The sequence below is a fragment of the Microbacterium sp. MMO-20 genome (genome assembly GCF_037147735.1).
GTDB lineage: Bacteria > Actinomycetota > Actinomycetes > Actinomycetales > Microbacteriaceae > Microbacterium.
Window position 1 is genome coordinate 1 of sequence record NZ_JBBCUU010000008.1, and the last position, 167,023, is coordinate 167,023.

Annotated in this window: 155 protein-coding genes, 2 tRNA genes and 3 pseudogenes; 51 read left to right on the plus strand and 109 right to left on the minus strand. The window is 69.1% G+C overall.

Annotated elements, in window-relative coordinates:
- Positions 1-98: 98 nt before the first annotated feature.
- Genes WFI52_RS10805 through WFI52_RS10825 form a run of 5 tightly spaced genes read left to right on the plus strand, consistent with a single transcriptional unit; the run spans position 99 to position 5,006 of the window.
- The gene (locus WFI52_RS10805; RefSeq protein WP_336627037.1) at positions 99-1,187 is read left to right on the plus strand and encodes an FAD-binding oxidoreductase; all 1,089 of its coding nucleotides are present in this window, start codon (positions 99-101) and stop codon (positions 1,185-1,187) included.
- Complete coding sequence (locus WFI52_RS10810) at positions 1,184-1,960, plus strand: creatininase family protein (protein WP_336626900.1); 777 nt, start codon at positions 1,184-1,186, stop codon at positions 1,958-1,960. The genes WFI52_RS10805 and WFI52_RS10810 overlap by 4 nt, the downstream gene beginning before the upstream one ends.
- Positions 1,961-1,964: 4 nt before the next feature.
- The gene (locus tag WFI52_RS10815) at positions 1,965-2,585 is read left to right on the plus strand and encodes a pyridoxamine 5'-phosphate oxidase family protein (RefSeq protein WP_336627038.1); all 621 of its coding nucleotides are present in this window, start codon (positions 1,965-1,967) and stop codon (positions 2,583-2,585) included.
- Positions 2,575-3,660: a methylenetetrahydrofolate reductase C-terminal domain-containing protein gene (locus WFI52_RS10820; protein ID WP_336626901.1), complete on the plus strand. Its 1,086-nt coding sequence runs from the start codon at positions 2,575-2,577 to the stop codon at positions 3,658-3,660. Before WFI52_RS10815 ends, WFI52_RS10820 begins: the two co-directional genes overlap by 11 nt.
- Positions 3,657-5,006 carry an amidohydrolase family protein gene (locus WFI52_RS10825; protein ID WP_336626902.1) on the plus strand — a complete coding sequence of 450 codons (1,350 nt, stop codon included), beginning with the start codon at positions 3,657-3,659 and terminating at the stop codon, positions 5,004-5,006. Before WFI52_RS10820 ends, WFI52_RS10825 begins: the two co-directional genes overlap by 4 nt.
- Here the strand turns inward: WFI52_RS10825 and WFI52_RS10830 are convergent.
- Together WFI52_RS10830 and WFI52_RS10835 are read right to left on the minus strand one after the other, a co-directional pair.
- Positions 5,004-5,078 (minus strand) — tRNA-Ile (locus WFI52_RS10830). The two genes, WFI52_RS10825 and WFI52_RS10830, sit on opposite strands and share 3 nt — an antisense overlap.
- A gap of 26 nt (positions 5,079-5,104) precedes the next feature.
- Positions 5,105-6,181: a DMT family transporter gene (locus WFI52_RS10835; protein ID WP_336626903.1), complete on the minus strand. Its 1,077-nt coding sequence runs from the start codon at positions 6,179-6,181 to the stop codon at positions 5,105-5,107.
- 43 nt (positions 6,182-6,224) lie between these two features.
- Here WFI52_RS10835 and def point away from each other — a divergent pair, with 43 nt between their 5' ends.
- Positions 6,225-6,791, plus strand: coding sequence for a peptide deformylase (gene def, locus WFI52_RS10840; protein ID WP_336626904.1), 567 nt, complete (start codon positions 6,225-6,227; stop codon positions 6,789-6,791).
- A 48-nt stretch (positions 6,792-6,839) separates the two neighbouring features.
- Here def and WFI52_RS10845 read toward each other — a convergent pair.
- From WFI52_RS10845 to dusB, 5 genes are all read right to left on the minus strand, one after another.
- Positions 6,840-6,912 (minus strand) — tRNA-Asn (locus WFI52_RS10845).
- A 68-nt stretch (positions 6,913-6,980) separates the two neighbouring features.
- Positions 6,981-7,745, minus strand: coding sequence for an ATP-binding cassette domain-containing protein (locus WFI52_RS10850; RefSeq protein WP_336626905.1), 765 nt, complete (start codon positions 7,743-7,745; stop codon positions 6,981-6,983).
- 45 nt (positions 7,746-7,790) lie between these two features.
- Positions 7,791-9,680: a DNA primase gene (gene dnaG / locus WFI52_RS10855; protein WP_336626906.1), complete on the minus strand. Its 1,890-nt coding sequence runs from the start codon at positions 9,678-9,680 to the stop codon at positions 7,791-7,793.
- Complete coding sequence (locus WFI52_RS10860) at positions 9,680-11,068, minus strand: deoxyguanosinetriphosphate triphosphohydrolase (protein ID WP_336626907.1); 1,389 nt, start codon at positions 11,066-11,068, stop codon at positions 9,680-9,682. Before WFI52_RS10860 ends, dnaG begins: the two co-directional genes overlap by 1 nt.
- Entirely contained in the window at positions 11,058-12,233 is a 1,176-nt protein-coding gene (gene dusB, locus WFI52_RS10865; protein WP_336626908.1) for a tRNA dihydrouridine synthase DusB, read from the minus strand. Before dusB ends, WFI52_RS10860 begins: the two co-directional genes overlap by 11 nt.
- 62 nt (positions 12,234-12,295) lie before the next feature.
- Between dusB and WFI52_RS10870 the strand changes: the two genes are divergently transcribed.
- Positions 12,296-12,799: a glutathione peroxidase gene (locus WFI52_RS10870; RefSeq protein WP_336626909.1), complete on the plus strand. Its 504-nt coding sequence runs from the start codon at positions 12,296-12,298 to the stop codon at positions 12,797-12,799.
- A 6-nt stretch (positions 12,800-12,805) separates the two neighbouring features.
- On the opposite strand, the gene WFI52_RS10875 is transcribed toward WFI52_RS10870, so the two are convergent.
- The 3 genes from WFI52_RS10875 to recO are packed head-to-tail and all read right to left on the minus strand — an operon-like array spanning position 12,806 to position 15,064.
- Entirely contained in the window at positions 12,806-13,477 is a 672-nt protein-coding gene (locus tag WFI52_RS10875) for a DsbA family oxidoreductase (protein ID WP_336627039.1), read from the minus strand.
- 58 nt (positions 13,478-13,535) lie between these two features.
- The gene (locus WFI52_RS10880) at positions 13,536-14,339 is read right to left on the minus strand and encodes an isoprenyl transferase (RefSeq protein WP_336626910.1); all 804 of its coding nucleotides are present in this window, start codon (positions 14,337-14,339) and stop codon (positions 13,536-13,538) included.
- On the minus strand, positions 14,336-15,064 hold the full coding sequence (gene recO, locus WFI52_RS10885) for a DNA repair protein RecO (RefSeq protein WP_336626911.1): 729 nt from the start codon (positions 15,062-15,064) through the stop codon (positions 14,336-14,338). The genes WFI52_RS10880 and recO overlap by 4 nt, the downstream gene beginning before the upstream one ends.
- A 59-nt stretch (positions 15,065-15,123) precedes the next feature.
- Between recO and WFI52_RS10890 the strand changes: the two genes are divergently transcribed.
- The gene (locus WFI52_RS10890; RefSeq protein ID WP_336626912.1) at positions 15,124-15,819 is read left to right on the plus strand and encodes a trimeric intracellular cation channel family protein; all 696 of its coding nucleotides are present in this window, start codon (positions 15,124-15,126) and stop codon (positions 15,817-15,819) included.
- Positions 15,820-15,884: 65 nt separating this feature from the next.
- Here the strand turns inward: WFI52_RS10890 and leuA are convergent, their stop codons facing one another.
- From leuA to hrcA, 14 genes are all read right to left on the minus strand, one after another.
- Complete coding sequence (gene leuA / locus WFI52_RS10895; RefSeq protein WP_336626913.1) at positions 15,885-17,639, minus strand: 2-isopropylmalate synthase; 1,755 nt, start codon at positions 17,637-17,639, stop codon at positions 15,885-15,887.
- 167 nt (positions 17,640-17,806) lie between these two features.
- Complete coding sequence (locus WFI52_RS10900; protein WP_336626914.1) at positions 17,807-18,742, minus strand: quinone oxidoreductase family protein; 936 nt, start codon at positions 18,740-18,742, stop codon at positions 17,807-17,809.
- Positions 18,743-18,756: 14 nt separating this feature from the next.
- Positions 18,757-19,506: a hypothetical protein gene (locus tag WFI52_RS10905; RefSeq protein WP_336626915.1), complete on the minus strand. Its 750-nt coding sequence runs from the start codon at positions 19,504-19,506 to the stop codon at positions 18,757-18,759.
- Complete coding sequence (locus WFI52_RS10910) at positions 19,503-20,711, minus strand: hypothetical protein (protein WP_336626916.1); 1,209 nt, start codon at positions 20,709-20,711, stop codon at positions 19,503-19,505. Before WFI52_RS10910 ends, WFI52_RS10905 begins: the two co-directional genes overlap by 4 nt.
- On the minus strand, positions 20,708-21,010 hold the full coding sequence (locus WFI52_RS10915; protein WP_336626917.1) for a hypothetical protein: 303 nt from the start codon (positions 21,008-21,010) through the stop codon (positions 20,708-20,710). Before WFI52_RS10915 ends, WFI52_RS10910 begins: the two co-directional genes overlap by 4 nt.
- Entirely contained in the window at positions 21,007-21,318 is a 312-nt protein-coding gene (locus WFI52_RS10920; protein ID WP_336626918.1) for an SAV_915 family protein, read from the minus strand. The genes WFI52_RS10915 and WFI52_RS10920 overlap by 4 nt, the downstream gene beginning before the upstream one ends.
- 33 nt (positions 21,319-21,351) lie before the next feature.
- Positions 21,352-22,245, minus strand: coding sequence for a GTPase Era (gene era, locus WFI52_RS10925; protein WP_336626919.1), 894 nt, complete (start codon positions 22,243-22,245; stop codon positions 21,352-21,354).
- On the minus strand, positions 22,242-23,603 hold the full coding sequence (locus tag WFI52_RS10930) for a hemolysin family protein (protein WP_336626920.1): 1,362 nt from the start codon (positions 23,601-23,603) through the stop codon (positions 22,242-22,244). The genes era and WFI52_RS10930 overlap by 4 nt, the downstream gene beginning before the upstream one ends.
- Entirely contained in the window at positions 23,600-24,067 is a 468-nt protein-coding gene (ybeY, locus tag WFI52_RS10935) for an rRNA maturation RNase YbeY (RefSeq protein WP_336626921.1), read from the minus strand. Before ybeY ends, WFI52_RS10930 begins: the two co-directional genes overlap by 4 nt.
- Positions 24,064-25,113: a PhoH family protein gene (locus WFI52_RS10940; protein ID WP_336627040.1), complete on the minus strand. Its 1,050-nt coding sequence runs from the start codon at positions 25,111-25,113 to the stop codon at positions 24,064-24,066. Before WFI52_RS10940 ends, ybeY begins: the two co-directional genes overlap by 4 nt.
- A 43-nt stretch (positions 25,114-25,156) precedes the next feature.
- The gene (locus WFI52_RS10945) at positions 25,157-25,504 is read right to left on the minus strand and encodes an HIT domain-containing protein (protein ID WP_336626922.1); all 348 of its coding nucleotides are present in this window, start codon (positions 25,502-25,504) and stop codon (positions 25,157-25,159) included.
- A 103-nt stretch (positions 25,505-25,607) separates the two neighbouring features.
- Positions 25,608-26,333, minus strand: coding sequence for a 16S rRNA (uracil(1498)-N(3))-methyltransferase (locus WFI52_RS10950; protein WP_336626923.1), 726 nt, complete (start codon positions 26,331-26,333; stop codon positions 25,608-25,610).
- A gap of 13 nt (positions 26,334-26,346) precedes the next feature.
- A complete protein-coding gene (dnaJ, locus tag WFI52_RS10955) occupies positions 26,347-27,459 on the minus strand; it encodes a molecular chaperone DnaJ (protein WP_336626924.1) in 1,113 nt (370 codons plus the stop codon).
- Positions 27,460-27,525: 66 nt separating this feature from the next.
- Positions 27,526-28,566, minus strand: coding sequence for a heat-inducible transcriptional repressor HrcA (gene hrcA, locus WFI52_RS10960; RefSeq protein ID WP_336626925.1), 1,041 nt, complete (start codon positions 28,564-28,566; stop codon positions 27,526-27,528).
- Positions 28,567-28,638: 72 nt separating this feature from the next.
- On the opposite strand from hrcA, the gene WFI52_RS10965 reads away from it, so the two are divergent.
- A complete protein-coding gene (locus tag WFI52_RS10965) occupies positions 28,639-30,081 on the plus strand; it encodes a carboxylesterase/lipase family protein (protein ID WP_336626926.1) in 1,443 nt (480 codons plus the stop codon).
- Positions 30,082-30,090: 9 nt separating this feature from the next.
- Here WFI52_RS10965 and hemW read toward each other — a convergent pair whose 3' ends face one another.
- Both hemW and WFI52_RS10975 read right to left on the minus strand, forming a co-directional pair.
- The gene (gene hemW, locus WFI52_RS10970; protein WP_336626927.1) at positions 30,091-31,308 is read right to left on the minus strand and encodes a radical SAM family heme chaperone HemW; all 1,218 of its coding nucleotides are present in this window, start codon (positions 31,306-31,308) and stop codon (positions 30,091-30,093) included.
- Entirely contained in the window at positions 31,308-31,958 is a 651-nt protein-coding gene (locus tag WFI52_RS10975) for a DUF1990 family protein (RefSeq protein ID WP_336626928.1), read from the minus strand. The genes hemW and WFI52_RS10975 overlap by 1 nt, the downstream gene beginning before the upstream one ends.
- On the opposite strand from WFI52_RS10975, the gene WFI52_RS10980 reads away from it, so the two are divergent.
- On the plus strand, positions 31,957-32,136 hold the full coding sequence (locus tag WFI52_RS10980) for a hypothetical protein (RefSeq protein ID WP_336626929.1): 180 nt from the start codon (positions 31,957-31,959) through the stop codon (positions 32,134-32,136). The genes WFI52_RS10975 and WFI52_RS10980 overlap by 2 nt on opposite strands.
- Before the next feature lie 659 nt (positions 32,137-32,795).
- On the opposite strand, the gene WFI52_RS10985 is transcribed toward WFI52_RS10980, so the two are convergent.
- Positions 32,796-33,260 (minus strand): hypothetical protein, encoded by a 465-nt coding sequence (locus WFI52_RS10985; RefSeq protein WP_336626930.1) that lies wholly within the window; start codon positions 33,258-33,260, stop codon positions 32,796-32,798.
- 122 nt (positions 33,261-33,382) lie between these two features.
- Positions 33,383-35,227 carry a translation elongation factor 4 gene (lepA, locus tag WFI52_RS10990; protein WP_336626931.1) on the minus strand — a complete coding sequence of 615 codons (1,845 nt, stop codon included), beginning with the start codon at positions 35,225-35,227 and terminating at the stop codon, positions 33,383-33,385.
- Positions 35,228-35,461: 234 nt separating this feature from the next.
- On the opposite strand from lepA, the gene WFI52_RS10995 reads away from it, so the two are divergent.
- Both WFI52_RS10995 and WFI52_RS11000 read left to right on the plus strand, forming a co-directional pair.
- Positions 35,462-40,243, plus strand: a complete 4,782-nt coding sequence (locus WFI52_RS10995; RefSeq protein ID WP_336626932.1) for an ExeM/NucH family extracellular endonuclease — start codon at positions 35,462-35,464, stop codon at positions 40,241-40,243.
- Between the two features lie 37 nt (positions 40,244-40,280).
- Positions 40,281-41,021 carry an alpha/beta fold hydrolase gene (locus WFI52_RS11000; protein WP_336626933.1) on the plus strand — a complete coding sequence of 247 codons (741 nt, stop codon included), beginning with the start codon at positions 40,281-40,283 and terminating at the stop codon, positions 41,019-41,021.
- On the opposite strand, the gene WFI52_RS11005 is transcribed toward WFI52_RS11000, so the two are convergent.
- The gene (locus WFI52_RS11005; RefSeq protein ID WP_336626934.1) at positions 41,010-42,281 is read right to left on the minus strand and encodes an MFS transporter; all 1,272 of its coding nucleotides are present in this window, start codon (positions 42,279-42,281) and stop codon (positions 41,010-41,012) included. The two genes, WFI52_RS11000 and WFI52_RS11005, sit on opposite strands and share 12 nt — an antisense overlap.
- Positions 42,282-42,487: 206 nt before the next feature.
- Between WFI52_RS11005 and rpsT the strand changes: the two genes are divergently transcribed.
- Positions 42,488-42,748 carry a 30S ribosomal protein S20 gene (gene rpsT, locus WFI52_RS11010; RefSeq protein ID WP_036285140.1) on the plus strand — a complete coding sequence of 87 codons (261 nt, stop codon included), beginning with the start codon at positions 42,488-42,490 and terminating at the stop codon, positions 42,746-42,748.
- A gap of 82 nt (positions 42,749-42,830) precedes the next feature.
- On the opposite strand, the gene WFI52_RS11015 is transcribed toward rpsT, so the two are convergent.
- The gene (locus WFI52_RS11015) at positions 42,831-43,754 is read right to left on the minus strand and encodes a heme o synthase (RefSeq protein WP_336626935.1); all 924 of its coding nucleotides are present in this window, start codon (positions 43,752-43,754) and stop codon (positions 42,831-42,833) included.
- Positions 43,755-44,021: 267 nt separating this feature from the next.
- On the opposite strand from WFI52_RS11015, the gene tkt reads away from it, so the two are divergent.
- Genes tkt through pgl form a run of 6 tightly spaced genes read left to right on the plus strand, consistent with a single transcriptional unit; the run spans position 44,022 to position 52,158 of the window.
- Positions 44,022-46,103: a transketolase gene (gene tkt / locus WFI52_RS11020; RefSeq protein ID WP_336626936.1), complete on the plus strand. Its 2,082-nt coding sequence runs from the start codon at positions 44,022-44,024 to the stop codon at positions 46,101-46,103.
- Positions 46,100-47,224, plus strand: a complete 1,125-nt coding sequence (gene tal, locus WFI52_RS11025; RefSeq protein ID WP_336626937.1) for a transaldolase — start codon at positions 46,100-46,102, stop codon at positions 47,222-47,224. Before tkt ends, tal begins: the two co-directional genes overlap by 4 nt.
- Positions 47,221-48,849, plus strand: coding sequence for a glucose-6-phosphate isomerase (locus WFI52_RS11030; RefSeq protein ID WP_336626938.1), 1,629 nt, complete (start codon positions 47,221-47,223; stop codon positions 48,847-48,849). The genes tal and WFI52_RS11030 overlap by 4 nt, the downstream gene beginning before the upstream one ends.
- Positions 48,850-48,863: 14 nt before the next feature.
- Positions 48,864-50,414 (plus strand): glucose-6-phosphate dehydrogenase, encoded by a 1,551-nt coding sequence (gene zwf / locus WFI52_RS11035; protein ID WP_336626939.1) that lies wholly within the window; start codon positions 48,864-48,866, stop codon positions 50,412-50,414.
- Entirely contained in the window at positions 50,411-51,370 is a 960-nt protein-coding gene (locus tag WFI52_RS11040) for a glucose-6-phosphate dehydrogenase assembly protein OpcA (RefSeq protein WP_336626940.1), read from the plus strand. The genes zwf and WFI52_RS11040 overlap by 4 nt, the downstream gene beginning before the upstream one ends.
- Positions 51,371-51,378: 8 nt before the next feature.
- Positions 51,379-52,158: a 6-phosphogluconolactonase gene (pgl, locus tag WFI52_RS11045; RefSeq protein WP_336626941.1), complete on the plus strand. Its 780-nt coding sequence runs from the start codon at positions 51,379-51,381 to the stop codon at positions 52,156-52,158.
- Positions 52,159-52,162: 4 nt separating this feature from the next.
- On the opposite strand, the gene WFI52_RS11050 is transcribed toward pgl, so the two are convergent.
- From WFI52_RS11050 to uvrA, 10 genes are all read right to left on the minus strand, one after another.
- On the minus strand, positions 52,163-52,519 hold the full coding sequence (locus WFI52_RS11050) for an RNA polymerase-binding protein RbpA (protein ID WP_336626942.1): 357 nt from the start codon (positions 52,517-52,519) through the stop codon (positions 52,163-52,165).
- Positions 52,519-52,767, minus strand: a complete 249-nt coding sequence (gene secG, locus WFI52_RS11055; protein WP_336626943.1) for a preprotein translocase subunit SecG — start codon at positions 52,765-52,767, stop codon at positions 52,519-52,521. The genes WFI52_RS11050 and secG overlap by 1 nt, the downstream gene beginning before the upstream one ends.
- Positions 52,768-52,866: 99 nt before the next feature.
- On the minus strand, positions 52,867-53,649 hold the full coding sequence (gene tpiA / locus WFI52_RS11060) for a triose-phosphate isomerase (RefSeq protein ID WP_336626944.1): 783 nt from the start codon (positions 53,647-53,649) through the stop codon (positions 52,867-52,869).
- Positions 53,649-54,866, minus strand: coding sequence for a phosphoglycerate kinase (locus WFI52_RS11065; protein WP_336626945.1), 1,218 nt, complete (start codon positions 54,864-54,866; stop codon positions 53,649-53,651). Before WFI52_RS11065 ends, tpiA begins: the two co-directional genes overlap by 1 nt.
- A gap of 11 nt (positions 54,867-54,877) precedes the next feature.
- Complete coding sequence (gene gap, locus WFI52_RS11070; protein ID WP_336626946.1) at positions 54,878-55,888, minus strand: type I glyceraldehyde-3-phosphate dehydrogenase; 1,011 nt, start codon at positions 55,886-55,888, stop codon at positions 54,878-54,880.
- A 135-nt stretch (positions 55,889-56,023) separates the two neighbouring features.
- Positions 56,024-56,653, minus strand: a complete 630-nt coding sequence (locus WFI52_RS11075; RefSeq protein ID WP_336626947.1) for a superoxide dismutase — start codon at positions 56,651-56,653, stop codon at positions 56,024-56,026.
- A gap of 157 nt (positions 56,654-56,810) precedes the next feature.
- Positions 56,811-57,788, minus strand: coding sequence for a DNA-binding protein WhiA (whiA, locus tag WFI52_RS11080; protein WP_336626948.1), 978 nt, complete (start codon positions 57,786-57,788; stop codon positions 56,811-56,813).
- Between the two features lie 40 nt (positions 57,789-57,828).
- Positions 57,829-58,704, minus strand: a complete 876-nt coding sequence (gene rapZ / locus WFI52_RS11085; RefSeq protein ID WP_336626949.1) for an RNase adapter RapZ — start codon at positions 58,702-58,704, stop codon at positions 57,829-57,831.
- 26 nt (positions 58,705-58,730) lie between these two features.
- Positions 58,731-60,692 (minus strand): excinuclease ABC subunit UvrC, encoded by a 1,962-nt coding sequence (gene uvrC, locus WFI52_RS11090; RefSeq protein WP_336626950.1) that lies wholly within the window; start codon positions 60,690-60,692, stop codon positions 58,731-58,733.
- 1 nt (position 60,693) lies between these two features.
- Positions 60,694-63,609, minus strand: a complete 2,916-nt coding sequence (gene uvrA / locus WFI52_RS11095; RefSeq protein WP_336626951.1) for an excinuclease ABC subunit UvrA — start codon at positions 63,607-63,609, stop codon at positions 60,694-60,696.
- Between the two features lie 119 nt (positions 63,610-63,728).
- On the opposite strand from uvrA, the pseudogene WFI52_RS11100 reads away from it, so the two are divergent.
- Together WFI52_RS11100 and WFI52_RS11105 are read left to right on the plus strand one after the other, a co-directional pair.
- Positions 63,729-63,819: pseudogene (locus WFI52_RS11100) on the plus strand (VOC family protein); the annotation flags it as partial.
- Between the two features lie 15 nt (positions 63,820-63,834).
- A pseudogene (locus WFI52_RS11105) lies at positions 63,835-64,017 on the plus strand (VOC family protein); the annotation flags it as partial.
- 6 nt (positions 64,018-64,023) lie between these two features.
- Here the strand turns inward: WFI52_RS11105 and WFI52_RS11110 are convergent.
- Positions 64,024-64,467, minus strand: coding sequence for a MarR family winged helix-turn-helix transcriptional regulator (locus tag WFI52_RS11110; protein ID WP_336626953.1), 444 nt, complete (start codon positions 64,465-64,467; stop codon positions 64,024-64,026).
- A gap of 36 nt (positions 64,468-64,503) precedes the next feature.
- Between WFI52_RS11110 and WFI52_RS11115 the strand changes: the two genes are divergently transcribed.
- Positions 64,504-64,743 (plus strand): hypothetical protein, encoded by a 240-nt coding sequence (locus WFI52_RS11115; RefSeq protein ID WP_336626954.1) that lies wholly within the window; start codon positions 64,504-64,506, stop codon positions 64,741-64,743.
- A 21-nt stretch (positions 64,744-64,764) separates the two neighbouring features.
- Here the strand turns inward: WFI52_RS11115 and WFI52_RS11120 are convergent, their stop codons facing one another.
- The 3 genes from WFI52_RS11120 to uvrB all read right to left on the minus strand — a co-directional run bounded on the left by WFI52_RS11120 (position 64,765) and on the right by uvrB (position 68,716).
- Positions 64,765-66,288 (minus strand): UDP-N-acetylmuramoyl-L-alanyl-D-glutamate--2,6-diaminopimelate ligase, encoded by a 1,524-nt coding sequence (locus WFI52_RS11120; protein ID WP_336626955.1) that lies wholly within the window; start codon positions 66,286-66,288, stop codon positions 64,765-64,767.
- Positions 66,289-66,364: 76 nt separating this feature from the next.
- On the minus strand, positions 66,365-66,577 hold the full coding sequence (locus tag WFI52_RS11125; protein WP_336626956.1) for a VOC family protein: 213 nt from the start codon (positions 66,575-66,577) through the stop codon (positions 66,365-66,367).
- Between the two features lie 57 nt (positions 66,578-66,634).
- Positions 66,635-68,716 carry an excinuclease ABC subunit UvrB gene (gene uvrB, locus WFI52_RS11130; RefSeq protein ID WP_336626957.1) on the minus strand — a complete coding sequence of 694 codons (2,082 nt, stop codon included), beginning with the start codon at positions 68,714-68,716 and terminating at the stop codon, positions 66,635-66,637.
- A gap of 87 nt (positions 68,717-68,803) precedes the next feature.
- On the opposite strand from uvrB, the gene WFI52_RS11135 reads away from it, so the two are divergent.
- The gene (locus WFI52_RS11135) at positions 68,804-69,418 is read left to right on the plus strand and encodes a DUF4126 domain-containing protein (RefSeq protein WP_336626958.1); all 615 of its coding nucleotides are present in this window, start codon (positions 68,804-68,806) and stop codon (positions 69,416-69,418) included.
- On the opposite strand, the gene coaE is transcribed toward WFI52_RS11135, so the two are convergent.
- The 6 genes from coaE to WFI52_RS11165 all read right to left on the minus strand — a co-directional run bounded on the left by coaE (position 69,350) and on the right by WFI52_RS11165 (position 76,046).
- The gene (gene coaE, locus WFI52_RS11140; RefSeq protein ID WP_336626959.1) at positions 69,350-69,958 is read right to left on the minus strand and encodes a dephospho-CoA kinase; all 609 of its coding nucleotides are present in this window, start codon (positions 69,956-69,958) and stop codon (positions 69,350-69,352) included. The two genes, WFI52_RS11135 and coaE, sit on opposite strands and share 69 nt — an antisense overlap.
- A gap of 13 nt (positions 69,959-69,971) precedes the next feature.
- Entirely contained in the window at positions 69,972-71,147 is a 1,176-nt protein-coding gene (locus tag WFI52_RS11145) for a diguanylate cyclase (RefSeq protein WP_336626960.1), read from the minus strand.
- The gene (locus WFI52_RS11150; RefSeq protein WP_336626961.1) at positions 71,144-72,796 is read right to left on the minus strand and encodes a sensor histidine kinase; all 1,653 of its coding nucleotides are present in this window, start codon (positions 72,794-72,796) and stop codon (positions 71,144-71,146) included. The genes WFI52_RS11145 and WFI52_RS11150 overlap by 4 nt, the downstream gene beginning before the upstream one ends.
- A gap of 146 nt (positions 72,797-72,942) precedes the next feature.
- Complete coding sequence (gene rpsA / locus WFI52_RS11155; RefSeq protein ID WP_336626962.1) at positions 72,943-74,391, minus strand: 30S ribosomal protein S1; 1,449 nt, start codon at positions 74,389-74,391, stop codon at positions 72,943-72,945.
- Positions 74,392-74,550: 159 nt separating this feature from the next.
- Complete coding sequence (locus WFI52_RS11160) at positions 74,551-75,540, minus strand: cation diffusion facilitator family transporter (protein ID WP_336626963.1); 990 nt, start codon at positions 75,538-75,540, stop codon at positions 74,551-74,553.
- Positions 75,541-75,593: 53 nt separating this feature from the next.
- Positions 75,594-76,046: a YchJ family protein gene (locus WFI52_RS11165; RefSeq protein ID WP_336626964.1), complete on the minus strand. Its 453-nt coding sequence runs from the start codon at positions 76,044-76,046 to the stop codon at positions 75,594-75,596.
- A 66-nt stretch (positions 76,047-76,112) separates the two neighbouring features.
- Between WFI52_RS11165 and WFI52_RS11170 the strand changes: the two genes are divergently transcribed.
- The 3 genes from WFI52_RS11170 to WFI52_RS11180 all read left to right on the plus strand — a co-directional run bounded on the left by WFI52_RS11170 (position 76,113) and on the right by WFI52_RS11180 (position 78,374).
- On the plus strand, positions 76,113-76,646 hold the full coding sequence (locus WFI52_RS11170; RefSeq protein WP_336626965.1) for a hypothetical protein: 534 nt from the start codon (positions 76,113-76,115) through the stop codon (positions 76,644-76,646).
- Positions 76,647-76,876: 230 nt separating this feature from the next.
- Positions 76,877-77,428 carry a hypothetical protein gene (locus tag WFI52_RS11175; protein ID WP_336637413.1) on the plus strand — a complete coding sequence of 184 codons (552 nt, stop codon included), beginning with the start codon at positions 76,877-76,879 and terminating at the stop codon, positions 77,426-77,428.
- Positions 77,429-77,456: 28 nt separating this feature from the next.
- Positions 77,457-78,374 (plus strand): 5'-3' exonuclease, encoded by a 918-nt coding sequence (locus tag WFI52_RS11180; protein WP_336626967.1) that lies wholly within the window; start codon positions 77,457-77,459, stop codon positions 78,372-78,374.
- 56 nt (positions 78,375-78,430) lie between these two features.
- Here WFI52_RS11180 and WFI52_RS11185 read toward each other — a convergent pair whose 3' ends face one another.
- The 3 genes from WFI52_RS11185 to trpD form a co-directional block, all read right to left on the minus strand.
- Positions 78,431-79,423 (minus strand): PHP domain-containing protein, encoded by a 993-nt coding sequence (locus WFI52_RS11185; RefSeq protein WP_336626968.1) that lies wholly within the window; start codon positions 79,421-79,423, stop codon positions 78,431-78,433.
- A 58-nt stretch (positions 79,424-79,481) separates the two neighbouring features.
- Entirely contained in the window at positions 79,482-79,973 is a 492-nt protein-coding gene (locus tag WFI52_RS11190) for an aromatic ring-opening dioxygenase LigA (protein ID WP_336626969.1), read from the minus strand.
- Between the two features lie 108 nt (positions 79,974-80,081).
- A complete protein-coding gene (gene trpD / locus WFI52_RS11195; RefSeq protein ID WP_336626970.1) occupies positions 80,082-81,143 on the minus strand; it encodes an anthranilate phosphoribosyltransferase in 1,062 nt (353 codons plus the stop codon).
- A gap of 132 nt (positions 81,144-81,275) precedes the next feature.
- Here trpD and ctaE point away from each other — a divergent pair, with 132 nt between their 5' ends.
- The 5 genes from ctaE to WFI52_RS11220 all read left to right on the plus strand — a co-directional run bounded on the left by ctaE (position 81,276) and on the right by WFI52_RS11220 (position 86,058).
- Complete coding sequence (gene ctaE, locus WFI52_RS11200) at positions 81,276-81,920, plus strand: aa3-type cytochrome oxidase subunit III (RefSeq protein ID WP_292861081.1); 645 nt, start codon at positions 81,276-81,278, stop codon at positions 81,918-81,920.
- A 20-nt stretch (positions 81,921-81,940) separates the two neighbouring features.
- Positions 81,941-82,741 (plus strand): cytochrome bc1 complex diheme cytochrome c subunit, encoded by an 801-nt coding sequence (gene qcrC, locus WFI52_RS11205; protein WP_336626971.1) that lies wholly within the window; start codon positions 81,941-81,943, stop codon positions 82,739-82,741.
- Positions 82,742-82,790: 49 nt separating this feature from the next.
- Complete coding sequence (gene qcrA, locus WFI52_RS11210) at positions 82,791-83,870, plus strand: cytochrome bc1 complex Rieske iron-sulfur subunit (RefSeq protein ID WP_336626972.1); 1,080 nt, start codon at positions 82,791-82,793, stop codon at positions 83,868-83,870.
- Complete coding sequence (gene qcrB, locus WFI52_RS11215) at positions 83,867-85,564, plus strand: cytochrome bc1 complex cytochrome b subunit (RefSeq protein WP_336626973.1); 1,698 nt, start codon at positions 83,867-83,869, stop codon at positions 85,562-85,564. The genes qcrA and qcrB overlap by 4 nt, the downstream gene beginning before the upstream one ends.
- Positions 85,565-85,644: 80 nt before the next feature.
- The gene (locus WFI52_RS11220; protein ID WP_336626974.1) at positions 85,645-86,058 is read left to right on the plus strand and encodes a rhodanese-like domain-containing protein; all 414 of its coding nucleotides are present in this window, start codon (positions 85,645-85,647) and stop codon (positions 86,056-86,058) included.
- 19 nt (positions 86,059-86,077) lie between these two features.
- Here WFI52_RS11220 and WFI52_RS11225 read toward each other — a convergent pair whose 3' ends face one another.
- The 6 genes from WFI52_RS11225 to WFI52_RS11250 form a co-directional block, all read right to left on the minus strand.
- Entirely contained in the window at positions 86,078-86,869 is a 792-nt protein-coding gene (locus tag WFI52_RS11225; protein WP_336626975.1) for a PP2C family protein-serine/threonine phosphatase, read from the minus strand.
- Positions 86,870-86,895: 26 nt separating this feature from the next.
- On the minus strand, positions 86,896-87,330 hold the full coding sequence (locus WFI52_RS11230) for a cytochrome c oxidase subunit 4 (protein ID WP_336626976.1): 435 nt from the start codon (positions 87,328-87,330) through the stop codon (positions 86,896-86,898).
- The gene (gene ctaD, locus WFI52_RS11235) at positions 87,331-89,094 is read right to left on the minus strand and encodes an aa3-type cytochrome oxidase subunit I (protein WP_336626977.1); all 1,764 of its coding nucleotides are present in this window, start codon (positions 89,092-89,094) and stop codon (positions 87,331-87,333) included.
- Positions 89,094-89,993, minus strand: a complete 900-nt coding sequence (gene ctaC / locus WFI52_RS11240) for an aa3-type cytochrome oxidase subunit II (protein ID WP_336626978.1) — start codon at positions 89,991-89,993, stop codon at positions 89,094-89,096. The genes ctaD and ctaC overlap by 1 nt, the downstream gene beginning before the upstream one ends.
- A gap of 138 nt (positions 89,994-90,131) precedes the next feature.
- A complete protein-coding gene (gene erpA, locus WFI52_RS11245) occupies positions 90,132-90,500 on the minus strand; it encodes an iron-sulfur cluster insertion protein ErpA (RefSeq protein ID WP_215486322.1) in 369 nt (122 codons plus the stop codon).
- A gap of 107 nt (positions 90,501-90,607) precedes the next feature.
- Entirely contained in the window at positions 90,608-92,014 is a 1,407-nt protein-coding gene (locus tag WFI52_RS11250) for a dipeptidase (protein WP_336626979.1), read from the minus strand.
- Positions 92,015-92,076: 62 nt separating this feature from the next.
- On the opposite strand from WFI52_RS11250, the gene WFI52_RS11255 reads away from it, so the two are divergent.
- Positions 92,077-92,637: a DUF3043 domain-containing protein gene (locus WFI52_RS11255; RefSeq protein ID WP_336626980.1), complete on the plus strand. Its 561-nt coding sequence runs from the start codon at positions 92,077-92,079 to the stop codon at positions 92,635-92,637.
- Positions 92,638-92,646: 9 nt separating this feature from the next.
- Here the strand turns inward: WFI52_RS11255 and WFI52_RS11260 are convergent, their stop codons facing one another.
- The 24 genes from WFI52_RS11260 to WFI52_RS11375 form a co-directional block, all read right to left on the minus strand.
- Entirely contained in the window at positions 92,647-93,672 is a 1,026-nt protein-coding gene (locus WFI52_RS11260; RefSeq protein ID WP_336626981.1) for a quinone-dependent dihydroorotate dehydrogenase, read from the minus strand.
- Positions 93,673-93,728: 56 nt separating this feature from the next.
- Positions 93,729-94,190 carry a transcriptional regulator NrdR gene (gene nrdR / locus WFI52_RS11265; protein WP_336626982.1) on the minus strand — a complete coding sequence of 154 codons (462 nt, stop codon included), beginning with the start codon at positions 94,188-94,190 and terminating at the stop codon, positions 93,729-93,731.
- On the minus strand, positions 94,190-95,500 hold the full coding sequence (hisD, locus tag WFI52_RS11270) for a histidinol dehydrogenase (RefSeq protein WP_336626983.1): 1,311 nt from the start codon (positions 95,498-95,500) through the stop codon (positions 94,190-94,192). Before hisD ends, nrdR begins: the two co-directional genes overlap by 1 nt.
- A gap of 29 nt (positions 95,501-95,529) precedes the next feature.
- On the minus strand, positions 95,530-96,642 hold the full coding sequence (locus tag WFI52_RS11275) for a hypothetical protein (RefSeq protein WP_336626984.1): 1,113 nt from the start codon (positions 96,640-96,642) through the stop codon (positions 95,530-95,532).
- A 57-nt stretch (positions 96,643-96,699) separates the two neighbouring features.
- The gene (gene dnaE / locus WFI52_RS11280) at positions 96,700-100,170 is read right to left on the minus strand and encodes a DNA polymerase III subunit alpha (RefSeq protein WP_442927757.1); all 3,471 of its coding nucleotides are present in this window, start codon (positions 100,168-100,170) and stop codon (positions 96,700-96,702) included.
- A gap of 112 nt (positions 100,171-100,282) precedes the next feature.
- Positions 100,283-101,200, minus strand: coding sequence for an RluA family pseudouridine synthase (locus WFI52_RS11285; RefSeq protein WP_336626986.1), 918 nt, complete (start codon positions 101,198-101,200; stop codon positions 100,283-100,285).
- A gap of 1 nt (position 101,201) precedes the next feature.
- Positions 101,202-101,753: a signal peptidase II gene (lspA, locus tag WFI52_RS11290; protein ID WP_336626987.1), complete on the minus strand. Its 552-nt coding sequence runs from the start codon at positions 101,751-101,753 to the stop codon at positions 101,202-101,204.
- An 8-nt stretch (positions 101,754-101,761) separates the two neighbouring features.
- Positions 101,762-102,370 (minus strand): DivIVA domain-containing protein, encoded by a 609-nt coding sequence (locus WFI52_RS11295; RefSeq protein ID WP_336626988.1) that lies wholly within the window; start codon positions 102,368-102,370, stop codon positions 101,762-101,764.
- A gap of 114 nt (positions 102,371-102,484) precedes the next feature.
- Positions 102,485-102,787, minus strand: coding sequence for a YggT family protein (locus WFI52_RS11300; RefSeq protein WP_336626989.1), 303 nt, complete (start codon positions 102,785-102,787; stop codon positions 102,485-102,487).
- 2 nt (positions 102,788-102,789) lie between these two features.
- Positions 102,790-103,260 carry a cell division protein SepF gene (locus WFI52_RS11305; RefSeq protein ID WP_336626990.1) on the minus strand — a complete coding sequence of 157 codons (471 nt, stop codon included), beginning with the start codon at positions 103,258-103,260 and terminating at the stop codon, positions 102,790-102,792.
- Positions 103,261-103,292: 32 nt separating this feature from the next.
- Positions 103,293-104,027: a YggS family pyridoxal phosphate-dependent enzyme gene (locus WFI52_RS11310; RefSeq protein ID WP_336626991.1), complete on the minus strand. Its 735-nt coding sequence runs from the start codon at positions 104,025-104,027 to the stop codon at positions 103,293-103,295.
- Entirely contained in the window at positions 104,024-105,172 is a 1,149-nt protein-coding gene (gene ftsZ, locus WFI52_RS11315; protein WP_336626992.1) for a cell division protein FtsZ, read from the minus strand. The genes WFI52_RS11310 and ftsZ overlap by 4 nt, the downstream gene beginning before the upstream one ends.
- A gap of 174 nt (positions 105,173-105,346) precedes the next feature.
- Positions 105,347-106,336 (minus strand): FtsQ-type POTRA domain-containing protein, encoded by a 990-nt coding sequence (locus WFI52_RS11320; protein WP_336626993.1) that lies wholly within the window; start codon positions 106,334-106,336, stop codon positions 105,347-105,349.
- 3 nt (positions 106,337-106,339) lie between these two features.
- Positions 106,340-107,782: a UDP-N-acetylmuramate--L-alanine ligase gene (murC, locus tag WFI52_RS11325; protein WP_336626994.1), complete on the minus strand. Its 1,443-nt coding sequence runs from the start codon at positions 107,780-107,782 to the stop codon at positions 106,340-106,342.
- Positions 107,783-107,971: 189 nt separating this feature from the next.
- Positions 107,972-109,069 carry a UDP-N-acetylglucosamine--N-acetylmuramyl-(pentapeptide) pyrophosphoryl-undecaprenol N-acetylglucosamine transferase gene (locus WFI52_RS11330; protein WP_336626995.1) on the minus strand — a complete coding sequence of 366 codons (1,098 nt, stop codon included), beginning with the start codon at positions 109,067-109,069 and terminating at the stop codon, positions 107,972-107,974.
- 46 nt (positions 109,070-109,115) lie between these two features.
- Complete coding sequence (ftsW, locus tag WFI52_RS11335) at positions 109,116-110,366, minus strand: putative lipid II flippase FtsW (RefSeq protein WP_336626996.1); 1,251 nt, start codon at positions 110,364-110,366, stop codon at positions 109,116-109,118.
- Positions 110,367-110,380: 14 nt separating this feature from the next.
- Positions 110,381-111,922: a UDP-N-acetylmuramoyl-L-alanine--D-glutamate ligase gene (gene murD / locus WFI52_RS11340; protein WP_442927751.1), complete on the minus strand. Its 1,542-nt coding sequence runs from the start codon at positions 111,920-111,922 to the stop codon at positions 110,381-110,383.
- Positions 111,904-113,013 (minus strand): phospho-N-acetylmuramoyl-pentapeptide-transferase, encoded by a 1,110-nt coding sequence (gene mraY / locus WFI52_RS11345; RefSeq protein WP_336626997.1) that lies wholly within the window; start codon positions 113,011-113,013, stop codon positions 111,904-111,906. The genes murD and mraY overlap by 19 nt, the downstream gene beginning before the upstream one ends.
- A complete protein-coding gene (locus WFI52_RS11350) occupies positions 113,010-114,434 on the minus strand; it encodes a UDP-N-acetylmuramoyl-tripeptide--D-alanyl-D-alanine ligase (protein ID WP_336626998.1) in 1,425 nt (474 codons plus the stop codon). The genes mraY and WFI52_RS11350 overlap by 4 nt, the downstream gene beginning before the upstream one ends.
- A gap of 30 nt (positions 114,435-114,464) precedes the next feature.
- A complete protein-coding gene (locus WFI52_RS11355) occupies positions 114,465-116,279 on the minus strand; it encodes a peptidoglycan D,D-transpeptidase FtsI family protein (RefSeq protein ID WP_336626999.1) in 1,815 nt (604 codons plus the stop codon).
- Between the two features lie 4 nt (positions 116,280-116,283).
- Entirely contained in the window at positions 116,284-116,886 is a 603-nt protein-coding gene (locus WFI52_RS11360) for a hypothetical protein (protein WP_336627000.1), read from the minus strand.
- Positions 116,883-117,842, minus strand: coding sequence for a 16S rRNA (cytosine(1402)-N(4))-methyltransferase RsmH (gene rsmH, locus WFI52_RS11365; protein ID WP_336627001.1), 960 nt, complete (start codon positions 117,840-117,842; stop codon positions 116,883-116,885). The genes WFI52_RS11360 and rsmH overlap by 4 nt, the downstream gene beginning before the upstream one ends.
- 97 nt (positions 117,843-117,939) lie before the next feature.
- Complete coding sequence (gene mraZ, locus WFI52_RS11370; protein WP_076691039.1) at positions 117,940-118,371, minus strand: division/cell wall cluster transcriptional repressor MraZ; 432 nt, start codon at positions 118,369-118,371, stop codon at positions 117,940-117,942.
- Positions 118,372-118,541: 170 nt separating this feature from the next.
- Positions 118,542-118,928, minus strand: a complete 387-nt coding sequence (locus WFI52_RS11375) for a DUF3040 domain-containing protein (protein ID WP_336627002.1) — start codon at positions 118,926-118,928, stop codon at positions 118,542-118,544.
- An 81-nt stretch (positions 118,929-119,009) separates the two neighbouring features.
- On the opposite strand from WFI52_RS11375, the gene WFI52_RS11380 reads away from it, so the two are divergent.
- Positions 119,010-120,098: a polyprenyl synthetase family protein gene (locus tag WFI52_RS11380; RefSeq protein ID WP_336627003.1), complete on the plus strand. Its 1,089-nt coding sequence runs from the start codon at positions 119,010-119,012 to the stop codon at positions 120,096-120,098.
- A 60-nt stretch (positions 120,099-120,158) separates the two neighbouring features.
- Here WFI52_RS11380 and WFI52_RS11385 read toward each other — a convergent pair whose 3' ends face one another.
- On the minus strand, positions 120,159-120,509 hold the full coding sequence (locus tag WFI52_RS11385; protein ID WP_336627004.1) for an Rv2175c family DNA-binding protein: 351 nt from the start codon (positions 120,507-120,509) through the stop codon (positions 120,159-120,161).
- Between the two features lie 220 nt (positions 120,510-120,729).
- Here WFI52_RS11385 and WFI52_RS11390 point away from each other — a divergent pair, with 220 nt between their 5' ends.
- Together WFI52_RS11390 and pknB are read left to right on the plus strand one after the other, a co-directional pair.
- Complete coding sequence (locus WFI52_RS11390) at positions 120,730-121,728, plus strand: LysM peptidoglycan-binding domain-containing protein (RefSeq protein WP_442927758.1); 999 nt, start codon at positions 120,730-120,732, stop codon at positions 121,726-121,728.
- A 79-nt stretch (positions 121,729-121,807) separates the two neighbouring features.
- On the plus strand, positions 121,808-123,742 hold the full coding sequence (pknB, locus tag WFI52_RS11395; protein ID WP_336627006.1) for a Stk1 family PASTA domain-containing Ser/Thr kinase: 1,935 nt from the start codon (positions 121,808-121,810) through the stop codon (positions 123,740-123,742).
- A gap of 13 nt (positions 123,743-123,755) precedes the next feature.
- Here pknB and WFI52_RS11400 read toward each other — a convergent pair whose 3' ends face one another.
- The 3 genes from WFI52_RS11400 to WFI52_RS11410 form a co-directional block, all read right to left on the minus strand.
- A complete protein-coding gene (locus WFI52_RS11400; protein ID WP_336627007.1) occupies positions 123,756-125,093 on the minus strand; it encodes a class II 3-deoxy-7-phosphoheptulonate synthase in 1,338 nt (445 codons plus the stop codon).
- A 61-nt stretch (positions 125,094-125,154) separates the two neighbouring features.
- The gene (locus WFI52_RS11405) at positions 125,155-125,865 is read right to left on the minus strand and encodes a lysophospholipid acyltransferase family protein (protein WP_336627008.1); all 711 of its coding nucleotides are present in this window, start codon (positions 125,863-125,865) and stop codon (positions 125,155-125,157) included.
- Positions 125,866-125,875: 10 nt separating this feature from the next.
- Positions 125,876-126,826, minus strand: coding sequence for an ROK family glucokinase (locus WFI52_RS11410; RefSeq protein ID WP_242087424.1), 951 nt, complete (start codon positions 126,824-126,826; stop codon positions 125,876-125,878).
- 204 nt (positions 126,827-127,030) lie between these two features.
- Between WFI52_RS11410 and WFI52_RS11415 the strand changes: the two genes are divergently transcribed.
- Positions 127,031-128,878, plus strand: a complete 1,848-nt coding sequence (locus WFI52_RS11415) for an AMP-dependent synthetase/ligase (RefSeq protein WP_336627009.1) — start codon at positions 127,031-127,033, stop codon at positions 128,876-128,878.
- 18 nt (positions 128,879-128,896) lie between these two features.
- Here WFI52_RS11415 and WFI52_RS11420 read toward each other — a convergent pair whose 3' ends face one another.
- From WFI52_RS11420 to WFI52_RS11430, 3 genes are read right to left on the minus strand one after another with little or no spacing between them, the layout of a single operon-like run.
- The gene (locus WFI52_RS11420; RefSeq protein WP_336627010.1) at positions 128,897-129,388 is read right to left on the minus strand and encodes a peptide deformylase; all 492 of its coding nucleotides are present in this window, start codon (positions 129,386-129,388) and stop codon (positions 128,897-128,899) included.
- Positions 129,388-130,719: a MinD/ParA family ATP-binding protein gene (locus tag WFI52_RS11425; RefSeq protein ID WP_336627011.1), complete on the minus strand. Its 1,332-nt coding sequence runs from the start codon at positions 130,717-130,719 to the stop codon at positions 129,388-129,390. Before WFI52_RS11425 ends, WFI52_RS11420 begins: the two co-directional genes overlap by 1 nt.
- Positions 130,720-130,767: 48 nt before the next feature.
- Positions 130,768-134,175 carry a pyruvate carboxylase gene (locus tag WFI52_RS11430; protein ID WP_336627042.1) on the minus strand — a complete coding sequence of 1,136 codons (3,408 nt, stop codon included), beginning with the start codon at positions 134,173-134,175 and terminating at the stop codon, positions 130,768-130,770.
- 93 nt (positions 134,176-134,268) lie between these two features.
- Here WFI52_RS11430 and WFI52_RS11435 point away from each other — a divergent pair, with 93 nt between their 5' ends.
- Positions 134,269-135,075 (plus strand): ParA family protein, encoded by an 807-nt coding sequence (locus WFI52_RS11435; RefSeq protein ID WP_242086549.1) that lies wholly within the window; start codon positions 134,269-134,271, stop codon positions 135,073-135,075.
- 56 nt (positions 135,076-135,131) lie between these two features.
- On the opposite strand, the gene WFI52_RS11440 is transcribed toward WFI52_RS11435, so the two are convergent.
- From WFI52_RS11440 to WFI52_RS11450, 3 genes are all read right to left on the minus strand, one after another.
- Positions 135,132-135,689 carry a MerR family transcriptional regulator gene (locus tag WFI52_RS11440; protein ID WP_242086547.1) on the minus strand — a complete coding sequence of 186 codons (558 nt, stop codon included), beginning with the start codon at positions 135,687-135,689 and terminating at the stop codon, positions 135,132-135,134.
- A 99-nt stretch (positions 135,690-135,788) separates the two neighbouring features.
- Complete coding sequence (ftsR, locus tag WFI52_RS11445) at positions 135,789-136,469, minus strand: transcriptional regulator FtsR (protein ID WP_242086545.1); 681 nt, start codon at positions 136,467-136,469, stop codon at positions 135,789-135,791.
- Positions 136,466-136,978, minus strand: a complete 513-nt coding sequence (locus WFI52_RS11450) for an FHA domain-containing protein (protein WP_242086543.1) — start codon at positions 136,976-136,978, stop codon at positions 136,466-136,468. The genes ftsR and WFI52_RS11450 overlap by 4 nt, the downstream gene beginning before the upstream one ends.
- A 112-nt stretch (positions 136,979-137,090) precedes the next feature.
- Here WFI52_RS11450 and WFI52_RS11455 point away from each other — a divergent pair, with 112 nt between their 5' ends.
- Complete coding sequence (locus WFI52_RS11455; RefSeq protein ID WP_336627012.1) at positions 137,091-137,438, plus strand: hypothetical protein; 348 nt, start codon at positions 137,091-137,093, stop codon at positions 137,436-137,438.
- A gap of 10 nt (positions 137,439-137,448) precedes the next feature.
- On the opposite strand, the gene WFI52_RS11460 is transcribed toward WFI52_RS11455, so the two are convergent.
- Entirely contained in the window at positions 137,449-137,859 is a 411-nt protein-coding gene (locus WFI52_RS11460) for a hypothetical protein (protein ID WP_336627013.1), read from the minus strand.
- 128 nt (positions 137,860-137,987) lie between these two features.
- Here WFI52_RS11460 and WFI52_RS11465 point away from each other — a divergent pair, with 128 nt between their 5' ends.
- Entirely contained in the window at positions 137,988-138,569 is a 582-nt protein-coding gene (locus WFI52_RS11465) for a copper resistance CopC family protein (protein WP_336627014.1), read from the plus strand.
- A gap of 9 nt (positions 138,570-138,578) precedes the next feature.
- Positions 138,579-139,979: a dihydrolipoyl dehydrogenase gene (gene lpdA, locus WFI52_RS11470; RefSeq protein WP_242086534.1), complete on the plus strand. Its 1,401-nt coding sequence runs from the start codon at positions 138,579-138,581 to the stop codon at positions 139,977-139,979.
- 81 nt (positions 139,980-140,060) lie between these two features.
- Here the strand turns inward: lpdA and WFI52_RS11475 are convergent, their stop codons facing one another.
- From WFI52_RS11475 to WFI52_RS11490, 4 genes are read right to left on the minus strand one after another with little or no spacing between them, the layout of a single operon-like run.
- The gene (locus tag WFI52_RS11475; protein ID WP_336627015.1) at positions 140,061-140,714 is read right to left on the minus strand and encodes a CYTH domain-containing protein; all 654 of its coding nucleotides are present in this window, start codon (positions 140,712-140,714) and stop codon (positions 140,061-140,063) included.
- Positions 140,711-140,938 carry a response regulator gene (locus WFI52_RS11480; RefSeq protein WP_242086530.1) on the minus strand — a complete coding sequence of 76 codons (228 nt, stop codon included), beginning with the start codon at positions 140,936-140,938 and terminating at the stop codon, positions 140,711-140,713. Before WFI52_RS11480 ends, WFI52_RS11475 begins: the two co-directional genes overlap by 4 nt.
- A gap of 18 nt (positions 140,939-140,956) precedes the next feature.
- Positions 140,957-142,471 (minus strand): CoA-acylating methylmalonate-semialdehyde dehydrogenase, encoded by a 1,515-nt coding sequence (locus WFI52_RS11485; RefSeq protein ID WP_336627016.1) that lies wholly within the window; start codon positions 142,469-142,471, stop codon positions 140,957-140,959.
- Entirely contained in the window at positions 142,468-143,412 is a 945-nt protein-coding gene (locus WFI52_RS11490; protein ID WP_336627017.1) for an NAD(P)-dependent oxidoreductase, read from the minus strand. The genes WFI52_RS11485 and WFI52_RS11490 overlap by 4 nt, the downstream gene beginning before the upstream one ends.
- 166 nt (positions 143,413-143,578) lie before the next feature.
- Here WFI52_RS11490 and WFI52_RS11495 point away from each other — a divergent pair, with 166 nt between their 5' ends.
- On the plus strand, positions 143,579-144,439 hold the full coding sequence (locus tag WFI52_RS11495; RefSeq protein WP_336627043.1) for a LysR family transcriptional regulator: 861 nt from the start codon (positions 143,579-143,581) through the stop codon (positions 144,437-144,439).
- On the plus strand, positions 144,436-145,167 hold the full coding sequence (locus WFI52_RS11500; RefSeq protein ID WP_336627018.1) for a glutamine amidotransferase: 732 nt from the start codon (positions 144,436-144,438) through the stop codon (positions 145,165-145,167). The genes WFI52_RS11495 and WFI52_RS11500 overlap by 4 nt, the downstream gene beginning before the upstream one ends.
- On the opposite strand, the gene WFI52_RS11505 is transcribed toward WFI52_RS11500, so the two are convergent.
- The 5 genes from WFI52_RS11505 to adhE form a co-directional block, all read right to left on the minus strand.
- Entirely contained in the window at positions 145,164-147,659 is a 2,496-nt protein-coding gene (locus tag WFI52_RS11505) for a glycogen/starch/alpha-glucan phosphorylase (RefSeq protein WP_442927759.1), read from the minus strand. The genes WFI52_RS11500 and WFI52_RS11505 overlap by 4 nt on opposite strands.
- A 90-nt stretch (positions 147,660-147,749) precedes the next feature.
- A complete protein-coding gene (locus tag WFI52_RS11510) occupies positions 147,750-148,769 on the minus strand; it encodes a YihY/virulence factor BrkB family protein (protein ID WP_336627020.1) in 1,020 nt (339 codons plus the stop codon).
- 70 nt (positions 148,770-148,839) lie between these two features.
- Positions 148,840-149,586 (minus strand): A24 family peptidase, encoded by a 747-nt coding sequence (locus WFI52_RS11515; protein WP_336627044.1) that lies wholly within the window; start codon positions 149,584-149,586, stop codon positions 148,840-148,842.
- Between the two features lie 116 nt (positions 149,587-149,702).
- On the minus strand, positions 149,703-150,608 hold the full coding sequence (locus tag WFI52_RS11520) for a hypothetical protein (protein WP_336627021.1): 906 nt from the start codon (positions 150,606-150,608) through the stop codon (positions 149,703-149,705).
- Between the two features lie 139 nt (positions 150,609-150,747).
- Complete coding sequence (gene adhE, locus WFI52_RS11525; protein ID WP_336627022.1) at positions 150,748-153,465, minus strand: bifunctional acetaldehyde-CoA/alcohol dehydrogenase; 2,718 nt, start codon at positions 153,463-153,465, stop codon at positions 150,748-150,750.
- A 159-nt stretch (positions 153,466-153,624) separates the two neighbouring features.
- Between adhE and WFI52_RS11530 the strand changes: the two genes are divergently transcribed.
- On the plus strand, positions 153,625-154,869 hold the full coding sequence (locus WFI52_RS11530) for an alpha/beta fold hydrolase (RefSeq protein ID WP_336627023.1): 1,245 nt from the start codon (positions 153,625-153,627) through the stop codon (positions 154,867-154,869).
- Between the two features lie 44 nt (positions 154,870-154,913).
- Positions 154,914-156,254 (plus strand): flavin monoamine oxidase family protein, encoded by a 1,341-nt coding sequence (locus tag WFI52_RS11535; RefSeq protein ID WP_336627024.1) that lies wholly within the window; start codon positions 154,914-154,916, stop codon positions 156,252-156,254.
- A 10-nt stretch (positions 156,255-156,264) separates the two neighbouring features.
- On the opposite strand, the gene WFI52_RS11540 is transcribed toward WFI52_RS11535, so the two are convergent.
- Positions 156,265-156,891 (minus strand): TetR/AcrR family transcriptional regulator, encoded by a 627-nt coding sequence (locus tag WFI52_RS11540; protein ID WP_336627025.1) that lies wholly within the window; start codon positions 156,889-156,891, stop codon positions 156,265-156,267.
- A gap of 88 nt (positions 156,892-156,979) precedes the next feature.
- On the opposite strand from WFI52_RS11540, the gene WFI52_RS11545 reads away from it, so the two are divergent.
- From WFI52_RS11545 to nrdI, 4 genes are all read left to right on the plus strand, one after another.
- Entirely contained in the window at positions 156,980-158,026 is a 1,047-nt protein-coding gene (locus tag WFI52_RS11545; protein ID WP_336627026.1) for an agmatine deiminase family protein, read from the plus strand.
- The gene (locus tag WFI52_RS11550) at positions 158,023-159,753 is read left to right on the plus strand and encodes an amidase (RefSeq protein ID WP_336627027.1); all 1,731 of its coding nucleotides are present in this window, start codon (positions 158,023-158,025) and stop codon (positions 159,751-159,753) included. The genes WFI52_RS11545 and WFI52_RS11550 overlap by 4 nt, the downstream gene beginning before the upstream one ends.
- Entirely contained in the window at positions 159,750-161,132 is a 1,383-nt protein-coding gene (locus WFI52_RS11555) for a pyridoxal phosphate-dependent decarboxylase family protein (RefSeq protein WP_336627028.1), read from the plus strand. Before WFI52_RS11550 ends, WFI52_RS11555 begins: the two co-directional genes overlap by 4 nt.
- Positions 161,133-161,362: 230 nt before the next feature.
- Positions 161,363-161,794 (plus strand): class Ib ribonucleoside-diphosphate reductase assembly flavoprotein NrdI, encoded by a 432-nt coding sequence (nrdI, locus tag WFI52_RS11560; protein WP_336627029.1) that lies wholly within the window; start codon positions 161,363-161,365, stop codon positions 161,792-161,794.
- An 11-nt stretch (positions 161,795-161,805) separates the two neighbouring features.
- On the opposite strand, the gene WFI52_RS11565 is transcribed toward nrdI, so the two are convergent.
- Positions 161,806-162,783, minus strand: a complete 978-nt coding sequence (locus WFI52_RS11565; protein ID WP_336627030.1) for a zinc-binding dehydrogenase — start codon at positions 162,781-162,783, stop codon at positions 161,806-161,808.
- 47 nt (positions 162,784-162,830) lie between these two features.
- Positions 162,831-163,217 carry a DUF1304 domain-containing protein gene (locus WFI52_RS11570; RefSeq protein ID WP_336627031.1) on the minus strand — a complete coding sequence of 129 codons (387 nt, stop codon included), beginning with the start codon at positions 163,215-163,217 and terminating at the stop codon, positions 162,831-162,833.
- Positions 163,218-163,302: 85 nt separating this feature from the next.
- Here WFI52_RS11570 and WFI52_RS11575 point away from each other — a divergent pair, with 85 nt between their 5' ends.
- Positions 163,303-163,932 carry a TetR/AcrR family transcriptional regulator gene (locus WFI52_RS11575; RefSeq protein WP_336627032.1) on the plus strand — a complete coding sequence of 210 codons (630 nt, stop codon included), beginning with the start codon at positions 163,303-163,305 and terminating at the stop codon, positions 163,930-163,932.
- Here WFI52_RS11575 and WFI52_RS11580 read toward each other — a convergent pair.
- Together WFI52_RS11580 and WFI52_RS14210 are read right to left on the minus strand one after the other, a co-directional pair.
- Positions 163,907-164,092, minus strand: a complete 186-nt coding sequence (locus WFI52_RS11580) for a hypothetical protein (protein WP_336627033.1) — start codon at positions 164,090-164,092, stop codon at positions 163,907-163,909. The genes WFI52_RS11575 and WFI52_RS11580 overlap by 26 nt on opposite strands.
- A 107-nt stretch (positions 164,093-164,199) precedes the next feature.
- Positions 164,200-164,523 (minus strand): annotated as a pseudogene (locus tag WFI52_RS14210) (cupin domain-containing protein); the annotation flags it as partial.
- A 173-nt stretch (positions 164,524-164,696) separates the two neighbouring features.
- Between WFI52_RS14210 and WFI52_RS11585 the strand changes: the two are divergent.
- Positions 164,697-164,972, plus strand: coding sequence for an SRPBCC domain-containing protein (locus WFI52_RS11585; protein ID WP_336627034.1), 276 nt, complete (start codon positions 164,697-164,699; stop codon positions 164,970-164,972).
- A 340-nt stretch (positions 164,973-165,312) separates the two neighbouring features.
- A complete protein-coding gene (locus WFI52_RS11590) occupies positions 165,313-166,560 on the plus strand; it encodes an IS256 family transposase (protein WP_336627035.1) in 1,248 nt (415 codons plus the stop codon).
- A gap of 56 nt (positions 166,561-166,616) precedes the next feature.
- On the opposite strand, the gene WFI52_RS11595 is transcribed toward WFI52_RS11590, so the two are convergent.
- On the minus strand, positions 166,617-167,023 hold a 407-nt coding region (locus WFI52_RS11595), incomplete at its 5' end, for a hypothetical protein (protein ID WP_336627036.1).

Consider the following 167,023-nt stretch of genomic DNA (forward strand, 5'->3'; position numbering starts at 1 on the left):
ATCACTCTTCTTGCTTCTTGGCGGAAACAACTGGTCATCCCACGATGGCCCTTCACCGTCTACGACGACGAGAACCCCGCGGGAATTGACACCACGCTATTGGACTCACCCGCAAGGGCACGGCCAACTACGGTCAGACGCTGCCGATGGCCGGCGGCCTCGTCCTCGACACGTCGAAGGCGCGCCGCGTCCTGGAGGTCGGCGACGGATGGCTGCGCGCCGAGGCCGGTGCCACGATGATCGCGATCGAGCAGGCGGCGAACCGGGCCGGCCAGCAGGTGCTGCAGTACCCGTCGACCGCGCAGTCCACCGTCGGCGGATTCGTCTCCGGCGGGTCCGGGGGGACGGGCTCGATCGCGCACGGCATGATCCACACCGGGTTCGTCACCGAGCTCGATGTCGTGCACGCCGTGCCGGACGCCCACCTCGTGCACGTGGTCGGTGCCGACACCGAGCCGTATCTGCACAAGTACGGCACCGTCGGAGTCATCGCCACCGTGACGGTGCGCCTCGAGCCGCTGCAGGAGTGGCGCGCGTTCTTCGCGAGCTTCGACGACTTCCACGATCTGCTGAGCGTCATCCGCTCCTTCCCCGCCCTGACCCCGACGCCGCGGCTCGTGTCCGGTGACCTGCCCACCCTCGCCGAGGCGCTGCCGGCCGATCCCGCCATCTTCGCCGGACGCGCGAGCCTGCGAGCGATCCTCGACGCGGACACGATCCAGGCCGCGACAGCGCTCGTGGAGTCAGCGGGCGGTCGCGTCGACGACGTACGCGAGGGCGCGCAGGCCTGTATCAAGCTGTCGATGACGAGCTACAACCACCCCATCGAATGGCTGCAGAAGGCCTACCCCGACACCTATTTCCACGTCGAGGTGTGGGGCGATGCGATCATCGACCGCATCGACGAGCTGCATGACGTGTACGAGGGCGGGATGCTGCACGTCGAGGCGCAGCAGGGGCGTCCGATCGGCATGCTGGCGGGCGTGTACCGCGGTGCCGACGCCGTCTACGCGGGACTGCCGGAGATCGAGCGTCTCGGCGTCGGATGGCACAATCCCCATCAGTGGTACGTCGACTACGAGCCGGACGAGACGATCGCCTTCGCCCGCGACACCGACCCGCAGGGTCTCATGAACCCCGGCAAGCTCGTCCCGCAGGGAACCGTCCAGACCGGGAGCCAGATGTGAGCGCCGCCTCCCGCCGCTGGGCGGATCGCACGGGACCGTCGCTCGCGACGGAGCTGACCGAGGCATCCATCCTCGTGGTGCCCGTCGGCGCCGTCGAGCACCACGGACCGCACCTGCCGCTCGGCACCGATCTGGTGATGGCGGAGGAGCTCGCGACGCGCATCGTGGATGCCGCGGCCGCAGCCGGCCACGATGCCTGGCTGCTCCCTGCGCTCGGCGTGACGAAGTCGGACGAGCACGCATGGGCGCCTGGCACGCTGTGGCTGTCCGGAGAGACCTTCGCTCACGTGCTCGCCGATCTCGGCCGGTCGATCGCCGCGACACCGGCGCGCACGATCTTGTTCTACAACGGCCACGGCGGCAACATCGCGCCGCTCACGATCGCATTGCGGGAGCTGCGTCGCCGGTTCGGACTGCGCACCTTCCTCGACGGCGTGCAGGTGCCGCCCGGCGCGACCGAGCGCGGGTTCGGGATCCACGGTGGGCACGGCGAGACGTCGCTGCTGATGCACCTGCGGCCCGAGCTGGTCGACGCCTCGGCCTTCGTGCGCGCAGTGCCCGACGCGATCGCCGATTTCACGCGCGTCGGCTTCGCCGGCCGCCCCGTGCAGTTCGGCTGGTGCTCCGACGACTTCGCCTCAGGCGGCGTCATCGGCGATCCTTCCACGGCGTCCGCCGCCGACGGCGAGCTGCTGGCCGCGCAGCTCGTGGCGGACGGCGTTGCGACGATCGGCGAGATCGCGCGCTGGCCGATCGGGCCGAGGGGTGCCTGACGTGATGCACCCGACACCGACCGCCGATGACTGGTCGGAGCTCCCTGATGACCCGATCGTGCTGCTCGAGCGCTGGCTGCCACGCAACGACGATCCCGAGCGCCCGCTCATGACGCTCGCGACGATCGACGCCGACGGACTGCCGGACGCCCGCTCGCTGCTGCTGTCGGGATGGGACGCCGCGGGGTTCTACTGGCATGCGGATGCGCGGTCGCGGAAGATCGCGCAGGTCACCCGCGTACCCGCCGTCGCACTGTGCCTGCCCCTGCTGGGGACCCCCCACCCCGAGACGAAGCACCAGCTCGTCGTGCAAGGTGTCGCGGAGCCGGCGCCCGCGTCCGAGCAGAAGCGCGCCTATGCCGCCCGTTCCGTCTATCTGCGCCAGCTCGCCTGGCAGAACACGCCGGAGTTCGCGGCACGGCCGCAGCAGGAGCGGATCGCGGCATGGGACGCGTTCGCGCGTGCGCACGCCGGGACCGAGCTCGCTCCCCCGCCGACCTGGACCGGATGTCTCGTGCGCCCCGCACGGCTCACGTTCTGGTTCGGCAGCTCCGAGACGGCCAGCCGACGTCTGGAGTACGCACGGCGCGACGACGTATGGGAGCGGCGGATCCTTGCAGGCTGACCGGACGGCGGAGGCGACCCGCAACTGCCCCAAGCACATGACGTACGGCCCGTGCGGCGGCGTGGGGTTCGACGGTACGTGCGAGATCGACCCCGCGGTGCACTGCGGGTTTGTCGACCGTGCGACCATTTCGTGGCGCGGCGTCACGACGCCCGCGGGTCGAGTGCTGCCGGCTGCGGTGGCGGCCGACCCGCTGCCGGCGCCGACGAGGTCGCCCGGTGCCGCGCGCGTGCGGGATCTGCTCGAGACACGGCGCATCATCGTGGCCGACTTTCCTGCGCGACCGCTCGATGCGGCCTCGCTCGCCGCGTGCGCGGCCGCGATGGCGGGTCCTGTCGACGCCGTGCTCTCCGGCGACGCGGGTCCCGCCCGCGTGCAGTTCGCGCCCACCTATCGCGCGCGGCTCATCGCCGACGCGGGCATGCTGCCGTTCATCGGCCTCAACTGCCGTGACCGCAACCGCGTCGCACTGGAGGGCGAGCTCGCGGGGCTCGCGCATGCCGGCGCCGGCGTCGTGCACTGCGTCACGGGAGATCACACCGACACCGGTTCTCGCCCCGATGCGATGCCGGTGTTCGACATCGACTCGACGCAGCTCGCCGCGCTGGCGCGCGCCGCGGGTCATCTCGTGTCGGTCGGCGAATCCCCCTCGACCCCACCGACCGAGCGTCGTGCCGAGCGGCTCCGCGAGAAGGAGAAGGCGGGCGCCGACCTGTGCTTCGTCAACCATTGCGGCGGCGCGCAGGCGGTGGCGCGCTTCGTCGCGCAGGCGCGCGCACTCGGCTCGACGGCCGGGTTCATCCCCTGCATCCCGGTCGTCCTGGACGAAGGGTCTGCACAGCTGCTGCGCACGTTCACGACACTCGTGCTGCCGCCGGGGTACCTGGCGGGCATCTTGAACTCCGCCGATCCGCGCGAAGCCGGCATCGTCGCCGCCGTGGAGCTCTCGCGGTCCATGCTCGCGATCGACGGCGTCGTCGGAGTCGACCTGTCCGGGGGCGCGGCGCCCGGCCGAGAACTCGAGCACGCGCGCGATCTGGCCGAGATCGCCCGTCGTCTCCAGGACGCACGGTGAACGGCTACCGGTTCACGGGCGCGGTCGCGATCGTCGTCGACGGGCGCACCGAGCGGGGCGCGGGCGCAGAGCTCGTCGTCCGCGACGGCGTCGTGCACGGGAGCGCCCGGGGCGACGAGACCGAGATCGACGCGACCGGCTGCGTCATCACCCCCGGTCTGGTCAACGCGCATCACCACCTGCTGCAGAGCGCGTTCCGCACCGACCCCGGAACGCGCAGCGTTCCGATGTCCGTCTGGCTGGAGACGATGGCGGCGGCGTATGCACGGATCGGGGTGGATGCCGAACTGGCGGGCGCCGCGGCAGCCGTCGGCATCGCCGAAGGACTGCTGGCAGGCGTCACGACCGTCGCCGATCATCACCTGACCTGGCCCACCGGCGCGGACGGCCTCGCGATCGCCACGGCGACGGCCGATGCCGCTGTCGCCCTCGGTGGTCGGCTCGTCTTCGTGCGCGGCGCCGCCCGCGACGATCCGCAGGAGGCGGCCGCACGCACGGCCGAGATCGCCGCCGCGTGGCTCGGCGACGATCCGGCCGAGGACGCGGCCGTCGCGGGCGTGACGCGTGGCGGGATGCTGCAGCTGGCCGTCGGGCCGGCGGGCGTGCACTCCGATCCTCGCGAGACCTTCGCGCTGCTGGCCGAGGTCGCGGCCCGCTACGGTCTGCGACGGCGCACTCAGGCCAATGAACAGGTCGACGTCGACATCGCGCTCGAGAAGTACGGTCGGCGTCCGCTCGATCTGCTCGACGAGTGGGGCTGGCTGGCCCCCGATGTGACCCTCGCCCACCTGTGCGATGTCACTGCCGGGGAGATCGATCGCCTCGCCGCGCGCGGGGTGACGGCGACGCACGCCCCGGGCTGCGACGTGCCGATGGGATGGGGCGTGGCGCGCGTGGCGGATCTGTCGGCCGCGGGCATCCCGGTGGGGCTGGGCACGAGCGGCGGCGGGTCCAACGACGCCGGGCACCTGTTCGCCGACGCACGGCTGGCGATGCAGATCTCGGGGCTGGTCGGCCCCGCGCTGTCCGCGCGTGCCGTCCTCGAGATGGCGACGGCGGGCTCTGCGCGAGGGCTCGGGCGACCTGAGCTCGGGCAGTTGCGTCCAGGCGCTGCCGCAGACGTGTGCGTCTGGGATGTCTCGGGCGTCGCGGACGCCGGTGTCGCGGACCCCGTCGCGGGGCTGCTGTGGGCCTCACCGGGCCGGCGCCCCCGCGACGTGTTCGTGGCCGGTCGCGCCGTCGTGCGCGACCGCACGCTGCTCAGCGCGGACGAGGACGATGTGGCGGCCCGACTGAACACCCTGCTCACGGCGCGTTCAGCACTCGCAGATGGCGAGCGGACGTAGGGCGGGTGGGACTTGAACCCACGAATCGTCGGGTTATGAGCCCGCTGCCTTAACCAGCTTGGCCACCGCCCCGCGCCGGATGATCCGGCAGACCGAGTCTAACGACGTCTCGGCTCGTCGCGGTCACGCACCGGCGGCTCCGGCCAGACCTTGGCCACGGCATCCGTCAGCTTCTCCGCGTTCGTCCGCGGCTCTCCCGGCGTGCCGCTGCCGCGCGCAATGGGCACCTCACCGCTGTTCTGGCTGACGACCTCGGGATGGAATCGCGCAAGGAGGAAGACGCCCGCGACGGCAAGGGCGCCCGCGATGACGAAGCCGATATACGCGCCGAAGGGGGCGCCGTCGGCTTCGTGCAGCACGGCGAGACCGATGATGATCGCGACAATGGGGTCGACGACCGTGAGGCCGGCGATCACGAGGTCCGGGGGCCCGGAGGCGTAGGCCGTCTGCACGAAGTAGGCCCCCGAGGCGGTGCCCGCGAGGAGCGCGACGACACAGATGATCGTGAGCCAGTCGAAGTTCTCGTTCTGCACGCGGTTGATGACGACCTTCGCGAGGGTCGCCACGAAACCATAGATCATGCCGGCGGCGACGATGTAGAAGAGGGCCGACGCCCGCTGGCGGTACCACAACCAGGAGCCGCCCACGACGACGATCACCGCCGCGAGGATGATGAGCACGGTGATGAGCTGCGCATCACTGACCGGCGTCTCCGTCGCGTAGATCGCGGCGATCGTCACGAAGGTGAAGATGCCCGCGATGCACAGCGTGATCGCAGAGATCGACTGGCGCGTGGGCTTGTGCCCGCTGATGCGGGCATTCAGCAGCGTGGTGATGACGAGCGACACGGCACCGAGAGGCTGCACCAGGATGAGGGGCGCGAACGACAGCGCCGCCAACTGGCAGACGATCGCGAGCCCGAGCATGACGGTGCCCGACACCCAGGAGGGACGGCGCAGGAGGTTCCAGATCTGACCCCCGGTGAGCCCCGTGCCACCGTCCGTGCCGGTGAGCCGTTCGACTTTCTGCACGCCACGGTGCTGATACTGCGCCCCGAACGACATGAAGACCGCACCGAGCAGCGCCAGCGGGATGCCGATCAGGATGCGGGGGTCCTTGAAGACGCCGACCAGCTGGTCAGTCACGTCCCCGAGGTCGGCCGCCAAGACATCCATGCCCTCGACAGTAACCGTCGAGCGCGGTCGATAGGCTCAAGGCGTGGCCGTTCTTCCGATTCGCATCATGGGCGATCCCGTCCTGCACGCCCCTGCGTCCCCCGTCGTCGAGATCACCGACGAGATCCGACAGCTCGTCGCCGACATGTTCGAAACGATGGATGCCGCGCCGGGCGTGGGACTCGCAGCGCCCCAGGTGGGCGTCGGCCTCCGCATCTACACGTACACCTATCAGGACGACGACGGCGCCCCGTGGCGCGGGGTGATCATCAACCCGGAGCTGTGGATGACTCCGCTCGAGCCTGGCTCTCCGGACCCGGACGACGAATCCGAGGGATGCCTCTCGTTCCCGGGCGAGCGCTTCCCATTGCGCCGCTCGGACCGAGTGAGGGTGACCGGCACCGACCTCGACGGCGCACCCGTGCGCATCGAGGTCGACGGCTGGCGCGCCCGCATCATGCAGCACGAGTTCGACCACCTCGACGGAATCCTCTACATCGACCGCCTCGACGACGGCGACTGGAAGACCGTGCAGAAGATCGCCCGCAAGCGCGGCTGGGGGCGCCCCGGCGCCTCGTGGATGCCGGGAGTCGACGACCTCGAGGCCTGAATCGCGGGCGCACGAAAACGGCCCCAGAGTGGAGTCTGGGGCCGTTCGCTCCCCGGCTTGGACTCGAACCAAGAACCTGCCGGTTAACAGCCGGCTGCTCTGCCAATTGAGCTACCGAGGATCAATCACCCGCGAGCGGGCAACCCGTCCATACTAGCAAAGCCGAGAGGGTGCTCGTGACCGCGCGGGCTACGACGCGAGCCGCGTCGCTTCATCCGGCGTCCACAGAACGTCGCTCGTGCCGTGCCCGAATCCGACGGGGTGGCCCCCGCGCAGCACCAGCACATCGGCATCCAATTCGTCGACGGCGACGGGATCGTTCGTGGCCATGAGGATCGCCATTCCCTCCTCGTCGCGCCGACGCAGGAGCGCATCTCGCGCGGCGAGACGCACTTCGGGGTCGAGGTTCGCATACGGATCATCACCGATGAACACCCGCGGCTGCAGGACGAGGGCCCGCGCGAGCGCCACGCGCTGACGCATGCCCGAACTGAGTTCATACGGGTACTTCGCCGCCGCACCCAAAGGGAGCTGCATCTCGTCGAGGAGCCCCGCGATCCGGTACGACAGCGCCCGCTGATTGACGCGCCGATCGCGCGAGGTGAGAGGTTCGCCGATCAGCTCCGCGACCGTCAGCCGCGCCGCGAGTTGGGCTCCCGCTGCCTGTTCGAGAGAGCCCGTGAGGTACGAGCGCACGCGTCGCGCACGGCCGCCTTTGCGCACCGAGATGCCCGCGACGTGTGCCGCCCCGCCCACAACGGCGAGGCTCGCGTCGTCGGCGCCCGCGAGGACGGCGGCGAGGCTCGACTTGCCCGCGCCCGTCGGCCCCATGAGGGCGAGAGAGCGCGCCGGCTCGAGACGCAGCGTGACACCCTCGACCACGCGCACGCCTCCGCGCGCGACCGACAGGTCGTCGCAGTGCACGGCGAGATCGTTCGGTGAGCGTCGCTGCATGCGATCATCCTGCCGGGTTCGCGGCGGGCGCGCCAGCGGGGAGGCTCAGACGCCTTCGGCCAGCGCGCGGCGCTGCGCATCCAGGTCGCGGAGCCGAAGCCGGACGGTTCGCCCTTCCTCCGACTCGGCGGGCACGCGCTGGATCGCACTGAGCAGCGCGGATTTCTCGCGGTCGATCGCCCGAATGCGAAGTGTGCGCGCCAGCGACCTCGTCGACGAATGCGCTTCCGATTCGGAGAGTGCAGGGAAGCTGGCCGTCAGCAGTTCCACACCCAGCGAGCGGAACGGCTCCCGCACGGCCTCGGCGGCGGTCACCGCCCATCCGATGCGGGTACGGTCCGGCTGCGCCTGCACGGCTTGGCGTACGGCATCCAGCGCGGGCACGGTCATCGGCAAGGCGAGTGCGGCGTCGATCTCGGCGGCGTCGACGACGTGCCCGTACTGCAGGATGCCCATGAGAGCGTCGCGTTCGAGCGCGGCATCGGACGTGCGCGGCAGCGTCGCGATCGTCGCACGCGGCGCGGAGGTCGGCGCGTCGCCGACGGCGTCGCCCGACACGGCCCCCGGCGGTGTCGCCCCGGTACGCGTCCCCGCGCCGGCGGCGACTCCCATGCCGCCCTCGGCACGCGTCGCCGCGCGACTGACCGCGCGATGCACATCGCGCAAGTCCTCGCCGAGTCGCCGCGCGAGGACGTGCTCGTAGCGTCCGCGGATGCCGCCGTCCTTGATCTCCGCGACGATCGGCGCCGCCGACGCGAGAGCCGAGACGCGCCCCTCGACGGACGCGAGGTCGTGACCGGCGATGCGCTGATCGATCACGAACTCGAAGAGCGGCGACTTCGTCTCGATCATGGAGCGCACCGCCCCGTCGCCGCGGTTGAGGCGCAGGTCGCAGGGATCGAGCCCCTCCGGGCCCACCGCGACATAGCTCTGCAGGGTCGAGGTGCGCGCCTCCGCGAAAGCGCGGACCGCAGCCTTCTGGCCCGCGGCATCCGGATCGAACGTGAAGACGACCTCGCCGGAAGACTCCGTGCCGACGATGCGCCCCACGATGCGCATGTGCTCGGATCCGAAGGCTGTGCCGCACGTCGCGATCGCGCTGGTGACGCCCGCGAGATGGCATGCCATGACGTCGGTATAGCCTTCGACCACGACGACGCGATGCGAGCGCGAGACCTCCTTCTTCGCGAGGTCCAGACCGTACAGCACCTGTGCCTTCTTGTAGATCGGCGTCTCGGGGGTGTTGAGGTACTTGGGCCCCTGGTCGTCGTCGTAGAGGCGCCGCGCGCCGAACCCGATCGTCTGCCCGGTGATGTCGCGAATCGGCCAGATGACCCGGCCGCGGAAGCGATCGTAGCCGCCGCGCTGACCCTGCGACAGGATGCCGGCAGCGAGGAGCTCCTCGTCGGTGAACCCCTGACTGCGCAGCGCATCTCGGGCACCGTTCCACCCCTTGGGCGCGTAGCCGACGCCGAAGTGCGCCGCCGCGCCCGCGTCGAAGCCGCGCTCACCGAGGAACCGCCGCGCGGCATCCGCCTCCGGGGTGGCGAGCTGACCGCGGAACCACTCCGCCGCCGCGGTGTTCGCCTGATAGAGGCGGGTGCGCCCGCTCGTCTCGGGCGCCGCTCCCCCGTCTTCGTAGTGGAGCGTGTAGCCGATGCGACCTGCGAGGCGTTCGACCGCCTCGGTGAAGGACAGGTGGTCCATCGCGCGGAGGAACGAGTACACGTCGCCAGACTCGCCGCATCCGAAGCAGTGGTAGTAGCCGACCTGCGGCCGCACGTGGAAGCTCGGGCTGCGCTCATCGTGGAAGGGGCACAGTCCCTTGAGCGATCCCACGCCGGCCGACTTCAGCGCGACACGTTCGCCCACGATGTCGGCGATGTTGGTGCGCGCCTTGACCTCGTCGACGTCGGCCTGCGCGATGCGCGCCATCAGACGCCCTCCAACGGCCAGAGCCCCGGGATCGGCTCCGGCAGAGCGAATCCGGCGGGGACGGTGGCGCGGCCGTCGCTCGACCACAGACCGAGTTCGCGGAGATCGACCGGACCGATCAGCCGGGCGTGCCATTCGATCGCGAACCGGTCGGTGAGACTCGCCACCTGATCGACGACGACGCGGCGGCGCGCGGCATCCGTGATCGCCGACTGGAAGTCCTCGGCGTGCAGCCGGTCCAGATGCTCGGGACGCTCCCAGAGCGCCGTCGCGAGGCGCTTCAGGACGCGACGCTGCTCCTTGTAGAGCCCCTTGCGTCCATCGATCGAGACCACGAACGCCCCGATGATCCCCTTCAGCACCGCCATCTCGGCCTCGACGACCCGCGGCACGACGACGCGGCCGCGGTAGCGCGTCAGAGACGGCGCCGTGTAGTGCTCGCGCGTGGCGGTCGTCGCGGCGCGGGCGAAGCGCCCGATGAGGTCGGAGGTCAGGTTCTTCAGCCGCGCCACGCCCGCGCGGTCGCCGGAGAACTTCGTCAGCCACTCCGGCAGCCGGGTCAGGCGGTAGAGGGCGTCCTCGAGCTCATCCCGCGCGAAGCCGTACCCGACCCACGTCTGGATCGCGGTCAGCAGCGCCTCACGCTCCCGTGGGTCGCTGAGCCGAGCGGGATCGAGGTAGCCGTTGAGGACGGCGTCCTCGAAGTCGTGTACCGAGTAGGCGATGTCATCGGAGAGGTCCATGACCTCCGCCTCGATGCAGCGAAGGCGGCCGGGAGCGCCTTCGCGCATCCAGCGGAAGACGTCCTCGTCTTCCGGATACACACCGAACTTGTCGCGTCCGCCCGGATCGGGGACCGCGTGCTCGGCCGTCCAGGGGTACTTGCACGTCGCGTCGAGGCTCGCGCGGGTGAGATTGAGGCCGATCGACCGGCCCGCGGCATCCAGCACCTTCGGCTCGAGGCGCGACAGGATGCGGAGGGTCTGAGCGTTGCCCTCGAAGCCGCCGATGTCGGCGGCCCACTCGTTGAGCGCGCGCTCGCCGTTGTGGCCGAAGGGGGGATGGCCGATGTCATGGCTGAGGCACGCGGTGTCGACGACATCGGGTGAGAGCTCGAGAGCGACCGCCAGCTCACGGCCCACCTGCGCGACTTCGAGCGAGTGCGTCAGCCGGTTGCGGGCGAAGTCCGCGGGGCTCGCGGGGCTCAGCACCTGCGTTTTGGACGCGAGTCGGCGCAGCGCTGCCGAGTGGAGCACGCGCGCGCGGTCGCGGGCGAAGCTGTCGCGCTGCGAACGGTGCGTCTCGGCGAGGAAACGTTCGGCGTCGTGGTCGTCGTAGCCCGTGGGCCGGCCCGACAGCGCACCGAGCGCGCCGCCCTCACCCGCCACTGGTGTCCAGCTCGGCGTCAGCGAGCGTCCGCGCGTCGTCGCCGGCCATGTCGCGCGTGTCGAGCCAGCGATCGGGCAGGGCGGGCCGTTTGGGCGTGCCGGCGCGGCCCCGCTGCCCCTCCGCCGCCGCCCCCGGGTAGGGGGCGTCCAGGTCCATCGTCGCGAGGAGGTCGTCGATCTCGGCGAGACTCGACGCCGTCGCGAGCGCGGCGCGCAACTCCCCGCCGACGGGGTACCCCTTGAAGTACCAGGCGACGTGCTTGCGGATGTCGCGGCATCCGCGCCCCTCATCCTCGAAGAACTCGACGAGGAGCTCGGCGTGGCGGCGGAACGCGGCGGCGACGTAGCCGAGCGTCGCATCGGGACGGATGCCGGGGGCGCCGAACGCCGCGGCGAGATCGCCGAACAGCCACGGCCGACCGAGGCAGCCGCGCCCCACGACGACGCCGTCGCAGCCGGTCTCGGCCATCATGCGAACAGCGTCCTCCGCCGACCAGATGTCGCCGTTGCCGAGAACGGGGATGCTCGTGACGGCCTGCTTGAGAGCCGCGATCGACGACCAGTCGGCGTGGCCGGAGTAGAACTCGGCGGCCGTGCGCGCGTGCAGCGCCACAGCGGCGACACCGGCATCCTCGGCGATGCGACCGGCGTCGAGGAAGGTGAGGTGATCGGCGTCGATGCCCTTGCGCATCTTCACGGTCAGCGGCACGTCCCCCGCCGCGCGCGCGGCGCGCGTCACGATCTCGCGGAACAGGCCCGTCTTCCAGGGGAGCGCCGCTCCCCCGCCCTTGCGCGTGACCTTAGGCACGGGGCAGCCGAAATTGAGATCGATGTGGTCGGCGCGGTCCTCCTCGACGAGAAGGCGGACGGCGGCTTCCGTCGTCGCCGGGTCGACGCCGTACAGCTGGATCGAGCGGGGGGTCTCGGATTCGTGGTGCGTGATGAGGCGCATCGTCGTGGCGTTGCGCTCGACGAGGGCGCGCGTCGTGATCATCTCGCTGACGTACAGGCCCGCTCCGTACTCACGGCACAGCCGCCGGAAGGCGGTATTGGTGATTCCCGCCATGGGCGCGAGCACGACCGGCGCGTCGAGGGCGATCGGCCCGATCTGCAGCGCAGGCGGCGACTCGAGGTGCGCGGGGGCGGGGACGGTGGCGGTGGACATCCTCTCCATTCTCCCAGACATGGCGCGCCATCGGCGCCCCCGACGGGCCTATCGTGGACATCATGGCTGAGGCGACAACTCTGGACATCCGCGACATCCCCTACACGGATGCCGCAGGCACCGAACGTACCCTCGCCGAGTTCGGCGAGAAGGCGTTCCTCATCGTGAACGTGGCGTCGAAGTGCGGGCTCACCCCGCAGTACGAGCAGCTCGAGCAGCTGCAGACGACCTACGGGGAGCGCGGGCTGCAGGTGATCGGGTTCCCGTGCAACCAGTTCATGGGGCAGGAACCCGGCTCGATGGACGAGATCCTCGAATACTGCTCGGTGACCTATGGCGTCACCTTCCCGGTCGCCGAGAAGATCCGCGTGAACGGATCACACGCCGCTCCCCTCTACAAGGCGCTGAAGAAGGCGAAGAACGTCGAGGGCGCCAAGGGTCCCGTGATGTGGAACTTCGAGAAGTTCCTCGTGACCGCGTCCGGCGACGTGCACCGCTTCCGCCCGCAGACGAAGCCCGACGCACCCGAAGTCATCGCCGCGATCGAGGCGTCACTCCCCGCCTGAGCAGACTCAGCCCTGCTTCTCGGCCTTTTCGGCCCAGACCTGGCGTGCGATCTGCGCGAACGCCTCCGGCGGCTGGGCACCGCTGACCCCGTACGTGCCGTCGATCACGAAGAACGGGACACCCTGGATGCCGTAGGCCTGCGCCTGCGCCTGGTCGGCGCGCACGTCCGCGAGGTGGCGGTTCGATTCGAGAGCGTCGCGCGCGGCATCCGCATCGAGCCCGACCTCGGCGGCGAGAGCGACGAGGTCGTCGACGCGGCCGACGTGGCGACCCTCGGTGAAGTAGGCCGACATGAGACGCTCAGCCATCTCGTGCTGGCGCCCCTCCGCCTTCGCGAAATGGAGCAGCTCGTGGGCCTTGACCGTGTTCGTGTGCTGCAGAAGGTCGAACCGGTATTCGAGTCCGGCATTCGCAGCGACGCCGGTGACGTTCTCGAGCATCTCCTGTACGCGCTCGCGCGGCATGCCCTTGTGGCCGGCGAGGAAGTCCAGCTCGTCGCCGTCGAAGTCGACGGGTGTGTCGGGCGACAGCTCGAACGAATGGAAGGTGATCTCCACCTCCGGCGCGTTCTCATCCTCCGCCGTCGCGGCGAGTCCGCTCTCGAGGTTGCGCTTGCCGATGTAGCACCACGGGCAGGCGATATCGCTCCACACGTCGATTCTGATCTTGTCCGTCACCTCAAGCACAACCTCGTCGAGTCCGCGATCTATTCCCACGGCGGCATCCATCGCCCCGTCAGGCGTGGGGAGCGTCGACGGCGCCGCCGAAACGGCGACTGCGACTGAGGTACAGCTCGATCGCGTGCCAGAGGTCCGTGCGCGAGGAGTCGGGCCACAGCGTGTCGAGGAAGACCATCTCGGCGTAGGCCGCTTCCCACAGCAGGAAGTTCGAGGTGCGCTGTTCGCCGCTCGAGCGGAGGAACAGGTCGACATCGGGCATGTCCGGGACATAGAGGTGACGGCGCACGGTCTTCTCCGTGATCGCGGAGGGCTTCATCCGGCCCGCGGCGATCTCCGCGCCGAGCGCACGCATCGCGTCGATGATCTCGTGGCGGCCGCCGTAGTTGATGCACATCGTGAGCGTCAGAGTGTCGTTGCCACGGGTCAGCTGCTCGGCGTATTGCAGCTCTTTGATGACGGACCCCCACAGGCGCGGCTTGCGACCGGCCCACCGGATGCGCACTCCCCACTCATTGAGCTGATCGCGGCGGCGGTGGAGCACGTCGCGGTTGTACCCCATCAGGAATCGGACCTCGTCGGGCGAGCGCGTCCAGTTCTCCGTGGAGAATGCGTACACGCTGAGGTGCTTCACACCCGCCTGGATCGCCCCCGCGACGACATCGAGAAGGACCTCCTCGCCGGCCCGGTGCCCTTCGATGCGCGTGAGTCCGCGCCGGTTCGCCCAACGGCCGTTGCCGTCCATGACGATCGCGACGTGGTTCGGCACGCTCCCCTTCGGGAATGCGGGAGGGTGGACGCCCGTCCAGTCGAGCGGGCGATACGGCACCGCGTCGCGGTGCGTGTAGGGCTTCGGACTCAACGCAGGTTCTCCACGTGCGACAGGGAGCGGATGCCGCGCTCCAGATGGTACTGGGTGTACGCGGCGACGAGGCCGGATGCCGCCGCCGAGGTCGCATCCGGCGCGGCATCCACGCTCTCCCACTCCCCCGCGATGAGCGCGCGCAGGAGAGCCCGGGTTTCGGGGCGGATGCGCGCCGAGCCGACCGGCGCGCACGCGGAGCACACCGTCCCGCCGAGCTGTGCGACGAACCCGTCGTGCGGTCCGGGTGCGCCGCAGCGGGCGCAGTCTTCGAGAGCGGGGGCCCATCCGGAGAGCGCCATCACGCGCAGGAGATACGAATCGAGCACGGAGCGGGCCGCGTGCGTCGCGAGCGACAGAGTGCGCAGCCCCCCGACGAGCAGGAGGTACTGCTGGGGCGTCGCCTCGGAGTCACCGAGCCGGTCGGCGGTCTCGACCATCGCGTGAGCGGCGGTATAGCTGTCGTAGTCGTTCACGATCGTCGCGCCGTAGGCGCCGAGCGACTCCGCCTGCTGGACGATGTCGAGCGTGCGCCCCTGGTACAGCTGGACGTCGGCGACCATGAAGGGCTCGAGCCGCGCCCCGAACTTCGACGATGTGCGGCGGACGCCCTTTGCGACAGCGCGCAGCTTGCCGTGGCGGCGGCTGAGCATCGTCACGATGCGGTCCGCCTCCCCGAGCTTGTGGGTACGCAGGACCACGACTTCGTCGCGGTAAGTGGGCACTCCTCCATTATCGCCGCGGCATGCGACGCCGGGCGGCGCCGCGCGAGGACAATGGAGGGGTGACGCAACCCCTCTTCGTGATCCCGCTGTGGGCGGACCTTGTCGCCGTCGGCCTCGGCGGGGTCCAGGGCGCACTGTTCGCCTCCGGATTCGTCGGCCGTCAGCGGCTGGACCTCCTCGGGGTGACCCTCATCGGCATCCTCATGGGCATGGGGGGCGGCCTCATCCGCGACCTGCTCCTGAACGTCACCCCGACGACGCTTCAGAGCAACTGGTACCTGCTCACCGCGGTCGGAGCTTCCCTCGTCGGCATGCTCCTCGCCGGCGTCTTCCGCAGGCTCAACGCGGTCATCGTCGCGCTGGATGCCGTGGTCATCGGCCTGTTCGGCGCCTTCGGCACCGCGAAGGCGCTGGTCCTCGGCCTCCCGCTCGTTCCCGCGGTGTTCGTCGGCGTGTGCGCGGCGATCGGCGGCGGCATCCTGCGCGACGTGATGCTCGGGCTCCCCGTAGCGATCATGCACGTCGGGTCGCTGTACGCGGTCGCGGCGGGCGTCGGGTGCGCCGTCCTGGCCGGAGCGGCGACGCTCGGCGCACCGATCGTCGCCGCCGCGGTCGCGTGCGTCGTCGTCACGACCGTGATCCGTCTGCTCGCGGTGATCTTCGACATCTCGCTTCCGGAGCAGCGGGCCCTCCATCGCCGGAAGGTCGCGATCGAGACGAGCGCGATCCCGATCATCCGTCCGCCCGAGGCGTGACGGCGAAACGGCATGCAGCGCGCGACGCGGGCCCGCGTATCCCGCGCTGCATGCCGTTTCGCGTGTCAGACGGCGGCGAGGGCGGTCGCCCGCGTGCGGATCGCGCGATTCACGCCCGAGACGATCGCCTTGAGGGATGCCGTGGAGATGTCCCCGTCGATGCCCACGCCCCACAGGCGTTCGCCGTCGACCTGCAGCTCGACATACGACGCCGCCTGTGCGTCGCCGCCGGCCGAGAGCGTGTGCTCGACGTAGTCGTAGAGGGTGATGTCGAAGCCCTGCTCGCGCACGACCTCGAGGAAAGCCGACACCGGGCCGTTGCCCACGCCGCGCGTCGCGACCTCGCTCTCGCCGTCGCGGAGGGTCACTTCGAGCGAGACCTCGCCCGACATGTCGCTCTGCGTGCGCGTGGACAGCAGCTCGAAGCGGCCCCACTTGTCGTCGGCGGCGGCAGCGGGCAGGTACTCATCGGTGAAGATCGACCAGATCTGATCGCTCGAGACCTCGCCGCCCTCGGCATCCGTCTTGGCCTGCACGACGCCGGAGAACTCGATCTGCAGCTTCCGCGGCAGATCCAGCGCGTGGTCGGTCTTCAGGAGGTAGGCGACGCCGCCCTTGCCCGATTGCGAGTTGACCCGGATGACCGCCTCGTACGAACGCCCCAGGTCCTTCGGGTCGATGGGCAGGTACGGCACGGCCCACTCAATCTCGTCGACGGTGACACCGGCGGCCGTGGCCTTGGCATCCATCGCCTCGAAGCCCTTCTTGATCGCGTCCTGATGCGAACCCGAGAACGCCGTGAACACGAGGTCGCCCGCCCACGGGCTCCGCTCGTGCACGGGCAATTGGTTGCAGTACTCGGCGGTGCGCTTGACGTGGTCGATGTCGCTGAAGTCGATCTCCGGGTCGATGCCCTGCGTGAGCAGATTGACGCCGAGAGCGACCAGGTCGACGTTGCCGGTGCGCTCGCCGTTGCCGAAGAGGCAGCCCTCGATGCGGTCGGCTCCGGCCATGTAGCCGAGCTCGGCGGCGGCGATGGCCGTGCCGCGGTCGTTGTGCGGGTGCAGCGACAGGATCACGTTCTCGCGGTGAGCGAGGTGGCGACTCATCCACTCGATCGAGTCGGCGTAGACGTTGGGCGTCGCCATCTCGACCGTGGCCGGCAGGTTGATGATGACCTTCCGGTCCGGCGTGGGCTCGAAGATCTCGATGACCTGGTTGCAGACGTCGACCGCGAACTCGAGTTCGGTGCCCGTGTACGACTCGGGCGAGTACTCGTAATAGACCCGCGTCTCGGGGATCTTCTTCTCGTACTCGCGGCACAGCCGCGCGCCCTCGAGCGCGATGTCGATGATCCCCTGCTTGTCGGTGCGGAACACGACTTCGCGCTGCAGCACGCTCGTCGAGTTGTAGAGGTGGACGATCGCCTGCTTCGCTCCCGCGATGGCCTCGTACGTGCGCGCGATCAGATGCTCGCGCGCCTGGGTCAGGACCTGGATCGTGACGTCATCGGGGATCGCACCCTCGTCGATCAGGTGACGGACGAAATCGAAGTCGGTCTGGGACGCCGAGGGGAATCCGACCTCGATCTCCTTGTATCCCATCTGCACGAGCAGATCGAACATGACGCGCTTGCGCTCGGGGCTCATCGGGTCGATCAGGGCCTGGTTGCCGTCACGCAGGTCGACCGCGCACCAGCGCGGCGCCTGGGTGATGCGGGCGTCCGGCCACGTGCGGTCCGGCAGCGAGACGCGGATCTGCTCGTGGTACGGGCGGTACTTGTGGACCGGCGCGCCGGAGGGCTTCTGGGTGTTTTCCATGATGGGTGGCTTCTCTCGTCTGATGAGGCGGGCCAGGTGTCGCACCAACGACGAGCTCCGCGACGAGGAAGGCCCTAGATCGAGGCCTCGTCGCGGCAGCTAAGAAGGAGCTGGCCGAAGCGCATGCTGACAGAGTACACCCCTCCGGTCCCGCTCCACGCACGGCCTCACGGTACGAGGGCGAGTGCTCCCCCGGGATGCCCCGCGGCAAGGAGGGCGAGAGCCTCCCGCGCGTCGGCGAGCGGATAGGTGCGTGCGATCGGGACGAGCAATGCACCGGACGCTGCGGCGGCGATGATGTCCGGCCGAACGGCATCCCGGTAGGCGGCACTCGCGGGCAGGGCACCGGCGATCCAGCGGAAGCCGTCCTCTGCGGCGCGCGCGGGATCGACGATCGTGACGATGCGCGACCGGTCCGCGACGAGTTCGAGCGAGACGTCGATCGCCTCGGCCGTACCGATCGCGTCGAGCGCCGCGGAGATTCGCGCGCCCTCAGCGACCGAGGAGATGCGCTCGCGCAACCCGGCTCCGTAGGAGACCGGCACCCCACCGAACAGGCGCACCCGGTGGAACGACGACGGAGAGGCTGTGCCGATCACTCGGATGCCGCGAGCGGCGGCCTGTTGGAGCACGCTGACGCCCACGGCCCCGGAGGCACCGTGCACGACGATCGTCTCCCCCGCGCGGGCGTCGACCACATCGAGCATCTCAGCAGCAGTCGTGCCGGTGAGCAGCAGATTCGCGGCCTCGGGGTGCGAAAGCGATGCCGGCTTGTGGAACACTTTCGACGCGTCGACGGTCAGATCCGTCGCGTAGCCGCCCTGCACCCGGAAGGCGAGGACCTCGTCGCCCACGGCGACCTCGCCCGAGCCGATACGAGCGCCGGGGCCGACGGCTGAAATCGTGCCGGCCACCTCGTAACCGATCGCGACCGGCCAGCGCTGACCGCGCTCGACGGCGACGTGCTTCGCGTCCGCGGGGTTGACGCCGGCGGCCGCGACGCGGATCGTGACTTCACCCGCCGCGGGGGCGGGGACGTCGGCGTCGACGAACTGCCACGTCTCGGGGCCGCCGGGACCGGTCGCGATCCATTGCTGTGCCATGGCTATCTCCTCGCTCAGAACTCGCCGCTGCGGAGGACCGCGAGCGTTCCTTCGCCGATGTCGGCACGCGCCGAGGCAACCCGCGCGTAGTAAGTGATCAGCTCCGCAAGAATGACCGGGTCGCTCGCGAGATCGCGCGCAGCGAAGCTCGCGGCTCCGCCGCCCTCCAGGCTCACCTGCACGCGGTTGTCCACGAGTCGGGCACCTGAAACGTCCGTCCACGGCGCGTTCACCCCGCTCCGCGGAATCTTCAGCGTGAGACCGTCCGGTCGGAGCGTCAGCACGTGGGCGCCGTCGCCGCCCAGCCACGCGCGGACGCCGCCGTAGACGAGAAGCGCGGCGACGATCGGAACGAGCAGAAGGGTCAGGATGGGCACATCGGTCGAGGTGACGCTCACGAGCGTCCATCCCCACGCGGCGAGCAGTGCGATGCCGGCGACGCCGAGCAGTCCGAGCACGCCGCGAGTCTCGGCCGCACCCGCGAATCGCGCGCTCTCACCGTCGACCGCCACCCGCACGACACGCACCCGCTCCACTCGCAGCTGGATGACGAGCAACCAGACGCCGAGGGCGAGGGCGACGAGCGCCACCGCCCCCATCGTCTTGATGGCGGGCGCCGGGTCGAGCAGCCACACGAGGATGCCGCCGGCGACGGCGACGCCCAGGATCGCCAAGAGTGTCAGGACGCCGGCGAGCGATCCCTGCTGCCCCTCCCAGCCGCGGCGGCCCGGTACCCAGACGGTCTGCGGTCGGGGACGGGTCATCCGAAGACCCCCTTCCATGCCTTGCCGATGTCATGTGCGGCATCACCGACGAAGTCGGTCGTGTTCTCCCATGCATCCTCGGCGAAGTCGGTCGTGGCATCCCACGCCTGCTCCATGCCGGCGTCGATCGCCTCGCGAACGTCCTGCGGCACCCAGCTCTCGTAGGCCCACACCGCTCCCGCACCGACAGCAACCGCCGCTCCCGTGACGACGAGCGCCGTCCCCCACACCGGCAAGGTCACGATGCCGGCGGCCGCGAGCGCGCCGACGGCAGCCGTCGCTGCGACCCCGCCGACGATGCCGCCCGCGATGTTGACGGCCGTCGACGACGGGTCGTCGCCGCTTTCCATGGCGGACCCGAGCGACCAGATGTCGATGCCCCACCCGATTACCGGGACCGCCTTGCCGAGGCGCGACAGCCGTCGCGCGAGGTCCTCGGCCTCGTCGGCCGCCCAGCGCAGTCCGCGAGGATTCGCCTCTTCCGCCGCCGCCCGGATCGCGGGGTTGCCCGAGCGGAGCTGACGAACGTACGTGGACGCATCGGCGCGGAGACCTTCGGCGTGCGTCACGAGATCGTCGGCGGTGAGGCTCCAGGCCATCGCGGTCGCGTCCAGGTATCCGCGCGGGACTTCGCCCGCGACGACACGCAAGCCCTCCAGCATCCGATCGGCGAGCGTCTCCTGCGGCATCCCTGCGAGGAACGCATCGAGGTTGTCGGCGATCCACACCTCGAGCTCGCCCCACCACTCGCCCACATCTTTGGCGATGTCGTTGTAGATGTCGACCTGATCGAGGAAACCCTGCCACTCGTCCCAGTACGGGTCGTCACGGCTGGCCGGGCACACCGGAACCAGTGAGACAGGGCGTTGGATGACCATCCCCTGCACCGCGATGCCGGCACCCGACGCCTTCTCGCGGTGCGCCGCGAACGCGTCGCGCATCCGTTCCAGCTGACCAGCGTAGGAGCGCAGCTTCTCGGCGGCGTCACGGGCCAAGGGCACGATCTCGTCGGCAGCGTCGCCGAGGTCGGACAGGCTCGAGACATAGGCGTCGGCGGACTCGCCGAACCAGTGCGAACGGACGGCGACCGGGATGAGCGCCGCACCGTTCGACACGGTGTCCGCGGCATCCTTGAGCGCTGGATCGAGCCATTCCGCCGCCGCGCGCACCTGAGCGGGATCGCCCTTGGTCGTCGTGTCGATCACGAACCGAGCTCCTCGAGCTCGCGCGCGACAGGGGCGAGCCGCTCGAGGGCATCCTCCTCGGTGCGCACCGAGTCGTCGGAGATGGCCTTCACGATCTCGCCGAGCGTTCCGTTGATGCGGTAGAGCGCGTCGACGCCGTTCCCCACCCGCTGCAGGATCGCCGCGATGCTGTCGGATGCGAGGCCGCCGTCGACCGCGGAAGGGATGCCGTCGAGCTTGCCCTTCACGATCTCGGAGACCTCCTCGTGCACCTCGACGTGGCGAGCCATCACCTCGCGATCCATCGCGATCCGGCTCATGCGATCACCCCATCGCGTCGGTAGGCGGCGGGGATCTCGAGGTCGAAGACGACGACGTCGTACGGCTGCTCGCGCATCACCTGGGAGAGGTCCTCGGTGCGCATCAGCACCCACGGCTGACGATCGCCCGCGAGCGTCAGCAGGCGGTCCAGCGCGGTGTAGGCGAGGAGCGCTTTCCGGCCGTCCCGCAGCTCGCGGATCTCCACCAGCTGCTGCCCTGGAGTCGAGCTGGCGCTCAGCGGAAGGTAGAGGACGGGCGGAACGCTCGCAGAGGCGGCGACGGGAAGGTCGTTCGTCGGATAGGACACGAATGGTCTCCTCTCATGTGGATCGCGACGGTATCAGAACCCGAGGCGACCGAGCTGCTTCGGATCGCGCTGCCACTCCTTCGCGACGCGCACGTGGAGCTTCAAGAACACCTTCGTCCCCACGAGCGGCTCGATCTGCGCGCGGGCGCGTGCGCCGACGGACGCGAGCCGCGAGCCCTTGTGGCCGATGATGATCGCCTTCTGACTGTCGCGCTCGACGACGATGTTCGCGTAGATGTCGGTCAGCGAGCCGGTGTCGCGCTCGGCGATGTCGTCGATCGTGACGGCGATCGAGTGCGGGAGCTCGTCGCGCACGCCGTCGAGGGCAGCCTCCCGGATGATCTCCGCGATGCGATCCTCCAGCGACTCGTCGGTGACGACACCGTCCTCGTACAGGGCGGGACCCTCGGGCATGAGACTCAACAGCTCGTCGGCGAGGACGTCGAGCTGTTCACCCGCGACCGCCGAGAGCGGGATCACGGCCGCCCAGTCCTCGCGCAGGCTGTCGGCCTCCATGAGCCGCTCCGTGATCTCATCGCGCGAGGCGATGTCGGTCTTGGTGACGACCGCGACCTTCTTGGCGCGGGGATAGCCGTCGAGCGACGCCGCGATGCGCCGGTCTCCCGGTCCGACTTTCTCGGTCGCGGGGACGAGGAAGCAGATCACGTCGACGTCCCCGAGCACCTGTTCGACCAGGTCGTTCAGGCGCTGCCCGAGCAAGGTGCGCGGCTTGTGGATGCCGGGGGTGTCGACGATCACGAGCTGCCCGCCCGGCCGATTGAGGATGCCGCGGATGGCGCGGCGGGTCGTCTGCGGCTTGTCGGAGGTGATGGCGACCTTCTCCCCCACGAGAGCGTTGGTGAGGGTGGACTTGCCCACGTTCGGCCGCCCCACGAAGGTCACGAAACCGGATCTGTGCACGCTCATCGTTGGTCACTCCTCTGTGACGGACTCGTCGGGACCGGGATCGCCCCCGTGCGGGGGGCGCGCCCGAGGGCGCCGCTTTCGGCGTCGTCGACCGTCTCGATGCGCTCGACGAACACCGTCGCGAGACCGCGCCCCCGCCCGCGTGAGGTCCCGCCGGTGAGGAGCAGAGCGCCGCCGGCGGCCTCGACACGAGCCGTGGCGCCCGGCAGCGGGACGCGACCCAGAAGCTTGCCCAGAAGGCCGCCGATCGAGTCGACGTCGTCATCCTCCAGGTCGATTCCGAACAGCTCGCCGACCTCATCGAGGCCGAGCCGCGCGCTCACGCGGTAGCGTCCGTCGCCGAGGTCGACGACCTCGCTCTGACGTGGGTCGTACTCGTCGGCGATCTCGCCGACGAGTTCCTCGATGAGATCTTCGAGCGTGACGAGACCGGACACACCGCCGTACTCGTCGACGACGAGGCAGACGTGCACGGCATCCCGCTTCATCTGCTGCAGCAGCGTCTCGGCCTTCATCGACTCGGGCACGAAGACCGCGGGGCGGGCGATCTGCGCGACGGGCGCGTCGCGCCAGGCCGACTCGTCGCGGAACGCGAACTGCACGAGATCCTTGAGGTACACGACGCCCGTGATGTCGTCGGCCTCGCCGTCGGCGACGGGAACGCGGGAGACGCCCTTATCGAGGAAGAGCTGCATAGCTTCCTGAGTCGTCGCGGCGGCATCCATCGTCACCATGTCGGTGCGCGGCACCATGACTTCGCGCACGAATGTATCGGTGAAGTCGAAGACCGAATGAATGAGCTCGCGGTCGTCCTCTTCGATGAGATCCTGCGAGGCGGCTTCGTCGACCATCGACAGGAGCTGCTCCTCGCTGGCGAACGACGTGCCGTGCGGGACGCCCGGCGTCACGCGATTTCCGACGACGACGAGGAGGTGCGCGAGCGGGCCGAGGATGATGCGCGCTCCGCGCACGACCGGCGCGAAGGCGCGCAGGAGTCCCCGCGCGTGCTGGCGACCGACCGCGCGCGGGCTCGCGCCGACGAGCACGAACGAAACCGCCGTCATGAGGATCGCCGCGGCGAGCATCGCCCACCAGATGCTGTCGAACAGCGACGTGAACGCGGCCGTGACGAGCACCGCGGCCGTCGTCTCGGCGAGGATGCGGATGAAGACGACCGCATTCCCGTGCGCCTCGGGGTCGGCTGCGATACGCAGGAGCGCTGCGCCGTTGCGGCCGGTCGCCGCGGAGTCGATGAGGTCGCTGCGCCCCGTCACCCCGAGGGCCGCGTCGAGGGCCGCCATCAGGCCGCCGAGGCCGACGAGCAACGCCGCGGCCACGAGGAGCAGCGTCGCGGTCATGCGCGTCGTCGACGCTCGGTCGCCTGGAACGAGGCGATCAGTTCGCGCTGCAGCCCGAACATCTCGCGCTCTTCGGCCGGTTCGGCGTGGTCGAAGCCCAGCAGGTGCAGCGTGCCGTGGGTCGTCAGGAGGATCAGCTCATCGAGCGTCGAGTGCTTCGCCGCCTGCGCCTGCGTCTCGGCGACCTGCGGACACAGCACGATGTCGCCGAGGAGGCCCGGGGGCGTCGGCTGCTCCTGCGTGCCCGGGCGCAGCTCGTCCATGGGGAAGCTCAGCACGTCCGTCGGTCCCGGCTCGTCCATCCACTGCACGTGCAGTGCCTCCATGGCACCCTCGTCGACGAGGAGGATCGCGACGTCGGCATCCGCGCTCACGTTGAGCTCGGCGAGATTGTGCTCGGTCAGGCGCAGGAGCACTGTCTCGTCGACGTCCACGCCGGACTCGTTGGTGATCTCGATCGTCATGACAGGCCTCGCTTGGGGAGATGGTCTCGGGGTCCGCCGGGCCGCGAGGTATGTCCACGACGCTCGGCACGATTCGCGGGATCCTTGGATGCCACGAACGCCGCCGCCTCGTCGCGTTCGCGCCGCGACGCGAGGCGCTGCTCGTCGTACTCGGTATAGGCGTCGACGATGCGTCCGACGAGGGTGTGCCGCACGACGTCGTCGCTCGTCAGATAGCTGAACTGGATGTCCTCGATGTCCTTCAAAACGCGCGTCACGAGGCGGAGCCCCGACGCCCCCTGCGGGAGGTCGATCTGCGTGATGTCGCCCGTGACGACCATCCGCGTGCCGAAGCCGAGCCGCGTGAGGAACATCTTCATCTGCTCGGGTGTCGTGTTCTGCGCCTCATCGAGCACGACGAACGAGTCGTTGAGCGTGCGGCCGCGCATGTACGCGAGCGGCGCGACCTCGATGGTGCCCGATGCCATGAGCTTCGGCACGATCTCGGGGTCCATCATCTCGTTGAGGGCGTCGTAGAGGGGGCGCAGGTACGGGTCGATCTTGTCGGTGAGGGTGCCGGGCAGGAATCCCAGGCGCTCCCCCGCCTCGATGGCGGGCCGACTGAGGATGATGCGGCTGACTTCTTTGCGCTGCAGGGCCTGCACGGCCTTCGCCATCGCGAGGTAGGTCTTGCCCGTCCCCGCGGGGCCGATGCCGAACGTGATCGTGTTCTCGTCGATGGCGTCGACGTACGCCTTCTGGCCGAGCGTCTTCGGCCGGATGACGCGGCCCCGGGAGGACAGGATCGCCTCGCCGAGCACCTCGGACGGACGCGGACCGCCTTCCGTCCGGAGGATCCGGTCACTCGAGACCACATCGGAAGGATCGAGCCCCTGACCGGTGCGGGAGAGAGCGATGAGCTCCTCGACGAGCGCGCGGGCCCGGGCGACGGCATCGGCTGATCCGCTGAGTGTGATCTCGTTGCCGCGCACGTGCACCTGGACGTCACGGTGCTCGCGCTCGACGACGCGAAGGAGGCGATCCTGCGGGCCGAGCAGCTGCACCATCGCGACGCCGTCGGCGTAGATGGTCTCGGTGACGTCGCGATCGTCAGCCACCGAGTCTCCCTTCCTCCAGGCCGCCGGAGAGAACGTGCGCGTGCACGTGGAACACCGTCTGCCCCGCACCGGCACCGGTGTTGAAGACGAGGCGGAAGTCGCCGTCGCCGTGCTCCGCGGCGAGCGAGTTCGCGAGGCCGATCATCTCGGTGAGAAGGGCCGAGTCGCCCGCGGCGAGCTCGACGACGTTGCGGTACTGCGCGTCCTTCGGGATCACGAGCAGGTGCACGGGTGCCTGGGGCGCGATGTCGCGGATCGCGAAGACGTTCTCTGTCTCGGCGATGATCTCCGAGGGAATCTCACCCTCGAGGATCCGAGTGAAGATCGACGGCTCGCTCATGTCGTCCAGTCTATGGCGCGCGGGTGAGACCCGGTCGGGGTGCCCGGGCCGCACACGATATCGGCGGGGCCGGGCGCCGGGAGCGCGTCTCGGCGAGGAAGCCTCACCAGCGCTCGAGGCGGGCGTTCAGCAGGGCGAGGGCTGCGGGGCCTGCGGTCGATGTGCGCAGCACCGTGTCCCCGAGTCGCACGAGCTCGGCACCCGATGCGGCGAGTGCGTCGAGCTCCTCGGGGGCGATGCCCCCCTCGGGACCGACGACGAGGACGAGTTCTCGGGGGTCGTCGGCATCCACCACGACTCGTGACAGCGGGAGGGATGCCGTCGGCTCCAGCACGAGCAGCCGGGCGCCGCCCCGGGCGGCGAGCTGCGCGGTCGTCACGGGGGCGGTCACGGGCGGCACCCAGGCCCGATGCGCCTGCTTCGCCGCCTCGCGCACGATCGTCGACCAGCGCGCGAGGCCCTTCGCGATCTTGTCGCCGGTCCATCGCGAGACGCTTCGCGCCGCCTGCCACGGTACGACCTCGTCGACGCCGAGCTCGGTCGCCGCCTGGACAGCGAGCTCATCCCGATCTCCCTTCGCGAGAGCTTGGACGAGGACGAGGCGAGGGGAGGCGGCCGCGATCTCGCGCCGCGCGATGACCCGCACCGTGACGCGTTTCGGCGCGACGTCCTCGACCTGGCCGACGAGCCAGACGCCGCGCCCGTCGCCGACGGTCACCTCCTCGCCCACGCGCACACGCCGCACGACCGCCGCGTGGTGCGCCTCCGCACCGGTCAGCGTGATCGAGTCGCCGGCCGCGACGTCGTCGACGAGGAAGTGCAGTGCCATGGAAGCCTCGCTCTCAGCCCCGGAACTTGTCGCGGAGTTTGGCGAACAGTCCCTGGTGGAACTGCGCGAGCTGAGGCGCGGGCGCCTTCGTCTTCTTCGCGAAGTCCTCGATGAGCGCGCGCTCCTTGGGTCCGAGCTTCGTCGGGGTCACGACCTGCACGCCGACCCGCAGGTCACCGCGGGTGCCACCTCTCAGCGGTGTGATGCCCCGCCCCTTGATCGTCAGGACGTCGCCCGACTGCACGCCGGCGCGCACCTCGAGGTCCACGTCCCCGTCGAGCGAGGTGATCGTCGTCCTTGCTCCGAGGATCGCGTCGGGCATCGACACCTCGAGCGTCGCGAGGATGTCGTCGCCCTCCCGGCTGAACACCTCGTCGTGTGCGACCGTGACCTCGAGGTACAGGTCGCCGTGGGGGCCGCCGGCGGGCCCCACCTCTCCCGAGCCCGGCAGCTGCAGCCGCAGCCCCGTCTCGACGCCGCCCGGGATGTCGACGGACACCGTGCGGCGGGCGCGCACCCGCCCCTGCCCCTGGCAGGTCGCGCAGGGATAAGGGATCGTGGTGCCGTAGCCCTGGCACGTCGTGCACGGCTGCGACGTGACGACGTTGCCGAGCAGGCTCCGCACCGTGCGCTGCACCTGACCGGATCCGTGGCAGATGTCGCACGTCACCGGCTGGGTGCCCGGCTGGCAGCACGAGCCCTGGCACGTCTCGCAGAGAACGGCCGTGTCGACCTCGAGGTCGCGGTGGGTACCGAACACGACATCCTTCAGGTCGAGAGTGACGCGGACGAGCGCGTCCTGGCCGCGTTCACGCCGCGAGCGTGGTCGGCCCGACCGGGCACCCCCACCGCCGCCGAAGAACGTCTCGAAGATGTCGCCGAACCCGCCGAAGCCGCCCGCTCCCCCGCCGAACGCCGACCCGTCGCCGCCCATGTCGTACCGCTGCCGCTGCTCGGGGTCGCTCAGCACGTCGTAGGCGTGCGTCACGAGCTTGAAGCGTTCGGATGCCTCTTCGCCCGGGTTCACGTCGGGGTGCAGCTCCCGCGCGAGTCGGCGGTAGGCCTTCTTGATCTCGTCGGGTGACGCGTCACGCGAAACGCCCAGAACTTCGTAGTGGTCGGCCACAATCGCCTTTCCTGAACCGCGCCCGGCGCGGCGTGTCTTCCGTCGGTGTCTGTGTCTACTCGGGACTCAACGGGACGTGTCGTCCTCATCGAGCAGACGGCTGAGGTAGTGCGCGACGGCGCGGACCGCCGCGAGGTTGGTGGGGTAATCCATCCGCATGGGGCCGAGCAGACCGACGCGCGCACGGCTGCCGGCGCCGTCGTAGTCGCTCGTGACCACCGACGCCTCGGCGAGGCCGAAGTCGGCGTTCTCGCGCCCGATGCTCGCCGCGAGCCCCTTGTCGTCGGCGACCATCTCGCCCATGAGGCGCAGCAGCGTCACCTGCTCCTCGATGGCTTCGAGGAGGGGATAGATGCTCCCGCGGAAGTCACCCTCGCGACGAGCGAGCGTCGCGCTGCCGGCCATGACGAGTTTGTCCTGCCGGAAGTCCTCGAGCTCCTCCGCCACGATCCGTGCGACGACCCGGACGGCGACATCGACGGTGCCGGATGCCGCAGAAGGCTTCGCACCGAGCTCCGCGATCGCCTGCGCCGCGTCGGCGACGGGCTTGCCGGTCACGAGGGTCGCGATGGCCTGCTTGACGGCGGCGGCATCCGTCTCGGTGAGCTCGTACGGCAGGAACGCAACCCGCTGCGAGACGCGCCCCGTGTCGGTCACGACGATGACGACGACGCGCGCACCGCCGAGGTGCACGAACTCGACGTGCGAGACGCTGGCCCGCGCGAAGGACGGGTACTGCACGATCGCGACCTGGCCCGTCAGCTGCGTGAGGGCGCGCACGGTGCGCATGAGGAGGTCGTCGAGGTCGGCAGGGTCCGCCAGGAACGTCGAGATCGCCGCACGCTGGGCGCTGGAGAGCGGTCGCAGCTCGGCCAGGTGGTCGACGAAGACGCGATAGCCCTTGTCGGTCGGGACACGCCCGGAGGAGGTGTGCGGCGCGACGATCAGCTCTTCGTCTTCGAGGAGGGCCATATCGTTGCGGATCGTCGCCGCGGAGACGCCGAACTGGTGGCGATCGACGATCGTCTTGCTGCCGACCGGCTCGTTCGTGTCGACGTAATCCTGAACGATGGCGCGGAGGACCTGCAGGCCGCGCTCCGAGACCATGACCCCTCCTCTTGACTGGCACTCCCGACTATCGAGTGCCAATCCTATCGCGGTCGTCCTACGATGAGCCGTATGCGCGCCGATGCCGACCCCCACCCCACCGTCACGACGACGACGGGCGCGGTGCGCGGAACGCGGCAGGGCGGTGTCGACCGCTACCTCGGCATCCCGTATGGACTCCCCCCGTTCGGCGAGCGCCGATTCGCGCTGCCGCAGGCGGTTCCGGAGTGGAGCGACGTGCGAGATGCCACGGAACACGGCCCGACCGCGCCGCAGGACCCGTACTTCGGCGCGCTCGGCGCGCTCCTCGGCTCGGTCGACATCCCCGGCGACGACATCCTGACGGCGAACGTGTGGGCACCGGCGGACGCAGCCGGAACGGGCGCCGCGCTGCCCGTCTTCGTCTGGTACCACGGCGGCGCGCTCGAGCGCGGCACACCGGCCCTCCCCGCCTACGACGGCACGACCTTCGCCCGCGACGGCGTCGTCTTCGTATCGATCGGTTACCGCGTCGGCGCCGAGGGGTTCTCGGTGCTGGAGGCCGCGCCGCGCAACCTCGGCCTGTCCGATGCAGCCGCGGGGCTCCGCTGGGTGCGATCCGAGATCGCACGGTTCGGCGGTGACCCCGAGCGCATCACGATCGCGGGCGAGTCGGCGGGGGGCGCCCTCGTCGCGGCGCTCCTGTCGCGGCCCGACACCGCGACGATTCCCGTCGCCGCGATCATCCAGTCGGGCCCTCTCGAGGCCGTCACACCCGAGCGTGCGGGACGCGTGACCCGCGCCCTCGCGAAGGAGCTCGGGCTCGCCGCGACACGCGAGGCGTTCGCGGGCGTGTCGCCGCGCGCGCTTCTCGACGCGCGACGGCGCCTCGCGGAGGGCTCGAATCCTCTCTCCGGCACCCCGGGCTACGCGCTCGCCATCGACCCCGAGACGATGCCCGTCTCGCCCGACGTCGCACTGCGGGCGGTCGACATCCCTCTCGTCATCGGCACCAACACCGACGAGTACCGGTTGTGGTTCACTCCCGAACAGCTCGCGGGGATCAGTGCCCTGAAGCTCACGCTCGCGCGCCTCGCGACCGGTGTGCCGCGGCGCGCCGTGCGCGCGTACCGCGCCGCGTTCCCCGGCGCGTCAGCCGGCGAGATCCTCGGCCAGATCGTGACGGACCGCCTGCTGCGCGGGCCCGCCGCGCGTGTCGCCGCGGCGCGCACCGCCCCCACCTATTTCTACGAACTCGCCTGGCCGAGCCCCGTCCGCGACCTGCGGGCCGCGCACGCGATCGACATCGGCTTCGTCTTCGACCGTCTCGAGGCATCCGACTCGCAGACCGTCGTCGGACCCGACGCTCCGCGCGAGCTCGCCGCCCGCATGCACGCCGACTGGGTACGCGTGGCGCGGACCGGCGACCCGGGGTGGCCTCGTCACGCCGCCGGACGCGAAGTCCAGCTGTACGACGTCCCACCGCGCGTCACCGCGCTGCGCCGCGCCGATGCTCTGGATTCCCTCCCGGATTGAGGTTCGCACTCAGGAGGTCAGGGCGCGCACGACGGCGTCGGCCAGCAGACGACCGCGGCGGGTGAGGACGACGCGGCCACGCACGGCCGCGGTGCCATCGATGAGACCGTCGGCGATGAGCGATGCCACGGCGTGCCGCCCCTCGCCCTGAAGATCCGACACTGCGATGCCCTCGGCGATCCGCGACCGCAGCAGCACGTCCTCGAGCCGCCGCGCGGCGGCGTCCGGGCGCTCGCGCGCCGCGGCGGGAGACTCGCCGGCGTCGAGCCGCTGCGCGTACGCCGCGGGGTGCTTGACGTTCCACCAGCGCAGCCCCGAAACGTGGCTGTGCGCACCGGGCCCGTAGCCCCACCAGTCGGTGCCGCGCCAGTAGGCGAGGTTGTGCCGCGATCGGTGCGCGGGCGAGGTCGCCCAGTTCGACACCTCGTACCACGCGAACCCGGCGCTCGCGAGCAGATCGTCGACGAGCTCGTACATGTCGGCCTGCAGGTCGTCGTCGGGGGCGGCGACGTCGCCGCGGCGGATCTGCCGGTGCAGCTGCGTGCCCTCTTCGATGATCAGGGCGTATGCGGAGATGTGGTCGGGAGCCAGTGCGATCGCCGTTTCCACGGACATCCGCCAATCGCCGAGCGATTCCCCCGGCGCCCCGTAGATGAGGTCGACGCTGATGTCGAGTCCCGCACCGCGCGCGGCGGCGACGGCGGCGCCGACGTTCGCCGGGTCGTGCGTCCTGTCGAGCGCGGCGAGCACATGCGGAACGGCCGACTGCATACCGATCGACAGACGCGTGACGCCGGCGGCGACGAGCTCGTCGGCGAGCGCGGGGGTGACGGTGTCGGGGTTCGCCTCGACGGTGACCTCGGCGTCCGACGCGAGTCCGAACGTGTCGCGGACGCTGCTGAGCATGCGAGCGAGGTCGCCGGCCGGCAGCAGCGTCGGCGTTCCGCCCCCGAAGAACACCGTGGATGCCGCGCGCAGCGGCCCGCGCGCAGCGAGCACATCCCGCGACAACGCGATCTCGCGCAGGACCTCGTCGGCGTACGCATCCTGACGCGCACCGCGCAGTTCGGTCGCCGTGTAGGTGTTGAAGTCGCAGTACCCGCAGCGCACGCGACAGAAGGGGACGTGCAGATACACGCCGAAATCGACCCCTGGATCGACCGCGATGTCGGTCGGCAGCGCGCCGTCTGCAGGCGCCGGGTCGCCGAGGGGAAGAGCCGAACCCATCAGGCGGGAGTGGAGTACAGCGGCGAGATCGCCTGGAGATACCCCTGGAAGAGCGCGGCGCGGCGACGTTTCACGAGCGGCGGCAGAAGACGGTACGCGAGGGCGACGGGCCGGTCGAACGCGCGCACGACGAAGCGCACCTCGTCACTGTCGTCCCACTCGATCGCGAATGACTCCTCGCCGCTGACGACCGAGCCGCCGACCGTGCCGAGCGAGAAGGCGACGCGACGCGGCTCCTCCGTGGCGGAGATGACACGGAGCTCTCCGTCGGCATTCATCCCTTTCACACGACCGTGCACGCGGATCGTCGTGCCCGCGGCGACGTAGGGAGTGCCGTCCCCATCGAACCGCTGCTCCGCCTCGAGGCGACTGGGCGCAATGGGCGCCCCTTCCGCGTCGAAGCCCACGCCGGAGTACATCGGGCCGGCGGCCGGGCGCACATCGCCGAGTGAGAGCCCCGCACCACGCAGCGCCGTCCAGGAGAGGAGGGCGTCGGCGGAGCTCTCGAACCGTGCCTCGCCGCTGCCGAGCCGCCACGACGCTTCCGCCGGGATGCTGCGCTCGGGCGGATAGCTCATGAGGTCGGCCGCCCCCGTCGCGCCGACGGCGGCGTAGTCGACCGTGCCCTCTTGGAAATTCCCGCGGCGCATGGCGTCCAGCCTAACCGGGCTCTACTCCCTTACTACGTCGCCCGAAGACAAGTCGGAGCGATCGTCGATCGACGCGCCCACGGCCGTGGATTGCGCAAATCTCATCCTCAACATCGTCGCCGTCCCGTTGTTGGCGATGACCCACGAGTTCCACCTGGGGTTCGATGGCGACGGATGAGGAACGTCGCCCGCAAAGACTGTCCTCAACCCAGCGCAGAATCGCCTCGCAACAGCTCCCCACGGCACGACGAGCGCTGACGCCTCGGGGTCGATGACAGCGACTCTGCGTTGAAACTGACCGCGCAGAAGCGTGGTCAGTTCGTTGACTGCAGCGAACTGAGACTGCGCGCTGCGCCCACCCCAGTGCCTACGCGCGGACCTAAGTAGGTCCCAAGAATCGCGATTGACGCCATCACCAAGCCCTGTCGGTGTTATCGGCTCGAGGGATTCGCGCTGGAGTGGAACATTGCTGACATTCATGATAGCTACGCGCCCGTCGTTGCACTCGTGGCGGTTCTTGACGAATCGGCCCAGAGATTGCGGCGGCAATCCACCCGGCATGAGGAACTCGAGCGCTCGGATGCCCGTAGGCCCTACGACCGGCAGTCCCACTTCGAGTTCGTGCTTACCGGGCGACTCGAACACCAGTATTAGTTGAGGGGCCACGTCAGATCCAAGCACCAGATCCGGCACACCCAGGGCGCGACCCTGATGGTCGACCCTTCCACTCAAGTAGTCAACGACGTGCATCGCTGCAACCTCGACAGGGAGGAATAGGCGTCAGGCGAGAGTTGCGCGGACGAGGCTGCGTCGTTGCTTTGACCGAACGCGACTGTCTCAATGGTCCAATCCAGCAGCAACCATCGGTCGCATGAGTATCGCGAAGTCATCAGCGATTATCACCTCGCGGCACACAATCGCGGTGACAGCGCAGTTGCCAGCTAGCCAGGCTGTTTGGTCGCTATTCGCTGCTTGCACAGCCAACTCCCTGGCGTATTCGAGGTTCGCACGTAGGCCCCAGCTATCCGCTGCATCGAGCGCCCGCCACCCTGCGGCTGACATCGCATAGTGCCATGAGCCCGAATCAGGCTCGCTCCACATGCACTGCCTCATGGCCGCTCGTTGGTTATCCGTGAGGCCGATGATTTCCCAAAGCACCTGCATGACCGATTGCTTGTACTTGCCTAACGGATCAGTAGAAACTTGATGAAGCCATGTATCGGCATCCACGACATGGCCGCCATCGGTCACGAAGGGACCTACGATCCAAGGGCCCGCGAATTCCTGCGACGAATCGTTCATATCGCTTTGATTATCGCAGTCTCGTGCGGACTTGCAGACGTTGAACCGGCACGACGATAAGCGCAAAGCCACAACGATTTGCAAGGCTTCCCGCGGCGCATGGCGTCCAGCCTAACCGGGCGCTACTTCTTGGTCTCGACGTCACCCGAGAGCGCCGCGATGAACGCCTCCTGGGGTACTTCGACGCGGCCCACCATCTTCATGCGCTTCTTGCCCTCCTTCTGCTTCTCGAGGAGCTTGCGCTTGCGGGTGATGTCACCGCCATAGCACTTGGCGAGCACGTCCTTGCGGATCGCGCGGATGTTCTCACGCGCGATGATGCGCGCACCGATCGCGGCCTGGATGGGCACTTCGAACTGCTGCCGCGGGATGAGCTTGCGCAGGCGTTCTGTCATCATCGTGCCGTAGGCGTAAGCCTTCTCGCGGTGGACGATCGAGGAGAAGGCATCCACTTTGTCGCCCTGCAGCAGGATGTCGACCTTGACGAGATCGGCTTCCTGCGAGCCCGCGGGCTCGTAGTCGAGGGAGGCGTAGCCCTGCGTCTTCGACTTCAGCTGGTCGAAGAAGTCGAACACGATCTCGCCGAGCGGCATGTTGTAGCGCAGCTCCACGCGGTCCTCGGAGAGGTAGTCCATGCCGAGGAGCGTTCCCCGGCGGCCCTGGCAGAGCTCCATGACGGTGCCGACGTAGTCCTTCGGCAGCAGGATGCCGACCTTGACGACGGGCTCGGAGACCGAGGCCACGCGGCCGTCCGGGTACTCGCTCGGGTTCGTCACGATGACGTGCTCGCCCGTGTCGGTCGTCACGTCGTACGTGACCGACGGCGCCGTCGTGATGAGGTCGAGGTCGAACTCGCGCGAGAGGCGCTCGGTGATGATCTCGAGGTGGAGGAGCCCGAGGAAGCCGCAGCGGAAGCCGAAGCCGAGTGCGACGGAGGTCTCCGGCTCGTACTGCAGCGAGGCATCCGACAGCTTCAGCTTGTCGAGCGCCTCCCGCAGGTCCGCATAGTCGCTGCCGTCGATCGGATAGATCCCGGAGAAGACCATCGGCTTCGGGTCGGTGTAACCGGGAAGCGCATCCGTCGCGGGCTTCCGCTCGTTCGTGATCGTGTCGCCGACCTTCGACTGGCGCACGTCTTTCACACCGGTGATGAGGTAGCCCACCTCGCCCACACCGAGCCCCTTGGAGGGGATCGGCTCGGGGCTCGAGACGCCGATCTCGAGCAGGTCGTGCTTCGCACGCGTCGACATCATCTGGATGCGCTCGCGCGGCTCGAGCTTGCCGTCGACCATGCGCACGTAGGTCACGACGCCGCGATACGAGTCGTACACGGAGTCGAAGATCATCGCGCGCGCGGGAGCGGTCGGGTCGCCGACCGGGGCCGGGATCTTCTCGACGATGAGATCGAGCAGGTCCTCGACACCCATGCCGGTCTTGCCCGAGACCCGAAGCACGTCCTCCGGCTTTCCGCCGATGAGGTTGGCGAGCTCGGCCGCGTACTTCTCCGGGTCGGCCGCCGGGAGGTCGATCTTGTTCAGCACGGGGATGATCGTGAGATCGTTCTCGAGTGCCAGGTACAGGTTCGCGAGCGTCTGCGCCTCGATGCCCTGCGCGGCATCCACCAGCAGAATCGCTCCCTCGCACGCGGCGAGCGAGCGGGAGACCTCGTACGTGAAGTCGACGTGCCCGGGAGTGTCGATCATGTTCAAGGCGAACGTGCCCTCGGCGGTCTGCCACGGCATCCGCACGGCCTGACTCTTGATCGTGATGCCGCGCTCGCGCTCGATATCCATGCGGTCGAGGTACTGGGCGCGCATGTCGCGATCGGCGACCACGCCGGTGATCTGCAGCATGCGGTCGGCCAGCGTGGACTTGCCGTGGTCGATGTGGGCGATGATGCAGAAGTTGCGGATCAGCTCAGGAGGGGTCGCGGACGGCTCGAGAGGCTTTGAGGCACGGGGTGACATGTCTCGTCGAGTCTACCGGCGCAGAGCGGATGCGAACGGCGGATGCCGCGCGCCGGAACGCGATCGGCGAACGATAACCGGGCGGCCCGTCGACACGCCAGCAAAAGCTGCGATGAGAAACAATTAATCGTTCTGTCGCTTGCCGACGGGTGCGGTTCCGAAGAATGCTCAATCTGGCGGCCGACGTCTGCGCGAAACCCCCAGTCGCGCGCGGACCGCCTCGGAGAGATCATCGTGACGCACGCGCACCCGGTTCCGGCATCGCCCATTTCTCACCCCCGCTCGCTGCGCCCTCGCGCCGCGCTGACGATCGCGACGGTCCTCGCGACGGCGACGGCGAGCGTCGCGCTCGCGCCCGCCGCGCAGGCGGCCGTCTCCGCTGACGCTCCCGTCGTGATCTCCGAGGTGTACGGCGGCGGCGGCAATGCGGGCGCCGCCCTCGCCCGCGACTTCATCGAGCTGGCGAACGTGTCGGATGCCACCGTCGACCTCTCCGCGTACAGCGTGCAGTACGCCTCGGCGACGGGCGGCAGCTGGCAGGTGACACCTCTCACCGGCATCACCGTCCCCGCCGGGGGGCAGGTCCTCATCGGCGAGGCGACCGGTGCGAACACGTCGCTGCCGGGCTTCACGGCCGATGTCGAGGGATCCATCCCGATGTCGGGCTCGCAGGGCAAAGTCGCCCTCGTCGCCGACCAGACTCCGCTCAGCGGAGCGACGGATCTCGCCGGCCTCGACCGGGTCGTCGACTTCGTCGGGTGGGGTGGCGCGACGCACTTCGCCGGCAGCGCGCCGGCACCCGGCACCGCCAACGCGACGAGCGTGTCGCGTGACGGCGCCTTCACCAACACAGGCGATAACGCCGCGGACTTCACCGCCGGCGCGCCGACGCCGACGGGACTGCCCGCGGATCCCAGCGACCCGACCGATCCGACCGACCCGACCGATCCGACGGACCCGACCGATCCCACCGATCCGACCGACCCGGTGGTCGTTGCCATCGCCGACGTCCAGGGCGCCGGCGATGCCTCGCCCTACGTCGGCCAGACGGTCACCACGGAGGGCGTCGTCACAGCGCATTACCCGACCGGCGGCTTCGACGGCTACGTGATCCAGACCTCCGGCACGGGTGGCGCGATCGATCTCGCAGCCCACGCGGCATCCGATGCCCTGTTCGTCTACGCGCCCGGCGCCGTCCGCGAGGTCACCCTCGGTGACACCGTCCGCGTGACCGGCGTCGTCTCTGAGTGGAACGGCCTCACCGAGATCACCGTGGCGGCGGGTGCCGCGCAGCGTATCGACGCTCAGCCGGCCCCGGAACCTGCCGCCGTCGCGTGGCCCGCCGACGCGGCTCAGCGCGAGAGCCTCGAGTCGATGCTCGTCGCACCGCAGGGCGAGTTCACCGTGTCGAACACCTACGCGACCAACCAGTACGGCGAGGTCGGTCTCGCAGTGGGCTCGACGCCGCTCCGACAGCCGACGGATGCTGCACGCCCGGGCTCGTCCGAAGCCGCGGCCATCGCCGCCGACAACGCCGCGCGCGGCGTCACCCTCGACGACGGGACGAGTATCAACTACCTCTCGGCGGCCAACAGCGGCCTGACCCCGGCCTACGTCTCGCTCGTCGAGCCCATCGTCGTCGGGGCCTCCGTCACCTTCACCGCCCCCGTGATCGTCGACTACCGCAACGACGCGTGGAAGCTCAACCCCACCACCCCCCTCGCCGGCGACGGATCCGGGGCCGACGGTGTCGCGTTCGACAACCCCCGCACGACCTCTCCCGACGACGTCGGCGGCGACCTGCGGGTGGCCTCCTTCAACGTGCTCAACTACTTCACGACCCTCGGCACCGACTCCGCGTCCTGCGTCGCCTACAAGGACCGCCTCGGCGACGGTGTGACCGTCCGCGAGGGATGCCCTCAGCGCGGCGCCTGGGATGCGGCCGATCTCGAGCGGCAGCAGACCAAGATCGTGGCGGCGATCAACGCGCTGGATGCCGACGTCGTCGGGCTCATGGAGATCGAGAACTCCGCGGCTCTCGGCGAGCAGCCCGATGAGGCGACGTCGACCCTGGTCGACGCGCTCAACGCCGCCGCCGGTGCAGACACGTGGTCGTTCGTCCCGTCGTCGAGCGACCTGCCCCCGGCAGCCGAGCAGGACGTCATCACCAACGCGATCATCTACCGCACCGCGGCCGTCCTGCGGGTCGGCGACTCCCGCGCCCTCGGCGACCAGAGCGACGACGGCGAGGCGTTCCAGAACGCGCGCGAGCCGATTGCGCAGACGTTCACCCCGGCAGACGGCGGCGATCCCTTCCTCTTCGTCGTCAACCACTTCAAGTCCAAGGGATCCGCCGGCCCGTGGCCGGGAGACGCCGACGCCGGCGACGGTCAGGGCTCGTCGAACGAGTCGCGTGTGCGCCAGGCGACGGCGCTGCGCGACTGGGTCGCCGCAATTCGTGGCGACGTCGACGCCGTCGCTCTCGCGGGCGACTTCAACTCCTACACGCAGGAGGACCCGCTGCAGGTGCTCTACGACGCGGGCTACGTGGATGCCGCGCAGGCGTTCGATGCCGGCTCATCGTCGTACAGCTTCTCCGGACTCTCCGGCTCGCTCGACCACATCCTCTTGAGCACCGCCGCGAAGGCGCGCGCGACGGGCGCGGACATCTGGAACATCAACTCCGGCGAGTCCGTCGCCCTCGAGTACAGCCGCTTCCGCAGCCACGGCACCGAGTTCTATGCGCCCGATGCCTACCGCTCGAGCGACCACGACCCGGTGGTCGTCGGACTGTCCGCGACCGCGGCACCCGTCGAGCTGACGCTCCTCGGCATCAATGACTTCCACGGGCGCATCGACCAGAACACCGTCGCGTTCGCGGGCACCATCGAGGAGCAGCGCGCGGCGGCATCCGGTCCGAGCCTCTTCCTCGCGGCAGGAGACAACATCGGTGCGTCGCTGTTCGCCTCCTCGGTCGCGAAGGACCAGCCCACGATCGACGTCTTGAACGCGCTGGGCCTCCAGGCGAGCGCCGTCGGCAACCACGAGTTCGACCGCGGCTTCGCGGACCTCGCCGGGCGCGTCAGCGACGCGGCGGACTACCCGCAACTCGGCGCCAACGTGTACCTGAAGGGCACGACGACCCCCGCGCTCCCCGAGTACCAGCTGCTGGATGCCGGCGGACTCACCGTCGGCGTCATCGGGGGCGTCACGGAGGAGACGCCGACGCTCGTCTCCCCCGCCGGAGTCGCCGACCTGGACTTCGGCGACCCCGTCGACGCCGTCAATCGCGTCGCGGCGCAGCTCACCGACGGCGACTCGGCCAACGGCGAGGCCGACGTGCTCGTCGCGCTCTACCACGAGGGCGCCGGCGCCGGCACACCGGACGGCGCGACGCTCGATCAGGAGCTCGCGGCGGGTGGCCCGTTTGCGCACCTGGTGAACGACACCGATGCGAAGGTGGGTGCGATCTTCACCGGTCACACGCACAAGGAGTATGCGTGGTCGGCTTCCATCCCGGGCACCGACCGCACTCGCCCCGTCGTGCAGACGGGATCGTACGGCGCGAACGTCGGCAAGATCACGCTCACACTGGACGGGTCGACCGGAGCGGTCACGGCCCACACCGAACAGCTCGTGAAGCGCACGACAACATCCGCCGCGACGCTCGTCGCGACGTACCCGAAGGTCGCCGCCGTCGACACGATCGTGAAGCGGGCGCTCGCCGCCGCCGCCGAGGTCGGCAACACCGCGCCCGGTGAGGTCTCCGGCGACATCACGACGGCCTACGCAGGCGGCTCGTTCGTGGACGGCGTCTGGACAGGCGGATCCCGCGATGACCGAGCCAGCGAGTCCGCGCTCGGCAACACCGTCGGCAACATGTTGCGCGACAGTCTGTCCTCGCTGCCGAATGGTGCCGTCATCGGCGTGACGAACCCGGGCGGCCTGCGCGCGGATCTCTGGGACACGCAAGCCGAGTTCGGCGCGACGGCCGTGCCGGGTCTGCCGGACGGGACGATCTCGTTCTCGCAGGCGAACGCCGTGCTGCCGTTCAACAACACACTCGCACTCGTCTCCCTGACGGGAGCGCAGTTCGAGACCCTCCTCGAGCAGCAGTGGCAGCGCGCGGCGGACGGCAGCGTGCCGCAGCGCCCCTACCTGCAGCTGGGCCTCTCCGACAACGTGACGTATACATTCGATACGTCGCTCCCGGAGGGCAGTCGGATCACGTCGGTGACGGTCGACGGCCAGCCCATCGATCCCGCGGCGACCTACCGCATCGGCACGTTCTCGTTCCTCGCGACGGGCGGTGACAACTTCCGGGTCTTCACCGAGGGCAGCGATTACGTCGACACCGGCCTCCTCGACTACGAGGCGTGGATGGACTACATCGCCGACAACTCTCCGCTCGCGCCGTCGTTCGCGAAGCAGGCCGTGCAGGTCGCCGGCGTCCCGGAGGCGGTGGATGCCGGGTCCGCCATGACCTTCCAGGTGTCGGGCCTCGACATGACGAGTCGCGGCGCTCCGCAAAACACGTCGCTGCAGATCGCCCTCGGCGACCGCGCTCTCGGAGAGGTGCCGGTCAGCGCCGGTGGGGCATCGGTGACGGTCACCGTCCCGGCCGACCTGCCGGCTGGCACGGCGGAGTTGACCCTGACGTCCCCGGCATCGGGCACGGTCGTCCACGTGCCGTTCGAGGTCGAGGCATCCGTGCCGCTCGTCGAGACGACGACCCGCCTCACCGCGATCCTCCCCATCCACATCAACCGCCTCGTGCCTTCGACGCTCGTGGCGACGGTGCGGCAGGGCGACGGCGCGCGCCCCGACGGCAGTGTGGTCTTCCGCGAGGGCGACACGGTCGTCGCGACCGTGAAGGTGCGCTACGGCGTCGCGACCTTCACTCTCGGCCGCCTGACGGCGGGCACGCACAGCTACACAGCGACCTTCGTACCCGCCGACTCCTCTGCAATTGCGGGCTCGACGAGTGACCCGACGCGCGTGCGGGTCTTGTTCTGATCGTCGCCGTCGTCGTCGCTCTGTCTAGGCTGGCAGGGTGACGACGACGGTGGTGATGGTGCACGGCATCCGGACGTCCGCAACGATGTGGCGGGGACAGGTCGAGCACCTCGCGGCGCGCGGAGTCATCGGGGTGGCGGTCGATCTGCCGGGTCACGGTACCCGGATGGCGGAGACTTTCACCCTCGAGGGGGCGCTCCAGACGATCGACACCGCGGTCCGCGACGCCGCATCGGGCGGCCAGGTGCTGCTCGTCGGCCATTCGATGGGCGGGCTCGTCTGCACGGCGTACGTCGGGCAAGAGCAACGCCCGCCCGTGGATGCGTTCATCGGCGCCTCCTGCACGGCGCTCCCCCGCGGCGCGGCGCTCGCGACGTACCGCACGCTCGCCCGCGGCTTCGACCGACTCCCCGGGCGCGGCTCCCGGATCGCGGAGTGGGTGCTCGATCGCACCCTCCCCTACGAGACGCGCGCCGACTTCGGGGCGGGCGGGTATGCCTATGACGCGCAGGACGACGCGCTGCGGAGCCTGTCGATCCTGGACCTGCTCGCCGCGCTCCGGCGGATCGAGATCCCCACCTGGTTCATCAACGGTCAGTTCGACCAGCTGCGCGTGAACGAGCGTCTGTTCGCGTCGCAGGTGCCGCACGCCGAACTCATCGTCGTGCCGCGCACGAGCCACCTCGTCACGGCGATGCGCCCGCGCGTGTTCAACGCCCTGCTCGACGTCGCCCTCGCGTCGATGGAGGCCGAGGCATCCACCCGTTCAGGGCGTTGAAGGCCCCCGCCGTTTGCCGATCGCGAGGGTCATGAGCCCTCCGACGATCGACAGGGCGCCTCCGACGACGAACAGGAGCCAGAAGCCGCCGACGAGCGCGACGAGCCCTGCGCCCAACACCGGCCCGAGCAGCTGACCGAGCGCCGCAGAGACGTTCACGATTCCGAGGTCGCGGGCGCTGTCATCGGGGAACGGCAGGAGGTCGGTCGCGAGCGCGAGGCCCACCGACATGTACGCGCCGTAACCGATGCCGAGGAGCGCCGCGGCGGCGAGCGTCGTCTCGAACCCCGGCAGTGCGGCGATGAGGAGCGCGGCGACACCCTGCACGATCGCGGCGGCGACGGTGAGGGCCACGTGATGGCCGGAGCGGTCGGATATCGCCCCCGCGAAGATCGACGCCGCCACCACGAACACGGTGTACACGACGATGAGCAGCAGGAGATCGTCCTCCGCCCCCGCCGCGTCGCGGTGCAGTCCGTAGAGGAGGAAGAACAGCAGCAGCCCCGTGCCGAGCGCGTTCCCGATGTTCACGACGAGTCGACCCCCGAGCAGCCACGCGAAGTCACGATCGCTGAAAGCGGCGAGACGCTCCCCGAGCGACCGGCGGGTGCGCGCGGCCGCGGACGCCCGCGGCGCCGGTGGATCGGGCAGCAGGAACGCCGCCGCCATTCCGCCGACCAAAAGGAACCCGGCCAGCGCGAGGTATCCCGTGACGACGCCGAGTGAGAGCAGGACGATCACGCCCACGCCCACGACGATCCCGACCGCCTGCGAGGACGCCACCACGGCGGAGGCCGCTCCGCGCTGATCCGACAGCTGGTCGGCGATGAGCGCAGTGAGCGCAGCGGATGCCACGGCGACCCCCACCGAGACACCGACCCAGGCGGCCCCCACTCCCCACGGCCCGCTCGCGCCCGCGATGGCGACGAGGGAAGCGGCCGCGAGCACCGTCCCGCCGAGCACCCACGGCCGGCGTCGTCCGAACGCTCCGCGGCTCCGGTCACTCATCCCGCCCGCAAGCGGACCGGCGATGACTCCGGCGAGGCCGCCGACCGCGAGGACGAGCCCCGACGAGACGACGCCCGAGATCCACCCGTCGGCATCGTCGGGCGTGTTCAGCTGCAGCGGGATGAGCAGCTGGAGCGGCGTGAGCTGCGCCGTCCAGATCGCGAGCCAGGCGAGGGTGAAGAGCACGAACCACCGTCCGCCGGCGCGACGCGAGACGGTGTCGACCTGGCGGGTGCGGGACGATGCGGACACGGGCGACTCCTTCATCGGCGACCGGCACAGCCGGTGATCCGATCATGCCGCACCCGGTGGTCGCGGGCGATTCGAAGCCGCGGCGACACACCTGGTAGACTCGGTGATTGGCTTGCGCACGGGTCCCACCTCGTGCGCCGCCGGAGGCGCCCCTCTACCGCCACCCCGGCACATCCATCGAAAACCGAACGAAAGAGCCGTCGAACGTGGCGAACATCAAGTCGCAGATCAAGCGCAACAAGACCAACGAGAAGGCGCGCGAGCGCAACAAGGCCGTCAAGAGCGAGCTGAAGACCGAGGTGCGCCGCACCCGCGAGGCGATCGCCGCCGGCGACAAGGCCGCTGCCGAGAAGGCGCTCGCCAAGGCATCCAAGAAGCTCGACAAGGCCGTGAGCAAGGGCGTCATCCACGAGAACCAGGCCGCGAACCGCAAGTCGTCGATCGCGAAGCAGGTCGCCGCTCTCTGAGTCGCTTACACACACGAAAGAGCCCGTTCCCCGAGGGGACGGGCTCTTTCGTCTGTGTGGGCGAACCCCGACTCGCGCGAATTCAGAACGGGAGCAGCGGGTCGATCGCGATCGCGACGAACAGCAGCGTCAGATACGTGATCGATGCGTGGAAGACGCGCATGGGCTTGATCTGCTCACCGCGGGCCGCGCGGTGGTAGAGCACGTGCGCCTCGAACACGAACCACCCGCCGAACACCAGTGCAGAGACGGTGTACACGAGCCCCATGCCTGCGACCGGCGTCAACAGCAGCGAGCACGCGACGGTGGCCCACGCGTACAGGATCACCTGCAGGCCGACCTGCACTCCGTCGCGCGTCGCGCCGAGCATCGGCACGTCCGCCTCCTGGTAGTCACCCTTGTACTTCATCGACAGCGGCCAATAGTGCGGCGGCGTCCAGAGGAAGACGAGGACGAAGAGGATGAACGGCGGCCAGGCGAGCGACCCCGTGACGGCGCTCCACCCGATCAGCACGGGGAAGCAGCCCGCGATCCCGCCCCACACGATGTTCTGCTCCGTGCGGCGCTTGAGGATCATGGTGTAGATCACGACATAGAAGAAGATCGCCGCGACGCTGAGGACTGCTGCGAGCCAGTTGGTCGTCACGAGCAGCCAGACCGTGGATGCCACCGCGAGGGTCCACGCGAAGACGAGGCCCGCGCGCGGCGAGATCTCACCGGTCACGAGGGGGCGGTTCTCCGTGCGATGCATGTGCGCGTCGATGTCGCGATCGAGGTACATGTTGAAGGCGGCCGCCGAGGCGGCACTCATGGCGCCGCCGATCGTGGTCGCGAGGACGAGCCAGAGGTTCGGCATCCCGCCCTGTGCGAGGATCATGACGGGAACGGTCGTCACGAGCAGAAGCTCGAGAACGCGAGGCTTCGTCAGGGTGACATACGCGCGGACGGTGCTGCCGACGGAGCGTCGACCCAGTTCCGGCTCGAGTGTCGCGCTCGCCTGCGCCATGTGTCTTTCCCTCCGCTGACTGCCGTGTCCAGTCTAGGACAGGGCGCTTTGCGCAGATGCTGTCTTGTGTTCATCGGGTTGGACGCCGTACATTATGTTGTACCGACAGCCTCAGCGGCAGTCATGACGCGCAGTTGCGTCACATGGCCGCCACGGTACGCGCAGTCGGTAAGCTGAAACCACAAGCGCCGCCGAGCGCCGGACACACAGCGGCGCCGCCGCCCGATCCCCTCGGCCGCACTCCCCTCACTCTCGAAAGGGCGGTCCGTGTCGGAACTGCGTTGGGATGAAATCGATCGGCGTGCGGTGGACACCGCCCGAGTGCTCGCGGCGGACGCCGTCGAGAAGGTGGGCAACGGCCATCCGGGAACGGCGATGAGTCTTGCTCCCGCGGCGTACCTGCTCTACCAGCGGGTCCTGCGCCACGACCCGGCGGACACGCAGTGGCTGGGACGCGACCGGTTCATCCTCTCGGCGGGTCACTCGTCGCTCACACAGTACGTGCAGTTGTATCTGGGCGGGTTCGGTCTGGAGCTGAAGGACCTCGAGGAGCTCCGCACGTGGGGGTCGCTGACTCCGGGGCACCCGGAGTACGGTCACACGAAGGGCGTGGAGATCACGACGGGTCCTCTCGGTCAGGGCCTCGCCTCCGCGGTCGGGTTCGCGTACGCGGCACGATACGAGCGAGGCCTGTTCGACCCCGCCGCTGCCGCGGGCACCTCGCCGTTCGACCACTTCGTGTACGTGATCGCCGGCGATGGCGACCTGCAGGAGGGCGTGACATCGGAGGCCTCCAGCCTCGCGGGTCACCAGGAGCTCGGCAACCTGATCGCGATCTACGATTCCAACCAGATCTCGATCGAAGACGACACGAACGTCGCTTTCACGGAAGACGTCGCGAAGCGATACGAGGCGTACGGCTGGCAGGTCCAGGTCGTGGATTGGAAGAAGACCGGCGAGTACGTCGAGGACGTCGCCGAGCTGTACGCGGCGATCGAGGCCGCGCAGGGCGAGACGTCCAAGCCGTCGCTGATCATCCTGAAGACGATCATCGGCTACCCGTCGCCGGGCAAGCAGAACTCCGGCAAGATCCACGGGTCCGCGCTAGGAGCGGACGAGCTCGCCGCGACGAAGAAGGTCCTCGGCTTCGACCCCGAGCAGCACTTCGCCGTCGACGACGCCGTCATCGCGCACACCCGCGAACTCGGTGACCGGGCCGCCGAGGCACGCAAGGCGTGGCAGGCGGACTTCGACGCGTGGGCTTCCGCGAACCCCGAACGCAAGGCGCTGCTCGACCGACTCGAGGCGGGCGAACTGCCCGACGACCTCACGGCGCCGACGTTCGAGGCGGGCAAGGACGTGTCCACTCGTGCCGCGTCGGGCACCGTCATCAACGCGCTCGCCGCGCAGCTCCCCGAGCTCTGGGGCGGTTCGGCGGACCTCGCCGAGTCGAACCTCACGACGATCAAGGATGCCAAGTCGTTCATCCCGGCGGAGTGGTCCACCCACGAGTGGTCCGGCGATCCGTACGGGCGCGTGCTGCACTTCGGCATCCGCGAGCACGCGATGGGCGCGATCGTCAACGGCATCAAGCTGCACGGGCCGACGCGCCCGTTCGGTGGCACGTTCCTGATCTTCAGCGACTACATGCGCCCCCCGGTACGCCTCGCCGCGCTCATGGACATCCCGTCCGTGTTCGTGTGGACGCACGACTCCGTCGCGCTCGGCGAGGACGGGCCCACCCACCAGCCGATCGAGCAGCTGTCCACGCTGCGCCTGATCCCGAACTTCACCGTCGTGCGCCCCGCAGATGCGAACGAGACCGCCGCGGCGTGGCTCGAGATCGTCCGCCGCACCACGGGAGGCCCCACCGGCATCGCCCTCACGCGGCAGAACATCCCCGTGTTCCCGCGCGGCGAGCAGGGCTTCGCGACCACGGACGGCGTCGCGAAGGGCGCGTACGTGCTCATCGACGCCGAGAACGGCGCCCCGGACGTGATCCTCGTCGCCACGGGCTCCGAGGTTCAGCTCGCCGTTCAGGCGCGCGAAACGCTCGCCGGGGACGGCATCCAGGCCCGCGTCGTGTCAGCACCGTCGCTCGAGTGGTTCGCCGAGCAGACGCCGGAGTACCGCGAGTCGGTCCTCCCGGCGGCCATCAAGGCCCGCGTCTCCGTCGAGGCGGGCTCCACCCCGCTGTGGCGGAGCATCGTCGGCGACACCGGCCGCACCATCGGCATCGACCACTTCGGCGCGTCCGCCGACTACAAGACCCTGTTCGAGAAGTTCGGCATCACCGCCGATGCGGTCGTGGAAGCGGCCCGCGAGACCGTCAAGGAGAACAACGCATGAGCACCCCCACGCAGGACCTCGCCGCCGCCGGCGTCAGCATCTGGCTCGACGATCTCTCCCGCAAGCGCATCGACTCCGGCAACCTCGCCGACCTCATCAAGACGCGCGACGTGTCCGGCGTGACGACGAATCCGTCGATCTTCCAGGCCGCGATCGGCAACAAGGACGACGATTCGTACGACGCCCCCCTGGCCGCGCTCGCGGCCCGGGGTGTCTCGGCCGACGAGGCGATCTTCGAGATCACCACGACCGATGTCGCGGATGCTGCGGACATCTTCCGTCCCGTGTTCGATGCGACGGGTGGCGTCGACGGCCGCGTATCGATCGAGGTCTCCCCCGACCTCGCGCATGACACGGCCGCGACGACCGCCGAGGCGCAGCAGCTGTGGGCCAAGGTCGACCGCCCGAACGCGCTCATCAAGATCCCCGCGACGAAGGCGGGCCTGCCCGCGATCACCGCGACTCTCGCCGCCGGCATCTCGGTCAACGTGACCCTGATCTTCTCGCTCGAGCGCTACGGCGAGGTCATCGACGCCTACCTCGCCGGACTCGAGCAGGCCCGCGCGAACGGTCACGACCTCCGCGGCATCCACTCCGTCGCCTCCTTCTTCGTCTCCCGCGTGGACACCGAGGTCGACAAGCGCCTCGCTCAGATCGGCACCGACGCCGCGCTCGCGCTGAAGTCGAAGGCGGGCCTCGCCAACGCGCGCCTGGCATACGAGCTGTTCGAGAAGCGCTTCGCCGAGCCGCGCGCGCAGGAGCTCGTCGCCGCCGGCGGCAACGTGCAGCGCCCCCTGTGGGCCTCCACCGGCGTCAAGGACCCGGCTCTGCCCGACACGCTCTACGTGACCGAACTCGTGGCGCCCGGCACCGTCAACACGATGCCCGAGAAGACCCTCGAGGCCACGTACGACCACGGCGTGGTGACCGGCGACACCATCACCGGCGCCTACGCCGACGCTCATCGCGTCTTCGACGAGCTCGCCGCTGCCGGCATCGACATCGCCGATGTCACGCAGCTGCTCGAGGACGAGGGTGTCGAAAAGTTCATCGCGTCCTGGCAGGACCTCAAAGCGACGGTTTCCGCGGCGCTCGCCGCCGCGCCGGAGAACGCCCGGTGAGTTTCGAGATCCACGTCTCCGGACGTGTCAAGCACGTCGTCGACGCGACGCTGCCCGCTCTCGTCGACGCGCTGGTCGCGAGCGGGATCACCGCAGGTGATCCCGACCTCTGGGGTCCGGATGCCGCAGAGGAGGCCGCGCGCCGCCTGGGGTGGGTGAACGCGGTCACCGTCTCCCGGCCGCTGGTGCCCGAGATCGAAGCGCTGCGCGCGGAACTCGTCGGCCGCGGCATCACGCGCGTCGTCCTCGCCGGGATGGGCGGTTCGTCGCTCGCCCCCGAGGTGATCGCGGCGACCGCCGGAGTCCCACTGGTCGTCCTCGACTCGACTGCTCCAGGGCAGGTCCTCGCCGCGATCGACGGTGACAGTGCGGCCGGCGGCCTCGCCGAGACCGTCCTCGTCGTCTCCTCGAAGTCCGGGTCGACGGTCGAGACGGACTCCGCACGACGCGCGTTCGAGGCTGCGTGGCACGACCTCGGTATCGACCCCGCAGAACGCATCGTGGTCGTGACGGACCCGGGTTCGCCGCTCGACACATCAGCGCGTGAGGCCGGCTACCGCGTCTTCAACGCCGACCCGACCGTCGGCGGGAGGTATTCCGCCCTGACCGCCTTCGGGCTCGTACCGTCGGGCCTCGCCGGCGTCGACATCTCCGAGCTCCTCGACGAGGCGGAGGCGACACTGCTCGAGGTCGCGATCGACGACCCGCGCAACCCCGCGCTCGTCCTCGCCGCCGCCATCGCCGGCAACGCCACGGGCATCCCCCGTCGTGACAAGCTCGGGCTCGTGCCGGACGGCACGCACATCGTGGGTCTGCCCGACTGGATCGAGCAGCTCGTCGCGGAGTCCACCGGCAAGAAGGGCACCGGCATCCTCCCGGTCGTCCTCCTGCCGGTGTCCCCGGAAGTCGAGCAGACCCCGGCGGACCTGCAGATCCTGCGCCTCGTGGACGACGCGGTGCACTTCCAGATCATCGAACAGCACCCCGACGAGATCCTCATCAGCGGTTCGCTCGGCGCGCAGTTCGTGGTGTGGGAGTACGCGACGGCCATCGCAGGTCGCCTGCTGGGCATCGACCCGTTCGATCAGCCCGACGTCGAGTCCGCGAAGGAAGCTACCCGAGGGCTCCTCGACGCGCGCCCCGAGACCGGAGCTCCGGCGTTCGTCGAGGGCGACGTCGAGGTGCGCGTGTCGGATGCCGCTCTGGCCGCCTCCGGCACCCTGGCGGGCGTTCTCGACGCGCTCTGGGCTCGCCTCGGCGCAAGCGGATACGTCGCGATCCAGGCCTACGTCGATCGCACCGCCGTGCCGCAGCTCGCGGGACTTCGGGAGCTCGTCGCCGCCGATAGCGGGCGACCCACCACCTTCGGGTGGGGTCCGCGGTTCCTGCATTCAACCGGCCAGTACCACAAGGGCGGACCGGCCGACGGCGTGTATCTGCAGATCCTCGGTTCGGGCGAAGTCGATCTCGAAATCCCGGGTCGCCCGTTCACCTTCGGTCAACTGATCGCCGCACAGGCTGCCGGCGACGCGTCCGTTCTGATCGCACACGAGCGTCCCGTCGTGACGCTGACCCTCACCGACCCGCAGACAGATGTGTTGGCGCTGTTCGAAGCAGCGCAGTAGGAGAGTTCTTTCCGATGACCGTGGAGATCTCGCGTGGGCACAACCCCCTGCGCGACCCCGATGACCGCCGCCTGAACCGCATCGCCGGTCCCAGCGCGCTCGTCATCTTCGGCGTGACAGGAGACCTGTCGCGCAAGAAGCTCATGCCCGCCGTCTACGACTTGGCCAACCGAGGCCTGCTCCCACCGGGCTTCGCGCTGGTCGGGTTCGCGCGACGCGACTGGGAGGACCAGGATTTCGCGCAGGTCGTGCACGACTCGGTGCGACAGTACGCCCGTACGCCGTTTCGTGAGGAGACGTGGAAGCAGCTGCTGCAGGGCATCCGCTTCGTCTCCGGCGAGTTCGGCGACGATGACGCGTTCCGACGCCTGCGCGAGACCGTTGAGAAGCTCGACGTCGAGCGCGGCACGATGGGCAACCATGCGTTCTACCTCTCGATTCCGCCGCGCGACTTCCCCATCGTCGCGAAGCAGCTCAAGCAGTCGGGTCTCGTCGACGACAAGTCGACGAACCCCGATGCGTGGCGTCGGGTCGTGATCGAGAAGCCCTTCGGTTCCGACCTGCAGACCGCGCGCGAGCTCAACGCTGCGCTCGAGGTCGCATTCCCCGCCGACTCGATCTTCCGGATCGACCACTACCTCGGCAAGGAGACGGTCCAGAACATCCTGGCCCTGCGCTTCGCCAACGAGCTCTACGAGCCGATCTGGAACGCCAACTACGTCGACCATGTGCAGATCACGATGGCCGAGGACATCGGTGTCGCGGGCCGCGCGGGCTATTACGACGGCATCGGTGCAGCGCGCGACGTCATCCAGAATCACCTCCTGCAGCTGCTCGCCCTCACCGCGATGGAGGAGCCGATCTCGATGTCGGCTACCGACCTGCGCTCCGAGAAGGAGAAGGTCCTCGCCGCGGTACGGCTTCCCGACGATCTCTCCGCCGCCACGGCGCGCGGCCAGTACGGCGGTGGCTGGCAGGGCGGCGAGGAGGTCACCGGGTTCCTCGCCGAGGACGGCATGAACCCCGACTCGACCACCGAGACATACGCCGCCGTGAAGCTCGAGATCGCCACGCGCCGCTGGGCCGGCGTGCCGTTCTACCTGCGCACGGGCAAACGTCTCGGCCGTCGCGTGACCGAGATCGCGGTCGTGTTCAAGCGCGCCCCGCAGCATCTGTTCCAGCGGAACCAAACCCTTGAGCTCGGTCAGAACGCGCTCGTCATCCGTGTCCAGCCGGACGAGGGCGTCACGATCCGCTTCGGCTCCAAGGTTCCGGGGGCCGCGAACGAAGTCCGCGACGTCACGATGGACTTCGGATACGGCCACGCCTTCACGGAGTCGAGCCCCGAGGCCTACGAACGCCTCATCCTCGATGTGCTGCTCGGCGACCCGCCGCTGTTCCCCCGTCACGAAGAGGTGGAGCTCTCCTGGAAGATCCTCGACCCCATCGAGGAGCACTGGAGCCAGCAGGGCGGTCCGCTCGAGCAGTACTCCCCCGGCTCCTGGGGTCCCCCGTCCGCCGATGAACTCCTGGCCCGCGACGGCCGCGTCTGGAGGCGCCCGTGATCGTCGATCTGCCCGACACCACCGTCTCGAAGATCGCCCGCTCCCTCGTGAGCGTGCGCGAAGAGGGCGGCGCCGTGGCCCTGGGCCGCGTCCTCACCCTCGTCATCGTGACGACGCACGGCTTGCAGGAGGAGGCGATCGAGGCCGCCAACGACGCGTCTCGTGAGCACCCCATGCGTGTCATCGTGCTCATCGCGAACGTCGAGGGCGACGCGAAGCTCGATGCGCAGATCCGCGTCGGCGGCGACGCCGGAGCGAGCGAGGTCATCGTGCTGCGCGCGCACGGACCGGCGGCCGCCAGCCAGGAGGGTCTCATCACGGGGCTGCTCCTTCCCGACGCCCCTGTCGTCGCATGGTGGCCCGACTTCCCGCCCGACCAGCCCGCGGCATCCGATGTCGGACGCATGGCCCAGCGGCGCATCACGGATGCCTCGACGAAGCCCTTCGCGAAGGATCGCTTGTCGCAGCTCGGCGCCTCGTACGCCCCCGGTGACACGGACCTCGCATGGACGCGTCTGACGCACTGGCGCGAGCAGCTCGCCGCGGTGCTCGACCAGCCGCCGTACGAGCCCGTCACGGGTGTCGAGGTCATCGGAGCGGGCAGTTCCCCCTCGACGGGTCTTCTCGCCGCGTGGCTGCGACTGGAGCTCGACGTGCCCGTGGCGTGGCGATACGCGCCGCAGGGCGATTGGGACCACGGCATCCGTTCGGTGCGACTGACCCGACCGTCCGGCGACATCCTGCTCGAGCGCAGCAACGACATCGACGCGACATTGACTCAGCCGGGGCAGCCCGCCCACGACATCGTGCTGCCTCGGCGGACCCTGCGCGAGTGCCTCGCCGAAGAGCTCCGTCGCCTCGATCCCGACCTCCTGTATGGTCGAGTGATCACGGAAGGCTGGGACCTGATCGGACCCCCCGAGCATCTCGAGGCGTCCCCCCAGTCCGAGTCTTAGGAGCTCCGATGGCGCAGTTGTGGACCGAGAAGCGCGTGGTCGTCAGCGCGGGCGCCGAGACCCTGGCATCCGACGTCGCGGAACGGCTCATCGTGCGCCTCATCCGTCGCTCGCTCGCAGGCAAGACCTCGCACCTCGTCCTCACAGGCGGCAACATCGGCACCGCTGTACTCCGCGCGGCGGGTGCGCATCCGAGGCGCGCGGACGTCGACTGGTCGACGGTTCATTTGTGGTGGGGCGACGAGCGCTTCCTGCCCGCCGGGGACCCCGACCGCAACGACGTCGGTGCGCATGCCGCGTTCATCGATCACATCGACATCCCACGGCAGAACGTCCACCCGCTCGCGGCCGTGGGTGAAGTCGCCGACATGGATGCTGCTGCGGAGGCGTACGCCGCAGAGCTCGCCCGCTACGGCGACGAAGAGCGAGCGTGGCCCGCCTTCTATCTCTGCTTCCTCGGCGTCGGCCCGGACGGCCACATCGCGTCGCTCTTCCCTGATCGCCCCGAGATCCAGGTCACCGACCGCACCGTCGTCGCGGTGCACGACGCTCCGAAGCCCCCGAACGACCGACTGAGCCTCACGCGCCCCGTCCTGAACTCATCACGGTGCGTCTGGCTCGTCGTCTCCGGCGTCGACAAGGCGTCCGCCCTCGGACTGGCGCTCGCGGGCGCGAGCTACGAGACGGTGCCGGCGGCGGGTGCGAAGGGGCGGCGGCGCACTCTCTTCTTCGTCGATGAGGATGCCGCGGCGAACGTTCCCGGCGAACTCATCGATCAGGAGTTCTGAGCGCTCAGGCCTGCCCGCGCCGCTCGCGCAACTGGTGCAGAGCATCCTCGAGGAGGGCGTCGGCCTCTTCCTCGGTACGACGCTCTTTCACATAGGCGAGGTGCGTCTTGTACGGCTCGGTCTTCGCGAGCGCGGGTGGGTTGTCCTTATCGCGACCGGCAGGCAGACCCGAGTGCGGCGAATCGATGACTTCGGGGATCTCCTCCTCGGGAATCCCCGCCGCGAAGTAGCGGACAGTCTCGTTGCCCAGGGCATCCCAGTACGACACCGCGACGCGGTCGGCGTGGTGGCCGTGATCCTGCTCGCCCATGGGTCCGGCACCGACACGGGTGCCGCGGATCGCGTTTCCTCCGGTGGCCATCAGATCCCCTGGAACTTTGTGATGAGTCCGAGCGCGACGATGGAGACGAACCACACGAGCGCAAGGACGACGGTGAAGCGGTTGAGGTTGCGTTCGGCGAGCCCCGACGATCCCATCGCGGAGCTCACGCCGCCGCCGAACATGTCGGACAGTCCGCCACCACGTCCCTTGTGCAGCAGGATCAGGAGGGTCAGCAGGAGGCTGGTGATCCCCAGCAGGACCTGCAGCACGAACTCGAGGATGTCCACAGTCGAAGAAGCCTTTCGCGGCGCCCACGGCAGGGCGCACAAAGGTCGAGTATACCGTTCGCGGACGCCTCCTTCGGGAGGCGTCCGCGAACGCGGGCGTCAGACGCCGACGTGCTTCTGGTACCGGATGATCGCGGCGAACTCGTCCGCGACGAGGCTCGCCCCGCCGACGAGCGCGCCGTCGACATCGGGCTCGCGCATGAAACTCGCGATGTTGCCCGACTTCACCGACCCGCCGTACAGGATGCGCGTGCGCGCCGCAGCGTCGGCTCCGAGTTTGTCGGCGATCACGGCGCGGAGAGCGGCACAGACTTCCTGCGCCTGCTCGGGCGAGGCGACCTGCCCGGTCCCGATGGCCCAGACCGGCTCGTAGGCCACGACGATGTCGGCGTCCGCCGAGACACCCTCGAGGGCGACCTCGAGCTGCCCGACGGAGACGGCGGTGGGACCGGACTCCTCGCGCTGCTCGAGGGTCTCGCCCACGCAGATGACCGGCACGAGGCCGTTTCGCAGTGCCGCCTGCACCTTCTCGCCGACGAGCTCGTCGGTCTCGTGGTGGTAGTCACGGCGCTCGGAGTGCCCGATGATGACGTACCGGCATCCGAGCTTCGACAGGAAGACGCCGGACACCTCACCGGTGTAAGCGCCGGAGTCCTTCGTCGAGAGGTCCTGAGCCCCGAAAGCGAAGGGGATCTTGTCGGCGTCGATGAGGGTCTGCACCGTGCGGATGTCGGTGAACGGCGGGAAGAGGGCGACCTCCACCGAGCCGTCCTCATGCGCGGCGTCCTTCAGCGTCCAGTGCAGCTTCTGGACGAACGCGACCGCCTGCAGATGGTCGAGGTTCATCTTCCAGTTGCCGGCGATGAGGGGGGTACGTGCCATCAGCTTTCCCATCCGAGGATCTCCAGCCCGGGGAGCTTCTTGCCCTCCAGGAATTCCAAGCTCGCGCCGCCGCCGGTCGAGATGTGACCGAACTGGTCGTCCGCGAAGCCGAGCTGACGCACGGCCGCAGCAGAGTCACCGCCACCCACGACCGAGAGTCCGTCCACCTCGGTCAGGGCCTGCGCGACCGCCTTCGTGCCCGCGGCGAATGCCGGCATCTCGAAGACGCCCATGGGCCCATTCCAGAACACGGTCTTCGACGAGCGGATGGCGTCGGCGAAGATCTTCGCGGTCTCGGGGCCGATGTCCAGCCCCATGCCGTCGGCACCGAAGGGGGTGTCCTCGAGCGCGTCCGCGGCGGCCACGACGTGGTCGGCATCGGCCGCGAACCCGGAGGCCATGACGGCATCGACCGGCAGAATGAGCTCGACGCCCTTTTCCGCCGCCGTCGCGATATAGCCCTTGACGGTATCGATCTGGTCGACCTCGAGCAGGCTCCTGCCGACCTTCAGGCCCTGCGCAGCGAGGAACGTGAAGAGCATTCCCCCACCCACGAGGATCTTGTCGGCGCGCGGCAGCAGGTGCTCGATGACGCCCAGCTTGTCGCTGACCTTCGACCCACCGAGGACCACCGCGTACGGACGCTCCGGCTTCTCGGTCAGGCGGTCGAGGACGTCGACCTCCTTCTCGATGAGGAAGCCGGCGGCCGAGGGCAGCAGTTCGGCGAGCTCGTATACCGAGGCCTGCTTGCGATGTACGACGCCGAACCCGTCCGAGACGAGAGCCTCGCCGAGCGCGGCGAGCTGCTCGGCGAACGCGCCGCGCTCGCCGGCATCCTTCGCCGTCTCCCCGGCGTTGAACCGCAGGTTCTCGATGACGGCGACGTCACCGTCCTCGAGGGCGGATGCCGCGGTCTGCGCGGACTCCCCCACGGTGTCGTTCGCGAACGCGACCGGCTTGCCGAGGAGTTCGGACAGGCGCTGTGCGACCGGCTCGAGGCTGTACTTCGGGTCGGGGGCCCCGTCGGGGCGACCGAGGTGCGAGCATGCGATGACGCGCGCGCCCTGGTTGATCAGATGATTGAGCGTGGGAAGAGCCGCCCGGATACGGCCATCGTCCGTGATGACGCCCTCTTTGAGAGGGACATTGAAGTCAACACGGACGATGACGCGCTTACCGGCCAGCGAACCCAGGGAATCGAGGGTACGCAGAGCCATGATGTTCTAGATCAGAGCTTCTCGGCGACGAGCTCGGTGAGGTCGACGAGACGGTTCGAGTAGCCCCACTCGTTGTCGTACCACGCCGACACCTTGACGAGGTTGCCCGAGACGTTCGTCTGGCCCGCGTCGAAGACCGACGAGTGCGGGTCGTGGACGATGTCGGTCGAGACGATCGCGTCGGTGTTGTACTTCAGGTAGCCCACGAGCGGACCCTCCGACGCGGCCTTCTCGTACGCCGCGTTGATCTGGTCGACGGTCAGCCCCTCGGTCGGGGTGATGATCGTGAGGTCGACGATCGAGCCGGTGGGAACCGGAACGCGGTACGACGAGCCGGACAGCTTGCCGTTGAGCTCGGGCAGGACGAGACCGATGGCCTTCGCGGCACCGGTCGCGGCCGGGACGATGTTGATCGCCGCGGCGCGAGCGCGGTGCAGGTCGCTGTGCGGGCCGTCCTGCAGGTTCTGGTCGGCCGTGTACGCGTGCGCGGTCATCATGAAGCCGCGCTCGATGCCGAAGTTGTCGTTGAACACCTGCGCGAGGGGTGCGAGGCAGTTCGTGGTGCACGACGCGTTGGAGATGATGTTCATCGTCGCCGAGTCGTAGTCACCGTCGTTGACGCCCATGACGAACGTGCCGTCGACATCGGTGCCGGGAGCCGAGATGATGACCTTCTTCGCGCCACCGTCGATGTGCTTCTTGGCGTCGACGGCCTTGGTGAAGCGGCCCGTCGATTCGATCACGATGTCGACACCCAGCTCGCCCCAGGGCAGGTTCGCGGGGTCGCGCTCTTCGAAGACCTTGATGGACTTGCCATTGACGGTGATCGAGTCCGCGTCGTACGAGATCTCGGCGTCGAGGCGGCCGCCGACGGAGTCGTACTTGAGCAGGTGGGCGAGCGTCTTGTTGTCGGTGAGGTCGTTCACCGCCACGATCTCCAGGTCCGCGCCCTGCTCGAGCGCCGCGCGGAGGAAGTTTCGTCCAATACGGCCGAAGCCGTTGATGCCGATCTTGACAGACACGTTGTCTCCCGATTCTGTCGCGTCGTGTTGGCGGTGCCGAGCACCTCGACGCGTTCGATTGGTATATGAGAAGAGGATGCCGGGTCTTCCCCGCTGCCGGGCGGGACCCGGCATCCTCACCTGGTCACGACACTACTACTTGAGCAGGCCCGCCGTCTTCTCGCGCGCCGTCGAAAAGCGCTCGGCGACGTTGCCCCAGTTGGCGATGTTCCAGACGGCCTTGACGTAGTCGGCCTTGACGTTGAGGTAGTCCAGGTAGAAGGCGTGCTCCCACATGTCGAGCTGGAAGATCGGGACGGTGCCCTGCGCCGTGTTCGACTGCTGGTCGAAGAGCTGCTGGATGATGAGTTGCTCGCCGATCGGGTCCCAGCTGAGCACCGCCCAGCCGGAACCCTGGATGCCGGTGGCCGCGGCCGTGAAGTGGGCCTGGAACTTGTCGAAGCCGCCGAAGTTGTCGTCGATCGCAGCCTTCAGCTCGCCCTCGGGCTCACCGCCGCCGCCGTCGTTGGCCGGGGCGAGGTTCGTCCAGAAGATCGAGTGGTTGACGTGACCGCCGAGGTTGAAGGCGAGGTCCTTCTCGAGCTTGTTCACGTTCGCCAGGTTGCCGGTCTCGCGCGCCTCGGCGAGCTGCTCGAGCGCGGTGTTCGCGCCCGTGACGTAGGCCTGGTGATGCTTGTCGTGGTGCAACTCCATGATCTTGCCGCTGATGTGGGGCTCGAGGGCCGCGAAATCGTACGGGAGGTCCGGGAGTGTGTACTTCGCCATGTTCTCTTCTTCCTGTTCGCGCCGCGCGCGGGGCGCGGCGGGGGGACGAGTCTCATCCTATTGACGTGCAACGCTCGCGACAGGGGGTTGTTCCCTCTCTGCCGCACCACTACGCCTCTACCGCGAACCGGCCGGCGACCGGCGGAAGTGCGGCGCGTCAGTCCTCGAAGCCCTCGGGGACGGCGGATTCGGTGCCGGGAATGCCGTCGGCGGTCGCCTTCTTGTCTGCCATCGCCAGCAGGCGGCGGATGCGGCCGGCGACGGCGTCCTTCGTGAGCGGCGGGTCGGCATGATGACCGAGTTCGTCCAGGCTCGCGTCGCGGTGCGACAGCCGCAGCTCCCCCGCCTCCTTGAGGTGATCGGGCACGTCATCTCCGAGGATCTCGAGAGCCCGTTCCACGCGCGCGCACGCCGCGACGGCGGCCTGAGCCGATCGTCGCAGGTTGGCGTCGTCGAAGTTCACGAGGCGGTTCACGCCCGCGCGCACCTCGCGACGCTGCCGCATCTCCTCCCACGCATCGGCCGTGCGGATCGCCCCCATCTCGGCGAGGGCGACCCGGATGGCATCGCCGTCGCGCACGACGACGCGCGGGATGCCGCGGACCTCGCGCGCCTTCGCGGTGATGCCCAGGCGATGCGCTGCCCCGACGAGTGCCATGGCTGCCTCGCCCGACGGGCAGGCGATCTCGAGCGCGGCGGAGCGCCCGGGATCGGACAGTGACCCGGCCGCGAGGAACGCGCCGCGCCACACCGCCGCGAGGTCCGGTCGCGCGCCCGTCGTGAGCTTGTTCGGCAAGCCCCGAACCGGACGGCGCCGCTGATCCAGCAGTCCGGTCTGGCGGGCGAGGGTTTCGCCGCCGTCGATCACCCGGACCGCGAACGTGCCGCCGGTGCGACCACCCGACGCCTGCACTCGGTGCAGTTCGGGCCGCACCCCGTAGAGCTCCATGATGTCGCGGGCGACACGTCGAGCGAGCAGATCCGACTCGAGCTCGGCCTCTACCGCGACGCGTCCGGCGATCTGGTGCAGTCCCCCTGAGAACCGGAGGATCGCGGTCAGTTCCGCCACGCGAGCCGTGGGTCGAGGGTCACGTACCCCGGCCAGCTCGGTCTTCACGTCGACGGTTGGTGACACGGCGATCCTTCGGTTTTCGGTGCGGGGACGAACGACCAGCCTACTCGCGTCCGAGGTCTCGATGCTTCACGCGGACCGCCACTCCGGGCACCTCCGAGAGCCGCGCCGCAAGCTCGACCGCGGTCACGACCGACCGGTGCTTGCCCCCCGTGCACCCGATCGCGACGACCGAATGCCGCTTGTTCTCCCGCTGGTATCCCTCCAGCACGGGGTGCAGCGCGGTCGCGTACGCATCGATGAACTCTCGCGCCCCGGTCTGGCCGAGGACGAACTCGCGCACCGGCTCCTCCTCCCCCGTCAGCCCCTTCAGTTCGGGAATCCAGAACGGATTGGGCAGGAACCGCATGTCAGCGACGAGGTCGACGTCGGTGGGGAGACCGTACTTGAATCCGAAGCTCATGACCGTGACCGTGTGCCGGGCCTCGCCCTCCTCACTGAACAGGTCGACGACGCGGGTCGCGAGCTGGTGGATGTTCAGTGCGCTCGTGTCGATGAGGACGTCCGCGCTCTCGCGGATCACCGCGAGCCGCTCGCGCTCGCGCCGGATTCCGTCGAGGATCGTTCCGTCCGCCTGCAGCGGGTGGGGGCGCCGGACGGACTCGAAACGACGCACGAGCACGTCGTCAGAGGCATCCAGGAAGAGCACCCGGACTTGTCTCGCTGCGCGCAGCGCACTCGCCACAGCGGGGAGCTCGCGAAAGAGATCGCGGCCGCGCACGTCGACGACGGCGGCGATCTTCGGCAGCGCGCCGGCGGCGAGGTCGGAGATGTCGAGCAGCGGCCGGAGCATCTGCGGAGGAAGGTTGTCGACGACGTACCAATCCAGATCTTCGAGCGCGTTCGCGGCGGTCGTGCGCCCGGCGCCGGACATCCCGGTCACGATCAGGATCTCGCCGGCGACCTCGTCCTCAGCCACGTGTCCTCCCCACGATCTCCTTCAGCCTAGCGAGTCGACGCGGTCTCTCGAGCCTCGCGGGCGGGTGCCGCCCGCTTCGCGAGGCGCTCCTCGATGGCTGCGGCGAGCTTGGGGCCTATGCCGGGAAGCTCGATGATCTCTGCGACGCTCGCTCGACTCAGCGCCGCAACGGAGCCGAAGTGCTTGAGGAGCGCTTTGATCCGCGCCTCACCGAGTCCTGGCACCTCCGCGAGCACCGTCGTGATGTCTCGTTTGCGACGCGTGCGCTGGTGTGTGATCGCGAAGCGATGCGCCTCATCGCGCAGTCGTTGAAGCAGGTACAGCGCTTCCGAGGTACGCGGAAGGATGACGGGGTAGTCGTCGCCCGGCAGCCAGATCTCCTCGAGTCGCTTCGCGATCCCGCAGAGGGCGATCTCGGTGTGGCCGGAGTCCTGGAGGGCACGGGCGGCGGCGGCGACCTGCGGGGCGCCGCCATCGACGACGAGCAACTGGGGACGGTACGCGAATCGAGGACGCTTGCGCTCCGTCACCACGGGCGCCTCGGCATCCTGTGCGGCGGCGACGGCGCGCGCGGCGGCCTCGGCGTCGGCCGCTGCGTCGTCCCGATCGACGTGCGCGAGACGACGCATCAGAACCTGATACAGGGAGTCGGTGTCGTCGGTCGTCTCCGGAACACCGAAGGAGCGGTACTGATCCTTGCGCGGCAGGCCGTCTTCGAAGACCACCATGGATGCCACGACGTTGGTCCCGGACAGGTGCGAGACGTCGTAGCATTCGATGCGCAAAGGCGCCTCGTCCATGCCGAGCGCGAGCTGCAGATCGGTGAGCGCCTTCGTGCGGGCGGTGTAATCGGACGTGCGGCGCGTCTTGTGCAGGATCAGCGCCTGCTGGGCATTGATCGTGGCGGTGCGCAGCAGATCGGCCTTCCGTCCGCGCTGCGCGACCTGGAGCGAGACGCGCTTGCCGCGACGCTCCTGCAGCCACTGCTCGAGTTCCGCGGCATCGTCCGGGAGCGTCGGAACCAGGACCTGGCGCGGGATCTCACTCGGACTCGCCGCACCATATGTGCGCTGCAGGACCTGGTCCACGAGATCGGCGCCGGAGATATCGAGCTCCTTGTCGATCGTCGTCGCGCGAACACCCCGGACGCGCCCGCCGCGCACCACGAAGTGCTGAACGGCGGCCGAGAGCTCGTCCTCGGCGATGCCGAACAGGTCGGCGTCGGTGTCGTCGGCGAGGACGAGGGAGCTGCGGCTGAGCACCGCATCGATCGCCTGAAGTCGGTCCCGATATCGCGCCGCGGCCTCGTAGTCCATCGCGGCGGATGCCTCGCGCATCCGGGCCGTGAGTTCTCGCGTGAACCGGGCGTCGCCGCCCGCCATGAAGGCCACGAAATCATCGACGATCGCGCGGTGCTCCTCGATCGTGACCTTCATCGAGCACGGGCCGCCGCACCGCCCGATCTGTCCGGGGAAGCACGGGCGGCCCGTCGCCATCGCCTTCTTGTAGGAGGCATCCGAACACGTGCGGATCGGGAACACCTTGATCATGAGGTCGATCGTGTCGTGTACGGCCCAGATTTTCGGGTACGGCCCGAAATAGCGCGCGCCCGGGATGCGCCGGTTGCGTGTCACGATGACGCGCGGCGCCTCGTCGGCGAGGGTGATCGCCATGTACGGGTAGGACTTGTCGTCCTTGTATCGGACATTGAAGGGCGGCGAGAACTCCTGGATCCACATGTACTCGAGTTGGAGCGACTCGACGTCGCTCGCGACGACCGTCCACTCGACGGACGCCGCGGTCAGCACCATCCGGCGGGTGCGCTCGTGCAGCGTGTGCAGAGGGGCGAAGTAGTTCGACAGCCGCGCGCGCAGATTCTTCGCCTTGCCGACATACAGCACTCGCCCGTCGGCGTCGCGGAAGCGGTACACCCCGGGCTGTGTCGGGATCTCCCCCGGCTTCGGCTTGTACGGAAGCGCGTTCGCCATGTCAGCCGGCCTTGCGCCCTTCGGCGAGTTCGGGGACGAGCGCAGCCACGGTGGACCGGCCGCCGAGGACTTCGGCGAGGAAGGCGCCGGTGTGGCTCTCCGCGACACGAGCGACCTGCTCCGGCGTCCCGGTGGCGACGATCTGGCCACCGCCGGACCCGCCCTCGGGACCGAGGTCGATGATCCAGTCCGCAGACTTGATGACATCGAGGTTGTGCTCGATCACGATGACTGTGTTGCCCTTGTCGACGAGCCCGCCGAGCACCTCGAGCAGTCGCGCGACGTCCTCGAAATGCAGACCCGTGGTCGGCTCGTCGAGCACGTACACGCTGCGCCCGTTGGAGCGGCGTTGCAGCTCGGTCGCGAGCTTGACACGCTGAGCCTCGCCACCCGAAAGCGTCGTGGCGGACTGCCCGAGGCGCACGTATCCGAGCCCGACGTCGACGAGGGTCTTGAGGTAGCGGTGGATCGCCTGGATCGGTTCGAAGAACTCGGCCGCCTCGGAGATCGGCATCTCGAGCACTTCGGCGATGTTCTTGCCCTTGTAGTGGACGCTCAGCGTGTCGCGGTTGTAACGCTTGCCGTGGCACACTTCGCAGTCGACGTACACGTCCGGCAGGAAGTTCATCTCGATCTTGATCGTGCCGTCACCGGAGCACGCCTCGCAGCGACCGCCCTTGACGTTGAAGCTGAACCGGCCCGGCTGATAGCCGCGCACCTTCGCTTCGCTCGTCTCGCTGAAGAGCGTTCGGATGCGGTCGAACACACCCGTGTACGTCGCCGGATTCGAGCGCGGCGTCCGTCCGATGGGCGCCTGGTCGACGTGGACGACCTTGTCGAGGTTGTCGAGTCCCGTGACGCGTGTGTGCTTGCCGGCGACGCGGCGCGCGCCGTTGAGCTTCGTCGCGAGCACTTCGTAGAGGATGCCGTTGACGAGCGACGACTTGCCCGAGCCGCTGACCCCCGTGACGGCGGTGAGAACGCCGAGCGGGAAATCGGCCGTCACGTTCTTGAGGTTGTTCTCGCGCGCGCCGACCACCGACAGCATGCGCTTCTTGTCGATCTTGCGGCGCTTCTTCGGCGTCTCGATCGCCCGTCGCCCGCTGAGGTACGCACCGGTGAGCGACCGGTCCTCGGTGAGCAGCGACGAGAGCGGCCCGGAGTGGACGACCTCTCCCCCGTGCACGCCGGCGCGCGGGCCGATGTCGACGACCCAGTCCGCCGCGTGCACCGTCTCCTCGTCGTGCTCGACGACGATGAGTGTGTTTCCGAGGCTCTTCAAGTGCACGAGGGTCTCGATGAGACGACGGTTGTCGCGCTGGTGCAATCCGATCGACGGCTCGTCGAGCACGTAGAGCACGCCCGTGAGGCCGGAGCCGATCTGCGTCGCGAGGCGGATGCGCTGCGCTTCGCCGCCGGAGAGCGACCCGGCCGCACGACTGAGGCTCAGGTAGTTGAGTCCCACTTGGATGAGGAAGTCGAGCCGCGCGCGGATCTCCCGCAGCACGGCAGCCGCGATCTTCGCCTCGCGGTCGCTCAGCTCGAGCTCGGCGAAGTAGGCCTGCGCGTCGCCGAGGCTCATGCGGGAGGCATCCGCGATCGACCGACCGTGCACGAGTACGGCGAGGACCTCGGGCTTGAGGCGGTCGCCGTGGCAGACAGGACACGGCACTTCGCGCAGGTATTCGGCCCACCGCTGCCGCTGGGTGTCGGTTTCGGCCTGCGTGTACTGACGCTCGATGTACGGCACGACGCCCTCGAAGCCCGACGAGTAGCGCATCTCGCGGCCGTACCGGTTCTTCCACTTGACCGTGACCTTGTAGTTCTCCCCGCGGAGCACGGCCTCCTGCACCTCGGAGCGGAGCTTGCGCCACGGCGTGTCCAGAGAGAAGCCGAGATCATCGGCGAGGCCGACCAACAGCCGCTCGTAGTACTGGTACAGACCCTTGCCCTGCGTCGTCCACGGGATGATGACGCCCTCGTTGATCGAGAGTTCCTCGTCGCCCAGCATGAGCTCGACGTCCACGGACATCCGCGTGCCGAGTCCGGAGCACGCCGGGCAGGCCCCGAACGGCGCGTTGAAGGAGAAGGTGCGCGGCTCGATCTCCGTGAGCTGGAGGGGGTGGCCGTTCGGGCACGCGAGCTTCTCGCTGAAGCTCTGCCAGGCGGCGTCCCCCTCTTCGTCGACGAAATTGACCTGCATGATGCCACCGGCGAGCCCGAGCGCCGTTTCGACGGAATCGGTGACGCGACCGAGGATGTCGGGGGCGGCGACGAGGCGGTCGACGACGACTGCGATGTCGTGCTTGTAGCTCTTCTTGAGCACCGGCGGCTCCGAGAGCTGGATGAGATCGCCGTCGACGACCGCGCGCGCGTAGCCCTTCGCGGAGAGTTCCTTGAAGAGGTCGACGAACTCGCCCTTCTTCTGCGTGACGACGGGCGCGACGATCTGGTAGCGGGTGCGGTCGGGCAGATCCATCAGCTGGTCCGCGATCTGCTGCACCGTCTGGCGCTGGATCTGGGCTCCGCACTCGGGGCAGTGCGGTACGCCGATGCGCGCCCACAGCAGACGCATGTAGTCGTGGATCTCGGTGATCGTGCCGACCGTCGAGCGCGGGTTGCGGTTGGTCGACTTCTGGTCGATCGACACCGCCGGGCTGAGGCCCTCGATGAAGTCGACATCGGGGCGATCCACCTGACCGAGGAACTGGCGCGCGTACGCACTCAACGACTCGACGTAGCGCCGCTGGCCCTCCGCGAAGATCGTGTCGAACGCGAGGGACGACTTGCCCGATCCGGAGAGGCCGGTGAAGACCACGAGCGAATCGCGTGGGATGTCGAGATCGACGTTCTTGAGGTTGTGGACGCGGGCTCCGCGGACGCTGAGTTTCGAGGCTGCGACAGGGACGATAGGCACTCGTCAAGCTTAGGCGGGGCCTCCGACATCGGGCCCGGCGTGCGCTCTGGGCGTAGGGTCCCTTCCGCATTCTGCTGTGCGCGACTACCGTGCGAGGCACAGCGACGGGAGCGAACACGATGACTCCGAAGAACACGATCTGTCTCTGGTACGACCGCGACGCCGAGGCCGCGGCCCGCTTCTACGCAGCGACCTTCCCCGACAGCGAGGTCCGCGCCGTGCGGCGGCGAAGAGAGCATGTGCGGGTGGTGCAAGGATGCCTGGGGCATCAGCTGGCAGATCACGCCGCGTGTGCTGAGCGAGGCGATGGCGGCGGGAGGCGCCGCGGCTGAGCGCGCCTTTCGCGCGATGATGACCATGCGCAAGATCGACGTCGCCGCGATCGAGACCGCCATCGCGGCGGACTGAACGCGCCTATGCGGGGCGACGCCCGGCGAAGGGCGCGAGCGCATCGCGCAGGTCCGCAAGATGCTCCGCGTCCAGCCCGGTGGCCGCCATCACTTGAGCGGGAACGGCAAGCGCCTGCTCACGGAGCTCGCGACCGGCCGCGGTCAGTCCGACGTCGAGCACGCGCTCGTCGCGCGAGCTGCGCGTGCGTGAGACAAAACCCAGAGCCTCGAGCCTCTTGACGAGGGGGGAGAGCGTCGGCGGCTCCATGGCGAGATCGGCGGCGAGGTCGCCGAGCGGGCGGGGAGATCTCTCCCACAGCGCCAGCATCACGAGGTACTGCGGGTGAGTGAGCCCGAGCGGCTCCAGAATCGGCCGGTAGATCGCGACGACGTTGCGCGCGGCGGTGACGAGTGCGAAGCACAGCTGGTTGTCGAGCTTGAGCATCGCCTCGCGAGGATCCGCAGTCATGGCATCCTTCCCTCATTAGTTAGTACACTAATCATCATGACACGAAGCGATTCCGATCGTCCCCCACTGCGAGCGCGGGTCCGGGCCGCCGGAGGCTGGTACGCCTACCTCAACAGCAGACTGATCCGTTTCGCCGGCCCCGCTTCCGTGGGTCCGTACGACACTCAGCCCGAGCCCGTGCGCGCCGAACGCGCGTGCCCACTGTGCGGCGCGCCGATGTCGCAGCACTCATTCGACCGCTCGGGACCGAAGCCGCTGATGACCTGCCCGGCCTGAGGTCCGGCCGCAGCCCCGCGCTCAGGCCCGGCGAGCCCGCTTGCGCGCGAGGGCCCACTCGACCTCGTCGGGGTCACTGTGCGGCACGATGCCATGCGCCGTGATCTGATGGCGTTCGTCGCCCTTGCCGACGATGACGAGCAGGTCGCCGGCCTCTGCGAGGTCGACGGCGTGGTGGATCGCCTCCGCGCGGCCGGCGACCTCGAAGACTTGAGCGCTCGAGCCGCGCGTGCCGGCGACGACCGCACGACGGATCATCGCGGGGTCCTCGTCGGCGGGGTTGTCGTCGGTAACGACGACGACGTCGGATGCCATGGCGGAGAACCGCCCCATCAGCGGCCGCTTGTGCGCGTCGCGATTACCGTTCGACCCGATCACGGTGATGATGCGTCCCCGAGTTGCGGGGCGCAGCGCGCACAGCAGCGCGTTGATCGCCTCCGGCTTGTGCCCGGCATCGATGACGACACGGAAATCCGCGTCGACCGGGACGAACTGCACCCGACCTTCGGGTCCCGTGAAGTCCGCGAGGCCTTCGACGGAGCGCTCGAGCGGGTAACCCACGCGATCGAGGGCCGCAACGGCCGCGAGGATATTGCTCACTGTGAACGTCCCGATGATCGGCGTCGTGAAGCGCGCGGACTGCCCCTCCGGGCCGACCACGGTGAAAGCCGAGCCATCCGGGCCGAGGTCGATGTCGACCGCGCGCCAGTCGGCGTCGCGTCCGGTGATCGAGAAGGACTCCGTGTGCAGCTCGGGGTCGTCGTGGAAGCGGCGGCCAGCCTGATCGTCGATGTTGACGAGAGCGAGCCGTGACATCGCGGGCGTCAGCAATTCGCGCTTCGCGGCGCGGTAATTCTCCTGCGAGCCGTGGAAGTCGAGGTGGTCGTGGCCGAGGTTGAGGAAGACGGCAACGTCGAAAACCAATCCGTCGACACGTCGCATCGTGATCGCCTGGCTCGACACCTCCGAGGAGACCCACGCGACGGCCTCTTCCCGCATCTTCGCGAGGAGCGCGTGGAGGGCCGGCGCTTCGGGCGTGGTCAGCTTCGTCGGCACCGGAATGCCGTCGATCTTGGATCCCATCGATCCGATGAGGCCGCTGCGGCGTTCGCCGAGCGCGGCATCGATGAGGAACGTCGTGGAAGTCTTGCCCTGCGTGCCGGTCACGCCGATCGTCTTCAGCGCGGCCGCGGGAAAGTCGTAGAACCAGGCGGAGAGCCGGCCGAGGACAGCGCGAGGGTCCTCGACCACGATGAGCGGAACGCCCGCGGCGACGAACTCCGCCCCGGCGGGATCAGTGAGCACCGCGACGGCCCCCGCAGCGAGGGCATCGGCGGCGAAGCGGGCACCGTGTGTGCTCGCGCCGGCCGCGGCGACGAAGAGATCTCCGGCGCGCACGCCACCGGTACTCAGCGCGATGCCGTGCGCGGCCGGACCGTCGACGCGGAGATCGCCACCCACCTGCGCGGCGATGTCTGCGAGGGAGTGGGAGACGTCGGCCGACGGCCTTTCGTCATGCTTCTGCCGCGGGGAGTCGTTCGTCACAGGTGCCTCTCGCGCCCCCTCGGGCGACCGTCGTGCTAACCCCACGACGATACCAAACGCGGGGCTCGCCACCGCCTCAGCCCAGGAGGGTTCGCCCGGCGTCGTCGATCGTCCACCCGGGGTTCACGGCGATCTCCCATGGGTGCCCGTCCGGGTCGATGAACACGCCCGAGTATCCGCCCCACTCCGTCTCGTCAGCGTGCCTCGCGATGCGCGCCCCCGCCGTCTCTGCAACGGTCAGCGTGGCATCGACCTCGTCACGAGTGCTGACGTTCTGCGCGAGGGTCACACCGCCCCATCCGCCGCTGTCGGCAGTCCCCGAATCCGCCGCCAGCGCAGTGCTCCATCAGGCGTGTCCCGCCTTCTCCATTGCGCGCAACTCCTTCTTGAGGTCCTGTACCTCGTCGCGGAGGCGCCCGGCGAGCTCGAACTTGAGCTCGGAGGCTGCGGCGAGCATCTGCGCCGTGAGGTCCCCGATCGTCGCCTCGAGCTGCATCGCGCCCTCGGCCGCGATGCCTTCGCGGCGCAGCTGCGGTGTCGGCGACTTGCCCTTGCCGGACTTGTTCTTCGCCGTCGCGCGGCCGTTCATCAGCGACTGCGTATCGGATGCCTCCCTCGCGAGCGCGTCGGTGATGTCGGCGATCTTCTTGCGCAGCGGCTGCGGGTCGATGCCGTGCTCGAGGTTGTAGGCGATCTGCTTCTCACGGCGGCGATCGGTTTCCTCGATCGCGGAGCGCATCGAATCGGTCATGTTGTCGGCGTACATATGAACCTCGCCCGAGACGTTCCGCGCCGCGCGGCCGATGGTCTGGATGAGCGATGTGCCGCTGCGGAGGAACCCTTCTTTGTCCGCATCCAGAATCGCGACGAGAGACACCTCTGGCAGGTCGAGACCCTCGCGGAGGAGGTTGATGCCGACCAGCACGTCGTACACGCCCTGGCGAAGCTCCGTCAGCAGCTCGACGCGGCGCAGGGTGTCGACATCGGAATGCAGATAGCGAACGCGCACCCCGTGCTCGCCGAGGAAGTCGGTGAGCTCCTCCGCCATCTTCTTCGTCAGCGTCGTGACGAGCACGCGCTCGTCGCGCTCCACCCTCACCCGGATCTCCTCGAGCAGGTCGTCGATCTGGCCCTTCGACGGCTTCACGATGATCTCGGGGTCGACGAGACCTGTCGGGCGGATGATCTGCTCCACGACGCCATCGGCGATGCCCATCTCGTACTTGCCGGGAGTCGCCGACAGGTACACGGTCTGACCGATGCGCTGTTTGAACTCGTCGAAACGCAACGGCCGGTTGTCCATCGCGCTGGGAAGCCGGAAGCCGTGGTCGACGAGGGTGCGCTTGCGCGAGGCATCCCCCTCGTACATCGCGCCGATCTGCGGAACCGTGACATGCGACTCGTCGATGACGAGAAGGAAGTCGTCGGGGAAGAAGTCGAGCAGCGTGTGCGGCGGCTCTCCCGGCGACCGTCCGTCGAGATGACGCGAGTAGTTCTCGATGCCCGAGCAGAACCCGAGCTGCTGCAGCATTTCGAGGTCGAACGTCGTACGCATGCGCAGGCGCTGGGCCTCGAGCAGTTTGCCCTGCCCTTCGAACTCCTTCAGCCGTTCGCCGAGCTCCGTCTCGATCGTGCCGATCGCACGATGGACCGTGTCGGTCCCGGCGACGTAGTGGGATGCCGGGAAGATCGGCACGCTGTCGAGCCGCTGCACGATGTCGCCCGTGAGCGGGTGCAGCATGTAGAGCGCTTCGATCTCGTCGCCGAACAGCTCGATGCGCACGGCGTACTCCTCGTAAACCGGGATGATCTCGATCGTGTCGCCGCGGACACGGAAGTTACCGCGGGAGAAGTCCACGTCGTTGCGGTTGTACTGCATCGCGATGAACTTGCGGATGAGCGCATCGCGGTCGTACCGCTCCCCCACCTGCAGCGCGACCATCGCTCGCAGGTACTCCTCCGGCGCGCCGAGGCCGTAGATGCACGAGACGGTCGACACCACGACGACGTCGCGACGGCTCAGCAAGGAGTTCGTCGTCGAGTGCCGCAGTCGCTCGACCTCGGCGTTGATCGACGAGTCCTTCTCGATGAAGGTGTCCGTCTGCGGCACGTATGCCTCAGGCTGGTAGTAGTCGTAGTAGCTCACGAAGTATTCGACCGCGTTGTTCGGCATGAGGTCGCGGAACTCGTTCGCCAGCTGCGCCGCGAGCGTCTTGTTGTGCGCGAGCACGAGGGTCGGACGCTGGACCTGCTCGACGAGCCATGCGGTGGTCGCAGACTTTCCCGTACCGGTCGCCCCCAGAAGCACGACATCGGTCTCGCCGGCGTTGATGCGTGCCGCGAGCTCGGCAATAGCCTGGGGCTGATCGCCGCTCGGCGCATACTCGCTCACGACCTCGAATGGGCGAACGGATCGGGTGGTCTGCATGATTCCAGCGTAGGCGGGGCCACCGACACGCGGGCCGGCGTTCGCCGCGGGCATGTGCGAAGGACATCCACTCCGTACGCTGGAGACATGCTGGAGTTCCTCGTCGGGTCGAGCCTCGCCGCCGCCGCGGGGCTCAACGCGTGGATGCCGCTGTTCGCGCTCGGCCTCCTCGACCGCCTGCTGCCGGGGTTCGCGCTGCCGAACGCGTGGTCCTGGCTCTCGGGCGACGTCGCACTGTGGATCATCGGCACCCTCCTCATCGTCGAGATCGTCGCCGACAAGATCCCCGCCGTGGATTCGGTCAACGATGTGATCCAGACCGTCGTCCGCCCGGCGTCCGGAGGCATCGCCTTCGGAGCCGGCGTCGGCGCCCAGGAGGTCGCAGACCCCGCGCGGCTCTTCGCCGACGGGACCTGGGTGCCGGTCGTGATCGGCGTTGTCATCGCGCTCCTCGTCCACCTCGCCAAGGCCGCGATCCGCCCCGTGGCGAACATGGCGTCGGCTGGTCTCGCCGCTCCGGCGCTCTCGACCGCCGAGGACGTCTCCTCGCTGGCACTCGCGCTCGCGGCGATCCTCGCGCCGGTCATCGCGGGCGTGCTCCTCGTCGGCCTCGCCGTGGCGGCCGTCGTGCTGCTACGTCGCCGACGGCGTTCGCAGACGCGCCCACAGGGCGTCGGTCTGCGCGAGCGTGGCCTCGACTGACCCGGACGTGTCGATGATCACGTCGGCGATGGCGCGGCGGGTCTCATCGTCCGCCTGCGAGGCGATCCGAGCGGATGCCTCGTCAGCGTTCAGTCCGCGCAGCTCGACGAGGCGGCGCGCGCGCAGTTCGGCCGGCGCGTCCGCCACGACGATGAGGTCCCACGGGTCATTTGCGCGGGCCTCCACGAGAAGCGGCACGTCGTAGACGACGACCGCCTCCGGGTCGGCGGCCAGCGCCGCGGCGAATCTCCGCGCCGATTCCGCTTGCACGGCCGGGTGCACGATCGCGTTGAGTCGCGCAAGGGCCTCGGGCTTGCCGAAGACCCGGGCTCCGAGCATGGCGCGGTCGAGCGACCCGTCGGGCGCGATCACGTCGGAACCGAAAGCCTCGACGATTCCGGTGAGCACGGGCGAGCCCGGCTGCTGGACGTCGCGCACGATCGCGTCGGCATCGACGATGACGGCGCCGTGCTCGGCCAGCCTCCGCGCGATCGTGGACTTTCCGGACGCGATCCCGCCGGTGAGCGCGATGAGGGTCATACGGTTCAGCCTGTCACGACGCGGAGCCGGATGCACCGAGCAGCACCGACGATCCGGGCGTCTCGATCGCGAGACGCGCGGCCGCCAGGGCGATGCGCTGGAGCGACGCGAACTCGTACCCGATGTCCTCGGTGAAGGCCACACCCACACCAACGACCGGGAAGAGCCCTGACTCCGCCGCCGAGAGCTCCTCCATGCAGCCTCGATAGATCGTCGCGCCGAGCCGGCGCGCGTCGGCAGCCGTCGGTGCGGGCGTGCAGACAGCGAGTTCGGTGTCCGCGTCCTCCCCGACGATCGCCGACGCGGGCGCGTATCGGCGAACCGCCTGCCGGCACGAGTGGGCCACGGCGTCGGCGATCTCCGCGCCGAAGGCGCGACGGATCTCTGCAACGCCGTCGACGTGGATGACGATGATCGCGACGCCGTCCGCCCGCCACGACGCGCGCGCGAGGATATCGGCCGCCGCATCGGCGAAAGTCCGGGCGCGCATGACACCGTCCGCGGCGACGCCGCCCTCCGTGAGCCAGGCGTAGCGACTCTCCGCCGTCCGGTGCGAGCGGAGCACCGACGTGACGATCGCGGCGACGACGGTGAGTGTCATCGTCACGAAGTTCGCGCTGATCGATCCGAACCAGGTGGAGAAGAGCGGGCTGTCGGGTCCGAGCGTCACGAAGAGCACGACGCGCACGGCGTAGAACACCGCGACGAACACGAGCACGGCCGTCAACGCCCACGAAGTGCGCAGGCGCCGCAGCGGGGCGCGCAGGATCTCGATCGCGCCCGCCGTGAAGAGGAGCACCAGGCTGACAGCCATGACGGGCCACCCTCCCCAGCTACCCCGCACCGGAGTTTCGATCAGAGCCGCGACGAGTGTCACGAGGGCGAGCACGGCGACGACCGCCGCGGCGACGGCGCCGGGCCGATCGTTGAAGCGGCGGCTGCCCAGCCACATGAAGCCCGGCACGAGGACGAAGAGCGCATTGCCGATCGCGACGGGGATCATGTTTCCGATGCCCGCGGACCACGCCATGTAGGCGAACGTCGTGAGGACGCCGCACAGGAACGCCACCGCCCAGAGCCGGCCGGGGCCCGTGTCACGGCGGAGGATCGTCTCGATGATGTATGTCATGCTCGCGACGGTTGCCACGACGGCGGTCGTCACAGTGAGCGTGAAGAGATCGATTGTCATGCGCCGCTCTCCTCGCGCCCTCGCGTCGGCAGCTCCACGGTGAACGTGGAACCGAACCCCGGGGTGGACTCGACCGAGAGGCGGCCGCCGTGGGCCTTCACGATCTCGGCGCTGATGGCGAGCCCGAGTCCATTGCCGGCCACGTCCTCCGAGGCGCGGAAGAATCGCTCGAAGACGCGTTGACGGTCGGCTTCGGCGATGCCGACTCCGGTGTCGCGCACCTCGATGACGCTCGTGTCACGATCGGCGCGAACGGCGAGTTCGACCGCGCCGCCGTCGCGGTTGAACTTGATGGCGTTGCCGAGAAGGTTGTCGACGACCTGACGGATGCGACTGGCATCTGCGAACGCTGTGACCCGCTCGTCAGCCACGACGGTGACCTTGATCACCCGGTCTGCCGCGAGCGGTTTCAGCGCGAGCGCCGACGCGCGCACCACTTCTGCGACGTCGATCTCGCGCGGATGCACCGAGGACTCGACGGAGTGCCGGGAGGAGCGCGACGCGGAGAGGATGTCGGCGACGATGGCGAGCAGCCGCTCCCCGCTGCTGAGCGCGGTGTCGACGTGGCGACGTGCGCGGTCGGGAAGGTCCTCGTCCAGAGCCAGCTCGAGGTAGCCGAGCACGGACGTGAGCGGAGTCCTCAGCTCGTGCGACACCGACGCGACGAGATCGTCGCGCGCACGTAGTGCCTCACGTTCCGCCGTCACGTCGCGCGCGACGATGACCGCACCGGAATCCTCGCCGCGATGGTCGATCAGGCGGCGCGAGGCGAAGCTCAGGGCGCTGAGCCGACCCTCGGCATCCCGCGACCAGACGACCTCATCCTCGATCGTCTCGCCCCGCCGTACGCGCGCGAGTGGATGATCCGACGGGTTGAGAGAAGTCACGCCGTCTTCCGAGAGAAGGTCGGTGCGCGCCGACGCCGCATGCAATCCCGGGATCGCGCTGCTGAACCGTCCGACGGCGTCGTTCTCGTAGACGATGTCGCCCCCGACCGACAGCCGCACGACACCGAAGTCCACGGTGTCGAGCACCTCGGAGACGAGCTGCTCCTGCCGCACCGCCGCGGCGCGCGCGAACGCGAGTCGTGCGGCCTGGGCATCGAGGAGCTCGCGCTGCGCGGTGAAGCGCTGCGCCGAGGAATAGCCCGCGCTGCTGATGGCGACGATCACGAGGGGAAGGAGGAGGGTGCTGAAACTGAAGGATGTGGACGGCGTGAGGGCCACGACGAACCAGTAGAGCGCCGTGATCAAGGCGCAGCCCGTCACGAGCCCCCACCGCCCCAATGAGGCGAGCCACATTGCGGGGAACGCCCACAGAAGCCCCACGCCGCTCGTCGGCTCAGCCACCCGCAGCACCGTGATGGCGGCGATGTCGAGGATGGGGACGACTGCGACCCACCCGGCGGGCACCTGCGTCCAGGGCACCGATAGCGTGGCGATCGCGCCGATCGCGATCACCAGCGCACCGATCGCGAACAGTCCGGGTTGCGTCAGCGACCCGAATGCGAGCCCGCCGATGAAAAGCACAGCGACGATACCGCACAGCAGCAGCTGGTTGCCGGCCGCGACACGGTCGCGCAGCTCGAACCGAAATGACGCGCGCGACGTCGATCGGGCGGCCACGGCAGGGGGGGTCTGTCGTTTCATGCGTTCCTCACCGCTCACGGTACCGCGCGCCGAGCACGCCGTGTGGACCGACGCGACAGGGGCCGACATCCGAAGATGCCGGCCCCTGTGCGATCGTGCCGTGCGATCGCGATGCGTGGTGCGCTACGCGAGCGGAATGAAGCGGATCAGCGACCCGAGAGCTTCTCGCGGAGAGCCGCGAGCGCCTCGTCATCGGCGAGCGTGCCGCCGCTGGACGAGTCGGAGGAGAAGCTCGACGCACCGGTCTCGACCGGGGCCGCAGCCTCGGCCTCGAGAGCCTTCGCGACGGCGACCTTGTGCGCCTCCCAGCGCGCCTGAGCCGCGGCGTACTCCTGCTCCCACTTCTCGCGCTGAGCGTCGAAGCCCTCGAGCCAAGCACCGGACTCGGGGTCGAAGCCTTCGGGGTACTTGTACTCGCCGTTCTCGTCGTACTCGGTCGTCATGCCGTACAGCGCCGGGTCGAACTCGGTGCCGTTGGGGTCGACCGACTCGTTGGCCTGCTTGAGGGACAGCGAGATGCGGCGACGCTCGAGGTCGATGTCGATGATCTTGACGAAGACCTCTTCGCCGACCGAAACGACCTGCTCGGCGAGCTCGACGTGCTTGCCGGAGAGCTCCGAGATGTGCACGAGGCCCTCGATGCCGTCCGCGACGCGCACGAACGCACCGAAGGGAACGAGCTTGGTGACCTTGCCCGGAGCGACCTGGCCGATCGCGTGGGTGCGGGCGAAGACCTGCCACGGGTCCTCCTGCGTCGCCTTCAGCGACAGCGAGACGCGCTCGCGGTCGAGGTCGACCTCGAGGATCTCGACGGTGACCTCCTGGCCCACCTCCACGACCTCGGAGGCGTGCTCGATGTGCTTCCAGGACAGCTCCGAGACGTGCACGAGGCCGTCCACGCCGCCGAGGTCGACGAACGCACCGAAGTTGACGATCGACGAGACGACGCCCTTGCGGACCTGGCCCTTGTGCAGGTTGTTGAGGAACGTGGTGCGCGACTCGGACTGCGTCTGCTCGAGCAGGGCGCGGCGCGAGAGCACGACGTTGTTGCGGTTCTTGTCGAGTTCGAGGATCTTGGCCTCGATCTCCTGGCCGAGGTACGGCGTGAGGTCGCGGACGCGGCGCAGCTCGATGAGCGACGCGGGCAGGAAGCCGCGAAGGCCGATGTCCACGATGAGGCCACCCTTGACGACCTCGATGACGGACCCCGTGACGACGCCGTCGTTCTCCTTGATCTTCTCCACATCGCCCCAGGCGCGCTCGTACTGCGCGCGCTTCTTGGAGAGGATGAGGCGGCCTTCCTTGTCCTCCTTCTGGAGAACGAGGGCTTCGACCTCGTCGCCGACCTTGACGACCTCGTTGGGGTCGACGTCGTGCTTGATGGAGAGCTCGCGCGAGGGGATGACACCCTCGGTCTTGTAACCCACGTCGAGGAGGACCTCGTCGCGGTCGATCTTCACGACGGTGCCTTCGATGAGGTCTCCGTCGTTGAAGAACTTGAGGGTCTTCTCGACCGCGGCCAGGAAGTCTTCAGCAGATCCGATGTCGTTGATGGCGACCTGCTTGGTGGCCGGGGCGGTCGTTGCGGTAGTCATGTAGTGGGTTGTCCTTGGATGGTTGGGTGTCGGGCCGCTCTCCCGCCGCACGCCGGAGGGCGAACGGATGCCGGGCTGACGGCGAAGGGTGGTCTTTCGAATCAGCGCGCATGCCAAAGGGCCACACGCGTGACATTTCATGCTATCAGACGACGGACCTCAGCCGCGGAGCGGATCTGCGGGGTGGTCGGGGTCCAGAGCGGGCGCGCCGGGACGCGACAGGGTGAGCACGGCCCAAGCGACACGCGGCGTCGCGGCGAGTTCGTCCTCGATCGAGTTGAGCCTGGCGGCGACTTCGTGCTCCGCGGGGTCGCCCGCCAGATCCACCGCGGCGACGAGGAAGACGCGACCGGGACCGACGTACTCGATGTGAAGGTAGGTGATCTGCGCGATCGCCGGGTGGGCGAGCAGGCGCTGCAGAGCCGCTGCACGCAGGTCGGGGTCCACCACGGCGCCGACGAGAAAGCGCCGGTTCTGCCGGATCAGGAGAATCGCCACGACCGCGAGCAGCACTCCGACGAGGATCGAACCCACGGCATCCGGCGTCGCGGATCCCGTGAGCTGGTGCGCCAGGATTCCGGCGAAGGCGATCACGAGTCCGATGAGCGCCGCGGCATCCTCGAAGAAGACCGCGCGCAGCGTCGGGTCGGAGGTGCTCATGACGTGGTCGAGCAGATCCCGATGCGACGCGGACGCCTCGCGCGTGGACTGCCGGGTCGCCTGCAGGAACGACGAGCCCTCGAGCACGAAGGCGATCGCGAGCACGATGTACGAGATGAGGAAGCGGTCAGCGGGCTCCGGGTCGATGAGCTGCTGGATGCCGTGCATGATCGACACTCCCGCGCCGATGGTGAAGAGCCCGAAGGCGGCGAAGAGCGACCAGACGTAGGCATCGCGTCCGTAACCGTAGGGATGCCGAGGGTCGGCCTGCTTCGTGCTGCGGCGCGCGGCGATGTAGAGGAACACCTCGTTGCCCGTGTCGGCCCAGGAGTGCGCCGCCTCGGCCACCATCGATGCGGCGCCGGTGAGGGCGGCGGCGAACGTCTTCGCGACGGCGATGAGCAGGTTGGCGCCGAGCGCGATCAGCACTGTGAGGAGGGACTCCGGTCGCGCCTCGGCAGCGGCGGGGGCGGGGCGCGTGGGCGACATGTGCTCACGCTACGCCCGCACTTCGTCGTCCCGCGGCGTCTCAGCGCGGCGTCTCAGCGCGGCGCGGCATCCTCCTCGACCTCCCCGTCGAGGTAGAACCAGCGTCCGCGTACACGCCGGAATCGGCTGAACTCATGGAGCGCGCCGACCTCCCCCGTCGCCCGCATTCGCCAGTGCGCACGAAACTCCACCGTTCCCCGATCGTCGCCGGGCCCGCCCCCGCTCGTGCCGATGATCTCCAGTCGGCGCCATTCCAGCGCATCGTCGAGGTGGATGGAGGCCGGGGCCGTCCGCGGATGCCACGTGTCGCCCAGATACCGGGCGTCCCCGATCGCGAACGCGGTGAAGCGTGAACGCATGAGTCGCTCGGCGGTAGGCGCGGGCGATCCCGCAATGATCGGCCCACAGCATGCGCCGAAGACACCGCCGCCGCACGGACACGCAGAGTCGGCGGCACGGCGGGGTCGACCAGCCTGGGCGGCGTCTGCGGCGGCTCCGAACGACATGGGCTCGAGACTATCCCGCTGTGGATAACCGGTGATCGCGCCCGTCGGACTGGCTAGCGTGGGGGCATGATCCGGGAACGACGCTTCGCCGCCGCTGCCACCCTCGCGCTGGCGCTGGCGCTCACGACCGCGTGCGCCCCCGATCCCGCACCGACCCCGAGCCCGACCGGATTCGCCTCGCAGGAGGAGGCCTTCGCAGCCGCCGAGGCCACGTATCGCGCCTACGTGGATGCGTTGAATGCCGTCGACTACTCAGATCCTGCGACTTTCGAGGCGGTGTTTGCACTGACGCGCGGGGCCGCGAATGCAGCCGACAGGAAAGACTTCTCGAACTACCATGCCAACGGGACGCGCCTTGAAGGAGACTTCCGCATTGCGAGCATTCTTCCCACCAGCTGGGATAGAGCAAGCTCGAACGTCCTCGCGGAGGCATGCTTGGACGTTTCGGCGACGAGCGCTGTCGATTCGTCGGAAACACCGCAAAGCGAACCGGCGCGCACACCCGTTGTCGCATTGAGTGTCGAGTTCGTTCCAGCGGCCACATCCACCGGAATGGCGATCTCCAACGCCACGGCGCGTGACGGCGGATTGGAATGCTAGTCCCAGCCGGGGTGATGATCGCTGCTCTGACACTTGGACCAGTGGTGTCCGCGACATCCGATAGCTGCTCTGCTCTGGCCATCGCAACCGGCCAGTGCCTTATCTCCAACGACGGATCGACGGTCGAGATCTCGGCAACACAGCCAGGAGAGTCACGTCCGGGCGACGCAGGGTCCACCGGGGGCGACGCTGACGAGGAATCCGGGCCCGCGGTGCCCGCTCCCCCGCCCGTGGACGATTGCCGCCCCACCGATCCGACCTCCTGCGCGGTCACGCCGACAGCGCCGGAGGACCCGACGATTCGCCCGACACTCGCCGACGTCGCGCGTTTCGCCCCGGCATCCGTGGCGATCGTCGACGAGCCGGACGGCGTGGGTATCGTCGGGATGCCTGTCAATTTCGTCACGGCCCCCGTGGTGCATGAGCAGTCCGGCACGCTGTTCTCCGTACCGATCGCCGTTCGGTTCACGCCGGTCGCGGTGGTCTACGTCCACGGCGACGGAACGCAGCGCACCGCGACGTCGGGCGGCGCGACGTGGGCGGCGCTGGGCCTCCCGCAGTTCTCGGCGACCGACACGAGCCACGCGTATGCTTTGCGCGGCACCTACACCGCGCAGGCGCGGGTCCACTACGCCGCCGAGTACAACCTCGGCCCGGGATGGCTGCCGATCGATGGACTCCTCGACATCCCGACGGCTCCGGTCGACATCCAGGTCCTCGAAGCACGGACGGCTCTCGTCGACAAGACGTGCGTCGAGAATCCAGGCGGTCCGGGCTGCTGAGTCGGACCGACGACGTAGACTCCGGCGCGTGACCGATCGCCTCATGCTGCTCGACACCGCGAGCCTCTACTTCCGCGCCTTCTACGGCGTGCCCGACACCGTCAAAGCCCCCGACGGGCGCTCCGTCAACGCCGCGCGCGGCCTCCTCGACATGATCGCGAAGCTCGTCACGACGTACGAGCCGACGCACGTCGTCGCGTGCTGGGACGATGACTGGCGACCGCAGTGGCGCGTCGACCTCATCCCGAGCTACAAGGCCCACCGCGTGGTCGAGGTCGTCGCCGGAGCGCCCGACGTCGAAGAGGTGCCCGACCCGCTCGAGACGCAGATCCCCGTGATTCGTGCCGAGCTCGAAGCGATCGGCATCCCCATTGTCGGCGTCGCCGCTCACGAGGCCGACGACGTCATCGCAAGCTTTGCGGCGCAAGCATCCGCTCCCGTCGATGTCGTCACGGGTGATCGCGACCTCTTCCAGCTGGTCGATGACGAGCGGGGCGTGCGCGTCATCTATACCGGCAAGGGCATGAGCAACCTCGAGGTCCTCGACGAAGCAGCGGTCGTCTCGAAGTACGCCGTTCTGCCCGCCCAGTATGCGGACTTCGCCGCCCTCCGGGGTGACGCGTCCGACGGCTTGCCCGGGGTTGCCGGCATCGGGGAGAAGATCGCCGCGAGCCTCCTGAAGGAGCACGGCGATCTCGCCGGCGTCCGGGCTGCCGCGGCCTCTGGCACGGGCATGACCGCCGGCGTCCGGGCCAAGATCCTCGCCGCCTCCGACTACCTCGACGTCGCGCCGACGGTGGTCGAGGTCGTGCGCACCCTCGACCTCCCAGCCGTTTCCGCACGGCTGCGCGCACCCGAAGCGACCGCGGTCAGCGCGGTCGCGGAGCGCTGGGGACTCGGCGCCTCACTCGATCGCGCCGTGACGGCAATTTCCTCGCGCGCCTGACGCCGGGACCACCGAGACCACCGAGAGCACCGACGCCACCGCCAACACCCGAGACGTCAGCGATCACGGTGCGTCCACGCGCGCAGCCGGTCGAGCGGCCACGTCGTGACGATCCGCTCGGGAGGCACTCCCACCCGCTCCGCGCGCGCGGCGCCCTCATCGAGCAGACCGAGCTGACCGGGCGCGTGCGCATCGGAGTCGATCGAGAAGAGGCATCCGATGTCCAGCGCCAGCGCGATGAGGTCGTCGGGTGGGTCCTCGCGCTCGGGTCGCGCATTGATCTCGACCGCGACGCCGTGCTGAGCGCAGGCGTCGAAGACCGCCCGCGCGTCGAACTGCGACGGCGGCCGCGTCCCGCGATCCCCCGCGATCAGCCGACCCGTGACATGACCGAGCACGTCGACGCGCGGGTGGGATGCCGCAGCGACGAGTCGGCGTGTCATCGGTGCGGGGTCCATCCGGAGCTTCGAATGCGCCGAGGCGACGACGACGTCGAGATCCGCCAGCAGCGCGTCCTCCTGATCGAGATCTCCGCCCTCGAGCACGTCCACCTCGATACCGCTCAACAGCGTGAAGCCGTCGCCCGCGAACCCGGCGACCTCGATGAGCTGCTCCCGCAGTCGCTCAGGCGAGAGTCCGTTCGCAACGCGCAGCCGCGGTGAATGGTCGGTCAGGGCGAGGTACTCGTGCCCGAGCGCGCGGGCCGCCCCGACCATGTCCGCGATGGAGGTCGTCCCGTCCGACCAGTTCGAGTGGCAGTGCAGGTCTCCGCGGAGGAGGCCGCGGAGCGCCGACGGGGCAGGCGCGTACCGAGCACGCAGCTCGGCGAGATAGCGCGGCACATCGCCCGCCAGCGCCTCCTGGATGACGGCGAACGAGGAGTCCCCGATCCCGGCGCGTCGTCGGAGCCCCGCGGCATCCGCAAGCTCGTCCGCGCTCAGCCCGGCGATCGCCGCGGCGGCGGTGCGGAAAGCCTTGGAGCGATACCGTGACGCGCGCTCGCGCTCGAGCAGCGTGGCGATCTCGATGAGCGCGTCGGAGGGATTCATGGGCTGTGTCGTCGGAGACGGAAACGGGCCCGCGCTCGCACGCGGGCCCGTTCGGCGGTCAGGAGCTGGTGACGGTCGACCGTCTGACGACGACCGGTACCGACGCGAGCCTGGCCAGCGCAGCGCCGAACAGGATCGAGAGGATGCCGATGCCGATCGCGAACGCGGCGACGCCGAACGACACGACCGACGTGAACAGCGACGTCCGCAGGAAGGAGGCGTTCATCATGGTGACGCGCACCGGGTCGTCCTGCGCGAGCTCGGCATACGTCTTGCCGCCGGAGATCTTCAGGGCGTGGTGCTGGATGATGTCGGCCTGCACGTACGCGGTGAACGGGCCGGCCACGGTCTGGCCCTGGAACGCCATCGCGTCGTCGGGAACCGTGATGTTCTCGGCGCGCAGCTGACTGGACACCATGATCCAGACGACGAGGCCCACGACGATCAGCGCGATGCCGCCCAGGATGCCGAGGACGCCGGCGGCCTTGACGAAACCGACCTTCTTCTGCGGGGGTTCGACGGTGTCGGAGGTGACGACTGCTTCGGACATGAGGGGCGTTCCTTCCTGGAGGTGCCGGGATCCTTTCCTCACCGTAGCGCTCGGTTCAGCACCCTCACCAGGGCCGACGCCGGAGAAAACCCTGCCGCCGCGGTGCGGTCAGGCCACAGTGCGGGTGGTCGCCTCGACCCACCGATCCAAAACGCTCGCGGCCGCGCCGTCGTCGATCGCTGCGGCGGCTCGGTCCCGAGCGTCCGACATCCGCTCGACGATGGGGCGCTGCACCTGCGAGGCATCCCGGAACAGTTCGTACGCGACGATCCCCGCCGCGGCGTTCAGCAGGACGATGTCGCGCACCGGGCCGGTGTCGCCCGCGAGCACGCGGCGGACGACCTCGGCGTTGTGGACCGCGTCGCCTCCGAGCAGGTCGTCGATGTCCGCGAGCGGTATGCCGAGGTCACGGGGGTCCAGATCGTGCTCGTGCACGTCGCCTCGGCTGACCTCCCACACGCGGCTGTGGCCCGTCGTCGTCAGCTCGTCGAGGCCGTCGTCGCCGCGGAAGACCAGAGCGGTCGCACCGCGCGTCTGGAAGACACCCGTGATGAGCGGGACGCGGTCGAGACTCGCGACACCGACCGCGTTGGCCTCGGCGCGGGCGGGGTTGCACAGCGGACCCAGGAAGTTGAACACCGTCGGCACGCCGAGCTCTGACCGCGTCGGCCCCGCGTGGCGGAAACCTGGGTGGAAGGCCGAGGCGAAGGCGAAGGTGATGCCCGCTTCGGCGAGGATTTCGGAGACGCGTTCCGGCGACAGCGTCAGGTCGATCCCGAGAGCCCCCAGCACATCGGACGAGCCCGACGACGAACTCGCCGCACGGTTGCCGTGCTTGACGACCGGGATGCCGGTCGCCGCGGCGACGATCGCCGACATCGTCGACACGTTGACCGTGCCGAACCGGTCACCCCCGGTGCCGACGATGTCGAGCACGTCCGCGGGTACCGGGAGCGGCAGCGCCGCTTCGAGGATCGCGTCGCGGAACCCGACGATCTCGTCGACCGTCTCCCCCTTGGCGCGCAGAGCGAGAAGGAATCCGCCGAGTTGCGACGGGGTGGCCCGCCCCGCCATGACTTGTCGCATCGCCCATGTCGATTCGGACACGCTGAGGTCGCGACGATCGAGGAGGGCCGTGAGGATCTCGGGCCACGAGTAGAGCTCCGCCATGGGTGTCGATCCTATCGGCAGACTGTCAGCACACTCGGGGCCGCTTCGAAGCGGGTTCCGATGCCCCCGAAAGTCGGGCGGTGGGCGAACGCACCTTCAGGGATGCGAAAACCGAGCGCTGAATCCGCCATAATGGGGTGTGTGACGACGACTCCTGCCACCTATTCCCAGGCCTTGCGATCCGTGAAGCGACCGGATCCGGTGGCCGTCGGCACCATCGTGTGGCTCGGCAGCGAAGTCATGTTCTTCGCGGGTCTGTTCGCGATCTACTTCACGCTGCGCAACGCCTCCCCCGACCTGTGGGCGGAGGAGACCCAGGTCCTCAACGTGCCGTTCGCGGCCGTCAACACCGTGATCCTGGTGCTCTCCTCGTTCACGGCACAGGCCGGCGTCTTCGCGGCAGAGCGATTCCAGCCCTACCGCAAGGGGTCGTTCTGGCAGTTCCGCCAGTGGGGAATGGTGGAGTGGTTCTTCCTCTCCTTCCTCATGGGCGCCGTGTTCGTGTCCGGACAGGTGTGGGAGTACGCCACCCTCGTCGCTGAGGGCCTCCCGATCAGCGCCAACTCGTACGCATCGGCCTTCTACCTGACGACGGGCTTCCACGCTCTGCACGTCACGGGCGGTCTGATCGCATTCCTCCTCGTCATCGGCCGCGCCTTCGCGGTCAAGAACTTCGGACGCAAGGAGATGACCTCGGCCATCGTCGTGTCGTACTACTGGCACTTCGTCGATGTCGTCTGGATCGTCCTGTTCTTCGTCATCTACGTCGTCAAGTAAGAGCGGAGCAGACGCAACCCATGTCTTCGAAGTCCCCGCGCCAGAAGTCCGGCCGCCGCAGCAAGTGGGCAGCGGCCGCGCTCATCGGCATCGGCCTCCTCGCCACCGGCGGCGTCTACGCCGGCGCCTCGGCCGCGATGGCCGCGACCGAGCCCACCTCGGCATCCACCACGCTCACCGTCGAAGACGGCAAGAAGCTCTTCCAGGCCAACTGCGCCACGTGCCACGGCCTGAACCTCGAGGGCACCGCGGATGGGCCCTCGCTGTACGGTGTCGGTGAGCTCGCTGTCGAGTTCCAGATGTCGACCGGTCGGATGCCGCTGCAGATGCAGGGACCGCAGGCGCCGCAGAAGCCCGTGCAGTTCACCGAGGACCAGATCCTCGCGATCTCGTCGTGGGTGCAGTCGACCTCTCCCGGCCCGGAGTTCCCCGACGCGAAGACGCTCGACGGCCAGGGCGACGTCGCCAACGGCGCTGAGCTCTTCCGCATCAACTGTGCGATGTGTCACAACGTCGCCGCGGCGGGCGGTGCACTCACCGAGGGCAAGTACGCCCCCGCACTGACGTCGACGAGCGCTCTGCACATGTATGCCGCGATGGTCACGGGCCCGCAGAACATGCCTGTGTTCAACAACATGACCCTCACCACGGAAGAGAAGCGCGACATCATCTCGTCGCTGCTGTTCATCCAGGAGAACGAGTCCGCCGGCGGCCTGAACCTCGGCTCGCTCGGCCCCGTCTCCGAGGGCCTGTTCATCTGGATCTTCGGCATCGGCAGCCTCATCGGGCTGACCGTGTGGATCACGGCGAAGTCGAACTGATCCCGAGCACGTGCACGACAACGGAATTGACGTAGGAAACGGACCCACCATGGCACACGAGGAAGACGCGCTCGAGCACGAGAGGGCTTCGTGGAAGCCCTCCCCGGGGCTCGCCGTCGCCGTTCCCGATCCCGTGCAGAACCCCGGCCTCCCGCCGCACCGTGAGCGCGTAACGGACAAGGACCCGGCCGCCATGAAGCGCGCCGTCCGCACGGTCTACACGCTGTTCTACCTCTCGCTCGCGGGCAGCATCTGGGCGATCGCCGCCTACATGCTCTTCCCGATCGAGAGCGGCCGGATCATCGACATCCGCCACAACAACCTCTTCATCGGCCTCGGCATCGCGCTCGCGCTGCTCGCGATCGGCATCGGCGCCATCCACTGGTCCAAGGCGGTGATGAGCGACAAGGAGTTCATCGAACCCCGGCACGCGACGCGTGGTCGCGACGCGACTCGCGAGGCCGCCGTGCAGGCGTTCCGCGACGCCAACGAGGAGTCGGGCTTCGGTCGCCGCACCGCCATCCGCGGGTCGCTGATCGCGGCGCTCGTCGCCTCGATCCTCCCCGGCATCACGCTCTTCCGCGGCCTCGCGCCGGAATCGAGCGCCGCGAATCCCATCGCCGGCGACCCGGTGGCGCTCCTCAGCCACACGATGTGGAAGAAGGGTATGCGTCTGGCGCACGACCCGAGCGGCGAACCGATCCGCGCCGCGGACCTCACGCTCGGCTCCGCTGTCCACGTGATTCCGGAGGAGCTCGCGAGCCTCAGCCACCACGACGGCTACCTCGAGGAGAAGGCCAAGGCCATCGTCCTCCTCATGCGCCTGCTCCCCGAGCAGCTGCCCGCCGAGTACAACAAGCTCGAGTGGTCGTACAACGGCATCGTCGCGTACTCCAAGGTGTGCACGCACGTCGGATGCCCCGTGGCCCTCTACGAGCAGCAGACGCACCACCTGCTGTGCCCCTGCCACCAGTCCCAGTTCGATGTCTCCCGCTCCGCGGCGGTCATCTTCGGCCCGGCCGCACGGCCGCTGCCGCAGCTGCCCATCACGGTCGATGACGAGGGCTACCTCGTCGCGCAGAGCGACTTCACCGAACCCGTCGGCCCGAGCTTCTGGGAGCGTCATTGAGCACCGCGACCGTCACTGAGACCCCCTCGTCCACCGACAGGCGCGACGAGAAGCCGCTCGGCGGCCGCTTCGTCGCGGGTGCGGCGAACTACATCGATGAGCGCACCAGCCTGTCCGGCATGGTCAAGGAGCTCGGGCGCAAGATCTTCCCCGACCACTGGTCCTTCATGCTCGGCGAGATTGCCCTATGGAGCTTCGTCGCCGTCCTGCTGTCGGGCACGTTCCTGACGTTCTTCTTCCAGGCATCCATGGTGGAGACCCACTACGCCGGCGCCTACCTGCCGCTGCGCGGTGTGGAGATGTCGGCAGCCCTCGACTCGACGCTAAGGATCTCGTTCGACATCCGCGGAGGCCTGCTCGTCCGGCAGATCCACCACTGGGCAGCGCTCGTGTTCGTCGCGGGCATCGGCGTGCACATGCTGCGCGTGTTCTTCACCGGAGCGTTCCGCAAGCCGCGTGAGCTCAACTGGGTGATCGGCTTCGTGCTGTTCATCCTCGCGATGGCGGAGGGCTTCACGGGCTACTCGCTCCCCGACGACCTGCTCTCAGGCAACGGCCTCCGCATCATCGACGGCATGATCAAGGGCATTCCGCTCATCGGAACGTGGACCTCGTTCCTGCTCTTCGGCGGCGAGTTCCCCGGGACTCAGATCGTCGGGCGCCTCTACACTCTGCACATCCTGCTGCTGCCGGCGATCCTCGTCGCGCTCCTCGTACTGCACCTCATGCTGATGATCGTCAACAAGCACACCCAGTTCGCCGGCCCGGGCCGCACGAACAGCAACGTCGTCGGGTTCCCGATGATGCCGGTGTACATGTCGAAGATGGGTGGCTTCTTCTTCATCACGTTCGGTGTGATCGTTCTGATCGCCTCGCTCTTCACGATCAACCCGATCTGGAACTACGGACCGTACGACCCCTCCCCCGTCTCGGCGGGTACGCAGCCCGACTGGTACATCGGCTTCGCCGACGGCGCCCTGCGTCTCGTGCCGCCGCACCTCGAGTTCGTGCTGTGGGACCGCACCTGGTCGTTCAACATCCTGATTCCGCTCGGCGTCATCGGCATCTTCATCGTGCTCGTGCTGATCTACCCCTTCATCGAGGCGTGGATCACGGGCGACAAGCGAGAGCACCACATCGCACAGCGTCCGCGCCACGCGCCGACGCGGACGGCGATCGGCGTCGCCGGCGTGATCTTCTACGCGGTGCTGTGGGCCGCGGCGTCGTCGGACATCATCGCCACGCACTTCCACCTCACGATGGAAGGCGTCATCCACACGCTGCAGGCGCTCCTGATCCTGGGGCCGATCGCCGGGTACTTCATCGCGAAGCGCATCGCACTCGCGCTCCAGAAGAAGGACCGCGAGATCGCGCTGCACGGCTACGAGTCCGGTCGCATCGTGCGTCTGCCCGGCGGTGAGTTCATCGAGGTGCACCAGCCTGTCGACGCCTACGAGCGCGTCAAGCTGGTCGACTTCGAAACGAACGCTCCCCTCGTGGTGCGCCCGAACGACCAGGGACGCATCCCCTGGCACGAGAACTTCCGCGCATCGCTGTCGCGCTGGTTCTTCGAGGACCGGCTCGTGCCCGTCACGCAGACGGAGATCGAGGCGGCCGAGGCGCACGCCCACCACGAGCTCGCACACGACGAGCACGCGGAGCAGGCGGAGATCGAGGACGGCAAGGCGCACTGACGCGAAGCCTGTCCGAAAAGCGGCGGGAGTTGACCGACAGGTCGACTCCCGCCGCTTCGTCGTGCGCGTAGCGTCAAGGCATGACCAGCGCCGAGGCGACCATCGCCTACTTCTTAGTGAAACTCGACCACGAAACGGACCCCTCCGACGTCTACGCCGCACAGCAGGCCGGTGAGCGATTCGTCCTCGTCGACGTCCGCAGCGAGGATGCCTGGAACCAGGGCCACGCCCAGGGCGCGATCCACATGCCCTACCGCGACATCGCCATCCGTGCTCCGAAAGAGCTGGATCCCACGGTGCCCATCGTGGTGTACTGCTGGAGCCCGGGCTGCAATGCCGGGGCGAAAGGAGCCCTCGAATTCGCTCGGGCGGGCTTCGCCGTCCGCGAGATGATCGGGGGCTTCGAGTACTGGGCGCGGGAAGGGCTGCCGGTGGAGGCGGCATCCGGTCCGCTCCCCCGCCGCTTCGACCCGCTCGTGATGTACGTGCGCTGAGCCGTTCCCCATCGCGCTGTCACCCGGCGAGCGTGACATCCTCCATGAAGCGCGCGGCCGCCGCCCCTGCGAACATCACCGCACCGGGCACGGTTACCGCCGCCGCGTCGACGACATCAGCGATGACGGCGGTGACGTTGTCTCGCGAACCGGCCTGTAGAGCGAGCGCCACGAGGTGCTCTGCTACCACCTGCGGCTCAGCGTTCCCGGCAACCACGTCGGCGATGGCATCGTCGGGCAGGTAGTCGCTGACACCGTCACTGCAGATCATCCAGCGATCCCCCACCACCGGCGTCGAAGCGGCGACGTGAACGAGGTCGCGCTCACCGCCCCGGAGCGATGCCGTGATGATGTTGCGCTGCGGATGCATCATGGCATCTTCGGGGCGCACGACTCCTCGCTCTACGAGAACCTGAACATAGGAGTCGTCGCGCGTCTGCCGGGTCAAGCGTCCCTCTCTGAGCAGGTATGCGCGCGAGTCGCCGGTGTGCGCGAGGAGAAGCTCGCCGTCGAACGACAGCCACAGCGTCGTCAGCGTCGTCGCCATGCCGGCGAGGGAAGGGTCCCGTCGGACGTGAGCGCCCAGATCCCAGTTGGCACCGCGCACGCGCGCTCCGAGCGCGTGCGCGTCGGGGACGCGCGTGCCGCCCGCCACGAGGCGATGCACCAAGGCAGCAGAAGCGAGATCTCCGGCCGGACCACCGCCGACACCGTCGGCGACTCCGACTCCCCAGACGGCCGCGAAGGCGGCATCCTGGTTCACGTCACGAAACGCGCCGGTCTCGCTGGCGAGACCGGCGCGCAGCGACACTGACACAGCCGTGTTGGTCTCCCGGCTCAGCGCGCGAAGTACCCGCGGTAGTACTCGTACACCCATCCGACGATCGCGACGACGAACACGCCGGCACCGATCGGAAGGAGGAACGTGCCCACCGCAAGACCCAGGATGAACAGCGCCGCGGAGAAAGCGAGCACGAGCGGCCACCACGACCACGGGCTGAACTCGCCGATCTCGGGGTCACCGTCGTCGATGTCCGCCGTCAACGTGTCCTCGGGCAGTTCGCCGCCCTGCGCGCGGTGCACGCGGTTGACGTAGAAGCCGATCATGACGGACATCGCGGCCGAGAAGAGCAGGGCGATCGTGCCGACCCACTCGATGGCGTTGTACCACGGCTTGCTGGAGTGCTCGATGATGTTCCAGCCCGTGTAAACGGCCGTCACCAGCAGGAAGAAGCCCGTGAGGATCCACCAGAGATTGACGTTGGTCTTCACTTACTTCACCTCTCCATCGGCCGCATCGACCACGGGCGCATCGGGCGCGTCCTTCGCGGGACCGACGCCCACCGGCACGGCGGCCTCGGGGTGGTTCAGGTCGAACGCAGGACGCTCGCTGCGGATGCGCGGGATCGAGGTGAAGTTGTGGCGCGGCGGCGGGCAGCTGGTCGCCCACTCGAGCGATCCGCCGTAGCCCCACGGGTCGTTGACGGTGACCTTCGGGGCCTTGCGCGCCGTGATCCAGACGTTCAGGAAGAACGGGATCATCGAGGCGCCGAGCAGCATCGCACCGATCGTGGACACCTGGTTCTGCCAGGTGAAGCCGTCGGCCGCCGAGTAGTCCGCGTAGCGGCGCACCATGCCCTCCACGCCCAGCCAGTGCTGGATGAGGAACGTCACGTGGAAGCCGATGAACAGCATCCAGAAGTGCACCATGCCGAGACGCTCGTTGAGCATCCGACCCGTCCACTTCGGCCACCAGAAGTAGAAGCCGGCGAACATCGCGAACACGACCGTGCCGAAAACGACGTAGTGGAAGTGCGCGACGACGAAGTACGAGTCGGACAGGGCGAAGTCGAGCGGCGGCGAGGCGAGGATGACGCCGGTGAGGCCACCGAAGACGAACGAGACGAGGAAGCCGAGGCTGAACACCATCGGGGTCTCGAACGTGATCGATCCACGCCACATCGTGCCGATCCAGTTGAAGATCTTCACACCCGTCGGCACCGCGATGAGCATCGTCATGAGCGAGAAGAACGGCAGCAGCACGGAGCCGGTGACGTACATGTGGTGCGCCCACACCGACACCGACAGCGCCGCGATCGCGATCGTCGCGTAGACGAGCGTCTTGTAGCCGAAGATCGGCTTACGGCTGAAGACCGGGAAGATCTCCGAGACGATGCCGAAGAACGGCAGCGCGATGATGTAGACCTCGGGGTGGCCGAAGAACCAGAACAGGTGCTGCCACAGGAGCACACCGCCGTTGGCCGGGTCGTAGATGTGCGCACCGAGCACGCGGTCGGCGGCGGCGGCGAGGATCGCCGCGGCGAGCACCGGGAAGGCCATCAGGATCAGGATGCTCGTGACGAGCGTGTTCCACGAGAAGATCGGCATGCGCCACATGGTCATGCCCGGGGCGCGCATCGTGATGATCGTCGTGATGAAGTTGACGGCACCGAGGATCGTGCCGAAACCGCTCATACCGAGGCCGAGCATCCAGAGGTTGCCGCCCGCACCGGGCGAGAACGAGGCGCCGGCGAGCGGCTGGTAGGCGAACCATCCGAACGCCGCGGCACCCTGCGGCGTGAGGAAGCCGGCGACCGCGATGAGCGAGCCGAAGATGAACAGCCAGAGCGCGAACGCGTTCAGTCGCGGGAAGGCGACATCCGGCGCGCCGATCTGGAGCGGCAGAATCGCGTTCGCGAACCCGGCGAACAGCGGTGTCGCGAACATCAGCAGCATGATCGTGCCGTGCATCGTGAACAGCTGGTTGTACTGGTCCTTCGTCGGGATGATCTGCATGCCCGGCTCGAACAGCTCAGCGCGGATGATGAGGGCCATCACACCGCCGAGGAGGAAGAACAGCACGGACGCGATGAGGTACATGTACCCGATCGTCTTGTGGTCGGTGGAGGTGATCCACCGGACGAGGATGTTGCCCTTCTGCTCGACGCGAGTCGAGCTCATGAGAGCCGCCTGGCGCGGGGGGAGAGTCGTGGGTCGCTGCGGGGCCTGGCCCTCGAGCGGAAGCGTCGTCGCCATCAGTGGTCTCCCTCAGCTTCAGGGGTTGCGCCCGTACCCGGCAGGTTCTGCAAGCGGTTGTACGCCTCGTTGATGTCGCCGGTCTGACCGGCCTCGCGCAGCGAGTCGAGGTACTTTTCGTAGTCGGCCTGCTCGACGACCTTCACCTTGAACAGCATCATCGAGTGGTACTGGCCGCAGAGCTCGGCGCATTTGCCGTCGTACTCGCCGACCCGGGTCGGAATGAAGGACATGTAGTTGTCCTTCCCGATGTACATGTCCTTCTTGTACAGGAAGTCGATGATCCAGAAGGAGTGAATGACGTCGCGCGAGGTGAGCTTGATCTTCACCTTCTTGTCGACCGGCAGGTACAGGGTCGGCAGTTCACTCGTGATGTTGCCCTGCGCGTCGGTCTGCGCCTGTACGCCCATGCTCCACACGGCGACCTCGGGGTCGTCGCACTCCTGCTCGGCGTACTGGAAGTCCCAGGCCCACTGCTTGCCGATCGCCGTGATGCAGGCATCCGGCTCGTCGTACTGCGTCTCGATGATCGCCTGGTCGCGCGCCGTGAAAGCGAAGAACCCGATCACGAGGATGAGCGGCACGACCGTGTAGAAGATCTCGATCGGCATGTTGTAGCGCAGCTGCACCGGCAGCCCGCTCTGACCCTTGCGGCGACGGTAGGCGATGGCCGCCCATCCCATCAGCGCCCACGTGATGATGCCGACGACGAGCAGCACGATCCAGGAGTTCACCCACAGTCCCGAGATCATCTCGGTGTGGTTGGTGGCCTGGGTGCCGTCGTCGGTGAAGCCCGGCAGGAAGCCGTTCAGCTGGCTGGTCGTGCAACCGGCCAGCGTGATCGCGGTAGCGATTCCGAGCGGGATGGCGGCCCAGCGGAGGCGGCGTGTGACTCGCACGGTGCACCTTTCGGGGTCATGAAGGTCGAACACCGTTCAGTCTAGGGCAACCTCCCAACCGATTCAGGCCATCCGCCCAGGATGTCAGCCACTATCGGAGGGGTTTTTCCTGCCCTACCGGCGCCTGAAGATCTCGGATCAGTGGAAGCTGTCGCCGCAGGCGCAGCTGCCGGCCGCGTTGGGGTTGTCGATCGTGAAGCCCTGCTCCGAGATGGTGTCCTTGAAGTCGATCGTGGCGCCGTCGAGGTACGGCACGGACATGTCGTCGACGATCACCTCGACGCCGTCGAAATCGACGGCCTGGTCGCCGTCGAGGAACCGCTCGTCGAAGTAGAGCTGGTAGATGAGACCCGAGCAGCCGCCGGGCTGCACGGCGACGCGCAGGCGCAGGTCGTCACGACCCTCCTGATCGAGCAGGCTCTTCACCTTCGCCGCAGCGGCATCGGTCAGGCCGACGCCGTGCGCCTTCTCGGCGGTGGTCGCGTTCGTGATGGCGGTGTCGGTCATGGCACTCTCCCGGTGACGTCGGTCCGACCCGTGGAATCGGGCCGGCGGGGCCGGCTGAGCCGGCGGGATGTCACGATTCTACGCGTCTACGCACGCGCGGGCGCGGATCAGCGCAGCGACCGGTCGAGGCTCTCGAGGAGGAGGGCCTCCGACACGAGCGCGTGGCGGAACGTGTCGAGGTGCAGGGACTCGTTCGGGCTGTGTGCGCGCGCGTGCGGGTCCTCGACGCCCGTCACGAGAATCTGAGCCTCGGGGAACTCCCGCACGAGGTCCGCGATGAACGGGATGGATCCGCCGACGCCGATGTCCACCGGAGCGGCGCCGTAGCCCGCCTCGAGGGCAGTGCGCGCGGCTGCGACGGCGGAGCCCGACGTGTCGACGAGGAAGCCGTTCCCGCACTCGATGTCGCTGAACGAGACCTCGGCCCCGAACGGCGCGTGCGCGCGTAGGTGCTGCTCGATTGCGGCGTAGGCAGCTCGCGCGTCCTGACCGGGAGCGACGCGCATGCTGATCACGACCGAGACCTCCGGCGTCAGCGTGTTGGAGGCGTTCTTCACACTCGGCGCATCGATCCCGGTCACCGTGATGGACGGCTTGTTCCAGATGCGGCTGAGGATCGAGTCGTGACCGATCGGGCTGACGGAGGCGGGGAGTCCCGCCTCGTCGCGGAGCGTCTCCTCGGTGTAATCGGGGGTCTCGGCATCCCGCGCCGTCACGCCGTCGACGGCGACGACCCCGTCCTCATCCCACAGCGTCGCGAGGAGCTTGATCGTCGCGAGCATCGCGTCGGGGACGGCTCCGCCGAACATGCCCGAGTGCGACGCGTGATCGAGAGTTTTGACCTTCAGTGTGAACCGGGCGTTGCCGCGGAGCGACACGGTGAGCGCCGGGGTCGTCGCATCCCAGTTGCCGGAGTCCGCGACGACGATGACGTCGGCTCGTAGCGCCTCGGCGTTCTCGCTCAGGAAGGCCGCGAATGATGCCGAGCCGGCCTCCTCCTCGCCCTCGATGAACAGGTTGACGCCGAGATCGAAGTCGGTGCCGAGCGCGTCGACCAGGGCACGCAGCGCACCGACGTGCGCCATGACGCCTGCCTTGTCGTCCGCGGCTCCACGCCCGTACAGACGGCCGCCGCGCACCGTGGGCTCGAACGGCGCCGACTCCCACAGGGCCTCGTCTCCGAGGGGCTGCACGTCGTGGTGCGCATAGAGCAGGATCGTCGGACGCCCCGCACGCGCGGGGCGTGTCGCGATGACGGCGGGCATGCCCTCGATGCCGGTCTCAGGGATCACAGCGGTGCGGATCGCGACGCTCTCGAATATGCCGAGATCGTCGAGGAGCTCCTTGACGGCGGCGGCGCTGCGCTCGACCTCGGCGCGATCGAATCCGGGGAACGCGATCGACGGGATGCGCACCAGTGCGCCGAGATCGGCGAGGGCGGCGGGCACCGCGGCGAGGGCGGCGTCGCGCACGGAGTCGGTACGGTCGGGGTCCGGGGTCGTCCTGGAGGTCATGCGGGTAATCTTAAGGGGGCGTCTCTCACGCCCCTTCTGCCCCGACACCCGAGGACTCTCCCGTGGCCAAGACCCCGCCCGCACCCGACACCGCACCCGACGCCGACGCCGGGCCCGGGAAGAATCGGCCGACGCCGACGCGTGCCGAGCAGGAAGCCGCACGCAAGCGCCCCCTCGTCCCCGACACGAAGGAGGCGCGCGCCCGGGCGAAGGCCGACCTTGCGTCGCAGCGCGAGAAAGCGCGCATCGGCATGGCCAACGGCGAGGAGAAGTACCTCCCGGTGCGCGACCGCGGTCCGCAGCGCAAGTTCGTGCGCGACTTCGTCGACGCGGGATGGCACGCGGGCGAGCTGCTGATGCCGCTCATGCTCGTCGTGATTCTGGTGTCGCTCGTGCAGAACACGGCGATCGTCTATTACTCGTTCGTCGCCCTCTGGGTGTTCATCCTGTTCGTCGTCGGCGACATGATCATCACCGGTGCGCGCGTGAAGAAGCTCGCGACCGCGAAGTTCGGCGATCGGACGGAGAAGGGCCTGCGCTGGTACGCCGCGATGCGCACCGTCCAGATGCGCTTCATGCGCCTGCCGAAGCCCCAGGTCAAACGCGGCCAGTACCCCGCCTGACGGCGAACGTCAGCGCGTGCGCGCGAGGGCGCGGTTGATCTGCCGCGCCCAGAACGGGCCGCGGTAGATGAACGCGGTGTAGCCCTGGACGAGGTCGGCTCCCGCAGCGAGGCGTTCGCGCACGTCGTCGGCGGTCTCCACTCCCCCCGCCGAAACGACGCAGAACTCCGCCGGAACGACTGACCGAATAGTGCGCAGCACGGCGACGGCGCGCTCGCGCAGAGGCGCTCCGGAGAGCCCTCCAGCCCCCATCGCCTCGACGACGTCGGCGGGCGTCGACAGCGGCTCCCGCGCGATCGTCGTGTTGGTGGCGACGATGCCGGCGAGCCCGACATCGACGGCGAGCCGCGCGATCGCCTCGATCTCATCGTCGGCCAGATCGGGAGCGATCTTCACGAGGAGCGGAGTGGATGCCGCGGCATCCCGCACGGCTTCTAGGAGTGGTCGCAGGGTCTCCACCGCCTGCAGTCCGCGCAGGCCGGGCGTATTGGGCGAGGAGACGTTCACGACGAGGTAGTCGGCGACCGGGGCGACCAGGCGCGTGCTCGTGACGTAGTCGGCGGTCGCCTCGTCGACGTCGACGATGCGGCTCTTGCCGATGTTGGCCCCGAGGACGGCACGACCGCGACGGCGGCGCGACCGTGCCAGTCGTGCGGCGGCGCGCTCGGCACCGGCATTGTTGAAGCCCATGCGGTTGATCAGTGCACGGTCCTCGACGAGGCGATAGAGGCGCGGCTTGGGGTTGCCGTCCTGCGCGACCGCCGTGACGGTGCCGATCTCGACATGACCGAATCCGAGCGCGTGAAGTCCCTCGGTCATCACGGCGTTCTTGTCGAAGCCCGCCGCGACGCCGAACGGCGAATCGAACTCGAGCCCCAGCGCGTGCGTGCGCAGCGAGGCATCGGGGCGCGTGATCGCGCGGACGACGGGCGCGAGCGGCCAGACGCCGAACGCCCGGATGACGGGCACGACGAGGTGGTGGGCCCGCTCGGGGTCCATGCGCGCGAAGAACGTGCGGAACAGGAAGGGATACATCGCCACCAGCCTAGAGTGCACAGGATGGACGCCCCGCACGCATCGGGCGGCCGGGACTATTCGGCTGCGGCGTGGTGATCCGCGCGAAGCTGCGCGATGGATGCCTCGAAGTCCTCGAGCGAATCGAACGCCTGGTACACGCTCGCGAAGCGCAGGTAGGCGACCTCGTCGAGGTCGCGCAGAGGGCCGAGAATCGCGAGCCCGATCTCGTTGGTGTCGATCTGCGACGAGCCGGTCTGCCGCACGGCCTCTTCCACCGCCTGTGCGAGAACGGCGAGGTCGGCCTCCGTGACGGGACGACCCTGGCACGCTTTGCGTACACCCGACATGACCTTCTCGCGGCTGAACGGCTCGATGACGCCGGATCGCTTGATGACGTTGAGGCTCGCCGTCTCGATCGTCGAGAAGCGGCCTCCGCACTGCGGACACTGGCGTCGGCGACGGATGCTGAGGCCGTCGTCGCTCGTACGCGAGTCGATGACGCGCGAATCGGCGTGACGGCAGAACGGGCAGTGCATCAGCGCTCCGTTCTCGCGAAGCGGGCGGTCACGGCTTCGCCGTGCGCGGGGAGCGCCTCGGCGTCCGCGAGGGCGACGATCTCGCGCTCGACGGCACGGAGCGCCTCGCGGTCGTAGCGAATGACCTGCTGCGGGCGGAGGAATGTCGAGGCGGACAGCCCCGACGCGTAGCGCGCCTGACCGCCGGTCGGCAGCACGTGGTTGCTACCGGCGAGATAGTCACCGAGGCTCACCGGCGTGTGCGCGCCGACGAACACGGCGCCCGCGTTGACGAAGTCCTCTGGGCGCGGGTCCTCGAGGTGGAGTTCCAGGTGCTCCGGAGCGTAGGCGTTGCTGAACGCCGTCGCGGCCGCACGATCGTCGACGAGCACGACCGCGGACTGCGGCCCCTCCAGCGCGGCACGCGCGCGGATTCCGTTCCGCGTGGCATCCACTCGTTCCTCGACGGCGGCGCGGACGGCGGTCGCGAGGTCCTCGGACCACGTCACGAGCACCGCGGAAGCCTGCTCGTCGTGCTCGGCCTGGCTGATCAGGTCCACCGCTGCGAGAGTCGCATCCGCGTTCTCGTCGGCCACGATGAGGATCTCGGTCGCGCCGGCCTCCGAATCGGTGCCGACGACGCCGCCGACGGCGCGCTTGGCGGCAGCGACGAAGTTGTTGCCGGGGCCCGTGACGACGTCGACCGGCTCGAGGCCGAGCGACGCGACACCGTAGGCATAGGCGGCGACGGCGCCCGCACCACCCATGGCATACACCTCGGTGACGCCGAGCAGAGCCGCCGCGGCGAGGATGTCGGGGTGCACACGGCCGTCGAACTCGGCCTGCGGCGGCGAGGCGAGCGCGACCTCGCCGACACCGGCGACCTGCGCGGGGACGACGTTCATCACGACGCTCGACGGATAGACGGCCTTGCCGCCGGGAACGTACACACCCGCGCGTCGCATCGGCTGCCAGCGCTGCTCGATCCGAGCGCCGGGCTCGAGCTCAGTGACCCGCGGAGCCGGCACCTGCGCGGCGGAGGCGACACGCACGCGCCGGATCGCCTCGTCGAGCGCCGCGCGGACGCGCGGATCGAGGCGCTCGAGCGCGTCGGCGAGGTGCTCGGCAGGCACGCGGATCGCGTGACCCTCGGCGCCGTCGAACCGCGCCGCTTGCTCGCGCAACGCGATCTCGCCGCGCTCGCGCACGTCGGCGACGATGTCGGCTGCCGCGCTCAATGCTTCCGCGCGCGCCGCTCGGGCGCGGGGCACAGCGTCGAGGAGGTCGGCGGTGGAGAGGTCTCGACCGCGCAGATCGATCGTTCGGAGCATCCGTCCAGGCTAACGCTACGCGTCGCGGCTCAGCCGCGCGTGACGCCGGAGACGTCCGTGAGATACCCGATGCGGCCGTCCTCGTGACGCACCACATAGCGGTCGCCGCGATCCTCGATGACGAGGGCCCAGGCGGTCGGGTCGATCGTGAAAAGCGGTGACCCGGCGTCGTCGACGACGACCCGCTCGTCGGGCGCCAGCGCCCAGAACGCCTGCGACGCCGCGGAGGAGCCGGCGGGCTCAGAGGCCGTCTCGATGACGGTCGTCTGGTTCGCGGGGTCGACATCCGTCGAGGCAGTGGCGGCGTACGCGCCGTCTCCCGCCGCGGCCGTCGCGTCGGTCCCGACGCCTGTGGTCGCGTCCGCTGCCACCGGCCCTGTGACGGGTGACGGGGAAGGGGCGTGCGGGCGGGCGACCACGGGTCGCGCGGGGCTCGCGAAGCGGTGCGCGGTGACCGGGGTGCGGTGGCGGAAGTCCTCGCCGATCGTCGGAAAGAGCGGAGCGAACACCGTGAGCAGCACACCGGCGAGCATCAGGATGAACTCGACCCACACGACCCATGTCGCAACGAAGATGCGGCTGCCGAAGAAGTTCACGAACGAGCTCCACAGGATGCCGAGCCAGATGATGGTCGACACCGTGAAGGTCACCGATGCGAACTGGTCGATGCCGAGCGAGCCGACGCGCCGGATGCCCTGCGGCGACAGTCGCCGCAGGGCGATCAAGAAGACGGCGATCGTCGGCGCGCCGATCGTCAGCACCCAGTCGATGCCGCCGTTCCACACGGAGATGCCGGCGCCGATCGGGCCGTAGATCGGGAAGAACGACACGATGAACGCGAGCAGCCAGACCCCGCCGAGCGCCACTTCGCGCACCGAGAACGGCCCGACGCCGTACTGCGCGGGGGCGCTGTCATCGACGGCATCCGGCCCGTCGGTGACAGCGGCGAACGCCTCGGCCACGGAGTCGAACGTGACATCAGGGTCGGCGGCTGCAGCGTCTGCCTCCGCGTGGCGTCCCTGCTGCTCGTCGGACGGCGCCGTCACGTTGGACTGGTGCGGCTCGGCGGTCTCCGCATCGGAGATCTCGGGCGCGTCCTCGACGGAATCGGCGGGCGGGAACGTGTGCTTCTCGTCGGTCACGATCAGTCCTTCCACGACGGGGTTGTCGCCAGCGATCCTACCCGGCGCGCTTCGGACTCACCCGAGACATTGCGGCCCGAGAAGCCCCTTCAGTTCGCCGTAGAGATCGACCGAGATGCCCACGCGCGCCGGCACCTCGAAGACCTTCGCGGTGCCGCCGCGGTGGAGCTTCAAGGTCACCTCTGTCTCCCCCGGATGCCGTCGGAAAACCTGCGCGAGTTCACCGACCGTCGCTTCGGTGGCACGGTGCTCGGGCATGAGCAGTACCAACGCTCCCGCGGCATCCACAGCCCCCAGGTCGGGGGAGAACGCGGATTGTCCGTGCAGGTTCAGACCGTCGTCGCGCCGCGAGACACGGCCTCGGACGACGAGGATCGAGTCGGCGACGAGCATCGAGGAGAACTCGGTGTACGTCTTGCCCATGAACATGACGGTCACCTCGCCGTCGAAGTCCTCGACCGTGATCATGCCGTAAGGGTTGCCGCTCTGCTTGGCGACGCGGTGCTGCACGCTCGTGACGAGCCCCGCCACGGTGACGATGTCGCCGTCCGAGACATCCTCGTCGGCGAGCAGGTCGTGGATCGACGTCGAGGCGTGTTTCGCGAGCGGGATCTCGAGCCCGGCGAGCGGGTGGTCGGAGACGTAGAGGCCGAGCATCTCGCGCTCGAAGGCGAGCTTGTCCTTCTTCGTCCACTCCGGGCGCTCGGGCACCTTCTGCACCTGCTGCGGCTCGTCGTCGCCCCACAGGCTGTCGAAGTCGAAGCCGACCTCGCCGTTGGCCTCGCGACGTTTGTCGAGCACGGCCTGCTCGGTGGCATCCTCATGGATCTCCATGAGCGCCCGCCGAGTGGAGCCGAGCGAGTCGAAGGCGCCAGCCTTGATGAGCGATTCGATCGTGCGCTTGTTGGCGACGTGCAGAGGGACGCGCGTGAGGAACTCGTGGAACGACGCATACGGGCCTTCAGCGCGCGCCGTGACGATGCCGTCGACGACGTTCGCCCCGACGTTGCGAACGGCGCCCAGACCGAAGCGGATGTCCTCCCCCACGGCCGCGAAGTAGCGGATCGACTCGCTGACGTCGGGGGGCAGCACCTTGATGCCCATCCGGCGGCACTCGTTGAGGTAGACCGCCATCTTGTCTTTCGAGTCGCCGACGCTCGTGAGGAGCGCGGCCATGTACTCGGCGGGATAGTGCGCCTTCAAGTACGCCGTCCAGTACGAGACGAGGCCGTACGCAGCCGAGTGGGCCTTGTTGAAGGCGTAGTCCGAGAACGGCAGCAGGATGTCCCAGAGCGCCTGGATCGCGCCCTCGCCGAAGCCGCGCTCGGTCATGCCGCCGGAGAATCCCTCGTACTGCTTGTCGAGCTCGGACTTCTTCTTCTTGCCCATCGCCCGGCGCAGAATGTCGGCCTGGCCGAGCGAGAAGCCGGCCACCTTCTGAGCGATCGCCATCACCTGCTCCTGATAGATGATCAGGCCGTAGGTGGTATCAAGGATGTCGCGCAGCGGCTCCCCGAGCTCGGGGTGGATGGGCGTGATCGGTTGCAGGCCGTTCTTGCGCAGCGCGTAGTTGGTGTGCGAGTTCGCCCCCATGGGGCCGGGGCGATAGAGCGCGATGACGGCGGAGATGTCCTCGAAGTTGTCGGGCTTCATGAGGCGCAGCAGCGACCGCATCGGGCCGCCGTCGAGCTGGAACACGCCGAGCGTGTCACCGCGCGTGAGAAGGTCGTAGGCTGCACGGTCGTCGAGCGCGAGGTGCTCGAGGTCGAGCTCTTCGCCCCGATTCATGCGGATGTTGTCGAGCGCGTCGGAGATGATCGTGAGGTTCCGGAGCCCCAAGAAGTCCATCTTGATGAGGCCGAGCGTCTCGCAGGACGGGTAGTCGAACTGCGTGACGATCTGGCCGTCCTGCTCGCGGCGCATGATCGGGATGATGTCGAGCAGCGGCTCCGACGACATGATGACGCCCGCCGCGTGTACCCCCCACTGGCGCTTCAAGCCCTCGAGTCCGAGCGCGCGGTCGAAGACCGTCTTCGCCTCGGGGTCGCTCTCGATGAGAGCGCGGAACTCGCTCGCTTCCTTGTACCGCTTGTGCTCGGGGTCGAACATGCCGCCGAGCTCCATGTCCTTTCCCATAACGGCGGGGGGCATGGCCTTGGTGAGTCGCTCCCCCATGCTGAACGGGAATCCGAGCACACGCCCGGCGTCCTTCAGCGCCTGCTTGGACTTGATGGTGCCGTAGGTGACGATCTGCGCGACCCGCTCCGAGCCGTACTTCTCCGTCACGTACTCGATGACCTCGCCGCGGCGACGGTCGTCGAAGTCGACGTCGAAGTCGGGCATCGAGACGCGGTCGGGGTTGAGGAACCGCTCGAAGATGAGTCCGTGCTCGAGCGGATCGAGGTCGGTGATCTTCATCGCATAGGCGACCATCGAGCCCGCGCCGGAGCCGCGGCCGGGACCGACGCGGATGCCATTGTCCTTGGCCCAGTTGATGAAGTCCGCGACCACGAGGAAGTAGCCGGGGAACCCCATCTGCAGGATGATGCCGGTCTCGTATTCGGCTTGCTTGCGCACCTTCTCGGGAATACCGGCCGGGTAGCGGTAGTGCAGGCCCTTCTCGACCTCCTTGATGAGCCAGCTGTCCTCCGTCTCGCCCGGCGGCACCGGAAAGCGCGGCATGTAGTTGGCCGCGGTGTCGAACTCGACCTCGCAACGCTCGGCGATGAGAAGGGTGTTGTCGCACGCCTCCGGATGATCGCGGAACAACTGCCGCATCTCGGCAGCGGTCTTGACGTAGTAGCCGTCGCCGTCGAACTTGAACCGGTTCGGGTCGTCGAGGGTCGAGCCCGACTGCACACACAGCAGCGCCGCGTGGGCGTCGGCCTCGTGCTGATGGGTGTAGTGCGAGTCGTTCGTGGCGACGAGCGGGATGTCGAGGTCTTTCGCGATCCTCAGGAGATCCGTCATGACGCGCCGCTCGATCGAGAGCCCGTGGTCCATGATCTCGGCGAAGTAGTTCTCTTTGCCGAAGATGTCCTGGAACTCCGCCGCCGCTGCCCGCGCCGCGTCGTACTGCCCGAGCCGCAGACGCGTCTGCACTTCACCCGACGGGCAGCCGGTCGTCGCGATGAGGCCCCTGCCGTAGGTCTGCAGGAGGTCGCGGTCCATGCGCGGCTTGAAGTAGTACCCCTCCATGCTCGAGAGCGAGCTCAGCCGGAAGAGGTTGTGCATGCCCTGCGTGGTCTGGCTCCACATGGTCATGTGGGTGTAAGCGCCGGACCCCGAGACGTCGTCGCCCTTCTGCTCGGGCGATCCCCACTGCACGCGGGACTTGTCGCTGCGGTGCGTGCCCGGCGTGACATATGCCTCGAGACCGATGATCGGCTTGATGCCGGCGGCCTTCGCCGCATTGTAGAACTCGAACGCCGCGAAGGTGTTGCCGTGGTCGGTCACGGCGATCGCCGGCATCCCGTACTCGGCCGCTGCCTGCGTCATCGCACCGATCTTGGCGGCGCCGTCGAGCATCGAATACTCGCTGTGCACGTGCAGATGAACGAAGGAGTCGGATGCCACCCGTCGAGTCTACGGCGGGGCTCCGACGCCCCGGCATCCCGAACTGCACGGCGGCGACGCGGAGTCAGCCGCGCAGCACCTCGAGCGCGTGCGCGAGGTCGGAGGGGTACGCGCTCGTGAATGTCACCCAGTCGGTCGTCACAGGGTGAGCGAAGGAGAGTTCGTGCGCGTGCAACCACTGGCGCGTCAAGCCCAGGCGCGCCGACAGCGTCGGGTCGGCACCGTAGAGCGGATCTCCGACGCACGGATGCCGGTGCGCCGCCATGTGTACGCGGATCTGGTGCGTGCGCCCGGTCTCGAGGTGGATCTCAAGCAGCGACGCCGCCGGGAACGCCTCGATCGTCTCGTAGTGCGTGATGGAGTCCTTCCCGTCCGGGGTGACGGCGAACTTCCACGAGTGCGACGGGTGCCGCCCGATCGGGGCATCGATCGTGCCCGCGAGCGGATCAGGGTGGCCCTGGACGACCGCGTGATAGATCTTGTCGACCTCACGCTCCTTGAATGCGCGCTTCAGCGCGGTGTACGCCCGCTCGTTCTTCGCGACCACCATGAGCCCGCTCGTGCCGACGTCGAGGCGGTGCACGACCCCCTGGCGTTCGGCGGCCCCGGTCGTCGCGATCCGGTAGCCCGCCGCGGCGAGAGCGCCGAGCACCGTCGGGCCCTCCCACCCGACCGAGGGATGAGCCGCGACGCCGGAGGGCTTGTCGACCACGACGATGTCGTCGTCGTCGTACACGATGCCGAGATCGGGGACGGCGATCGGGACGATCTCCGGATCGCGTCGGTCCTCCCAGTCGACCTCGAGCCACGCATCGGGGGTGAGCTTGTCGCTCTTTCCGAGGGTGCGTCCGCCCATCCGGACGCCGCCAGCTTCGGCGATCTCAGCGGCGAATGTCCGGGAAAATCCGAGGAGCTTCGCGAGGGCGGCGTCCACGCGGACGCCGTCGAGGCCGTCCGGGACGGGCATGCTGCGCGACGGCACGTCAGGCCTCCGCGACGGGGGCGTCCGCCTTCTCGGCATCCTTCACCCGCGTGCCGTCGAAGCGGACGCCGATGAGCACGAGCAGAGCGACCGAGATCATGGTCGTCACGATGAAGATGTCGGCGACGTTGTAGATCGCGGGCATCATCCAGGGCGTGAAGATGAAGTCGATGACGTGGCCGACCGCGAATCCGGGCTCACGCACGAGGCGATCGGTCAGATTCCCCAAGATTCCGCCGAGGAGCAGCCCCAGCACCAGGGCCCACAGCCGCGAGCGGATGCCGCGCACCGCGAGGACGACGATGAACACCGCCGCGGCGGCGAGCACGATCGTGAAGACCCAGGTGACCCCTTCACCGAGCGAGAATGCAGCGCCGGAGTTGCGCGTGAGATACAGCTGCAGCACGTTGCCCCAGACATCCACGGTCTGCTGATAGGGCAGATTCTGCAACGCGAGGTGCTTCGTGAACTGGTCGACGGCCAGCACCACCATCGCGAGGACCGCGATGAGGATGCCAGCCGTCGAAGGGCGCAGTCGCTTCCGAACCGCCACCGGTCCGCTCAGGACGCCGAAACGGGCGAGCCGGAGGTCGCACCCGTGACGTCGAGGTCGCGGAGCTTCTCCTCGATGAATCCGCGCAGCTGCGAGCGGTAGTCGCGCTCGAACTGGCGCAGTTCGCTGATCCGGGTCTCGAGCGTGGCACGCTCGGCGTCCAGGCGCGCGATCTCGGCGCGGCCCTTCGCCTCGGCGTCGGCGAGGATGGAGGCCGCCTGGGTCTGGGCGTCGGAGATGAGCTTGTCCCGCTGGGCCTGGCCCTCGGCGACGTGCTCGTCATGCAGGCGCTGAGCGAGCTCGATGATGCCGGCCGATGCGGCGGCGCCGCCGGTTGCGGCGGGCGCGGCCACCGGCGCCGGGACCTCGTCGACGACCGCCTCGGCGGCGGCGACCTCGACGACGGGCTCCGCCTCGGCCGGAGCAGCGGGGGTCGACGACGCGCCGGACTCGAGCTCGGCGACGCGCGCCTTCAGCTCCTCGTTCTCGGCGATGGTCTTGCGCCACTCGACGACGATCTCGTCGAGGAAGTCATCGACCTCGTCCGGGTCGAAACCCTCCTTGAAGCGCACGTGCTGGAACTGCTTCGTGACGACGTCTTCGGGAGTCAGAGCCATTGTTGTTTCCTCTTTCGGTGCTGACGACGAGGGCCGACAGGTTGCGGCGCGCCCTCGGGTCGCGCCATGTCTGGAACAGCATAGTCCGCGCGTCTGTGACGTGCGAGGAGGGTGTTACGCGCGAGCGAGCGCTCCGGTGATCGACATGAGGACGAGCACGATGATCATCGTGAGGGGAAACCCCAGGTCCAGGGCAACCGGCCCCATCCGCAGCGGCGGGATGAGCCGACGGAAGAAGCGCAGCGGCGGATCGGTGATCGTGTAGACGACCTCCGCGAACACGAGGCCGAACCCCTTCGGCCGCCACTCACGGTTGAACAGCGGAATGTACTCGAGGATCACCCGCGCGAGCAGGATCAGGAGATAGACGAAGAGAAGGCCGTTGACGACGGATGCCGCCAGCCGCACGATCTCCACGATTACTGCGTGAAGGGCGCCGATTCGGGATCGGCCGGCGCCAGTGTGCCGTCGCCCGAGATCGCGACGTTCTCGGGCGAGAGCAGGAACACCTTGCTGGTGACCCGCTCGATCCGACCGTAGAGGCCCAGCGACAGCCCGCTCGCGAAGTCGATGAGGCGACGCGCATCGGCGTCACTCATCTGCGACAGGTTGATGATGACGGGGATCCCGTCACGGAAGTTCTCTGCGATCAGCTGCGCGTCGCGGTACTGCTTGGGGTGGACGGTGAGGATCTCGCTCACGGCGCCCGCAGCGGTCGGCTGACGCACGACAGCGGGGCGGTGCAGCGGGGTCACCGGCGCGGCCTTCTCGACGGGTCGCTCGACCGTGCGCTCACGCCGCACGGGTGCTTCGGCGACAGGCTCGTCGTAGACCTCTTCCTCGTCGGCGAGGCCCAGGTACACCATGGTCTTCTTGAGCGGGTTCGACATCGCATCCTCCGTTTGCTCGTCTGTTCTGAAGGCTATCCGCGCAGGGGCCGCGGGCCCGTGATTGCCGTGCCGATCCGCAGGTGTGTCGCGCCCGCGGCGATCGCTTCGACGAAATCGCCCGACATCCCGGCCGAGATCCACGAGGCATCCGGCACCACGCGTCGCACCGCGGCTGCCGAATCGTGCAGCCGCGCGAATGCCGCGGCCGGCGCCTCCGCCAGAGGCGCCACCGCCATCACACCGCGCAGCCGCAGAGAGGGGCAGTGCGCCGCCACGTGCTCGGCGAGGCGCCCCGCGTCCGATGGCACCGCTCCCCCGCGTGCAGGATCGTCGGTCAGATTGATCTGGACGAGGACGTCGAGCGAGGCGCCGTCGGGGTCGGCTGCGTGCAGTGCATCCGCGACGCGGTCGCGGTCGACGGAGTGCACGACGTCGGCTGCGGCCCGGACTGCCCGCGCCTTCTTCGACTGGAGCTGACCGATGAAGTGCCAGCGCAGCCCGTCGAGCGGCGGCAGGGTGGTGCGCTTCGCGGTGAGCTCCTGCTGTCGGTTCTCGCCGACATCCCGCGCGCCGAGCGCATGCAGACGCTCGACGAGGGATGCCGGGTGGAACTTCGTCACGACGATGCGGGTGATCTCCGCTGGAGGACGACCCGCCGACCTCGCGGCATCCGCGATGCGCTCGTCGAGGTCGGCGAGTCGCGCAGCCAGCGCGTCCGCGCCCCCGGCATGATCGCCCGGGCCGCTCTCGTCCAGGGCGGGGGTCACTTGAGGAAGTCGGGGATGTCCAGGTCGTCGGATCCGTAAACGGAGTCGTACGAGTCGGTCGGCGCGGCGGACACGGCGACCGCCTCGCGCTCCTCGACGACGACGACGTCGCGCGCCGCTTCGTCGGCCGAGACGGCGGGAACCACCGGCGTGGTCGACGGCCGCTGCGCCGTCATCGGCTCGATACGCGCCTGCGGCTCCCCGCCGTCGAAGCCCGCCGCGATGACGGTGACGCGCACCTCGTCGCCGAGGGTGTCGTCGATGACCGTACCGAAGATGATGTTCGCCTCCGGGTGGGCCGCCTCCTTCACCAGCTGCGCGGCATCGTTGATCTCGAAGATGCCGAGGTTCGATCCGCCCTGGATCGAGAGCAGCACACCGTGCGCACCCTCGATCGAGGCCTCGAGGAGGGGCGACTCGACCGCCAGCTCGGCGGCCTTGATGGCCCGGTCGGCCCCCCGGGCGGAACCGATGCCCATCAGCGCGGAGCCCGCTCCCTGCATGACGGACTTGACGTCGGCGAAGTCGAGGTTGATGAGACCCGGCGTCGTGATGAGGTCGGTGATGCCCTGAACACCGGCGAGGAGCACCTGGTCGGCAGTCGCGAAGGCTTCGATCATCGAGATGCCGCGGTCGCTGATCTCGAGGAGGCGGTCGTTCGGGACCACGATGAGCGTGTCGACCTCTTCCTTGAGCTTGTTGACGCCCGCCTCCGCCTGGCTCTGCCGGCGACGTCCCTCGAACGAGAACGGACGCGTGACGACACCGATCGTCAGGGCGCCGATCGACTTCGCGATGCGCGCCACGACAGGCGCGCCGCCCGTGCCGGTGCCGCCGCCCTCGCCCGCGGTGACGAAGACCATGTCGGCACCCGCGAGGGCCTCCTCGATCTCCTCGGCGTGGTCCTCGGCCGCGCGGCGCCCGACCTCTGGGTCGGCACCTGCGCCGAGTCCGCGGGTCAGCTCACGGCCGACGTCGAGCTTGACGTCGGCGTCGCTCATGAGAAGCGCCTGCGCGTCGGTGTTGACGGCGATGAACTCGACGCCGCGAAGGCCGAGCTCGATCATCCGATTGACGGCGTTCACGCCGCCACCACCCACGCCCACGACCTTGATCACTGCGAGGTAGTTCTGGTTCTGGCTCATGCCGGCCTCCATCGTGTCCCGAACCCGAAACGTCTAAACCTTGAACCTCAAGTTGAGGTTTAAAGAATTGCCGAGTATGCAATTCCTTGATTGAAGGTAAGCGGCATCACGATCGCCCGCCGCGAACGGCTGGGCGTGTCGCAGACAAACCCGCGCGGAGCCGCCGCGACCGACTCAGCGCACCACGACAGCGCCCGGCGAGGACACGTCGTAAAGCGACACACCGCCCGGCGGACGCGCCGTCATGATGGCTGCGAGATCGCGCGCCTTCTTCGATGAATCGTCGGCGTTGCCCCAGACGACGGAGGTGCCCGTGCCGCCCAGTGTGAGGGTGACATCGTTGGGCGTCGTCGCCGACATCGCCGTCACCTGTGCACGGATGTCGCTGGGAAGCGAGCGGAACACGGTCCCGATCGCCTCGAATGCGGGCGATCCGATCCCGCCGGTCACCGTGATGACGGGGTGCCCCGCGGGCGCATCCGCCGTCGTCGAGAGGGCGACCCCCGCGGCATCCACCAGCGTGAAACCGGCTGCGGACTCCACGGACCCGATCGGCGTGCGCTCCACGACGCGCACGACGAGCTCGTGCGGAGGTCGCGCCTCGAGCGTGTAGGACTCGACGAGGGGAAACTGGACGAGCGCGGCCTTCACCGCGGACGTGTCGACGCGCGCGAGCGGCGTGCCGATCTGGCCGGACAGCGCCTGCTCCACGGCTGCGGCATCCAAAGTCTGCGCGCCGATCACCGTCACCTTCTCGACGGCGAACAGCGGGCTGTACGCGGCACCCAGCGTTCCGAGCACGAGCGCGAGGAGCGCGGCGCCGACAGTGATCCAGATCGCGCGGCGCCGGCGCTGCCGCGCGGTGAAGCGGCGTACCTCGGCGCGCAGGGCCTTGCGGCGCGCGCGCGCGGCGGCCCACACGTCGCGCACACCGATCGATTCGGACGCCGCGGCGCCGTCCGTGCCGAATCCCCCGGCCGACCGCTCCGGCGTACGCGCGACGCCGCTCGCCGCGGCCTCCGACCCCTCGACATGACCGTCCGGCGCGCTCGCGCGCGCGACGGGATTCGGAAAGTGGATCGGGTCAGCGGCCGTGGACGGTGCGTCCTCCTCGCCGGTGTCGCCCGACGCGGGCGCCTGCGGCAACGGGGTCGGGCGCCGCACCTGTCACGCCCCGGTCTCGTCGGCGGTTTCCGGATCGGCTCCGACGGAGGCATCCATCGCCCCGAGCGCCGCCAGGACCTGCGGGATGATCTGGTACACGTTGCCGCAGCCGAGGGTGATGACGTAGTCGCCCGAGCGCGCGACCGCGGCCGTGTACTCGGCGGCCGCCTGCCAGTCGGCGACGAAGTGCACGTGGGCAGGATCGGCGAACGCGTCGCTGACGAGCTCACCGGTCACGCCGGGCACGGGGTCCTCGCGCGCGCCGTAGACATCGAGCATCACCGTGTGGTCGGCATACTTCTCGAGGACTTCGGCGAACTCGCGGTACATCTCCTGCGTGCGGGAGTACGTGTGCGGCTGCTGGATCGCGATGATGCGGCCGTCGCCGACGACGGTGCGCGCGGCGGCGAGAGCGGCCGCGACTTCGGTCGGGTGGTGCGCGTAATCGTCGTAGACGCTCACGCCGCGCTGCACTCCGTGCAGCTCGAAGCGGCGCACCGTTCCGGCGAAGGCCTCGACGGCACGCAGCGCCCTCTCGAGATCGTGCCCGAGGCTCAGGAGCACCGCGACGACGCCCGCCGCATTGATCGCGTTGTGCGCGCCGGGCACGGCGAGGCGGCCCGTGACCGTGACACCGTCGTGGGTCAGCGCGAAAGAGACGGGGCCGTCGGTGACGACATCGGTGACGCGCACGTCGGCCGCGGCATCCTCGCCGAAGGTCACGATGCGGGGATGGGTGAGGGATGCCGCGACCCGCCGCGCACCGGGATCGTCGGCGCTGATGACGACCGCCTCGCGCGCCTCATCACCGAACGTCACGAAGGCGTCGTAGAAGGCGTCGCGCGAGCCCCAATGGTCCAAGTGGTCGGGGTCGACATTCGTGATCAGAGCGACCGACGTGTCGTACAGCAGGAACGTGCCGTCGGACTCGTCCGCCTCGATGACGACGAGATCATCGGAGCCGGTGCCGCTGGAGATGCCGAGGTCGGCGATCACTCCCCCGCTGACGAAGGTCGGATCGGCATCGAGCGCGCGCAGGGCCGTCACGAGCATGCCCGTCGAGGTCGTCTTGCCATGGGCGCCGGCGACACTGACGAGGCGGCGTCCGCCGATCAGCCAGTGGAGCGCCTGCGAGCGGTGGATGACGTGGAGTCCGCGTTCCTTCGCGAGGAGGAACTCCGGGTTCTCGGGCCAGATCGCGCCGGTGTGGATCACGGTGTCGACGTCGTCCGGCAGGTGGGAGGCGTCGTGCCCGACATGAACGTCGGCGCCGCGCGCGGCCAGGGCGCGCAGGGCGGCACTGTCGGCGCGGTCGGAGCCCGACACCCGGATGCCGCGATCGAGGAACATCCCCGCCAGCCCGGACATGCCCGAGCCGCCGACGCCGATGAAGTGCGCGGCGGTGATGTCGTTAGGGATGGGGAGGGAGAGATCGGGGCGAATCATGGCCCGTCAAGTCTAGGTCGACGCGCGTACGAGACGGTCGCGGCGCGCTGCGGGTCCGGCGACGCGAGGCGCGAGCGGTGTCGCTGCGGCGAGCCACGCACGAAACCCGCAGAACGTCACGTACTCCGCACGCACACGTGGTGTCCGGTGCGGAGTACGCGCCACTCTGCGGAGTAGGTGTGGTGCGGTTCAGCGCCCCAGCGCGCGGTCGATCTGCGCGATGACGTTCTCGGTACCGTTGCGTGCGGCGGGCGCGATGCGCGCGGCGGCCGCGCGCATCGCGTCCTGGGCTCCGGCATCCTCGAGGAGTGGAACGATCTCCGCGCGCACCCGGTCCGCCGTGAACTGTGAGTCCGGGATGAGCCGCGCGGCGCCCGCTGTGACGGCGGATGCCGCGTTGCGGGCCTGCTCGCCGTTGCCGACCGCGTACGGAACGTAGACGGCGGGCAGTCCGAGCGCCGTCAGCTCGCTCACGGTCGCCGCACCGGCGCGCGAGACGATGAGGTCGGCCAGCGCGAACGCGAGGTCCATCCGGTCGAGATACGGCACAGCGACGTAGGCCGGATGCCCGGTCGACGGCACGTCGTTGCGTCCGCCGACGGCGTGCAGGATCTGCCACCCCGCGCCGACGACATCCCGCCAGGCACCGGCGAACGCGTCGTTCAGACGTACGGCGCCGAGCGATCCCCCGAAGACGAGGAGCACCGGACGGGCGGGGTCGAGCCCGAAGTACGCCGCCGCCTCCGCGCGCATTTCGGTCCGGTCGAGGGCGAGCAGTTCGCGTCGCAGCGGCATCCCCACGACTTCGGCACCTCGCAGCGGCGTCCCCGGGAACGTGACTCCGACGGCGGCCGCCCCGCGCGCGCCCAGGACATTTGCAAGTCCGGGGCGTGCGTTGGCCTCGTGAACGACGACGGGCACCCGCTCACGCCGGGCGGCGACGTACGCCGGAGCGGACGCGTATCCACCGAATCCGACGACGACGTCGACGCCGTGCGCACGGATGTGCGCACGCACCTGCGCGATCGCCCGCTGCCACGCCACCGGGAAGCGAAGCGCGGCACCGTTCGGCCTGCGCGGAAATGGCACCTTGTCGACGATCAGCAGCTCGTAGCCGCGCTCGGGCACAAGACGCGATTCGAGCCCCTCCCGCGTGCCGAGGACGAGGACGGATGCCTCGTCCGCGCGGGCCCGCAGTCCGTCAGCGACGGCGAGGAGCGGGTTCACGTGCCCGGCGGTCCCCCCGCCGGCGAGAAGGTAGGTCGGTGCTCGATGCTCGGTACTCATCGGTTCGAGGGTAGCGGTCTGCTCGAAGCGAAGCGGACCGGTCCGATCACCGCGCGAGCGGAGCGGTCGCACGCGCGGGCAGCGTGCGCGCGAACGACAGGAGCACACCGCACGCGACAAGCACCGACAGGAGCGACGTGCCGCCCTGAGACATGAACGGCAGGGGCACGCCCAGAACGGGGAAGATCCGCAGCACGACGCCCATGTTGACGATGGCCTGGCCGACGATCCAGACGGTGATACCGCCCGAGACGATCCGGATGAAGGGATCGTGGGTCTTGCGGATGACGTGGAAGGCCCCGATCGCGAACAGCGTGAAGAGCACGAGGACCACGATGCACCCGACGAGGCCGAGCTCTTCGCCGATGATCGCGAAGATGTAGTCGTTCGCCTTCGCCGGCAGCCAGCCGTACTTCTCTCGCGAGTTGCCGAGGCCCAGTCCGAAGATCCCTCCGCTGGCGAGCCCCCACACCCCGTGGACGGCCTGATAGCAGTCCCCGACCGCCGCGTTGTAGCACGCCGTCGAGTCGAAGTTCACGAGGCTGCTCATGATGCGCGCCATGCGGTTGGGGCTTGTGACGGCGAAGTACACCGCCGCGACGACGACGAGCAGGAGCGGCACGACGAACAGGCGCAGGCGCACACCCGAGAAGAAGAGGCATCCCAGCAGGATCGCCATGAGGATGAGGCCGGTGCCGAGGTCGTGGCTGCCCACCGCGACGAGACCGATGACGAGGCCGCCGATGGGCACGACGGGGATGAAGACGTGCTTCCACGACGTCAGCAGCGACTGCTTGCGGTACAGCACGTAGCCGAGCCAGAGGGCGAGGCTGAGCTTGAGGAACTCGGAGGGCTGCGCCTGGAAACTGCCGACCTGGATCCAGTTCTGGTTGCCGTCATTGATGACGCCGAGGGGCGTGAACACGAGCAGCTGGAAGAGTGTCGTCAGGATCAGACCCGGCCACGCGATCTTCTTCCAGAACGTCACCGGCAACCGAGAGGCGATGAACATCAGCGGGATGCCGATGATCGCGAATGCGGCCTGCTTGAGCACCGTCTCGAACGGGCCTTCACCGGCCGCGAGCGAATCGGCCATCGTGGCCGAGAGGACCATCACGAGACCGAACCCTGTGAGGATCAGCGCGGTCGACGCGATGAGGAGGAACTCCGCCGGTACGGCCGACGAGATGCGTCCGAGCGAGACGCGGGCGGCGAAACCGGCGCCGGCGGTCTCTGCAGGCGCAGCCGCAACTCCTGCGCTGGTCGGTCGGGTGCGCCCCGTCGTGGTCGTGGCCACCGGCACCCCCGTCGTCACTTCGCGGCGTCTCCGCCGAATCTGTCCTGCACGGCTCGCGCGAAACGCGTGCCGCGGTCGGCGTAGGACGCGAACTGGTCGAAGGATGCCGCGGCCGGAGCGAGGAGGACCACGTCTCCGTCACGGGCGATCCCCGCCGCCAGCGCGACGACCTCTGCCATGACGTCTTCAGTCTGAGCGTGGTCGACCTCGAAGAGCGGAATGGCGGGCGCGTGTCGCCCGAACGCCTCGACGATCCCGGCCCGCTCGACGCCGATCACGATCGCCGCCTTCACGGCGGCCCCACGCGCGGCCACGAGGTGCGCGATCTCGACGCCTTTCAGCTGACCGCCGACGATCCAGACCGCACCGGGGAAGGCGGCGAGCGACGATGCCGCGGCGTGCGGATTGGTGGCCTTCGAGTCATCGATCCATGTGATTCCCGCCGCGACCGCGACGATCTCGATGCGATGCGGGTCGAGGCGGAACTCGCCGAGAGCCCGCGCGACCGCCTCGGGCGCGACATCCAGCGAGCGCGCGAGGGCAGCGGCGGCGAGGGTGTTCGCCACGATGTGCGGCGCTGCGAGGCCCCGCACCGCGAGGTCCGCAACTGTCGTCAGCTCGAGCGCACTCGTCCGGCGATCCTCGAGGAAGGCGCGGTCGACCAGGATGCCGTCGACGACGCCCATATCGCTGGGTCCCGGCACGCCGAGATCGAACCCGATGGCGCGGCATCCTTCGATCACCTCGGCCTCTTCGACCATCTCGCGAGTCGCGTCGTCCGCCTTGTTGTAGACGCAGGCCACGCGCGTGTTGCGGTAGACGACGGCCTTCGCGTCGCGGTAGGCACGGAAGGAGCCATGCCATTCGAGGTGATCGTCGGCGAGATTGAGGCACACGCTCGCATGCGGCGAGAGCGCGCCCGCGCCGTCGGCGAGGGAGAGGTACCAGAGCTGGTGGCTGGAGAGCTCGACGACGAGCACATCGAAGCCCGCGGGATCACGCACGGCGTCGAGCACAGGCACACCGATGTTGCCGACCGGCGCCGCGCGCAGGCCGCCCGCGACAAGCATCGCCGCCGTGAGCTGCGTCGTCGTCGTCTTGCCGTTCGTCCCCGTGATCAGAATCCATTCGGCGGGCGTTCCGTCCGGCCGCAGCACCTTGTCGCGCACGCGCCAGGCGAGCTCGATGTCGCCCCAGAGCGCGATGCCCTGTTCGCGCACCCACGAGATCACCGGGTGGTGCGGCGGGAAGCCCGGGGATGCCACGACGATCTCGGGCGCGAAGTCGATGAGGTCCTGCGGGGCCGCGGACAGGTCCCCCTCCCACAGTCGCGCCCCGACGACCGGGACGAGCCGCGCGTACTCCTCGCTCGCCGACTCCGTCACGACAAGTACGTCTGCGCCGAGCTCCGCGAGAGTGTCGGCAGCGGAGAACCCGGTCACCGAAAGCCCCAGCACGGCGACGCGCGCACCGCGCCAGTCGGCGTGCCAGCTGTTCAGAGCCTCGAGGTCGCGCGGTGTCGCGCGGGCGGCATCCGTCACTGCGCTGCCAGCCACTCGACGTAGAAGAGGCCCACGCCCATCACCGCGAGGATGCCCGCGATGATCCACATACGCACGACGATCGTGATCTCGGGCCAGCCGCGCATCTCGAGGTGGTGGTGGAACGGGCTCATGAGGAAGAGACGCTTGCCGCCGGTCGCCCTGAAGTACCAGCGCTGCAGGATCACCGACCCCGGGCCGATGATGAAGATGCCCGCGATGATGATCGAGAGGATCTCGGTACGCGAGAGCACGGCCATCGCCACGATGACGCCGCCGATCGCCATCGAGCCGACGTCGCCCATGAAGATCTTCGCCTTCGGCGCGTTCCACCAGAGGAACCCGACGAGAGCACCGACGAACGACGCCGCGATGATCGTCAGGTCCATCGGATCGGCCGTGTCGTAGCACGCTGCCTGGTAGGCCGTGACGAGGGCCTCCGACGTGCAGCGCTGCTGGAACTGCCAGAACGTCACGAGGCTGTAGGCCGAGACCGTGAAGATTCCCGCGCCCGTCGCGAGGCCGTCCAGGCCGTCGGTGAGATTCGTCGCGTTCGACCAGGCGACCGAGAGGAACGAGATCCACACGAGGTAGGCGATCCACCCGATGACGGTGCCGAGCGCGAGGAACGAGAGCATGGGGATGTCGCGGAAGAACGAGATGTACGGGGATGCCGGAGTCTGCCCGACGCTGTTCGGGAAGTTCAGCGCGAGGACGCCGAACGGCACCGCCACGATCACCTGACCGACGATCTTGCGCCAGCCGGAGAGGCCGAGGCTGCGCTGCTGACGCACCTTCATGTAATCGTCGATGAAGCCGATGGCGCCGAGACCGACCATCATCCAGATGACGAGGAGGCCTGAGATCGACGGCGGCGATCCGCCTGTCAGCGTGCCGACGAGGTAGCCGACGATCGACCCGAGGATGAAGATCACGCCGCCCATCGTCGGCGTGCCGCGCTTGGCGTGGTGCGAGGGGTTGTGCCCATCCTCGGGCGTGCGGATCACTTGGCCCCAGCCGAGCTTCTCGAACAGCCGGATGAACAGGGGCGTGAGGAAGAGGGTGAAAGCCAGCGAGATCGTGGCGGCCGAGAGCAGAGATCTCACGAGAACGATTCTCCCAGACGATCGCCGAGGTGGCGAAGTCCCGCCGCGTTCGACGACTTCACGAGCACCCGGTCCCCGTCCCGCAGCTCGCTGAGGAGGTAGTCGTACGCCTCGTCGGCCGTCTCGAAGAAGACGGCTTCGCCGTCCCAGGAGCCTTCGCCGATCGTCGAGATGAACAGGCGTCGCGCCTCGCGGCCGACGACGACGATCCGCTCGATGCGCAGCCGTACGGCGAGAAGGCCGACGCGGTCGTGCTCCTCACCCGCGGCATCCCCCAGTTCGCTCATCGCACCGAGAACGGCGACCTTGCGCTGCCCCGGCTGCGCGATCTGCGCGAGGGTCCGCAGCGCTGCCGCCATCGAGTCCGGACTTGCGTTGTAGGCATCGTTGATGATGCGGACCCGATCCGATCCGAGCGGCTGCATGCGCCAGCGTTCGGCGATCTCCACGGTTTCCAGACGCGCGATCGCGTCGGCGGGATCGATGCCGAGCTCGCGCGTGATCGAAATGGCCGCGAGCGCGTTCATGACGTGGTGCTCGCCGAGGACCTTCAGACGCAGCGGCATCCGGCGCTCGTGGTCGCCCTCGCGCACCACGATCGTGGACACCGTGCCGGCGGCGGTCACCTCGACGTCTTCGGCGCGCACCTCGGCGCCCGGGCCGCGTCCGAACCAGCGCACGGAGACGTCGCGGGATGCCGCGACATCCGCCATGGCCGCCACGCGCGAATCGTCCGCGTTTAGCACCGCGACACCGCCCGGGCGGATCGCCTGGACGAGCTCGGTCTTCGCGCGCTGCGTCGCCTCGATGCCGCCGAAGCCGCCCGCATGCGCGAGCCCCACCATGAGGACGGCGCCGATATCGGGGATGACGAGGCCCGCGAGCCGGGCGATCATGCCGCCCTGATCTGCGCCGAACTCGCTCACGAGGAAGCGCGTCGCCTCGGTCACACGCAGCATCGTGAGCGGCGCACCCACGTCGTTGTTGAAGGAATTCCGCGGGGCGACCGTCTCGCCTTCGTCCTGGAGGATCCGCTGGACGAGGTTCTTGGTCGTCGTTTTGCCGTTCGAGCCCGTGATCCCGACGACACGGAGATCTCCGGCCGCGCGCACGCGCGCGACGACGGAGCGAGCGAGGTCCGCGAGCGCCTGGACGACGTCGGGGACGATGATCTGCGAAATCGGCGCGTCTACGTGGTGTTCGGTGAGCGCGAGAGCTGCGCCGGCCTCGGCCGCCGCACCGACGAAGAGGTGTCCGTCGGTGACCTCACCCGGCTTCGCGACGAAGATATCGCCGAGGCCGATCTCACGAGAATCGGTGTCGACCGCGCCGGCAACGGTCGTGTCGCCCGTGTCGCCGCGAGCGGGCTCGAGTGTGCCGCCGACGGCGTCTGCGAGCTCTGCGAGGGTCATCCGGATCATGTGTGCAGGTTCCTCACGCGGCGGGGCGCGTCACTGGGTGACGGGGAGCAGGGGCGTCGCTTCGTTCGACGGCATGATCCGATAGTGCGTGAGCACCTGCATCATCGCCTTCTTGAAGACGGACCGGTTCGCGGACGACATCCGGTTGGTCTTGGGCTCGTCGAAGAGCGTCAGAACAACGTACTGCGGATCCTCGGCGGGCGCGAAACCGACGAGCGAGGTCATGAACAGCCCGTCCTTGTACCCGCCATTGCCGTCGGGCACCTGCGCCGTGCCGGTCTTCACGCCGAGCCGGTACCCCGGGATGTTGATGTCGGCGGCGAGCGTCCCCTGGGCGTAGACGTTCTCGAGCATCTGCGAGACCTGCGACGCGGTCTCGGGCTTGATGACCTGCACCGGGTCCGGCTCGTCGGGCGTGACGACGGTGCCGTCGGCCTCTGTGCACGATTCGACGAGGCGCGCCGGCATGCGCACGCCGCCGTTCGCGATCGTCTGGAACACGCTCACCACCTGCGTGGGGGTCACCGTGAACGCTTGGCCGAACGTCGTCGTGTAGTAGGTCTGGTTGTCCCAGTCGGCGGCATCCGAGCTGAAACCGGCGTCCGGGGAGCCCGACCAGTTCAGCGCATCGCCGCCCCCGACGCCGAAGCGCTCGAGATACTGCTGACGCACCTCCGGCGAGACGGTCGTGCCGAACTGCGACATTGCGACGTTCGACGACTCGACCAGGCCGCCGGTGAGGGTCAGATTCTCCGTGGGGTGATTCTCGGAGTCGTTGATCACGGCGCCGTTCGGGAACTCGATGCGGTCGGGGGTCTCGACGGCGGACGTCGGCGTGAGACCGGCCTGCTCGATGGCGGTGGCCGCGGTGACGGGCTTGAACGTGGAGCCGGGCTCGTACGAGACGCGGAGCAGGCGCGACCCGCGATCGTCTGCTGCCGACGCCCCCGGGTCGTTGGGATCGACGGTCGGCGTCTCGGCGATGGCACGGATCTTGCCGGTCTTCGCCTCCATGACGATGATCCCGCCCCAGTCCGCCTGGTAGTGGCTGGTCTCCTCCGCGATCAGTTGCTGCATGTACCACTGCAGGTCGCCGTCGATCGTGAGTTTCAGGGTGCCGCCGTCGACAGCGGGCGTCTCCTTCTCGGTACCGGGGATGATGACGCCCGATGTCCCGCGCTGGTAGGTGATCTTGCCGTCGGTGGGCTGGAGGCACGACTGCTGGAGGTCCTCCAATCCCTCCAGCGGCGTGCCGTCGGAGCCGACGAAGCCGAGGATGTTTCCGGCCACCGCGCCGTCGGGGTACACGCGCGACGGGTGCTCGTCGTAGTAGAGGAACGGGAGCTTCAGGTCGGCGAGGGCACGGTACACCTCTGTTGAGACGTAGCGCTTGATGGTCGCGTACTGAGAGCTGGCATCTTTCGCCAGGGCGTCGGAGACGATCTTCTGCACATCGTCGGCGGTCTGTCCGGTGACTGCGGCGATGCGCCCCGCGAGCTCGGGCCAGGCGATCTTCTCATTCTCGCCGTCCGGTCCCGTGATCGGGTTGCCGTCGGCATCCTCCCTGTCGATCCCCTGCACCGCGAGGGCCGGGTCGATCTGCACGTCGTACAGGCTCGTGCTCGTCGCGAGCACCGTGCCATCGGTGTCGACGATCTGGCCTCGCGCGCCGTACAGCGTCTGCGACGCGCCCGTGGCAAGACTCTCGGCCTCGGAGATGTGGTCGTTCGCGTTCACGACCTGGATGTCGACGAGGCGTACGACGAAGGCGGCGAGGACGCCGAGGACGACAGCCAGCGCGACGACGGTGCGCCGACGCGGGCTGCGGGTTGCGCGAGTCGTCATGAGATCAGTGTGTGTCGGGTGTCGGCAGACCGTCGGCGATCGCAGGGGGTGTCGAGGATTCCACGCCTGCGGCGATCGCCTCGTCGGCGACGCTCGCCCCCGAATGGAGGGTCGCCGCGGGGTCGTTCACAAGCGGCACCCCCGCGACGAGGGCGTTCGAGACGGCGGCCTGAGTGAGCGCGTTCACCGAGCTCGCGCCGTTGGAACCTGCATCGGTGCCGACGATCGCGCTGTCGCTCAGCCGGAGGTATGTCGGCGCCTGACCCGTCACCATTCCGAGCGCGGCCGCGTTGGCGGCGAGGTACTGCGGAGAGCTGAGCCCCGCAAGCGAGTCCGTGAGCATCTGCTTCTGGTAGTCGAGCCCCCGCTGCTGACTGGACAGTGCGGACAGTTCGTAGGAGCTCTGCGTCGTCAGAATCGACAAGCCCATCTGCGCCGCGGCGATGAGAACGGCGCCGGCGACAGCGATGATGCCGTAGAGGAGGCGGGGACGGCGACGCGGCAGAGGACGCTCGAGTGCGCGGAGCCGGCGCGCCGGCTCGGTCTCCGGTGCGCGGTGGGGCGCCGCAGTGAGCGAGGGTCGGACCGGGGCTGTCGCGATGCTCATCGCGCCTCCGCGATTCTCTCGGCCGCGCGCAGACGCACGGGGGTGGCACGGGGGTTGCGGGCGCGCTCCTCGTCGGACGCGAGCTCGGCGCCTTTCGTGAGCAGACGGAAGCGCGGCGCGTGCTCGGGCAGTTCGACGGGCAGTCCCGCGGGCGCGGTGGATGCCGCCGCCTCCGCGAACTCCCGCTTGACCAGCCGGTCCTCGAGCGACTGATAGCTCATGACGGCGATCCGTCCGCCGACACGCAGGAGGCCCATCGCGGCCGGAAGGGCCCGCTCGAGCACGGACAGCTCGGCGTTCACCTCGATGCGCAGCGCCTGGAAGACGCGCTTGGCGGGATGGCCGCGACCCTCTCGTTGCACCGCGACCGGCGTCGCAGCGACCAGGACATCGACGAGTTGCCCCGACCGTTCGATCGGGGCTGTCGCCCGCGCCGCGATGATGGCGCGGGCGTACCGGCCAGCGAGCTTCTCCTCGCCGTAGCGCTCGAAGATGCGCCGGAGGTCGCCCTCACCGTACGTCGCGACGACCTCTGCGGCGGTGATGCCCTGCGTCTGGTCCATGCGCATGTCGAGGGGGGCATCCTGCGCGTACGCGAATCCTCGATCGGCCTCGTCGAGCTGGAGCGACGAGACGCCGAGGTCGAAGAGGATGCCGTCCACGCGCGAGGCGCCGGCGGACGCCGAGGCATCCGCGATGCCGTCGTAGACGGTGTGGATGAGCGTCACGCGATCGCCGAAGCGCGCGAGGCGCTCCCCCGCGAGGCGCAGGGCGTCGGTGTCGCGATCGAGACCGATCAGACGTACCTCCGGGAAGCGTTCCAACAGTGCTTCGGAATGTCCGCCCATGCCTTCCGTGGCGTCGACGACGACGGCGCCGGGCCGCGTGAGAGCCGGCGCGAGCAGCTCGATGCAGCGCTCGAGCAGCACGGGGGTGTGGATGTCCGAAGTGCTCATGATGTGCGGGGCGGGATCCGGAGCTCCGATCCCCATCCGCCTGACCTGGCACCGGGGAAGTGTGTCAGGGCGTGCGGCTGGGAGTCGGAACCACGGGTCAGAAGAGGCCCGGAATCACCTCCTGCTCCATGTCGGAATAGCTGTCCTCGTTGCCTTCGGCATAGGCGTTCCACGCCTCTGCGTCCCAGATCTCGGCGTGCGCGCCGACACCCGTGACGACGAGCTCGCGACCGAGATTCGCGTACGTGCGCAGGTGCGGCGGGATCGTGATGCGGCTCTGGCTGTCCGGCTTCTCGTCGCTCGCCCCGGAGAGAAACATGCGCTGGAAGTCGCGCGCCTGCTTGTTGGTCAGAGGCGCCTCGCGGATCTTCTCGTAGACGCGCTCGAACTCCTTCGTGCTGAACACGTACAAGCACCGCTCCTGACCGCGGGTCACGACGACGCCGTCCCCCAGATCGGTGCGGAACTTGGCGGGGAGGATCACGCGACCCTTGTCATCGAGCTTGGGGGTGTAGGTGCCCAGAAGCATCCACGACCACCCCCCTTCGCTCCGACCCGCCTCAGGTGCACACCACTTTACTCCACTTCCCTCCACTTCACTATGGTTCCGACGCGGTTTCCCTCCCCAAAACGCGAAAAAGCACCGACCCGGAGGTCGGTGCTTTCGGTGGGCCGGGCGACAGTCCGGTTACGTGCGTGTCAGTGGTCGCCCTGTCGGCGGTCCCAGCGGTCGTTCATGCGGTCCATGAAGGAGGATGAGGGTCCCGACGCCTTCTTGGCGGCCGTCGGAGCGGACGAGTCGCCCGCCATGCCGCCCTTGCCAGATGCGGAGCCGCGCCCGGGCGTCACGGCGAGGACCACGCCGGCGACCATCACCACGAAGGCGATGACGCCCACCACGATGAGGCTGCTCGAGACGCCGAAGACGAGGCCGCCGAGGCCGAGGAGGACGAGAACAGTGCCGTAGACGATGTTGCGGTAGCTGAGCGTCTGTCCGTCACGGGGCGCGACGACATCCGCGTCCTTGTTCATGAGATGGCGCTCCATCTCATCGAGCAGGCGCTGCTCCTGTTCTGACAGCGGCATGCGTGCCTCCTTGAGGCCGGGTCGAGCTGGCGATTCGGTGCACACGATTCTAGTCGTGCACTCGAGAACTAGGCTAGGCCCGTGACCCCTTCCCCGGCGCCGATCGAAGCAGTTTCCCAGCGACTGGCAAGCTTCCTGCAGGCCCGGGTGGACGAATGGGGCTTGTCGGGCGCAGAGGCCACGGCTTTCGTGGAGAACGCCGCCTCGACCCTGTCAGGTGGAAAGCGTCTGCGCGCCCGCTTCTGCGTCACCGGCTGGCGGGCCGTCGCCGAACCCGACAGCGCTCCGGCGGCACCGCCCGAGGCGGTCCTCGCCGCCGCCGGCGCGCTGGAGATCTTCCATGCCGCAGCCCTCGTCCACGACGACATCATCGACAACTCCGACACGCGCCGCGGCCGCCCTGCGGCACACCGCGCGCTCGAGGCCCACCATGGCGCTTCCCGCTGGGCGGGAGCGGGTGGGGCATTCGGTCGTTCCGCGGCGATCCTCCTCGGAGATCTCCTCGTCGCGTGGAGCGACGACCTGCTCGAAGACGGCCTCCGCGCCGCCCCGCACGCCGCCGCAGCACGGAGCGTGTACGCGCTCATGCGCCGCGAGGTCACAGTCGGGCAGTTCCTCGACATCGCGGAAGAAGCCGCCTTCATCACGGCGCCCGACACCGACCACGCGGAGCGGGCGCTGCGCGTCGCATCGCTGAAATCAGCCCGCTACTCGATCGAGCACCCTCTGCTTCTGGGCGGCGCGCTGGCCGGCGCGAGTGCCGCGCAGTCGGCCGCGCTGTCGGCGTTCGGCCACCCGCTCGGCCTCGCGTTCCAGTTGCGCGACGACGTCCTGGGCGTCTTCGGCGACAGCGCTGTGACAGGTAAGCCCTCGGGTGACGATCTACGTGAAGGCAAGCGCACGGTGCTCATCGCGTACACGCGCGAGGCCCTGGATCCGGTCGCGAGACGGACGTTCGACGCGCTCGTGGGCGACCCGACACTGGATGGCGCACAGGTCGCCGCCGCGCAGGAGACGATCGCCGCCTCGGGTGCGCTCACGCGAGTCGAGGGCCTCATCGACGCCTACACGCAGGAGGCCGATCAGGCGCTTCGGGGTGCCCCCCTCGCCGCGGGTGCGGTCGAGGAGCTGCGCGCGCTCGCACGCGACGCAACCGCTCGCGCATCCTGAGGCGTGCAGCGTCGACTGACGCGTCGGTGGATCGAGACGACGGCGCGGCAGGCGTCGCGCTCAGGCGAGCGTCTGCGCGACGCGGCGCACTTCGCTCTTGCGTCCGCGGCGGAGCGCCTCGATCGGCGCGAGTCCGATCGACTCCTCTTCGCTGAGCAGCCAGTCGATGAGCTCGTCATCGCTGAACCCGGCATCCTGCAGCACGATGACGGTGCCGCGCAGCGACGACAGCGGCGCGCCGTCGATGATGAACAGGGCGGGTACGGCGAAAACTCCCGTGCGCTTGCTGCCGACCAAGGCGCGGTCGTCGAGCAGTCGGCGGACACGGCCGAGCGGCTCGCCCAGCACCTCGACGAGGTCGGGAAGGGTCAGCCAATCGGTCGAGGCGGAGGGGGATGCGGCGTCACTCACCCTCTCACTATCGCAGGTTCGAGGCGTGCGTCGAAGCCGCACTGCCGCGGGTGAAGCGGACGTGGCGATCCCCTGAAATCACATTCGTCACATTGGCCTCAGAGGTCACACTCATTGACACGTGTTCACATCCGTGTCACGGTAGCCGGGTCGAAGAAGGGGGAAGTTCTTGCGACCGCTGCTCTTGCCGACGTCGTCGGCCCTGACCGCGACGACAGCGATGCTCGGGTCGGTGTCCCTCGCGCTCGCCGGCACGTCGGGGGCCCCTGCGGCGGCGAAGGCCGCAGCCCCGCTCATCGATGCCGCCCCCGTCACACTGCGCGCGGTCACGCCTCCGCCGCTCGCGCTCCTCCGCTCCGAGGTCTCCCCGCCCGAGACGTATGTCGTGGTCGCCGGCGACACCGTGAGCGGCATCGCGGAACGGTTCGGGCTCGCCACAGCCGACGTCCTCGCACGGAACGGCCTCGACTGGTCGAGTCTCATCCACCCCGGTGACGAGCTAAAGCTCTCCGGAACGGCGGCGGCCGACGCCGAGGCGGACCGTGGGCCCGGGGACGCGCCCGGCACGGCGGCAGGGAACGGATCAGGCCCAGTGGCGTCTCGCGTCGTCACCTCCGGCGACACTCTGTGGGCGATCGCCGCGGAGGCCGGCGTCTCCCTCGACGCACTGCTCACGGCCAATGCGCTGGCGCGGGACGCCATCATCTATCCCGGCCAGAGCCTCGCGCTGCCGGGAGCGGCCGACGCCGCAGCCCCCGCGGACGCGGCCCCGATGGAACCCGCCACCGCCTCGGTCGAGGCATCCGCGGTCGTGCTCGACGACGAGCAGATCGCGAACGCACGCATCATCATCCAGGTCGGCCGGGAGCGCGGCGTGCCCGACCGTGGCATCGCGATCGCTCTCGGCGCCGCGATGGTCGAGTCCTGGATCCGCAACCTCGACTGGGGCGACCGCGACTCGCTCGGCCTGTTCCAGCAGCGCCCGAGCGCAGGGTGGGGAACGGCGGATCAGATCCTCGACCCGGCACGCGCGGCAGCGGTGTTCTACGGCGGCCCCGGCGACCCGAACGGCGACGCGACGCGAGGCCTTCTCGACATCCCGGGGTGGGACGCCCTCCCCTACGCGGAAGCCGCGCAGGCGGTGCAGATCTCCGCGCACCCCGACCGCTACGCGGCCTGGGAGCAGCAGGCCTACGCCTGGATCTCGGCCCTGGGCTGATCTAGACGGCTCCCCTCGGCGCCCGCTCAGGGGTGAGGCGCTCCCCGGGCTTTCGGCATCCGCTCCCTAGAATCGCAGGGTGAGCACGAGCCAGCAGACCGACCCGCTGATCGGCCGTCTGGTCGACGGACGGTACCGGGTGCGCGCTCGCATCGCACGCGGCGGCATGGCCACCGTCTACGTCGCGACCGATCTGCGCCTCGAGCGCCGCGTCGCCCTGAAGGTCATGCACGGGCACCTGTCGGATGATCAGGTGTTCCAGGGACGGTTCATCCAGGAGGCGCGCGCCGCCGCCCGGCTGGCCGATCCGCATGTCGTGAACGTCTTCGATCAGGGCCAGGACGGCGAGATGGCCTATCTCGTCATGGAATACCTTCCCGGCATCACTCTGCGCGATCTCCTGCGTGAGCAACGTCGGCTGTCGATCCCGCAGACCATCACGATCATGGATGCCGTGCTGTCGGGCCTCGCTGCGGCGCACCGCGCCGGGATCGTCCACCGCGACGTGAAGCCCGAGAACGTTCTGCTCGCCGAGGACGGCCGGATCAAGATCGGCGACTTCGGACTGGCGCGCGCCACGAGCGCGAACACCGCGACGGGCCAGATGCTGCTCGGCACGATCGCCTACCTCGCCCCCGAGCTCGTCACGCGGGGCACGGCGGACGCGCGCAGCGACATCTACGCGCTCGGGATCATGCTCTACGAGATGCTCGTCGGCGAGCAGCCCTACAAGGGCGAACAGCCGATGCAGATCGCCTACCAGCATGCGACCGATTCCGTGCCGCGGCCGAGCGCCAAGAACCCGGGCATCCCCGAGCAGCTCGATGAGCTCGTGCTGTGGGCGACCGAGCGCGAGCCCGACGAGCGCCCCACCGATGCCCGGGTGATGCTCGACCGCCTACGGGAGATCGAGAAGGAACTGGGGGTGTTCCCGCATGTCGTGCGCGCGCCCGCGGCGGCCGCGGTGCGTGCGGCTGTCATCGATGACGGCATCGATTCCGGCGAGGTCACCAAGGTGCTACCCGGGAGCTTCACCGCCCCGACGGTGACGGACGACACCGACAATGCCACGCGTCTGCGCCGCCGTGCGCGCCGCAACGCGCGCAAAGGGGGGTGGCTGCTCGTCCTCGTGCTGCTGCTCGCGGCTCTCGCCGGTGGCGCCGGCTGGTGGTTCGGCTCGGGTCCCGGATCGCTCATCGCAGTACCCGATGTGACGGGTCAGAGCATCGAGGACGCGTCGGCAACGCTGTCCGCGCACGGCCTCGTCGCCGTCCCCGGGCAGGACTACAGTCGCGACGTCCCGGCCGGGCAGGCGATCGGTACCGACCCGACGAGCGGGACGCACGTCGAGAAGGACGCCCAGGTCACTGTCGTCATCTCCCTCGGTCCGGCATCCCACGACATCGGCGCGCTCGCCGGTCAGAACGTGGAGGCCGCACGGCAGAGCCTCGAGGCGCTGTACATCACGGCCTCCGGGGAGCCGTCGCGCTACTTCACCGACGCCGATCCGGACACCGTCATCGGCGTCTGGATCACGCCGCCCGGCGGCGGCGACGCGGTCGACTGCGCAAACGGCTGCACCGCGTTCGAGGGTTCGACGGTCATGTTCGACGTGTCGATCGGCCCGGTGCCCGATGTCTCCGGCGAGACGGTGGATGCCGCGACCGCGAAGCTGCGCTCGGTCGATCTGGCTGCGACCACGACCGAGGAGTTCAGCTCCGACGTCGACAAGGGCGACGTCATCCGCATCGCCGACCGCGCGGACGGCGGGCACTTCCGCCCCGGAGACACCGTCACGCTCGTCGTATCCAAGGGTCCGGAACCCATCGAGGTCCCCGACGTGACCGGCGACACGGTTGCCGTCGCGATGCAGACGCTGCGTGACGCGGGCTTCGAACCCGGCACCGCTCTGCCCGAGATCGTGTGGGGCATCTTCACGGTATCGAGCACGAGCCCCGCTGCCGGCACGATGCAGCTGCCCGGCACGAAGATCACCGTCCGCTCCACCGGCTGATCCGGCGCGTGGATCAGCGCTTCTCGAGCTCCTCGGCCACGAGGAAGGCGAGCTCGAGCGATTGCATGTGGTTCAGGCGCGGGTCGCACAGGCTCTCGTAGCGCGTCGCGAGGGTCGCCTCGTCGATCTGCTCCGAACCGCCCAGGCACTCCGTCACATCGTCGCCGGTGAGCTCGACGTGGATGCCGCCGGGGTGGGTCCCCGCGGCGCGATGCGCCTCGAAGAACCCACGCACCTCGTCGACGACGTCGTCGAAGCGACGCGTCTTGTATCCGGTGGGGGTCGTGATGCCGTTGCCGTGCATGGGGTCGGTGACCCAGAGCGGTGTGGCACCGGCATCCTTCACCGCTTCCAGCAGCGGCGGCAGCGCGTCGCGGATCTTGCCTGCACCCATGCGCGTGATGAATGTCAGGCGACCGGGCTCGCGCTCGGGGTCGAGCTTGTCAATGAGCGCGAGCGCCACCGACGGATCGGTCGTCGGACCGAGCTTGACACCGATGGGGTTTCGGATCTTCGAGAAGTAGTCGACGTGCGCTCCGTCGAGTTCGCGCGTGCGCTCCCCGATCCACAGGAAGTGCGCCGACGTGTTGTACGGCGTGTGCGTGCGCGAATCGATGCGGGTCATCGGCCGCTCGTAGTCCATCAGCAGGCCCTCATGACCCGTGTAGAACTCGACGCGCTTGAGTTCATCGAAGTCGGCGCCGGCCGCCTCCATGAACTTGATCGCGCGGTCGATCTCTGTCGCGAGGCGCTCGTACTGCTGATTCGCCGGGTTCTGCGCGAAGCCCTTGTTCCACGAATGCACTTCGCGCAGGTCGGCGAAGCCCCCCTGCGTGAACGCACGGATGAGATTGATGGTGGATGCCGCGGTGTGGTACCCCTTCAGCAGCCGCTGCGGATCGGCCGTGCGCGACCCCTCCGTGAAGTCGTAGCCGTTGACGATGTCGCCGCGGTACGCAGGCAGCGTCACATCACCGCGCGTCTCGGTGTTGCTCGATCGGGGCTTGGCGAACTGACCTGCCATGCGCCCCATTTTCACGACAGGCATGGATGCCCCGTACGTCAGCACGACGGCCATCTGCAGCACCGTCTTGATGCGGTTGCGGATCTGCTCGGCGGTGGCGCCGGCGAACGTCTCCGCACAGTCGCCGCCCTGCAGAAGAAACGCCTGGCCGGCAGCGGCCTTCGCGAGACGATCGCGCAGGTTGTCGACCTCACCGGCGAAGACGAGCGGCGGGAGACTCGCGATCTCGGTCGACACGGCGGCGACGGCGTCGGCATCGGGCCAGAGCGGCTGCTGCTTGATCGGGAGCGAGCGCCAGTGATCCAGGTCGGCGTGCAGGGTGGGCATCCGGCCAGTCTAGTGGGGCCTCACGCCCGCAGAGGTCCGCATGACGGGGTCGGACCGCGCCTCACGCCGCCGGCGACGACGGGGCTGCCGCCACTGCGTTCGCGCGGTCCTTCACGGTCGAGGCATAGACGTCGTCGTACTCCTGCTCACCGAGGCGCTGCAGAGCCACCATGATCTCGTCGGTCACCGATCGCAGGACATACCTGTCGGACTCCATGCCGTGGAAGCGGGAGAAATCGAGCGGCTCACCGATCACCATGCCGACGCGACCGATGCGCGGGATCGTGCGGCCGATCGGCATGATCTCACCTGTGTCCACCATGACGACGGGGATCACGGGGACGCGAGCCTCGAGCGCCATTCGAGCAAGGCCCGTGCGGCCGCGGTAGAGCTTGCCGTCAGGACTACGAGTGCCCTCGGGGTAGATGCCGAGCAGGTCGCCGCGCCCGAGCACCTGCAGACCGGTGTTGAGCGAGTCCTCGGAGGCCTTTCCACCCGTACGGTCGATCGGGATCTGCCCGGTCGCCTTCATGAACATCCGCGTCGCCCAGCCTTTGAGGCCCCTGCCCGTGAAGTAGTCGCTCTTGGCCAAGAAGCTCATCGGGCGGTCGATCATGAGCGGGAGGAAGATCGAGTCGCTCACCGAGAGGTGATTGGACGCGAGGATCGCCGCCCCGTCCGCGGGGATGTTCGTGCGGCCCACGATCCACGGCCGGAAGATCGCCTTGACGATCGGTCCGATCACGACGTATTTCATGAACCAGTAGAACATCGCGGTTCCCTCACTCCGCCCGGACGCCCGACCGGAGCCCCGCCAGATCGGCCACACCGACCAAGCCCGCATCGTTGCCGAGCATCGCCGTCACGAATCGGGCGGTCGGGCGGTCGCCGAACCCCGGCAAAGCGGATTCGTACGCGATGCGGGTGGGCTCGAGCAGCACCTCGCCGAGGTCGGCCACTCCCCCTCCGATCACGAAGAGTTCGGGATCGAGGACCGCTTGGAAGCCGCCGCAGGCCTCGCCGAGCGCGGTCGCGACGCGACGCACCGCCTCGATCGCGCCCTCATCGCCCTCGCTCAGCAGCAGGGCGAGCTGAGGGCCGTGCACGAGACCGTCGGCGCCGCGGTGCGCGGCGAGCCGCTCGCCGATCCCGCCGGCGTCTGCGATGTCACCGAGCTCGCGCTGCAGCGCCCGCCCGGACGCATACTGCTCGAGGCATCCGTTCTGCCCGCAGCCGCACGGGCGCCCGCCGCGGACGAAGCGCAGGTGACCGAGTTCGGCCGCGCTGCCGTTCGCGCCGATGACGAGGGTGCCGTCGGCGATGACGGCGCCGCCGACGCCCGTGCCGAGGGTCACCATCACCATGTCGGAGGTGCCGCGCCCCGCACCGAACCGATACTCCCCCCAGCCCGCGGCATTCGCGTCGTTCTCGAGGGTCACCGGGCGCCCGATGCGTTCCTCGAACTGCGCGCGCAGCGGAACGTCGTGCCAATCGATGTTGGGCGCGTGCATCATGATCGAGCGCGTGCGGTCGATGTAGCCCGCCGCCGCGACGCCCACGCTGTGGACATCGTGGCGCACGGCGAAGCCCTCGACCATGTCCGCGACGGCGCGGGCGAGATCGGCGGTGTCCGTCGGAGTGACGACGCGCGCGCGTTCGATGATGCGTCCGTCCTCTGCGACGACGCCGCCCGCGATCTTCGTTCCGCCGATATCGATGCCGACGTTGAGCACGACGTGTTCCTCCCGATTTCCGCGCAACGCCGATCGGCGTCACAGCACCGGAGAGTCTAGTGTGGACAGAACAGTCCCACGGGATGCATCCGCCGGACATTGATCGGTACCGATGCCGCCCCGCGAGACTGAGTATCACGAACAGTTAGACTGGATCCCAGCCGTCATCCCGACGCCACTCGGTACCGAAGGAGTTGCCGCACCATGAGCGCCGCCGCCCAGTTCGAAGTCCCCGCGATCGTCCCTGCCGATCCCGATGCCAACATCAGCGACCTTCTGATCGAGCGGGTGAAGGCGACGCCGTCGCTCGCACTGTTCGCCGTGCCCGAGGGCTCGGGCGAGGGCGCGGGATGGCGCGACATCACGGCCGCCGAGTTCGAGCGCGAGGTGATCGCCCTGGCGAAGGGATTCGTGGCCGCGGGCATCGAGCCCGGCGACAAGGTCGGATTCCTCGCCCGAACGACGTACGAATGGACGCTCGTCGACTTCGCGCTCTTCTTCGCCGGCGCCGTCATGGTGCCGGTCTACGAGACGAGTTCCGCCTCTCAAGTGAGCTGGATCCTCTCCGACTCGGGAGCGATCGCGGTGCTCACCGAAAGCGCAGAGCACTCCGCCCGCGTCGAAGAGGTTCGTGCCGAGCTGCCGCTCATCCGCGACGTGTGGACCATGGCATCCGGCGCCCTGGACACCCTGCGCGCCGGCGGTGTCGATGTCGCCGATGAGGAGATCGAGCGTCGTCGCAACCTCGCCGTCGGCTCCGACATCGCGACGCTCATCTACACCTCGGGGTCGACGGGACGCCCGAAGGGCTGCGTGCTCACGCACAGCAACTTCGTCGAACTCGCGCGCAACTCCGCGAAGGCGCTCGAAGAGGTCGTGAACACCCCCGGCGCCTCCACCCTGCTGTTCATCACGACGGCGCATGTGTTCGCGCGCTTCATTTCGATCCTCGATGTCCACGCGGGTGTCAAGACCGGGCACCAGCCCGACACGAAGCAGCTCCTTCCGGCGCTCGGCTCCTTCCAGCCGACGTTCCTGCTGGCCGTGCCGCGCGTCTTCGAGAAGGTCTACAACTCGGCGGAGCAGAAGGCCGAGGCCGGCGGCAAGGGCAAGATCTTCCGCGCCGCCGCGCACACCGCGATCGAGCACTCGACCCTCCTCCAGGAGGGCAAGAAGGTGCCCCTCGGCACGAAGATCAAGTTCGCCCTGTTCGACAAGCTCGTCTACAGCAAGCTGCGCGCCGCCATGGGCGGCCGCGTGACGTACGCCGTCTCCGGCTCGGCCCCGCTCGGCCCGCGGCTCGGCCACTTCTTCCACAGCCTCGGTGTCACGATCCTCGAGGGCTACGGGCTCACCGAGACCACAGCGCCCGCGACGGTCAATCTCGCCAAGAAGTCCAAGATCGGCACGGTGGGTCCCGTCCTCCCCGGCGTCGGTGTGCGCCTCGCCGATGACGGCGAGGTGGAGGTCCGCGGCATCAACGTCTTCAAGGAGTACTGGCAGAACGACGAAGCAACGGCCGCCGCGTTCGACGGAGACTGGTTCAAGACGGGTGATCTCGGGTCGTTCGACGACGAGGGCTTCCTCACGATCACGGGTCGCAAGAAGGAGATCATCGTGACGGCCGGCGGCAAGAACGTCTCGCCGGCGGCGCTCGAGGACCCGATCCGAGCGAACCCGATCGTCGGTCAGGTGGTCGTCGTGGGCGACCAGAAGCCGTTCATCTCCGCGCTCGTGACACTCGATCCCGAGATGCTGCCGACCTGGCTCGGCAACAACGGCCTCGCCGCCGACATGACGCTGGCGGATGCCGCGAACAACCCGACCGTCCGGGCCGAGGTCCAGCGCGCCATCGACATCGCCAACAAGGGCGTCTCGCGTGCGGAGTCGATCCGCAAGTTCACGATCCTCGACACGGAGTGGACCGAGGCGAGCGGACATCTCACGCCGAAGCTCTCGATCAAGCGAAACGTCATCCTGGACGACTTCGCCGACGCCATCGAGGACATCTACACCGTGCCGGTCACGACCACCAACGTGTCGCTCGGCTGACGCCGCCCGCGGCGCGGGTCAGAACCACGCCGACTCGCGTACCTCGCGCATCGCCCGCTTGCGGTCGTCGGGCGCGAGGCGCGAGAGGTACAACATGCCGTCGAGGTGGTCGGTCTCGTGCTGGAGGGCTTGCGCCATCAGGCCCTCCCCCTCGAGGACGACCTCGCTCCCGTCGAGATCGACACCCTCGACGCGCGCCCAGGGGTGCCGCAACGCCTCGTGCCAGAGGCCCGGAACCGAGAGGCATCCCTCACCCACCGGCACGGGCTCGCCGCGGACCTCGGCGAGCACGGGGTTGAGGATGTAACCGATCTCGCCGTCGATGTTGTAGCTGAAAGCACGCAGCCCGACACCGATCTGCGGGGCAGCGACTCCGGCGCGCCCCGGGAGCTCGACCGTGTCGAGAAGGTCCTGAACGAGGCTGCGGACGCCGTCGTCGACGGTGTCGATGGGCGCGCTGACGGCGCGCAGCACCGGGTCGCCGAACAGGCGGATCGTGCGGACGGCCATCAGGCGGCAGCCTGCGCGCGCAGACCTTCGACCACCGTCGCCGCAAGCCGACGTGCGGCCTCGCGGGTCTCCGACTGCAGATCGCGGAAGGCGATCGCACTGCCGGAAGCGATGTGCGGGTCGTAGGGCATGCGGACGACCTGACGCACACGACTGCGGAAGTGTGCCTCGAGCTCGTCGGCACGGACGAGCGGCGCACCGGGGCGCGCCGTGTTGAGGACGACGACGGCGCCGCGCACGCGCTCGGCGTACCCGTTCGACTCAAGCCACGTGAGGGTCTCGGAGGCGAGGCGCGCCTCATCGATCGAGAGTCCCGCGACGATGACGAGGGTATCGGCGCGCTCGAGGGTGGCATCCATCACGGAATGCACGATGCCCGTGCCCGTGTCGGTGAGCACGACCGAGTAGAAGTGCGCCGCGATCTCGGCGACGTCACGGTAGTCGTCATCGCTGAAGGCTTCGGACACGTGGGGATCGGCATCGGAGGCCAGGACGTCGAGGCGCGTCTGGTCGCGACCGACGATCTGAGAGATGTCGTTGAAACCCTGCACGTCGGCGCGCGCACGCACGAGGTCGCGCACGGTCTTTCCGCTCGTCCGTCCGATGCGCTCGGCGAGCGTTCCCCGGTCGGGGTTCGCGTCGACGGCGATGATGCGGTCCTCCCGCGCGTCGGCGAGCGCCATTCCGAGAAGAGTCGTGACGGTCGTCTTGCCGACGCCGCCCTTGCGCGAGAGTACCGGGACGAATCGTGCGCCGCCCGGAAGAGGCGCGGCGATGCGTGCATCGAGTGCCTTGCGCTCACGTGCGCGGCGGCTGTCACCGAGGTTCAGACGGCGCCCCGAGAGCGTGTCCACGAGGTGACGCCAGGCCCCCTCCGGCTCGGCGCGCACGACGTGGGCCGGGTCGAGCAGTCGATCGGGCGTCAGCAGATCGGCGCTCTCTCGATCCGCCTCGAAGTCACCCAGCCGGCGGGACTGCAGCGTGATCTCGGAGGTGCGCGGGCGGACGCGCTCATGGTGGTCCGCGTCGGACTCCGGCGCCACGGCCGCCGCGACCGCACCCCTGACATCGCTCCGCTCGGCCGCGGCGGGCAGCGAGCGTGCCGCCGGAGCGGGGATCACCCGGCTCGGGGCGCCGTCGTCCACCCCGTCGAGGACGACGTCGTCATCCTCCACGAGGTCGTCGTCATCGGATGCCACGACCGGCAGCGCGACGTCGACCTGCGCCGTCCCGCCCGCCACGATGCCGATGCCGGTCGTGTCGGCGCCAGCCTCGGGAAGGACACCGTTGTCGACCTCGTCGGCCCCGTTGTCGCCTGCTTCATTGGCCACGCTGCACACTCCCAGATCGTTCGCGGGCGCCGCGCGCCCCGGTCCAGGCTAGTCGGCGGGTCGGATGACGACCAAAAGGTCACCCGCCTCAACCGGCGAACTCGTCGCGATGGCAATGCGCTCGACGACGCCCGCTACGGGTGCGGTGATGGCCGCTTCCATCTTCATCGCCTCGATCGAAGCCACCGGCTGTCCCGCCGCAACGCGGTCGCCGACGGCGGCCTTGACCGTGATGACGCCGGCAAAGGGCGCCGCGACCTGGCCGGGCTTGGAGGTGTCGGCCTTCTCGGCCGCGACCTTGTCGACCGCGACCTTCCGGTCGCGTACCCAGACGGGGCGCAGTTGCCCGTTGAGCGTCGTCATGACGGTGCGCATGCCCGCGGCATCCGGCTCGCCGATCGCTTCGAGGCCGACGTAGAGCTGCACCCCCGGGTCGATCTCGGCGACGTGCTCTTCGCCGGGCTTGAGGCCGTAGAAGTAGTCCGGGGTGCCGAGTGCCGAGAGGTCGCCGTATGCGGCACGGGTAGCCTCGAGGTCCTTCGCGGGCCCCGGGAACAGCAGCCGGTTGAGCGTGCGGCGACGCGTCGCGGCATCGCCGGCGAGGCCGTCCTCCTCCTCCGGCTTCAGCGGCGGGATCTCGACGGACACCTCGCGGCCTGCGAGCACTTTCGTGCGGAACGGCTCCGGCCATCCTCCAGGCAGGTCACCGAGCTCACCGGCCATGAAGCCGACGACGGAGTCGGGGATGTCGTAGTTCTGCGGGTTCTCCTCGAAGTCGGCCGGATCGGCATTCGCCGCGACGAGGGCGAGCGCGAGATCGCCGACGACTTTCGATGACGGCGTGACCTTCGGCAGCCGTCCGAGCAGTCGGTCGGCCGCCGCGTACATGTCCTCGATGCGCTCGAAGTCGTCGGCCATACCGAGCGCGATCGCCTGCTGCCGCAGGTTCGACAGCTGCCCTCCGGGGATCTCGTGGTGGTACACGCGGCCCGTCGGGCTCGGCAGACCCGATTCGAAAGGCCGATAGAGGTGACGCACGGCTTCCCAGTACGGCTCGAGGTCGCTCACGGCCTGGAGGGACAGCCCCGTGTCGCGGTCGGTGTGCGCAAGCGCCGCGACGAGCGCGGACAGCGAGGGCTGGCTCGTCGTCCCCGCGAGCGGGGCGGCGGCGGCATCCACGGCGTCGGCGCCGGCGGCGCTCGCCGCGAGAAGCGTCGCGAGCTGACCACCCGCCGTGTCGTGCGTGTGCACGTGCACGGGCAGGTCGAAGCGTTCGCGCAGAGCCGTGACGAGCTTCGCCGCGGCCGCGGGGCGAAGAAGACCCGCCATGTCCTTGATCGCGAGGATGTGCGCGCCGGATGCCGCGATGCGGTCGGCGAGGCGCAGGTAGTAGTCGAGCGTGTACAGCTTCTCCGCGGGGTCCAGCAGATCGGCGGTGTAGCAGACGGCGACCTCGGCCACCCCGGTGCCCGTCTCGAGGACTGCGCTGATCGCCGGCAGCATCTGGTCGACGTCGTTGAGGGCGTCGAAGATGCGGAAGATATCGACACCGGTCGCCGCCGCCTCCTTCACGAAGGCATCGGTGACGGCGGTCGGCCGCGGCCTATAGCCGACGGTGTTCCTCCCGCGCAGCAGCATCTGGATCGGGATGTTCGGCATCGCATCGCGGAGGGCTTCGAGTCGCTCCCACGGGTCCTCGGCGAGGAATCGCAGGGCGACGTCGTACGTCGCCCCGCCCCACGCCTCCACCGACAGCAGCTGCGGCGTCATGCGCGCGACGTGCGGGCCGACCCGCACGAGGTCGCGCGTGCGCACGCGCGTCGCGAGCAAGGACTGGTGCGCGTCCCGGTACGTCGTCTCGGTGACGGCCAGGGCGGTCTGTGCGCGCAGGGCCTGAGCGAAGCCCGCGGGGCCGAGTTCGCGCAGCACGTCGCGGTTGCCGCGCGGTACCGGCGCCCGCAGATCGATCGACGGCAGCTTGCTTCCCGGCGAAACCGACAGCGGCTTCTCGCCGTACGGGCGGTTCACCGTCACATCCGCGAGCCAGTTCAGCAGCTTCGTCGCGCGGTCGCGCGAGGGGTTCTGCGTGAGCAGCTGGGGACGCTCGTCGATGAACGACGTCGACAGGTCGCCGGCGACGAACGCCGGGTCATCCAGCACGGCACGCAGGAACGGGATGTTCGTCGAGACGCCGCGGATACGGAACTCCGCGAGGGCTCGGCGGGCGCGGGCGACCGCGGCGGGGAAGTCGCGACCGCGACACGTGAGCTTCGCGAGCATCGAGTCGAAGTGCGGGCTGATCTGCGATCCGGCGGCGGTCGTGCCACCGTCGAGGCGGATGCCGGCCCCACCCGGTGAACGGTAGGTCGTGATGCGCCCCGTGTCGGGCCGGAAGCCCTGCGACGGATCCTCCGTCGTGATGCGGGTCTGCAGGGCCGCCCCGCGCAGATGGATGTCCTCCTGATGGAGGCCCAGCTCACCGAGCGTCTCCCCCGCCGCGATGCGCATCTGCGATTGCACGAGATCGACGTCCGTGACCTCCTCCGTCACGGTGTGCTCGACCTGGATGCGCGGGTTCATCTCGATGAAGACGACCTCGCCGGTACGGGGGCCCGCCGTCTCGAGGAGGAACTCGACGGTGCCGGCATTGACGTAGCCGATGGAGCGTGCGAACGCGACGGCGTGCGCGTGCAGTGCGTCGCGGATCGCGGGGTCGAGGTTCGGTGCCGGAGCGATCTCGATGACCTTCTGGTGGCGCCGCTGCACGGAGCAGTCACGTTCGAACAGGTGGACGGTCTCCCCCGCGGCATCCGCGAGGATCTGCACCTCGATGTGGCGCGGACGGATGACGGCCTGCTCCAGGAAGACGCGTCCGTCACCGAATGCGGCGGCCGCCTCGCGCGAGGCCTCGGCGATGGCCGGGGGCAGCTCGCCGGAAGTCTCGACACGGCGCATGCCGCGCCCGCCTCCGCCCGCGACGGCCTTGACGAAGATCGGGAAGCCGATCTCCTCAGCCTGCGCGACGAGCGCATCGACGTCGTCGGATGCCTCGGTGGAGCGCAGCACCGGCACCCCCGCGGCGATCGCATGCTCCTTCGCGGTCACCTTGTTGCCCGCCATCTCGAGGGCGCGCGCGGGAGGTCCGATGAACGTGATGCCGTTCTCAGCGGCCCGCGCGGCGAGTTCGGGGTTCTCCGAGAGGAATCCGTACCCGGGATAGATCGCGTCGGCGCCGGAGGCGACCGCGACGCGGATGATCTCCTCGACGTCGAGGTAGGCACGCACCGGATGCCCCTGCACACCGATCTCGTACGACTCATCGGCCTTCTGCCGGTGCAGCGAGCCGCGATCCTCCCACGGGAACACCGCGACGGTACGCGCGCCCAGCTCATAGGCGGCGCGGAAGGCTCGGATGGCGATTTCACCGCGGTTCGCGACGAGGATCTTACGGAACATGCTCACCTCTCGAGGGGAGGGGCCGCCGTGCGACATCACACGACGGTATGCCTGAGTGTCCTCACAGCCTAGGGGACGGTAACGTAGAGCCTTGTGCACGTGCTCTCCGTCTCCTCACTCAAGGGGGGTGTCGGCAAGACGACCGTGACTCTGGGTCTCGCCTCCGCGGCGTTCGCCCGGGGTGTGCGGACACTCGTCGTCGACCTCGACCCCCAGTCCGACGTGTCGACGGGCATGGACATCCAGGTCGCTGGACGTCTCAACGTCGCCGATGTGCTCGCCAATCCCAAGGAGAAGGTCGTCCGTCAGGCGATCACTTCGAGCGGCTGGGCGAAGGTGCACTCCGGCACGATCGACGTCATGATCGGCAGCCCGTCGGCGATCAACTTCGACGGACCGCATCCGAGCGTGCGCGACGTCTGGAAGCTCGAGGAAGCGCTCGCCACGATCGAGGCGGACTACGACCTCGTGCTGATCGACTGCGCCCCCTCGCTCAATGCGCTGACGCGCACCGCGTGGGCGGCATCCGACCGCGTCGTGGTCGTCACCGAACCGGGTCTGTTCTCCGTCGCGGCCGCGGACCGCGCGCTCCGCGCGATCGAGGAGATCCGCCGGGGACTGTCGCCCCGCCTGCAGCCGCTCGGCATCGTCGTCAACCGCGTGCGCCCCCAGTCGATCGAGCACCAGTTCCGCATCAAAGAGCTGCGCGACATGTTCGGGCCGCTCGTCCTCTCGCCCCAGCTGCCCGAGCGTACGTCGCTCCAGCAGGCGCAGGGGGCCGCGAAGCCACTGCACATCTGGCCCGGAGACTCCGCTCAGGAACTCGCGGGAGACTTCGACGCGCTCCTGGACCGTGTCATGCGCACCGGCCGCATCTCCGCAGGAGAGCAGCGGGCCTGACGGCGCGCGGCGCGCGGAGCTGCGATCCCGGCGTCGGGTTCAGGTTCAGCGGCGGGTCAGGCGGAGCGCTTACTGCGCCGCGCGGCGAGCTCGTCGACCGGATCCGGCGCCTGCGGCTCGAAATCGACGAGAGTCGACTCGACCTCGTGCAGGACTTTGCCGACGGCGATGCCGAAGACGCCCTGACCGCGGTTGACGAGGTCGATCACCTCATCGTTGGACGTGCACAGGTACACCGAAGCGCCGTCGCTCATGAGAGTCGTGCCGGCGAGATCGCGGATGCCGGCTGCGCGCAGCTGCGCGACCGCCGTGCGGATCTGCGGAAGCGAGATGCCGGTGTCGAGGAGGCGCTTGACCAGCTTGAGGACGAGGATGTCGCGGAAGCCGTACAGCCGCTGCGAGCCCGACCCGCTGGCTCCGCGCACGGTCGGTTCGACCAGCTCGGTGCGAGCCCAGTAGTCGAGCTGGCGATAGGTGATCCCCGCGGCACGGGCGGCGACGGCCCCGCGGTAGCCGACCTCGTCGTCCATCTGCGGAAGGCCGTCGGTGAACAGCAACTCGGTCTGGAACGGCTGTTCGGCGGGGGAACCCGCGGGCGCGTCATGCGCGGTCATCGTCGCCTCCAGCCGGACCGGTGTTGTCCTTCCACGGTAGAGGACGACTCCCCCACCGGCAACGACATCCGGCCGTGCGATCTCGGCGTGTCGCGGTGCTCACGGCGCGAGGCGGTCGAGCGCTGCCCCGAGAAACGCCGCGCGCGCCTCGTCGATCCGCCGCACCAGCTCGGGCGCGAGTTCGTTCGCACGTGCGCGCGATGCGGCATCCGTCCGGCGCAGCAGCGGCGCGAGGGCGCTGCCGACGAGCGCGACTTCGCGCTCCACGGCCTGGCGGGTACCGCGAACATGTCGGGGCTGGATGCCATGGCCATCGAGCGCGACGAGCGCGCGCAGAAGCCCGAGCGTGCGTTCGTCATACGTGTCCGCCGGCACGATCAGGCCCGCGCTGATCGCCGCGTCGAGAAGCCCCGCGGACGCGTTGGCGCTCGCGAGGAGCTCATCGCGGCGATAGCGGCGCGGCGTCTCGAGGATCGACGTCGGCAGCGCAACCTCGGTGTCGCCATCGTGCGCGTCGAGGTATTCGCGGATGCGGGCCAGCTTGAAGTCATGGTCGCGCTGGAGCGTCAGCGCGGTTCGGATGCGCGCGACATCCGACGGCGAGAACTTGCGGTAGCCCGCATCGGTGCGCAGCGGCGCGACGAGCCCCTGCTCCTCGAAGTAGCGGAGCTTGCTCGCACTCAGGTGCGGGAACTCCGGGGTCAGGCGCGCCAGTACCTGGCCGATGCTGAGGTGACCCGAGGACGCGGAGCGTCCACGGGAAGCCGCGGCGGGGCTCACGCGCCGGCCACCGCGGAGCGATCGACGGGTGAGACGAAGAAGTTGAGACGGAACTTGCCGATGCGCACCTCGGCGCCGTCGTCGAGAACGGCGCGATCGACGCGCTCACCGTTGACGTACGTGCCGTTGAGGGAACGCTGATCGACGAGCTCGAAGAAGCCGCCGGTCCGCGTGATCTCGGCGTGCCGACGGGAGACGGTGACGTCATCGAAGAAGATGTCGGCCTCGGGGTGACGCCCCACGGTGGTCACATCGCTGTCGAGGAGGTAGCGCGCGCCGGCCGTCGGGCCAGAGCGCACGAGCAGCAGGGCCGCTCGTGAGGGGAGTGCGCCGATCGCCTCGAGTTCGGCCTCGGTCAGGTCGCTGCCGAACGGGATGAACGACAGGTCGGAGTCGTGGCCGAACGTCTGCGTCGAGTCGACGGCGCCGCGGCCGACGGCGACGGGATCTTCGGCGTCTCGGCGGATGTCTCCGGCGCCGGGTGCGGCGTCGCGCTCACTGTTGTCCACGGTGTCCTCCTCTCTCTTCACCCTACTGGTTTGTTGCGCGATGTGTCGCCCGTCGAGCGACGCCCGAGCGCCCGATCTAGCCTGGACCCACCCGACCAGAAGGAGACCTCCCGTGTCCACGCCGCAGAACCGCCTCACGCCCGCCCCGGTGCGTCAGGACGCGATCTGCATGTGCGCGCACGATCGGGCGTGCTCCTCCTTCGCCCCGGGCCACGCCGTGCATCTGATCCAGGCGCGACTGGTCTCGGCGACACCCGGCGAATGGGTCGACGCGATCGTGACGACCGCGGACCCGGCGGAGGGCACACTCCTGCTGCACACGCTGGACGGACGCGCACTCGCGCTGTGGAACGGCTCCGGCGCCGCCGCCGTCGTCACGGCCGGCGCACCGGTCGCCTACCACGAGCGCTACCACACGCTCGCCGTGGGCTCCCACCTGTTCAACGCGCTCGCACTCTGAGCGCCCATCGTCAGGCCGCGGCCATCGCGTCCTTCACCGCCATGCAGGCGTCCATGCACGCGCGGCACGCATCGGCGCACATCTTGCAGACGGGGCTTTCATCGGCGTGCATCATGCACATGTCCATGCACGTCTGACACATGGCCATGCAGGCATCGAGCATCGCCATCATGGATGCCGGTGTCATGCCCTGCATGCGCATCATGGCGCGCATCATCGTGTTGCACATGTCGGCGCAGTTCATGCACGACGGCGCGCAGTCCATCATCTGAACGGAGCAGACAGTGCAGGCCTGCTCGCAGGCGGCACAGGCATCCATGCACGTCTGCGCCGCTCTCATCACGGCAGCCATGTCCAGAGCGGGCATGCCCTCCATCGACATCATGTCCTCGGACATCGCATTCATCATCATCGCGTCCATCGCGGCGCACCTCTCCCTCGTCGGGGCGGGCCACGCGGAGAGACCCGCCGGTATGCACATTGCGTGCGTGTGGCCACGGTATCGCGCAGGACCGTGCGGCGACAGGCTCACGTAGGCTCGGAAGGGTGATGTCACAAGAAGTTCACACGAGGCTCCGCGTCTCCGCGGTGCTGATCGGATTGTTCGCCGTCATCGGCATCGTCTTCGCCGGAGCGCCCGCCTGGGCGCACGACGAGCTGATCGGCTCAGACCCCGCGACGGGCGCGCGCGTCGACGCCCTCCCGGCGGAGATCACGATGACCTTCAGTGGCGTGCTCATGGACGAGCCCGGCGCGACCGACGTCGTCGTGACGGATGCCGCGGGCACCGATCTCACGTCCGGCGATCCCGTCATCGACGGAACGCGGCTGACGCAGCAGCTCAGCGGGAGCGCCGCCGGTGAGGTGACCGTCATCTGGCGGGTCGTCTCGAGTGACGGGCATCCCGTCTCCGACCAGTTCACGTTCACCGTCGCGGGCGACGCCGCCGTGGCACCGACGGGGAGCGCGCCTTCGCCGACCGATGCCGCCCCGGAAGACCCCGACATGGCCGGGACCGACATGACGGGATGGCTGTGGGGTGGCGCGCTCGTCGCGGTGCTCGCCGCAGGCGTCATCGTCTTCGTCGTGGTGGAGCGCAAGACGAGGAGCCGACCCTCGAGCCGGGACTAGGCTTAAGGCATGCCTCATTACAACGTCGTCGTCCTCGGCGCCGGCCCCGGCGGCTATGTCGCAGCGGTCCGCGCCGCGCAGCTCGGTCAGTCCGTCGCGATCATCGAAGAGAAGTACTGGGGCGGTGTCTGCCTCAACGTCGGCTGCATCCCCTCCAAGGCGCTTCTGAAGAACGCCGAGGTCGTGCACACGCTGAAGCACAAGGCAGACTTCTTCGGCATCTCGGGAGAGTTCACCGCCGACTTCGGCGCGGCCTTCGATCGGTCGCGCGTCGTCGCCGACGGGCGCGTCAAGGGCATCCACTACCTGATGAAGAAGAACAAGGTCACCGAGTACGAGGGCCGCGGGTCGTTCACCGGCCCCAAGGCGATCACGGTGACGAAAGCCGACGGCTCCACCGAGGAGGTCACCTTCGACAACGTCATCATCGCGACCGGCTCGACGGTGCGCCTGCTCCCCGGCGTCTCGCTCAGCGAGAACGTCGTGACCTACGAGGAGCAGATCCTCACGCGCGACCTGCCGGGTTCGATCGTCATCGTCGGTGCCGGCGCGATCGGTATGGAGTTCGCGTACGTCCTGACGAATTACGGCGTGAAGGTCACGATCATCGAGTTCCTCGACCGCGCCCTCCCCAACGAGGACGCGGACGTGTCGAAGGAGATCGCGAAGCAGTACCGCAACCTCGGTGTCGACATCCTCGTCGGCACGAAGGTCGAATCGGTGGTGGATTCCGGCGACAAGGTCACGGTGTCCTACTCCGACAACAAGAGCGGCGAGAAGGGCCAGATCGAAGCCGACAAGGTGCTCATGTCGATCGGCTTCGCGCCGCGCGTCGAAGGCTTCGGCCTCGAGAACACCGGCGTGAAGCTCACCGAGCGTGGGGCGATCGAGATCGACGACTTCATGCGCACGAACGTCGACGGCATCTACGCGATCGGTGACGTCACCGCCAAGCTGCAGCTCGCGCACGTCGCCGAGGCCCAGGGCGTCGTCGCTGCGGAGACGATCGGCGGCGCCGAGACGATGGCGCTCGGCGACTACCGCATGATGCCGCGCGCGACGTTCTGCTCTCCGCAGGTCGCCTCGTTCGGCTACACCGAGGCGCAGTACAAGGAGACCGGACGCGAGTACAAGGTCGCGACGTTCCCGTTCATGGCGAACGGCAAGGCGCACGGCCTCGGCGAGCCGGTCGGTTTCGTGAAGCTCATCGCGGATGCCGAACATCTCGAGCTCGTCGGCGGCCACCTCATCGGCCCCGATGTGTCGGAGCTTCTGCCCGAGCTCACCCTCGCGCAGAAGTGGGACCTCACGGCGCTCGAGCTCGCACGCAACGTGCACACCCACCCGACGCTGTCGGAGGCGCTGCAGGAGGCCTTCCACGGTCTCGCGGGCCACATGATCAATCTGTAATCTGGCACGCACGACGAACGCCGCCCCATCGAAGCCGGGGGCGGCGTTCGTCGTTCGCCCGAGCGTTTCGGGTGATTCGACTCAGACGCCGAGGGTACGGGCGAGCTTCGAATCGGATGCCGCGGGGCGGGCGCCGGCCGCGAGCGCGATCTCGGTGGCGGCCTCGAGAAGCGCGGCGCGGTCCGCACGGCCAGCCGGGGCTGCCGGCCCGAGTTCGAACTCCCACTCGCGCCACCGGGTCTCCACACCGCGCAGCTCGTCGACGGCCCGCACGTGATCGTCGACGAACTCCGCGACGACGGCACCGGCACCGTCCTTCAGGAGGTACGCGTGGCGGTCGTTCCGAATCCGAGCGATTCGGCGGAGCGCGCCCGACTCCCCCGCCGTGGGAGCGATGGGGATGACGGCGCGGATCAGCTCGGCCGGTGGCACGCCGGGAGCACCGAGCGGCCAGTGCTGCTCGAGTCGGGCGCCGTCGGCATCCTTCGGGCCTTTGATGTGCCAGCCCTCGTCCGGGCCCCCGGTGCGGCGCCGCACCGCGTACCCGGCGCGACCGAGCGTCACGTCATGCACGTCGAAGTACTGCGCGTCGAGCTCCCGCCGCTCGGGACCGTCTACGGACACCACAGGGCCGAGCGTCTGCCAGGACGGCACCGGGGTGTCGACGCCGACATCGAAGGTCAGCTCGATCTCGAGCGAGCGAGTCGGCTCGGCGGAAGCCGACTCCGGGGTCACTCGTTGCGGCCGTCGACGTCCGGGTTGATGTCGTCTTCGGCCTCGACGTAGTGGAAGTCGCTCGAGGTCGGCCCGTCACCCTCCCCCGTGTTCTCCGGTCGTCCGGCACGTTCGTAGACGACTTGGGTCTCGCTGTACGGAAGGATCAGCGAATCCTGCGTCGCGTCGTCGAGGGGAAGGACCTGCCCGTCGAGCGGACCGCCGTGAAGTCGTGCAATAGCCATGGCGCCAGCCTAGTCCTCTCAGTGCGTCGGGAAGCCGAGGCTGATCTGGCTCTCGCTCGCGTCGGGCCAGCGTGTCGTCACGACCTTGCGACGTGTATAGAACTGGAACGCTTCCGGCCCGTACATGTGCGTGTCGCCGAAGAGCGAGTCCTTCCAGCCGCCGAACGAGAACGCGCCGATCGGCACCGGGATCGGCACGTTGACACCGACCATGCCGACCTCGATGTCGAACTCGAACTGCCGAGCCGTCTTGCCGTCGCGGGTGAAAACGGCTGTGCCGTTCGCGTAGCGGTTGTCGTTGATGAGGGCGACGGCGTCGTCGTACGACGAGACGCGCACGACCGAGAGCACGGGACCGAAGATCTCCTCGTCGTACACCCGCATGCCGGGAGTCACGCCGTCGACGAGCGAAGGGCCGATGAAGAACCCGCCCGCCGGCACGTCGAGTTCGCGGCCGTCGACGACGAGGCGCGCACCCTCGCCTTCGGCACCGGCGACGAACCCGGTGACGCGCTCGAGGGCGTCCCGCGTGATGAGCGGACCCATCTCGATGCCCGGCGCGGTGCCGTCGCCGACCGTGACCTGCGGCATCCGATCCGCGATCTTCGCGATCAGCTCGTCGGCGACCTCGCCGACGGCGACGACGACGGAAACCGCCATGCAGCGCTCCCCCGCCGACCCGTAGCCGGCCGAGATGGCGGCATCCGCCGCGGCATCCAGGTCGGCGTCGGGCATGACGATCATGTGGTTCTTCGCGCCGCCCAGCGCCTGCACGCGCTTGCCGTTCTCCGCCGCGCGGGTATAGATGTACTTCGCGATCGGCGTCGAGCCGACGAACGAGACGGCGCGGATGAGGGGATCGTCGAGGATCGCGTCGACGGCTTCCTTGTCGCCGTGCACGACGTTCAGGATACCCGCGGGCAGCCCTGCCTCGGCGAACGCGTCGGCGATCCAGTTCGCCGCCGAGGGGTCGCGCTCGCTCGGCTTCAAGATGACGGCGTTGCCGGCGGCGATGGCGGTCGTCACCATCCACAGCGGCACCATGGCCGGGAAGTTGAACGGAGTGATGCACGCGACGACGCCGATCGGCTGCCGCACCTGATGCACGTCGACGCCGGAGGCGACCTGCTCGGAGTACTCGCCCTTGAGATGGTGCATGAGGCTCGTGCAGAACTCGACGTTCTCCAGGCCGCGCGCCACCTCGCCGAGGGCGTCGGGCACGGTCTTGCCGTGCTCGGAGGTGATGATGCGGGCGAGCTCCTCGGCGCGGGTGGAGATGATCTCGCGCACGCGGAACATGATCTGCTGACGCTTGCCGAGGCCCGTCTCGCGCCACGCGCGCTGCGCGTCGTGCGCGGTACGCGCCGCCGCGTGGACGAGGTCGGCGGATGCCAGGGCGACGTCGCCGGTCTGGACGCCCGTCGCGGGGTTGAAGACAGCACCCGTGCGTCCGTCGGCTTCGACTCGGTCGCCCCCGATGACGTGCGGGATCGCCGTGCGCGTGGTCGTGGGGGTGTCGATCGTGGTGCTCATGAGCGGGTTCCTTCGAGAGTGCGGTCGAGCGAGGGGTCGTAGCCGCGCAGCGTGCCGTCGGGTGAGGCGAGCTTCGCGACGAGCGTGCAGTCCTTCGCGCCGAGGCCGTCGGCGATGAGTTCGTCGAGCTGGGCGAGCGCAAGGCGCGCGGCGGGCAGGTGGACGCCCGTCGTGTCGCCGGCCTGCACGGCGAGGCCGCAGTCCTTGCGGGCGAGGTCGACGGAGAACGTCGCGTCGAAGTTGTTGTTCGCCGCGGCGTTCTCGAGCACGCCCGGCACGGGGTACCACGTGCGCAGGGGCCAGGAATCCCCCGACGACACGCGCGCGACCTCCCAGAAGATCTTCGCGTCGAGACCGAGCTGTTCGGCGAGCTGCGACCCCTCCGACATCGCCATGACGCCGATGAAGAGCATCATGTTGTTGACGAGCTTCGCAGCGATGCCCGCTCCGGCCTCGCCACACGCGATCGTGTTGCCCGCCATCGGGGCGACGATCTCGCGCGCACGCTCGACGTCGGCCGCGCGCCCCCCGAGCATGAACGTCAAGGTGCCGGCCTCGGCCCCGGCCGTCCCCCCGGAGATCGGCGCGTCGACGAATGTGAGTCCGCGTTCCTCCGCCCGCGCATGACACCAGCGCGAAGTCTCGACGTCGACCGTAGAGGTGTCCATGAGGAGTGTCGTCGGCTCCGCGTGGGCGAAGATGCCGTCCGCACCCTCGTAGGCGCCACGCACGTGCTCGGGCTTGGGCAGCGAGGTGAAGCACGCGTCGGCGCCGGCGAGGGCCTCGGCGGGCGATCCGACGATGTGGATGCCGCGGGCTTGCGCCGCCGCGGCGGCCGCCGGGTTGATCTCGACGCCGCGCACGGTGTGTCCGGCGGCCGCGAGATGGGCGGCCATGGGCGTTCCCATCCGGCCGAGTCCGATGAAGGCGATCGTCGACATGCTCAGTGCTCCCTGCGTCGTCGGAGGTGCGGTTCGTGGTTACTGTACGCACGGGCATCCATGCATATCAATGCACACCGGCGAGGCAAACTTGCACCGTCGCTGTGCATCGGTGCACACTCTTCGCATGCAGTCCAGCTCCCCCGAACCGCCGCTCGACGCGCTCATGACCTTCCTGTCCGTCGCGCGCCTGGGCAGATACACCGCGGCCGCGGAAGTGCTCGGGGTCAACCATTCGACGGTGTCACGCCGGATCACGGCTCTCGAGACGGCCATGGGCGGTCGAGTGCTGGTACGCACGGCCGGCGGCTGGGAGGTGACGGCGCTCGGGCGTCGTGCCGTTGGGATCGCCGAGCGCATCGAGGGATCGCTGCGCGAGCTCGTAGAGGATGACGGAGCCGATGCCGTGCACGGCATGGTGCGGATCTCCGCGCCGGACGCCTTCACAGCCGCCTTCCTCGCTCCCGCCATGACGCTCCTGCGGCGCGCGCACCCGCACCTCGCGATCGAGCTGCTCTCGGCGACCCAACGCGTGCGGCAGAACCGTTCGGGCGTCGACCTCGAGGTCGTCGTCGGCCGCCCGCAGGTGCTGCGCGCGTACGCGACGCCCGTGTGCGCGTACGCGCTGCGGCTGTACGCGACCCCCGCCTACCTCGCCGAGCGCGGCGTGCCCAAGACGGTGGCGGAGCTGTCGGGGCATCCCCTCGTCTATTACGTCGAGAGCTCGCTGCAGGTCGATGAGCTGGACCGTGCGCTGCAGGAGCTGCCCGACTCTCCGGCATCCGTGCGTTCGACGAGTGTGTTCGCGCACGTCGAGGCGACCGCGGCCGGGGCGGGAATCGGCTTGCTGCCCGACTTCCTCGGCGACGCCGACGCGCGCCTCGCGCGCGTGCTCGACGGCGCCTATGCCCACCCCCTGGCGTACTGGGCCGTCGCGCGCGACGAGGGACCGCGCAACCCCGCCGTCGCAGCGACCCTCGAAGCCATGACCGGCTACATCCGGAGTGTGCAGGAGATCGACGTATGAAGCCGTTCCTGCTGCTCGCCACGCGCGCCGAGGATCTGCCGGCCGACGAGGAGTACGCGCTGTTCCTGCGCTACACGGGGCTGTCGGAGGAGCACCTCGTGCGGCGGCGCCTCGAGGCCGAGCCGCTCGGCGACATCGACCTGGATGACTGGTCGGGCATCTTCGTCGGCGGCGGACCGTTCAACGCGTCCGATCCGCCCGAGCGCAAGTCGGCCGTGCAGCGCCGCGTCGAGGCCGAGATCTCGACCCTTCTCGATGCCGTCATCACGCGGGACTTCCCCTTCTTCGGCGCCTGTTACGGCATCGGCACCGTGGGGGCGCACGAGGGCGCTGTCATCGACGGCACTCATCGCGAGCCGATCAGCGTCGTCGAGGTTGCGCGCACCGCCGCCGGCGCCGCCGATCCGCTCCTGGCGAACCTCCCCGACACCTTCGCGGCGTTCGTCGGCCACAAGGAGGCGATCACGATCCTGCCGCCGTCTGCGACGCTGCTCGTGCGCGGTGAGGCCTGCCCCGTGCAGATGTTCCGCGTGGGGCGGAACGTCTACGCGACGCAGTTCCACCCGGAGTGCGACGTCGAGGGCATCTCCACCCGCATCCGCGCGTACGCCGACTACGGGTACTTCGCGCCGGGCGAGCTCGATCTGACCCTCGCCGCGGTCCGCCGCGTGCCGGTGACGCACACCGGCGAGATCCTCGCCGCCTTCGTCCGGCGCTACGCCCGCTAGATCACCGGCGGGGTGTGCCAGATACGGTCGATGTAGTCGCGCATCGACCGATCCGAGGAGAAGAAGCCGCAGCGGGCCACGTTGAGGATGGCCGAGCGCGTCCAGGCATCCTGATCCGCATACGCGGCGTCGACCTTGGCCTGCGCGTCGATGTACGACGAGTAGTCCGCGAGCACCATGAACCGGTCGTCGTACAGCAGGTTCGACACGATCGGCTCGAACACGGTCTTGTCGCCGCCCGAGAACGCGCCGGACGCGATGAGGTCCATGGCGCGGCGGAGGTTGTCGTCGGCCTGATAGAACTCCGCCGGCTTGTATCCGCGCGCCCACAGCGCCTCGACCTCGGGCTCGCTCTGCCCGAAGAGGAAGAAGTTGTCGTCGCCGACGAGCTCGCGGATCTCGACGTTCGCGCCGTCGTCGGTACCGATCGTGAGCGCACCGTTGAGGGCGAACTTCATGTTGCCGGTCCCGGAGGCCTCCTTGCCGGCGAGCGAGATCTGCTCCGACAGGTCGGCCGCGGGAATCAGGCGTTCGGCGAGCGTGACGTTGTAGTTCGGTGGGAAGAGCACCTTGAGCCTCCCCTCGACGCGCGGGTCGTCGTTGACGACCTGTCCCACCGCGTTGATGAGGTGGATGATGCGCTTGGCCATGACGTAGCCCGGGGCCGCCTTGGCGCCGAAGACGAATGTGCGCGGCACGATGTCGGATGCCGCGACACGGCCCGAAGCGATCTGTTCGTACTCGGTGACGATGTGGAGCAGCTTCAGCATCTGCCGCTTGTACTCGTGCAGACGCTTGACCATGACGTCGAGCATGTGACCGTCGCTGATCTCGACACCGTCGCGCGCTCGGAGCGTGTCGCCGAGGCGGCGCTTGTTCTCCGCCTTGACCGCGGCGAACGCGTCGCGGAACTGCGGGTCTTCCGCGTAGGTCTCGAGCTCGCGCAAGCGCTCGAGGTCGGTCACCCACCCCGTGCCGATCGCTTCGGTGATGAGGGCGGACAGGCCCGGGTTGGCGAGCCGCACGAAGCGGCGCGGCGTCACGCCGTTCGTGACGTTCGTGAACTTGCCCGGGTAGAACTCGTTGAAGTCCGGCAGCACCTTCTCGCGCAAGAGCTGCGAGTGGAGCTCGGCGACGCCGTTGACCTTCGCACCGGCGACGGTCGCGAGGTAGGCCATGCGCACGGATCGGTCGGGGAACTCGCTGATGATCGACATGTTGCGGATGCGCATCTCGTCGTCGCCGAAGCGCTCCCGCACCTCGGCCAGGAACTCCTCGTTGATGCGGTAGATGATCTCGAGATGGCGAGGCAGCAGGCGCCCCAACAGGTCGACCGACCACACCTCCAGCGCCTCCGGCAAGAGGGTGTGGCACGTGTACGCGAAGCACTGCTGAGTGAGGGCCCAGGCATCCGCCCACTCCATCCGCTTCTCGTCGACGAGCACGCGCATGAGTTCGGGCACGCCGATCACGGGGTGGGTGTCGTTCAGCTGGAAGATGATGCGGTCGGGGAGCTTCTGCAGGTCGAAGTCCTCCGGCAGCGACGCGAGGAAGTCGCCGATGGATGCCGCGACGAAGAAGTACTGCTGCTGCAGACGCAGCTCCTTGCCCTGCGGAGTCGAGTCCTCGGGGTAGAGCACCTTGGAGATGTTCTCCGCGAAGGTCTGCGCCCGCACCGCCTCTTCGTAGTCGCCGGAGTTGAAGACGCGGAGGTCGAAGGAGTTGGTCGCCTTTGCGCTCCACAGTCGCAGAGTGTTGACCCGGCCGTTGAGATAACCCGGGACCATGTAGTTGTACGGGACGGCGAGGACGTTCCACCCCGGCACCCAGCGTGTGCGCTCGGTGCCCTCGTCGTCGTAGGTCTCGGTGTGGCCGCCGAACGAGATGGTGCGCGCCGCCTCGGGGTGGGGGAACTCCCACGGCGAGCCGAGCTTCAGCCACGAGTCCGGCTGCTCGACCTGCTGGCCGCCCTCGAAAGTCTGACGGAAGATCCCGTACTCGTAGCGGATGCCATAGCCGGTGTTCGGCACTCCGAGCGTCGCGAGCGAGTCGATGAAGCAGGCCGCGAGGCGGCCGAGGCCGCCGTTGCCGAGACCGGGCTCGACCTCGTGCGCCCGGAGGTCGTCGATGTCGATGCCGCACGCGGCCATCGCTTCGGTCGCGATGTCGGACAGACCCGTCGCGAGGAGGTTGTTGTCCAGCTGCCGCCCGAGCAGGTACTCGGCGGAGAGGTAGGCGACGCCCTTCGCCTGCGCATCCCGCTGGCGCTTCTGATCCTCGAGCCATCGGGCCATCAGGTAGTCGCGTACCGTCATGGCGAACGCGATGTAGCGGTCGTTCGACGTGGATGCCGAGAGCGCGACCCCGCGCTCGTAGTTGAGATTGCGTAGGAACTGGCGCACGAAGCCGTCGACCGAGCTCGCGGGCCCCGTGACGGGGGCGAGGGCGAGCGGATGCGTGGCACCGAGCGGGTGCGCGGACTCGGATGTGATGTCAGTTGAGGTCACGTAGAAGAACGTACACACTGCGCGAGCGCAGTCGTTACCGCGCTCGCCTCTCGGGAGCGAGAATTTACAGGAGCGTCACGACGCGCTCGCTCGCGGGCCTCGCGCCGCGCCGCGCTCATCCGCGAGCGCGGCGCGCGCGGCATCCAGGTCGGCGGCAGCGCGCGCGACGGCGTCCTCGGCCTGCTGGACCCGACGCTGCGCGAACGTCGAGGCGCCGAAGCGCTCCCGCACCCGGTCCTCTCCCTCGCGAACAAGCGTGTAGATGTACGCCGTGGCGATCAGGATCACCTGCGCGGACAGGTTGATCCACAGCAGCAACGCGATCAGCGCGGCGAAGGAGGCGAGGAGGGGATTGGACTTCGCTCCCCCGACGAACAGGCCCGACAACTGCTGCAGGACCGTCAAGCCGACCGCGCCGAGAAGCGCTCCCGTCCACAGGGCGCGGGCCGGCGCCCGCACACCCGAGAGGACGCGGAAAAGGACGGCGATCGCCACGGCATCCAGAGCGAACGTTACGCCGATCGCCAGGAGGCGCCCACCCCACGCGATCGCCGGGTCGTGCTCGCTCGCGCCGAACCATCCCGCGACGATCCCGAGCCCCGCGGTGCCGAGCATCGTCGCGGCCGCCGACGCCAGCAGCGCGCCGCCGGCGCCGACCGCGAGCGCGAGATTGCGGAGCATCACGAGCCAGAACGGCACGTCGTCGGTTGTGCGGTCGCACACGACGCGGATCGCCGACCGCAGCGACCCGATCGCCCCGATCGCGGCTCCGATGAGACCGATCGCGGCGACCGCTCCCGCAACCGACAGTCCCGCAGGAGCCTGGATGTCGGCGGGGTCGATGAGCCCGCCCGAGCCGACGAGCCCCGGGACGGCGCCGTTGACGGCGTCGATGAGCGCCGCCCACGCCTCCTTGTTGCCGGCGAGCCAGAGCGCCGCGACCGAGAAGCCGAGGAGGACCGCGGCGAAGATCGAGAACAGCGCCCGATACGTGACGCTGTCGGCGAGCATCGCGCCGCGGCGATCGCTGTAACGCAGAAACGCGCGCACGGGGGTCAGTGCGAGGGCGCGGGCGGTGATGCGCGTGACGTCCATGCCGCCCAGGATATGTGCGGCCGCGCTTTTGCCGCGGGGACTTGACAGGGCGTGACGGTACCGCGTGGCCTCAGCCGAGCGCGAAGGTCCCCGCAGCGAGGACCCCTGCCCACGCCCCCGCGAGAAGAAAGGGCCCGAAGGCGATGGCGGTCTGCCGCGTCGCGCGCCCGCGCATCAGCAACACGGCCGCCGCCACGCCGCCGAAGACAAAGGCGGCGAGGGTGCCCACAGCGAGCGCCGACCACCCGGTGAATCCCAGGACCATGCCGATCACACCCGCGAGCTTCACGTCGCCACCGCCGAGCGCACCGCGCCCGTCGCCCCTCCCGGCGCCACGCCCGACGGCACGGACGAGCCAGAAGAACACGAACAGGATGCCGCCGCCCGCCGCGGCCCGCCCGAGCGGCGCCCAGGATCCTCCCGCCAGGCACGCTGCAGCGAACAGGATCGCGAGGACGGGATACGCCGGGAGAACGATGGCGTTCGGCAAGCGGTGCGTTGCGACGTCGACCTCGGCAAGCAGCAAGCTGACCGCCGCGAAGTACAGGTACGCGACCGCTGCCAGCGCTGCGGCGACGACGGTGGCGCCGGAGCTCCCCGATCCGCTGGGTCCAGCGTGCACACCCGGTGCGGTCGACCGCATCACCACGAAGACGGCGACGGCGAGGAAGGCGGCCGCGGTCGCCGACGCGAACGGCAGCCCGTCGCGGGGAGCCGGCAGCGACGCTCCCGTGAATCGCGCCCGTACGCCCGTCAGACGCCACCCGACGACGGCGCCGACGGCGGCGACACCGGCGAACGCGAGCACGTGGAGCATCGAGAGCACAGAAGCTCCTTTCCGGGCAGGTGGGGACCCACGGTACTGGGCCGCGGCATCCCCGCGCGGATTCTCTCCACAGGGCGCGCCCGCGCTGCGCAGAACCCGCGTCGCCGCTACGGGCTGATCAGGACGGGCGTCCCGGCGGGGAGCTGGGCGAGCCGATCGGTCGCGGGCCCGTCGAGGTAGATGCAGCCGAAGGAGTTCGGGCCCGACCGCTCGTGGTAGTAGTGGAACGCCGTCACGGCGACTTCTCCCCCATCGAACCCCGCAAGCGTCGGCGACTGCACGCCGAGGTAGACGAGCGGATGCCCCCGTGTGTAGGCGAACTCGGGCACGACCCGCGTCAGCATGATGAACGTGCGTCCGACGGGCGTCGGCGTGCTCTCTTTGCCCCACGAGAAGTCGCTCGCCACGCGCTCCCGGCCGGTCGCGCCGACGATGTCGATCGTGTGCGCGGTGAGCTGGACGTCGACGTAGGACGTCGCGAACGAGAACTCCACATCGGCGGCCCGCAGCCAGCCGACGGCCTGGGCCGCGCTGCCCTCCGGAGGCCGACCCTGACGCCCCGAGAGCAGTACCTTCACCCAGTGCGTATCGTGCACGACCACCGGCACGATCGCGCCGCCGTACGCCGCGTCGCGCGCAAGGTACCCGATCGGTGCTCCCCCGGGTGCGGCGAAGATCGGCGCGCGCGCAAGCGGGCGGGCGAGCTCGCCGGTGAGCACGCCGAAGGGGTCGTCGTCGACGGGCAGTGCCGCGTTCACAGACCACACGTCGATCTGCGGGAGCGCGGCGGTGTCGTACACGGTCACGTCGGCGGGCGGGCCGCTGTCAGTCGGGACGGCCGCAGCAGTGGGGCTCACAGTCGGGGAAGGCACGGCGGATGCCTCGACATCTTCAAGCGAGTCGCTGCGGCCCGACGGCGTGAGGACGACCCCGACGGCGAGCGCTGCCGCACCGGCGACGGCGAGCGCCGTGATGATCCACGGCGCACGGGGGTGACGGATGCGGTCGTCCACGGTTCCATGGTCGGGGTTCGGCGGCGGAGCGACAAGTCGTCACGGCGCGGTGGCGCGGTCAGGTGTGCGGGCAGGCGCGGCGGAGGGGGCCGGGTATGCTCCCCCGACCCCCTCCGGGATCCCTCCGCTGGGCTGAGGCTCAGGCGGTGGTCTTCGCGCGGCGCGCGCCCTTCGCGGACGACGTCCTCACCGTTCCGGTCACGACGTCGCTCTCGGCGTGCGCGCCCCTGCGGGCGGCGCGCACCTCGTCGAACGACGTGCCGTAGTACGCGGCCTCCATGAGCGTCTCCATGTCGGCGATCATCGGCATGCGCGGGTTCGCCGGCGCGCACTGATCGCCGTAGGCGGCCATCGCGAGGTCGTGCAAGCCCGCGATGAACGCGGTCTCGTCGACGCCCTGCTCACGGAACGACCGCTCGATGCCCACCCTGTCGCGGAGCTCCTCGACGGCCCGTGCGTAGCTCTCGACGCCCTCTTCGGGGGTCGACGCCGGCAGCCCGAGGTGCTTCGCGATCTCCTGGAACCGCTCGGGCGCGATGTAGCGCTCGTACTTCGGCCAGCTCGTGAGCTTCGTCGGCACCTGACCGTTGTAGCGGATGACGTGCGGCAGGTAGACCGCATTCGTCCGCCCGTGCACCAGGTGGTAGGTCGCACCCGTGACGTGCGCCATCGCGTGCACGATGCCGAGGAACGCGTTGCCGAACGCCATGCCCGAGATGGATGCCGCATTGTGCATCTTCTCGCGAGCTCTGATGTCCTCGGCATCCGTCGAGTTCGGTTGCGCCTTGGCGCTGCGCTCGATGTTCTCGAAGATCAGCTTGATCGCGTGGAGGCACAGGCCATCGGTGTAGTCGTTCGCGTACACCGACACGAACGCCTCGGTGGCGTGCGTCAGCGCGTCGAAGCCGGCGTCGGCGACGAGGAATCCGGGCAGCACCTTGGTGAGAACGGGGTCGATGATCGCCACCGAGGGGGTGAGCGCGTAGTCGGCGAGCGGGTACTTCATGCCCGTCTCGTCATCGGTGATGACCGCGAACGGCGTCATCTCGGAGCCCGTGCCCGACGTCGTGGGGATGCAGACGAGTTTTGCCCGCTTGCCGAGTTCGGGGAAGGTGAACGCACGCTTGCGCACGTCGAAGAACTTCTCGCGCATGTCGGAGAACTCCACCTCGGGGTTCTCGTAGAGGAGCCACATGACCTTCGAGGCATCCATCGGCGATCCGCCGCCGAGCGCGATGATCGTGTCGGGCTGGAACTGGCGCATGAGCTCGGCGCCGGCCTTGACCTCGGAGACCTTCGGCTCGGGCTTGACCGTGTTGATGAGCTGCACCTGCACGCGGTTCGCGCGACGGTTCAGCACGTCCGTGATCTTGTCGACGTAGCCGAGCTTCGTCATCGTCTCGTCCGTGACGATCGTGACCCGCTCCACGCCGCGCATGTCTGCGAGGTAGCGCACCGCGTTCGGCTCGAAGTAGGTCTTCGCGGGGATCTTGAACCACTGCAGGTTGTTGTTGCGACGACCGATGCGCTTGACGTTCACGAGGTTCACCGCCGAGACGTTGTTGGAGACCGAGTTGTGGCCGTAGGAGCCGCAGCCGAGGGTCAGCGAGGGCATGAAGGCGTTGTAGATGTCGCCGATGCCGCCGAGCGCCGACGGGCTGTTCTCGATGATGCGGACGGCCTTGACGACCCTGCCGAACTCGGCGATGACGTCCTGGTCGTTGGAGTGGATGGCGCCGGAGTGGCCCAGCCCGTCGAAATCCACCATCTGACGAGCGAGGTCGATGCCCTCGGCGGGACTCGACGCGCGCAGCACCGCGAGGACGGGAGCGAGCTTCTCGCGCGTCAGCGGCTCCTGGGGCCCGACGCCCGTCACCTCGGCCAGGATGATCGACGTGTCGTCGGGGACGGTGAAGCCGGCGTGCTCGGCGATCCACTGCGGGCTCTGGCCGACGACGGCGGGGTTGAGCTTCGCGCCGGCGCAGTTCTCGCTGTCGGCGGTGACGCCGAAGATGAACTCCTCGAGCATGCGCTTCTCGGCGGCGGTCGCGGTGTATGCGTGCAGGCGCGCGAACTCGGCGAGCGCCTCTTCAGCGATCGGCGCGTCGAGGATGACGGCCTGCTCGCTCGCGCACACCATGCCCATGTCGAACGACTTCGACAGCACGATGTCGTTGACCGCGCGGCCGACCTTGGCGGTGCGCTCGATGAAAGCGGGCACGTTGCCGGCGCCGACACCGAGGGCCGGCTTGCCGCATGAGTACGCGGCGCGGACCATGGCGTTGCCGCCGGTGGCGAGGATGAGCGCGACGCCCGGGTGATTCATGAGGGCGCCCGAGGCATCCATCGAGGGCTCCTCGATCCACTGGATGCAGTTCTCCGGGGCACCGGCCGCGACGGCCGCGTCACGGACGATCTTCGCCGCGGCGACAGAGCATTTCTGCGCCGACGGGTGGAAGCCGAAGATGATCGGGTTGCGGGTCTTCAGCGCGATGAGCGACTTGAAGATCGCGGTCGACGTCGGGTTCGTCACCGGGGTGAGCGCGCAGATGACGCCCACGGGATCGGCGATCTCGGTGATGCCGGTGATCTCGTCATGGCCGATGACGCCGACGGTCTTCTGGTTGATGATCGAGTTCGTCACGTGCTCGCACGCGAACATGTTCTTCACGGCCTTGTCTTCGAACAGTCCGCGCTTCGTCTCTTCGACGGCCATCGTGGCGAGATCGCCGTGATGATGAAGGGCCGCGACCGACGCCTTGCGGACGATGTGGTCGACCTGCTCCTGAGTGAATGACGCGTACTCTGCGAGCGCTTCTTGCGCGCCGTCGACCAGAGCATCGATCGAGGTGGACATGGGGTTCTCCTACCCGGCGCGGACGCGGTGTCCGCGCCATCGCTTTCCGGGTCCGAGCCGTCTCGGGCCTGTCTTGATCCTCAGTATCGCACATGTGGTCTGACCACACAAGACCCGCGCCAGCGTCCGTCGCGGATGCCGCCACGCTAGGCTCGCCGCATGCGCACCGAAGCCGCCGGAGAGGCCGTCCGCCCTCGTGCTCGGATTCGGCGCGCGCGCCGCCGTCGGGCGTGGGCCGCGGTCCTCGCCGCGGCCCTGACGGTCGTCGCGGGATTCGTCGCGGTCGGCGAAGCTCGCCTCCTCGGCGACGCCGTCGAGCGTGCCGGCCTCGACGCGTTCTACACCGTTCCGACCGACGCCGTCGCCGGGGCGCCCGGCACGATCATCCGCAGCGAGGAACTCGTCGGCGTGCCGTTCGATGCCCGCGCATGGAGGGTCATGTATCGAACGACCGACGTGCACGGCGATGCGGTCGTCTCGACCGGCCTCGTGGTCACGCCGCTCGGCCCTGCGCCCGCCGGGGGGCGGACGGTGCTGTCGTGGGGGCATCCCACGACCGGCACCGCTGCCGACTGCGCCCCCTCGCGCGGCTTCGACCCCTATGCGCTCATCGAGGGCGTGCGCCTTCTGCTCGACCGCGGCTACACGATCGCCGCGACCGACTACGTCGGCATGGGCACCGACGGACCGGCGAGCCCCGACTCCTACCTCGTCGGCGCGACCGGAGGCAACGCCGTGCTCGACGCCGTCCGCGCGGCGCAGCACATCGAGGCCGCCCACGCCACCGATCGCGTCGTGCTGTGGGGGCATTCGCAGGGCGGCCAGGCTGTGCTGTTCGCCGCGGAACGCGCGTCGCAGTACGCCCCGGAACTGCGGATCGAGGGCGTCGCCGTCGCGGCTCCCGCCGCCGACCTGACGACGCTCCTGAGCGACCACATCAGCGACATCTCCGGGGTGACGATCGGCTCGTATACCTTCGCGGCCTACGCGGACGTCTACGCCGATCGCGGCGCGGAACTGGGCGGCATCCTGACCCCGTCGGCGCAGAAGCTGCTGCCGCAGATGAACGAGCTGTGCCTGCTGACCAACATCTCCAGACTGCACGAGATCGGCGATCCGCTGCTCGGGAACTTCGTCACCGCCGATCCCGCGAGCGTCGAGCCGTGGCGAAGCCTCCTCGCGGAGAACTCCGCGGGACAGGAGGCGTTCGCCGCTCCCCTCTTCGTCGCGCAGGGCCGCGACGACACGCTGGTGGTTCCTTCGGCGACGGCGCAGTTCGTGGCCGCCGAACGCGCGATCGGCGTCGACGTCGACTTCCATGAGATCGCGCACGCCGACCACGGCACGATCGCCTACCTCGCGCTGCCCGCTCTGATGGCCTGGCTCGACGCGCACCGACTGTGAATCCCCTCGCCAGCCACGGCCCGACATCACCCGAGGAGAACGTCATGACCGAGATCGACACGATCGTCGTGGGAGCGGGGATCGCGGGACTCACCGCCGCGCGCCTCCTGCAGGGCGCCGGTCAGCGCGTCGTCGTGCTCGAGGCACGGAATCGCGTCGGCGGCCGGGTCTGGAGCGACCGCTCCGACGGGCACGTGACCGATCGCGGTGCGTCCTGGATCCACGGGATCACCGACAGCCCCGTCTTCGCCGCGGTGACGGCGTTCGGCATGCCGACGGTCGAGTTCACGGTCGGCGGCTACCAGCCCGACAGCAGGCCGATCGCGCACTACTCCCCCGCCGGCACGCGGCTCACGGCCGACGACGCGGCGCGCTACGTGGCCGACATCCACGCGGTGGATGCCGCGCTGCGCGGCGCGATCGCGGCGTCCGACCGTGACGCCTCCTACCGCGACGCCACCGAGGTCGCGCTCGCCGAGGTCGCCGACGCGGACGAGTGGGACGGCGAGCGCACGCAGCGCGTTCGGGAGTACCTCGAACACCGCAGCGAGGAGCAGTACGGCGCGTGGATCGACGACCTCGCGGCGCACGGGCTCGACGACGACCAGGTCGATGGGGACGAGGTCGTGTTCCCGCACGGCTACGACGCTCTCGGGACGGGGCTCGCCGCTGGCCTCGACATCCGTCTCGAGAGCGTCGTCTCGCGCGTCGCGTGGGGGGCGGAGGGGGTGTCGGTGACGACGTCCGCCGGCACGCTCGCCGCACGCGCCGCCGTCGTGACCGTGCCCATCGGAGTACTGCAGTCGAGCGGGTTCGAGATCGCACCCGCTCTGCCCCCGGAGGTCGCCGAGCCGCTGTCGCGCCTGCGGATGAACGCGTTCGAGAAGGTGTTCCTCCGCTTCGACGAGCGATTCTGGGACCCGGACGTCTACGCGATCCGGCAGCAGGGCGAGGAGGGCCGCTGGTGGCACTCCTGGTACGACCTCACAGCGCTGGACGACACACCGACCCTGCTGACGTTCGCGGCGGGCCCGGCCGCGACGGCGACGCGGGACTGGACGGATGCCGAGGTCACGGCATCCGTCATGGTGCAACTGCGCCGCCTGTACGGTGCGGACGTCCCCGAGCCCGTCGCCGTCGTCCGCACCGACTGGCAGAGCGACCCGTTCGCGGGACACGGGTCGTACGCCTACATGACGCTCGGCTCGGACACGTCCGATCACGACGCGCTCGCGGCGCCCATCGGCGGCGTGCTGCACCTCGCCGGCGAGGCGACGTGGACGGATGATCCCGCGACCGTCACCGCCGCGCTGTGCTCGGGCCACCGCGCCGCCGAGAACGTGCTCGGCGAGCCGGTGCCGATCGAGCGGGCGTGGCAGAGCTGACCGGACGCGACTAACGCCCGCGCAGCCGCTCGGGCGTAACCCCCAGCAGTCCCGCGACAGCGCGCTGCACGAGCCCGCGCCGATCGGGCTGACCGTCCCAGCGCACGAGCGAGTGCGCGTTGAGCCCGTCGATGATCGCGAGCAGGTGCCACGCGATCGCGTCGGCGTCGCCGACGGCGAAGACCCCGGCATCCATCCCGCGCTCGACTTCGGCGGCGAGGACCCTCTGCCAGTCGTCCATCTCCGCGCGCACACGGGCGGCGACCGTCTCGGCGCGGGCTCCGAGCCCCCACGCCTGCACCCAGACGAGGGTGATGTCGGTGCGCGAGCCGTCGAGAAGGGTCTCCAGGAGCACCCCGATGCGCGCCGCCGGGTCGTCGACGGCCGAGATCAGCGCAGCGACCTCCGCGAGTTCGGCGCTCACGAGGTCGCCGAAGGCATCGGCGACAAGCGCCTCCATGCCGTCGACATAGTGGGCGACGAGGCCGGGCGCGACGCCGGCGCGGCTCGCGACGGCGCGCAACGTCACGGCATCCAGCCCCTGCTCCAGCGCGATCCCGCGCGCCGCCGCGGCGAGCTCGGCCCGCCTCTGGTCGGGGGTCTTCCGCACCCGGCGGGCAGTTGACGTCTCGCTCATGCCTCGCTACGCTCCCACTTGTTGATCACTTGATCAATACGGTACCGCAGATCCCGGACGACCTGCCACTCGCACACAGGAGATCCCCATGGCCTGGCGCATGCCCGCCGAAACCGCACCGCACGAGCGCATCTGGATGGCGTTCCCCGTGGAAGGCACGACGCTCGGCGACACCGACGCGCTGCGCGAGGAGGGGTACGCGACGTGGACGGCCGTCGCGACCGCCGTCGCCGCATACACGCCGGTGACGATGCTCGTCGACCCGAGCGAGATCGCCCGCGCCACGCGGATGCTCCCCGGAGAGATCGAGATCGTGGAGGCGCCCGTCGACGAGTACTGGATGCGCGACCATGGACCCACGTTCGTCGTCGACGACGAAACCGGCCGGCTCGGCGCCGTGGACTGGATCTTCAACGGCTGGGGCGCGCCCGACTGGGCGCAGTGGCAGCGCTCGGCCGCGCACGGGCGGCTCATCGCCGAGGCGGTGGGTGCCGAGGTCGTACCGTCACTCCTCGTCAACGAAGGCGGCGGCATCCACGTCGACGGGGAGGGCACAGTGCTGCTCACCGAGACCGTGCAGCTCGATCCGCGACGCAATCGCTTCGCCGACCGCGCGCGGGTGGAGGCAGAGATGACCCGGACGCTCGGCGCGACGACCGCGATCTGGCTGCCCCGCGGTCTCACCCGCGACTACGACGATTTCGGGACGAACGGCCACGTCGACATCGTCGCGACCCTCGCCGCCCCGGGACGCCTCCTGCTGCACGATCAGCGCGACCCCGGCCACCCCGACCATGCCGTCACGCGCGAGCTGCGCGACATCCTCGCGGCGCAGACGGATGCCGCCGGTCGACGCCTCGAGATCATCGACCTGCCCGCCCCGGCGACGCTCCGCGACGAGGAGGGCTTCGTCGACTGGAGCTACGTCAATCACCTCGTGACCAACGACGCCGTCATCGCATGCGGATTCGGCGAGCGGGCGGCGGATGCCGCAGCCGCCGACATCCTCGGCGGCGCCTATCCCGGCCGCGAGGTCGTGACCGTCGACGCCCGCTCGCTCTTCTCACGGGGTGGCGGCATCCATTGCATCACGCAACAGCAGCCGCGACTCGCCCGCGTGGGAGGTGCCCGATGATCGACGTCGTCGAAGCGTCGATCGCCGACCTGCGCGACGCACTGGAGACCGGACGCACGACCGCCGTCGAGCTCGTCCGGGCCTACCTCGCGCGCATCGACGCCTACGACGGACCCGACACCGAGACCGCCCTGAACGCGGTGGTCGTCCGCAATCCCGACGCCGTCGCCGAAGCCGAGGCGTCCGATGCACGCCGCGCCGCCGGCGGCGTGCGCGGGCCGCTCGAGGGCATCCCGTACACGGCGAAGGACTCCTACCTCGTCCGCGGACTCACGGCGGCGGCCGGCTCGCCTGCCTTCGCCGACCTCATCGCGCAGCGCGACGCGTTCACGATCGAGCGGCTGCGCGCGGGCGGCGCGATCTGCCTGGGGCTGACGAACATGCCCCCGATGGCCAACGGAGGGATGCAGCGCGGCGTGTACGGACGCGCCGAGAGTCCATACAACGCGGACTATCTCGCCGCTCCGTTCGGATCGGGATCGTCGAACGGCTCCGGCACGGCGACAGCGGCGAGCTTCGCGGCGTTCGGCCTCGGCGAGGAGACGTGGTCGAGCGGACGCGGCCCCGCCTCGAACAGTGCGCTGTGCGCCTACACCCCCTCCCGGGGTGTGATCTCGACGCGCGGAAACTGGCCTCTCGTGCCCACGATGGACGTCGTCGTGCCGCAGACCCGGACGATGGCCGATCTCCTCGAGGTCCTCGACGTCGTCGTCGCGGAGGACCCCGAGACCCGCGGCGACTTCTGGCGCGCGCAGCCGTGGATCGCACTCCCGGATGCCGCCGCGGGCCGCCCTGCGTCGTACCCGGCTCTCGCGATCGGGGCGAGTGTGCGGGGCATGCGTCTCGGCATCCCTCGCATGTACATCAACGCCGACGGCGCTCCGGACGGCGTCGGCATCGGCGGGCCGACCGGTCAACGCATCCAGACGCGGCCGAGCATCATCGCGCTGTGGGAGCGCGCACGAGCGGAGCTCGAGTCCGCCGGGGCGGAGGTCGTCGAGGTCGACTTCCCAGCCGTCTCGAACTACGAGGGCGACCGGCCCGGCGCACCCACGATCGCGAACCGCGGACTCGTTTCAACGGAATACCTGCGGCGCGAGATCGTCGACCTCTCGGCTTGGGCGTGGGAGGACTTCCTCGCCGCGAACGGCGACCCCGCATTCCACACCCTCACGGGCGTCGACGGCGCGCGCATCTTCCCGCAGCCGGACGGCGCTCTGCCCGACCGCTACACGGGCTTCGAGGACGACATCGCCGACTACCCCGACTGGGTGCGTACGCACCCAGAGGCCGATCCGTGGCGGACGATGCCCGAACTGCCCGACGGCCTCCGCGGCCTCGAGGAGACCCGCCGCATCGATCTGGAAGAGTGGATGGACGACCTCGGCCTCGACGCCGTCGTCTTCCCGGCGGTCGCCGACGTCGGCGAGGCGGACATGGACGTCGACGAGGATGCCGCCGCGCGCGGCTGGCGCAACGGCGTCTGGGTCGCGAACGGCAACCTCGCCGTCCGTCACCTCGGCATCCCGACCGTAACGGTGCCGCTCGGCACGATGGACGACATCGGGATGCCGGTGGGTCTGACCTTCGCGGGACGCGCGTACGATGACACCGCGCTGCTTGCACTGGGTGCCGCGTTCGAGGCGCTCGCGCCGCGCCGCGAGACCCCACCCCGCACTCCCGCGCTCCCCCACAAGACGTCGACTCCCGAAGGTGACGCACGATGACCCGCCCGAACGAGACGCGCATGCACGACGTCACCGACGAGACCCGCGCGATCGTGGACCTCGTCCTCGACTACTCGCACGCCCGGCTGCTGTCGGAGGACACCCCCCTCGACAAGCCGTTGCCGCCGGCCGAGCTCAGCCGCCTCGCGGGGCGCACGATCGATGAGCGCGGCATCGGCGCCACGAAGGCGCTCGGCATCTTCCAGCATGTCCTCGCGCCCGCCTGCATCACGACCGACGATCCCCGGTACCTGTCGTTCATCCCAAGCGCTCCGTCGAAGGCCGCGGCGGCCTTCGACCTGGTCGTCTCGGCGAGTGCTCTCTACGGCGGCTCGTGGCTCGAGGGCGCGGGGGCCGTGCATGCCGAGAACGAGGTGCTGCGCTGGCTCGCCGCCGAGTTCGGCCTGCCTGCGGGCGCCGGCGGCGTGTTCGTACAGGGCGGCACCCTCGGAAACCTCTCGGCTCTCGTCGCAGCCCGCGAGGCCGCGCGCGATCGGCTCGACGCGGCGGGTCGCACCCGACCCGACCGCTGGCGGGTCGTCTGCAGCATCGAGGCGCACTCGTCGATCGCCTCCGCAGCGCGGGTCATGGACGTCGAGGTCGTCGGGGTCGCCGTCGGGGACGACGGCACCCTGCGCGGCGATGCAGTGCGCGCCGCCCTCGACGAGCACGGCGACAGCGTCTTCGCCGTGGTCGCGACGGCGGGCTCCACGAACTTCGGCATCGTCGACGACATCGCGTCGATCGCCGACGCCGTGGCGGGCACGGGAGCATGGCTGCACGTCGACGGTGCCTACGGACTCGCCGCAATGCTCTCCCCCGCCTCGCGTCACCGGTTCGCCGGCGTCGAGCGCGCCGACTCGCTCGTCGTCGACCCGCACAAGTGGCTGTTCGCCCCCTTCGACGCGTGCGCGCTGATCTACCGCGACCCCGATCTCGGCCGTCGTGCGCATACGCAGCACGCCGAATACCTCGACACCCTCACGGAGACCAGCGACTGGAGCCCGTCGGACTTCGCGGCGCACCTCACGCGTCGGCCCCGTGGGCTGCCCCTGTGGTTCTCGCTGGCAACCTACGGCGCCGCGGTCTACCGCGAGGCGATCGCCGGCGCGGTGGACCTCGCGGAGCGCATCGCCGACGAGATCGAGCGCCGCGACGAGTTCGTCCTCGTCCGGCGCCCCCAGCTCGGCGTCGTCGTGTTCGAGCGCGTCGGCTGGCAGAAGGCGGATTACGACCGTTGGTCGGCGCGGTTGCTCGACGAGCAGCACGCATTCGTGACCCCCTCGAGCCATGGCGGCCGCACCAACGCGCGTTTCGCGATCCTCAACCCGCGCACGACGTACGAGGACCTCGTCGGAATCCTCGAGACCATGCGCTGAGCGAAGCGCGCTTCACAACTTCTTGACAGTCGTGGCGGGTTCACGCCGACGGAGGCGACCACAGCTGTCCACAAGTCAGCTCCAACCTGAGACTTGTGGACAGACGTGGCGGGCTCACGCCGACGCAGGCGACCACAACTGTCCACAAGTCGGCACCGCCCCGGCGCACAGCACCTTTACACCCGGTCGAGACGCAAGCGCGCCGGTCGCGCTACGCGCAGACTGGAACCGTGGCGTCCGTTCCCGTCTACTACTACTCGTCGGTGTCGAACCTCACCGGACGTTTCGCCGAGCACCTCGCCGCGGCGACGGGGCGCGAGGTCCACAACCTCGCCGATGCCGCCGTGCGCTGCCGCGACGTCGAGGCTCCCTGGGTGCTCCTCACGCCGTCGTACAAAGCGGGCAACGGCGACGAGGTGACGCTGCCGGCGCCGGTGAAGGCGTTCCTGCGCTCCCCCTCGAATCGACGCCGGCTCGTCGGGATCATCGGTTCGGGCAACCGTAACTTCGGCGCGTACTACCAGGCCGCCGCGCGCGAGCTCGCCGCGGCATCCGGCCGTCCCGTGCTCTTCGAGTTCGAGCTGTCGGGCACCCCCGAGGACGTCACCGCGTGCGGGCGCATCCTCGATGAGCTGGATGCCGCGCTGGCGCGGCGGTCCTGATGGGCGCGCGTTCAGGGCGTGAGCAGCAGCTTGCCCACGCGGCCGGGCGTGAAGTTCTCACGCGCGGCGGATGCTGCGTCGTCGAACGCGTGCACGGCGGCCACCGGCAGTGACAGCGATCCTTCGGCGACGCGCGTGATGATCTCACCGATGAGCGCGGTGCGTCGCGCGGGCTCCATCGCCGCACTCACCTTGCTGCCCCAAAATCCCTTCACCGTGAGCTGGCGGAAGATGACATCACCGGACGAGAGCTCCATCGTCGGCGACGCCATCGCGCCGAAGACGACGAGCGTGCCATTCTCGGCGAGGAGCGACAGCACGTCGCCGCTCGCCGCGCCGCCGACCGAGTCGACGCCCGCGACGATGGGAGCGCCACCCGTGATCTCGAGGGCGCGCTCGCGCCAGCCGTCCTGATCGGTCGCGACGACGCCCTCGATGCCCGCCGCGGCGAGCTCTTCGACGCCTTCGGCGCGACGCACGAGGCCGAGCACGTGGACGCCGCGGGCCGCAGCCAGCTGCGCGACGAGACGTCCGACGGCACCGTTGGCGGTGTTCTGCGCGATCCACCGGCCCGGCTCCACGTCGAGGTATTCGAGCAGACTCAGGGCACTGAACGGCATCGACACGAGCTGCGCGGCTGCCTCGTCGGCGATGGCGTCGGGCACCGGGATGAGCGCGGCGGCAGGGGCGACGAAGTATTCGGCCCACACGCCGAAGGTGCCTCCGGTGACGACGCGCTGCCCGGGCTGCACCGTCGTGACACCCTCGCCCACGGCATCCACGACACCGAGCGCCTCGGTCCCGGAGCGCGCCGGAAGCTCGGGCTTGTATCCGTACGTGCCACGGATCGTCCACAGATCGTGATTGTGGATCGGGCTGAGCAGGGTGCGTACACGCACCTGTCCCGGCCTGGGTTCCGGGGTCTCGACCTCGGTGACGTGGAGGACCTCGGAGGGTTCACCGAAGGTGTCATGGACGAGCGCGCGCATGCGTGAGTTCTTTCTGCTGAGGCGGGGCGAGAGGGAGCGGGGCCGGCTCAGACGAGCAGGCCGATGACGGTCGCGACGACGGCGAGGAGAGGCAGGAAGCCCTGCGTCACTGCTGCGCGCCGCTTGTCGGGAGAACTGAGGAGGAGCACGAGCGCGGCGGCGAGCATCGATCCCGTGCCCGTGAGTACCAACGTCAGGCCGACCGCAGGGACGCCCGCGGCCGTCACGACGATGCCGAGGATCGCCGCGATCGCGAGGAAGAGGTTGTAGAACCCCTGGTTGAACGCGAACGCGCGCGTGGCCTCGCGCTCGGAGTCGGGGACGTCGAAGGTCTTCCGCGCCTGGGGTCCGTCCCAGGCGAGCGACTCCATCCAGAAGATGTAGACGTGCAGCAGGGCGGCGAGCGCGGCGAAGACGAGTCCGGCGACGATCATGGGTGCTCCTCGGTTCGAACGCCGGTTAGTGTACCGACCGATCCAATATATACTGGAATGGTCATTACGCAAACGGGAGGCACCGATGGGACGCACGCGGACGTTCGACGAGTCGGACGCGACCCGGTCGGCACTCGGCGTGTTCTGGGGGCACGGGTTCGACGGGGCGGCGGTCCCCGACCTCGAACGGGCGACCGGGCTGAGCCGCTCGAGCATCTACCACGCCTTCGGCAGCAAGCGCGGGCTGTTCGACGCCGCCGTCTCGGCCTACCTCGACCAGGTCGTGCGTCCGCGTCTCGCGCCGCTGCAGGCGGATGCCGTGGCATCCGGCGCGCTCGCCGAGTACCTTCGGGGACTTCGTCACGTCATGGCGGAACCGACGCTGCCGCTCGCTGCCCACGGCTGCCTGCTGCTGAACGCGGCGACGGCCCCCGTGGGAACGGACGAGGGGCTCCGCCAGGTCATCCGCGAGTATCGGGAGGAGCTCGCCGCCGCGATGCAGCGGGGGGCGGAAGCCGCACGGCCCGACCTCGACGCGGCATCCGTCGCCGCACTCGCGACAGCGTGCACGGCGCATGTCGTCGCCGCGATGACGCTGGTGCGCGTCGACTCCGACGGCGCATGCGAACTCCTCGACAACGCGCTCGCGCTGCTGGGCGCGTCCGCGCCGTCCGCGGCGGCGGCGCCCGTCAGTCCTGAGCGGGCCGACGGCTGACGATGACCGTGCGCTGAGTGAGGACGGGAAGCTGAGCGAAGACCGACTCGTCGACACCGAACACCGCCGCAAGGACGTGCGGCGGCAGGGACGAGATCGACTGCGCCAGCGGAACGTCGTCGAGCGGCTCGGCGGAGTCGGCATTGAAGACGATGAGCACGATCCGGTCTTCGGTATCGCTGGCGTTCTCGAAGTAGTGGAAGTGGCCCTGGGGGGGCGAAGATCGCGTCCCCCGCTCCCCCCTCGAACACGTCCTGTGGAGTTGGGGCCGACGAAGCTCCACCGCACGCGCCCGGACAGCACGACGTTCATCTCCCATGCGCTCGGATGCCAGTGCGGCTCGCGCGCGCCGCCGGGACGGAGACGCGCGAGGTAGACAGCGTCCTTCTGATCGGTCAGGATCGGCCAGACCCCGGAACGCGCTCCCTGCAGGCTGCCACCATCGAAGTCGTCGGATGTGGCCGACTGCAGGTGGAACAGGTGCGGGTGGTCGGGATCGACCCCTCCCGCGGGGGCGTAGTCGGATGCCGGCAGCCCAGCCAGGCCGCGCCGATCCCCCCCCTCCGTCGGAGGCGTCGAATGATCTCGCACGCGATCGGTCGCCCGCAATCAACACGCGGGCCTGTCTTGGGCACGCTGACCGGATCGCTGCGAGAGGGGTACTCTCGCGCTGAACTACGACCGTCGCCACACAGCTGCGCGCCCCGGGGGGCCGCCGGACCCGTGGTCTTCGCACCGCGCCACGAAACAGTCAAGGAGTCGTCATGACCGGAATCACCGATGAAGGCATCGAGATCGACCGCGAGTTCATCGCTCCGCCTTCCGCGGTGTTCGCCGCGTGGACCACTCCCGAGTCGTTCGCGCAGTGGTTCGGCGGTCGTGACGTCGTGGTCCCGATCGACTCTCTCCACTTTCACGCCGAGCTCGGGCGGGTGGCAGACGTTCCTCAACGTCGTCGCGGAGATCGCCGAGGCCTGATCCCATCCGCGGTGTTCACGGCCGACCGCGAGCGGAGCAGAGACGGCGCCGCGGTGCGATGACGCGAACGGGATTGACGAAAGCCCCGGCAGATCCTCAGATCCACCGGGGCTTTCTCCGGTCGGGATGACAGGATTTGAACCTGCGACCCCTTGACCCCCAGGCGTCCAAAGAGGGTCCTCGGCCTAGAATTCCGCGTAGTTCTGCGGCTCAGGAGACCTCAATGCACGTCATGGTTTGGAGGGATTGCATGATTTTGGTCCCCTTCTGGTCCCCTACGAGGAGTAGTGCCCCGTAGCGTGGTGTAGCCCACGGTGGCCGGCTCGTCGCTCGCGACGTAAGCGCGGTCACCGTGTGATCCTTCGAGAAGTCTCTTACCTCCACTCGAAAGGCATCATCACGATGACCGCACTTCATATTGTCGACCCTGCGAGCGTGCTTGCTGAAGCCCTGACCGACGCGTCGCCGGATCTGATGCGCAGCCTGCTCCAGACCACGATCAACGCGCTGCTGTCTGCGGACGCGGACGCCGTTGTCGGCGCGGAATGGGGCAAGCCCAGCCCCGACCGCACGGCGCAACGCAACGGCTACCGGCATCGCGACCTCGATACGCGTGTCGGCACGATCGACGTCGCGATCCCGAAGCTCCGCACCGGGACCTACTTCCCGGAATGGCTGCTGGAGCGCCGGAAGCGGGCGGAGACTGCGTTGATCACTGTCGTCGCGGACTGCTACCTCGCCGGGGTCTCCACCCGCCGGATGGACAAGCTCGTGAAGACCCTCGGGATCCACTCCCTCTCGAAGTCACAGGTGTCACGGATGGCCGCTGACCTCGACGAGCACGTCGACCAGTTCCGGCACCGCCCGCTGGGTGACGCGGGGCCGTTCACGTTTGTCGCGGCGGACGCGTTGACGATGAAGGTTCGTGAGGGCGGCCGGGTGATCAACGCGGTCGTGCTCGTCGCGACCGGCGTCAACGGCGACGGGCGCCGCGAAGTCCTCGGCCTGCGGGTCGCGACCAGTGAGACCGGGGCGGCGTGGAACTCGTTCTTCGCTGACCTCGTCGCCCGCGGCCTCGGCGGCGTCCGCCTGGTCACCAGCGACGCGCACGCAGGTCTCGTCGAGGCGATCGCGGCGAACCTGCCCGGAGCAGTCTGGCAACGCTGCAGGACCCACTACGCAGCGAACCTGATGAGCGTGACCCCGAAGGCGCTATGGCCGGCGGTGAAAGCGATGCTGCACTCCGTCTACGACCAACCCGACGCTGATGCCGTGAACGCGCAGTTCGACCGGCTGCTGGACTACGTCGACGGAAAGCTCCCCGCCGCGCACGAGCACCTCGACAACGCGAGAGCAGACATCCTCGCGTTCACCGGATTCCCCGAGGGACTCTGGCAGCAGATCTGGTCCAACAACCCCAACGAGCGCCTCAACCGCGAGATCCGCCGCCGCACCGACTCCGTCGGCATCTTCCCCAACCGCGACGCGATCGTCCGCCTCGTCGGCGCCGTCCTCGCCGAGATCACCGACGAATGGGTCGAAGGCCGCCGCTACCTCGGCCTCGAGATCCTCGCCAAGTCCCGCCTCACCCTCGTCACCGACACCAGAACCGAGGTGAACACCGACACCGTCCTCGAGCTCAGCGCCTAACCGAAAACAACAGCAGAAGGATCACCGACCGCTACACCACGTGCTGGGGCTTGACCCTACGAGGCCTGCTCGTCCTCGGCCTGCGGCAGATCGTCAACGTAGGCATGGATCGTAGTCAGCACGTTCTCGGGCTTGATGTTCAGTTCCACCCGGTCATCTCGGGCGATGAAGTACCCAGGAGCCATCCGGCTCAGCGCCAAGCACTCTTCCCGCAGCTCAGCGTCCGTGATCGTAAGCTTCTTCGCGATGCGAAGTGCAGTGCGAAGCGCGGCGTATTCCACCGTGTGATCGCGATCGTCCTGCTGGAGTTCCCATACGGTTTCGAGAATCTGCTGGTGGGGGCTGGACTCGGGCTGAGCCCTGATCCACCGTCGCGATTCGGTTGAGCCGCGTTTCGCTTTTCGTTGAGTTGTTTCGGCGGGCGGGCGTGCGTGTTCTGCCAGCCGGGGCTCTGGCTTATCCA

What these genes read in the sequence shown, in the direction of transcription:
- WFI52_RS10815 (WP_336627038.1), top strand. Translation starts at nt 1,965, where the DNA reads ATGCACCCGACACCGACCGCCGATGACTGGTCGGAGCTCCCTGATGAC.
- WFI52_RS10835 (WP_336626903.1), bottom strand. Translation starts at nt 6,181, where the DNA reads ATGGATGTCTTGGCGGCCGACCTCGGGGACGTGACTGACCAGCTGGTC.
- WFI52_RS10850 (WP_336626905.1), bottom strand. Translation starts at nt 7,745, where the DNA reads ATGCAGCGACGCTCACCGAACGATCTCGCCGTGCACTGCGACGACCTG.
- dnaG (WP_336626906.1), bottom strand. Translation starts at nt 9,680, where the DNA reads ATGGCGCGCATCGCGCAGGCCGACGTCGACGAGGTCAAGGCGCGCACC.
- dusB (WP_336626908.1), bottom strand. Translation starts at nt 12,233, where the DNA reads ATGTCCACCGCCACCGTCCCCGCCCCCGCGCACCTCGAGTCGCCGCCT.
- WFI52_RS10870 (WP_336626909.1), top strand. Translation starts at nt 12,296, where the DNA reads ATGGCTGAGGCGACAACTCTGGACATCCGCGACATCCCCTACACGGAT.
- leuA (WP_336626913.1), bottom strand. Translation starts at nt 17,639, where the DNA reads ATGGAAAACACCCAGAAGCCCTCCGGCGCGCCGGTCCACAAGTACCGC.
- WFI52_RS10900 (WP_336626914.1), bottom strand. Translation starts at nt 18,742, where the DNA reads ATGGCACAGCAATGGATCGCGACCGGTCCCGGCGGCCCCGAGACGTGG.
- WFI52_RS10905 (WP_336626915.1), bottom strand. Translation starts at nt 19,506, where the DNA reads ATGACCCGTCCCCGACCGCAGACCGTCTGGGTACCGGGCCGCCGCGGC.
- WFI52_RS10915 (WP_336626917.1), bottom strand. Translation starts at nt 21,010, where the DNA reads ATGAGCCGGATCGCGATGGATCGCGAGGTGATGGCTCGCCACGTCGAG.
- era (WP_336626919.1), bottom strand. Translation starts at nt 22,245, where the DNA reads ATGAGCGTGCACAGATCCGGTTTCGTGACCTTCGTGGGGCGGCCGAAC.
- WFI52_RS10930 (WP_336626920.1), bottom strand. Translation starts at nt 23,603, where the DNA reads ATGACCGCGACGCTGCTCCTCGTGGCCGCGGCGTTGCTCGTCGGCCTC.
- ybeY (WP_336626921.1), bottom strand. Translation starts at nt 24,067, where the DNA reads ATGACGATCGAGATCACCAACGAGTCCGGCGTGGACGTCGACGAGACA.
- WFI52_RS10940 (WP_336627040.1), bottom strand. Translation starts at nt 25,113, where the DNA reads ATGGTGCAGCTGCTCGGCCCGCAGGATCGCCTCCTTCGCGTCGTCGAG.
- WFI52_RS10945 (WP_336626922.1), bottom strand. Translation starts at nt 25,504, where the DNA reads ATGAGCGAGCCGTCGATCTTCACTCGGATCCTCGAGGGTGAGATTCCC.
- WFI52_RS10950 (WP_336626923.1), bottom strand. Translation starts at nt 26,333, where the DNA reads ATGGCACTGCACTTCCTCGTCGACGACGTCGCGGCCGGCGACTCGATC.
- hrcA (WP_336626925.1), bottom strand. Translation starts at nt 28,566, where the DNA reads ATGGTCTCGGAGCGCGGCCTGCAGGTCCTCCGCGCCATCGTTCAGGAT.
- WFI52_RS10965 (WP_336626926.1), top strand. Translation starts at nt 28,639, where the DNA reads ATGCGCGCCGATGCCGACCCCCACCCCACCGTCACGACGACGACGGGC.
- hemW (WP_336626927.1), bottom strand. Translation starts at nt 31,308, where the DNA reads ATGGGTTCGGCTCTTCCCCTCGGCGACCCGGCGCCTGCAGACGGCGCG.
- WFI52_RS10980 (WP_336626929.1), top strand. Translation starts at nt 31,957, where the DNA reads ATGGCGTCCAGCCTAACCGGGCTCTACTCCCTTACTACGTCGCCCGAA.
- WFI52_RS10975 (WP_336626928.1), bottom strand. Translation starts at nt 31,958, where the DNA reads ATGCGCCGCGGGAATTTCCAAGAGGGCACGGTCGACTACGCCGCCGTC.
- WFI52_RS10985 (WP_336626930.1), bottom strand. Translation starts at nt 33,260, where the DNA reads ATGAACGATTCGTCGCAGGAATTCGCGGGCCCTTGGATCGTAGGTCCC.
- lepA (WP_336626931.1), bottom strand. Translation starts at nt 35,227, where the DNA reads ATGTCACCCCGTGCCTCAAAGCCTCTCGAGCCGTCCGCGACCCCTCCT.
- WFI52_RS11015 (WP_336626935.1), bottom strand. Translation starts at nt 43,754, where the DNA reads ATGGCGCAGGCGAGCGCGACACTCGAGCCGGAACTGGGTCGACGCTCC.
- tal (WP_336626937.1), top strand. Translation starts at nt 46,100, where the DNA reads ATGAGCACCCCCACGCAGGACCTCGCCGCCGCCGGCGTCAGCATCTGG.
- zwf (WP_336626939.1), top strand. Translation starts at nt 48,864, where the DNA reads ATGACCGTGGAGATCTCGCGTGGGCACAACCCCCTGCGCGACCCCGAT.
- pgl (WP_336626941.1), top strand. Translation starts at nt 51,379, where the DNA reads ATGGCGCAGTTGTGGACCGAGAAGCGCGTGGTCGTCAGCGCGGGCGCC.
- WFI52_RS11050 (WP_336626942.1), bottom strand. Translation starts at nt 52,519, where the DNA reads ATGGCCACCGGAGGAAACGCGATCCGCGGCACCCGTGTCGGTGCCGGA.
- tpiA (WP_336626944.1), bottom strand. Translation starts at nt 53,649, where the DNA reads ATGGCACGTACCCCCCTCATCGCCGGCAACTGGAAGATGAACCTCGAC.
- WFI52_RS11065 (WP_336626945.1), bottom strand. Translation starts at nt 54,866, where the DNA reads ATGGCTCTGCGTACCCTCGATTCCCTGGGTTCGCTGGCCGGTAAGCGC.
- WFI52_RS11075 (WP_336626947.1), bottom strand. Translation starts at nt 56,653, where the DNA reads ATGGCGAAGTACACACTCCCGGACCTCCCGTACGATTTCGCGGCCCTC.
- uvrC (WP_336626950.1), bottom strand. Translation starts at nt 60,692, where the DNA reads ATGGCGAACGCGCTTCCGTACAAGCCGAAGCCGGGGGAGATCCCGACA.
- WFI52_RS11110 (WP_336626953.1), bottom strand. Translation starts at nt 64,467, where the DNA reads ATGACTGCGGATCCTCGCGAGGCGATGCTCAAGCTCGACAACCAGCTG.
- WFI52_RS11115 (WP_336626954.1), top strand. Translation starts at nt 64,504, where the DNA reads ATGACACGAAGCGATTCCGATCGTCCCCCACTGCGAGCGCGGGTCCGG.
- uvrB (WP_336626957.1), bottom strand. Translation starts at nt 68,716, where the DNA reads ATGCAGACCACCCGATCCGTTCGCCCATTCGAGGTCGTGAGCGAGTAT.
- WFI52_RS11135 (WP_336626958.1), top strand. Translation starts at nt 68,804, where the DNA reads ATGCTGGAGTTCCTCGTCGGGTCGAGCCTCGCCGCCGCCGCGGGGCTC.
- coaE (WP_336626959.1), bottom strand. Translation starts at nt 69,958, where the DNA reads ATGACCCTCATCGCGCTCACCGGCGGGATCGCGTCCGGAAAGTCCACG.
- WFI52_RS11145 (WP_336626960.1), bottom strand. Translation starts at nt 71,147, where the DNA reads ATGACAATCGATCTCTTCACGCTCACTGTGACGACCGCCGTCGTGGCA.
- WFI52_RS11150 (WP_336626961.1), bottom strand. Translation starts at nt 72,796, where the DNA reads ATGAAACGACAGACCCCCCCTGCCGTGGCCGCCCGATCGACGTCGCGC.
- rpsA (WP_336626962.1), bottom strand. Translation starts at nt 74,391, where the DNA reads ATGACTACCGCAACGACCGCCCCGGCCACCAAGCAGGTCGCCATCAAC.
- WFI52_RS11160 (WP_336626963.1), bottom strand. Translation starts at nt 75,540, where the DNA reads ATGTCGCCCACGCGCCCCGCCCCCGCCGCTGCCGAGGCGCGACCGGAG.
- WFI52_RS11165 (WP_336626964.1), bottom strand. Translation starts at nt 76,046, where the DNA reads ATGTCGTTCGGAGCCGCCGCAGACGCCGCCCAGGCTGGTCGACCCCGC.
- WFI52_RS11170 (WP_336626965.1), top strand. Translation starts at nt 76,113, where the DNA reads ATGATCCGGGAACGACGCTTCGCCGCCGCTGCCACCCTCGCGCTGGCG.
- WFI52_RS11185 (WP_336626968.1), bottom strand. Translation starts at nt 79,423, where the DNA reads ATGAATCCCTCCGACGCGCTCATCGAGATCGCCACGCTGCTCGAGCGC.
- WFI52_RS11190 (WP_336626969.1), bottom strand. Translation starts at nt 79,973, where the DNA reads ATGTCCGAAGCAGTCGTCACCTCCGACACCGTCGAACCCCCGCAGAAG.
- trpD (WP_336626970.1), bottom strand. Translation starts at nt 81,143, where the DNA reads ATGGCGGAGCTCTACTCGTGGCCCGAGATCCTCACGGCCCTCCTCGAT.
- ctaE (WP_292861081.1), top strand. Translation starts at nt 81,276, where the DNA reads ATGGGGTGTGTGACGACGACTCCTGCCACCTATTCCCAGGCCTTGCGA.
- qcrC (WP_336626971.1), top strand. Translation starts at nt 81,941, where the DNA reads ATGTCTTCGAAGTCCCCGCGCCAGAAGTCCGGCCGCCGCAGCAAGTGG.
- qcrA (WP_336626972.1), top strand. Translation starts at nt 82,791, where the DNA reads ATGGCACACGAGGAAGACGCGCTCGAGCACGAGAGGGCTTCGTGGAAG.
- WFI52_RS11220 (WP_336626974.1), top strand. Translation starts at nt 85,645, where the DNA reads ATGACCAGCGCCGAGGCGACCATCGCCTACTTCTTAGTGAAACTCGAC.
- ctaD (WP_336626977.1), bottom strand. Translation starts at nt 89,094, where the DNA reads ATGGCGACGACGCTTCCGCTCGAGGGCCAGGCCCCGCAGCGACCCACG.
- erpA (WP_215486322.1), bottom strand. Translation starts at nt 90,500, where the DNA reads ATGACCGACACCGCCATCACGAACGCGACCACCGCCGAGAAGGCGCAC.
- WFI52_RS11250 (WP_336626979.1), bottom strand. Translation starts at nt 92,014, where the DNA reads ATGACCTCCAGGACGACCCCGGACCCCGACCGTACCGACTCCGTGCGC.
- WFI52_RS11260 (WP_336626981.1), bottom strand. Translation starts at nt 93,672, where the DNA reads ATGTATCCCTTCCTGTTCCGCACGTTCTTCGCGCGCATGGACCCCGAG.
- nrdR (WP_336626982.1), bottom strand. Translation starts at nt 94,190, where the DNA reads ATGCACTGCCCGTTCTGCCGTCACGCCGATTCGCGCGTCATCGACTCG.
- hisD (WP_336626983.1), bottom strand. Translation starts at nt 95,500, where the DNA reads ATGCTCCGAACGATCGATCTGCGCGGTCGAGACCTCTCCACCGCCGAC.
- dnaE (WP_442927757.1), bottom strand. Translation starts at nt 100,170, where the DNA reads ATGCTCGACGGCGCCGCCAAGATCGGTGCGATGACGCAGGCAGCGGCC.
- WFI52_RS11295 (WP_336626988.1), bottom strand. Translation starts at nt 102,370, where the DNA reads ATGGCTCTGACTCCCGAAGACGTCGTCACGAAGCAGTTCCAGCACGTG.
- WFI52_RS11305 (WP_336626990.1), bottom strand. Translation starts at nt 103,260, where the DNA reads ATGTCGAACCCGCTCAAGAAGACCATGGTGTACCTGGGCCTCGCCGAC.
- ftsZ (WP_336626992.1), bottom strand. Translation starts at nt 105,172, where the DNA reads ATGAGCCAGAACCAGAACTACCTCGCAGTGATCAAGGTCGTGGGCGTG.
- murC (WP_336626994.1), bottom strand. Translation starts at nt 107,782, where the DNA reads ATGATTCGCCCCGATCTCTCCCTCCCCATCCCTAACGACATCACCGCC.
- WFI52_RS11330 (WP_336626995.1), bottom strand. Translation starts at nt 109,069, where the DNA reads ATGAGTACCGAGCATCGAGCACCGACCTACCTTCTCGCCGGCGGGGGG.
- WFI52_RS11350 (WP_336626998.1), bottom strand. Translation starts at nt 114,434, where the DNA reads ATGATCCGGATGACCCTCGCAGAGCTCGCAGACGCCGTCGGCGGCACA.
- WFI52_RS11355 (WP_336626999.1), bottom strand. Translation starts at nt 116,279, where the DNA reads ATGACGACTCGCGCAACCCGCAGCCCGCGTCGGCGCACCGTCGTCGCG.
- WFI52_RS11360 (WP_336627000.1), bottom strand. Translation starts at nt 116,886, where the DNA reads ATGAGCATCGCGACAGCCCCGGTCCGACCCTCGCTCACTGCGGCGCCC.
- rsmH (WP_336627001.1), bottom strand. Translation starts at nt 117,842, where the DNA reads ATGAGCACTTCGGACATCCACACCCCCGTGCTGCTCGAGCGCTGCATC.
- mraZ (WP_076691039.1), bottom strand. Translation starts at nt 118,371, where the DNA reads ATGCTTCTGGGCACCTACACCCCCAAGCTCGATGACAAGGGTCGCGTG.
- WFI52_RS11375 (WP_336627002.1), bottom strand. Translation starts at nt 118,928, where the DNA reads ATGCCGCTGTCAGAACAGGAGCAGCGCCTGCTCGATGAGATGGAGCGC.
- WFI52_RS11390 (WP_442927758.1), top strand. Translation starts at nt 120,730, where the DNA reads ATGCTCGGGTCGGTGTCCCTCGCGCTCGCCGGCACGTCGGGGGCCCCT.
- WFI52_RS11400 (WP_336627007.1), bottom strand. Translation starts at nt 125,093, where the DNA reads ATGCCCACCCTGCACGCCGACCTGGATCACTGGCGCTCGCTCCCGATC.
- WFI52_RS11405 (WP_336627008.1), bottom strand. Translation starts at nt 125,865, where the DNA reads ATGTTCTACTGGTTCATGAAATACGTCGTGATCGGACCGATCGTCAAG.
- WFI52_RS11415 (WP_336627009.1), top strand. Translation starts at nt 127,031, where the DNA reads ATGAGCGCCGCCGCCCAGTTCGAAGTCCCCGCGATCGTCCCTGCCGAT.
- WFI52_RS11420 (WP_336627010.1), bottom strand. Translation starts at nt 129,388, where the DNA reads ATGGCCGTCCGCACGATCCGCCTGTTCGGCGACCCGGTGCTGCGCGCC.
- WFI52_RS11430 (WP_336627042.1), bottom strand. Translation starts at nt 134,175, where the DNA reads ATGTTCCGTAAGATCCTCGTCGCGAACCGCGGTGAAATCGCCATCCGA.
- WFI52_RS11440 (WP_242086547.1), bottom strand. Translation starts at nt 135,689, where the DNA reads ATGACCGCGCATGACGCGCCCGCGGGTTCCCCCGCCGAACAGCCGTTC.
- WFI52_RS11460 (WP_336627013.1), bottom strand. Translation starts at nt 137,859, where the DNA reads ATGGACGCGATGATGATGAATGCGATGTCCGAGGACATGATGTCGATG.
- WFI52_RS11465 (WP_336627014.1), top strand. Translation starts at nt 137,988, where the DNA reads ATGTCACAAGAAGTTCACACGAGGCTCCGCGTCTCCGCGGTGCTGATC.
- lpdA (WP_242086534.1), top strand. Translation starts at nt 138,579, where the DNA reads ATGCCTCATTACAACGTCGTCGTCCTCGGCGCCGGCCCCGGCGGCTAT.
- WFI52_RS11480 (WP_242086530.1), bottom strand. Translation starts at nt 140,938, where the DNA reads ATGGCTATTGCACGACTTCACGGCGGTCCGCTCGACGGGCAGGTCCTT.
- WFI52_RS11485 (WP_336627016.1), bottom strand. Translation starts at nt 142,471, where the DNA reads ATGAGCACCACGATCGACACCCCCACGACCACGCGCACGGCGATCCCG.
- WFI52_RS11490 (WP_336627017.1), bottom strand. Translation starts at nt 143,412, where the DNA reads ATGTCGACGATCGCCTTCATCGGACTCGGCCGGATGGGAACGCCCATG.
- WFI52_RS11495 (WP_336627043.1), top strand. Translation starts at nt 143,579, where the DNA reads ATGACCTTCCTGTCCGTCGCGCGCCTGGGCAGATACACCGCGGCCGCG.
- WFI52_RS11500 (WP_336627018.1), top strand. Translation starts at nt 144,436, where the DNA reads ATGAAGCCGTTCCTGCTGCTCGCCACGCGCGCCGAGGATCTGCCGGCC.
- WFI52_RS11510 (WP_336627020.1), bottom strand. Translation starts at nt 148,769, where the DNA reads ATGGACGTCACGCGCATCACCGCCCGCGCCCTCGCACTGACCCCCGTG.
- WFI52_RS11515 (WP_336627044.1), bottom strand. Translation starts at nt 149,586, where the DNA reads ATGCTCCACGTGCTCGCGTTCGCCGGTGTCGCCGCCGTCGGCGCCGTC.
- adhE (WP_336627022.1), bottom strand. Translation starts at nt 153,465, where the DNA reads ATGTCCACCTCGATCGATGCTCTGGTCGACGGCGCGCAAGAAGCGCTC.
- WFI52_RS11530 (WP_336627023.1), top strand. Translation starts at nt 153,625, where the DNA reads ATGCGCACCGAAGCCGCCGGAGAGGCCGTCCGCCCTCGTGCTCGGATT.
- WFI52_RS11535 (WP_336627024.1), top strand. Translation starts at nt 154,914, where the DNA reads ATGACCGAGATCGACACGATCGTCGTGGGAGCGGGGATCGCGGGACTC.
- WFI52_RS11540 (WP_336627025.1), bottom strand. Translation starts at nt 156,891, where the DNA reads ATGAGCGAGACGTCAACTGCCCGCCGGGTGCGGAAGACCCCCGACCAG.
- WFI52_RS11545 (WP_336627026.1), top strand. Translation starts at nt 156,980, where the DNA reads ATGGCCTGGCGCATGCCCGCCGAAACCGCACCGCACGAGCGCATCTGG.
- WFI52_RS11550 (WP_336627027.1), top strand. Translation starts at nt 158,023, where the DNA reads ATGATCGACGTCGTCGAAGCGTCGATCGCCGACCTGCGCGACGCACTG.
- WFI52_RS11555 (WP_336627028.1), top strand. Translation starts at nt 159,750, where the DNA reads ATGACCCGCCCGAACGAGACGCGCATGCACGACGTCACCGACGAGACC.
- WFI52_RS11565 (WP_336627030.1), bottom strand. Translation starts at nt 162,783, where the DNA reads ATGCGCGCGCTCGTCCATGACACCTTCGGTGAACCCTCCGAGGTCCTC.
- WFI52_RS11570 (WP_336627031.1), bottom strand. Translation starts at nt 163,217, where the DNA reads ATGATCGTCGCCGGACTCGTCTTCGCCGCGCTCGCCGCCCTGCTGCAC.
- WFI52_RS11575 (WP_336627032.1), top strand. Translation starts at nt 163,303, where the DNA reads ATGGGACGCACGCGGACGTTCGACGAGTCGGACGCGACCCGGTCGGCA.
- WFI52_RS11585 (WP_336627034.1), top strand. Translation starts at nt 164,697, where the DNA reads ATGACCGGAATCACCGATGAAGGCATCGAGATCGACCGCGAGTTCATC.
- WFI52_RS11590 (WP_336627035.1), top strand. Translation starts at nt 165,313, where the DNA reads ATGACCGCACTTCATATTGTCGACCCTGCGAGCGTGCTTGCTGAAGCC.